155 protein-coding genes, 1 rRNA gene and 1 pseudogene are annotated in these 180,585 nt (G+C 64.9%); 90 read left to right on the top strand and 67 right to left on the bottom strand.

What is annotated here, in order from left to right:
• The first annotated feature begins 189 nt into the window (after positions 1-189).
• Positions 190-306, top strand: a 5S ribosomal RNA gene (gene rrf / locus PUN51_RS15620).
• A 90-nt stretch (positions 307-396) separates the two neighbouring features.
• On the opposite strand, the gene PUN51_RS15615 is transcribed toward rrf, so the two are convergent.
• Entirely contained in the window at positions 397-879 is a 483-nt protein-coding gene (locus tag PUN51_RS15615; RefSeq protein WP_275181639.1) for a class I SAM-dependent methyltransferase, read from the bottom strand.
• Positions 880-928: 49 nt separating this feature from the next.
• Between PUN51_RS15615 and PUN51_RS15610 the strand changes: the two genes are divergently transcribed.
• From PUN51_RS15610 to PUN51_RS15570, 9 genes are all read left to right on the top strand, one after another.
• Entirely contained in the window at positions 929-1,780 is an 852-nt protein-coding gene (locus PUN51_RS15610; protein ID WP_275181638.1) for a phosphotransferase, read from the top strand.
• Between the two features lie 82 nt (positions 1,781-1,862).
• A complete protein-coding gene (locus tag PUN51_RS15605; protein WP_159632750.1) occupies positions 1,863-2,621 on the top strand; it encodes a LamB/YcsF family protein in 759 nt (252 codons plus the stop codon).
• 2 nt (positions 2,622-2,623) lie between these two features.
• On the top strand, positions 2,624-4,300 hold the full coding sequence (locus PUN51_RS15600; protein WP_275181636.1) for a 5-oxoprolinase/urea amidolyase family protein: 1,677 nt from the start codon (positions 2,624-2,626) through the stop codon (positions 4,298-4,300).
• On the top strand, positions 4,293-6,059 hold the full coding sequence (locus PUN51_RS15595) for an acetyl/propionyl/methylcrotonyl-CoA carboxylase subunit alpha (RefSeq protein ID WP_275181634.1): 1,767 nt from the start codon (positions 4,293-4,295) through the stop codon (positions 6,057-6,059). The genes PUN51_RS15600 and PUN51_RS15595 overlap by 8 nt, the downstream gene beginning before the upstream one ends.
• Positions 6,060-6,133: 74 nt before the next feature.
• Complete coding sequence (locus PUN51_RS15590; RefSeq protein ID WP_275181633.1) at positions 6,134-6,811, top strand: GntR family transcriptional regulator; 678 nt, start codon at positions 6,134-6,136, stop codon at positions 6,809-6,811.
• A 209-nt stretch (positions 6,812-7,020) separates the two neighbouring features.
• Positions 7,021-7,734: a DUF969 domain-containing protein gene (locus PUN51_RS15585; RefSeq protein ID WP_159632746.1), complete on the top strand. Its 714-nt coding sequence runs from the start codon at positions 7,021-7,023 to the stop codon at positions 7,732-7,734.
• Positions 7,731-8,702 (top strand): DUF979 domain-containing protein, encoded by a 972-nt coding sequence (locus PUN51_RS15580; protein WP_224025240.1) that lies wholly within the window; start codon positions 7,731-7,733, stop codon positions 8,700-8,702. The genes PUN51_RS15585 and PUN51_RS15580 overlap by 4 nt, the downstream gene beginning before the upstream one ends.
• Before the next feature lie 21 nt (positions 8,703-8,723).
• Positions 8,724-9,821, top strand: coding sequence for a DUF2891 family protein (locus PUN51_RS15575; protein ID WP_275181631.1), 1,098 nt, complete (start codon positions 8,724-8,726; stop codon positions 9,819-9,821).
• 172 nt (positions 9,822-9,993) lie between these two features.
• Positions 9,994-10,257, top strand: a complete 264-nt coding sequence (locus PUN51_RS15570; RefSeq protein ID WP_224025242.1) for a hypothetical protein — start codon at positions 9,994-9,996, stop codon at positions 10,255-10,257.
• Here the strand turns inward: PUN51_RS15570 and PUN51_RS15565 are convergent.
• The 5 genes from PUN51_RS15565 to PUN51_RS15545 form a co-directional block, all read right to left on the bottom strand.
• Positions 10,254-10,400: a hypothetical protein gene (locus PUN51_RS15565; protein ID WP_224025243.1), complete on the bottom strand. Its 147-nt coding sequence runs from the start codon at positions 10,398-10,400 to the stop codon at positions 10,254-10,256. The genes PUN51_RS15570 and PUN51_RS15565 overlap by 4 nt on opposite strands.
• Complete coding sequence (locus PUN51_RS15560) at positions 10,393-10,902, bottom strand: hypothetical protein (protein WP_275181629.1); 510 nt, start codon at positions 10,900-10,902, stop codon at positions 10,393-10,395. Before PUN51_RS15560 ends, PUN51_RS15565 begins: the two co-directional genes overlap by 8 nt.
• A 232-nt stretch (positions 10,903-11,134) precedes the next feature.
• Positions 11,135-13,963 carry an FAD-binding and (Fe-S)-binding domain-containing protein gene (locus PUN51_RS15555; protein ID WP_275181627.1) on the bottom strand — a complete coding sequence of 943 codons (2,829 nt, stop codon included), beginning with the start codon at positions 13,961-13,963 and terminating at the stop codon, positions 11,135-11,137.
• A 16-nt stretch (positions 13,964-13,979) separates the two neighbouring features.
• Positions 13,980-14,726 carry a FadR/GntR family transcriptional regulator gene (locus PUN51_RS15550; RefSeq protein WP_141157912.1) on the bottom strand — a complete coding sequence of 249 codons (747 nt, stop codon included), beginning with the start codon at positions 14,724-14,726 and terminating at the stop codon, positions 13,980-13,982.
• A gap of 69 nt (positions 14,727-14,795) precedes the next feature.
• On the bottom strand, positions 14,796-16,541 hold the full coding sequence (locus PUN51_RS15545) for an L-lactate permease (RefSeq protein WP_275181625.1): 1,746 nt from the start codon (positions 16,539-16,541) through the stop codon (positions 14,796-14,798).
• Between the two features lie 187 nt (positions 16,542-16,728).
• Here PUN51_RS15545 and PUN51_RS15540 point away from each other — a divergent pair, with 187 nt between their 5' ends.
• From PUN51_RS15540 to ppsA, 5 genes are all read left to right on the top strand, one after another.
• Positions 16,729-17,532, top strand: coding sequence for a (Fe-S)-binding protein (locus PUN51_RS15540; RefSeq protein WP_275181624.1), 804 nt, complete (start codon positions 16,729-16,731; stop codon positions 17,530-17,532).
• Positions 17,529-19,079 carry a LutB/LldF family L-lactate oxidation iron-sulfur protein gene (locus PUN51_RS15535; protein ID WP_275181622.1) on the top strand — a complete coding sequence of 517 codons (1,551 nt, stop codon included), beginning with the start codon at positions 17,529-17,531 and terminating at the stop codon, positions 19,077-19,079. Before PUN51_RS15540 ends, PUN51_RS15535 begins: the two co-directional genes overlap by 4 nt.
• A complete protein-coding gene (locus PUN51_RS15530; RefSeq protein ID WP_275181620.1) occupies positions 19,076-19,702 on the top strand; it encodes a LutC/YkgG family protein in 627 nt (208 codons plus the stop codon). Before PUN51_RS15535 ends, PUN51_RS15530 begins: the two co-directional genes overlap by 4 nt.
• Positions 19,703-19,711: 9 nt before the next feature.
• Complete coding sequence (locus tag PUN51_RS15525; protein WP_141157907.1) at positions 19,712-20,530, top strand: pyruvate, water dikinase regulatory protein; 819 nt, start codon at positions 19,712-19,714, stop codon at positions 20,528-20,530.
• Between the two features lie 146 nt (positions 20,531-20,676).
• Positions 20,677-23,088, top strand: a complete 2,412-nt coding sequence (ppsA, locus tag PUN51_RS15520) for a phosphoenolpyruvate synthase (RefSeq protein WP_275181617.1) — start codon at positions 20,677-20,679, stop codon at positions 23,086-23,088.
• Positions 23,089-23,100: 12 nt separating this feature from the next.
• Here ppsA and PUN51_RS15515 read toward each other — a convergent pair whose 3' ends face one another.
• Positions 23,101-23,535 carry a nuclear transport factor 2 family protein gene (locus PUN51_RS15515; RefSeq protein ID WP_224025251.1) on the bottom strand — a complete coding sequence of 145 codons (435 nt, stop codon included), beginning with the start codon at positions 23,533-23,535 and terminating at the stop codon, positions 23,101-23,103.
• A 168-nt stretch (positions 23,536-23,703) separates the two neighbouring features.
• Here PUN51_RS15515 and PUN51_RS15510 point away from each other — a divergent pair, with 168 nt between their 5' ends.
• Positions 23,704-24,753: a helix-turn-helix transcriptional regulator gene (locus tag PUN51_RS15510; protein WP_275181614.1), complete on the top strand. Its 1,050-nt coding sequence runs from the start codon at positions 23,704-23,706 to the stop codon at positions 24,751-24,753.
• A 15-nt stretch (positions 24,754-24,768) separates the two neighbouring features.
• Positions 24,769-25,686, top strand: a complete 918-nt coding sequence (locus PUN51_RS15505; RefSeq protein ID WP_224025253.1) for a CPBP family intramembrane glutamic endopeptidase — start codon at positions 24,769-24,771, stop codon at positions 25,684-25,686.
• Position 25,687: 1 nt separating this feature from the next.
• Here the strand turns inward: PUN51_RS15505 and PUN51_RS15500 are convergent, their stop codons facing one another.
• The 5 genes from PUN51_RS15500 to PUN51_RS15480 all read right to left on the bottom strand — a co-directional run bounded on the left by PUN51_RS15500 (position 25,688) and on the right by PUN51_RS15480 (position 31,749).
• A complete protein-coding gene (locus tag PUN51_RS15500) occupies positions 25,688-26,425 on the bottom strand; it encodes a hypothetical protein (RefSeq protein ID WP_275181613.1) in 738 nt (245 codons plus the stop codon).
• Between the two features lie 120 nt (positions 26,426-26,545).
• The gene (locus PUN51_RS15495) at positions 26,546-27,406 is read right to left on the bottom strand and encodes a carbohydrate ABC transporter permease (RefSeq protein WP_275181611.1); all 861 of its coding nucleotides are present in this window, start codon (positions 27,404-27,406) and stop codon (positions 26,546-26,548) included.
• Between the two features lie 26 nt (positions 27,407-27,432).
• Complete coding sequence (locus PUN51_RS15490; protein ID WP_224025256.1) at positions 27,433-28,392, bottom strand: carbohydrate ABC transporter permease; 960 nt, start codon at positions 28,390-28,392, stop codon at positions 27,433-27,435.
• A 61-nt stretch (positions 28,393-28,453) separates the two neighbouring features.
• Positions 28,454-29,743: an ABC transporter substrate-binding protein gene (locus PUN51_RS15485; RefSeq protein WP_224025257.1), complete on the bottom strand. Its 1,290-nt coding sequence runs from the start codon at positions 29,741-29,743 to the stop codon at positions 28,454-28,456.
• A 38-nt stretch (positions 29,744-29,781) separates the two neighbouring features.
• The gene (locus PUN51_RS15480; RefSeq protein WP_275181609.1) at positions 29,782-31,749 is read right to left on the bottom strand and encodes a glycoside hydrolase family 127 protein; all 1,968 of its coding nucleotides are present in this window, start codon (positions 31,747-31,749) and stop codon (positions 29,782-29,784) included.
• A gap of 205 nt (positions 31,750-31,954) precedes the next feature.
• On the opposite strand from PUN51_RS15480, the gene PUN51_RS15475 reads away from it, so the two are divergent.
• Positions 31,955-32,971, top strand: coding sequence for a LacI family DNA-binding transcriptional regulator (locus PUN51_RS15475; protein ID WP_224025259.1), 1,017 nt, complete (start codon positions 31,955-31,957; stop codon positions 32,969-32,971).
• Between the two features lie 21 nt (positions 32,972-32,992).
• Here PUN51_RS15475 and PUN51_RS15470 read toward each other — a convergent pair whose 3' ends face one another.
• On the bottom strand, positions 32,993-33,883 hold the full coding sequence (locus tag PUN51_RS15470) for a potassium channel family protein (protein ID WP_275181608.1): 891 nt from the start codon (positions 33,881-33,883) through the stop codon (positions 32,993-32,995).
• Positions 33,884-33,933: 50 nt separating this feature from the next.
• Here PUN51_RS15470 and PUN51_RS15465 point away from each other — a divergent pair, with 50 nt between their 5' ends.
• Genes PUN51_RS15465 through PUN51_RS15455 form a run of 3 tightly spaced genes read left to right on the top strand, consistent with a single transcriptional unit; the run spans position 33,934 to position 35,686 of the window.
• Positions 33,934-34,446, top strand: coding sequence for a GNAT family N-acetyltransferase (locus PUN51_RS15465; protein WP_275181607.1), 513 nt, complete (start codon positions 33,934-33,936; stop codon positions 34,444-34,446).
• Positions 34,443-35,117: a DUF1214 domain-containing protein gene (locus tag PUN51_RS15460; protein ID WP_275181606.1), complete on the top strand. Its 675-nt coding sequence runs from the start codon at positions 34,443-34,445 to the stop codon at positions 35,115-35,117. Before PUN51_RS15465 ends, PUN51_RS15460 begins: the two co-directional genes overlap by 4 nt.
• A complete protein-coding gene (locus tag PUN51_RS15455) occupies positions 35,114-35,686 on the top strand; it encodes a DUF1254 domain-containing protein (protein WP_275181604.1) in 573 nt (190 codons plus the stop codon). Before PUN51_RS15460 ends, PUN51_RS15455 begins: the two co-directional genes overlap by 4 nt.
• 101 nt (positions 35,687-35,787) lie before the next feature.
• On the opposite strand, the gene PUN51_RS15450 is transcribed toward PUN51_RS15455, so the two are convergent.
• Positions 35,788-37,464 (bottom strand): FAD-binding dehydrogenase, encoded by a 1,677-nt coding sequence (locus PUN51_RS15450; protein ID WP_275181602.1) that lies wholly within the window; start codon positions 37,462-37,464, stop codon positions 35,788-35,790.
• Positions 37,465-37,625: 161 nt separating this feature from the next.
• Between PUN51_RS15450 and PUN51_RS15445 the strand changes: the two genes are divergently transcribed.
• The 3 genes from PUN51_RS15445 to PUN51_RS15435 all read left to right on the top strand — a co-directional run bounded on the left by PUN51_RS15445 (position 37,626) and on the right by PUN51_RS15435 (position 40,127).
• Entirely contained in the window at positions 37,626-38,432 is an 807-nt protein-coding gene (locus PUN51_RS15445) for an SPFH domain-containing protein (protein ID WP_159632720.1), read from the top strand.
• A gap of 161 nt (positions 38,433-38,593) precedes the next feature.
• On the top strand, positions 38,594-39,979 hold the full coding sequence (locus PUN51_RS15440) for an OFA family MFS transporter (RefSeq protein ID WP_159632719.1): 1,386 nt from the start codon (positions 38,594-38,596) through the stop codon (positions 39,977-39,979).
• 1 nt (position 39,980) lies between these two features.
• Complete coding sequence (locus PUN51_RS15435) at positions 39,981-40,127, top strand: MFS transporter small subunit (RefSeq protein ID WP_201302450.1); 147 nt, start codon at positions 39,981-39,983, stop codon at positions 40,125-40,127.
• A gap of 222 nt (positions 40,128-40,349) precedes the next feature.
• Here PUN51_RS15435 and PUN51_RS15430 read toward each other — a convergent pair whose 3' ends face one another.
• Entirely contained in the window at positions 40,350-40,781 is a 432-nt protein-coding gene (locus tag PUN51_RS15430; RefSeq protein WP_275181598.1) for a DUF2177 family protein, read from the bottom strand.
• 283 nt (positions 40,782-41,064) lie between these two features.
• Here PUN51_RS15430 and PUN51_RS15425 point away from each other — a divergent pair, with 283 nt between their 5' ends.
• Positions 41,065-41,934 carry a DUF1295 domain-containing protein gene (locus PUN51_RS15425; protein ID WP_275181596.1) on the top strand — a complete coding sequence of 290 codons (870 nt, stop codon included), beginning with the start codon at positions 41,065-41,067 and terminating at the stop codon, positions 41,932-41,934.
• A gap of 220 nt (positions 41,935-42,154) precedes the next feature.
• A complete protein-coding gene (locus PUN51_RS15420; protein WP_275181594.1) occupies positions 42,155-43,201 on the top strand; it encodes a TerC family protein in 1,047 nt (348 codons plus the stop codon).
• 131 nt (positions 43,202-43,332) lie between these two features.
• Here the strand turns inward: PUN51_RS15420 and PUN51_RS15415 are convergent, their stop codons facing one another.
• On the bottom strand, positions 43,333-43,452 hold the full coding sequence (locus PUN51_RS15415) for an MBL fold metallo-hydrolase RNA specificity domain-containing protein (protein WP_441296771.1): 120 nt from the start codon (positions 43,450-43,452) through the stop codon (positions 43,333-43,335).
• 935 nt (positions 43,453-44,387) lie between these two features.
• On the opposite strand from PUN51_RS15415, the gene PUN51_RS15410 reads away from it, so the two are divergent.
• From PUN51_RS15410 to PUN51_RS15400, 3 genes are all read left to right on the top strand, one after another.
• Entirely contained in the window at positions 44,388-44,822 is a 435-nt protein-coding gene (locus PUN51_RS15410) for an SRPBCC family protein (protein ID WP_275181592.1), read from the top strand.
• Positions 44,823-44,984: 162 nt separating this feature from the next.
• Positions 44,985-45,482 carry a hypothetical protein gene (locus tag PUN51_RS15405; RefSeq protein ID WP_159632714.1) on the top strand — a complete coding sequence of 166 codons (498 nt, stop codon included), beginning with the start codon at positions 44,985-44,987 and terminating at the stop codon, positions 45,480-45,482.
• A gap of 113 nt (positions 45,483-45,595) precedes the next feature.
• On the top strand, positions 45,596-45,862 hold the full coding sequence (locus tag PUN51_RS15400; RefSeq protein ID WP_224025274.1) for a hypothetical protein: 267 nt from the start codon (positions 45,596-45,598) through the stop codon (positions 45,860-45,862).
• Between the two features lie 24 nt (positions 45,863-45,886).
• On the opposite strand, the gene PUN51_RS15395 is transcribed toward PUN51_RS15400, so the two are convergent.
• The 4 genes from PUN51_RS15395 to PUN51_RS15380 form a co-directional block, all read right to left on the bottom strand.
• Positions 45,887-46,285, bottom strand: coding sequence for a nuclear transport factor 2 family protein (locus PUN51_RS15395; protein WP_275181590.1), 399 nt, complete (start codon positions 46,283-46,285; stop codon positions 45,887-45,889).
• 65 nt (positions 46,286-46,350) lie between these two features.
• Complete coding sequence (locus PUN51_RS15390) at positions 46,351-46,953, bottom strand: TMEM175 family protein (RefSeq protein ID WP_275181588.1); 603 nt, start codon at positions 46,951-46,953, stop codon at positions 46,351-46,353.
• Between the two features lie 38 nt (positions 46,954-46,991).
• The gene (locus tag PUN51_RS15385) at positions 46,992-49,628 is read right to left on the bottom strand and encodes a PEP/pyruvate-binding domain-containing protein (protein ID WP_275181586.1); all 2,637 of its coding nucleotides are present in this window, start codon (positions 49,626-49,628) and stop codon (positions 46,992-46,994) included.
• Positions 49,625-50,311: a DUF998 domain-containing protein gene (locus PUN51_RS15380; protein WP_275181584.1), complete on the bottom strand. Its 687-nt coding sequence runs from the start codon at positions 50,309-50,311 to the stop codon at positions 49,625-49,627. The genes PUN51_RS15385 and PUN51_RS15380 overlap by 4 nt, the downstream gene beginning before the upstream one ends.
• 286 nt (positions 50,312-50,597) lie before the next feature.
• Here PUN51_RS15380 and PUN51_RS15375 point away from each other — a divergent pair, with 286 nt between their 5' ends.
• Positions 50,598-50,918 carry a GYD domain-containing protein gene (locus tag PUN51_RS15375; protein ID WP_275181582.1) on the top strand — a complete coding sequence of 107 codons (321 nt, stop codon included), beginning with the start codon at positions 50,598-50,600 and terminating at the stop codon, positions 50,916-50,918.
• 420 nt (positions 50,919-51,338) lie between these two features.
• Here the strand turns inward: PUN51_RS15375 and PUN51_RS15370 are convergent, their stop codons facing one another.
• Both PUN51_RS15370 and PUN51_RS15365 read right to left on the bottom strand, forming a co-directional pair.
• On the bottom strand, positions 51,339-54,053 hold the full coding sequence (locus tag PUN51_RS15370; protein WP_275181581.1) for a PEP/pyruvate-binding domain-containing protein: 2,715 nt from the start codon (positions 54,051-54,053) through the stop codon (positions 51,339-51,341).
• Between the two features lie 9 nt (positions 54,054-54,062).
• Positions 54,063-54,380: a hypothetical protein gene (locus tag PUN51_RS15365; protein WP_224025281.1), complete on the bottom strand. Its 318-nt coding sequence runs from the start codon at positions 54,378-54,380 to the stop codon at positions 54,063-54,065.
• 497 nt (positions 54,381-54,877) lie between these two features.
• On the opposite strand from PUN51_RS15365, the gene PUN51_RS15360 reads away from it, so the two are divergent.
• Positions 54,878-55,354: a hypothetical protein gene (locus PUN51_RS15360; protein ID WP_275181578.1), complete on the top strand. Its 477-nt coding sequence runs from the start codon at positions 54,878-54,880 to the stop codon at positions 55,352-55,354.
• A gap of 316 nt (positions 55,355-55,670) precedes the next feature.
• Here PUN51_RS15360 and PUN51_RS15355 read toward each other — a convergent pair whose 3' ends face one another.
• The 5 genes from PUN51_RS15355 to pxpA are packed head-to-tail and all read right to left on the bottom strand — an operon-like array spanning position 55,671 to position 59,925.
• Positions 55,671-56,657 carry a biotin-dependent carboxyltransferase family protein gene (locus PUN51_RS15355; RefSeq protein WP_275181576.1) on the bottom strand — a complete coding sequence of 329 codons (987 nt, stop codon included), beginning with the start codon at positions 56,655-56,657 and terminating at the stop codon, positions 55,671-55,673.
• Complete coding sequence (locus tag PUN51_RS15350; protein WP_275181575.1) at positions 56,647-57,552, bottom strand: 5-oxoprolinase subunit B family protein; 906 nt, start codon at positions 57,550-57,552, stop codon at positions 56,647-56,649. The genes PUN51_RS15355 and PUN51_RS15350 overlap by 11 nt, the downstream gene beginning before the upstream one ends.
• Positions 57,549-58,898, bottom strand: a complete 1,350-nt coding sequence (locus PUN51_RS15345) for an acetyl-CoA carboxylase biotin carboxylase subunit (RefSeq protein WP_275181573.1) — start codon at positions 58,896-58,898, stop codon at positions 57,549-57,551. Before PUN51_RS15345 ends, PUN51_RS15350 begins: the two co-directional genes overlap by 4 nt.
• A gap of 9 nt (positions 58,899-58,907) precedes the next feature.
• Positions 58,908-59,147, bottom strand: coding sequence for an acetyl-CoA carboxylase (locus tag PUN51_RS15340; RefSeq protein ID WP_018770516.1), 240 nt, complete (start codon positions 59,145-59,147; stop codon positions 58,908-58,910).
• 13 nt (positions 59,148-59,160) lie between these two features.
• On the bottom strand, positions 59,161-59,925 hold the full coding sequence (gene pxpA, locus PUN51_RS15335; RefSeq protein ID WP_275181568.1) for a 5-oxoprolinase subunit PxpA: 765 nt from the start codon (positions 59,923-59,925) through the stop codon (positions 59,161-59,163).
• Positions 59,926-60,025: 100 nt separating this feature from the next.
• Here pxpA and PUN51_RS15330 point away from each other — a divergent pair, with 100 nt between their 5' ends.
• Entirely contained in the window at positions 60,026-61,474 is a 1,449-nt protein-coding gene (locus PUN51_RS15330) for a PucR family transcriptional regulator (protein ID WP_275181566.1), read from the top strand.
• Here the strand turns inward: PUN51_RS15330 and PUN51_RS15325 are convergent.
• Positions 61,471-62,526, bottom strand: a complete 1,056-nt coding sequence (locus PUN51_RS15325) for a LacI family DNA-binding transcriptional regulator (RefSeq protein ID WP_275181564.1) — start codon at positions 62,524-62,526, stop codon at positions 61,471-61,473. The genes PUN51_RS15330 and PUN51_RS15325 overlap by 4 nt on opposite strands.
• Positions 62,527-62,795: 269 nt before the next feature.
• Between PUN51_RS15325 and PUN51_RS15320 the strand changes: the two genes are divergently transcribed.
• The 7 genes from PUN51_RS15320 to PUN51_RS15290 are packed head-to-tail and all read left to right on the top strand — an operon-like array spanning position 62,796 to position 69,156.
• Entirely contained in the window at positions 62,796-63,815 is a 1,020-nt protein-coding gene (locus tag PUN51_RS15320; protein ID WP_275181562.1) for an asparaginase, read from the top strand.
• A gap of 44 nt (positions 63,816-63,859) precedes the next feature.
• The gene (locus PUN51_RS15315) at positions 63,860-64,750 is read left to right on the top strand and encodes a polysaccharide deacetylase family protein (RefSeq protein WP_224025290.1); all 891 of its coding nucleotides are present in this window, start codon (positions 63,860-63,862) and stop codon (positions 64,748-64,750) included.
• A complete protein-coding gene (locus PUN51_RS15310) occupies positions 64,747-66,138 on the top strand; it encodes an MFS transporter (protein ID WP_275181560.1) in 1,392 nt (463 codons plus the stop codon). The genes PUN51_RS15315 and PUN51_RS15310 overlap by 4 nt, the downstream gene beginning before the upstream one ends.
• On the top strand, positions 66,125-66,892 hold the full coding sequence (locus PUN51_RS15305; protein ID WP_224025292.1) for an SDR family NAD(P)-dependent oxidoreductase: 768 nt from the start codon (positions 66,125-66,127) through the stop codon (positions 66,890-66,892). Before PUN51_RS15310 ends, PUN51_RS15305 begins: the two co-directional genes overlap by 14 nt.
• Positions 66,893-66,930: 38 nt before the next feature.
• Positions 66,931-67,671, top strand: coding sequence for an SDR family NAD(P)-dependent oxidoreductase (locus PUN51_RS15300; protein WP_275181558.1), 741 nt, complete (start codon positions 66,931-66,933; stop codon positions 67,669-67,671).
• 14 nt (positions 67,672-67,685) lie between these two features.
• Entirely contained in the window at positions 67,686-68,063 is a 378-nt protein-coding gene (locus PUN51_RS15295) for a hypothetical protein (protein ID WP_275181556.1), read from the top strand.
• Entirely contained in the window at positions 68,056-69,156 is a 1,101-nt protein-coding gene (locus tag PUN51_RS15290) for an NADH:flavin oxidoreductase (protein WP_275181555.1), read from the top strand. Before PUN51_RS15295 ends, PUN51_RS15290 begins: the two co-directional genes overlap by 8 nt.
• A gap of 130 nt (positions 69,157-69,286) precedes the next feature.
• Here PUN51_RS15290 and PUN51_RS15285 read toward each other — a convergent pair whose 3' ends face one another.
• The 5 genes and pseudogenes from PUN51_RS15285 to PUN51_RS15265 all read right to left on the bottom strand — a co-directional run bounded on the left by PUN51_RS15285 (position 69,287) and on the right by PUN51_RS15265 (position 73,929).
• Complete coding sequence (locus PUN51_RS15285; RefSeq protein ID WP_275181554.1) at positions 69,287-70,831, bottom strand: HD domain-containing phosphohydrolase; 1,545 nt, start codon at positions 70,829-70,831, stop codon at positions 69,287-69,289.
• A gap of 71 nt (positions 70,832-70,902) precedes the next feature.
• A complete protein-coding gene (locus tag PUN51_RS15280) occupies positions 70,903-71,655 on the bottom strand; it encodes a hypothetical protein (RefSeq protein WP_275181553.1) in 753 nt (250 codons plus the stop codon).
• 84 nt (positions 71,656-71,739) lie between these two features.
• Positions 71,740-72,489, bottom strand: coding sequence for an SDR family oxidoreductase (locus PUN51_RS15275; RefSeq protein ID WP_275181552.1), 750 nt, complete (start codon positions 72,487-72,489; stop codon positions 71,740-71,742).
• A 208-nt stretch (positions 72,490-72,697) separates the two neighbouring features.
• Positions 72,698-72,862 (bottom strand): annotated as a pseudogene (locus PUN51_RS20860) (HPr family phosphocarrier protein); the annotation flags it as partial.
• A 494-nt stretch (positions 72,863-73,356) separates the two neighbouring features.
• Positions 73,357-73,929 carry a hypothetical protein gene (locus PUN51_RS15265; protein WP_275181551.1) on the bottom strand — a complete coding sequence of 191 codons (573 nt, stop codon included), beginning with the start codon at positions 73,927-73,929 and terminating at the stop codon, positions 73,357-73,359.
• Positions 73,930-74,095: 166 nt separating this feature from the next.
• Between PUN51_RS15265 and PUN51_RS15260 the strand changes: the two genes are divergently transcribed.
• The gene (locus PUN51_RS15260) at positions 74,096-74,803 is read left to right on the top strand and encodes a hypothetical protein (RefSeq protein ID WP_275181550.1); all 708 of its coding nucleotides are present in this window, start codon (positions 74,096-74,098) and stop codon (positions 74,801-74,803) included.
• A 1,015-nt stretch (positions 74,804-75,818) separates the two neighbouring features.
• On the opposite strand, the gene PUN51_RS15255 is transcribed toward PUN51_RS15260, so the two are convergent.
• On the bottom strand, positions 75,819-76,580 hold the full coding sequence (locus PUN51_RS15255) for a FadR/GntR family transcriptional regulator (protein ID WP_275181549.1): 762 nt from the start codon (positions 76,578-76,580) through the stop codon (positions 75,819-75,821).
• A 97-nt stretch (positions 76,581-76,677) separates the two neighbouring features.
• On the opposite strand from PUN51_RS15255, the gene PUN51_RS15250 reads away from it, so the two are divergent.
• From PUN51_RS15250 to PUN51_RS15205, 10 genes are all read left to right on the top strand, one after another.
• Entirely contained in the window at positions 76,678-77,556 is an 879-nt protein-coding gene (locus tag PUN51_RS15250; protein ID WP_275181548.1) for a carbon-nitrogen hydrolase family protein, read from the top strand.
• Between the two features lie 9 nt (positions 77,557-77,565).
• A complete protein-coding gene (locus PUN51_RS15245) occupies positions 77,566-78,915 on the top strand; it encodes an APC family permease (RefSeq protein WP_275181547.1) in 1,350 nt (449 codons plus the stop codon).
• A 47-nt stretch (positions 78,916-78,962) separates the two neighbouring features.
• Positions 78,963-79,742 carry a carbon-nitrogen hydrolase family protein gene (locus PUN51_RS15240; RefSeq protein WP_275181546.1) on the top strand — a complete coding sequence of 260 codons (780 nt, stop codon included), beginning with the start codon at positions 78,963-78,965 and terminating at the stop codon, positions 79,740-79,742.
• A 200-nt stretch (positions 79,743-79,942) separates the two neighbouring features.
• A complete protein-coding gene (locus tag PUN51_RS15235; protein ID WP_275181545.1) occupies positions 79,943-80,734 on the top strand; it encodes a FadR/GntR family transcriptional regulator in 792 nt (263 codons plus the stop codon).
• Positions 80,731-81,447: a hypothetical protein gene (locus PUN51_RS15230; protein WP_275181544.1), complete on the top strand. Its 717-nt coding sequence runs from the start codon at positions 80,731-80,733 to the stop codon at positions 81,445-81,447. The genes PUN51_RS15235 and PUN51_RS15230 overlap by 4 nt, the downstream gene beginning before the upstream one ends.
• A 295-nt stretch (positions 81,448-81,742) precedes the next feature.
• Positions 81,743-83,245 (top strand): aminobutyraldehyde dehydrogenase, encoded by a 1,503-nt coding sequence (locus tag PUN51_RS15225; protein ID WP_275181543.1) that lies wholly within the window; start codon positions 81,743-81,745, stop codon positions 83,243-83,245.
• Positions 83,246-83,346: 101 nt separating this feature from the next.
• Positions 83,347-84,615, top strand: coding sequence for a D-arabinono-1,4-lactone oxidase (locus tag PUN51_RS15220; RefSeq protein WP_275181542.1), 1,269 nt, complete (start codon positions 83,347-83,349; stop codon positions 84,613-84,615).
• 19 nt (positions 84,616-84,634) lie between these two features.
• On the top strand, positions 84,635-86,236 hold the full coding sequence (locus tag PUN51_RS15215; protein WP_275181541.1) for an APC family permease: 1,602 nt from the start codon (positions 84,635-84,637) through the stop codon (positions 86,234-86,236).
• 227 nt (positions 86,237-86,463) lie between these two features.
• A complete protein-coding gene (locus PUN51_RS15210; protein WP_275181540.1) occupies positions 86,464-87,090 on the top strand; it encodes a cyclodeaminase/cyclohydrolase family protein in 627 nt (208 codons plus the stop codon).
• A 374-nt stretch (positions 87,091-87,464) separates the two neighbouring features.
• Positions 87,465-87,728, top strand: coding sequence for a hypothetical protein (locus tag PUN51_RS15205; RefSeq protein WP_275181539.1), 264 nt, complete (start codon positions 87,465-87,467; stop codon positions 87,726-87,728).
• A gap of 168 nt (positions 87,729-87,896) precedes the next feature.
• On the opposite strand, the gene PUN51_RS15200 is transcribed toward PUN51_RS15205, so the two are convergent.
• Positions 87,897-89,555, bottom strand: coding sequence for a thiamine pyrophosphate-binding protein (locus PUN51_RS15200; protein ID WP_275181538.1), 1,659 nt, complete (start codon positions 89,553-89,555; stop codon positions 87,897-87,899).
• 119 nt (positions 89,556-89,674) lie between these two features.
• Positions 89,675-90,178: an Lrp/AsnC family transcriptional regulator gene (locus PUN51_RS15195; protein WP_275181537.1), complete on the bottom strand. Its 504-nt coding sequence runs from the start codon at positions 90,176-90,178 to the stop codon at positions 89,675-89,677.
• Between the two features lie 93 nt (positions 90,179-90,271).
• On the opposite strand from PUN51_RS15195, the gene hisC reads away from it, so the two are divergent.
• Both hisC and PUN51_RS15185 read left to right on the top strand, forming a co-directional pair.
• Positions 90,272-91,375 (top strand): histidinol-phosphate transaminase, encoded by a 1,104-nt coding sequence (gene hisC, locus PUN51_RS15190; RefSeq protein WP_275181536.1) that lies wholly within the window; start codon positions 90,272-90,274, stop codon positions 91,373-91,375.
• 43 nt (positions 91,376-91,418) lie between these two features.
• A complete protein-coding gene (locus tag PUN51_RS15185) occupies positions 91,419-92,828 on the top strand; it encodes an amino acid permease (RefSeq protein ID WP_275181535.1) in 1,410 nt (469 codons plus the stop codon).
• Between the two features lie 204 nt (positions 92,829-93,032).
• Here the strand turns inward: PUN51_RS15185 and PUN51_RS15180 are convergent, their stop codons facing one another.
• Positions 93,033-94,769 carry a DUF7662 domain-containing protein gene (locus tag PUN51_RS15180; RefSeq protein WP_275181534.1) on the bottom strand — a complete coding sequence of 579 codons (1,737 nt, stop codon included), beginning with the start codon at positions 94,767-94,769 and terminating at the stop codon, positions 93,033-93,035.
• A 1,268-nt stretch (positions 94,770-96,037) separates the two neighbouring features.
• Between PUN51_RS15180 and PUN51_RS15175 the strand changes: the two genes are divergently transcribed.
• Both PUN51_RS15175 and PUN51_RS15170 read left to right on the top strand, forming a co-directional pair.
• Positions 96,038-97,321 carry an NYN domain-containing protein gene (locus PUN51_RS15175; RefSeq protein WP_275181533.1) on the top strand — a complete coding sequence of 428 codons (1,284 nt, stop codon included), beginning with the start codon at positions 96,038-96,040 and terminating at the stop codon, positions 97,319-97,321.
• A gap of 999 nt (positions 97,322-98,320) precedes the next feature.
• Positions 98,321-98,563 (top strand): hypothetical protein, encoded by a 243-nt coding sequence (locus PUN51_RS15170; protein WP_275181532.1) that lies wholly within the window; start codon positions 98,321-98,323, stop codon positions 98,561-98,563.
• A gap of 13 nt (positions 98,564-98,576) precedes the next feature.
• On the opposite strand, the gene PUN51_RS15165 is transcribed toward PUN51_RS15170, so the two are convergent.
• From PUN51_RS15165 to PUN51_RS15115, 11 genes are all read right to left on the bottom strand, one after another.
• The gene (locus tag PUN51_RS15165; RefSeq protein ID WP_275181531.1) at positions 98,577-101,882 is read right to left on the bottom strand and encodes a UvrD-helicase domain-containing protein; all 3,306 of its coding nucleotides are present in this window, start codon (positions 101,880-101,882) and stop codon (positions 98,577-98,579) included.
• The gene (locus tag PUN51_RS15160; RefSeq protein WP_275181530.1) at positions 101,879-104,659 is read right to left on the bottom strand and encodes a PD-(D/E)XK nuclease family protein; all 2,781 of its coding nucleotides are present in this window, start codon (positions 104,657-104,659) and stop codon (positions 101,879-101,881) included. The genes PUN51_RS15165 and PUN51_RS15160 overlap by 4 nt, the downstream gene beginning before the upstream one ends.
• A 50-nt stretch (positions 104,660-104,709) precedes the next feature.
• Positions 104,710-107,226, bottom strand: a complete 2,517-nt coding sequence (locus tag PUN51_RS15155) for a sigma-70 family RNA polymerase sigma factor (RefSeq protein WP_275181529.1) — start codon at positions 107,224-107,226, stop codon at positions 104,710-104,712.
• A 78-nt stretch (positions 107,227-107,304) separates the two neighbouring features.
• Complete coding sequence (locus PUN51_RS20770) at positions 107,305-108,990, bottom strand: nuclease-related domain-containing DEAD/DEAH box helicase (RefSeq protein WP_275181528.1); 1,686 nt, start codon at positions 108,988-108,990, stop codon at positions 107,305-107,307.
• Positions 108,987-109,550, bottom strand: coding sequence for a hypothetical protein (locus PUN51_RS15145; RefSeq protein ID WP_275181527.1), 564 nt, complete (start codon positions 109,548-109,550; stop codon positions 108,987-108,989). Before PUN51_RS15145 ends, PUN51_RS20770 begins: the two co-directional genes overlap by 4 nt.
• Positions 109,551-109,781: 231 nt before the next feature.
• Positions 109,782-110,681 carry a ribonuclease HI gene (locus PUN51_RS15140; protein WP_275181526.1) on the bottom strand — a complete coding sequence of 300 codons (900 nt, stop codon included), beginning with the start codon at positions 110,679-110,681 and terminating at the stop codon, positions 109,782-109,784.
• A gap of 132 nt (positions 110,682-110,813) precedes the next feature.
• Positions 110,814-112,376 (bottom strand): TY-Chap domain-containing protein, encoded by a 1,563-nt coding sequence (locus PUN51_RS15135; RefSeq protein ID WP_275181525.1) that lies wholly within the window; start codon positions 112,374-112,376, stop codon positions 110,814-110,816.
• A gap of 17 nt (positions 112,377-112,393) precedes the next feature.
• The gene (locus tag PUN51_RS15130; protein ID WP_275181524.1) at positions 112,394-113,932 is read right to left on the bottom strand and encodes a TY-Chap domain-containing protein; all 1,539 of its coding nucleotides are present in this window, start codon (positions 113,930-113,932) and stop codon (positions 112,394-112,396) included.
• Between the two features lie 21 nt (positions 113,933-113,953).
• On the bottom strand, positions 113,954-114,955 hold the full coding sequence (locus tag PUN51_RS15125) for a sigma factor-like helix-turn-helix DNA-binding protein (RefSeq protein ID WP_275181523.1): 1,002 nt from the start codon (positions 114,953-114,955) through the stop codon (positions 113,954-113,956).
• A 29-nt stretch (positions 114,956-114,984) separates the two neighbouring features.
• Positions 114,985-116,514: an ADP-ribosylglycohydrolase family protein gene (locus PUN51_RS15120; RefSeq protein ID WP_275181522.1), complete on the bottom strand. Its 1,530-nt coding sequence runs from the start codon at positions 116,512-116,514 to the stop codon at positions 114,985-114,987.
• Positions 116,511-117,473 carry an ARPP-1 family domain-containing protein gene (locus tag PUN51_RS15115; RefSeq protein WP_275181521.1) on the bottom strand — a complete coding sequence of 321 codons (963 nt, stop codon included), beginning with the start codon at positions 117,471-117,473 and terminating at the stop codon, positions 116,511-116,513. The genes PUN51_RS15120 and PUN51_RS15115 overlap by 4 nt, the downstream gene beginning before the upstream one ends.
• Before the next feature lie 105 nt (positions 117,474-117,578).
• Between PUN51_RS15115 and PUN51_RS15110 the strand changes: the two genes are divergently transcribed.
• Complete coding sequence (locus PUN51_RS15110; protein ID WP_275181520.1) at positions 117,579-118,253, top strand: NUDIX hydrolase; 675 nt, start codon at positions 117,579-117,581, stop codon at positions 118,251-118,253.
• 48 nt (positions 118,254-118,301) lie between these two features.
• Here PUN51_RS15110 and PUN51_RS15105 read toward each other — a convergent pair whose 3' ends face one another.
• A complete protein-coding gene (locus tag PUN51_RS15105) occupies positions 118,302-120,506 on the bottom strand; it encodes an SIR2 family protein (RefSeq protein WP_275181519.1) in 2,205 nt (734 codons plus the stop codon).
• A 432-nt stretch (positions 120,507-120,938) separates the two neighbouring features.
• Here PUN51_RS15105 and PUN51_RS15100 point away from each other — a divergent pair, with 432 nt between their 5' ends.
• The 6 genes from PUN51_RS15100 (at position 120,939) to PUN51_RS15075 (ending at position 132,760) form a co-directional block, all read left to right on the top strand.
• The gene (locus PUN51_RS15100; protein ID WP_275181518.1) at positions 120,939-123,416 is read left to right on the top strand and encodes a hypothetical protein; all 2,478 of its coding nucleotides are present in this window, start codon (positions 120,939-120,941) and stop codon (positions 123,414-123,416) included.
• Positions 123,416-124,831: a hypothetical protein gene (locus PUN51_RS15095; protein WP_275181517.1), complete on the top strand. Its 1,416-nt coding sequence runs from the start codon at positions 123,416-123,418 to the stop codon at positions 124,829-124,831. The genes PUN51_RS15100 and PUN51_RS15095 overlap by 1 nt, the downstream gene beginning before the upstream one ends.
• Before the next feature lie 7 nt (positions 124,832-124,838).
• Complete coding sequence (locus PUN51_RS15090; protein ID WP_275181516.1) at positions 124,839-130,418, top strand: ATP-binding protein; 5,580 nt, start codon at positions 124,839-124,841, stop codon at positions 130,416-130,418.
• 61 nt (positions 130,419-130,479) lie between these two features.
• The gene (locus PUN51_RS15085) at positions 130,480-131,895 is read left to right on the top strand and encodes a DNA cytosine methyltransferase (protein ID WP_275181515.1); all 1,416 of its coding nucleotides are present in this window, start codon (positions 130,480-130,482) and stop codon (positions 131,893-131,895) included.
• Positions 131,896-131,975: 80 nt separating this feature from the next.
• On the top strand, positions 131,976-132,383 hold the full coding sequence (locus PUN51_RS15080; protein WP_275181514.1) for a very short patch repair endonuclease: 408 nt from the start codon (positions 131,976-131,978) through the stop codon (positions 132,381-132,383).
• Positions 132,384-132,625: 242 nt separating this feature from the next.
• Positions 132,626-132,760 (top strand): hypothetical protein, encoded by a 135-nt coding sequence (locus PUN51_RS15075; RefSeq protein ID WP_275181513.1) that lies wholly within the window; start codon positions 132,626-132,628, stop codon positions 132,758-132,760.
• Between the two features lie 423 nt (positions 132,761-133,183).
• Here PUN51_RS15075 and PUN51_RS20855 read toward each other — a convergent pair whose 3' ends face one another.
• Positions 133,184-133,825, bottom strand: a complete 642-nt coding sequence (locus tag PUN51_RS20855; RefSeq protein WP_374114958.1) for a DUF6308 family protein — start codon at positions 133,823-133,825, stop codon at positions 133,184-133,186.
• Between the two features lie 722 nt (positions 133,826-134,547).
• Between PUN51_RS20855 and PUN51_RS20850 the strand changes: the two genes are divergently transcribed.
• The 4 genes from PUN51_RS20850 to PUN51_RS15055 all read left to right on the top strand — a co-directional run bounded on the left by PUN51_RS20850 (position 134,548) and on the right by PUN51_RS15055 (position 137,086).
• Positions 134,548-134,898, top strand: coding sequence for a hypothetical protein (locus PUN51_RS20850; protein ID WP_275181512.1), 351 nt, complete (start codon positions 134,548-134,550; stop codon positions 134,896-134,898).
• A gap of 17 nt (positions 134,899-134,915) precedes the next feature.
• Positions 134,916-135,245, top strand: coding sequence for a hypothetical protein (locus tag PUN51_RS15065; protein ID WP_275181511.1), 330 nt, complete (start codon positions 134,916-134,918; stop codon positions 135,243-135,245).
• A 1,283-nt stretch (positions 135,246-136,528) separates the two neighbouring features.
• Positions 136,529-136,651: a hypothetical protein gene (locus PUN51_RS15060; RefSeq protein ID WP_275181510.1), complete on the top strand. Its 123-nt coding sequence runs from the start codon at positions 136,529-136,531 to the stop codon at positions 136,649-136,651.
• Positions 136,652-136,741: 90 nt separating this feature from the next.
• On the top strand, positions 136,742-137,086 hold the full coding sequence (locus PUN51_RS15055; protein WP_275181509.1) for a hypothetical protein: 345 nt from the start codon (positions 136,742-136,744) through the stop codon (positions 137,084-137,086).
• 50 nt (positions 137,087-137,136) lie between these two features.
• Here the strand turns inward: PUN51_RS15055 and PUN51_RS15050 are convergent, their stop codons facing one another.
• The 4 genes from PUN51_RS15050 to PUN51_RS15035 form a co-directional block, all read right to left on the bottom strand.
• Positions 137,137-137,940, bottom strand: coding sequence for an alpha/beta fold hydrolase (locus PUN51_RS15050; RefSeq protein ID WP_275181508.1), 804 nt, complete (start codon positions 137,938-137,940; stop codon positions 137,137-137,139).
• 182 nt (positions 137,941-138,122) lie between these two features.
• Positions 138,123-138,572, bottom strand: coding sequence for a UTRA domain-containing protein (locus PUN51_RS15045; protein ID WP_275181507.1), 450 nt, complete (start codon positions 138,570-138,572; stop codon positions 138,123-138,125).
• Complete coding sequence (locus tag PUN51_RS20760; RefSeq protein ID WP_275181506.1) at positions 138,569-138,910, bottom strand: winged helix-turn-helix domain-containing protein; 342 nt, start codon at positions 138,908-138,910, stop codon at positions 138,569-138,571. Before PUN51_RS20760 ends, PUN51_RS15045 begins: the two co-directional genes overlap by 4 nt.
• Positions 138,911-139,028: 118 nt before the next feature.
• Positions 139,029-140,096 carry a LacI family DNA-binding transcriptional regulator gene (locus PUN51_RS15035; protein WP_275181505.1) on the bottom strand — a complete coding sequence of 356 codons (1,068 nt, stop codon included), beginning with the start codon at positions 140,094-140,096 and terminating at the stop codon, positions 139,029-139,031.
• Between the two features lie 220 nt (positions 140,097-140,316).
• Here PUN51_RS15035 and PUN51_RS15030 point away from each other — a divergent pair, with 220 nt between their 5' ends.
• The 12 genes from PUN51_RS15030 to PUN51_RS14975 all read left to right on the top strand — a co-directional run bounded on the left by PUN51_RS15030 (position 140,317) and on the right by PUN51_RS14975 (position 150,965).
• On the top strand, positions 140,317-140,799 hold the full coding sequence (locus PUN51_RS15030) for a hypothetical protein (protein ID WP_275181504.1): 483 nt from the start codon (positions 140,317-140,319) through the stop codon (positions 140,797-140,799).
• 42 nt (positions 140,800-140,841) lie between these two features.
• Positions 140,842-142,002 (top strand): substrate-binding domain-containing protein, encoded by a 1,161-nt coding sequence (locus PUN51_RS15025; protein WP_275181503.1) that lies wholly within the window; start codon positions 140,842-140,844, stop codon positions 142,000-142,002.
• Positions 142,003-142,055: 53 nt separating this feature from the next.
• A complete protein-coding gene (locus tag PUN51_RS15020; RefSeq protein ID WP_275181502.1) occupies positions 142,056-143,564 on the top strand; it encodes a sugar ABC transporter ATP-binding protein in 1,509 nt (502 codons plus the stop codon).
• Positions 143,565-143,566: 2 nt separating this feature from the next.
• Complete coding sequence (locus tag PUN51_RS15015) at positions 143,567-144,553, top strand: ABC transporter permease (RefSeq protein ID WP_275181501.1); 987 nt, start codon at positions 143,567-143,569, stop codon at positions 144,551-144,553.
• Between the two features lie 5 nt (positions 144,554-144,558).
• Positions 144,559-145,713, top strand: coding sequence for a Gfo/Idh/MocA family protein (locus tag PUN51_RS15010; protein ID WP_275181500.1), 1,155 nt, complete (start codon positions 144,559-144,561; stop codon positions 145,711-145,713).
• The gene (locus PUN51_RS15005; protein WP_275181499.1) at positions 145,710-146,531 is read left to right on the top strand and encodes a sugar phosphate isomerase/epimerase family protein; all 822 of its coding nucleotides are present in this window, start codon (positions 145,710-145,712) and stop codon (positions 146,529-146,531) included. The genes PUN51_RS15010 and PUN51_RS15005 overlap by 4 nt, the downstream gene beginning before the upstream one ends.
• A gap of 64 nt (positions 146,532-146,595) precedes the next feature.
• A complete protein-coding gene (locus PUN51_RS15000) occupies positions 146,596-147,768 on the top strand; it encodes a Gfo/Idh/MocA family protein (protein ID WP_275181498.1) in 1,173 nt (390 codons plus the stop codon).
• A 67-nt stretch (positions 147,769-147,835) separates the two neighbouring features.
• Positions 147,836-148,156, top strand: coding sequence for a putative quinol monooxygenase (locus PUN51_RS14995; protein ID WP_275181497.1), 321 nt, complete (start codon positions 147,836-147,838; stop codon positions 148,154-148,156).
• Positions 148,157-148,250: 94 nt separating this feature from the next.
• Positions 148,251-149,099 carry a class I SAM-dependent methyltransferase gene (locus PUN51_RS14990; RefSeq protein WP_275181496.1) on the top strand — a complete coding sequence of 283 codons (849 nt, stop codon included), beginning with the start codon at positions 148,251-148,253 and terminating at the stop codon, positions 149,097-149,099.
• Positions 149,100-149,261: 162 nt separating this feature from the next.
• Positions 149,262-149,999, top strand: coding sequence for a mycothiol-dependent nitroreductase Rv2466c family protein (locus tag PUN51_RS14985; protein WP_275181495.1), 738 nt, complete (start codon positions 149,262-149,264; stop codon positions 149,997-149,999).
• Between the two features lie 20 nt (positions 150,000-150,019).
• Positions 150,020-150,517: an SRPBCC family protein gene (locus tag PUN51_RS14980; RefSeq protein ID WP_275181494.1), complete on the top strand. Its 498-nt coding sequence runs from the start codon at positions 150,020-150,022 to the stop codon at positions 150,515-150,517.
• A gap of 157 nt (positions 150,518-150,674) precedes the next feature.
• Complete coding sequence (locus tag PUN51_RS14975; protein WP_275181493.1) at positions 150,675-150,965, top strand: hypothetical protein; 291 nt, start codon at positions 150,675-150,677, stop codon at positions 150,963-150,965.
• A gap of 34 nt (positions 150,966-150,999) precedes the next feature.
• On the opposite strand, the gene PUN51_RS14970 is transcribed toward PUN51_RS14975, so the two are convergent.
• The 5 genes from PUN51_RS14970 to PUN51_RS14950 form a co-directional block, all read right to left on the bottom strand.
• On the bottom strand, positions 151,000-151,764 hold the full coding sequence (locus tag PUN51_RS14970; RefSeq protein WP_275181492.1) for an SDR family NAD(P)-dependent oxidoreductase: 765 nt from the start codon (positions 151,762-151,764) through the stop codon (positions 151,000-151,002).
• A complete protein-coding gene (locus PUN51_RS14965; RefSeq protein ID WP_275181491.1) occupies positions 151,761-153,461 on the bottom strand; it encodes an FAD-dependent oxidoreductase in 1,701 nt (566 codons plus the stop codon). Before PUN51_RS14965 ends, PUN51_RS14970 begins: the two co-directional genes overlap by 4 nt.
• Entirely contained in the window at positions 153,458-154,540 is a 1,083-nt protein-coding gene (locus PUN51_RS14960) for an alcohol dehydrogenase catalytic domain-containing protein (protein WP_275181490.1), read from the bottom strand. The genes PUN51_RS14965 and PUN51_RS14960 overlap by 4 nt, the downstream gene beginning before the upstream one ends.
• Before the next feature lie 6 nt (positions 154,541-154,546).
• Positions 154,547-154,837 (bottom strand): YciI family protein, encoded by a 291-nt coding sequence (locus tag PUN51_RS14955; RefSeq protein WP_224025327.1) that lies wholly within the window; start codon positions 154,835-154,837, stop codon positions 154,547-154,549.
• Between the two features lie 177 nt (positions 154,838-155,014).
• Positions 155,015-155,911: a LysR family transcriptional regulator gene (locus PUN51_RS14950; protein WP_275181489.1), complete on the bottom strand. Its 897-nt coding sequence runs from the start codon at positions 155,909-155,911 to the stop codon at positions 155,015-155,017.
• 144 nt (positions 155,912-156,055) lie between these two features.
• On the opposite strand from PUN51_RS14950, the gene PUN51_RS14945 reads away from it, so the two are divergent.
• The 9 genes from PUN51_RS14945 to PUN51_RS14905 all read left to right on the top strand — a co-directional run bounded on the left by PUN51_RS14945 (position 156,056) and on the right by PUN51_RS14905 (position 166,608).
• Positions 156,056-156,958 carry a LysR substrate-binding domain-containing protein gene (locus PUN51_RS14945; protein ID WP_275181488.1) on the top strand — a complete coding sequence of 301 codons (903 nt, stop codon included), beginning with the start codon at positions 156,056-156,058 and terminating at the stop codon, positions 156,956-156,958.
• Positions 156,959-157,116: 158 nt separating this feature from the next.
• The gene (locus PUN51_RS14940; protein WP_275181487.1) at positions 157,117-158,478 is read left to right on the top strand and encodes an MFS transporter; all 1,362 of its coding nucleotides are present in this window, start codon (positions 157,117-157,119) and stop codon (positions 158,476-158,478) included.
• Complete coding sequence (locus PUN51_RS14935) at positions 158,478-159,419, top strand: shikimate dehydrogenase (protein ID WP_275181641.1); 942 nt, start codon at positions 158,478-158,480, stop codon at positions 159,417-159,419. Before PUN51_RS14940 ends, PUN51_RS14935 begins: the two co-directional genes overlap by 1 nt.
• Positions 159,416-160,540 carry a Gfo/Idh/MocA family protein gene (locus PUN51_RS14930; RefSeq protein ID WP_275181486.1) on the top strand — a complete coding sequence of 375 codons (1,125 nt, stop codon included), beginning with the start codon at positions 159,416-159,418 and terminating at the stop codon, positions 160,538-160,540. The genes PUN51_RS14935 and PUN51_RS14930 overlap by 4 nt, the downstream gene beginning before the upstream one ends.
• A 9-nt stretch (positions 160,541-160,549) precedes the next feature.
• Entirely contained in the window at positions 160,550-162,631 is a 2,082-nt protein-coding gene (locus PUN51_RS14925) for an FAD-dependent oxidoreductase (RefSeq protein WP_275181485.1), read from the top strand.
• Positions 162,628-163,497 carry a sugar phosphate isomerase/epimerase family protein gene (locus PUN51_RS14920; protein ID WP_275181484.1) on the top strand — a complete coding sequence of 290 codons (870 nt, stop codon included), beginning with the start codon at positions 162,628-162,630 and terminating at the stop codon, positions 163,495-163,497. Before PUN51_RS14925 ends, PUN51_RS14920 begins: the two co-directional genes overlap by 4 nt.
• Positions 163,494-164,333: an aldo/keto reductase gene (locus PUN51_RS14915; RefSeq protein ID WP_275181483.1), complete on the top strand. Its 840-nt coding sequence runs from the start codon at positions 163,494-163,496 to the stop codon at positions 164,331-164,333. The genes PUN51_RS14920 and PUN51_RS14915 overlap by 4 nt, the downstream gene beginning before the upstream one ends.
• Before the next feature lie 15 nt (positions 164,334-164,348).
• Positions 164,349-166,148: an FAD-dependent oxidoreductase gene (locus tag PUN51_RS14910; RefSeq protein WP_275181482.1), complete on the top strand. Its 1,800-nt coding sequence runs from the start codon at positions 164,349-164,351 to the stop codon at positions 166,146-166,148.
• On the top strand, positions 166,129-166,608 hold the full coding sequence (locus PUN51_RS14905) for a nucleoside deaminase (protein ID WP_275181481.1): 480 nt from the start codon (positions 166,129-166,131) through the stop codon (positions 166,606-166,608). Before PUN51_RS14910 ends, PUN51_RS14905 begins: the two co-directional genes overlap by 20 nt.
• A gap of 25 nt (positions 166,609-166,633) precedes the next feature.
• Here the strand turns inward: PUN51_RS14905 and PUN51_RS14900 are convergent, their stop codons facing one another.
• The 4 genes from PUN51_RS14900 to PUN51_RS14885 all read right to left on the bottom strand — a co-directional run bounded on the left by PUN51_RS14900 (position 166,634) and on the right by PUN51_RS14885 (position 171,159).
• Positions 166,634-166,936, bottom strand: a complete 303-nt coding sequence (locus PUN51_RS14900; RefSeq protein ID WP_224025337.1) for a YciI-like protein — start codon at positions 166,934-166,936, stop codon at positions 166,634-166,636.
• Positions 166,937-167,081: 145 nt separating this feature from the next.
• Positions 167,082-168,359, bottom strand: a complete 1,278-nt coding sequence (locus PUN51_RS14895; protein WP_275181480.1) for an ArgE/DapE family deacylase — start codon at positions 168,357-168,359, stop codon at positions 167,082-167,084.
• A 105-nt stretch (positions 168,360-168,464) separates the two neighbouring features.
• A complete protein-coding gene (locus PUN51_RS14890; protein ID WP_275181479.1) occupies positions 168,465-169,796 on the bottom strand; it encodes an MFS transporter in 1,332 nt (443 codons plus the stop codon).
• A gap of 169 nt (positions 169,797-169,965) precedes the next feature.
• On the bottom strand, positions 169,966-171,159 hold the full coding sequence (locus PUN51_RS14885; protein WP_275181478.1) for a helix-turn-helix domain-containing protein: 1,194 nt from the start codon (positions 171,157-171,159) through the stop codon (positions 169,966-169,968).
• A gap of 158 nt (positions 171,160-171,317) precedes the next feature.
• On the opposite strand from PUN51_RS14885, the gene PUN51_RS14880 reads away from it, so the two are divergent.
• Together PUN51_RS14880 and PUN51_RS14875 are read left to right on the top strand one after the other, a co-directional pair.
• A complete protein-coding gene (locus PUN51_RS14880; protein ID WP_275181477.1) occupies positions 171,318-173,012 on the top strand; it encodes an amidohydrolase in 1,695 nt (564 codons plus the stop codon).
• Positions 173,009-174,262 (top strand): M20 family metallo-hydrolase, encoded by a 1,254-nt coding sequence (locus PUN51_RS14875; protein WP_275181476.1) that lies wholly within the window; start codon positions 173,009-173,011, stop codon positions 174,260-174,262. The genes PUN51_RS14880 and PUN51_RS14875 overlap by 4 nt, the downstream gene beginning before the upstream one ends.
• Positions 174,263-174,269: 7 nt before the next feature.
• On the opposite strand, the gene PUN51_RS14870 is transcribed toward PUN51_RS14875, so the two are convergent.
• The 4 genes from PUN51_RS14870 to PUN51_RS14855 form a co-directional block, all read right to left on the bottom strand.
• Positions 174,270-175,058 (bottom strand): DeoR/GlpR family DNA-binding transcription regulator, encoded by a 789-nt coding sequence (locus PUN51_RS14870; RefSeq protein WP_275181475.1) that lies wholly within the window; start codon positions 175,056-175,058, stop codon positions 174,270-174,272.
• 115 nt (positions 175,059-175,173) lie between these two features.
• Positions 175,174-176,178, bottom strand: coding sequence for a 4-hydroxythreonine-4-phosphate dehydrogenase PdxA (gene pdxA, locus PUN51_RS14865; RefSeq protein ID WP_275181474.1), 1,005 nt, complete (start codon positions 176,176-176,178; stop codon positions 175,174-175,176).
• Complete coding sequence (locus PUN51_RS14860; protein ID WP_275181473.1) at positions 176,178-177,383, bottom strand: four-carbon acid sugar kinase family protein; 1,206 nt, start codon at positions 177,381-177,383, stop codon at positions 176,178-176,180. Before PUN51_RS14860 ends, pdxA begins: the two co-directional genes overlap by 1 nt.
• Positions 177,380-178,369 (bottom strand): 2-keto-3-deoxygluconate permease, encoded by a 990-nt coding sequence (locus tag PUN51_RS14855; protein WP_275181472.1) that lies wholly within the window; start codon positions 178,367-178,369, stop codon positions 177,380-177,382. The genes PUN51_RS14860 and PUN51_RS14855 overlap by 4 nt, the downstream gene beginning before the upstream one ends.
• A 186-nt stretch (positions 178,370-178,555) precedes the next feature.
• On the opposite strand from PUN51_RS14855, the gene PUN51_RS14850 reads away from it, so the two are divergent.
• Both PUN51_RS14850 and PUN51_RS14845 read left to right on the top strand, forming a co-directional pair.
• The gene (locus PUN51_RS14850) at positions 178,556-179,221 is read left to right on the top strand and encodes a DUF3841 domain-containing protein (RefSeq protein WP_275181471.1); all 666 of its coding nucleotides are present in this window, start codon (positions 178,556-178,558) and stop codon (positions 179,219-179,221) included.
• Between the two features lie 351 nt (positions 179,222-179,572).
• Positions 179,573-180,415, top strand: coding sequence for an esterase/lipase family protein (locus PUN51_RS14845; RefSeq protein WP_275181470.1), 843 nt, complete (start codon positions 179,573-179,575; stop codon positions 180,413-180,415).
• Positions 180,416-180,585 lie beyond the last annotated feature (170 nt).

Below are 180,585 nucleotides of genomic sequence, written 5' to 3'. Positions count from 1 at the left end.
ACCGGTACTAATAGGCCAATAACTTACACCACACAGAAAAACATTCTGCTTGCGTCCACTATGTGGTTCCCAACCAACAACCCTGTTGGCGGAACCTAACAATTGAATACAACACCACCCCCTGCCCGCGGGCAGGGATGTTGTAACCACAAGACTTCCCAACCCCCTGCGGGGTTCGGGTACAAGGGTTACGGCGGTCATAGCGTGGGGGAAACGCCCGGTCCCATTCCGAACCCGGAAGCTAAGACCCACAGCGCCGATGGTACTGCACCCGGGAGGGTGTGGGAGAGTAGGTCACCGCCGGAACAACTATTAATGGTCGAGGCCCCAACCACACGGTTGGGGCCTCCCACATTTAACACGAAAAACCGAAGGACCCTTAGAGGGCAGTCGCTGTCATGGCAGCATGGGGCCGCCGCCCACCCTCGTCCCTGCCGGCCCTTCGAAGAAGCCGACAAGAAAGTGCCCGTCCGGTCTTAGAACTCGGCGAAACTCGGCGAGGGCTGCGGGCAGCTCTGTTGGTTGGAGATGGATCAATGAATACCAGGCGAGCACTCCACTGAGGCTTTCGTCCTGCAGAGCAAGCGTGTGGAACGAGGAAGTCCGAAAGGGAACAGCGGGGAAGCGGGAGCGGGCAATCTCGATGAATTCTGGAACGAGATCAATGCCGCAAATATCGACACCGCGCTGAGACAGAAACTCTGTCCAATGCCCCGGACCACATCCTGCGTCGATCACCGGTCCGTCAATCCGCAGAGCCCACCTGCTAATGCAGTCGCGGTCACGCTCATCCATGTCCGCGATATCGCCTAGGAGACGGGTGTACTCGGCAGCACGCCCGGCGTAGGCCCGGCGGACCTGCGCCTCAATATCAGTCACGCAGCCAGTCTAGGGTTGGGCAGCGGCCCGGACCGGATATTCTGCCGGAATGGAATCCTGGCACGGCAACCGGTTGAGCGCCCGGCAGGCGGGGCGCGTGGAAACCTGGCTCCCGGGGGTTCGTCTGGTGAGTGATCTTTCCTGGGACCTCATCGATACCGCGGTTCTCAAGGTGGAAAGCGGGCGCCGGAAATATATCGTCAAGGCCGGCGGTCCTGCGAACCATCACATTGCGCGTGAAATTAGTGCTCACCAATCCTGGGTCCAGGTTTTGTCCTGTCAGAACCGTGCACCAAAGCTCATACACGCGGACCGCTCTGCGAACGTCCTGGTATCGGAGTATTTGGAAGGCTGCCTGGTAGAAGGCACCGAAGCCGAATATGCGGCGGAAACGTACGTGCAAGCCGGTGCCCTCCTGCGCGCTTTTCACCACCAGGCGGTGCGCAGTGACCCGGACTATGAGGCGGCCGCTACTGCCAAGGCCCTCGCGTGGCTCGGAGCACCCCACAGCATCGAGGACTCAGCCGCAGAAGAGGCGCGGGCGATACTCGCCACATATGAGCCGAGGCCAGTTGATGTCGTCCCGTCCCACGGCGACTGGCAGCCCCGCAACTGGCTCATCGACGGGAACGATGTAAGGGTCATCGACTTTGGCAGGTTTGAGTTCAGGCCGGCTGCCAGTGATTTCTGGCGTCTTGCCGTACAGCAATGGCGTACTGCTCCGCAGCTGGAGCCGGCCTTCTTTGCGGGCTACGGCTCAGATCCCAGGGAAAGTGAGCTCTGGAGGGTCATGCAGCTGCGAGAAGCCGTTTCCACGGCCGCTTGGGCATACAAGATTGGCGATCACGAGTTCGAAAGACAAGGCCACCAGATGCTCCACGAAGCTTTGCATAGATTCTGAAGGAGTCGCCTTTCCCGGATTGTTGAACAATCCGGCTTTTTAGGGCATTCTTGAAGGACACCAATCCGAGACGGAGATCACAATGCCCAGCATCGACCTGAACAGCGACGTCGGCGAGTCCTTTGGGAACTGGTCCTTCGGCGATGACGCCGCCATTTTCGAGAGTGTGTCCAGTGCCAACGTAGCCTGCGGCTTCCACGCGGGCGATCCCGTGGGCATCATGGCCACCTGCCAGGCCGCCGTGAAGGCCGGCGTCACCGTCGGCGCACACCCCGGATACCGGGACCTGGCCGGATTCGGCCGCCGCTTCGTGGACATGACCCCGGAAGAGCTGACCGCTGACGTCGTCTACCAGATCGGCGCAGTCCAGGCCGTAGCCCTCGCAGCCGGAACAGCCGTGCGCTACGTCAAGCCCCACGGCGCCCTGTACAACACCATCGTCAACCACCCCCAGCAGGCTGGCGCCGTCGTTGCCGCCATCCTGGCCGTGGACCCCACCCTGCCCCTCATGGTCCTCCCCAACTCCGAGATCCAGCGCCAGGCCGACGCCGCCGGGCTGCGGACCGTAGCCGAAGCCTTCGCCGACCGCGCCTACAACCCCGACGGCACCCTGGTGTCCCGCCGCGAGCCCGGCGCCGTGCTGCACAAGGTGGAGGACGTCGTCGAACATGTCCTGCGCCTGGCCGGGGACGGCGTGGTCCGGGCCATCGACGGCACGCTGGTCCAGGTCAAGGCCGAAAGCATCTGCCTGCACGGTGACACGCCGGGTGCCGTTGCCATGGCCGCCGCCGTCCGCGCCGCGCTGCTGGACGCCGGCATCCAGATCCAAAGTTTCGCCTAGCCATGCCCACCAAACAGCAGCAGGCACAGAAGCCGCCACACGCCGCACTGACCGGTGTCCGGGCCGCCGGAGACTGCGCCATCCTGGTGGAGCTCCCCACCCTGGACTCCGTCCTCAGTCTCCAGGCGCAACTCACCGCACACCCCCAGCCGGGGCAGGTTGACGTCATTGCCGCAGCCCGGACCGTCCTCATCACCACGGACTCGCCCCACGCGGCACGGGACCTGGCCACTCACGTGCGCAGCATCGACCTGGAAGCCCCGGCCGGCACCGAGAGCACGCTGGTCACCATCGACGTGGTGTACGACGGCGAGGACCTGGACGAGGTCGCGAAGCTCACCGGGCTGGACCGCCAGGGAGTCGTTGCCGCCCACACAGGCCAGCTCTGGACCGCCGCCTTTGCCGGCTTCGCCCCCGGCTTCGCCTACCTCACGGGCGAAGATTCCCGCCTGGAAGTGCCGCGGCGCCACTCACCGAGGACGGCTGTGCCCGCCGGTGCCGTGGCACTGGGCGGCGCGTACTCGGCGGTCTACCCCCGGCAGTCGCCCGGCGGCTGGCAGCTGATCGGCCGGACCGAAGCAGCCATGTGGGACCTGGACCGCGAAAACCCGGCCCTGATCCGGCCCGGCGACACGGTCCGCTTCAACGCGGTGCGGGCGCAGGCCACCGTGGCCGACCACGCTGTGACCGAACAGCGCGGGCCGGACGCGGCCAGCACCGCGGCAACAGACCCCGCCACCGCAGGGCTTGCCGTCCGGAAGCCGGGACTCCAGGCCACCATCCAGGACCTGGGCCGCCCGGGCTACGCCTCCCTCGGCGTCAGCAGCGCCGGCGCCATGGACCGGGCGGCCCTCCGCCGCGCCAACCGCCTGGTGGGCAACGCCGAGGACGCGGCCGGCATCGAACTCCTCTTCGGCGGCCTGGAACTCGAGGCCCTCTCGGACCAGGTCCTGGCCGTCACCGGCGCAGAGGTTCCGCTTGGGATCACGCCGCCGGAAGACGCGGCAGCAGGTACGACGGCGGCCCGGCACCCCGGGTGCGGCGCCCCCTTCGCGCTGCTGGCGGGCGAGAGGCTGACGGTGGGAAACCCCACGGCAGGGCTCCACTCCTACCTCGGCGTCCGCGGCGGGATCGGCGGCCCCGACGCGCTGGGGAGCCGGTCCACAGACACCATGTCCGGGATCGGGCCCGAACCGCTCCAGGCTGGAACCATCCTTCCCGTGCTCGCACCGAAGCCGGGCAGCATCGTGGGCCACCCCGAGTCGTCACCCCTTCCGGACCAGTCCGCGCCAACCGTGCTCCGCGTGGTGCCCGGACCCCGGCAGGACTGGTTCAGTGCCCAAACCCTGCAGGACTTCCTGGAACAGGACTGGACCGTCACGCCGCAGTCCAACCGGATCGGACTGCGCCTCAACGGCAACGCCCTCACCCGGAGCCGCGACGGTGAATTGGCCAGCGAAGGAACGGTCCGGGGCGCCATCCAGGTGCCGCCGGAAGGCCAGCCTGTCCTCTTCCTCTCCGACCACCCGGTGACGGGCGGATACCCGGTGATCGCCGTCGTCGTCCACGCGGACCTGGACAAAGCGGCCCAACTTCCCCCGGGCGCCGCCGTGCGGTTCACCGCTGCAGCACCCCCGGCAGAACTGCCCGAAACAGCTAAGGAAAGCCCCCATGCGTAAAGTCCTCATAGCCAACCGCGGCGAGATCGCCGTCCGGATCGCCCATGCCTGCGACGATGCAGGCCTGGAAAGCGTGGCCGTCTACGCCGACCCCGACGCCGACGCACTGCACGTCTCAGCAGCCACTGAGGCATACTCGCTGGCCGGATCCAGGCCCCAGGAAACCTACCTGGACATCGACAAGATCCTGGCCATTGCGGCCAAGAGCGGCGCCGACGCCGTCCACCCCGGCTACGGCTTCCTGTCCGAGAACGCAGGCTTTGCCCAGGCCGTGCTGAACGCCGGCCTGACCTGGATCGGCCCCTCCCCGGACACCATCCGCCTGCTGGGCGACAAGGTCAGCGCCCGCGAGGTGGCCGTCCGGGCCGGCGCCCCGCTGGCACCCGGCAGTGACGGGCCCGTGGACAGCGCCGCCGAGGTCCGTGCCTTCGCCGAGCAGGTGGGCCTCCCCGTGGCCATCAAGGCTGCCTTCGGCGGCGGCGGACGCGGCCTCAAAGTCGTCCGGAACCTGGCCGATATCGAGGAAAGCTTCGACTCGGCGGTCCGCGAGTCCCTTGCAGCCTTTGGCCGCAGCGAGTGCTACGTGGAGAAATTCCTGGACCGCCCCCGCCACGTGGAGGCACAGGTCATCGCGGACACGCACGGCAATGTGGTGGTGGTGGGCACACGCGACTGCTCGCTGCAGCGCCGCCACCAGAAACTCGTGGAGGAAGCCCCCGCGCCATTCCTCACGCCGGACCAGCGGGCCGCCATCCATGCCTCTGCCAAGGCCATCTGCCGGGAGGCCGGATATGTCGGCGCCGGCACCGTGGAGTACCTGCTGGACGGCTCCGGTTTCCTCAGCTTCCTGGAGGTCAACACGCGGCTGCAGGTGGAGCACCCGATCACCGAGGAGACCTCCGGCGTGGACCTGGTGGCTGCCCAGCTGGCCATCGCGGCGGGGGAGCAGCTCCCCATCCTGGAGGACCCGGAGCCGCGCGGCCACGCCTTCGAATTCCGCATCAACGCCGAGGATCCGGGCCGCGGATTCCTGCCCTCGCCCGGGACCGTGGAATCCTTCGAGGTGCCCACCGGGCCCGGGATCCGCCTGGATACGGGCGTCCGTGCCGGCTCTACGGTGCCCGGGCAGTTCGACTCGCTGCTGGCCAAGCTGGTGGTCACCGGCGCAGACCGCCAGCAGGCCCTCCGGCGTGCCCGCCGCGCCCTGCAGGAGTTCCGGATCGGCGGACTGGCCACCGTGCTGCCCTTCCACCGGGCAGTGGTCGGGGCGCCGGACTTCACCCGCGAGGACCGGCTGGACACCTACACCACCTGGATTGAGAACGAATTCGCCACCGCCCTGGACGCGGACCCGGCCTTCAGCCCGGCCGCGCCGGATGAACCCCGCCGGACCATCGGCATCGAGGTGGACGGCAAACGGATGGAGCTGGGGCTGCCCAAGGCGCTGCTGGATTCACTGCTGGACGGCGGCGGCCGACGCGGTGCAGCCAGCCGGGACGGTTCGGACGGCCCGCAGCAGAAGGCGGAGGAAGAGTCGGAGCAGAACGACGGCGACCTGCTGGCCACCATGGCCGGCACGGTGGTCAAGTGGCTGGCCCAGCCCGGAGCCTCGGTCGAGGAAGGGGAAACGGTCCTGGTGCTCGAAGCCATGAAGATGGAGACCGCCGTCGCCGCCCACCGGGCCGGCACGCTGGGTGAGCAGTTCGCAGCGGCAGGGGACCCCGTAGCGCCCGGCCAGGTGCTCACCTGCATCGGGTGATGCCGGCGACTGGATGAGCGGGTCCCGGGTGGAGGCAGGCCTTTGGTGCCGCCGCGGGCCGATATCGTGGTGCCATGACGTTTGACGAGGTGCTGGCCGATCTCCAGGCCCAGGCCAGGACCACAAAGCACTCCGAGACCGGGCTTTGGGTGGCCGCCCAGCTGCGCAGCCGCATCGCGGCCGGCAAGCTCAAGCCCGGTTCCAAGCTCGCGGAGGAAGCCCTCCGCGAGGCCCTTGGCGTGTCACGCAACACCCTGCGGGAGGCGTTCACCGCGCTCCACGCCGAGCACATCGTCACCCGCATCCCCAACCGGGGCGTCTTCGTCGCCCACCCGACGGCGGATGACATCCGCGAGATCTACCGCGTCCGCCGCTTCCTGGAACCTGCGGCGGTGCTGTGGTCCGGAGAAACGTCCATGGAGCCCCTGGCCGCGATCATCAAGGCAGCGAGGGCTGCCGCCGTAGAGGGGGACATTCCCGGCATGGCGGGCGCCAACCAGGACTTCCACCGTGCCCTCGTTGACCGTGCCGGCAGTGAGCGGCTCAACAGCCTCATGGACCAGGTCCTGGCCGAAATGCGCCTGGTGTTCCACTCCATGGCCGCCAACCCCGCATTCCATGAGCCGTACGTGGAGGACAACGCCAGGATCGTGGAGCTCATGGAAGCCGGGGACCGGGCCGCGGCAGCGGACTTCCTGTCCACCTACCTGGACCGAGCCGAAGCGCAGCTGCTCGCCGCCGTCGAACGCTGACCCAGGCCCTTCCCGGGGAGGGGTTGCAGGATTGTTGAACAAAACGGTATGCTGTGGATCACACCGTTGTTCTGCAGCTCACTACATCCTGCAGCTCTGACGTAACCGGGGCTCCCGCCCCTCGGCGCCGCCCAACCAGTCAACCGGGCACGGACGCGCCGGCCCCCACTTTCGCAGACCCGTCACGGGTCCCCTGGGAAGGGATAATCATGCTTGTACTCATCGGGGTGCTGCTGGTGATCGTTGGCTTCGCCATCCGCCTGAACCCCCTGATTGTCGTCACCGTCGCCGGCATCGTCACCGCGCTGCTGGGCGGGATGAACCCCGCACAGATCCTCGACTCGTTCGGCACCGGCTTCGCCAGCAGCCGTTCGGTCACCATCTTCGTGGCGGTGCTGCCGGTGGTGGGCATTATCGAGTACTTCGGCCTGCAGGAGCAGGCCAAGGTCCTCATCGGCCGCCTGGCCAAACTGACGGCAGGCCGCGTCCTGATCGGCTACCTTGCCGTCCGCCAGATCACCGCCGCCGTGGGCCTGAACAGCATCGGCGGCCACGCCCAGACCGTCCGCCCGCTGGTGTTCCCCATGGCCGAAGGTGCCGCGCTGCGCCGCTACGGGCACGTTCCGGAAAAGATCAGCGAGAAGATCAAGGGCCACTCCGCCGGCGCTGACAACGTGGGCGTCTTCTTCGGCGAGGACGTCTTCGTGGCCGTGGGCTCCATCCTGCTGATCACCACGTTCGTGGACACCACGTACCACCTCCACCTGGAACCGCTCCAGCTGGCCCTCTGGGCCATCCCCACCGCCATCGCCGCCTTCCTCATCCACGGCTTTCGACTCCTGCGCCTGGACAAGCAACTGGACAAGGAATACCGCGAATACGAGCTCACCGCCCAGAAGGAAACCGCAGGAGAAGCCAAATGATCAACGTTGAAGCCGTCTACTGGCTGATCGGCATTCTGTTCGTCGCCTGGGCATCGCTGATTGCCGCCGATGCCAACCACCCCCGCCGCTGGGGCAGCTCCGCCTTCTGGGGCCTGCTGGGCCTGTGCTTCTTCTACAGCACCTGGGTCCAGGCCGGCACCGCGCCCGGCTGGATCCTGGGCATCGCGGTCCTGATCCTGGTTGTCCTGGCCTCCACCGGTCTGCTGGGCCACGGCAAGCACCGCACCTCCACCGGCCCGCAGCGCGAGGCCTTCGCGAAGCGCTTCGGCAACAAGCTCTTCATCCCGGCCCTGACGCTGCCCCTGGTCACCGTCATCCTGGTCCTTGCGGCGCCCGTTCTGAACATCGGCGGCACCCCGCTGCTGGACCCCAAGAACACCACGCTGGTAGCCCTGGCCATCGGCGCCGTGGCCGCCGTCGTCGTCGCCCTCCTGATCCTCAAGCCCAAGAACCCGGCCACACCCATTTTCGAAAGCCGCCGCATCCTCGAATCCATCGGCTGGGCCGCGCTGCTGCCGCAGATGCTCACCACGCTGGGCATCCTCTTCACCAAGGCCGGCGTGGGAACCGCCGTGGGCACCCTGGCCTCCGGGCTGCTGCCCAAGGGCTCGCTGATCGCAGGCGTGCTGGTCTACTGCATCGGCATGTTCCTCTTCACCGTGCTCATGGGCAACGGCTTCGCAGCCTTCCCCATCATGACCGCCGCCATCGGCTGGCCCGTGCTGGTGCAGACCTTCCACGGCGACCCCGCCATCATCTTCGCGATCGGCATGCTCGCCGGCTTCTGCGGCACGCTCTGCACCCCCATGGCCGCCAACTTCAACCTGGTGCCGTCCGCACTGCTGGAAATGAAGAACAAGTACGGCGTCATCACGGCGCAGGTGGGCACGGCCATCCCGCTGCTGGCGGTCAACATCGCACTGATGTACTTCCTGGCCTTCCACTAAACCCCTTCGCAAAGGAGCACCATGGACAACGATCTTCGCGCACAGGCGGCACCGGATTACGCGGCCGTGGTGCTGGGCAACCTTTCCGAGCCCTTCCCGCACTCGGCCCACCACACCCAGGTGTCCGCCGACGACCGGCCCACCCCGGAGCAGATCCACCCCGCCTTCTACACCTCCTTCGACTGGCACTCCTGCGTGCACATGCACTGGCTGGGGGCCAGCCTGCTGGGCGGCACCCCCGGGTCACCTTCTGCCGGGGCTGCCCCGGCGGGAGCGTCCGACGGCGGCACGGCGGCCTGGGTGGACAGCTCCACCGAGGCGTCCCTCCGGCAAGCACTGGGCGCCAACCTGACGCCGGCGAAACTGGCCGTGGAACGGGACTACCTGGTGGCCAACTCCTCCTGGGAGCGGCCCTATGGGTGGGCGTGGCTGATGCGGCTGGCCGCCACATGTTCCGCGTCCTCCGATGCGCAGCTCCGGGAATGGGGCACCGCCCTGGAGCCGCTGGTGGACGCCGTGGCGGAGCTCAGCGTGGCGTGGATGGCCAAGGCCCAGTACCCGGTGCGGCACGGGCTGCACACCAACGCCGCGTTCGGTGTCGGCTACATGCTGGATGCCTTCCGGTCGCTGGGCCGGGCTGATGCTGCCGCGGCGTGCGAGGAAGCGGCCCGCACCTGGTTCGGGAACGACCGTGGCTGGCCGGGCGACTGGGAGCTCAGCGGCCAGGACTTCCTCTCCGCCGGGCTGAGCGAGGCGGACCTGATGCGCCGTGTCCTGTCCGCCGACGAGTTCGCCGCTTGGTTCGCGGCGTTCCTCCCCGGCCTTTCCGCAGAGTCGCGGATCCTGCAGCCTGTCAGCGTCACGGACGAAACCGACGGCTACCTGGTGCACCTCCACGGGTTGAACCTGACCCGCGCCGGACAGGTGGCCCGGATCATCGCCACCCTCCGGGAATCCTCCACGTCCGTGGCGTCCGCCGCGGCGGCTGAGCTCAACGAGGCCCTGGACCCGCTGCTGAAGGCCGGCCTCCGCGGGCTGGAGAGTGGCGACTTCATGTCCACGCACTGGCTGGCCAGCTTCGCCTGGGACGCGCTGGGATCCGTGGTGGCGCTGGACTGACTATCCAGCAGGTGACGGGATGAACCAGTCACACTCGGTGTGAAGGGACGCGGCGGTGCCCATATGGGCGCCGCCGCGTTAGTCTTTTCCCACCACGCCCAGTGCGTGACCTGGGAGCAGCGGGCAGGGTCGTAATGAGCTGACCGTCCGCCCGCGAGCCCAGAGGAATTTCATGCGCCAGCACGCCAGCACCTGCACGCCAGACCCTGCAACGGCAGGGCAAACCGCCCTCAAGCCCAGGAGGAAGCGGACCAGGCATCCCCGGATCGCCGTGGGGGACAGGGTCCGCTTCGCCGAGGGAACCGTCTCCGGCACCGGGGTGGTGGATGCCGTGACCTCCGACTACTCCGTTATCTGGGTATGGACGGACGAAGGCCAGGGCCGGCGGATGTTCCTGCAGGGGTACGGAAGCATCGTCACCGCAGTGGAGGCCTAATTCAGCTGTTCGGAGCGCGCGGCGCGCCGCGCGTCCGCTTGGAGGATGCCGTCCCGGACCCCCGCGCGGATCACTCCGTACAGGATGTAGAAGAAGACGGCTCCCACGAGGACAAACAGGACCAGCCCGGTAAAGTCACCCAATGTTTTCCTCCTCCTGCCAGTACGGCTGAACGGAGGCCGCTGCCTGACGCAGGGCCCCGCCGTCGAGCATCAATGACGTTTCCGCCAGGCCGAAGTCGGTCCATTGGCAAACCAGCCGGAGATCCCCGGCTGGGGGCAGCGGCCACAGCCAAAGGGTGCCGCTGCCGGAGAACTCCTCATCGCCCCCGCCGCCACCGCCGCCGTTCAGGGCGAGGACCGGAGGCTCCGGGTTGGTGCCCGGTTCCATCAGCCCGTAGGGAATTTGGCTGCCGGTGCTCGCTTTTGAACCGTCAGGAAATTCGACGCCGAACATCAGCCCGGTCTGCCGCTCGCTGCGCCCGCGAAAGCCCCTGCCGGGCTGGAAGAACAGCGGCTGCAAATCGTCCCAGTCCCTATCGGATTGATCGGTCCGGCGGAAGAGCCAGGACAGACTGAACAGGCACCCGGTAGAGAAGACTTCGGCGCCTTTGACCGCCACCACCATTCCCGGTGTCCGGCTCACGAACCTGCCCAGATGGACAACGGCAGGCAGTTCGTAGGCGGGTGCAGCCACCCAAGGGGGCGGGACTTGCCTGGTTGACCGCGGCCGGGGCGGCAGGGGAGGGACGGGAAAGTCCTGGAAGAAGGTCATGATGGTCCTTGGGTCTGCTGGCGGCGACCGACCAGCGGAACAAGCGGCTGCGCCGCCCTGGATCCCCCAATCCGTCCTTGCCCGGCCAGTCTAGCGGGATGCCTCAGGGCCGGGTGGCCTCCTCGAGGATTTCCAGCAGGTGGCGGTAGGAGTGGCCGGTCGCCTTGGACATCCCCAGCTCGCAGGTGCGGTTGGTGGAGGCATAGGCATCGAACTCCCGCTCGTTGATCTCGCCGGCCTGCCGGTTGGTGGCGGAGTCGGTGAGTTCAGGGTGGAGCAGGCCCCGGTCGCCGGCGAACGCGCAGCACCCCCAGTTGACCGGCACGAACACGTCATCCGTGACGGCCCCGGCGATGTCGAGCAGCGCGGGGTTGGTTCCCAGCTGGGTGGATGAGCACGTGGGGTGCAGGGCCATGGAACTCAGGGGAGCGGTTACCGTGAGCTGGCCCAGGACGTGCTGGTGGACGAACTGCACCGAGTCAACGAAGCGCAGTCCGGCATACCGTTCCCCGTCCGCGCCGGCAAGACGCTTCATGGTCTCCAGGCCTTCCGTGCAGGAAGCGGCATCGCACACCACGGGCAGCCTGCCGCGGCCGCTGGCCTCGTACAGCTGGTCCAGGACCTTGGCGGTCATGGCGTCGTAGCCCTGGGAGAAGCCCTTGGATTTCCACGGGGTGCCGCAGCACAGGCTCTCGATGCCTTCGGGGACGGTTATGCCCACTCCGGCACGTTCGCAGAGGTCCAGGAATGCCTGGGCCGAGCCCTTTCCCTTGCCTTCCGGGCCCTCCGCGGGGCCGAACATGGTGCCGATGCAGGCCGGGAAGAACACCGCCACGCTGCCGGGGTCCCGGCGTTCCCGGCGCCTGGAACCGCCGCCTGGCAGCACGTCGGCGTAGGCGGGCACCGCCTCCGGTCCCAGCAGCGCACGGCCGACGGCGGTGGCGGCCTTTGGCAGCGGCGCCGGCATGGCCTTGGCTACAGTCAGGGCCAGGCCGCCGCCGGCGGTCACGGCGCCCCAGTTTTCGGCGGCCTTGTTCCAGCCTGCCGCGGCGACGGTGTTGGCATTTTCCTTGCGCAGCCGCCGGACCAGGTCCCCGGTGTTGATCAGCACCGGGCAGGCGGTGACGCACATGCCGTCCGCAGCGCAGGTCTGCACGCCGTCGTAGTCATAGTCCTTGCGCAGTCTGGCGGCGAGGGCGTGGTCGCCGCGTTGCTCAGCGGCAGCAATGTCGCGCCGAAGCACGATGCGTTGACGCGGAGTAAGCGTGATGTCCTTGCTGGGGCACACCGGTTCGCAGTACCCGCACTCGACGCACCGGTCCACTTCCTGCTCGACGGTGGGAGCCACCTTGAGGTTTTCGATGTAGGAGAGGGGTTCGTCGGCGAGCAGCACGCCCGGGTTCAGGAGGTTGGCCGGGTCGATCAGCCGCTTGATTTCCTGCATAACCCCATAGAGCTCGTCGCCGTACTGGCGGCGGACGAAAGGCGCCATGATCCGGCCCGTCCCATGCTCGGCCTTGAGTGAACCGCCCGCGCCGAGGACCAGGTCCACCATCTCGTCGGTGAAGGCCTGGTAGCGCAGCAGTTGGTCCGGATCGTCGAAGCGCTCGTTGAGCATGAAGTGGACGTTTCCGTCTTTGGCGTGCCCGAAGATCACCGATTCCTTGTAATGGTGCTCGTGGAAGAGCCGTGTCAGTTCGCCGCAGGTGCCGGCAAGGGCGGGAACCGGGACAACGATGTCCTCCAGCAGTGCGTTGGTTCCGGAGGGGCGGGCGCCTGCCACGGCCGTGTACAGGCCCTTGCGGACGTGCCACAGGGCAGCCCGGTCTTTCGGGTCCGAGGTCAGCGCGAAGGGTGTTGCAAGGTCCAGCGAGTCGAACAGCTGCTGCGAGCCTGCCCGCTTGCCGGACAGTTCGGCGGCGTCCGAGCCCTGGTGTTCCACCAGCAGCGCGGCGTGTCCTTGGACCGGCAGGGTACGGATCGCGGCGGGGGCGTCGGCGGCGGCCTGGGCCACCTTCAACGCTGCCGCGTCCATGAGTTCGATGGTGGCAAGGCCGGTGGACACCAGGTCCGGCAGGGCTCCCATTGCCGCGTCGAGGGTGTTGAAGACCAGCAGCCCGGTGGCGGCGGCGGGTTTGACCTCGACGGTCCGGAAGACAGCCTCCGCCACGAAGCCCAGGGTTCCCTCGCTGCCGATCATCAGGTGCATCAGGATGTCCACGGGGCGTTCGTAATCCAGGAAGGAGTTCACGCCGTAGCCCATGGTGTTCTTCATCGAGAACAGTGAACGGATGATGCGGACGGACTGGTCGTTTCCCACCACCCGCCGGCGCAGCTTCAGGAGCCCCTCGTGGAGTTCCGGTTCCAGCTCGCGCAGCCGCCGGTCTGCGTCGGCGTCGGCGGTGTCGATGACCGTGCCCGAGGGCAGCACCAGCACCATTGATTCCAGCGTCCGGTAGGTGTTGAGCTCAGTGCCGCACGCCATTCCTGAGGAGTTGTTGGCGATGACACCGCCCACGGTGCAGGCGATTTCGCTGGCGGGATCCGGGCCGAGCTTGCGTCCAAAGGGGGCAAGCCTGGCGTTGACGCTGCGCACCGTGGCGCCGGGCTGGACACGGACCCGGGCGCCGCCGTCGAGCACCTCAACACCGCGGAAATGCTGGCGGGTGTTGATCAGCAGGCTGTCACTCAGGGCCTGACCGGACAGGCTCGTGCCACCGGAACGAAAGGTGGCGGGAAGCCCAAGCTCCCGGCTGCGCCGGAGCAGGGCGCCAACGTCGGCGGCATTGCGTGGGGTGGCCACCCCTTGCGGGACCAGGAGGTAGTGCGAGGCGTCATGTGCCATGGCATGGCGGTCCAGGTCCCGCGTGCTGACGGTATCCGGATCCAGCAGGTGGACGGGGGATTCGGCTCCTGCGGCTGTGGTTCTCATGCGTGGCTCCAAGAAATCAGGTAATGGGGTGGGGCGGGGTGGCGTCCCCGGCCCGCTGGTAGAACCATTCGATGTGTTCGCGCAGCAGGCGTGCGGCGAGTTCGCCGTCACGGGACTGGACGGCATCAAAGATTCCGTGGTGTTGGGTGCGCAGGGCTGCCAGGACCGCCGGCCAGTCCTCCATCGCGTCCATGGCTCCCTTGACGTAGCCCACGATCGAACCGCTGAGGGACTCCATGATGGTGGCCATGACTTCGTTGCCTGCAAGCGAACTCAGCGCCACATGGAACCTGGCGTCCAGCTCGTGGAAGGTTGCCCGGTCCAGCTCGGGCTGGTCCATGGCCTCCAGCAGTTGGGCTGCTTGTTTCCGCTCCGCGTCGCCGCCTTCGCGCGCCGCACCGGCGCGGGCAGTCCACGTCTCCAGGAGGATACGGGTTTGGACGATGTCCTGGACCGGCAGCCGGTTGCTGGCTACATGCAGCCGGAGGGCGGAGGAGAGGCCGGCCGACGGATCGGAGACCACAATGGCGCCGGAGGTGGGACCGGAACCCACCGAGCTGCGGACCACGCCCATGGCGTCGAGGATGCGGATGGCCTCGCGGACGGACGCCCTGGATATTCCATAGTTTTCCGCCAGGGTCCGTTCGCCCGGGAGCCGGTCTCCGACCTTGATTGTGCCGGCCCGCAGGTCCGCTTCAATGTCTTTCAGGAGCGCATCGTGGGTTCGACGTCGGGGGGCTGCTCCGGCTGCGGCGGGTGTCACGGGCGATCCTCTGGAGTGGGGGAGTGCGGGCCGGGAGGGCCCGCACCCCGGTTGTGCGCGGGTGGAGGGCTACGGGAGCATCCAGCCCAGGACTGGGGTGGATTGCAGGTAGACGATGGTGCACAGCACCAGAAGCAACCCCACGCTCCATCCGACTACCTTACGCAGTAGGACCGACTCCTGGCCGTCAAGGTTCACGGCGGTGGCGGCAATGGCGAGGTTCTGCGGGCTGATGAGCTTGCCCACCACACCGCCCGCCGTATTGCCGGCCACGAGCAGGTTCGGGTCGATGCCTGCATTCAGGCCGGCGGTCTGCTGCAGCTTGGCAAACAGTGCGTTCGCGGAGGTGTCCGAACCTGTCACGGCCGTGCCCAGCCAGCCGAGCACCGGGGAGAGGAACGCGAAGAAGCTTCCGGTGCCGGCCAGCCAGACGCCGATCGAGACCGTCTGGCCCGAGTTGTTCATGACGTAGGCGAGGGCGAGCACCGTGATGATGGTCAGGCCGGCCCAGCGCATCTTGAAGATGGTCCGTCCGATTTCGGCCACGGCGTTGCCAACTGTCATGTGGAAGCGGCCGCCCTCATCGAAGCGGGCGTAGACGGCCGCGACGATCAACCCCGTGATCAGCAGGAGCGTGCCCGGGCTGGACAGCCACTGGAAGACGTAGACGGTGGAGGACAGCGGCTTGCCGTCGGCGCCCACCAGGGCGTCGTGCAGGATAGGCCATGGAACCTTGACATCGGTGGCGGCGAGGGCGGCCGGAAGGTCGACGCCGAGCTTCCACAGTTTGGCGATGCCGAACACCACAATGACCAGGAAGTAGGGAAAGAGTGCCAGCCACGTGCGTGCCGGGGTGAGGCTTTCGCCGTCGGCCGCCTCTACGGTGGCCACGCTGCCGGACCGTGCGCTTCGCGGACCCTGGCTTGCCGGCGTGGTGCCGGCCGCAGCAGCCTCCGCGGCGACGCCCAGCCGGTCACGCGCTGCTGTGGTGCCCCGGGGCTTCCAGAAGCGGAAGAACAGCACAGCCGCGCCCAGGCCCACCAGCGAAGCCATGATGTCGGTGAGTTCGTAGGAGAAGAAGTTCGAGCAGAGGAACTGCGCTGCGGCGAAGGAGAATCCGATGACCAGCGCGGCAGGCCAGCAGTCCTTCAAACCCTTGCGTCCGTCCAGGATGAAGAGCAGGATCAGCGGGACGAAGGTTGCCAGCAACGGCGCCTGGCGGCCCACCATGGCACCAATGTCCGTGGCGTGCAGGCCCGTGAGTCCCGCAGCGGTGGTGATCGGGATGGCCATGGCACCAAAGGCGACCGGGGCGGTGTTTGCCACCAGCACGGCAGCAGCGGCCCGGAGCGGAGGCAGGCCCAGGGCCAGCAGCATGGTGGCGGTGATGGCCACCGGCGCACCAAAGCCGGCAAGGGCCTCGAGCAGGCCGCCGAAGCAGAAAGCGATCAGGACGCCCTGCAGGCGGACGTCGCCCCCGCCGATGACATCGAACACCCGGCGGAGGTCTTCAAATCGGCCGCTAAGTACCGTGACCTGGTAGAGCCAGACGGCCATGACCACGATCCACAGCACGGGGAAGGCGCCGAAGACCCCGCCCTGGGTGGCGGACAGAAGCGCCAGTCCGGCGGGCATCTTGAACGCCAGGATGCCTACCGCCAGGGCCACCAGCAGGGCGAAGGCCCCGGCCACGTGGGCTTTGGTCCTGACGACGGCGAGAAGGACAAAGAAGGTCAGCAGCGGCAGCAGGCCGACGATGGCCGACCAGGCAACGCTGTTCAGCACCGGGTCTGTGCTGGGGGTGAAGTGGTCCACGAAGTTCCTCCACGATGAGGGCGATGGGGATGGCTTTGGTCAGACCACAATGGTCCGACCACGGAAGTGTAGCCCACTTTCGGCCAAGGTGTGAGCCGGTTCACCCTCCGCCGGCGGGGTTGTCAGTGGCCGCCATCACGTGGTCTACTGTGGTCAGACCATACCCTCACCCTTCCGGAAGGCCGTCATGAGAATTGCCTTGTTCGCCACCTGCATCGTGGACGCGATGTACCCGGCCACGGCGAAGGCCACAGTCAGGATCCTGGAGCGGCTGGGACACGAAGTGGTGTTCCCCTCCGGCCAGGCCTGCTGCGGCCAGATGCACGTCAACAGTGGCTACCTCAAAGAAGCTGTCCCGGTGGTCGCCAACCACGTGGCCGCATTCGATACCTCGGATTACGACGTCGCCGTCGCCCCGTCCGGGTCCTGCGTGGCCTCGGTCAAGCACCAGCACCCCATGGTGGCGCGCGCCTGCGGCGATGCTGCCCTGGAAGCCCGCGCCACCGCCGTCGGCACCAAAACCTACGAGCTGTCCGAACTGCTGGTGGACGTGCTGGGCGTGACCGACGCCGGGGCGCAGCTGGGTTCCTACTTCCCGCACCGCGTGACCTACCATCCCAGCTGCCACGGGATGCGGCTGCTGCGGCTCGGGGACAGGCAGTCCCGCCTGCTGCGGACCGTGCAGGGAATCGACCTTGCCGAGCTGCCCGAACAGGACCAGTGCTGCGGCTTCGGCGGGACGTTTTCCATGAAGAACGCCGATGTTTCGTCGGCCATGCTCCAGGACAAGGCGGCCAACATCGAGTCCACCGGGGCCGAGCTCTGCACCGGCGGGGACGCCTCCTGCCTGATGCACATCGGCGGCGGACTGTCCCGCCAGGGCAGCTCCACCACCACCCTCCACCTGGCCGAAATCCTCGCCAGCACCTTGGAAGAACCGGCGTCCGTCACCGGCGAAGTCCGCGTCTCCACCGGAAAGGCCCTGCGATGACCACCTTCCTGGGAATGCCCGCCCTGCCGGCCTTCGGCTCGGGCAACCTGTTCGCCGGGGAGTCCTTCCCCACGGCGGCGCACCGTGAACTGGGCAACGCTCAGTTGCGCGCCAACCTTGGCCATGCCACCCACACCATCCGCGACAAGCGCCAGGCCGTGGTCTCCGAACTGCCTGACTGGGAACAGCTGCGTGATGCGGGGTCCGCTATCAAGCAGGCGGTGATGGCCAGGCTGCCCGAGCTCCTGGAGGAGTTTGAAAGGAACTTCACCGCACGCGGCGGTGTGATCCACTGGGCCCGCGACGCCGGGGAAGCCAACGAAATCGTGGCCGGACTGGTCCGGGACACCGGCGAAACCGAAGTGGTCAAGATCAAGTCCATGGCCACCCAGGAAATCGGGCTCAACGAGTACCTCGAGGAGCAGGGCATCGGGGCCTTCGAAACCGACCTCGCCGAGCTCATCGTGCAGCTGGACCACGACAAGCCCAGCCACATCCTGGTTCCCGCCATCCACAAGAACCGCACCGAAATCCGGGACATCTTCCTCCGTGAAATGCCCGGTGCCGATCCTGCGCTGACCGACGATCCCTCCGTCCTGGCCATGGCTGCCCGCGAGCACCTGCGCCGGAAGTTCCTCACGGCGAAGGTGGCCGTGTCCGGGGCCAACTTTGCCCTTGCCGATTCCGGCACCCTGGCAGTCGTGGAATCCGAAGGCAACGGCCGCATGTGCCTCACGCTTCCGGAAACGCTGATCACGGTGATGGGCATCGAGAAGCTGCTGCCCACCTGGCAGGACCTGGAAGTGTTCATGCAGCTGCTCCCGCGTTCTTCCACCGGGGAACGGATGAACCCGTACACCTCCCTGTGGACCGGAGTGACGGAGGGCGACGGGCCGCAGAACGTGCACCTGGTGCTCCTGGACAACGGCCGCAGCGCCGCGCTCGCCGACGAAATGGGCCGCTCCGCCCTGCACTGCATCCGCTGCAGCGCCTGCATGAACGTCTGCCCGGTGTACGAGCGCACGGGCGGCCACGCCTACGGCTCCACCTACCCGGGCCCCATCGGCGCGATTCTTTCCCCGCTGCTCACCGGCATCCAAGCGGAGGAAAACAACTCCCTGCCGTACGCCTCCTCCCTGTGCGGTGCCTGCTACGACGCCTGCCCCGTCAAGATCAACATCCCGGACATCCTGGTGCACCTGCGCAGCGTGGATGTGGACAGCAAACGCGGGAAGAAGAAGGTCCCCAGCCAGATGGACGTGGGCATGAAAGCCGCATCCTGGGCTTTGTCCTCCGGCAAACGCCTGGGCCTGGTGGAGAAGGGGCTGCCGCTGGGCCGCCTGGCCGCGGGGCCGGACAGGAAGATCACCAAGCTGCCCGGCATCGCCGCCGGCTGGACCCAAAGCCGCGACATCCCGGCGCCTCCGGCACAGTCATTCCGGGACTGGTGGGCCAAGGAACACCGGAACGCCGGCGACGCTCCCGGCGCACCGGAAGCCGGTCCGTCCCGCACGCCGTCCCCAGACACAAAGGAAACCCCGCAATGACCGCACGCGAAGACATCCTCTCCAGGATCAGGGCCGCATTGCAGGACAGCCCGCAGGCGCCGCAGATTCCGCGGGACTACCGGGCAGCATCGGAACTCGACACGGACGCACTCATCGAGCTCCTGGTGGACCGGCTGGTGGACTACAAGGCGCAGGTGGCGGTGGTTCCGGAAACGGAGGTGCCCGCACGGATTGCCTCGCTCCTTGACGGGGCGAACAGCTTCGTCGTGCCCGAAGGGTTCGACGCCGGGTGGCTGGCAGCGACCGGCAGCGGGTCCGGCCGCCGCGTCGACTCTCCGGCGGCACCGCTCAGCGTCGCCGAGCTCGATGGCATCGACGCCGTGGTGACCGGCAGCGCCGTGGCCGTCGCCGAAACGGGAACCATCATCCTGGACGGCAGCGCCAACCAGGGCCGCCGCGCCATCAGCCTGGTCCCGGACCACCATATCTGCGTGGTGAAGGCCGCCGATATTACCGGGATCCTGCCCGAGGCGCTGGGCCGGATCGACGGGACCCGGCCCATCACGATGATCAGCGGACCGAGTGCCACCAGCGACATCGAGCTTGAACGCGTGGAAGGCGTCCATGGCCCGCGCAGGCTGGACGTCATCATTGCCCGCTAGAGTCATCCCATGACCACTGCTGCTCTACGGCCTGTCTACTTCCTGTCGGACAGCACCGGCATCACCGCGGAAACCCTGGGGAATACGCTGCTGACGCAGTTCCCCGTGGACAACTTCGACCGCGTCACCATCCCCTTCATCACCACGGCTGAACAGGCCCGGTCCGTAGTGCGGACCATTGACGGCCTGGCTGCCACCGGGCCGCAGCCGCTGGTCTTTTCCACCGCCGTCAGCAGCGAGATACGGCAGATCCTGGCCGGCTGCAAGGGCGTCATCGTGGACCTGATCGGTACGCATGTAGGGGTCCTGGAACAGGCGCTGGGGGCACCGGCCAGCGGCGAACCGGGCCGGGCGCACGGGCTGGGGAACGCCGCGCGCTACCAGTCCCGGATGGCGGCGGTGGAGTACGCGATGGAGCACGACGACGGGCAGAGCCTGCGTGCGCTGGAGAAGGCCCAGGTGATCCTGGTGGCCCCGTCCCGGTGCGGCAAGACGCCCACCACCATGTACCTGGCGCTGCAGCACGGGATCTTCGCCGCAAACTTTCCACTGGTGGACGAAGACTTCCAGCACGACGGGCTGCCCAAGCCGTTGCGGCCTTTCGTGTCGAAGTGTTTCGGCCTGTCCTCCAACCCGTTGCGGCTTAGCCAGATCCGGACCGAACGGCGGCCAAGCTCCCCGTATGCGTCGCTGCGGCAGTGCGGTTTTGAGCTGCGCAGCGCCGAGCAGCTGTACGTCTCGCACCGCATTCCATACCTGAATTCGGCCACCGTCTCCGTGGAGGAGATGGCGGCCACCATCCTGCAACGGATGAACCTCAAGCACTAGCCCGGAATTTCACAAACGTGGCGTAGCGCACATCATGTGGAAAGTCCGCTGCAGACCTGAAACTGTTAGCTGGATCTTTCTTCCGGCCGGCACTACCGTGCGCGGCCGGCGATGCCTACGCCACCCTCTGCAAAGGAGCAGTAAATATGACGACTGACGTTCTGTGGTTCTCTGAACTCGGACTCAAGGACCTGGACAAGGTGGGCGGCAAGAACGCCTCCCTGGGCGAGATGGTGCAGAACCTGACCTCTGCCGGCGTCCAGGTTCCGGACGGGTTCGCCACCACGGCCGACGCGTACCGCAGGTTCCTGTCCGATTCCGGCCTGGACCAGAAGATTGCCGACCGGCTGGTGGGTCTGGACACCGATGACGTGACGGCCCTGGCCGCCGCCGGGCAGGAAATCCGCTCCCTGGTCCGCGATACCCCCTTCCTGCCGGACTTCGAGGCGCAGGTCCGCGAGGCGTACCAGCAGCTGGTGGACAAGCACGCCGGCTCCGCCGACCTGTCCTGGGCCGTCCGGTCCAGCGCCACCGCGGAGGACCTCCCCGATGCCTCCTTCGCCGGGCAGCAGGAGACCTTCCTGAACGTCCGTGGGATCGAGAACATCCTGCAGGCCATCAAGGACGTCTTCGCCTCGCTCTACAACGACCGCGCCATCGCCTACCGCGTGCACCACAAGTTCGAGCACGCCGAGGTGGCACTCTCCGCCGGCATCCAGCGCATGGTGCGTTCCGACGTCGGTGCGTCCGGTGTCATGTTCACTATGGACACCGAGTCCGGCTTCCAGGACGCCGTGTTCGTCACCTCCTCCTACGGGCTGGGCGAAGCCGTGGTGCAGGGTGCCGTGAACCCGGACGAGTTCTACGTCTACAAGCCCGCCCTGGAGGCCGGCCGCCCGGCGATCCTCAAGCGCGGCCTCGGCGAGAAGGCCCTGCAGATGACGTACACCAACAGCAGCGAGATCGGCCGCACCATCGATTTCGTCCCCGTCGAGGACTCCCTGCGCGCGCGCTTCAGCCTGACGGACGACGACGTGGAGCAGCTTGCACGGCACGCCGTCGCCATCGAGAAGCACTACGGCCGTCCCATGGACATTGAGTGGGGCAAGGACGGGACCGACGGCGGCCTGTACATCCTGCAGGCACGCCCGGAAACCGTGCAGTCACGCCGTGCCCCCGGCAGCATGAGCCGGTTCCGCCTGAACGACAGCGGGCCCGTGCTGGTGGAGGGCCGCGCCATCGGCCAGCGGATCGGCGCCGGCAAGGTCCGGATCCTCACCTCCATCGACCAGATGGCCTCCTTCCAGACCGGCGACGTCCTGGTGGCTGATATGACGGACCCCGACTGGGAACCCATCATGAAGCGGGCCTCCGCCATCGTCACCAACCGCGGCGGACGTACCTGCCACGCTGCCATCATCGCCCGCGAACTGGGGATTCCCGCCGTCGTCGGCACCGGCAACGCCACTGACTCGCTGTCCGACGGCCAGGAGGTCACTGTCTCCTGCGCCGACGGCGAGACCGGCACCATCTACCAGGGCCTGCTGGACTTCAGTGTTGAGGAAACCGGCATCACCCAGATGCCTGAGGCGCCGGTGAAGGTCATGATGAACGTCGGCACCCCGGAGCAGGCCTTCACCTTCGCCCAGCTGCCCAACCACGGCGTGGGCCTGGCGCGGCTGGAGTTCATCATCAACCGCCAGATCGGCATCCACCCCAAGGCCCTGCTGAACCTGGACAGCCAGCCGGAGGACGTGGCCGCCGAGATCCGTGAGCGGATCAGCGCCTACGACAGCCCCCGCGACTACTACATCAAGCGGCTGGCCGAAGGCGTGGCCACCATCGCCGCGGCATTCGCGCCGGAGCCGGTGATCGTGCGCATGTCCGACTTCAAGTCGAACGAGTACGCCAACCTGATCGGTGGACCGGCCTACGAGCCGCATGAAGAGAACCCGATGATCGGCTTCCGCGGCGCGTCCCGCTACCTGGAGCCGTCCTTCCGGGACTGCTTCGACCTTGAGTGCGAGGCCCTGTCCTTTGTCCGCAACGAGATGGGCCTGACCAACGTCAAGCTGATGATCCCGTTCGTGCGGACCCTGGACGAGGCGCAGGGCGTCATCGAGCTGCTCGCCGAGAACGGCCTGCGCCGCGGCGAAAACGGCCTCGAAGTGATCATGATGTGCGAGCTGCCGTCCAACGCGCTGCTGGCCGATGAGTTCCTGGAGCACTTCGACGGCTTCTCGATTGGCTCCAACGACATGACCCAGCTGACCCTGGGCCTGGACCGCGACTCGGCCATCGTGGCCAACAGCTTCGACGAGCGGGATGCCGCCGTGAAGAAGCTGCTCAGCATGGCCATCAAGGCCTGCCGCGCCCGCGGAAAGTACGTGGGCATCTGCGGCCAGGGCCCCAGCGACCACCCGGACTTCGCCGAGTGGCTGGTGAAGGAAGGCGTCAATTCCGTCTCGCTGAACCCGGACACCGTGGTGGACACCTGGATCCGGCTTGCCGGGGCGTCGGAGGAGACGCCGAATGTCGCCGCCGCTGCCGGCGTATAGCGGGTAGGCCCCTTACCCCTGGGCCGGCTCGGGCAGCAGCCTGAGCTGGCCCAGGAGTTCCATCTGGTCGAAGTAGGCGTGGTGCGAGGTGATCACGCCGTCCTTCACCGTGGCGACGTCGCAGCTCCTGACCCTGAGCTGCCTTCCGGTGGGCGGCAGCGTACCGCCGGTGGGCAGGCTCAGCGGCCCGGTGTTCGTGCCAACGACGAAGCCTTCGACGACGGCCACGTCCCCGGCCTCGTGCGTGGCTGTCCGTTCGTACCTGACGTCCGGCATCGCTTCCCAGAAGTGTGAGTAATAGTCCGCGATGGCTTGTCGGCCGGTGATCGCGTCCTGGTCGGGGGTGCGGACCACGGCGTCCACGGCGTAACAGCCCGCCAGCGTTTCCCTGTCCTTTGCGTCCATGGCCGCCATCAGCCGGTCCATGACGTCGCGTGCCTGTCCCATTACAGCCTCCATTGATGTGCCGGCGCCGGGCCCGGTGCCCGCGTCCATGAAGGAAACGTACGACGGCGGAAGGCACCGTCGCGATCCCCTCGCCGGGGGTTTAGGGTCACGCCGGAAACCCCCAAATCAGGGGATTGCGGCGCTGGCTGCCGCGACGATACTGGAGGTATGTGGGAGGAGCGCGCGGAGCGTGCCCGGCGTGACATCGCCGCCATGGCCGCAGGCGGGATGGACCTGGCCGACCTCTACGCGGCGGCGCTGGCCGTCGTGCAGCGGGAGGTGCCGTTCGAACAGGGCTGCTGGGCCGCCGTGGACCCCGACTCCATGGTGATGACGTCCATCACCAACTGGCAGCCGTGGCCCGTGGCCAGCCATCAGTTCGAGGAATATTTCCTGCGCTTTGCCCAGTCCGAGTACACCGGGCGGGAGCCGAACACGTTCGTGGAACTGCTGCGGCGTGCCCGCCCCATCGCCAGGATCTCGGACGCGCCGCACCGGGAGGTGGTGCGCAGCGTCCGGATCAACGATCTGCTCAAGCCCCTGGGCCTGGAACATGAGCTGCGTGCCGCGTTCCGGGTGGACGAGGCGTGCTGGGGAGTGGGCAGCATATTCCGGGAAGGCGGCCGCGACTTCACCGACCGGGAGGTGGAATTCCTGGGCGCGGTGTCCGCCACCCTGGCTGCGGCGACCAGGGCGGCCGTCCGCGTGGCGCACCCAGCCGGGCCCGCCGCCGTCGGGCCCGTCATTGTCCTGGCCGGGCTGCACGGGGACCTGCGTGCAGCCACGCCCGCGGCTGCGTCCTGGCTGGCCGCGGTGGAGGACGCGGCGCCCGGCCGCTTCAGCCAAACGCTCCTGGGGGTGGTGGCGCAGGCGCACGCCGCAGCATCCGGGACGGCCCGGGCGAGGATGCGCGACGCCGGGAACAGCTGGGTGGTGCTGCAGGCCAGCCGATTGATCACCGGCGATGACCCGGAGCAGATGGTGGTGACCGTGGAACCTGCCACCACCCATGAACTCGCCAGCCTGCTGCTGATGGCGTACGGCGTCACGGCGCGGGAGCGGGACGTCTGCCTGGAGGTGTTGTCGGGCGGTTCCACCGCGGAGATCGCCGGGCACCTGTTCATCTCCCCCCATACCGTGCACGACCACCTGAAATCGGTCTTCGAAAAAGTGGGCGTCGGGAGCCGGGGCGAGCTGGTGGCCCGGCTCGTGGCGTGAGGGAAGGGAGGACGCATGCATGCGCTGGCGGATTCCATGCGCAGGCACCCGTTGCCGTGGTACTCCGCCGTGACCTTCCTCCTGTCCTGGGGAGCCATCGTGGCGGCCGTGTGGATGGTCACCGGCGGCCTGTCGCCCACACCCGAACAGTTCCAGCGCACCCTCCCCGCCACAGTGCCCGCCATGCTGCTGGGGCCAGCGGTGGCAGGCCTGGTCCTGACAGGAATCGTGTCGGGACGGGAAGGGTACCGGGAGCTTTGGGCGCGGCTGCTGATCTGGCGGGTCGAGGTGCGCTGGTATCTTTTCGCCCTGCTGGCCGCTCCGGTGACGCTGGCCGCACCCGTGCTGGTGCTCTGGATATCGTCCCTGGATTATGCGCCGCGGATTGCCACGGAGCCGGACAGGGTTGGAACACTCGTCACGGGGTTGGTCCTGGGGCTGGTGGCCGGGCTCTTCGAGGAGATCGGGTGGACCGGGTTCGCCATTCCCAGGGCCAGGCAGCACTACAGCGTTCTCTGGACGGGGGTCCTGGTGGGGGTGCTGTGGGGCGCCTGGCACTTCTTCGTGAACTACTGGGGTGGTGGCGGGACGAACGGCGGCGTGCCGCTGGCGGTCTTTATGCCGCTGTGGGTTGCCGGTGTCCTGGCCGGCCAGCTGACGGCCTACCGGGTGCTCATGGTCTGGGTCTACGAGCACACGGGGAGCGTGTTCGTGGCGGCGGTGATGCACGCCAGCCTGGCGGCATTCCAGTTCATCCTCAACCCCCTGGCACCGGGAGTTCCCCAGCAGGTCTACCCGTGGGGGCAGGCGGCCACGATGTGGCTGCTGGTAGCCGCCGTGGCACTGACCAGCCGGGGCGAGATGACGGGTCCGCGGCGGTTCCTGCCGATCCACGTCCGGTCCCGGCACCGGCCGCCGCGCCGGCGAAGGTAGCCTACGGGGTCTTGCGGGTGGTGGCGGGAAGATGCTGCGCAGGATCGAACCGGTCGAAGGACGAGGCGCCAATCACGAAGATGCCGCGCTGGGGGATCCAGAAATCACCCAGCCTGGTCTGCACGGTGAGTGGCTGCGGGGTGCCGAGGTCCTCGCCGCCGAGGGTTGCCGTGCTGCGGGAGATGAACCACATGCGCCGGGGTTTGGCCCGGAAGCCCTGTTTGTTGGGAACACTGCCCGTCAGTCCGAGGTGTCCAGCGCTGAGCATGGGGCCTGCGGCGGAACCCATCGACTTCAGGAATGCCTTGTTGGACAAAAGCTTGTTGGGCAGCGCCGTCATCACCGCGCTCATGGCAGCGGTGATGGGCGTCGATCCGAGTTCCACGTCCCAGGTGAGGTCCACTTCCTGGCCGATGGTCACGGTGAAGGATGTGTCGCCGGTCCAGTCGACGCCGACGTCGCACTGGACGGCATCGGTGAGGCCGGCGCTGAAATAGCGGGCGCAGGAGACATCCGGTGCTGCATTCGCATAGATGGTCCAGGAGCCGGAGGGCCTGCGCAGCCAGACCGAGGTGTAGCCCGGGCCCACGCTGGTCACGGGGAAGCGCCGCATGGCCAGGACGTGGCCGGTGCTGAACGTCAGCCCCATCACGCCGTATCCGGAGAACCGTTCGTCGTCGCCGGGAGTGAGCGTGGCCTGGTGTTCCGCTTCGAGGGCCCGCGTCCGGATGGTCTTCATGGCTATTCGCCTCCCCATGGATGGTGGGCTGAGTTTACGCCCGGCCCCGCGCGGCTACAACGGACGTCGAGTCCGGGTGGGTGTTATGGGGCGTAAGCTTCCTTTGCCTGGTCCCAGGGCTTATTTCATGGCGCCCGTGAGCATGCCTCCCACGTAGTACTTCTGGAGCAGGACGTAGATGACGATGCACGGGATGATGGTCACCGCGACGCCGGCCTGCAGCGCTCCCCAGTCCAACGTCCCAAAGGTGCCGCTGGAGAGCACGTTCAAGGCGACGGGAAGCGTGTACTTGGACTGGTCGGTCATCAGGATCAGCGCCGCGAAGAACTCGTTCCACGAGGCGAAGAAGGTGAACAGTGCGGTGCTGATTACCCCCGGAATCGCCACTGGAAGCAGCACCCGGACCATCGCCCGAAGCACGCCGCACCCGTCCACCAAGGCGGCTTCCTCGATGCTCGACGGCAGCGCGGCGAAAGAGTTTCGCATCAGGAAAATGCCGAAGGGCAGGTTGAAGGTGGTGTAGACGAGCATCAGGCCCAGAAGGTTGTTGGTCAGCCCAATCTGGTGCAGCACCAGGTACAGCGGCGTGATGACCGCCTGGAAGGGAATCATGAAGGTGGCCAGCGTGGCGAAGAACAGCAAGTTGCTGCCACGGAACCGCAACCTGGCGAAACCGTAGCCCGCAAGCGTGCTTAGCACGATGGTCAGGAGGGTGGCGCCGATGGAGACCATGACGCTGTTGCCGAGCTGCTGGATGAAGCCCGCGCCCCCGTTCTCGTTGCTGAAGAGCTTGGCGAAGTTGCCCCAGGAGAAAGAACCGGGGAACAGCGTCGGCGGAGCGGCCGCGGCCTCGGCGGGGGACTTGATTGACTGGGAGACCACCACCCAGAACGGGTAGAGGAACAGGGCCGCAAGGCTGACATTGATGATCCACCAGGCTGCGCGCGGCACCGGGCGAAGACTGGACTGCAGTGAAGTCATGAGGGGTCCGTTTCCGAAGTGGTGGACTAGTTGTGGTCCGAGTTGCGGAGAATGAGCATCTGGATGGCGCTGACGATCGCGAGCACGATCATCAGCAGGGCCGAGAGCGCGGCGCCGTAGCCGAGCTGGAAGCCCTGGAAGGAAACCCGGTAGATGTGGTAGACCGCGGTGATGGTCTGGTTGGCCGGACCGCCGCTGGTCATGATGTAGAACTGGTCGAAGGCCAGCAGGGAACCGGCCACCGAAAAGACCAGCACCAGGGCGAGAGTGGGCCGCAGCAGCGGCAGGATGATGTACCGGAACACCTGCGTCCGGCTGGCACCGTCGATCCTGGCCGCTTCCTCGAGCTCAACGGGTATGGACTGCAGCCCGGAGTTCAGCAGCAGCATCTGCATGCCGGCGACCTTCCAGACCACCATTGCGCAAACGATGCCCAATGCGGTGGCGAAGGTGCCGAACCAGTTGTCCGAGTGCGATGCCAACCCGCTGCGGGTGAGTAAGTCCAGCATGGGCCCGATGTTGGGCTGGGCCATGAAGAGCCACAGGTAGCCGGCGGCGGCGAAGCCGACCACCACCGGCAGGAAATAGATGGACTGAAAGACCCTGGATGCTTTTCCAGGGCGCCGGATGAGCAGTGCCAGCGCGATTCCGATGACCAGCAGCAGGGGAGTCATGATCAGCGTGTAAAGCAGGGTAAACCCCGCCGCACGCAGGAAGTCCTGGTCCTGGAATGCGGTTGTGTAATTTCCCAGGCCGATGAAGCTGATCTTTCCCAGCAGCGGCCAGCGGTTCAGGGACATCCACAGCATCAGGACCACGGGCAGGAAGAAGAAGACGGTGAGGAGGATCAGAGCCGGGGTGACCACCGCGGCGCCGAGCCTGCTGCGCGAGGTGGAAAGGGTCCTCCGGCGCCCCCGGGGGCGCGGAGGCACCGACGGGCGTCTGATCTTGCCGGGCCGCGCCGTCACGATGGTGTTGTGTGCCAAGGTAGTTCTCCTTTAGGACAAGACGGGTGCTGCCGCAGTCTGCGGCAGCACCCGTGGAATGTCAGGGTCCGGTCTGGATAATCTGCTGGGCGGCCTGCTGCGCCTTCTGCTGCGCGGCCTGGACGTCGCCGCCGAATACGGCCTCGTTGATCATGGTGGCCCAGGGCCCGTTGTTGTCGTTGAACAACTTGTTTTCCACGACGCTGTATGGTGTCTTTCCGGTTTCGAGCGCCTTGCTGAAAATCTCGTTGCGGGGGTCCGCCGAGGCATAGACGCTCTTCACCAGGTCGGTCCTGACAGGAACGATGGAATTCTTGGCCAGCAGGGTCTGGGCCTCGTCGCCGGTGGCCCACTTCACGAAGTCCCATGCCGCAGGCTTGTTCTTCGATCCCGTGGTGACGGCAATGTTGTCACCACCCGCAAAGGAGGCCGACCCGCCGTTCTCGCCCGGGATCGGGGCGATGCCGTAGTCGATCTTCTTGTCCGTGTTCAAGGTCTGCGTGAAGAAGGCACCGAGCACCACCATGCCCACTTTTCCGGCCTGGAACAGGGCGGGCTGGGCTGTGCCGGAGTCGGTCTTCGCCGCCTCCGGCATCACGCCGGCGTCGTGCATCTGCTTGTAGAACGTCAACGCCTTGGTTACCTCGGGGGAATCCAGCTTGGCGGTCTTGCCATCGGCGGAGAGCACGTCACCACCGCTGGCCCAGACGCTGGGTGTGAACTCGAAGATGTTGCAGCCGCCGCATTGTCCGGCCATGGTGAAGCCGTAGGTGTCCGGTCCCAGTGCACGTATTTTCTTGGCTGCGCTGAGGATTTCCTCGTAGTTGGCCGGCGGCTTGGCGGGATCAAGGCCCGCCTTTTGAAAGAGTTCCTTGTTGTAGAACAGCACGGACGCTTCCGCCGTGAAGGGCAGGGCGTAGGTCTTGTCCTCCCAGGTGGAGAGTCGGGCGTGGGACGGGCTGAGCTTGTCCTTGTACGGCAGTTTGGATGCCTCGTCCGTGATGTCCTGCAAGACGCCGGTGGACGCGAAGTAGGGCAGGTAGACCAGGTCGATCGATGCCACGTCCGGTCCCGACCCGCCGGCGGTGGCGGTGCCGAATTTCTGTACGAAGTTTCCGCTGGGCACGATGGTCACCTGGACCTGGGCCTTGTGCGACTTGTTGTAGGCATCCGCAAGGATGTCCATGAATCCTTTCTGCGAATCGCGTGCCCAAAGCGTGATGGTCCCGCTGGGCTCCCCGCCGGAGGAGGCCTGCAGCGTGTCTGAGCCGGAAGGTCCGCCGCAGCCGGTGGCTGTGAGGGTGAGGGATGCCGCCAGCGCCAGTGCTGCGGCGAGTTTTGTACGTTTCATATGCTGTTCCTCTTCATAGGGATGGTGTGGCGGTGCAGCTAGGCGACGGGGATCCAGACCCGCATGGCGGCCGGACCGCGGTTGGCCCAGCGGAAATACGGAATGGCAGTCAGTGCGACGGGCCGCTGCTCCACGGCATCAGCTCCGTGGGTTCGGTAGAGCGGTTGCTGCCCCGGGGTATGGGCCACTCCTGCGGCCTTGAGTATCGTTCGCACCCCCGGGATGCCGTCCGCGGGGATGATTTCCACTGGAGCGGCCGCGTCGATGGCAAGGTCTTCAAGTACGACGCCGTCTGCCTGGTCGTGTTGCTCCAGGCAATAGACGACAGGTCCACGCGCCAGGGCGACGGTTCCGCGGACGGCGTCAACCCGTGGGTTAGCGCTAACAATACGGGCCGGCATGGGTAGTGTGAGCAGGACTGTGGTCCTGCCTTCCCAGTCGCGGTGCAACCGGATATAGCCCAGTGCGTCCGGCGAGGCCTCCACCGCGGAGCCGTCAATCACAACCTGGGGGTGCTCGCACCAGGAAGGGATGCGCACAGAAAGCGTCCATTCGCCGGCAGGGGCCGTAACCTCGATGCTGGCCGTCTCGTCCCACGGGTAATCCGTTGTGGTGGCAACTGATACTTCACCACCGAAAGGCTCGCCCGAAGCGCGCACCTCGCCGTCATGCAGCAGCTGAAGCTGCAGCCCGGACTCATCCTGCGTGGCCACGTAGTGGTGCAGGGACGCCACCAGTCGTGCCAGGTTCGGCGGGCAGCAGGCGCACGCGTACCAGGACAGGCGTTCCGACGGCGCGTCCTCGGTGGATCCGTCGTGGCCGGTGCGCAGCTGCAGCGGATTCGAGTAGAAGAAGCTGTTGCCCTCCAGGGAGGTCGAGGCGGCGATGCCGTTGTAGAGGGCCCGTTCCATCTCATCGGCATATTTGCCATTGCCTGTGGCGAGCAGCAGGCGCCAGCTGAAGTGCAGGCTCGCTATGGAGGCGCAGGTCTCGGCGTAGGCGCGGTCCGGTGGCAGCTCAAAGGCGTCCCCGAACGCCTCGTCCCGGTGGCGCGATCCCAGGGCGCCGGTCAGATAGGCCTTTTGGGAAAATATGTTCTCCCATAGCGATTCGGCGGCCTCCAGCAGGGACCGATCACCGTTTTCGACGTAGGCATCGGCTACTCCGGTTGAGAGGTAAACCTGCCGCACCGCGTGCCCGGTTGCTTCCTGGGCTGCCTTGCGAATGGGAAGGTGGTCCTGGAAATACTGGCGGCCGAACCTGTCGTCGGGCAGGATGCCGTGGCCGCGCAGGTCCAGTTGCCGGACCGCCGTATCGAGGTAGCGTTTGTCTCCGGTCAGGCGGTAGAGCTCCACCAGTGCCGTTTCTACTTCCGGGTGGCCGTCAATCTTTTCGACGCCGCCCGGGCCGAAGGTTTCCACGACGCAGTCAGCAACACGGCGGGCCACCTCCACGATGGTTCCGTTTCCGGTGGTGCGGGCCGCTGCCACGGCGGCCTGCAGCAGGTGGCCGGCGGTGTACAGTTCATGGCTCCATTGGAGCTTGTCCCAGCGCTGGCCGGGCTCGACGCCTTGCACCCACGTATTCAGGTAGCCGTCGGACTCCTGCACCTTGGCCAGGAGGGTGCCCACGGACTCCAGGTACTCTTCCCAGCGGGGGTCGGCCTGGCGGCCGGCCTCCCATCCCACCGCCTCCAGCGTCTTGTAGAGGTCTGTGTCCTGGAACCAGAAACCCCGGAAGGCCGCATCGCTCTCGCCGGCCAGGCGCCGGAAGTTGTCCAGGGCGCCGCTGGATTCCACATTCTCTATGCAATGGGGGATGGTGGCAGTCCGGTTGAGCTCCTGCCAGCTGCCCAGGTGTCCCTCCGGGCGCAGCCGCGCGGAGTTGAAGGCCAGCGGGCGAAGCGCGTAATGCCCGGACGCCGTCGCCCCGACTGGCCCTGCTGCGGTCCCGTTGCTGGCCCCCTGGCCGCTGGCCGGTGCCGGAATGTCGTGAACAGATGTCATCAATGACCTCTTCCATGGTGTGAATCGAAGGGTGATGCGACAGAATCCGGAAATCCGGAAACGGAAAATTAGGAAATCGTCTTCCGAAGCCCGACTCTAAGTGACCTGCGTCTCATGTGTCAACGGTTTCTGATAGGCTGCACAAGGATTACAGGCAGTTCGTGCAGTCGGGGGAGCTTGTATTCCCGGGTCAGGAGAGGGAGGCATGTCGGAAAATAGTTTCCGTAATTCCGGCATAGCGGCGGTAGCCGCGCTCGCGGGAGTTTCGACCGGAACAGTGTCAAAGGCCTTGAACGGCACGGGCCAGCTGCGGGAGTCGACGCGGCTGCGCGTCCGCGCTGCCGCGGAGGAAGTTGGCTGGCTGCCCAATGGCGCAGCACGAAGCATCCGCGGTGGCAGGACGTACACAGTGGGGGTGATCACCACCGACAGTTACGGACGCTTCAGCATTCCCATTCTGCGCGGGGTCGAGGACGCGCTCGGCCTCGGGGAGATGCTCTGCTTCCTGTGCGACAGCCGGGACGACCCCATCCGGGAGCAGCACTACGTGCGTACGCTCCTGGCACGGCAGGTTGATGGAATCATCGCCGTCGGGCGCAAGGTGGATCCGCGGACGCCGCTGGGGGAGCACCTGCCCGTACCGGTCATCTATGCCTTTGCGCCGTCAACCGATCCGCTGGACTGCTCAGTCACCGCGGACGAGCGCGGCGGCGCCCGCCGTGCCGTTGACCACCTGATCAAGACCGGCAGGCGTCGAATCGCCCACATCACCGGCCTGGAAAACCATGCGTCCGCCGCGCTGCGTGCGGAAGGTTTCCTTGCCGCCATGGCTGATCAGGGCCTGGAGCCAGTGGGGGACATCTGGTATGGAAGCTGGAGTGAGGAATGGGGCCACAACGGGGTCCGTGCGCTGCTGGCCAACCACCCGGACGTGGACGCCATCTTCTGTGGCAGCGACCAGATCGCGCGGGGCGCCGCCTATGAACTTGAACGGCACGGCCGGTCGATCCCCGACGATGTAGCACTGATCGGCGTGGACAACTGGTCCCCGTTCACCGATGGGTACCGGCCGCATCTTTCCAGCGTGGACCTGAACCTTTCCACGATCGGCCGCCGCGCGGGGGAGGCCCTGTTGTCAGCCCTGGACGGGGTCCCGCGTCCAGGGGTTCACATTGTGGACTGCGACCTCATCGTCCGGGAGTCCTCAGGTCCGCCGAGGTGACCTGCGGGACAAACCGCAGCGTCACGCCCGCGGGGCCGGGGGCCGCCGGTGCCGGTGGTGGAGTTCGTAGTGGTCGAACACGTCGGAGGACGTGTCTCCCACATGGCCGAACTTTCCGCGCAGCACTTCTGCCAGGTCATCCAGGGCCGCGTAGAGCATCCGCCCGGCAAACCGCAGTTCAGGGTTGTCGCTGGCCTGGGCTTCCGAGGCCAGCTGATGGGCGTAGGCAAGGGTGGCCGGCAGCGATCCCCGCTGTTCCACCTCGTGGAAGTAGTAGGTCTCGTGGAAGGACAGGAGATCGATGCTCACGGACGCCACGTTTTCGGCCATGCCTTCCAGCAGTCCCGCCGCATGACCGGCTTCCAGCGCCGCGATGCCGGAGGTTCCCGCCGCTTCCCGGAACAGGTTGAGCCGGTGGGCAAGGGCACGCCGCCGGCTCAGCGCCGGGTAGGTCTGCAGGATCCAGGAAACCGTGGCGGTGAGCAGGCCAAAACCTGCCACGGCCTGGAACGCCATCACCAGCCGGAGGACCGGATGGATGGCCACGATCTCACCGAAACCGGCGGTGGACAGGGCCACCAGCGAAATGTAGAGCGCCTCGGCGAAGTCGGCCTGCCGGGGGATGTCGTTCGAATAGGAGAAGCCGGCCGGCAGGTGGGGGAGGTACAGGAGCGCCCAGCCCACGGCAGCCAGGGTGGCCCAGGCAGCGATGACCGCAGCCATGGCCAGCGGTGCGGCGACTGATGAGGCGCCGCCCCTGAGTTTCCTGGACAGCAGCCAGAACCCGCGCATGATGGTCCGTCCCACGGGACCCGAGCCATGCGGGTAGAGCAAGGTGTGGAAGACGTCGGCGATCATCAGCAGAATCAGCGCCGCGCCAACCGCCGTCAAAAGCACGCCCTCGAAGTCCATGCCTCATCTTAAGTGCCGCGGAGTGCCGGTCCGCTGGCTAGGCTGGCGCCATGGACTTTCGACTTCGCCAGGCCACCCCGGAAGACGCCGAAGCCGTGGTGCTCATGCAGACGCTGGCGCACGAGGAGTGCTACCCGCACCTGCTCTCGCCGGCCTTCTTCGAGCGGCGCCGGGCCGGCATCCCGGAACGGGTGGAGCGGCGACGGGCGTTCCTGGACACCCGGGAGCCGCGGATCCTCGCCTTCGACGCCGACAACCAGCTGGTGGGCTACGCGGACGCCGGCCCCGGGCGGGAGAACGACGCTCCTGAAGCGCTGGAGCTTTACTCGATCTACACCCTCAGGCGCACCTATGGGAGCGGCCTGGGGGCAGCACTGGTGCGTGCCGCCGTCGGCTCCGGTCCGACGTACCTGTGGGTGCTGGAAGACAACCCGCGCGCGCTTGCCTTCTACCTGAAACAGGGGTTCCGGCCCGACGGTAAACGCAACACCCTCCCACCCGAATGGGAGGCACTTCCCGAACTCCGGCTGGTCCGGAGGGCCAAGGAGGCAACGGAGCGTTGAGGAGGGCCTATGCCTACTTCGCCGCGCTGGTGGGCATCATCTGCGTGGCGTTCATCCTTGCCATGCTCTTCCTCCCGCTGAACCGGACCGTCCGCAGCGATGTGCTGCAGGGCTTCCTGATCGGCTTTGGCCTGGCTTTCGTCACCGCCCAGGTGTACGCCAGGATCAAAGCCGTCCGGGTGAACGGGTGGATCACCATGCCCGGCCTGGGCGATCCCGGCAACGGCGTGCTGCTGCGCGCTGCCTGCGCCCAGCTGTTCCCGGGCCCGGTGAACACACCGGAAGAAGCGGTCTACTGGTGGGCCAATTCTGACGCCTCGGGCGCCCCGCTGACCGGCCGGCACCAGTACGTCCTCCGGTTCCCGCCCGGCGGACTGCCGCCCACCAACGCCTTTTGGTCACTCACGATGGGCGATGCCCGGAACCGCTTCGTGGCCAACCCCCTCCACAGGTACAGCGTGAGCGACAGGTCCGGCCTGGTCCCCGGCCCGGACGGCTCTGTCGAGGTCTGCATCCAGGCCACCCCTCCGGCAGGCCGCGAACCCAACTGGCTGCCCGCCCCGGACGGAAAGTTCATTCTCTGGCTGCGTGTCTACGAGCCCGGCCCTGCACTCCTGGACGGAAGCTATGTGGTTCCGGCAGAGGCCAGTGCGGGAGGCGGGACGCCTTGAGGCTGGAACACCTGCTCATCTTCTTCACGGTCATGGCGGCCACGTGGTTCGCTGCCACCTATTTTTGGCCCCGCATGCTCCTCTCCGTGTACAAGCGGGCCATCGTGGTCAAGGGCTTCGGCGAAGGTCCCATTCCCGTCAACACCCTGTACACCCAGTCGCAGGCGCTCTTCGCAGACCCGCCCAATATGCCGGCGGGCACGTCCCGAGTGGCATCGGCCGGCGTCAACCGGGACACCCTCTTGACCTTGGGTTGGCTGGACCTCTCGAAAGGTCCGCTGGTGCTCCACGTGCCGGACATGGGAGGGCGCTACTACAGCGTGCAGTTCACCAACCCCTCGAACAACACCAATTTCGCCTACGTCGGCAAGCGCACCACCGGAACTGGACCAGGGGATTTCCTCATCACCGGGCCTGGATGGTCCGGTGATGTCCCGGGCGGGATGGGGCATATCGCATCGCCGCGCCGATCGGTGCTCCTCATCGGCCGCGTGCTGGTCTACGACGACGGCGACCTCCCAGCCGCGTACAGGCTCTCAACGCAGCTGCGACTGGCGCCCCCGCCGTAACTTCGTGAGGGCACAGCGGACGACGGCGGCACAGGACCGGGTGCAACAGCTGACTTTGGTGCGGCCCGGGCCCTGGTGCGCACCGGGCTACAGCGGGGGGCTTAGAGTGCGGCGGCGAGCGTGCGGCCCACGGTGAGGCCGGTGAAGATGCACCCGCCCAGGAAGGTGCCTTCGAGCGCGTTGTACCCGTGGGTGCCGCCGCCGCCGAAGCCGGCCGCTTCCCCGGCAGCATAAAGCCCGGGAATGGGAACGCCGTCCCGTCCCAGTGCCTGGCCTGTGAGGTCCGTCTGGATTCCGCCCAAGGTTTTCCGGGTGACCACGTGCAGCCGCACGGCGATCAGCGGCCCGGCTTTCGGGTCCAGGATCCGGTGCGGCTTCACGGTGCGGAAAAGCCGGTCTCCCAGGTAGCGCCGGCTGTTCCGGATGCCGGCCACCTGGACGTCCTTGGAATAGGGGTTGCGGATCTCGGCGTCGCGCTCCTCGATCTGCCGCCGGAGGTGTCCGTGGTCCAGCAGCGGCTGGTCCGTCAGGGCGTTCATCCCGCGGACCAGGTCCGCCAGGTTGTCCGCCACCACAAAGTCAGCGCCATGCTCCTTGAACGCCTCGATGGGGCCGGACGCGCCCCGGCCCAGCCGGGTCCTCAGCAGGAGCTTGAGGTCCCGGTTGGTGATGTCCGGATTCTGCTCGGAGCCTGAAAGGGCGAACTCCTTTTCGATGATGCGCTGGTTGAGGATGAACCAGGAATGGTCGAACTGCTGGATCCCAGGCGTGGTTCGCAGCAGGCCGAGGGTGCCCAGGGTGTCGTAGCCGGGCAGGCCGGGGGCGGGGAGCCGGCGGCCCAGGGCATCGAACCAGAGCGACGACGGCCCGGGCAGGATTCGGATGGCATGGTCCGGCCAGATGGGGTTCCAGTTCCGGATGCCCTCCGTGTAGTGCCACATCCGGTCGCGGTTCACCAGCCTGACGCCGGACTGGTCGGCGATGTCCAGCATCCGCCCGTCCACATGCTGCGGGACGCCGGTGACCATCTTCCGCGGCGGCGTCCCCAGCCGATCGGGCCACCAGCGGCGCACCTGCCCGTGGTTGCCGCCGATCCCGCCGGACGCGATCACCACAGCCTGCGCCCGCAGCTCGAACTCCCCAACCACGTCCCGGTTGGAGGAGACGCCACGCGGGGAGGCATCCGGTGCCAGCACTGCGCCCCGCACCCCGGTGACCGTGCCGCCGTCGTACGTTAAACCGTCAACCCGGTGCCGGAAGAAAAACCTGACGCCGCCCGCCGCGGCAGCCGCGCGGGCCTTGTCTGCGAAGGGTTCCGACACCCCGGTGCCGGTGCCCCAGGGAACATGGAATCGGGGGACCGAGTTGCCGTGGCCGCCTGCCCTGCCGTCGCCGCGCTCCGCCCAGCCCACCAGCGGGGTGAACCGGATGCCCTGCTGCTGCAGCCAGGCGCGCTTCTCCCCGGCGGCGAACTCCACGTACGCGCGCCCCCACCGGGCCGCCCATTCGTCCTCCGGGTGCGGGCCGGAAAGCCGGTCCCACTGCGCCGAGCCCTGCCAGTCCTGCCATGCCAGCTCAAAGGAATCCTTTACGCCCAGCCGGCGCTGCATCGGGGTGTCCACCAGGAACAGGCCGCCCAGCGACCAGAACGCCTGCCCGCCCAGGTTGGCCGCGTTCTCCTGGTCCACGATGGCCGCCCGCCGTCCGGCGCGGACCAGCTCGTTGGCGGCCACGAGCCCTGCCAGCCCGCCGCCGATGATGATGACGTCCGCGTCCATGCGATCCCCGCCCTGCCTGACGATAAGTGAGAGTCCAGCATCAACCTACAGCAGGTTTGAAGCTCTCCTTCATGGTTGGTGGGAGAATGGAGCCAGGACATCTGTCACGGCGCCGGCCCGGCTCCGGCAGGTCCCACCCAGTACTTCAGGAGGGGATCCTGATGGACCCCACCACCGTCATTGCGGTTGTTGTCGTCATCCTGCTGCTCATCGTGGCGAGGATGTCCATCCGGATTGTGCGCCAATACGAGAAGGGTGTGCTCTTCCGGCTTGGCCGGGTGGTCGGCGTGCGGGAGCCCGGGCTGCGGCTGATCGTCCCGGTCATCGACCGGCTGCCGCTGGTCAGCCTGCGGATCGTCACCATGCCCATCCAGTCCCAGGGCATCATCACCCAGGACAACGTCAGCGTGGATGTTTCAGCGGTGGCCTACTACCGCGTGGTGGACGCCGTGAAGTCCATTGTCGCCATCGAAAACGTTGCCGCGGCCATCGACCAGATCGCCCAGACCACCCTGCGGAAAGTCGTGGGCCAGCACACCCTGGACCAGACCCTGTCCGAGACCGCGCGGATCAACGCTGACATCCGGCAAATCCTCGACGTGCTCAGCGTCGAGTGGGGCGTGGAGGTCACGCTGGTTGAGCTGAAGGATATCCAGCTGCCCGAAAGCATGAAGCGCGCCATGGCCCGCCAGGCTGAAGCTGAACGTGAGAAGAGGGCCAAGATCATCGCCGCCGAAGGCGAGGCCATCGCCGCAACGGCGCTCGGCGACGCGTCGGACACCATGATGGCCCACCCGCTGGCCCTGCAGCTCAGGAACCTGCAGTCCCTGGTGGAAATCGGCGTGGACAAGAACACCACCGTGGTGTTCCCGGCACCGCTCATGAGCACCATCGGCGAACTGTCGGCTTTCCTGGCCCGGGAGGGCCAGGCGGCCTCCGCCGGTAAGCCGCCCATCAAGGCCGCCTGACCGCCGCTCGCCGTAAAATCCCCGCCGTTCGGCGCGCCAACAGTACGTTTGCTGATGATTTGCAAGATGATTGCCCAAGGCAAGGGGCCTGGGCTCGTCAAGGTCTTTCGCCTCTGGATCGATCAGACATCGACGTCTTCGACAAGCAAAGGGAATCAACCATGGGCTTCCTGGACCGTGACCACTCCATCGCCCCGCCGGGCTTCAACCGCTGGCTGGTCCCGCCGGCGGCGCTCGCCGTCCACTTGTGCATCGGTCAGGCCTACGCCACCAGCGTGTACAAGACCGCGCTGGTGAAGCACTTCGGTGCCAGCCTGACCGAGGTGGGCGTGATCTTCTCCATCGCCATCGTCATGCTGGGCCTTTCCGCCGCGGTCATGGGCACCTGGGTGGACACCAACGGCCCGCGCAAGGCGATGTTCACGTCCGCGATGTTCTGGGCGGGCGGCTTCCTCATCGGTTCGGTGGGCATCTTCACCCGGCAGCTCTGGCTGGTCTACCTCGGGTACGGCGTGGTGGGCGGCATCGGACTGGGCATCGGGTACATCTCGCCGGTGTCCACGCTGATCAAGTGGTTCCCGGACCGGCCGGGCCTGGCCACCGGCATGGCGATCATGGGCTTCGGCGGCGGCGCACTGATCGCCAGCCCGGTATCCCAGGCCCTGCTCAAGGCGTACGATCCCAACTCCGGTGCCCAGGGCTGGGTTGCCAGCGGTGATGCCGTGGGCAAGCTCTTCCTGACCCTCGCCGTCGTCTATCTCGCCTACATGCTGTTCGGCGCGTTTACCGTCCGGGTGCCCGCCGACGGGTGGCGCCCCGCCGGGTTCGACCCCTCCAAGGTCAAGGCGGCCAAGCTGGTGACCACCGAGAACGTCTCGGCCAAGAACGCCATCAAGACGCGCCAGTTCTGGCTGGTGTGGGTGGCGCTGTTCTGCAACGTCACGGCCGGCATCGGCATCCTGGAGCAGGCCGCGCCCATGATCCAGGACTTCTTCCGGCAGTCCGACGGCAAGTCCCTGGTGAGCGCCGGCGTGGCCGCAGGTTTCGTGGGGCTGCTGTCCATCGGCAACATGTCCGGCCGGTTCGCCTGGTCCGCCACCTCCGACGTCACGGGCCGCAAGCGGATCTACATGGTGTACCTGGGCGTGGGTGCCGTGCTGTACACGGTGCTGGCGCTGGCCGGGTCCAGTGCCACGGCCCTTTACGTGGTGCTCGCCTTCGTCATCATCTCGTTCTATGGGGGCGGCTTTGCCACCGTTCCGGCCTATCTGCGGGACCTGTTCGGGACGTTCCAGGTGGGCGCCATCCACGGCCGGCTGCTGACCGCGTGGTCCGCCGCCGGTGTGGCCGGGCCACTGATCGTCAACAGCATCCTGGATGCGCAGGGCAAGCCCGGCCAGCTGAATGCGGTGTCCTACCAGCCGGCGCTGCTGACCATGGTGGCGCTGCTGGTGATCGGCTTTGTGGCCAACCTGCTGGTCAAGCCCGTCGACGCACGGTTCCACGAATCCCGCCCCGAGCGGCACGAATCCACCATGGAGGCCTGAAATGAGCAGCACCGCACACACCCACGGCGCACACGAGCCGGTCAAGAAGTCCACCGGCAGGCTGGTCCTGGCCTGGGTCCTGGTGGGGATCCCGCTGGCCTATGGCGTCTTCCAGACGCTGACCCAGGTGGCCGCCCTGTTCGGTTGAGTTCTTGCCCCAGGTGTCACGCTGGCCCGGTTTTGGCGGCCGAACCGCGGTGGTTGCCCGTTGCTTCCCCCGCTCGGCGCCGAAAACCGGGCCAGTCTGTGCGCCCGGGCGTCACGCAGAGCCGGGTTTCGGCGGGAGCGGACGACGGCGGCCCCGGTTTTCCGGGGGTTCGCCGCCGTTCGTGGGCCTAAAGCGTGCCGTCCGTGACGCGGGTGCCGGCGGTCAGGCCGCAGCAGGCTTCATGAGCCGCCGCCGCAGGATGCTGGCCGTCACCCAGGTGACCAGGCTGCAGGCCGCGGCGCCCCAGAGAATGTCCGTCACGGCCACCAGTGCGGTGAAGTCCTTCAGCACGGCGAACCCGGTCAGCGCCCAGGTGGCGTAGGTGAAGAACCCGAACAGCGCAGCGCCGGTGACCCGCTGCCGCAGCGTAGCCCGGGAGTCGTTGGGCCGGATGCCGTAGTGCACCATTCCCGCCACGAAGATGACATAGAACAGCACCGCGCCAGGCAGGTTGGCCGTGGCCCCCAGCAAGTGGCCGATCTGGCTCCGGTAGAGCGGGTTGGCCACCAGCAGGATCCACACCACATCCAGCACGGCGAAAATCAGGGCGCTGACAACGTAGGCGGTCAGCCAGTTCTTGGTGCGGGGGCTCAAGGCGGGCTCCTTGGCTCGGGTGCGGTTCGCGTGCGGGTCGGGTGCGGTTCAGGAGTGGTTCGCAGCCACAGCCGGGTGTGGACTGCCCGGATCCGCATTCTTGCAGGAGTGAAGCCGGCGACCGTGCCGGTTCCACCCCATACAGGATGGCCGCCGCTCCGAACACTTAGTGGACAAGGCCACCAGGGCTGAGTTGTTGTTGGATATAGCGGTGCCCGGAGAGGCGCGGACGGGTACCGGCCGTGCAGCAGCGCGCGGCGGACCAGGGGAAAGGAATCTGTCCGTGAACGAAAAGAGCCGCAAGGCCCTCATCAGCACCATCATCGCCGTGGTGGTGGCGGTGCTCATCGCCCTCGCCGGAAGCCAGGGCGGGTCCAGGATCGGCGGGTTCCCTGTGTTCGCACTGGCGGTCGCCATTGCCTTCGTGATCCAGTGGCTGGTTTTCATCCCGTCCTACAAGGCGCAGACGGAGAAGTTCTACGACCTCACCGGCGCCCTGACCTACATCTCCGTCACGGTGTTCCTGGTGCTGGCGTCCCCCGGCGTGGATGCCCGCGGCATGCTGCTGGCGGCAATGGTGGTGCTCTGGGCTGCGCGGCTGGGAAGCTTCCTGTTCCTGCGGATCAGCAAGCACGGCAAGGACGACCGGTTTGACGAGCTCAAGCCGGATTTCTTCCGCTTCCTGAACACCTGGACCATCCAGGGCCTGTGGGTGGTGCTCACTGCGGCGCTCGCGTGGGTGGCCATCACGTCGGACAAGAAGGTGGGCCTGGACTGGTTCTTCTGGATCGGCCTGCTGGTGTGGCTCGTGGGCATCACCATCGAGACCGCGGCGGACCTCCAGAAAAACCGGTTCAAGGACGATCCCGCCAACAAGGGCCGCTTCATCAGCACCGGCCTGTGGTCCAAGTCCCGCCACCCCAACTACTTCGGGGAGATCACGCTGTGGGTGGGTGTCGCCATCATCGCCCTGCCCGTCCTGCAGGGCTGGCAGTGGGCGGCGCTGGTCTCCCCGGTGTTCGTTGCCCTGCTGCTGATCAAGGGAAGCGGCGTGCCGCCCCTGGAGAAGAAGGCGGACAAAAAGTGGGGCGGCCAGGCCGACTACGAGGAGTACAAGAGGAACACTCCGGTGCTGGTGCCCAAGCTGAAGTAGGGCACTCCCGCAGCATGATCTACGACGGCGGCATCCGGAACCGGGTGCCGCCGTCGCCCGTTGATCAGTTACGATTTAACCCATCAAGGGGAGTACTCCCGTCTGTGCGTGGCCCGTCAATACGGATGCAGCGAAGCATCCCGGGCCACCGGCTCCGGTTCCCACCGGGCGGAGGAGACCTTGGCGTACATGTCAGCGCCTACCCTTTGGAGTACCCGCCATGCAGGTAACACCCCTCATCTGGATCATCACAATCGCCGTGACCATCCTGTTCTTCGTTTACGAGTTCTTCGCCCACGTCCGCAAACCCCACGAACCCTCCATCGGTGAATCCGCCCGCTGGTCGGCGTTCTACATTGGGCTCGGGCTGGTGTTCGGCGCCGGGATTGGAATGGTGTCCGACTGGACGTACGGCGGCGAGTACTTCGCCGGCTACCTCACCGAAAAAGCCCTGTCCGTGGACAACCTGTTCGTCTTCCTCATCGTGATGACAGGCTTCGCCGTTCCCAAGAAGTACCAGCAGAAGGTGCTGATGGTGGGCATCATCATCGCCCTCATCCTCCGCGGCGGGTTCATCGCCATTGGCGCCACCCTGATCGAAAACTTCTCCTGGGTGTTCTACATTTTCGGCGCCCTGCTGCTCTTCCTCGCGTACAAGCAGGCCTTCGGCGGCCACGACGCCAACCCGGCCGACGGCAAATTCATGAAACTGGTCCGCCGTGTCCTGCCGGTCACCCCGGACTACCACCGGGACCGGCTCACCGTGAAGCTGGACGGCAAGCGGTTCGTGACGCCGATGATGCTCACCATCATCGCGATCGGGTTTGTGGACCTGATCTTCGCCGTTGACTCGATTCCCGCGATCTACGGCCTGACCAGCGAGGCGTACATCGTCTTCACGGCCAATGCCTTCGCCCTCATGGGTTTGCGGCAGCTGTTCTTCCTTATCGGCGGCCTGCTGGAACGCCTCGTCTACCTCGCCCAGGGCCTCGCCGTCATCCTCGCGTTCATCGGCGTCAAGCTGGTCTTCCACGCCCTGCACGTCAACGAGCTCTCCTTCATCAACGGCGGCCAGCCGCTCCTCTGGGTGCCCGAGATCCCCATCTGGTTCTCCCTGATGTTCATCGGCGCCACGATCCTGGTGGCCACGGTGGCCAGCCTGGCCAAGACCCGCCGCCGTCCCGGCAGCGGGGGCGGACATGCAGTCACAGGTGACGTTGATGCCCGCGCAGGCGAGGACTCGGATACGCCGGCTGGGGCCCGCTAGGCGCCTGCCGGCTGCCTGCGCAGGACTTACGACGGCGGCACTCCAGGCGGGTGCCTCCGTAGCCCTGATGACATGCGACCGAGCGAGTGGGGGAGGATTCACGTGCCGGAGGGCAGGGGTTTGCAATCCCCTCAACTCGGCTTGTCCAGTGAGATGGTTTCCATGTGCTCCGGGACGCGGACCCTCCATCCGAGCTGGCGTTTGATCCTGGCCCGGAGGGCATCAGAGGCATCCGGCTCTCCGTGGGTGATTCCTGGGAAGGCACTGGCCGGGCCGAGCGGTGGGTTCAGGTGGTGCAGATCGAAACCCAGGAAATTTTCGGCGGAATGGCACTGCCCCCTGTTGGAGGAGCGGGTCCGGTCCTAAACTTAAAGCGCCTGCAGGTAACCATCAGATGACGCCGGGTTGTTCAGGACATGAGAATGTCCGAGCCTTCTCTTAGCGAGATCGCGAAGGTACCTGCAGGTTTTGTGTGTGTGGAGACTGCCGGCCGCTGGGAAGTTTGGCTCTTGCGCCATCGGTAAACCAGGAGCAGCACTGTCAATACGTTCTGTTCGTCATAACGGAATCAAAACAGTCGAAGCCCCTTCAGCATTGCTGGTGGGGCTTCCCCGTTGACTGACATAGTGTGCCGTAATTGGAGGCCCCGGGTCGTGCCCAACCGCAGGGTTGGCGCAGGAGTCGGGAAGGATTGCCCGACTTCCGCCGGAACCGACCAGCTGGGAGGTTCGCCGCCGCTAAGCTCTTGCGTGGCGTCAGCGGTAGTGGGGGGCTGACGCACCAAACTTTTCCTGAACACATCCTCGGGAATCTCCATGTCCGGCCACACGTTCCTGCCTGAAGCGACGCCGGCTTTCGGCACCCGCTGGGCAGCTCCGCTGTATGCCGGCAGCCCGGGGTGCCGCGCAGGGCGAAAGGGTGACGGGGACGGCCTGGCCTGCCCGGTGGAGCTTCCGCTATACCGCGTTTGGCGTTGCCTGGGGAGGGGCGTCCTTGTTCAGCGCCAGACCGGCGATGATCGCGCCGGCCAGCAGGAGTATGAACGGCGTTTGGAGAATAGGGCCCAGGAACGCGAAGCCCGGGGGCGGTTCGGGTCGTTCAGGCCTTCCCCGGACGGGCCGCAGATGGCAGATTGTTCCTTGGCGCCGGGATAGCCGGACACGAAAAGATACGCTTAGGGGGCACCATGGCTCACGCCGAGAACCAGATCACCATCAGCCGTTCGCCCGACGAGGTATATGCGTTCCTGGCCGACGGGCTGAACAACACGGCCTGGCGCGCAGGCGTTCAGTCGATCTCGCTGAAGAGCGGCACTCCCGGAATGCTTGGCGCGGTATACAAGCAGACGCTGAGCGGACCCGGCGGCCGGCCCATCGACGGCGACTACGAGATCACCGCCGCCGAACCCGGCAGGCTCCTCGGCTTCCAGGTGGTGGCCGGTCCTGCCCGCCCGTCCGGCGCTTACCACCTCGGGCCATCCGACGGCGGGACAACGGTCCGCTTCACCCTGGACCTGCACCCCAAGGGACTGATGAAACTCGTCGGGCCGATGGTCCAGCGCACCATGGACCAGGAGGTAGCCCAGCTGGCACAGCTCAAAACAGTCCTCGAGGCGCGGTAGGCGCAGTAGGAGGCCGGCACCCAAGCCAATGCCTTGCGGGACGAGCACGCAGGGGAGGGCTCCCCATCCCGCGCCCTGTCATTTCATCCAATCGGTGTGCTTATATGGCCCTGCGTTGCAGCGCGCCAGCTGCATCGAGCCACCCACCACGTTGGAGAAATCATGAAGGTCCCGCAGGGCAAATTGAAATTCAAAGGCTTATCGGCGCTTGTCGCCGTCGCACTGACCGCCGGGGCATCCCTGGTGGCGGCGGTTCCTGCCGACGCCGCGAACCTGTGCGGCACGGGCTACACCTATATCGGGTCGCACCCCATCACCGTGCCCAGCTACAGCAAGGACTACCGGTACGGAAAGCCGGGTACCAAAACCGGGTCCATTGACGTGTACTGGAACTCCACAGCACGCAAGAACTGCTCAGTGGCCTACGCCTATGGCCCCACCTACGGGGTAAGGATGTACCGCGAGAACATGATCGGCAGGTACCCTTCCTACGGCCCGGACGATGTTTCGCATGACTACTACTCCTACTATGCGGGACCGGTCTACACGGACACCCAACCGGTCGGTGGCCAGTGCATCACACTGGACGCGAGCTTCGGGCCTAACTCGACCGACAAATTCAGCTGGGGAGCAGCGTTCTACAGCCCGGTGCACTGCTGAGCCATTGAATGACGACGGCGGCATCCACGGCTGGGTGCCGCCGCTGCTGTTTGGTGCCCTCGCGTGAGGCAGTCACACTGGAGGCTGCACCTCCCCACCGAAAGCAGGACCCCGTGATCACTCTCCAGCAGGACGCCGACGGCTTCGTCCGCATGAACCGCCACTACCCGGCCAGTGTCCGCATCCGGATTGCCTTCAACGATGGCAGCACCGGCGAGTTTTCCGGCCGGGTCCTCAACAACGCCTACGACGCCGCGCTCGCCGAGTTCCGCGCCCAGAACGGCCTCGACGCGAAGGGCTTCAACCGGACTCCGGCAGGCCGTACCAACTCCGGCAACAAACTGGACTTCGTTCCTGTGCACCCGGGCATGGGGGAGTAGCCGGAGCGACAAGCCTGCGGGTGGTCACACGGCAAGTGCATCGGCATGCCGGTGAGCAACCTTCCACTGCCCGCCCTCGCGCCGGTAGACCTGCGTGGCCCGGAGCGTGAGGCCGGTGGGCTCGCCGTCCCGGCGGAATGAGATGCGTTCGATGCCGGCGGTGTAGGCCATGTCTCCTATGACATCGCATGCCTGCAACTCGAACTCGTACGATGTGCAGTTGGAAAAGCTGTTTTCCAGGAACCTGAAGATTTGCTCTACTTCTGCCAGCCCGTAGGCGTTGCGGAAGGCCCCCAGGAGGCTCACCGGCTGACCTTGCGACCAGATGGCGCGCCGGGGGTCCGCGTCGCCGTTGTGCAGGGCGACTTCCGCGTCGTGCAGGGTCGTTTTGACCCACTGAATGAAGTCTTCGCGGTCACTCATGGCGTCAAGGTACCCGTGCCGTGCGGGCCCGGCAAGGGGGAAAGCACCGGTGCAGTAACCGGCGGTTACGCCTGCCCGGCGCTGTCCTGGTGGGCCGTCACCACAAAGTGTTCCACCCGCCGGTCCGGAACCAGCCAGATCAGCGCGACGATGGTGAAGACCGCGACTCCCAGCAGCGGCTGAACGAAGGTGAGGGCGATGCCGGTGAGGTAGATCAGCGGCGAGGCCTTGCCCTTCCAGTCCTTGCCTACGGCCTGGGCCAGGGCCCCATCCTTGCCCTGCACGGCGATCAGCCGCCGCTCCAGGATGAAGTAGGCGATCGCGGCGCACAAAAGGTTGACGCCGTACAGCAGCACGGGAACCTGCAGGAAACCGGACTCGTCCATCCACCGGGTGGTGAACGGGAACAGGGACAGCCAGAAGAGCAGGTGGAGGTTGGTCCAGAGGATGCCGCCGCTCACCCGGCTGGCGAGGTGGATCATGTGGTGGTGGTTGTTCCAGTAGATCCCCACATACACGAAGCTCAGGAGGTAGGTGAAGATCGTGGGCAGGATGGCGGCGACGCCTGCCCACGTGGGTTCCTCGGGCGTGTGCAGTTCCAGCACCATGATGGTGATGATGATCGCCAGTACGCCGTCGCTGAAAGCCTCAAGCCGGTTTTTATTCACCCGAACATCATGCACGCAAAGTCACGTGGACAGGGGCCTCACACGACGATGGTGACGGTGCCCGCGTCGCCGTCCACGCTCACCTTCTGTCCACCGGCCAGCCGCTGCGTCGCCACCCCCGTGCCCAGGACGGCCGGGATGCCGTACTCGCGGGCCACGATGGAGCTGTGGCTCAGCGGCCCGCCCACATCGGTGACCACAGCAGAGGCCATCGCGAACAACGGCGTCCAGGCCGGAGTGGTCATGCGTGCCACCAGCACTTCGCCGGGCTGCATCAGGCCGAAGTCCTCGGGACCGCGCAGCACGCGGGCAGGCGCAGTCACCCGGCCGGAACTCGCACCCGCGCCCTTGATCACGTCGCCGGACTGGCGCTGCGATCCCGCCGGCATCATCGAGCCGAAGGCCTTCTCCATCCACGCTTTTTGCGGCAGCATCTGCGGGGCTTCGGCCTTCGCCTGGCCGCGCCACAGTATCCTGCGTTCCTCGACGGCGGCGGCCCGGACCGGCCGCGACGCACCGGCCAGGGAAACATTGGCCTCCACGTCCGCCAGCCCAAACTCCACCGCACTCTGAAGTTCCTGGAAGCGCAGCCAGAACACGTCGTCGGGTGCGGCGATGACACCCGACAGCACCAGGCGCCGGCCGAGTTCCCGCAGTATCCGCCGCAGCAGCGGCCAGGCGAGTCCGACGTCGGCCAGGGCATCCTCACGCACCGGCGCTGTCTCCTGCGCCCATTTCAGCACCCGGAGAAAGAGGGCCCGGCGCCGCGGGCCCAGGCGCGACGCCACCTCCCGGGTCAGTGCCTCCCGCCGCTCGGTCTGCAGCCGCTGCCGCTCATGCGGGTCGGTGCCCTGCCCGCGCAGGTAGAACTTCACCGTTTCCAGCTGCGCGGACGGGTTGTCCGCCGGCACGGGGGTGGCGAAGTCCAGGTTGTAGACCGCGTGCCCGTAGAGGTCCAGATGTTCCTGGAAGGTGAACCGCCATTCCTGCCACAACACGTCCTCCACGCCCTCCGGCGTGGAACCTGTCCGCAGGCACTCGGCGAGTTCCGGCGTCGGCCGTTCAAGCAATGCCTTCACCAGGGAAGGATCGCTGCGCGCCCAGCCCGCGAGGTCGTACAGGGACTTTTCCGCCCGGATGGGCTCGCTGTCAAAGCCCAGTAGGAACTCCTGAGCCGCGGGATCGCCTTCGCGCCGGACAGCCTTGTAGCAGGCCCGGAAGGACAGTTCGCTCATGTCGGCCATCGGGATGATGGACTGCACGGCGGTGTAGTACACGGTTCCCGCGTCCAGGAGGGCCCGCACGCCCGCCAGCAGCTCCTCTCCCGAAAGCTCCGTTGGTGGCTTCGCTGACCAGTCCTTGATGATGCGTTCGTAGCGCGGATGCGAGTAGTCGCGCCAGCCCGCGACGCCCATATGCGCCTTGCCGCCGAACAGTGCCCCCATGGCCGGCACCGTCCTGCCCGTCATCCGCAGCATGGGCCAGGTGCGGTAGTAGTAATAGGCGTAGCCGTTGACGGTGGGGAAGCGGACGTCGCCCTCGCGGAGGGAGCCCGGCCCCAGCGCCTGGTTCATCAGGGCGGACAGCGAGCGGGACACCGAGCCGTCGACCAGGTCGGCGAAGAGCGGGGTGAGCGGTTCCGGCATTTGCTCCACGATGCTCGCCCGGAAGTAGAGGCCCTTGGGGTAGGGGACAGGCCATTCCGTGGGGACGTCCGCCGCGGGTTCCGGCAGCGCGGTGATGGGCCGGGACTGGAGCAGGAAGAACGTGCCGTCCGCCCTGGCCCACTCGATGTCCTGCGGGGCCCCGAAGTGGTCGGCGATCCGCTGTCCGTGGGCGGCGAGCTCGGCCGCCGCGGCATCGTCCAGGACCGGCGCACGACGGCGGGCTTCCGCCACCTTTTCCTCAGCCGTCCCGTCCTCCGTCAGGACCGTCATGACCTCCTTGTCGGCTGTCTGCCGCGTGAGGACTGTGCCCGTGTGGGCGTCCACGGTCAGGTCGTCGGTGGTGACCTGACCGCTGACCACGGCCTCGCCCAGGCCCCACGCGGCGCTGATCACCGTCTGGTCGCGGCGGCCGTTCGCGGGGTTGGCCGTGAACATCACCCCGGCTGCCTCGGCCTCCACCATCTGCTGGATCACGACGGCGAGACGCACCTGGCAGGGCAGCACGCCTTCGCGGGCACGGTAGGCCATGGCGCGCGCCGTCCAGAGGGAGGCCCAGCAGTTGATGACGGCCTTGGCCAGGGCGTCCAGGCCGCGGATGTTGAGGTAGCTTTCCTGCTGCCCGGCGAAACTGGCGGAGGCGAGGTCCTCGGCCGTGGCGGAGGAGCGGACCGACACGGCGGTGTCCCCGCCGCCGAGGCGTTCATACGCTGACTCAAGTTCGGCCTGGATGGCGGCAGGCATGGAGCCTTTGCGGAACAGGGTCCGGATCAGCGCCGACGCATGCTCATACTCCTGCGGCGACGCATCAGGTGGCAGAGCGGCCAACTCCTGAATGGCCGCCCCGAGGTTGTTCCCGGCAGTGAAATCAGCGTACGCGGCGGTGGTGAGGACCACCCCCGGCGGGACCGGCAGCCCGGCCCGGATAAGGCCGCCCAGGCCCACGGCTTTGCCACCCGCCCCGGCGATGTCGCTCCGGTCCACGTCGCCCAGGTCCATGACGTAGGTCATGACGATGCCCCCTTACTGTCGGCCGCCGTCGGCCGTTTCCAAAGCACTGCCGCCAGGACCGCAACCCATAGCAGGAACGCCCCGATGCTGATGCGCTCGCCGACGCCCAAGACGAGGTTCGGTCCCGGGGCTGCCATGAACGCGACCATACCCATGAGGGCTGACAGTGCGAGCGAGACGATCGAGTAGGCGCGCATCCGGCCGTGGAATCCTGCCGCGACGAAGCACATTGCTGCGACCATGAGGGCCAGTTGCACGTTGGTGGCCACGATGTGCGCGGGGATGGAGGAGTCGTCGCCCAGGCGCAGCGGGAAGAGTGCGCCGATGATGTTCCAGAGCCCGTAGGCGGTGAGCAGCCCGGCGCCGATGCGCAGGGCCTGGTTCCCGCGGACCGAGTTCCAGGCGCCCACCCCGAACGCGGTGAACAGCACCGTGTAGAGCCACGTGAACGGGACCAGGACCGGGTAGCCGGGGGAGCCCACGGCGAACAGTTCGCTGACCATCTGTTCCGTGCGGCGGTAACCGGCCCATTGGGAGGCCGCGATGCCGTCGGTGAACACCACGTAAAGCAGTGATGACAGCGGTCCGGCGGCAAGGAGGGTGATGCGCAGGGCGTCGCTGCGGTGGCCGTCGAACGGCAGAGCCCGCCCGCGTCCGGGGAGCCGTCCTCCTGCAACTGACATGGTGGGATGTCCTCAGAGCCCGCGCTCCAGCAAGCGGCCCGGCGCAGGGCACGCGGGCGTTGGCCCCGACGCCTACCTGTTCCAGATTGTTCCCGGCCGCCGTGTCCCGCTAGGGCCGAACGGCCTTGGGGCTGCGGTAAGCGCCGGAGCCCTTTCCCCCACTCCTGTTATTGGGTATCCCGGGATATTGACTGCCGCTGTTCCGGGGAATACGTTCCGCCTTATCGGCGCCGGTCCCGGCAAACCACGGAACGAGGCGCCGCGGGACAGGCCAGGAGGAAAGACCATGCCGAAGTATCTGTTTGAAGCCACATACGTGGGCCAGGGCATCAAAGGGCTCATGCAGGAAGGCGGCACCGCGCGGCGTGATGCCCTTGCGGAGGCGCTGAAATCGGTGGGCGGAACGCTGGAAAGCTTCTACTACGCCTTTGGGTACTACGACGTCCTGGGCGTTTTTGAGGCGCCGGACGACGCAAGTGCTGCCGCGCTGTCGCTGCTGATCAATTCGTCGGGGACCGTCAACGTCCGGCTGAAGCCGCTCCTCACCGTGGAGGACATCGACGCGGCCGCCAAGAAGACCCCGTCCTACCGGGCACCGGGACAGTAGGGGAGTGACGCGCCTTGGCCAGCGGGCCGCCGTCGGAATTTACGACGGCGGCCTGCCGCCGCTTGGACGGGTTACTGCGGACAGTGCCTGGCGGCGAGAAGCGCGAGATCGTAGATCAGCTGCTGGACTTCGCGCTCGCGGCCGCTGACCCTGGGGACCGGCGTCTGGGTGGATGCGGGTCCGTTGCGAGGCGGCGCAGGAACGGGCCGGTGGGCTGCGGGCAGACCAGTTGGGCTGGCGGGCTCAACGTTGCCGGCCCTGTCAGCGATATTGCTTGTAGATGCGTCCGTAGTGAGCAAGATTGTTCCCCCTGGTCGAGCTTGTGAACACCTTAGGAAGCAGCAACCGGCATTCGGTAGGGCTTTTGTCCATTGAGGGGATTTATTGTCCCAATCTTGAGCGAAAACCCGTCCTTGGGCCTCACCACGCCACAGTTCCGGCGGCCCCGTCCACGGTGACGCTCTGGCCGTCGCGCAGCCGCTCGGTGGCGTCCGCAACACCCACCACGGCGGGGATGCCATACTCGCGGGCCACCACCGCGCCGTGCGAAATGACCCCGCCCATCTCCATCACCAAGGCACCTGCCGTCATGAACAGCGGGGTCCAGCCGGGATCGGTGGAGGGGGCCACCAGGATTTCGCCCGGCTCAATATGGGCACCCACAGGATCCAGGACCACCCTGACCTTTCCGGTGGCGGTGCCGGCGGACGCCGGCGTTCCCGTGAGACGGTCCGCGGCCGCCGGGCCCGGCTGCGCGGCGGAGGCTGCCATCATGGCAGCCTCGACGTCCGTGCCGTCCGAGAGCAAAAGGCGCGGGACGTGGCGGCGCCGCAGCTCGACGTCGTACATCCGGCGGCGCTCAGCCACCAGCTTCCTGACGTCCGCCCCGCGAAGGGCCACGCGCAGTTCGCCGAAATCGAGGAAGAAGACGTCGCCGGGATGGGCAATGGAGCCGGTCTTCGCCAGTTCGTCGCCGATGGCGTCGAGCTGCCGGTGCATTTCCGCCAACACCAGCACGATGTAGAACTTGGGCAGTTCCCGCAGCCCGGAGAGCTGCCGCACCCGGCGCAGGCACAGCGCAACCAGTCGTCCCCGGAGCCGGCTCCTGGCCGCCGCCCGTCCCACGAGCTCCTGCACGCGGTCATCCGCGTGTTGGGCGGCGCGGGCAAACTGGCGGTCCGGGGCCTGCTCCGGATCCTCCACGCGGAGATAGTTGGAGATGATCCCCAGCAGGTGGTCCGGTTCCTCGGCCCAGCGCGGCATCCCCAGGTCGATTTCCGCCACGGCACGGTGGCCGTACCTGGCCAGGAACCCACGCAGGCTTTCCTGTGCAATCCCCGGCAGGGTGCCTGCCCGGTAGCGCCGGGCAAGCTGGTCCGGCCGCTGCTCCATCAACGCCTTCCGTGCCTCCGGGTCCTTGCCAATGTCCGCCGCCACGCGCCACAGTTCCAGGTCCATCTCGGTGGTCACGTTGTGCGGCAGCCCGCGCAGCACTGCCTCCAGCTCGCGCGGCTTCGCGATCCCGCGCAGAAGCCTGCGGGCGGCGGCCAGCATTACATAGCCCGCGGAGGGGGCCGGCAGGGAGGACTGGATGATCCCGTCAACCGTGCTGCTCAGGACGCCCTCCGCGTGCTGCAGCCGCTGCGCTGCCGTGGCCGGTCCGGGCAGTTGCAGCAGGGTGTCCAACTGGTCCTGGTACCGCCGTGCCCGGCGCAGTTCCGCCTCCGGCCGCAGCACGGCCCGGGCCATGGCCGGGAAAAGGGCCACCACCGTCCACACGCTGCTGATTCCGGCGTTCGCGTTCGCCTTCGCCGCCGATGCCGGGGTCCCGCCGCGGCGGTGTTTCCTGCTCCGTCTGCCGGGCGCGGACCGGACAACGCTGAAGCGCGGGTCATCCAGCAATGCGGGAACGACCGCCGCTGACCTGCCGTCCGCCAAGGGCAGCACCCGCAGCAGCCACCGGCGTCCGTACGCGTTGCGGATCGCGGGCGTCAGGTCCACGTACAGCCGCAGCCCCGGGGACGCGTATTTCCATGGCCCCTTGGTGTTCCTCATGATCCCCAGGACGGACAGGCCCATGGGTGTGATGGGGCGGGTTAGTCCCTGCAGGAGGGTGGCACACAGGTAGGCACGGGCCTGCCCATCAGCGGCGGGGCCGGCCCCGGCTGGTGCTTCCTCGGGCAGCGGATACAGCGTGGTGATGGGCCGCGACTGGGTGAGCCAGGCCGTGCCGCCGGCGTCGATCACCCACTCCACATCCTGGGGCGCACCAAGCAGCCGCTGGGCCGCGTCACCGAGGGAAGCCAGTTCCCGGAGCTCTGCGTCCGTCAAGCCGGACGCACGGACCTGCGGTGCCTGCAGGACCCGGCCCGATGCCGTCTCCACCCTGAAATGGTCCGGATTCACCGCGCCGGACACCACCGGCTGCCCCGGCCCGTGGCCGGCATCGATGACGGTTTCCGTCCGTGTGCCGGTCACCGGGTTGGCGGTAAACAGCACGCCCGCGGCTGCGGCGTCCACCATGCGTTGAACCACGACGGCGAGACCCACCTCCCGCTGGCTGATCCCGTTGGCTGCACGGTAGGCCACCGCCCGGTCGGTCCAGAGCGAGGCCCAGCAGCGACGGACGGCCTGGACGACGGCGTCGGCGCCGGCTACATCCATGAAGGAGTCCTGCTGCCCGGCGAAGCTGGCAAAGGGCAGGTCTTCGGCGGTGGCGGACGAACGCACCGCCACCGGCCCGCCGCCCATCGCGGCGTACGCGTCACGGATGGCGGTCTCGACGCCGGGCGGTACCGGCGCTGCCGCCATGGCTCCGCTTGCCTGGGCCGCGAGCTGGTTCCGGTCTTCGTCCGGAAGGCCGCGCCCGCCGTCGTACCCTGTTTTCGTGTCGGTGCCGGCGGCCCCGTCCAGCCGGGCGGCGATGGCGTCCACGTCCTTGGGGGTGGCCTCCCGGTAGGCTGCGGTGGTCAGGCAAAAGCCCGGCGGAACGGGAAAGCCCGCCGTGGCAAGCCGGCCCAGGTTGATCGCCTTCCCGCCCGCGGTGGCCAGCGACGCTGAGGCCACGTCAGCGAGCTTGATGACCAGTCCCGTGCCGTCGCCGCCCCGGTCCGGACCGGGAGCCAGGGAAGCCATGTCCGGCTGCTAGGCGTTGCCTGCACCTTGCCCGGCGTCCTCCCACAGGACATCCAGGTTGTGGAAGATCACGGGCCCATCGCACAGCGCGGCCATCCGGGCAGCGAACTCGGATGTTTCCGGACGGCCGGAATTTTCCATGGCCGAGTCGAATGAATCGAAGTCCACGATAGTGAAGTAGTGCCCTGGATGGTCCCGGTCAGCGGTGGCAACGATGTGCCGGAAGGTGGGCGGAGTGGTTCCCTCGGTTCGGGAGGGGCGGCCCAGCTCTTCGATCTCCTTGATGCGGGAGGACGTGAATTCGATGATCTGCACAAACCCGGCCATGATGGCTCCTCGACGGCGGTGGACGCTGATGCGGATCACCGTAAACCCGCCGGCGGCTTGCGCACAGGGGGAAAAATACCCTAATTCGCGTGTCTCAGTGCCGCGATCTATTGCCCGCGGTCCATATGATGCCCGCTGCATGCAGCACGAAGCGGAGGAGACCGTTGACTGTTGAGGGAACGTTAGGGGCTACCCTATGTCCTAATAGGGGGACTATTTCTTTATCTCCTGGTTCACAGTCCAGGAACCAGCGGTCTAATATCCGAGCACCTAGTAATACCTGCTACTTGATTCAGCAGCCGAACTTACATCAAGTAAGGAATGATGCGGTAAAAGGCAGACGCTTTGCGTCCCCCACCGCAATCTATCTGCGGACTTACCTTCGTAGGGTCATACCGCCGATACTGGAAATAATCCCCGAGTAATCGCACCCTCCCCCTGAACGTAGCTCAAACGAATTCTGAGCGCGCTCAATTAGATTCTTGAACGGAGTTTCGATGAAGAAACTGTTAACTATGTGCGTCGTGTTCTTTGCCATGATCACAGGCGTTGGCCCCGCAACTGCCGCCTCAGGCGATGTTCTTCTGGATGTGACTTTCAAAGCCAACCAACTATGCAAGTACCCTGTCGAGTTGCTTGTGACCGGCAAGTCAAAGTTTATAGAGCTCCCAGGCGACCAATTCGTGATCGCCTCCCCGGGGCAGAGAGTCACCGTAACCAACCTCAAAACCGGAGAGTCAGTGACCTACTTGATTACCGGCACTACGCACGGCGAATTGCAGGCCGACGGCACAACAGAAGTCACGGTGACGGGACTTAATGTTGTCCTCAACGCACGAGAGGCAAAATCGGAGAAACCTGGCCTTTACCTGTTGGAGGGAAATTTCAACTTTGCCCTCAACGCGGACGGGACTGAAGCGAGAGTCTTCAGTGGTACCGGGGATGTGACGGATATCTGCGCGTTGCTTGCGTAGGGACACCACGCTTATTCTGTGACCACCTGACCGTCAGCTTCAGAAGGAATGGCCTGCTGTGTCTGCAGCCCCCCTAAACTGCTCGCGCCGTAGCGTGGATCAGCATCGGTAAGGAGAAGCATCACAGCGGACCTGACTGGAAGAATTCCACCGATTGTCTGGAAGGCCCCTCCCAGGAGGGGCCTTCCCTCCGGTGTTATCAACACCTACGCGGTCTAAAGTGACTTTGGGCGTAGTACGAACGCAGGCCGTGGGCGCCGGCCTGCGCTCAATGTCGGATCACACCGAGGCTGTGCCCACGGGGCGCCGCTGCCCGTCAGCGGTTGGCGCCCAGTGCCGCCCAGGCCTTGGTCCGGCGTTCGGCAAGGTCCCTGCGGGCCGCCAGGGCATCGGCCAGGCTGACGGCGGCAAAACGGGTCGCCGTTCCCGGCGCAGCCCGGGCCACCAGGTCCATGTCGGCGCTGATCACGGTGCCCACCATCGCGTAGCCGCCGCCGGAGACGGCATCGCGGTGCAGGATGATCGGCTGGGTGCCACCGGGAATCTGGATGGATCCCACGGCATACCCCGCGTCCACGATGTTGGAAGGGTCCGAGCCGGCGCCGAACGGCTGTTCGCGCTCCTTCCATTTCACCCCCGGTCCGGAGTAGCGAAGACCCATCCGGTCAGCCACGGGAGTCACTTTCCACTCCTCGTTGAGGAGATTGCCCAGCCCTTCCTCGGTCAGGCGGTGGTCGTACAACCCCAGCACGATCCGGACTTCCTGCTCCTTGGCGAAAACAGGCCGGAACTCATCCGGGACGCTTTCGGCCTGGGGGAGCCTTCCCCCGTTGAGGGGAGCGCCCACGGGGACAACGTCGCCCGCCTCGAGCTTGCGGCCCTTGAAACCGCCGATAGCACCCAGGCTGTACGTGGACCGGCTGCCCAGCACCTCCGGGACGTCGATGCCGCCCTGGACCGCGATGTAGTAGCGGGTGCCGCCCTGGATGACGCCGAAGGAAAGCTGGTCCCCGGCCTTCAGCAGCAGGCGGCTCCACTGCGGCCGCGGATCCCCGTTGACCTTGACCTCCACAGGGGCGCCGGTGACGGCGATGACGGCGTCGCTGTCCGTGGTCAGGACCGGGCCCAAATAGGTGCACTCAAGGACCGCTTCCCGTGCCGTGTTTCCCACCAGGGCGTTTCCCAGCTCGGCGGAGTACTGGTCCATGGAACCGCTTTGCGGGATGCCCACGTTGTAGTGGCCCGTGCGCCCCTGGTCCTGGACCGTGGTGGCCAGGCCGGGGTTTCCAATTTCAAATGCCATCGAGGGCCTCCATGAGTTCACGGTTGTAGCCTTCCGGGTCGGCCAGCGCCCTGGACAGCTCGAACGTTACCGGCGCTTGCCGGTAGCGGAAGGTGCCGGCGGAGATCTCCGCCTGGATGGCGTTGTATTCCGCTTCCGTGACCGGTTTGAACTTCACGATGTCCCCGGGGCGGAAGAACACCATGAAGTCCTTGAAGTCCGCCAGGGCCTGGTCGGGGTCGAAGATGGGGGCAGCGGCCACGCCGAACATCTGGTACCCGCCGGCACCCCGGACGGAATAGATGCAGCCGAAGCATCCGCCGTGCCCCACGGTCAGCTTGGGGGTGTCGGTCCGCGGGCTCAGGTATTTGGGGACCTCCAGCTGCTTGTCGCGGTCCACCAGCTGGAACAGGAACGGCAGCCCGGCCACGAAGCCCACCATGGACACCAGCCACGGCTGTTCGTGGTGCCGCTGGATGAACTCCGCCGCGTCCTTCAGGTGGTTGACCTTGGCCGCGTAGTCGATGTCGCTGCCTTCGGGCTCCTGGTGGAACCCTTCGCGGAACCGCTGGGCCACTTCCGCGGTGAACGGGTCCTCGTACCAGACCGGGACTTCAACGATCCGGGTCTCCAGTGCCCGTTCCTGGTGGGACGCCAGGTCCCGCTCGATGCCGCGCACAGCTGTTTCCAGTTGTTCCGGAGGCAGGACGTCGGGGTCGAAGCGCACCAGCAGGGATGCGTTGGCCGGGCAGATGTCCACGATTCCCGGAAGCCCGGCGTCGGATAGCCTGCCGGCGATGGACATGACCTTGAAGTTCGCGGGCAGGCTCATCGCTTCGGAGACTTCCACGAACAGGAATTCGTCCCCGCCCCAGGTGTAGCGCGCACCCGGGAGGACGGCGGCTTCGGTGGTCATTTTGCCCCCATGAGGTCGGCTGCGGTTTCAATGAACTTGGAGTGGTGGCTGACCTCGGCGAATTCAGGCCGCGCCAGCAGTGCCAGGTGGACGGGGACGGTGGTCTTGACCCCTTCAATGTGTGTTGCCTCCAGCGCCGCCACGGTTGCGGCAATGGCCGCATCCCGGTCCGGGGCGTGGACGGCCAGCTTGGCCAGGAGGGAGTCGTAGTACGGGCTCACCACCGAACCTGCCTCCACCCCGGTGTCCACCCGGATCCCCTCACCCGATGGCCAGTCCAGCGACCGGATGGTGCCCGGGCTGGGGAAGAAGTGGTGGCTGGGGTCTTCCGCGTTGATGCGGCATTCGATGGCGTGGCCGCTGAAGTGCACATCGTCCTGGGAAATGGACATGGATCCGGTGGAGGCAATCAGCAGCTGCTCGCGGACCAGGTCCACGCCGGTGATCTGCTCGGTGATGGGGTGTTCCACCTGGATGCGGGTGTTCATCTCAATAAACGCGGCCTCGTGGTTGACGGGGTCGTACAGGAACTCCACGGTACCCGCTCCGTGGTAGCCGCACTGGCGGGCAAGGGCCACGGAGGACTCCCTGATGGTGGCACGGACGGCGTCAGGGAGGTTGGGGGCGGGGGCTTCCTCCAGCACCTTCTGGGATCGGCGCTGCATGGAACAGTCGCGGTCGCCGAGGTGGATGAAGTTGGTCCCGTCGCCAAGGACCTGCACCTCAACGTGCCGGGCGTGCTCCACGAACCGTTCCAGGTAGACGGTGGGGTCGCCGAAGACGGATGCGGCCTCGCCCCTGGCCATCTCGATGGTTTCCAGGAGCCCGCTTTCGTCGTGCACGAACCGGATGCCCCTGCCGCCGCCGCCGGCGGAAGCCTTCACCACCAGCGGGTACCCGATGGCACGCGCAATGTCGACGGCGTCGGCCTCCGGATCCAGGGGGCCGTCAGACCCCTTGAGCACCGGGACGCCGGCGTTGGCTGCCGCCTCCCGGGCCAGGGACTTGTTGCCCATCATGGCGATGGTGTCCGCGTTGGGGCCCACCCAGGTGAGGCCGGCGTCCGCCACCTTCCGGGCGAAGCCGGCGTTCTCCGAGAGGAAACCGTAGCCCGGGTGCACGGCGTCGCACCCCTGCTCGAGGGCCGCGGCCACCAGGGCGTCCTGGTTCAGGTAGCTGGCGGTTGCCTGGGCCGGCCCCACCACCACGTAGTGGTCCGCTGTCCTGGCTGCCAGTGATTCCGCGTCGGGCTCGCTGACCCCCAGGACGGTTTCGATGCCCATGTCGCGGGCGGTCCGGGCGATCCGCACGGCGATCTCGCCGCGGTTTGCGATGAACAGTTTCATGGGCTGCCTTTATCCTTCCCGGATGACGACGATGGAGTCGCCCGGGTTGACCATGTCGCCTTCGTTGACTTCAAAGGATTCCAGGGTCCCGGCGACGTCGGACTGGATCTCGGTGAACTGCTTCATGATTTCCACGATGCCGATGGTCTGGCCGACTTCGATGGTGTCGCCTTCGTTGGCGAACGGGGGTTTGCCCGGCCCGGGCTTGCGGTAGAAGACGCCGGGAAGGGGTGAAACGATCGTGGCCATGTGCTGCTCGCTTTCAGGAGTGGGTGGATCGGGATGAGTCGAGTGCCTTGCGCACGGCGGAGGCGACGGCGACGGCGTTGGGTGCATCCGAGTGGACGCAGATGCTCTGGAAGGCGATGTTCAGGGGAGTGCCGTCGACGGCGGGCACGGGCCCGCCTGCCACCGCCCGGCTGACTCTTTCTGCGGCGGCAGCCGGGTCCGTGGGCGCGGGCCGGCGCTGGATGAGGAGCTCCCCGCCGGGGCCGTAGTTGAGGTCCACGTAGAGCTCCGCGACGAAGTCCACGCCCATGGCGCGGCACACGGATTCATGGGCGGTCCCGGCCAGGCCGTAGAACGGAACACCGAACTGCTTGGCTGTTCCGGCCGCCGCCTGCATGAGGTCTTCGTCTCCGGCGAGCATGCCGTAGAGCGCGCCGTGGGGTTTGATGTGGTTGAGGGACAGCCCATTCTTTGCCAGGAAAGCGGTCAGGGCACCGGTCTGGTAAAGGATGATCGACTCAACCTCGTCCGGGCTAAGGACCATGCGGCGGCGGCCGAAACCCATCGGATCGGGGAGCCCGGGGTGGGCTCCGACGGCCACCCCGTGTTCAGCGGCAAGGGCCACCGTCCGGTTCATGACGTCCGGGTCCCCGGCGTGGTAGCCGCAGGCGACGTTGGCGACGTCGATGATCTCCATCAGGGCAACGTCGTTTCCGAACTCGTGCAATCCGAAGCCTTCACCCATGTCTGAATTCAGGAGCACCCGGGAAGGCGTGGTTTCCGTCACGTTTTTATGCATGCAGGCAACGGTACAGAGCCTGCGACCCGGCCGGAATTGGGCGGATCGCCGAATAAGGAGACGCGGATTATGCTTCTTGCACTAACCCTGAGGAGTTGCCATGCGTGTTGCCGATCTACTGGCGGATCCGGCGCTGAACATCCGCCTTGCCGTGCAGGGCAGCCCGGGACGCCTCGCGCGGCCCATCGCCTGGTGCGCGCCCACGGAGCACATGGACCCCACACCCTTCCTCAGCGTCAACGCGCTGCTGCTGACCAACGGCATGGGCCTCAACGTCAAGGACTACCGGATCTGGGATGCCTACGTTGAACGCCTGATGTCCGTGCCCGTGTCCGGTCTCGTTTTCGGCCTGGGCGCCGCGCACCGCGAACTGCCGGCCGGCCTGGTGCAGGCCTGCGAAGCCCATGGCCTTCCGCTGCTTGAGCTGCCTCCGGAAGTGCCGTTCATCCTGGTGATGAGGCACGTGGACCAGCGCATCGCGGCCGAGCGTTATGCGGAGCTTCGCGCCGGGTGGGAGCTGGCGGATGAGTGCACCAGGCTGGCAGCGGGGGGCCATTCCCTGGCGCAGGTACTGGAGCGGGTGGCCACCGCCGTCCGTGCGCGGGTTGCGGTCCTTGACCACAACGGCTTTGAACTCCTGTCCGCCGGAACAGCAGACGGCGGAACGGCCCGCACCACGCTGAGACTGCCCAGCGGCGGAATCCTCCACTTCAAGCTGGCCATCGAGGGCATCACCAGCAGCCTGGTCCTGCAGCCGCTGCTGGGGCCGGTGGCTGCGGTCATTGCCATGCAGCTGAGCTACACCCTTGGTTCGCGGTCGCCCCTGCACTCTCGGGAGGCCGCCCGCTTCATGGAGGCGCTCTACGAGGCCAGGGGAACGCCCGCGACGGCCCTGCGGCGCTACGCCGTGGAGGCTGGATTCGAGCCCGAGGGGCAGTGGGGCGCGGTGCTGATCGGCGCTGCAGGGGAGGTTGCCCCCGCAAAGCTGAGGACCATCGCGTGGAGGGTGCGGGTTGGCCTGCAGGCCGAGTACAGCACCGTGCGGTTCATGGAGGAGGCCGGCCTCACCACCGTGCTGGTGCAGCGCGGGGAAGCCGGGATGGAGCTGATGGACGCCGTCCGGAAGTCTTTCCAGGACGCGCCGGAACTCTCCGCCGTCGTCTCCTGGTGCGGGAACCTGGACGAACTGCCGCTGGTGCTGCAGCTGGCCCGCCGACGGGTAGGCGAGCCGGGGCTTCACCAGGCGCCGATCGCAGACCTTGCCGGCGTGGTGGAGAGCCTGCCCGGGCCGGGACTGGTGGGGATGTCCCGGCGCCTGCTGGCGCCGTTGATGTCCGACGGCGGCACCTCCTTGCGCGAAACGCTCGAGGCGTACCTGCGGTACAGCGGGAATACCCGCGAGACCTGCAGGGAGCTCTTCATCCACCGGAACACGCTGACGTACAGGCTGCGTAAAATCGAGGAGCTTCTGCACGTTGACCTTGAGGACGGCGAAGTGCGCGCCACCTGCCTGCTGGCATTGAAGGTCGTGGGCGCAGCAGCAGCCTAGTTGGCAGCCACTTCCGCCGCCGCCCTGGCGGCGCTGCTTTCCCGGACGCACAGCGTGGGCTTCAGCCGTTCAGGTTCGGGTTTTTCACCCCTGAGCACGGCCTGGATCAACTGCACTGCCGTCCGTCCGATGTCGGCCATCGGGGAATGGACGGAGGTCAGCGGAATGGGAAGTTCGGCCGCCAGGGAGGTGTCGTTGTAGCCCACTACGGCCACGTCCACACCCACGGTGAGGCCGTGGGACCGCAGGGCTCCCATGGCTCCAATGGCGGCGAAGTCGTTGACGGCGAAGATGGCGGTGGGCCGCGGCCTGCGGCTGGCGAGGATCCTTTCCCCGGCCTCCCGGCCCCCGGCCGTATCGAACCTGGACCACACCACGTCATCGTCGGAGATGGTGCCGCCCAGCGACCGCCAGCGGTCCAGGAAGCCGGCGGTGCGGTCGACGGCGGTGCTTGCGTACGGTTCACCGGCGATCACGGCGACCTGCCGGTGGCCCATCTCCCACAGGTGGCTGGCCACGAGCTCGCCGCCGAGGACGTCGTCGCAGGTGGCGGAGGGGTAGCCGGGTACCCGGCGGTTCATCAGGACGAACGGGACCTTCCGGTCGGTCAGTTCCTGCAGGAGGCCGCCGTCAAGATGGGCGTCACCAATGATGAGGCCGTCCACGCGGCGCGCCAGCATAAGGTCGATTTTCCGCCGCTGTTCCTCGGGATCATCGCGGGAGTTCATCACGAACGCGGAGTAGCCCACCTCGGCTGAGGCCTCGTCGATGCCCTCGTACATGATGGCCAGGACCAGGTCCGAAAGCCGGGGGACGATGACGCCGAGCAGCTTGGTCCGGCGGGTGCGAAGGCTGGCGGCCTGCGGGTCGGGGGAGTAGCCGAGCTTGCGGGCCAGTTCACGGACGCGCTCCGCGGTGGCGGCCGAGGCGGCTCCCTTGGCCACGTCGGAGCCGGAATGCAGGACCCTGGAGACGGTGGACGGATGGACGCCCAGTTCCCGGGCCAAATCCTTCAGCGTGACCGTCCGGCCGCCGTCGGCCTTTTCTTTCATGTCCATCTCCTGCCCACCGGGGCCACTGTAGCCCAGGTCCGCCGCCCAGCCCTGCCCAACAGGGCCCCAAGCGACTCTTGACGTGATCCGCTTCACATCCTAAAGTCGTTCATCAGCGCTACCCAAACGTTTGGGTAGACCACCCTAAAACTTCCCCCGGTGCCCCCACCCCCAGGCGCCGCCCCCCGTTTCCCTGCATCTCCTCTTCTTCGTGGAAGGTCACCCAATCGATTGGGTTGCGGACCGCGCAGCAAACCACCGGAGCTGAAATGACTCTTACCGACTCCCACGTCGTGCTGCTGGCTACTGGAGGCACCATCTCGTCGCGTTCTTCCCAGGCCGGCGGCGCCGTCGCCTCCGATACCGGCGAGCAGGTGTTCAAAGCCCTCGGCCCGCGTGTCTCCCACCCCGTCCGGGTGCTGGACGTGTTCCAGAAGGGGTCCTACCTCCTGACGTTCGACGACATGCTGAGGATCTGCGCCACCATCCAGGAGGTCCTCAAGAACCCCAGCGTCCTGGGCGTGGTGGTCACCCACGGCACGGACACCATGGAGGAGACCGCCTACCTCGCGGACCTGACGCACACGGACGATCGGCCGGTGGTGTTCACCGGCTCGCAGCGGGCCGCTGACTCCGACGCTCCCGACGGGCCGGACAACCTGGCCCGGGCCATCGCCGTCGCCGGTTCGAAGGACGGGCGGGGCAAGGGGGTCATGGTCCACTTTGCCGGCACCATCTTCCCGGCCGCCGGCGTCCGGAAAAGCCAAACTCTTCGGCTAGATGCCTTTGCGAACCCCGATTTTGGGGTACTTGGCCAGGTATCAGCCCAGGGAGAAGTCGCCATGGACGGCAGCGGCGGCAGGCTCGAGGCCCTGCCCCTGCCCCAGCCGGGCGGCGGCTCCCCGCGGGTGGACCTGGTTGCCGCCTACCCCGGCGCCGACTCCACCCTGATGCACGCCGCCCTTGAAGCAGGAGCGGAAGGCATCGTCCTGCAAGGAACAGGAAGCGGCAATGCAAACGCCAGCCTTTGCGCAGAGGTGGCCGCCGCCGTCGCGTCCGGCGCCGTGGTGGTCACCAGCACCCGCGTGGACGCGGGACCGGTGGTGCCCATCTACGGGGCCGGCGGCGGTGGCGAGGACCTGCGCGTTGCCGGTGCCATCAGCTCCGGCCACCTCCGGCCGTCACAGTCGCTGATCCTGCTCAGCCTCCTGCTCAGGATCAATCCTGACCGGGACAGGATCACCGAAATTTTTGCCCAACGAGGGAGGCCCCCTGAACCTTCCGCCTGACACCCAGAACACCCCGGTTTTGAACGAATTGAAAGGAAAATCTCATGGCTAAGGACATTCAAGTCGCCTTCGGCGTGGACGTAGACGCAGTGGCAGGCATGCTCGGCTCCTACGGAGGAGAGGACTCCCCGTGCGACATCAGCCGAGGCCTGTTCAGCGGTGAAGTCGGCGGACCCCGGCTGATCCGGTTGTTCCAGAAATACAACCTCCCGGCCACCTGGTTCGTGCCGGGCCACTCCATCGAAACCTTCCCGGAACTGACCCAGATGATCGTGGATGCCGGGCACGAGATCGGGGTGCACGGATATTCCCACGAGAACCCCATCGCCATGACCCGGGAGCAGGAGACCGCCATCCTGGACCGTGCGATCGAACTGATCGAAAAGGTGTCCGGCCGCCGGCCCACCGGCTACGTTGCGCCGTGGTGGGAATTCTCGCCCGTCACCAACGAGATCCTCCTGGAGCGCGGCATCAAGTACGACCACTCCCTGATGCACCGCGACTTCGAGCCGTACTACGTCCGCGTCGGGGACTCCTGGAAGAAGATCGACTACACCAAGGACGCCCAGACCTGGATGGAGCCGTTGAAGCGCGGGCAGGAAACGGACCTGGTGGAAATCCCGGCCAACTGGTACCTCGATGACCTGCCTCCCATGATGTTCATCAAGGCATCCCCGAACTCGCACGGGTTCGTCAACCCGCGCGACATCGAAGAGATGTGGCGGGACCAATTCGACTGGGTCTACCGCGAAATGGACCAGGCCGTCTTCACCATGACCATCCACCCGGACGTCTCCGGCCGCCCGCAGGTGCTCCTCATGCTCGAGCGGCTCATCGAACACATCAACTCCCATGAGGGCGTCACCTGGTGCACCTTCGACCAGATCGCCGATTCCTTCCTCGCACGCAGCCCCCGTAAGGACAACAAGTCATGAGCATCCAAGAACCGGTTGTCGACCTGTCGCAGCCCCGCCCGGACGAGAAGCGCCGCTTCCCGGTCTTTTCCAAGCGCCACACCACCACCGCCACCGTGCTTGCCCTGCTGGCCTGGACCGTGGCCGTCTTCGACTACGGCCTGTTCGGCACCCTGCTGCCGGCCATGCAGCAGGAATTCGGCTGGTCTGCCCCTGAGGCGTACGCCATCAACACCTGGATTGCCGTCGGCACCGCCATCGTCTGCTTCGGCATCGGGCCGGTCATTGACCGCCTGGGCCGCCGCAAAGGCATGATGACCACCATCGGCGGGACCGCCGTCGTCTCCGGCCTCACGGCACTGATCCCCACGGGGATCCCGTTCTTCAGCAACGCCATGCTGGTGGTGGTCCGTTCGTTCGGTGGCCTCGGATTCTCCGAGCAGGCCGTGAACGCCACGTACATGAACGAGGTCTACCAGGTCACCGAAGTCGCGGACAAGCGCAAGCGCCCCGGCTTCCACTACTCCTTCATCCAGGGCGGCTGGCCGCTCGGCTTCCTGCTGGCCAGCGCACTGGCCCTGGCCTTCCTGCCCTCCCTCGGCTGGCGCGCCCTGTACCTGATGGCCACCGTCCCGGCCGCCGTGATCGTCTGGGTCATCGCCCGGAAGCTCAAGGAAACGCCCCAGTTCGAACTGCACCACAAGCTGACCGAGCTCGAGAAGCACGGAAAGACTGAAGACGCGCACTCCCTGGCGCACGCTTACGGCGTCGAGCACTCCTCGGCAGCGCCGCTCAAGCGCATCTGGGAGCCGCACCTGCGCCGGAACACCATCGTGTTCTCCATCGCCTGGATCGTGAACTTCTTCGGCATCACCATCTTCAGCGTCCTGGGCAGCTCCGTGCTCAAGAACGCCAAGGGCGTGGAACTCTCGGACGCGTTCTGGATGCTGATCGTCATCAACCTGCTGGCGTACTTCGGCTACGTCTTCCACGGCTGGCTGGGTGACAAGATCGGCCGCAAGCGGACCATCATCGGCGGCTGGATCCTCTCCGGCATTTCCTTCGCCATCATGCTCAGCCCGCTGGCCAGCGACCCGTTCACCATCATCCTGACCTACGGCGCCGGCCTGTTCTTCCTGGTGGGCCCGTACGCGGCCATCCAGTACTTCATGGCCGAGTGCTACCCGGTCAGCTGCCGGGCTACCGGAACCGCCTTTATCGGTGCCATGAGCCAGCCCGGAACCATCATCGGCGGTGCCATCTTCACCGCCATCGCCGCCGGTGCCGGCACCGGCAGCGCAGCCCTGTGGGTCGGTGCTCTGGGCACCTTGGTCTCCGGGCTCCTGATGATCGCCGCCAAGCCCCCTGCTGAAGCCCTGATGGAGGACCACCCCCATGACGTCGCCTAACAGAGTCGCCATCATCACCGGTGCCGCCAGCGGCATCGGCCGCGCCCTCGCCGTCCACTACGCCCGCCAGGGGGTGGTGTCCGTCATAGGCACCTTCCCGGGCGATCCCCACGATCCGGAGGAAACCCTCCGGCTGGTCAAGGAGGCCAACGGTGAGGCGGTGATCCACGAGGTGGATGTCCGCACCACCGCGTCCGTGGATGCCCTGGCGCAGCGGGCCGTGGACGAGTACGGCCGGCTGGACTACGCGATCGCCAACGCGGGGATCCTCCGCAATTCCCCGCTGGGGGAGATGACGGATGAGCGCTGGCACGACATGCTCAACGTGGACCTCACCGGCGTGCTGCGCACGCTGCGTGCCGGGGCGGAGAGAATGACCGACGGCGGCGCGCTGGTTGCGGTCTCGTCCATCGCCGGCGGGGTGTACGGGTGGGAGGAACACGCCCACTATGCCGCTGCCAAGGCAGGGGTGCTGGGCCTGGTCCGCAGCGTGGCCGTGGAACTCGGTCCGCGGCAGATCCGGGCCAACGCCGTGATCCCCGGCCTTATTGAGACGCCGCAGTCCCTGGACCCGGTGAACTCGCTGGGCCCCGAGGGGCTGCAGCGCGCCGGGAATGACATCCCCTGGGGCCGGGTGGGAAAGCCGGAGGAAGTGGCCAGCGTGATCGGGTTCCTCACCTCCGACGACTCCCGCTACATCACGGGGCAGGCGCTGGTGGTTGATGGCGGCCTCACCGTGAAGATGCGCGCCTGACGGCGCCCTGACAGCCCGCCTCACAACGAAAGGACACTATGAACACATCGACTGCTGACCAAGCGTCCGGAAACGCCCAGGCCGGGAGCGGCCGCGGGGTGGTGGTCACCGGCGGTTCCAGCGGGATCGGCAAAGCCATCGCCGAGGCCTTCCTGGCCAACGGGGACCGGGTGGCGGTGCTGGACCGGGCCGGCGGGGACGGTGCCATCCGCGTGGACGTGGCCGATGAAGCCAGCGTGCGGGCGGCCTTCGCCGAGGCCCGGGAGAGGCTGGGCGGCATCGACGTCCTGGTCAACAGCGCGGGCCTGCTGACGGAGTCGCCGCTGGAGGACATGCCCCTGGCCATGTGGAACGAGACCCTCACGGTGGACCTGACCGGTGTGTTCCTGTGCTGCCGGGAGGTGGTGGGGGAGATGCGGCAGCGCAAGTGGGGCCGCATCATCAACATCGCCTCCCAGTTGGCCATTAAGGGCGGCGTGGGGCTGACGCATTACAGTGCGGCCAAAGCCGGTGTCGTGGGCCTGTCCAAAGCCCTGGCCCTGGAAACCGCGGCGGACAATGTGCTGGTCAACTGCATCGCCCCGGGCCCGATCGAGACGCCGCTGGTGGAGGGCATCTCGGAAAGCTGGAAGGCCGCGAAACGGGCTGAACTTCCGCTCGGCCGTTTCGGGACGCCGGCGGAAGTGGCGCCGGCGGCCGTGCTGCTGGCCAGCGACCCGGGCGGAAACCTGTTTGTGGGACAGACGCTGGGGCCCAACTCCGGCGACGTCATGCCGTAAGGAAAGGGAGCGAGATGTGCGGTGCCTGCGGAAGGACCATCATTGCCGACCCTGTCCTGGGCCCGGTGCGGACCATGCGGCAACACCTGATCGTGGCCGCCACGGTCAACGCCGTCTGTACCGGCCTCCCGGGTGCCCCGAAGGTTACTGCCCTCAAGGACGGGTGGCTGATGACCGGCGCCGCCGGGGCCTCCAGGCAGTGCCAGACGCTGGAAGAACTGTGGTCCGCCGTGCTCGGCTGCTTCACTGACTCAGCGGTTGTGAACCGACTGCGCACACGCCGGCAGGCGTACGCAGCTGATCCGGCCAACGCGGGCCTGCCGGCGCGCGCGGCTGGAATGCATCCGGACCCGGATGCGGCCAATACCCCAAAGGAGATCTTGAATGACTGATTACACCCCGCTCTGGTCACCCATCCGGATCGGTTCCACGGAACTGGAGAACCGGGTTGCGCTGGCTCCCATGACGAGGATCAGCGCAACGGAGGACGGGCACGCCACGGAAAGAATGGCTTCCTACTACCGGACGTTCGCCCGCGGGGGCTTCGGGCTGCTGATCACGGAAGGCATCTATCCGGACACCGCCCACAGCCAGGGCTACCACTACCAGCCCGGGATCGCCACGGAGGAGCAGGCCCGGTCCTGGGCGAACGTGGTGGACGGGGTCCACGCGGAGGGGGCCAAGATCTTCGCCCAGCTGATGCACGCGGGGGCGCAGAGCCAGGGGAACCGGTTTGTGGCCTCCTCGGTGGGACCGTCGGCGGTGGCGCCCAAGGGCGAGCAGCTGGGGTTCTACCGCGGCGAAGGCCCGTATCCCGTTCCTTCCGCGATCACCCTGGTGCAGATGCAAGAGGTGCGGGATGGGTTCGTGTCGGCCGCGCTGCTTGCGCAGCGGGCCGGCTTCGACGGCGTCGAGATCCATGGCGCCAACGGGTACCTGCTGGACCAGTTCCTCACGGACTACCTGAACCAGCGCGACGACCAGTACGGCGGCTCAGCGGAAAACAGGGTGCGGCTCGCCGCTGAAATCTGCCACGACGTCCGCGAGGCTGTTGGCCCGGACATGACGGTGGGGATCCGCATCTCCCAGGCCAAGGTCAGCGACACTGAGCACAAGTGGAGCGGGGGAGTGGAAGAAGCCCAAGTCATTTTCGGCGCCCTGGGCGCGACGGGCATCGATTTTGTCCATACCACCGAGTACCGCGCCGCCGAGCCTGCGTTTGCGGATGCCGGGGCAACCTTGGCTGCGCTGGCGAAGAAGTACTCGGGCGTGCCGGTGATCGCCAACGGCAAGCTGGACGATCCGGACACTGCAGCGTCCATGCTGGCGGAGGGCTCGGCGGACGTCGTTGCGCTCGGCAAGGGAGCCCTCGCCAACCGGAACTGGCCGCACCTTGTCCGCAACAACCTGGAGTTCGAGGAATTGGACCCGTCCATCTTCGCTCCGCTGGCGGATGTGAAGGACTGGGAGCTGGAGGACGGGTAGGCCAGGGCCCGGGGACGTTCCGCAACCCGGTGGCTCGTTAAGGACAGCGAACGGACCTCGGGTTCCATGGCTTCAATGTACGCCGGGGTGGGTGGGAATTCCGATGCTGTCCTGCGACAGTCGCCTCCGCTTAGTCGGCCAGGCCGTTCCTCACTGCGAACAACGTGGCACCCACCCGGTTGGTTGCACCGATCTTGGTGTAGATGTGCTCCACATGGTTCCGGACCGTCTTGCGTGCGAGAAACAGGGCGGCGGCTATCTCGGCCGGGGCCATTCCGCGGCACAGCATGCCGAGGATTTCCACTTCCCTGGGGGTGAGTCCGGCCGGAGCGGCAGGACGGCGGTGCAGCTGCTGGCCCGCCGCCAGCAGGACCGCGTCAGCAGCCTCGCGGCTGATCCGGCCGGCGGAAACCTCCCGCCCCAGCCTGGCAGCTGCATCGGCCGGTGGGAGCGCGGCCCGGTGCGGGCGCGGCTCCAGGGAGGCATGGTACGAGTCCGCGGCCGCCAGGATCCGCTGCTTGATCCCCAGTTCCGCGCCGCCAATTCCTCGGGGGTAGCCTGACCCGTCCAGCCGCTCATGGTGCAGGCCGGTCAAAGCCGCCTCGCCCTTCAAACCGGGAACGCGGCCGAGGATCCGTTCGCCCAGGTAGGGATGCAATTGAATGCGTTCCAGGTCCGCACGGGACAGGGGCTCCTTCTTGTCCCACACCTGGTTGGATACTCCCAGCCGGCCCAGGTCGTGCACCCATCCTGCGCGGCGGAGCTGCGTGACGTCGTCGGCCGGCAGCCCGTGTATCTCGCCCGCGGCGGCCGCGAGGGCAGCCACGGCGCGCGAATGTCCGGCAGTGTACGGAGATTTGAGGTCCGCGAAGTCGCCGACGGCCTGGAGTACCGCGTCCAGCTGCGGGCCGGACAGGGGAGCGTCGCTGGGAGCCAGGTCCAGGGCCGCCTGCCAGCAGTCGACGTCGAGCAGTCCTTCCGTGAGCGCCCCGGCCTGGTCGATGAACAGCCCGGCCAGGGCCGGATCGAACTGGCTGCCGCGCCGCGCCCGCACCATGGCCACCGCCCCGGCCACGCCCTCCTGCCGCAGGAACACCTCCGCCGTATCAGCGAGGTGCATGATCCGCATTTCCAGCGGGATGTCCGGCCCAGCGACGCCCTCCGGCAGGCCCTTGCCGTCCCATCGCTCAAAGGTGTGGGCAAGCAGTCCTGCCACGCCGCCGTCGAGCCCCACATTGCTGGCCAGCACCCCGGCGGAGATGCAGTGCGAGGCAATCATGTTGCGCACCGCGGCGCTGCCCGTCGCCGCGAAACGCGTCCAGTAGGCAAACCGGGCCAGCGGCGGGAGGCCCGCGCCGGCATGGCTGAACATGCCGGCGTACATGGGCAGCCCGTGCTGGTCGCGGTTGTAGTAATCGGCGCGGAAGGCGATGTCGTCCGTGAACAGCGCCGCCAGTTCGAAGGAATCCGCGTGGCAGCCGATCCATGCCACCTGGTTGGCGTAGTAGAGCCTGCCCTGACCGGCGGCGTCAACGCCCGCGGCCTTGGCGATCCGCAACGCCAGCAGGCAGGAGCGCAGCATGTGCTCCATCGGTTGCCCCAGGCCCAGGTCGATGGCGAGCGACAGCGCGGCCAGGACTTCACTGCGTCGGGGTCCAGCCGGTGGCTGCTTCACACGTGCCATTCTAGGGACGCCATCACCTCGGGCAGTAGGGGCATGCGGGCCGGAGGGACCGGCCGCCGCCGTCATGCCGCCTGTTTCCTCCCGGTGCGTTCGCTGGCGGGTTCCGCGCTGGATGGAGCGGTGGACGGGAACCGCACGCCCACCTGCGCTCCGAACAGTCCGCGTTGCGGAAGCCAGAAGTCCGCCAGGTGGTCCTGCACCTCCAGCGGCCCGGGCTGTCCGGCGTCCTCACCCAGGATGGTTGCCTGGGAGCCCGTGACCAGCCACAGCTTGCGCGGCTGGGCCTGGAACGTCTGGCCGTTGGGCACCACGCCGGAGACCTTCATCCTGCCGGCGTTCAGCAGCGGCCCGGCGAATGCTCCCATGGCGCGGAGCACCAGCTCGTTGCGCCATAGCGTCTCGGGCATCCGGACGGCCATGGCAGTCAGCATCGAGGTGGCCGCGGAGGTGCCCAGCTCCAGGCGCCAGTCAATGGCGCCCGGGACCGTGATCCGGGCGGTGAAGGGCCCGCTCCACTGGATGTCGACGTCGGTCTCCACCGTATGGTGCACGGCCGACCCGAAGTATCGTGCGCAGCTGAACTCCGGTGCGGTGTTGGCGTAGATGGTCCACTCGCCGCCGGGCGTGCGGTGCCAGACGGAGCGGTAGCCGGGGCCTACGGAGCTCACCGGAAAATCCCGGAAGGCCAGGTAGTGGCCGCTGGTGAAAGGCAATCCCAGGACGGCGTAGCCGGCGAAGTGCTCCGCTGCGTCGAACGGAAGTTCGGCAAGTGTCGGCGTTGCCCCTGCTGATGACTGCGGCTGATAGGTGGTCATGGCCGCCTCCTTTTCTCTATGCGATGAGATTAGGACCGGGCCGCAGCGGGGGCATGGGGCAACTGCCCCATTTAGGATCGGCTTTTACACGGCGTCGATGGTTTCGAGCCACTCCAGGAACGTCTCGCGTCCGACGGCGGAACCCGGCGCCGGGATCAGCGCGCCGCTGCGCATCGCCTTGCCCATCGGGCCGGGCACCCGGAGCGGGACGATCCGCTTTTTCTGCCCCGTCTTGGCCAGATAGGCCGCGACCAGGCTCTTCAGCTGCTCGGCCCGCGGGCCGCCGAGGTCCGGGAGGCGTCCGTGGGGGCCGGCCTCGGCCGCGTCCACCAGGGCGGCGGCCACCTCCTGTGCCGCCACCGGTTGGGTGAGCATGGTGGGTACGAAGACCAGGGGGCCGACCGAGGCGGCCTTGATGGACATCGGCACGAACTCGTGGAACTGGGTGGACCGGAGGAGGCTCCAGGGAACACCGCCGTGCCTGACTTCGTCCTCCTGCACCAGCTTCCCGGCGTACAGTCCTGAATTGGCGTGATCGATCCCCACGATGGACAGCGCCACATGGTGAGTTACGCCGGCCTTCTTCTCCGCCGCGAGGAGATTCTGGGTGGCGTTGGTGAAGAAGTCCACGGCTTTCTTGGTGGACACGGTTTGGATCCCGGCGGTGTCGATCACTGTTTCGACACCCTGGAGTGCCTGGTCGAGGCCGCGCCCGGTAACCAGGTCCACGCCTTCGACGCGGCTGAGGCTGACCACGTGGTGCCCGCGCTCCCTGGCGATGGCCACCACGTGGCGGCCCACCGCACCTGTTCCCCCTGCAACGGCAATCCTCATGGAAGAAATCCTATGCCGCTGCTACGACAAAAGGCCGTGCTTTGCGGGCCCTGCCGTGTGGCGGCAGCAACCAGCGGGGGGCGTGTGCCTGGCGCCGCCCGTGCCTGCGGGACAGCGGTGTGAATGCCGGACATCGTGTCGGGAAGCGTAGGGAGTGCCATCAGGGGTGACACCCTCGTCCGCGTCACCCCTTGTGGCACAGTCCTGGCTAGTCTTGCACTTCGGCGTCGAGGTCCATCTCCAAGAGCCCAATCAAGTGGTTGAGGGTTTGATCCGATCCGGGCTCGTCAGCGCGAAGTACCACTACATTGCCATAGGAAGCGCCGAGGCTCATCAAGGAGAGGAAGCTGTTCGCATCGAGTGCTTGATCGGAGCTCACCTACGGCGGTGTTGGTGATTTCCAGTCCGACTTAACTGTCGGCATCAGCGAAAACTCATGCGTGTTTCCGCTCGCCTGAGCCGGCAGCAGCGTCATCATCCAGCGAGGACAACAGCCGCGAAGCAGCAGCCTTCACGTCCGCCTGAACAACCACATCCGCCGGTGGATTCGTCGGCCCACCGCGATGTCGATGTGAATAACCGTGGCCCCCGGCGCAGCAGCGCCCGAAGGCATGGTGGGCGGACTCAGGCTCGCCCCGGCCATCAGGACCAGTCGGATTGTCCATGAGGCCTGTTGCTGTGTCGGCGCCAAAGCGCCCGCCCAGTTACCCCTCCCCGTCGAGGAGATTGAGCGCAAGGGCGGTTCCGCGCTCCGCGCACCGAACCGGTCAGCGAGTTCGCGTAGTTCGGTCCCGGCGCCGGAGAGAGGGGCGCCCGGTCGGCGGGATCATAGGCCGCGTAGTCCGCCGAGACGGCAGTCCGATGGAGTTACTGCTGGATTTCCAAGTCGGTGATCTTCCAATCGGTGCCCTGAAACGTCAAGGTAATTTTTCCGATCTTGCCGCTGTCTCCGCCTTGGCCGGATTTTTCGATGCCCTTGATCTTGATATCACTGGCTTTGATCGTCGCTGTATCTCCATTGATGGTAATCCCGGACTCGTTAGCAGTCATTTCAGTATCCGGAGTGAGCATTGCTGCCAGTGCAAAAATGCCGATTAAGGCCGGGCCCTTCTTCTCATCCAAAGCCAGATAAGAGTAGGACTGGGGAAATGCGGCTTTAAGCTTTGCTGCCTTCTCGTCGTCAGTCCCGCTGCCTGCGCCTCCGGTCATTGCCGCCTTCATATAGCCGTCCGATTCGTTGGAAACGGTCAAAAGAAACGAGTCGAGAAACTTCTTAACCTCGGCAGGCGTGTGCTGGACAACCGGCGGCGCAGTCACAGCAGACGTTTCTTGGGGAGCTGAACCTGGTGTGGTTGAAGTGCCGGCACCGCAACCTGCAATGCCCACGAGAAGGCAGAGCGCAGCGATGGAGAGTGCGGTGCGTTGGCTGATTTCATTCATTTTCTTCCCCCAATTTGATCATATGGCGCTGGATCAGCATACGGCTCTGCATCTGACTTGTCGCACAATGACATACTGCCCCTGAAGGGGTTCTATATTGATCCAATGACAGTTGGCGGGCAGAATCCTTTGCCAAAAAATACAAAGAACACAAGGGGGAATAGATATGCGGGCTAGGGTTGTTGCGCTTGGCGTCGTCGCTATTGCGTTACTCGGGACAGGTTGCGCTGGTGAAAAGGATGTTGTCGAGCAGAAGACTGGGAATGCAGCCTCAGGCAGTTCTGCATCCAGTTCGGCAGTTCCGACGAAGGCTTCAGGGTCACTCGTTTCAAGCGGCTTCGGACAAAAGGACGGATACGTATGGGTCACTTCGCTTGTCCATAACGACTCGGACAAAGTCGGGCAGACGGTAACGGTCCAGTTCAACGCCAAGGACGCGACTGGCAAGTTGGTCAAGTCCACCAGCCAGGTTGAAACCTTTACCCGGGGCAACCAAGACATCGCGGTTGGAACCCAGATCGACGTGCAAAAGGACGTCAAGATTGCCACGGTCGAGGCAACACTACTGATCGAGGACCGCGGCGCCTTCTCGAGAGAGCCGTTTCCGGAGATGCCGACGACGCCCGTGACTGTTGTAGCCGACCCGTACGGCGGTTCGACGGCTACCTTCGAACTGACCAATCCCACTGGCCAGCCGGTCAAGAGTCCGCGACTGGGCATCATTTGCTACGACGCGGCAAATACGATTATTGGCGGTGGAGTCGACTTCCCTGAACTCGTACCGCCTTCGGGGAAAGTCGCGGTGGAGGCGCACCTCCTTACGTCCAGCGTGCCGGCCACTTGCAGGGCCTTCGATGGTGGGCCGATGTTCTAAGTTTCTGGAAGCTCCACCTGGGTACGTGGGGAGGAGGAGTCCGGCTACCACTGCGGGTGAAGGATACTCTGCCTCCACCCGCAGTAGTCGGAGATTTGTGCTGCCAAACAGGACTGGGGCGATGCTTAGCGCACCGAAGTTGAAATTGGATCAAAGGGAAGAGTTCTTGAAGTTCTCGCTCAGCACGGCCCCGCTCTTCAGGGCTGGCACTCCCAGACGGCTTTAGCATTGACGGGTATACGGAGATTCGTGGCAGGTTGATTGGCACCGCTAGTCGAAAACGTGGAAGTTACACTCGCCATGCGAAAACTCTTCCGTCGGCGGTCATGTAACGGGCTTCAGTGATGGGTGTGCCCTCCATGATTGGCATGATGATCCATCCTCTGGCACATTCTCCCCAATTTAGGGCACCACCTTCTGGATACATTGGGGTGACTGGGTTACCCGTATATCCGCTCGAACGGTCGTGGATGCCGTTATTCGAGTCGCGAAGACTCCACCTTTGGGATGAGACCGAAGGCTTTGATTTTCCGTCCTTCGGGTCGCTACCGAGACAAACCTCTACCTCGAAGGCTCCGAGGTCCTTGTTGTATTCATCGCGAATCTGCTTGTACTGGAAGAAAGTCGCACTGGCCCCCGTTTCTTTCACTCGGACTGGGGTGCCGGGGGTGGACGGAGCGGCAGGCGGGGACACTGGTGCTGGCGGCGCCGTAACGGTTTGGGTGACCGTAACAGTCGCTGTTGGCGCGGCAGCGGGTGCGTCGGTGGAACAGCCAGTTGCCGGCAGCACTGCAGTAGCGACAGCAAAAAAACCAGCAAAACGGCTAATGCGTCTATTCAATTTCAATCCCCCAAATACTCCAAGATCTCGGACTTCTATACGAGCCCACGCGATCATACATGGCTTCTCTGTAATAGCAGAGTATTTCGCGGCTATTGACCAGTGGATCCCAGAGACCCCATTTGCAAGGTTGGAAGGCGGCAGCCCTGATTGGGCCGACCGGGTGCTTTTCAATTAGATATTGGTTGCGGGATTCTTATCCCGGGCCAGCCCCATAAACATCGTCCGGTGCAGGATGTCCACGTGCTTCCGGGACACCTCCACCGCCTCCTCAACGTTGCCGGCCCGGAGGGCAGCCACCAAAGCTACGTGGTCGAGGTTGGACGTGTGCAGCTTCTCGATGGGGTAGGGGATGAAGTAGTCGTACAGCTCGGCGAGGGTCTCGTGGTAGACCTCGACGGCGCTGGCCAGGCAGGACGCCGTGCCCACCAGTTGGTGGAACTGCTCGTCCATCCGGTGATAGTAGGACCAGTCGCCCGACTCAGCCATCTCTAGAGTCAGCCGTTCCAGTTCGTCCAGCTGCTCCGGCGTGGCATTCACCGCCGCGTAGTGGGTGACCGCGCATTCGAACAGCAGCCGGCGGTCCACCAGCCGGTTCACTGCCTGTGACTCGGCGGGGGAGGCGGACAGCTCCGCCAGAACTTCAGCAGGCGGCGAATCCGCCACGAACGTTCCGCCGGCCCGCCCCCGTCGGCGCACCACCACTCCCTGCTCGGCCAGGCTTGCCAGCGCACGCCGGGCCGTAATCGGGCTGACCGACAAACCGAGCGCCACGTCCTCCTGGTCCGGCAGCCGCTCGCCCGGTTTCAGCAAGCCCAGAGAAATTGCCATGCCGATCCGCATCCGGACCGCGTCCATGGCGCTGCGCCGCTCCATCCCGGGCCTGCCGGCGCCAAGGCGCGGGGGCTCGGCGGTGTCCTCCAGCTGATCGGTCATGACCGCTACTTTACGGCCCACGCCGGCCCCCTTCCCTTTATTAGATCATTCTGATCTAATATAACCCGGATCACACCCCCACAGCGGAGAAAAACCCATGCAACGCATCCTTCCCCTCGTCGCCGCCCAGGCACGGCCCCGGCTCATAGGCGAACCCGTCTCGGCCTTCGCGGACGAGGTCAAAGCAGCCCTCGAAGCCCAGCCGCACAGCAAACTGGTGGTCTTCCCCGAGCTGCACCTCTTCGGCGATGAAAACCCGGACCTGCAGCGTGCCGAGATGCTCCAGGCCAGCGCCGAACCGCTGGACGGGCCTCGGGTCACACAGCTCAAGCAGCTCGCCAGGGACCTCAACATCTGGCTGGTTCCCGGCAGCGTCTGCGAACGCGGCCCGGAAGGCCAGCTGTTCAACACCCAGCTGGTCCTGTCGCCGGACGGGGAGCTCGCCGGGTACTACCGGAAAATCTTCCCCTGGCGCCCGTTCGAGCCCTACGACCCCGGCGACCGGTTCACCACCGTGGACCTGCCCGGCATCGGCAGGGTGGGCCTGAACATCTGCTACGACGCCTGGTACCCGGAGGTGTCCCGCCAGCTCGCCTGGATGGGTGCCGAGGTGATCCTCAACGTCGTCAAAACCACGACGCCAGACCGCAGGCAGGAACTGATCCTCGCCAAGGCCAACGCCATCGTCAACCAGGTGTTCATGGTCAGCGTCAACTGCGCCGGGCCCACCGGCAAGGGCCAAAGCATCATCGTGGACCCGGAGGGCAACACCCTCGCCGAGGCCCCGGACGCTGAACCGGTGCTGCTCACCGCGGAACTGGACCTGGCCGCCGTCGAGCATGTCCGCACGCACGGCACGGAGAACCTCAACCGCCCATGGTCGCAGTTCCGCGAGGGGGAGCCCGCCGTCGAACTTTCCGTCTACCAAGGCCGGATAAATCCGGCCACCTGGACACCGCCGTCCTACAAGCCGTAAGGACACACCGTGACAACAACCCTCACCCGCACGCTGAAGCTGCCTTCGCTGGTCCTGTTCGGGCTGGCGTACCTGACCCCCATCATCGTCCTGGGGATCTTCGGCATCATCGCCGAAACCACCGGCGGCGCCGCGCCCGCCGCGTACCTCGTGGCACTGGTCGCCATGCTGTTCACCGCGCACAGCTACGGCCGGATGGCCATCGCCTACCCCGTGGCCGGCTCCGCCTACACCTACGTCCGCCGCTCCATCGACCCCCGCGTGGGCTTCCTGGTGGGCTGGGCCGTGCTGCTCGACTACCTCTTCCTGCCCATGGTCATCTGGTTGATCGGCGGCTCATACCTGACCGCCCAGTTCCCCGGCATCCCCATCGGCGTCTGGATCGTGGGCTTCATCGTCATCACCACGCTGCTGAACATCCTGGGCATCAAGGTGGCGGACAAGGCCAACTACGTGCTGATGGCATTCCAGCTGCTGGTCATCGTGTTCTTCGTGGCCCTGGCCATCGGCAACGTGGTCTCCGCCAACGGCGCCGAGGGACTGGCCAGCGGGCAGCCGTTCTTCAACGACACCTCCAGCTTCGCCACCATCTCCGCGGGTGCCGCCATCGCCGCCTACTCGTTCCTGGGCTTCGACGCCGTCACCACCCTCACCGAGGAAACCATCGACCCGCGCCGGAACGTGCCGCGCGCCATCATGCTGGTGGCCCTGATCGGCGGCGGCATCTTCGTGGCCGTGTCCTACGTGACCCAGCTGGTGCACCCCGGCGGCGTGTTCGAGGACTCCGCGTCCGCTGCCAGCGCCATCGCCCTGCAGATCGGCGGGGAGCTGTTCGGTGCCGTGTTCCTGGCCGGCCTGGTGGTGGCGCAGTTCGCCTCCGGCCTCGCCGCGCAGGCCAGCGCCTCCCGCCTGATGTACGCCATGGGCCGCGACTCCGTCCTGCCCAAGGCGGTCTTCGGCAAGCTCCACGAGCAGTACCACACCCCCGTGGCCAACCTGGTCATCACCGGCATCATCGGCCTGATCGCGCTGTTCCTGGACGTGGCCACGTCGACGTCGTTCATCAACTTCGGTGCCTTCACCGCCTTCACGCTGGTGAACGCCTCGGTGGTGTTCCACTACGTGCGCCAGCGCCGGGCCGGGCACCAGCTGAACCCCGTGTCCTACGTGGTGGTCCCGGTGATCGGCGCCATCATCTGCGCCTACCTCCTCTCCCAGCTGGACAGCAACGCCATTACGCTGGGATTGTCCTGGCTGGTGCTCGGCATTATCGTCCTGGCCCTGATAACCCGCGGATTCAAGGCCGCACCCCCGGAGATGACGGCCACCGAGAAGGCGACCGTCGAGGCAGCTGCCTGAGCCTGTTCTGTTTGAAGCGTGGCTCTTGGGCCAAGGAAGGAACTCTTGTGAAGATAGCGCTGGGGCAGCTGGAGTCGGGCGCCGACATCCAGGCCAACCTCGCCGCGATCGACCGCTTCGCCGCCGAGGTAGCGCGCGACGGCGCCGCGCTGGTCGCCTTCCCGGAGTACGCCACCTACGAGAAGAAGAAGGTGGACGCCACATTCCCTCAGGTGGCCGAGCCGCTGGACGGTCCCATCTGCCGGGAGCTTGCCGCCATAGCCCGCCGCCACCGCATCGCGCTGGTGGCGGGCGTGGTGGAAACCTCGGAGGAGCCGGATAAGGCGTACAACACGCTGGTGGCGTTCAGGCCCGACGGCGGCCGGCTGGCTTTCTACCGGAAGATCCACCTGTTCGACGCACAGGGGTTCGGGGAATCGGAGTTCATCAAGCCCGGCCCGTCCACGGCGCCCGTGGTGTTCGAGCATGGGGGAGTGCGGTTCGGGCTGATGACCTGCTACGACCTGCGGTTCCCCGAGCTGGCCAGGTCACTGGCCGACGCCGGTGCGCAGGTTTTCCTGGTGTGCTCGTCCTGGGTGCCGGGCGAGCACAAGACGGAGCAGTGGCTGGCGCTGAACGCGGCACGGGCCATAGAGAACAGCGTTTATGTGGCGGGGGTGTGCCAGGCCCCTCCGGTGTCGGTGGGGCGGAGCGTGCTGGTGGACCCAATGGGTGTTGTGGAGGCCGACCTCGGGCTGGAGCCTGCTGTGCGGGCGGTGGAGGTTTCGCTGGAGACTGTGGGCAGGGTGCGGGAGTCGTTCCCGGTGTTCCGGCAGCGGAGGCTGTAGGAGCGGTGGGGCCCGCCACGGCCTCGGAGGCTCTGTGCGAACGGAGCCTTCGCACGACAAAGGCTCCGTTCGAGGAACGGAGCTCGCAACTTCCTCGCTGACTTTGCGGTTGCCCACCGGACCGGCGAGCGTTTACAGGCCGGCCCGCCTGCCCAAAGAAAGTTAAATAAAATCTAATCCTTTTGAGGTAGTGTTCGTATGTGAAGTCAGGACCCGACGAAGACATCACAGTCTCCCCGTCAGCAATTAGGCTGTTGCTGTTGCTGAGAGGCAGTGAGCCCGAAGGTTCCGGCCGCACTGAGCAGGTTACGTACATGCTGGAGACCGCCATTGCGATGGGGATCCTCGGCGAGGGGGAGAGGTTGCCCCGGGAGTCTGCGTTCTCAGCGGAACTAGGCATTTCGTCCATCACTCTTCGACAGGCCTTGAATACCCTGCGCATGAAGGGTGTGATCACCACTACCCGCGGCCGGTCCGGTGGCAGCGTCGTGCAGAAGCCCAAAGAGCCCTCGATCGAGGAGATGCGCCACAAGCTTCGTCAAACCAGCACGGAGGATTTGCGGGACCTGTGGGACCACTGTGCTGCAGTAGCCGCTGCATCGGCAAAACTCGCGGCGCAGCGAGCAGATGAGCAGGACATCGAGTATCTGAGCGGATTGGCCGAGCGCTTCAGTAGCAGTGCCACTGCCCAGGAACGCCGTCGGGCCGACACTCGATTCCATGTCACCCTGGGCGTGGCTGCCCAGTCCAGCCGGCTCACCGCATCCATGCTTCAGATTCAAGCTGAACTATCGGGTTTTCTTTGGTTCGATCCAGAAGATGAATCCTCTATAGCAGAAGCGATCGGTGAACACGCTGACATCCTGCGATGCATCGCCGACCACGACGCAGCCGCCGCTGCCTCAGCGGCGGAGCTTCACAGCAACACTGAAATGGAGCGGGTCATCAAACAGCGTCTTCAGATGCTCATGATGTCCCAGGAGGATGCATGACTACAGACTCACCGGCCAAGATATTGCAACGAACTGCCCATGCGGTTGCGTCCAGTATTGAACGCATCTTCGAGGAACTCCAGGCCGTCGAAGCAGAACTTCTGGCTGCCTCAGCTCACATGCCAACCATCCCGGAAACCACAAACTTCTCCTTTCTGCAGACGCTCTTCGAAGACCTGCTCATCAGGAATAGTCCCCTGATTGAAGGCGGGGGCATCGCTTACCAGCCCGGCGCGCTAAAGGACGCGGACTACTGGCTGGAATGGTGGCGCATGCAGCCGACGGGGCAGCCAAAGTTCATCGGCCATGACCTTAATTCCGGGTCCATCCGCTACTACGACTACGCGACCAGGGACTGGTTCAAGGTGCCGGCTGCCGCTGGCCATGCCGTCGCCGTAGGACCATATATCGACATGGGCGGAATCGACGTCAATACGGTGACCCTTGCCCTGCCGGCCCAGACCAGCCACGGCACCCACGTGCTCGGCTGCGACCTCTCTCTGTCCGCCCTGGAAGGAATCTTCCTGCGGGCGATCCGGACAACGGATCCGTCTATCATCCTTGTCGGCCGGAACGGCCGAATCATCGCCTCAAACTCTTCCCGGCTTGTCATCGGCACGCGAGTCAATGTCGATGCCGCAACGGAAGCTGTGCCGGTAGCACCAGGCAAGTACGACGTACTTCCCTGGAACCTGCTCGTGATGGACCACTAGCAGCTCCCCGCTCACCTTGATTCCGCAGGGGGCGGATCGACCACTCGACGGTGGGCCGGGGACTCCCTGCGAAGCGTCTTGCCGGGCTTCAGTGCCCAGACGGCAGCCGACGTGCCACTCCGCGCTTCCCTCCACCCAGTCCCGCCTCTTCCCGAGCGCTCTCGTGTAACTTTCAAAAAGTTTGAATCCGGGTCTATCAATTTAAGATTTACTTTATTATCTTTTAGGTGTGACGGCAGCCATAGAAGGCCGTGATCCATCCCATCCGCAGTTTCTGCAAACGGAGCTAAACACCATGAACGCTTTGCTTTCTACTGTCGCGGTCCGCCGCGGCAACGAGGCCGAACTCGTCAGGCAGGACGAACTTCCGCCCCTGCAGCATTTCATTGACGGAACCTTTGCCGAAGCGGCAGATGGCGCCCGTACACCAATCGTGAACCCGGCCGATGGCCGCCTGATTTGCGATGTACCTGAAGGAACCCCAGCCGACGTTGACGTGGCAGTGGCGGCAGCGCGGCGGGCGCAAGGGGCGTGGAGTCAAACAACCCCTGCGGAGCGGTCCGCCCTGCTGCTGAGCATTGCGGACAAACTCGAAGAGCATGAGGACGTGCTGGCACGCCTTGAGTCGCTCAACACCGGAAAGCCCCTCTCAACGTCCAACGACGATGTCGCAGGTTCCGTGGACACGTTCCGGTTCATGGCCGGAGCCGGACGGGCCCTGACCTCATTGGCAGCGGGCGACTACGCCGCCGGCCACACCTCGGTAATCCTCCGCGAGCCGGCCGGCGTCGTCGGCGTTATCACCCCTTGGAACTACCCGCTGCTGATGGCCGCCTGGAAGATCGCCCCGATCCTTGCCGCGGGAAACAGCGTGGTGCTGAAGCCCTCCGAGCAGACGCCGCTGACCACACTGAAATTTGCCGAGATCATCGCAGACGTTCTGCCAGCCGGCGTTTTCAACGTCGTGACCGGTCTGGGCCCGTCGGTGGGGGAGCGGTTGGCCACCCACCCGGACATTGATCTGGTTGCCTTGACCGGAAGCGTCAACAGCGGCAAGGCCGTTGCTTCGGCAGCCGGCGACACCGTTAAAAGGGTGCACCTGGAACTCGGCGGCAAGGCCCCTGTGGTGGTCTTTGCTGACGCGGACCTGAGCGCGGTTGCCGAGTCCCTGCGGGCGGCAGCGTTTTACAACTCCGGACAAGAATGTGGCGCGGCCTGCCGGGTCCTGGTCCACGAATCCGTTGCCGAGCAGCTCACCGAACTTCTCGTCGAACAGGTCAGCTCCTTCGTCATAGGCGAGCCCACTGCCGGAGAGGACATCGAAATCGGGCCCCTGGTCTCCGAAGCCCACTTCCGCCGGGTCGCCGGATACCTGGAACGCGCGCAAAAGGAGGGAATCACCGCAGCCATCGGCGGTGCCCCCTTGGACGGCCCCGGCTTCTTCATCGCCCCCACGATATTGACCAACGTTCCCGCCGGGGCCGAGGCCAGCCAGAATGAAATCTTCGGCCCCGTCGTCACCATCGAAACCTTCTCGGACGAGGACGAAGTCGTCAGCCGCTCCAACGAAACCCCATATGGGCTTGCCGCCTCCGTATGGACCAGGGACGCAGCCCGCAGCATCGACGTTCCGCGCAAGCTCGACTTCGGCACAGTGTGGGTCAACTCCCACCTCGTCCTGGCCAACGAAGTGCCCTGGGGCGGATTCAAAGGCTCCGGCTACGGCCGCGACCTCTCCATTTACGCCCTGGAAGATTTCTCCCGTACCAAGCACGTGATGATCAACCACGCCCGCTGAGTTCCACCACCCAACCGCACTCCTGGCCCTCAATCCATTCGTTTCAATCCCCGGGCCGGCAACGCCGCCGCCTCGTCTCAACTAAAAGGAAAGCATCACACATGCCTCAGCAGCTCTACCCCCTTCCGCCCATCGCACACGACACCGAAACCCCCTGGACAAACTGGGGCGGCAACCAGTCCTGCACTCCCGCCTTCACTGTCCGCCCGAAGACGGAACAGGAAGTCCTCGACATCGTCCGCTTCGCGATCAAGGAAGGACTGCCCGTGCGCGCCGTCGGCGCCGGACACTCCTTCACCCCGCTCGTGCAGACCGGCGGCATCCTAATGGACCTCGAAGGCCTCGCCGGCCTGACCGGAACCGACTCGACCAGCAACCGCGTCCGGATGTACGGCGGAACCCGCATCAGCGACGTGGGTGCCCCGCTCTGGGACAAGGGCCTGTCCCTGACCAACCAGGGGGACATCGACAAGCAGGCCATCGCTGGGGCGATCTCCACCGGAACCCACGGCTCCGGCATCGAACTGGGCAGCTTCTCCTCCGCACTGCGCTGGGCCAGGATCGTCAACGGCCACGGCGAAATCATCGAGGTCGGCGAGAACCAGCTGCGTGAACTCAAAGCTGCACAGGTTGCCCTGGGCACCCTGGGCATCATGGTCGAGGTCGAGCTCCAGGCCTCCCCGGCCTACCACATCGTCGAGGAGATCACGTACCCGGAGTGGGACGAAGTCGAGCGCGACTGGGAAGAAAACATCCGCAACAACCGCCACTACTCCTTCATCTGGTGCCAGGAAGACGGTTCCGCCGAACTCTACGAACTCCCCACGCCCGCCGGCGAGTCCATGGTCAACCGCACGTACACCAAGAAGTACCGCGCCGCGAACCTCAACGAACCCACAGACCTGTCAAACGCCGAGGGTGCCCGTAAGGACCGTGCCTACAACATCTACGCCGGCGGCTACATGATTCCGTTCCACGAGCTGGAGTACTACGTTCCGGCCGAGCAGGGACTCGAAGCAGTCAAGGCCGTGCAGAACATGCTGCAGACCACCCATAAGGACCAGAAATACCCGCTCGAGGTCCGCTGGGTGAAGGGCGACGAAGGCTACATATCCCCGTTCTACAAGCGCGACACCACCGTGCTGTCCGTCTCCGGCGCCCCGGGCACGAACTACTGGCCCTACTTGCGTGACCTCGACGCGCTCTTGGAGGACTTCGACGCCCGCCCACACTGGGGAAAGATCCACTTCATGACCCGCGAACGCATGCAGCGGCACTTCCCCGAATACGACACCTTCGTCCAGGTCCGCAAAGAATTCGACCCCAACGGTGTCTTCCTCAACGACCACACCCGCGCCCTCGTCGGCTAACCCGGTCTAAGGAACCCATATGTCAAAGCACCAAGACACGAGCGGACTCGACGAATTCGGGTACACGCAAACGCTCGACCGCAGCATCGGCAAGTTCGCCAGCTTCGCAGCCGGCGTCAGCTACATTTCAATCCTGACCGGTGTCTTCCAACTCTTCTATTTCGGATTCGGCACCGCCGGTCCTGCCTACGCCTGGTCCTGGCCCATGGTCTTCGTCGGTCAGCTGATGATCGCCCTCTGCTTCGCCGAGCTGGCAGGCCGCTACCCGGTCGCCGGATCGGTATATAACTGGGCCAAGCGTCTGTCGTCCGCTACATCCTCCTGGATGGCCGGCTGGCTGCTGCTGATCTCGTCCATTGTGACGGTGGGCGCAGTCGCACTGGCACTGCAGATCACCCTCCCGCAGATCTGGGACAGTTTCCAGATCATCGGCGACGGCACAGGACCATACGACTACGCCGTCAATGGCGTGTTGCTGGCTTCAATACTGATCACCTTCACGACCTTGGTGAACGCCTTCGGCGTCAAGCTCACGGCGCGTATCAACAGTGCGGGCGTCTTCGTGGAGCTCATCGCCGCCGTGCTGCTCGTCGCCGCTCTTGCCTTCCATGTCGTCAACGGGCCTGGAGTCCTGTTTGACGTCAAGGACTACGGCGTCGACCAACCACTTGGCTTCTTTGGCGCATTCCTCATTGCCGCCATGGCCTCGGGCTACGTCATGTACGGGTTCGACACCGCAAGCTCCCTCGGCGAAGAAACCAAGGACCCCAAACGCACCGCGCCCAAAGCCATCATCCGTGCCGTCACCGCGTCGTTCGTCCTCGGAGGTGCGCTGCTCTTCCTGGGAATCCTCGCCGCGCCGGACCTATCGGACCCGAAGCTGGGATCTCCAGAAGGCGGCCTCCAGTACATCATCCTCTCCGTGCTGGGAGGACCCTTCGGTAAAGCTTTCCTGATCTGCATCGTCGTTGCGATCACGGTCTGCACCCTTGCCATCCAGGCAGCCGCGATCCGGATGATGTTCGCCATGGCCCGGGACAACAACCTGCCCTTCAGCCGGCAACTGTCCAAGGTCCACCCGGTCAGGAAGACGCCGACCGCTGCCTCCATAACCATCGGTGTCCTGGCCATAGTCCCGCTGATCGTCAACATATCCCAGCCGGCGATCTTCACCATCCTCTCCAGCATCGGCATAGTGCTCATTTACATGGCATACCTGCTGGTCACCCTCCCCATGCTGCGGAACAGGTTCCTGAAAAAGTGGCCCCTGCCCGATGACGGCACGGACGTCGGATTCAGCCTGGGCAAATGGGGGCTCATCGTCAACCTGATCGCAGTCCTCTGGGGTGCGGCCATGACCCTGAACCTGATCTGGCCGCGGCAGGAAATTTACAACTCCGTACCGCCGTTTGAGTGGTACCTGCAATGGGGTGGGGTGCTCTTTGTCGGGTTCGTCATCGTCGCAGGGCTCCTGCTGTACCGGCTGCGCATTCGTCATCGGACCGGGGTGCTGGCCGAGCACTCGGCAGCCCTCCACGGCTTCGCCAACGCCCAGGACGAGGACCAGGCCGTAAGCGTCAAAGACGAGGATGAGGAGAGAACCGTAAAGTCCGTCTACTAGCTGCAGGACCCAAAGGTGCGGTGCCGGGACAACAACGCGGCACCGCACCTCAACGTCCATGATCCGCCGTAAGAACCCACAACCGGCCGGTCCGGCGGCTTCAGGCCCGCCGCGTCTCGAGGGCGCGGCCACTACAAACGCACGGCCCGGACCCTTCCTCGCAACCCGGGTCCGGGCCGTGGCACTGCATGTTCCCGCTCGGCCCCGCCAATAGCCAAGGAAGAAGAATGATCGGCTCAGAAAAAGTCAGCGACTACTTCGCCAGGCTCGCCTCACGCCAGCCGACTCCTGGCGGCGGTGCGGCAGCTGCCCTGCACGCCGCCCAAGGGGCAGCACTCGTCGCCATGGTCGCTCGCTACACAAGCGGTGCCAAGTACGAAGAGCACGCTGCAGCCGTGGAAAGAATCACCAGGATTGCAGATGAACAAATCGCTGAAGCCCTGCGCCCGGCCGACGCCGATGAGCGAAGCTTCCAAGCCGTCATCGACTCCTATAAGCTCCCGTCCACCACGGAAAGACTCAAAGCTGCCCGCGAAACATCCATCCAAACCGCCCTCACCCAAGCAGCCCAGGTTCCCGCCCAGCTCATCAAAGTCGCCGGCACTGTGGTCGACCTTGCCGATGAACTCTTCGAGATCGCCTACACCAACATCATCAGTGACGTCGCGGCCGCTGCAGACGCCGCCCGCGCAGCCGCCACCACGGCAAGGATCAACATCGATCTCAACGTGATGGCCCTCAAAACCGGAGCGAGCCGCACGCAGCTGGAACAGCAGACCAATGGAATTGAAGAGAAAGTCATCATCAAGGCAGACTCACTGACAGAACGCGTACGCCGAAGGATCCTCGGTTGAACGCCACTGAGCTGTCCGAAAACCAGCGCGGCACTCATCCAGCAGCACGCACTATGGCTACGCGTCATCTCCGATGACGGGGTGGTTGTCCCGGAGCCACTCGGCTATTCGACGGGTTCGGTTCCTGATGTGATCCAGTGTGGCATCAGGCCCGGCTCTGGTCAGCCGCCTGACGTGGACGTGAGCCTTCCCACGTTATTCTGAGTTATTCGTAATAAGCCGGTAAACTGAATTACAGGCCACCGTAGCCCTTGAGTGCCGCACCGGTGAACATACCCGGGCCAGCGGGGCACGCGACACAACGCGCATCCGCCCTCCTGCTTGAGCGGCACAAGAACCTGTACGGCCCCCATCACAAACTCCACGGAGAACCCATGACTCTGCTGACCGAACGTCCATCCACCGCCGAAACCTCCCCTAAGACCGCTCCCACTGTCACCGCGGTGCGCGGCGGCAGCTATGTGACTTTCCCCGGCGGCCGCGTCCCGGCCGGCGCCGAGGGCAGCTATGTCACCGTCGCTGGCGCCGCTAACCTCCCGCCCGTCACCCGTGGCAGCTACGTCACAGTGGACGGCGCTCCTGTTGTTGCCGCCAAGGTCATCGGGGGCAGCTACGTAACGCTTCCCGCGGCGGCCTAAGCTTCCACCCGCTCTGCGGGGATAGCACCACTCCGCGGCATAAAAGGAGGCCGACGGCGACACTCCGTGTCGCCGTCGGCCTCCTTTTGCATGCCATCGGGGAGGCGCCGGCGCGCGGCCTGGCATAGGTCCGGACTGCCGGGCCTCCGGCTGCACTCGCTCGCAGCCCTACCTTGCCACCGCCGCCGTCGCAGCCTGCTTGGCGTTCATCCACTCGCTCATCCACGGGGCCCGGACGCTGGACGTGATCCGGCAGTCGGCCACGAAGGTGCCCTTCGCGCCGGCGTCGATCCAGTCCTGCAGCGCGGAGAGGTCGCCAAGCGAACGGATAACCGCCGACTCAGCTCCCAACGCCCGCGCGACCCCGCTGAAGTCCACCTCGGGAATCAGCATGGGCTTTTCGGTCAGCCCCTGCGAGCCGTACTGGTGGATCTCGGCCCCGTAGGCGGCATCGTTGTAGATCACCACAATCGCGCTCCGGGCGGCGCCGATCAGCGATTCGAGGTCGGCTAGGCCCATCAGGAAGCCGCCGTCGCCCGAGGCCAGCACCAGGGTTCGGCCGTCCTCCACGGCGCGGGCTGCCCCGACGGCACTCGCAAGCCCCAGCCCAATCGACTGGAACGCCGTCCCCACCATCACCAGGTCCTGCGGCCGCGGAATGTTCCAGTACATGGGTGCCCAGCCGATGAAGTGCCCGCCGTCCTGGACCACCGTGCGGTGCTCCGGCAGCACGCTATCCAGCGCGGTGGCGAGGGCGCGCGGGTCCAGCCGGCCGTCGATGGTCTCGTTAGAACCCACGTCATGCCCCGGCCCCGCAGCCAGGCGCATGGAACCTTCCTCGCGCCAGGCAACAGCCGCAGCCTCACCATCCAGCAAAGACAGCAGTCGTGAAGCAGTAGCCTTCGCGTCCGCCTGCACGAACAGGTCCACCCGCGGGTTGGTCGGCTCCACCGTGGTGTCGATCTGGATGACGGTGGCATCGGGGCCAAGCAGGTGCCCGAACCGCATGGTGAACGGGCTCAGGCTCGCCCCGGCCACCAGGACCACGTCGGCCTCGCCCATAAGGCCGGCCGCGGTGTCGGTGCCGAAACCGCCTGCCACGCCCAAATACCCCTCGCCGTTGAGGAGGTTGAGCGCCAGGGCGGTTCCGGCGGTCAGTGCGCCGATCCGGTCGGCAAGTTCGCGGAGTTCCGGGCCGGCGCCAGCGAGGTGTGCACCCCGGCCGGCGAGGATCAGTGGCCGCTTGGCCCCGGCGAGCAGGCGTGCCACCCGCGCAAGGTCCCTGCCGCCGTCGTACGTTGCCTTGGGGGCCGACGGCGCCAGAAGGTCCTGGTCTTCAGCATCGAGTGCCGCGAGGTCGTAGGGGATGGCAATGACAACGGCGGTGCAGCGGGTGAGTGCGTACTCCACCGCCTGCCGGGTGATGGCGCCCGCGGCGTCGCGGGTGACGGTGAAGGTGGCCGCGCCGAGGCCGGCGGCGATGGCGGCCTGGTCAACGTCCCAGGGCCGGGCGCCGCTGGTGGGGGCGTCGCCGGTGACCAGCACCACCGGGATCTGCGCCTGGACCGCCTCGGCCAGGGCTGTCAGCGCGTTGGTGTAGCCGGGGCCGTAGGTGGTGGTGCCCGCGGCGAGCCGTCCCGAGGTCCGGTAGTAGGCGTCGGCGGCGGCAATGGCGCCGCCCTCATGCCGGACGGGGGTGAAGTGCAGGCCCTGCTGCTCCGCGGCGTCGAGGAAGTAGACGTTGCCGTTGCCCATGACGCCGAAGACGTCGCTGACGTAGCTGCTGAGAACCTGTGCCACGCGGCCGGAGACGGTAGGTGAAGTCATGCAGGAATCCTGCGCTCCGGCATACGGATAGGCAACACCTGAATATTCAGATGGGACTTTTGGCAGCAGAAGCAGCAGAAACTGAGAATCTGCCCAGTTGTGGTGTGGATCACCCGGGTTTAGTCGGCGGTGCGGGATTCCTGCTCGGACAGCCGTGCCAGGAGGCCGTCGAAGCGTGGCGGCATGAGTTCAAGGACGGAGATGGCCGTGCTGGTGCGCTGGATGCCGTCGATCTCCAGGATCTGGTTGGTGATGCGGTAGAGGTCGCTGGTGCCGCGGGCCACCACCTTGGCCATGAGGTCCGCGTCGCCGGCAGTGGCGTGCACCTCGATGACCTCCGGGATCGCGGCGAGGCCGTTTTCCACCGAGCCGGCGCGCGTCTGGCTGATGTGCAGGGAGAGGAACGCCGTGAGTTCGTAGCCCAGCGCGGCGGGGTCCAGCCTCCGGCTGAAGGTGCGGAGCGCGCCGCTGCGCTCCAGCCGCGCCAGCCGGGCGTGGACGGTGTTGCGGGCGACGCCGAGTGTCCGGGAGAGTGCCAGCGCGCTGGCTTCGGGGTCCTTGTCGAGGGCAAGGATGATCCTGCCGTCGAGCGAATCGAGGGTACGGGAGGTAGTGATGGTCATATTTTCACCAGAGGTACTAGAAGTTGAGCAGAAGTCCCAAGCACAAAAGGGTATCTTGCATTGTGGTCCGGGTCACTTCCATGATCGGTCCTCATGAGCCCTGAACAACTCCTGGCCCCACCAGCGCTGCCCACCCTGCGCAGCGCGGTGACCGGTCTTCCTGCCTACGTCCCAGGCCGACGCAGCCTCGGCGCGGACATCGCCGCCCTCGCCAGCAACGAAAGCCACTTCGAGCCAGTGCCCGCAGCCATCGCCGCGGTGGCCGAGGCGGCCGGCAGGATAAACCGCTACCCGGACATGGCCGTCGTCGAACTCCGCGAACGGGTCGCCCGGCACCTGCGCGTCACCGCGGAGGAGGTGGCGGTGGGGCCCGGCAGCGTGGGCGTCCTGCAGCAGATCATCACCGGACTGTGCGACGCCGGGGATGAGGTGGTGTTCGCGTGGCGCTCCTTCGAGGCGTACCCCATCCTGGTGGAGCTGGCCGGCGCCCGGCCGGTCCGCGTCCCGCTGGATGATGCCGAGGGCCTCGACCTGGACGCCATGGCCGCCGCCGTCACTGAGCGCACCAGGGTGATCCTGCTCTGCACCCCCAACAACCCCACCGGCGTCCCGATCAGCCATGACCGCCTCGAGGCGTTCCTGCAGTCCGTCCGCTCCGACATCCTGGTGGTGATCGACGAGGCCTACGTGGAGTACGCCGACGCCGGCAGCGGCCCCGATTCCCTGGCGCTCTACCGCAGGTACCCGAACGTCTGCATCCTGCGCACCTTCTCCAAGGCGTACGGGCTCGCCGGCCTCCGCGTGGGATATGCAATTGCGACGCCGGCAATCGCCGAAGGACTGCGCCGCACCGCCCTGCCCTTCGCCGTGAGCGCGCTGGCCCAGAAGGCGGCCATCGCGTCGCTGGACGCGGGGGAGGAGATGGCAGCGCGCGTTTCCTTGGTGCGGCAGGAGCGTGCGCGGATGGCAGCTGCGCTGGAGGCGCAGGGCTGGAAGCTGCAGCCGAGCCAGGGCAACTTCCTGTGGATCCGCGCCGATGACAACCTGCGGGGCCGGCTGGTGGAGGCGTTCGACTCCGCCGGCATCTTGGTCCGTGCCTACCAGGGCGACGGCGTGCGGATCACTGTTGCCGACCCCGCCTCCAACGACCGGGTGCTGAAGCTCCTGGCAGCCCACGCGGCCCTGGCAACTTCCTGACCTTTTTCTCATTCCGTTCCACCAACAAGTAAGAGGAATCCCCATGGAACACCAGACGAAGACGTCTGCCCGCGCCCTCGGCGCGGCCCTCAAACCCCGGCAGCTGACCATGATGGGCCTGGGCAGCGCCATCGGCGCGGGCCTGTTCATCGGCTCCGGCGCCGGCATCCAGGCCGCCGGCCCGGCGGTGCTGATCTCCTACCTCGTGGCGGGCACGCTCATCATCCTGGTGATGTGGGCGCTCGGCGAGATGGCTGCCGCCAACCCGGACAGCGGCGCGTTCTCCGTCTACACCGCCAAGGCGTACGGGCCGGTGGCCGGCGCGACCGTGGGCTGGCTGTGGTGGCTCCAGCTGGTGGTGGTGATCGCGGCCGAGGCGCTCGGTGCGGCGGGCCTGCTGGCCACCATTTTCCCGGCGCTGCCGGTGTGGCTGATGGCCTTCGTGTTCATCGTGGTGCTCACCGCCGTGAACCTGACCAGCGTGAAGAACTTCGGCGAGTTCGAGTTCTGGTTCGCCCTGCTCAAGGTCGCGGCGATTGTCGGGTTCCTGCTGGTGGGCTTCGCGCTGCTCTTCGGCTTGCTGCCGGGCGTGGAGTCCCCGGGCCTGTCCAACTTCACGGGTGCGGGCTTCGCGCCGAGCGGTTTTGCCGGGATTGCGACGGCGCTGTTCGTGGTGGCGTTCGCGTTCGGGGGCACCGAGATCGTCTCCGTGGCGGCCGCCGAGACTGCCGAGCCGGCCCGCAGCGTGAAGAAGGCCGTCCGGACGGTGCTCTGGCGCATCCTGGTGTTCTACATCGGCGCGATCTTCGTTATTGCTGCTGTTGTCCCCGTGGGTTCGGCGGGGCTGAAGAGCCCGTTCGCCGCCGTGTTGGACGCCGCAGGGATGCCCGGCGCGGCTACCGCCATCACGCTGGTGGCGGTTGCGGCACTGCTCTCCGCGCTCAACGCCAACCTCTACGGCGCCTCGCGGATGGGCTTCTCCCTGGCGGAACGTGGTGAAGCGCCGCGCTGGCTCGCTTCGGTTTCGAAGGCCAGGGTTCCTGTTGTTGCGGTGCTGGCGAGCGTTGCCTTCGGTGTGGTCACGGTGGTGCTGGAGCTGGCCTTCCCCGAGAAGGTGCTGCCCGTCCTGCTGAACATCGTGGGTTCGACGTGCCTGCTGGTGTGGACGTCGGCGCTCCTGGCCCAGCTTGCGCTGCGCCTCCGCTCTGACCGTGACGGCACGGCCCTTCCCCTGCGGATGCCCGGCTTCCCCTGGCTCACAGGCCTCGGTCTGTTGATCCTTGCAGCGATCTTCACGGTGGGCTTTATCGGCGAGGATTCCCGCCCGCAGCTGCTGAGCACGTTTGGGCTTGTGGCGGTTCTTGCGGTGGGGTGCTGGATGAACCACCGGTCGGGAAAGATGGCGCCAGTTGAATCGTCGGACGATGTCACGGCTCCCGTGCTCATCGACTAATTAGGGGACCTAAACCTTTGCGGTCACCCACGTGCGAAGGTCGCGCCCGTCTCTCGGCGGGTGCGCCCTTGGCACGTCAGGCTGCCGCTACAGCACTCGAACTTCATTGTTCATAAATACCGAGACATGACGTCGTGGTTGTTGCTCAAATGGTTGCACCGATCGCCCCTACATCTACCTCGCACCCTGTCCTGGCTCGGTCGGTCATGAAAGGACGATAATCTCATCCTCAGGAGGCATCCGCCAGCCGATAGCCTTCTGAATCTCCCGCAGGCCAAGGCTCGTGACAGATTGGTCGGCCGATTCGAAGCCGAGCTGCCAAGAACCGCCCGTCGACTCAATGATCATCCGAGCGGCCTGCAGCGCAGAAGAATTCTCGGTGGTAGCTACACCAACGCTCTCCGCAACACGGCGAAGGAATTGAGCCGGAACGGCATCCTCCGGCTCGATCTCAGGGGGCTCCAGCCCCGCACTCTCGGCAATCTCGTTGAGCAGCAGGGCCCGCAGTCTGAGCGCGGCCCACCGCGGCTGCTTTCGACTGCCCTTGTTGATAGTCCAGCCCTGGCGTCTGGCTCTTGTCAGCAAGTTCGTTAACCACATCGCGTCCACGGGCTCATTCCTACCCTGGCTGAGATGACGTTGGATCTGAAAGCGGTTAGCCTCGCCGACACTGTCGAGGAACCCAATCAGCTTCTGGAGGTCGGGATCGTCAGGGATGTAGGACTGGCGAATGGCGTCGAGCTTTGCGAGAGTCGGTGAGATCGCTTTTCGGAAGCTCTCGAAATCGAATCGAGACGCAAGTTCAGAAATTATCTCGTCATGGTCTTTTCGGCGGTCCTGCTCCGGGGTATGCAGGTCCGGACGGATCTGGACTCTATCGGCACCGGGGAGTCGATACTCCCTCCCCAGAGTTCGCTTCGGGTTGGCAACCCACTCGGCCCGGCCGGGAAGCGCATCGAACTTGATGGAAACGACTTCGTCAGTAGAGGGATCGGTCGATACACGTCCAACGCGGTAGCCAGCTCCCCACCAAGCGCTCACCTGGGGGCGGCCTTCAGTCTTTGCGCCGCTTCCCGCCCACCAGGATCGGCTCTTCCGCGCGCTCTCGGGTAGAGCCAACTCGCCAGCGTCAAGAAGAAGTCGGTCAATTTGGTCCAAGCTGTACTCTGGGCGGCTTCGCTCGTCAGCGGCTAGCGCTTCATAGAGTGACGAGTATCGGGCGCCAGGCTCTGGAGCCCGATAAGAGCAAAGTTCCTGCGATGGTCCAGCAGTGTTGGTGCGCTGCGGAAGCCTCCTCTCCACCGCTATCAGATTGTCGAGTGTGAGGAGGCGCAGGTGGTTGGCAATACTGCTTGCCCGTATGGACATTTCGATACGCCGCCCTAGGAGATGGGGGTCGTTGATGAGCCAATGATCATCAGCGTACTCCAACCGCAGTACCTCGCAGAGTCTGGCGATGACATAGAACGGAAAGGGAGTTCGCCCGTCCAGTAGTTGCTCTAGATCCAAGCGAGATGCTGAAGCCGACCATACAATGTGCGCCTTGACCTCTTCCGCGGAGCAGCCGACTTCACGAGCAACCGACCCAATGATCATTTCGAAGCGCTTCGCGGCAATTTGTCGCCGACTTTCACGCCTCCGGTCGACCATGCCGTTCGCTTGACCGAAACACTTAGTAGCATCGTCTGATTTTTGATTTATGACCCCTGCCGTCCACAGCTTTTGGTCCTTTTGTAGGACGGCTTCAAAGGGATCGGAGTCGGGCCCGTAGTCTTCGACGGGCCAAAGCCAAGCAATGATCCGGCCGCCTATTTTTGACCTTAGCAGTTCGCTATCTGCGCGGGCCTCCTCCTCAGAGGGCCAGGGCCGATCGCCGTAAGCGATCTCATTGCGAAAGCGGAGAAGTAACTCTTCGTTAGCAACTACGTCTTGAGGCGTCATACCCACATTCTATCCTGCACGGCGGTATTGCAGATAAGGAATGGGTGGTACGCTCTTCGTGACGGTTTTTTGCATATGGTGAATGCTAGTAAGGAGGAGGCGAATGGCGGCTACGTTGCGTCAAGGGGATGTGGGCTGCGCCAAGGGACGGTGGCCGAGTGACGATTCGCCACGATCAAAGATTTTGAAGACGTAGGCGATCACGCATAGTCACCGCACTTCACCAGCCCAGATGGAGGTACTCCTGGACACTATCCCCACGCACGTCTCGGAAATGCCCCTCCGGCTGGCTACAGGCATCAACGCACTGCGGCCCTACATGGATCTTCTTAGCCCCCATCGCTGGGGTTTGACGCTGGTCAGGACCGAATCCGATGCTGCCGACCCAGCCCTTTGCAAGGCGGCACGCGACTTCATTCGCCGCAGCGCCACGGACCTCTTTGTAGTAAGCGGTGACCACTCACTTTATTCCGCTGGCTGCACATGCCAATCTCCACGTCATGAGTCGCACCAACCATCTGAGCAGGGCGCGTCGCTTTGCCACGGCGACCGTGACCTACCGCTCCGATCTCTACGCTCAAGTCGTGGCCGCCAGTTAGGCAGGCAAACTAACGGCAACATCAGAATTATGTTCGGCACGTGCCCGACTAACGGGCATCCCAACCACTCTCAAGAAAGGCTTACCATGACTCGCCACTCTACTTTTTGCCCCTTTGTCGACGTTTCCAAACTAATAACTCTCGGAAAGCAGACCATTAACTTTCTGCCGGAAACTGCGGTTCGTGATGCCTGGCGTGAAGCGGCGGGCAGGTGCTCAATTGTTCCCGACTCGGTGGCGGCGACCGTGACTGCGATTGCAGATGCCGTCGAGTCGGTCGCCACGGCCGGTCGCGAGACTATCGAAGCGTGGCAACGGCATGGGCGCGCCCTTGGTTAGCTTGTCTCTGCTCGCGGCGACTGCATGGCGCTGCTTGCGGTCTCGCGTTCTGCCAGGGGTGAAGCTTTGGTCACCTCGAATTCTTCCATCACTCCCGGGCATGATGGACCACCTGCAGCCTGTGAGCAAACACATCACCGCGCGGTGGTGATCATCTCGTCGTCACGGCTCACCTGATCGATTCCTTGCTCCTCTCTCGCATCCAGCGGATACGAGACTTCTCATTGTTTCCATGTGCCTCACAGAGCGAACCCGCAAGCAATGTCTCGGATTCTCATAGGTGGTGGCAGTATGAGGTCACACCGAATTGAAAGGGTCAAAAGTGCCGGGCATGAGAGCAGCGTTATTCCTTGACTTCGACAGCTTTTTTAGCGGTTTGATGTCGGCAGACCCAGCGTCGGCCTTGGCCTTGGTCACGAGCCCCTCGCAGTGGATTCAGAGACTGACGACAAGCTATTCGGACGGAGGTGCCCGCCGTTGGCTGGTGTTGCGGTGTTATATGAATCCAGCAGGCTCACTCCCGGATCCGCACAAACCCGGTGAACGGTTGTACTTTTCCAAGTTTCGTCCCTTCTTCACACAAGCAGGTGTCGAGGTAGTTGATTGTCCGGCTTTGACCAAGGGATCGAAAAATGGTGCTGATATTCGCATCGTGATTGATGTGATGACTGCACTAAGAGCAAACACCAGATACGAGGAGTTCGTTATCGCGTCAGCCGACGCAGACTTCACCCCGCTACTTCAAGTAGTGCGGGCCGATGACCGACGCGTCACAGTTATTGCTACTTCGTCAACGGCGACGGCCTACGAAGCGCTAGCGGACCGATTTCTTGATGAGCAAGATGTCTTCGAGCTGATTGCCAAGGATGCATCAGAGGATGCTGAAACCGAAGACGCGGCATCCACTCTACAGCTCGAGGGGATTCACTCTTCCGTGTTGCTGCTAGACGGGAACCCGAATGTTGATACGAGTTATCAAGCTTTTGCGACGGCTGTACGTAGAACATACTTTGAAGCGACCACCCCGATTAACTTGGCTCGTCTATCGTCTGACGCCAGAACAGCGGCTGGGGTTGGCGTATCAGACGGTACCTGGTTCGGGGCGGGATCTTTCATCAGAGCGGTTCAGCGTTTGGAACTTCCGAACGTGCGATTTTCGCAGCACTACCTTTGGGATGCCACCCGGCATACAGAACCAGCAGCAAAAGCCGTGACAGTGAAGCCGAGCCTGCCGGCCGCGGTCTTGCATTTCGCGGAAACGACGGGAATGCCAACGATAGCGTCGAACGAATGGCCAGCTGTCTATCGGAAGCTCGAAGCTTATGCGGCTATGCACGTTTTCAATTTTACGGAAGCATCTAAATGGGCGCGCGATCAGGCGTCTCAAGAGGGCTTCGATATTCCACGAAGTGCCTTTACGTTCGTCATTCGGGCATGTCAGGACGGGGAGGCAAATCTGAACGCTGATCCTTCCCCCGATGCAGGGACTATCGCACGCTCAACGTTCAACAGTGTCTTACGCAGGGCAGAGCAGGCAGGGCTTGAAATTGGCGAATCGGAGAAGCAAGAGCTTGCCGCTTGGATTCACTACCAAGATTCAGAGCATCAGGGTTGAGTCTCTACCCTGGGTCTTACTCCTACCGGCTAACCCCAGCAAAAGTCTCCAGCTCATGTGATACAGAAAGAAGACATGTACAAGGTTCATCTCGAAAGTAACAGCGGCTACTATCCCTGCGGTGCTACCAACCCACACTTCACCTCCGCCGCCCTAGATGAAGTAACCTGCAGTCTCTGCCGCAAGCGCGCGGAGTGGAAGGCCGACCGCCATATCAGTGTCGAGATACCCCAGGGCCAACAATAAGCGGTGATAGAGTGCGCCGGATTGATAGCTAAGAATGTTACAAGTCAAAGGAGAGATGTGGGTTTTTTCAGTAGCTTGTTCGGGGGGGCCTCCTCTAGCAGCCATAACGGCGGGAATGACGAGGAGAAGATACTCACATGTGACTCCTGTGGGGGCGACGTTGACGAAAGTGATATGCAAAACGGGCAGTGCGAGGAATGCTACGACTCCGATGATTATGGTCCCACTTACTGCTGCGGGGCCATGTATGAGGAGGGGGAGGATACTTGCATGAGCTGCGGTGAACCTCTCTAAAGGGTCATGGTTTGGCTCTGCCCCTTCCTGGACCACAGGACACGAGGAAGCAATAGTGTCTGGCTGTCAGTATTAGACGATGCGACTGAGCTGAATCGGCGGGGTGCTCGACAAGGTCTTCATATTTCAGTAATCGGGACCAACCTACTCTGGGCCGGCTTGGTGATTCCGGCACTTACCTGAGCAACGCTGGTAGGCGGCACGGAGGGCGCGCCAGTTTGCACCAGCTGTCGCTCAAGGGCAGTGCTCAAGCGACTCCAACAAATCTTCTCGATTTTCCAGTTATGCGTACGGGTCGCAGGCGTCGACTCTCGGGCGGAGGAAATTTATCAAGCAACTCGGAACGAATCGGGATTTGTATTGAGTCGTCAACCGCTTCACCCGTCATGCACATCTCTTAGCCGGGTAAGGAACTTTTGTAACTCGAGGAATGTCTGGCTCCGCGGCTAAGTTGCTTCCATGACCGAGAACAAAAAGGTGAAAAGGGTTCTGACGAGGAAATGCCCGGTGTGCGGCCACGAGTCCTGGCGCATTATCTACGGCATGGTTATGCCCGACGTGATCGAGCAATACCCGAAAGCGGAGTTCGCCGGTTGCGTGGTGATGGAGGAACAGCGTCTCTACCCGACGACCGGCCACGTTGAGTGGGGCGCGCCGAAGTGGGCTTGTCAAAGCCCCGGGTGCCGCCACCGTTGGTGGTGACGGCACCCTGAGACTACGCCCTCTGCTCAGCACCCCCATCTCGTGTCTGGCGGCGGATTTCAGCGTTCCCGGCCCTGCAGAAAATCAAGACCAGCTCGCTCACTTTTTGACTGGTGATGTGTTCCACCATGCCCGCATAGGTCGACAATTGGCGCCAGTAAGCCGCCAAGGTCTCCTGCGTGACACTGATGTCAGTCTTGAAGTCGGCGATGACCAGAGTCCCGTCGTCCTCGCGGTACATCAGGTCGATGATGCCCTCGAGAGTCATTCCGTTGTTGGGTGTGACCACGGGAAGCTCAAGCCAGTGCTTCCGGTCAGCCGCACGCAGTACAGGTGTGCTCCGTAGTGCAGAACGGGCACGTTCAGCCAAACCAGCGGGATCCGCCAGTCCGGCGGTGCTGGCGATCCTTTCAGCGAGAACGTCGAGGTTCCCGTTTTCTCTTAGGTCACTCAGCTCTAGCAGCCGGTGCAGGGCCGTACCGAACTCCTTGCCATGTTCCCCGCCTGTCGCTGCCGGAGTCGGCAGCGAGCCATCCTCATCAATGCTCACAAGATGCGGGGTCCCGTCCATCTCAGACGCGGCAAAGCCGTCCGCTCCTTTGGCAGTTGCCGTGACGGAGGTGGACGATACGAGGGCCGAATTCTTCTGCCAGACATCGCGCTGCTGCTGCCACTCTTCAAGCGCTTTGACTGGATGGACTTCGTGGGCCGACCTCGCATGAAGAGGCATATCGTCTGGGACGCTTAGATCTGGCGCGGGAACGGCGTCGGCTGCGTCCTTGAGCAATTGCCCGAGACTGTTCTTGGCATTCACGTAATGGGAAATGACAAGGTGGCTTTCCGCGCGTGTGCAGGCCACATACAGGAGACGGCGTCTCTCAGCGTCGTCGAACTGCTTCTCGATGGCTTCGGCTTCTCCGTATCCCGCGGACCGTATGTCGCCAATGAAGTGCACCTGTACTTGGGAGCGCTGATCCCACAGAGCAGCAGCCTTTTGATTGTTAGGTCCGGATCCCGTGCCAGCGAGAATCACCATGGGGAATTCGAGCCCTTTAGAAGCGTGAATGGTCATGATCCTGACGGCCTGAACGTCCGTTTCCGGCACTACGGCTTCTTTGACTCGTGAATTTTCCTCCTGCTGCACGCCCGCCCACACCAGGTAATCACGCAGGCTGCCGTGAGTGGCCTCCGTCCACGCCCGAGCTTGATCAATCACAAAACGCATCCGGCGCCAGACATCTCGGTAACGCGGCGCATCAACTGCCGCCTCCAGCATGCGGCGGTCGGCAACTAGCCGCTCCATAATTTCGGCCGGCGTCAACACCTCAAGCTCACGGCACAGGGCGGCTAGGTAAGCCAGGGAGTGTGCCACATTGGAGTCTCTGAGTGCGTCGGGTGCGGGGGAGAACAGGTTCCAGTGGCCACTGGCCTGCTTCCACTCGAACAGCTCGTCATCACCACAGCCAAACATCGCCGACCGCAGGCAAAGCACCAGTGCGGCTTCATCCGCTGTATTGGAGATGGCACGCATCGCCAGCAGCAGGTCGGTAACCTCCTGAGTGGAGTAAACCAAAGACGATGCCTCAGCCCGGTACTCAATGCCGGCGTCGTCGAGAGCATCCTCAAGAGCGGCGAGGGACGTCCGGGTTGGGATCAGGACACAAATGTCCTTCAACTCAACCGGCGAACTTGTAAAGCCGTCACCCGATCGCTTGCTCTGCTTCTGCCAAGCTGAAAGACCTGCGGTACCGCTCGCGACTCTGATTGCTGCAGCAACGTCCGCGGCTTCCTGCCGGCGCATCGCATCGGCAGAGACCTTTCCTGCTTCGTCGGGCTGCGCACCGCCGCGCCCAATGATTGAGACGGCCGGGCCATGTTCGTCGCTCCATTCGGGACGCCCGGGATCAGGCACCAAGGCCTGGTATTCCGGCTGAACCGTGCCGTTGGCTGTGATGAGCTCGCCGAACGTGCCGTTGATCCACTCAAGCAGCTTTCCTGTGGAACGGAAGTTCGTCTGGAGGGAAGCGGTCTTGGAATCCGCGTCGTCTGAGAAACGCTGCTGTGCCGCGAGGTAGGTGGCGATGTCGGCCCTGCGGAAGCGGTAGATGGACTGCTTCGGATCCCCGACAGTAAACAGCCGGCCGGGAGGTACGCTCAGATGCTCCCAGCCGTCGGGCCCGCAGACTTCGCTGGCGGCTATCCGCGTGGCCAGTTCAGCCTGAATGGGGTCGGTGTCCTGGAATTCGTCCAGCATGATGCAGCGGTAGCGATCATGCAGGGCAGCGTGGACGCCCTGTTTGTCCTTGCCGATGAGGAGGTCCCGCGCGTGAACGAGAAGGTCGTGATACTCAAGCTCGCCGCTCCGCTGGCGTTCGCGAGCCGCTTGAAGAAGGACCTCGGCCATGGCAGCGGTAACGGTCTCAACGGCGGGCTGTACAAAGCTGTTGCGCAGGGCTATCGCCTGCTGGGCCAGATCTTTACAGGAGCTTCGCACCTCGGCGACGTTGATGGACCAGTTGCCCTTTTGCCCCCCACTAAAGCCGGATTGCGGAACAGCGTGGAGCAGCTCGAGGACGAGGCCCAGTTCGCCGGATTCTGCCTCGGAGAGGCGACCGTGCCAGCTCTTAATGTGTTCGAAGGCGGTCAGCAGCTTGTCTGCAGGGTCAGTGCAATGGTCGGCACGTGCGAGGACGTCTGAAGTTTGGCGGAGAAGCGGACCAAGATCTACGGCCGGGATATGCCGCCTGCGGGGAGGATGACTTTCCAGCCGGTCCCAGTTGGCATCCAGGTCTGCCGCAACGTTTTGCAGGTGGTCAAGCGAAACGCCGACGGCGAGGAGTATACGGAGTGCGTCGTCCAAGGACGCGTCGGCGAACAGTTTCTGGCGCGCATCTTCCCACCGCCGCGTGAACGCAATCTGGGACCGCAATTCATCCACCACGGTGATCAGGGGAGGGACTCCAGCCTCGATCGGATGTTCGCTGATGATGCGCGCCGCGAAAGAGTGGATGGTGCCGATGGGAGCCGTATCCAGCTGGTCGAGCGCCCGCTGGCGCAGGTCTGTGGGGCTGGCGTCCGCCAGACGCCGACGTACCCGTTCCCTCAGCTCACCTGCTGCCTTTTCGGTGAAGGTGATGGCTGCCACGCTCTTGAGTTCGACGCCGGCGTCAACCATCGCGCAGATACGCTCGACGAGTTCATGCGTCTTGCCGCTTCCTGCACCCGCTTCGACAAAGATGTTCGCTTCGAGCTCCTGCTCGATCAGTGTTCGGTCGGTTTGGTCTGTGAGTTCCAGGAGTTCCAGGAGTTCCGGGTTCATTTCTCCGCCTTCAGGAGCTGGGAATAGGGCTGCAGTTCGAGGGCGTTTTGAAGATTCAGCCACCGCTGGCCGAGCTCTTGGGCGCCCATCATGGTGGTGAAGTTGACGTATCGGTCCGACTCAGGCCGGGGCGGGAAGATTCCGTTCCGCAGGGCAGAAATGATCAAGCCAACATCTGTGCGCAGTTGCTCCACGACCTCGTCAGTCACTGTGTAGCCGATTTTGGCGAAGGCACCTGCCTTCGAGATGAACCAATACTCTGCCGCGACGTCGGACGAAGAGTCCGCGAGTGTCCGGGCAAACAGGCCATAGACCGGAAGCTGATAGCGGGTGCCCTCCGCGGTGGGGTGGTCCCGGAGCGGTTTGTACTTGTCGGCCTTGCCTGTCTTGTAGTCGATCACACGGACACTGCCGTTGGACTGTTGGTCAATACGGTCCACCTTTCCCCGGAAGCGAACCGTCGTGCCGTCGTCGAGAGTTAGTTCAACGGGCGGATGGGTGTCCGTGCCCGCGGGCCCGAAGCTCGCCTCTTCGGCGAGATACTTCCAGCCGGCGGCAAACCTGTCCTGGTCGTCCGCCAGCACACGCTTTAGGTCTTGGCGCAGCATGGCCTGGTTGCGTTCCCAAACGTGGCTAAGCCATACCGGATTTGCGACGTCCTCAAAAGCGGCGTCCGCTAATTCCATAAGGCGGTCCAATGAAGGCGGAAGGCCGTCTTTCGTGATGCTGCGAACATAGTCTTCCAGCACTCGGTGAACCAGGATGCCCCGTTGCTGCGGCGAGATCTGCACTTCGAGTGCCACGTCCTCCAAGATGCTGACTTTCAGGACGTGTTTCATGAAGTAGCTGAACGGACTGGTGACCCATTCCTCAAGCCGGGTGGGGGACAGTGGCTTTTCGGGGTCCACAATGATCCCTGCATATGCACCGAGGTTGCCGTTGAACCTCGAGAAGATGCCCTCCCGCCTGTCCCGGGTGGCAGCTAACGCACGCTGCAGCGCCTCGTCCTCTTCCAATACGGAGGTGCCCTCCTCAGCGCTGAGGATACGACGGAGCCGCCATTCCTGAGCTGTTGGGGGCAACGCATCGGAGGCGGGTGCGCCGTTCTCAATGCCGTGGGCGAAGGACCGCAGTTGTTCCTGGGGGTCAGGCTTGCGGTCGATCCAGCGTGACAATTCGTAACTCCCGGAGCCGCGCAGGTCCCCGCGGGGGCTGGTGATGAACCGTTCGGATCCTGTAGCGAGGGCAGCAAAGAACTGCTTCTTGTGGGCCTCGGCACGTTCTTCAACCGTAGGGAGACTCCCGCCCAGCATGGTACGGGCGCTGTCCGGCAGCAGTGGGTTCTCCCTTGTCCGTGCTGGCGCAAGCCCTTCCGCAACCCCCATGAGGAAGACGACATCAAGGTCCCTGGCGACCGCATCAGCAAAACTGCCCACGACGACACCCGTGCCGCTCTTCCCGGTCCAGCGGCCTTTTGAAGCTAGGCCGTCTTTCAGGGCGCTTTGTAGGAGTGCCGGGCGGGGCAAAGGACCGACAAGATCCAGATGCCGGAGATCCGAGGCGGCTTCGATCAGCGCGTTGCGGGCAGCGCTTTTCTCCGGATGTTCGCCGGCGCCTCTGGGGCCCATGAAGTCCTCAAGAAGTGATATCAGCGAGGCGGAGGCGTCACTCCATGTGGCAGCAGCATGGACCTGGCCTAGACGTGCCGCAAGGGCCTCCTTGAAGGACTGGAATATACGGAACTTTTCGAGGTAGTCCGCGTGGGCGGAGGTTTCTGCTCCTGCATAATCCTCTTCGGCGGGTGGATTTGCATAGAACCTTTCACATGCTGCGCTGCTGGGCAGCTTCTGCTCATGCCAGGAGAAGGCACCTTCCGCGTGGATGTTCAGGATGGTGCGTGCGTCGAGATCCTGCGGGTCCAGCTTCAGCAGTTGAAGGAGGCCACGGGCCAGTGGCGAGTCCATGAGCCGGTGGGCTGATGGACCGACGAAAGTAACTCCCGCCTGGCTGAGGCGCTGGGTGAGCAGCGCGGCGTAGGGCTGGGCGGCCGAGTGGAAGATTCCGAGACGGTGGCCCGGGGTTCCTGTTGCAAGCCGCTCGACGACGAGGCGCACCACCGCGCGGGCTTCATCGTCGGCATCGGACGCTGTCAGAAGTCTTACACCATTCTCTGCCGCGCCGGCCGCCGCGAGATGCTGCATTCCGGCCGCTTCGAGGCTCGCTCTAAAGATTGCCTCGGCGGGACGGGTTTCTGTACCGAGCATGAAGCCGATGATGGTGCCGAGCCGCTGCGTCACGGTCTTGGTTGCGAGCTTCTTGGTTGCAAGGGTAAAAGCCTCATGGTCCGTGTACCACTGCCGGCGAAGAGCCTCCTTTGAGGCGCCGTGAAGCCGCAGCACTTCCTGCATCAGCTGAGGGAGCTCCGGATCGGCGGGATCCGGAACCGCGTCGAGGAGCTCCGCTGTCCTGGCGATCGCACGGGCGGTCGAGGGCTGGTCGGCGACATCCTTAAAGAGCCCTGGCTGGTCCAGCAGGACCCGGCTCACGGCTCCAAGCCGGACGACCGGAAGAAGGGGACGGCGCCCGTTCACTGCGTCGGCGTCGGCGATGAGTTCGGTTGCGAGGTCCTTGAGTGTGAACGCCCTGACCCCCACACTCCCAGCGCCCCCGTTGAGAGTCCTGCCCAGGTAACGGGTCACGTCCAGACCAGCGGCATGGGAAGGGACCAGGATGGTGACTGGAGCCAGCGGATCGGCGGCCTGAGCATGGCTGATCATTGTTTTTAGCTCGGCCAAAGCGAGATTGACCGAAGGGAAAATCGTGCAGGTCATGCAACACCACCGTAGTTGTACTCGCATAGGGACTGGGATCGTTCTGGTTCTCTGAGCAGAGCCATGGTCTTCGACTCGATCTGGCGGATTCGCTCTCGCGTGACGCCGTAGGCCTTGCCGATGGCGTCGAGGGTCTTTTCCTCGCCGTCATCGATGCCGAAGCGCATCGCGATGACGCCGGCTTCCCGCTCTGTCAGGGTGTCCAAGACCGCGTGCACTTGGGTCTTGAGCTGTTCCTTGGCGATCTGGTCAAGAACGTCAACGTGCCAAGGATCGAGGAGCTGGTCCGCGAGCGGCTCCAGACCACCCTTACCGTCCGGAATGAGATAGTCCAGTGACAGCACGGGCTTGTCGAGTGACAGAAGACGCTCAACTTTGTCCGCCGACTGGTCCGTGTGCTTGCCGAGCTCGGCAAAGGTGTACTCAATGCCCTTTCGGAACGCTTCGCGTTGCACAGACTTCACCTTAGAGATCTGCTCCACCATATGGACTGGGAGCCGGATGACCCGGGCCTGGTCGGCCAGTGCCCGAGTGACGGCCTGCCGGATCCACCACGTTGCGTACGTGGAGAACTTGTTGCCCAGGGTGTAGTCGAACTTGCAGACTGCCCGGTGGAGGCCGATGTTCCCTTCCTGGATCAGATCAAGCAGGTCCATGCCGTGATACACGTACTTCTTGGCGATGGATATGACCAGACGGAGATTCGCCTCCAGCAGGGCGTCGGAGGCACGCTCACCCAGCAAAGCAATGGCGCGCAGCTCTCGGGATTCCTTGCGGCCCCGGGGAGTGCCATCCGCCAGCCGGTGTGCGGCATAAAGCCCTGCCTCGATGTCCTTGGCGAGCTCCACCTCCTGCTCAGCAGACAGCAGATCAGCCCTACCAGCGCGCTGCAGGTAGTCCGAAACCCCGTCGTCGCTGAAGCCCTCGAGCCCCTGAAGCTCCTCCAGCCAGCCCGAATCCTCAAGGTCAAACGACGTCGGCGCGCTCTCGTCGTCCTCCGCTGGAGGTTGCACCATCACCGGTTCTGGCGTTGCTGGCTTGCCGCTTTCCGGTCCGGCGCCGTTCCCGGGCGGACCCGCTATCGGCTCACCGGGCTCGGGCGCCGGAGCCACATCAGGTTCGGCCTGGCGGAGGAACTCCTGCAACCCGTCCAGGTCCGACTTGATGTCGAAGAATTCAACGTTCCGTGCGAACGGCAGCACCTTGCCGAGAAATTCCTCGCCTTGGACGTCCGGGTCCTCCACAGTGCCCTTGGAGTAGAGAACAACCAGCCGGCCGGGCCGCCCGTCGGCCTTCTTACGGATGACACGGCCGAGCCGCTGCACCATCTGCCGCTGGCTGCGGTTGGCGGCAACGATGATCCCGAGGTCGGCCTCCGGGACGTCAATACCTTCGTCGAGGAGCCGCGGCGCGGTCAGAACCTGCGATGCGCCGGTACGGAAATCCTCCAAGCCCTGCCGGCGGTCGTCTTTGGCCATGCCGCTGAACACCGCAGACGCTGTCGAGCCGAGGGACGTATACAGCTCCTGCGCCCGCCGCGCGGAATCCTGGGTCTGCGTGAAGACCAAGGTCCCGTTGGACCCATCAACCGTTTCCTTCAGTGCTGCCAGCGCCAGGTACTTCGTCTTGGCCTCGGCCAGCAGGTTGAGCCGTGAGGACATTGCCCGCATGTACCGGCGGGCGATTGTTGCTTCCCGGCTGGGCGAGTCCGAAGCGGCCAGCGTGGCCACCGCTGCAATGAACAGCGGGAAGGGCCGGCGGGGAATGCCTGCGTACGTCTCGAGGTTTCGCGCCGCCTCCACCATCACCGCCGAGAACTCGTCATAATCGGTCTGTTCGGCACGGGTCAGGTCAACGCCAACCAGAGCGATGTCGAACGGGGCGATGACTTGGTCCTTCAACGCCCGGTCGTACCAGAGGTTGTAGATGACGCCGCCGAAGTAGGGTGTCAGGAGGTTCTCGTGCTCACCGTCCGCCCTTTCGAACGTGGCAGTCAGCCCAAGCCGCCAGGCGTACCCCTCCTGCAGAGCACCGGTAAACATGGGTGCCGCATAACGGTGGCACTCGTCGGCGATGATCAGTCCCGCCTTGTGGGAACGGAGTGTCTGGCGGTTGGAGGCCGAGTGAACGATGGCCACGAGGATGTCCACGTCGTCGAGGGAATCATTGCGTCCGTCACCGAGGGCACCGCGCCGCGCTGTGGGCAGGTCTCGGCGCAGGGAGACCAGCCACTGGCGCTGAAGTTCGGCCGTTGGCACCAGGATCAGGACTTTGATGCCCTGCCGGACGGCTTCGAAGGCTGCAGCAACGCCCACGCGGGTTTTACCGGAACCCGTAACGGCCTCCACCACGCCACAACGGGCATTGGAGTGCCAGGCCTTTAGGGCTTCCTGCTGCCAGGGATACAGGAAGGCATAGTCATAGGAGGCCGGGACTGCCGCGGTGGCAACCGGAGCTGGCCCCTGCGGAAGCGTCGCACTGGGGTAGGACCCGGCGTCGGCTAGTTCTGGCATTTCATCCCCCATTGGACGGTTCTGATCTGGTGACTGAAGAGTATGGCGAGGCACCGACAAATTAGGTGAGCAGCGTCACTAACCGTCTTCCACCGCCGGCTGCCAGGCCTGGGCGCGTGACAGTGCGAACTTCAGTTCACGCCCGCCGGCCTTCTCAAGCAGCCCGGAGTCGCCCACAACCACAAGCAGGCTACGGGCACGGGACAACCCGACGTAGAGCTGTTCCCGGGCCCTGCTCATGTCCTTGAAGCCGTTGACACAAAGGACAACAACGGACCGTTCTAACCCCTTGAAGCCCAGCACATGGCCGTAGAACTCACCGTCGTTGGCGTGGAAGTCCCGCCAGTATTCCTCCGTGGCACCGCGGTTGAAGTAGTCCAAATGGATGGGGTGGCGGTCCTTGGTGGTGAGGAGCGCGATCTGGTTGTTCGCCCAGCCCTCGTCGATTAGGGCATCCACGCAGTCATCGGCGACCTGGAGTGCCTTCTCGGTGGGGCAATCCACGAACCGCACCGGCAGGCCAGTGCTGCCGCGCGGTGTGAAGTAGTCGCCGGCGAAGGGTTTGAAGGTCTCGGCGATCTTTCGGGTGTTGCGGAGATTGTCGTCGATGTGGATGGGCACCAGCGTGGCCATCGGGCCATGGGTAAGGTCCGCCGTCGCGCCTCCCCATCGCTGGTAGACGTCCTGCCGGTCATCCATAAAGGCATAGACTTCCGCAGCATCGGGGTCGGTGGTGCAGGCAAGCAGCGCGTCCCACCAGAGAGGAGCAAAGTCCTGCGCTTCATCGACGATGACAGCGTCCAGCCGGTCCCGCGGCGCCATTCCGGCTGCCAGCTCCTTCAGCAGGCGGGGCATTTCGATGTCGAAGTAGTCCTGCCCCTGCCCGTCGGGGACGCCCAGCCCTCGCACATATTCGTGGAACTCGCCAGTGAACAGCGGCTTGGCCTGACGCCAGCTTGCGACGCGGTCCTGAAGGTACTGCCCCAAACCTTTGTTGTAGCAGAAGAGGCCCACTCGCTTGCCCTCCTTGCTGAGCATGCGGGCCTTTTCGACGGCGAGCCACGTCTTTCCGCTGCCGGCGCCGCCGGTGAAGCGGATCCGGGGGAGCGAGCGGGTGGCCTGAAGCAGCACGGACTGGCGCTCGGTGAGATGATCCTGTGCTGCCTCGTCCTCCTGGGATGTGGTGGAGGGTACGACGGCGGTGTCCAGGTTTCCGCCAAGCTTGCGGACGATGCGTTCCAGGAAGGCCGGGGCCAGCGGGGAGGCACCGCCGCCTTCGTTTTCAATGGCCTGGCGGACGAGCTCCGCGGGGGACTTGCTGTCATCTTTGTCGAGGATGAGAGACCGAGGGCATCCGGCCATAGTCCAGTTCCGCGGCACGTCGGTATAGGGCAGGCTGACCATGTAGGCAAAGCGGCTGCTGATACGCGAACCTAGCTGGATCTCAAGCCAGTCCTTGAGGGCATGAAGTGAGCTCTGGGACTGAGCCACGGGGCTTTGGATTCTGCGCTTCTGGTTCCGGTCCGACTGGTACCACTGGCCGTTGTCGATAGAAACCTGGCCGCCCTTGACCTCGATCGCAGCTACGCCCACGTTGGGCCAGAGGACCAGCAGGTCAATCTCGTATTCATTGCGGCCGTCGCGGACCTGGACCGAGTGGGCCAGGACGCAGTCATCGGGCAGGCTGTTCCTGAGCGCAGTCCAGACGGCCTTTTCCGCGTGATGTCCTTCGCCGAACTCCGGTTCCTCCGGAATGCACCTCACCGCGCCCTGACCTTGGTGTCCTGGAAGGCGGGCAACCCGATCTGGGCGCGGATATCAGCAAGGTCCTGCGTATTCCGGTCGATCTGCTTCATCTGTTTCTTTTCGATGATCGAGGAAAGAATGCGATTCGCGATCGCAAAGCCCACCAGCGCAAAGGATGCCCAGCCCGCGGCGACGATAAATTCCGGCATGGTGAGGAACGCGTTCTTCAGGGCAATGACATTGTTTAGGTTGCCCGTCAGGCCATCCAGGATGTCATTCAAGGTGTCGGTGACCGGCTGGAAGAAGGGCCCTGCAGACAGTTCAGGGCTCTGAAGCGTTGCATCTCTCCCGACGGACCAGCGCGGATCCATGAGGTGCGCAAGGATATAGAAGACCACCGCGAGGTTGGCGGCGGCAAAGGCGGCCGTACCTGCAGTGGCGGCGGTGACAAGCCTGGCGGCGATTGTCAGGGGAGTGGACACACGGCTTCCGAGTAGAAACAGGAAGCCGACAATCACGGCAGCGGAAAATACGAGATTCCTGAACGTGTCTACGCTGGCTCCGCTGAGCATTTCCATCACGGCGTATCAATCTTTCCACTGCTGCGCATTTGAATGCATACGGTTCTTGAGCTCCGGCCACCGCAGCGTGGCATTGCCGCGCTGAGTTCAGAAGTTGTTCCAGATCATATTTGTATCAGTACAGCCCGACGTTATTCGTTTGCTTGGTTCGCGGCTCCAGAAGTGTCCTGAATTGGGGCTTCCCCGGAAGTCTGCAGCGCCCCGGATTCGCCACACCACGAAGCGTACTTAGGCAGCCAAAGTCATATTTCGCTGTTCGACAACGCCTGCAGCCATTCGCAAGGTCTCGTGTGCCGGAAGCTCGGCTTCCTTGTGCCTTCGAGACATTACCGCCAGCCGGTCAGCGAGAACGTTTAGCTCATGGTCGGCGTGGCCCTTGACCCACTGGAAATGAACGTTGGCAAATGCGGCCAAGGCCCGGATCCGTTGTATCTCCTCGCGACAGGCAACAGTTAGTTGTCCGGGTTGGAAAGTGCTGTCGTTGAGCATCTTCACAGCTGTGACGTTATCGGAGGAAACCGTGACGGCGCAGGGCCCGTCCAGGACCCCAGCGTAGGCGTTCTTGGCGGCACCGAGGGCCAGCCGGATTGCCCGGAGCTCACTTTCCAAGATACTTCCCCCGGCTACGGCCTTCAGCCCGGGACGAAGCGGCAGACTACTTCCGAAATCCAATACCCAGCCGCGCCCTGCCCAAGGCGTGCGGTGTCCGATCGAGGCGTCTGTGGCAATTTCCAACCGGCAAAACAATGCATCAAGGTTTTCGGTGACTGCCTTTTCCGTCGCCACGACGCCCGCAGCTGGCGGGTAGGACAGATCAACAGGAAGCCCAAGCCGCAGTAACCGTTCACCCACAGCATCCGCTACGGAAAAGACGGATTCGTTCCTGCCCGCAGCAAGTTTCGATACGGCGCGGGCAGCCTCTGCAAAGGCTCTACCCCAATGCGTCCCTGCGGCAGCCTCGGTGATCCAGCCCGACCGCACTCCCATAATGGCAGACTCGACCGTTCGTGCCACCGCCCACAGGACGAGGCCCCGTCGGGACACGATGAGCACTGTAATTCCGGAACGCTTTGCGACAGCTTCGGCGGCCGAAAGGACTCGGCGTGACGGGGGACTGGGAAACGGCATGTGGGGCCTCCTTGCAACGAATTTGCGGTTGCTGGGAAGGCTATTGGTGGCCACTGACATTTTGAACGCAGGTGTTCCTCATACTGTCGTGGCTGCATACTGTCGTGGCTGCCAAGCCGAGCGATTCGCTGCTCAGCTGGCGCGCGGCAGTGCTCGGACTGTTCTATCTGGCTCGTAGTCCAGGATGACTCCACCATCGGGTCCAGGACCGCCCGGAAATTCTGCGCTGTGCCAGCGGACCTTCTGCGGATAGGGGCAGTCCCGGCCGTACGCCAGGCCCTCCAGTATCTGGTGCCCGGCTTCAAGGGGCGCGACGCCCTGCTTGTGCCAGTTTGGAATCTCCTCGTTTGGTGCGCACCAGCCGTTCCTGACGAGATAGTCGGCGTTAACTGGCCACTGCTCCGCGGAAAGGAACTCTTCCGATACGATTTCGCACCAGACGCCGTCCGCGCTCGGGTTTGCTTGTGCGTACGGTCGGTTCGGTCCCTCAGTTTCGTCGCCGTAGTCAATGCTCAGAAATGAGTTCCAGGGCATGTTGGCCAGTACTTCGCCGACCAGTTCGCCGGCCCGCGCCCAGCGTTCTTCCACATCATTCTGGCTCCGGCACATCGCAACGAGTCCAGCGAACTCGTCCGCACCGACCTCTGGGGGCATAGCCGCCCCGATCACTGACTCCCAGGCTCCGAAGTATCGACGAATTGCTACAACCGATGGGCGGTCGCGTCCGGCCGCCTTTTCGGCAATAACCCAACTGTCGTAGCTTGCAACGTCTTTCGGCGAGCCGAAATAGTGAAATACCCTCAAAAATTCTTGGACTGCCTCTTCGTAGTCATTGGGGCTAAAGCGCTCCTCCGTTGAAGGCGGTGTGAGACAGGCGGCCATGAGCGTAGTTGACCACGACCCCCGGCCTACCCGATCGCGAATAACAGGAGCCGGAACCAGCCAGCCGCGTCCGCCATGATCTGATTCCTCCGCCAACAGCAGGGCTGTATCCCTGTAGTCCGAATAGGAAATTCCCGCCGTGTTCCCTGTTCTAACTTCTTCGGCTGTTTTCTCAACAGTGGCAATCACTTCGGCTATCTCAGACGCAGGGAGTCGCCCTGTTTGAAGCTCACGGAATTCTGCAATTCCCGGCAGCGGCATCTTCCCGAGCGCAAAACGGTAATCAGGTTCCACGCCCCGATGCCGTCCGATGACGTAGAACAAGCTGAGCATTTCGATTGAGCGCACCACCGGACGATTATTGCCGTCGGCTTGGAACCCCCGTAGGTAGATGTCTTCCAAGATTTCGAGACTCCGGAGCAAGTCGACAGCGATCTCAACATCAAGCGGCACTCCGAAAGCCACGAGGACCTTGGGCACATCGACGGCTTCGATTCCAGCGCTCATAAGCCGCTCGGTTCGTTCCATTTCCCTACCAAGGAGCTCAGCGGTCGCGCCACAACGTTTTCGGAGCGCCTCTGACCGCTGCTTTTCGCCGCTATCCGCTATGCGCGTGCTCACCATGCGCAAGACTTGGTAACTTTGCTCTTGCAGGGCGGCGGCGATGCACCGCAGAGGTTCACCGGCAAGGTATGACGCTACGGCTTGGTCGGTTGGGCTGCGGCGGTCAGAGTTATTTGATCGAGTGGAATCCAGGTCCGTCATCGTGTGCTCCCAATAGTCGTAGTAAAGATCAAGCCCGGCGATGAGCATGCAGAATGTCAGCGGCCTTACCCGGCGTTCCGCAGTGACTGGACATCGCCGGCCAGGGCATCTTCGGTGGTGACACCGTTATAGCGTCCCTGCCCGTTGATGGGTTGTCGGGTGCTCCACCTGAGCAGCCATGGGTCGGGGCATTGCCGGCCGTATCTTAAGCCGTCGAGAATGAGGTGTCCCGCGTCCTCGAAGAGCATCCCTTCCCTGCGCCAGCTTGATGAGGCGTCGTTCGGCGAGGTCCAGCCTTCGCAAGCCAAATGATCCTCGTCGGTATCCGAGAGCTCACCGGACAGGAGTTCATCGGGGAAAATCTCGCACCATACACCGGCTTCGGCACGGCCGGCCCGGGCATATAGCTGGAAAGCGCCGTCGGCAGCTGCAGCGTACTCGATCACAAGAGATCGTCGTCGGGGGATGCGCGCAAGCAGTTCACAGATGTACTCGCCGGCTCGGACCCAGGCTGCTTCATGCGCAGGATCAGGAACCTCGAAGAGCGCCCCGTCGTCGTGAAGGGGCATCGCACTGGCGTGCGCATCTGTCTGGACGTCGCTACGGCTGGCCAAAGCTTTGCGGAGAGCCGCAGCCCAGTCCCCATAGCGGTCCACTAGCTCGAGGGCGGAGGGCCGGTCCCTGCGCACTGCTAGCTCGGCAATGACCCACTGATCATAATTTTCGAGGCTCGGCGCAAGACCGCGACCAGAACGTTCTTCGGTAAAATCATCGACTGTAAGTGGAAAGTCGTCCTCTTGGAACCGGTCCACCGCCCGTCCCATCTCCAGCCTGACCGTCGCCAATGCCTGGTCCCAGAATCCCCCACCCAGTCGGCGGACCAGGTCTGACGCAGGGGTGGGCCATGAGGCGGATTCATCGAAGATGTAGCCTCTGAACAGCCTTGCGATAGATCCGGCCGTTGCGGCGTAGTCCGTCACCGACAAACCTGTAATAACCCGTGCCCGGATGGCCAGCTTGGTGGTCTCTGCAACTGCCAAGATCTCAGCTAGTCGTCTTGGGGGACAGGCAGCTCTGGTCAGCTGCTTGAGTTCGGCGACGTCATCAGGGGCAATTTGACCCAACGCGAGCTGGTAGTCCGGTTTGATGCCGTGATGCTTTCCAAGGACATAAAGCAGGCTGAGTGTGTCACTCCGCCGGAGTGTCTCCGGCGGCGGCATGTCTCTGCAAATGCGGGGGTCCTGAAGTCTTACAAACTGAAGCAATGCAGCCGTGATGGCCGAATCACTCGCGCTCCCTGTGGCGAGCGCCCCAAGCACTGTTGGAATTTCTACCGCGGAAAACCCTGACTCCATCAGACGCCACACGAGTTGAGACTGTTCCTCCAGCACAGACATCGCACCGGCGGCCCTGGAACGGATCGTTTGCATCCGAGCCAGTTCGTCTTCGTCGCAGACCTCCTGAGCCAGCAGCGAGCAAAGGCTTTCAACGGTTGCATCACGTGCGGCGGCAATTACCCAAAGCGGATCGCCTTCGCGATATGCCTTGACCAGCTCCTTAGGTCCCGTCCAATGCTCGGGCGCGGCGACCGGGCGTTCCTTCACAATGTCCCCCAGCTTCGCGAACTACTCTTGCACCGAGCGGAGGGCATCAGCCCAAGTGCCGTAGATGTTCCTAACCGATGCCCCGGAGGGGCGGGAGCGGCCAGCGGCCAGCCCGTCCTTCACCCACTCGTCGTAGGCGGCAAACGTCGCATTCGTTTCGGCCACTTTGGCGTAAGAGCAGAAGTCGCTCACCGCATCGTCGTAGTCTTCGCGGGTGAACTTCACAAGTCCCTTGGGGCGGCCCTTTGAAGCGAGACCGATCCCCATTGCTTGCAAGGCCTCATTCCACCCGCCGAAGCGCTTCATGACGGTTTGCCGGGTGGGTGGCCACGGGAAAGCTCCCTGCTTGGAGACGAGCCCCAGAGCCACCACGAGCTCCTCGCGCAGTTCCTGATAGCGGGCGCCGGTGATGCTTGCGCTCGGATTCTCCACCACGTGCCTCCGGGCAGCGCCGATGACCCCCAAGATGGTGGCCACGTCCTCGGGGGAAACTTCGGCCGATTCCAGAGCTGCACGGACTTCGCTCATGAGGTTGAGGTCCAAGTTCACCGCTGCCCACCCATAGTCCGGCGTAAGGCTCAGATCCGAACCCAGGAGGAACCAGATGCCGGCAGTCACCGCCTCTTTGGAAAAGATGTCATCGGGTTGGGACTTGGAGAAAACAATGTCCGATTCCCTCAGGGCCTCCTCGGCCACATCGACGTCGATCGCCGGGTATAGTGCCTGGAGCTTCAGCACAGTATCGGGCCGGGTAACACCACGTTTGGCCATCTGACGGGCAAGTTCTCCATACTCTGCGAGGAAGGCTTCATGCGCCGCGCGGGTTGCCGCCTCTCGTGCCGCAATCCGCTTCCTGCGGGATTCCTCCGCATTCGTTCCGCCCACTTTGGCGATGATCTGCCGGACCCGCTCGCGGGTGATGCCGAAGCTCTGGCCGATGGCGTCCAGCGTCTCGCCGTCGCCGTAGCGCTCAACCATTGCAGTATCGCGCTGCTCCCGGCTGAGTTCAGGAGTTGTTGTCATGGTCATATTCCTATCAGCAGGCTCGGACATTACTCGGCAGCGGAAGCCGTGGCTTTGGTGGCCGCGGAATGACCGGCAGCCTGCGCATCTTTCAGAAGGCGCAAGAACAGCGGATTTGGCCGTGCGCCAGGCAGGACGCGCTGCAGGTCTGCCAACGCGTCCAAGGCAGAAATGCCAGCAACACGAGCGCCATACAGGGCGGCGACGGTAGGGGTGCGTGACTCCGCCCGGACACAGTGCAGCAGGACGGTTTTGCCCCCCGCCCGGTAGCGTTCGACGGCGGCCGCCGCCTCCTCGAGGACAAAGGCGGCATGTGCGTTGTCGTCTTCAACAGCGGAGTCAACCACCCAGAATGTGGCGTGGTCCTCTGGCGAAACAACCGGGACATCCAGGGTGCCCAGCCGGCAGAGCGACACCACGGCGTCGAAGCCCAACTCAGCCACGTGCTCACGTGAGCGGACCCCGCCCAGCCACACGCCGTCGTCGTGGGGGTGCTGGACCAGGGAGTCCGTGCGGCTCCACATGCTGTAGTCGTGCCGATCCGCCCGCGGCCAGGACAGATGCCAGCGGCCCTCGCCGCGGGCCAGCTCCATGCCCAGGACCATTAGGTCGCGCGCCCGCAGGCCCGGCCACCCGTGAAGCCGCCGGCGCCACCCGAACGGGACTGCGGTGTAGCCGTAAGCCGCTCCCAGCAGGCCGCCAGCGATGGCGGCCACCGTGTCGGTGTCGCGCCCACCGCGCACTGCCTCCTCCAATGCAGCCCGGAGGTGGACGGGACCAGCAGCGGACAGCCCGGCATAGTGGATGGCGCTCCACGCTCCCTGGAATGCCTCAACCACCCAGCCGTTGCGGGTGAAGTCCCGGGGCCTGGACCTCTCTGCCGTCTCGATCCGCTCCAGCCACAAGGAGGCCCTCGCGGCGGGCAGCAGCGGCAGGCCGGCCCGGACATCGAGTACACCGGTGAGGACTGCATGACGGATGGCAACGCACCACAGGCCGCACGCCTCCTGTGCATCAGGATCGGCATGGGTCAGGGCGCTGAGCTCGCGGGCGGCGGCCATCAGTTCGGCCGGCTCCCGGTCCAGGTACGCCAATGCCAAAGGAGCTGTGCGCATCAGCGACCCGTTGCCGGCGCTGCGACCGGTCCGGGCATGAAAGTCAGCGGCAACGGCAGTTAAGTCAGCTGCCCGAACCTCGCGGCCGGAAGCAGCAGCCAGCCGCCGGGCGGCACCGATTACCGAACTTGTTTGCGCCCCCACATCCTTCGCCTCGGCCGCCCAGACAGTCCACGCCCTCACCATGCCGGTGAGGGCCGCGGGGGAGGAGGCCCCGCCGTCGGACGCCTGCTCCAGCAGTGCCTCGGCGATGGGGATTGCCATGGAGGTGTCGTCCGTCCACTCGGCCGGCGCGAACCCGAAGGGGCCGCCGCCTCTCATGGTGACTTCGGTGCCGTCCGGCAGCGGGGCGCTGAACTCGTAGCCGGCGCCGAGGGCGTCGCCGGCAGCCATGGCGACCAGGACGCCGGCGGCACGGTCATTCTGCGGGGGGCTCAGTTTCATGCCATCTCCATCAGGGGGTGTTGGGTGTTCCAGCCGGTGAGGTGCGCCAGTTGCGGGCGGCGCTGGGGGAGCGTGACGGCGATGCCGGCGGCGGTGACGGACCCTGCGCTGCGGGAGACGTTGCGGCCGCGGAGGGAGCCGTGGTTCCGGACCTCCAAAGCTGCCGTGCGGTCATCGAACATTCCGAAATCCATAGCCTGGATGCGGGCGGCAAAGTCGCGGGCCCGCTGGCCGGGCATCGGACCCGACGCCAGCGCCTGGGGTGGCAGGAGCTCAAGGTCCAGCAGCGCAGACTCCACCAGCTGCCGGTAGTGGCGGCGGAACAGCGTGCTGGTGCCGAACACCTCCAGGAGCAGCGGCTGGTGCCCGAGCCCGATCACCACGCCGCGCTGGCCCTCGAGAGGTTGTGGGGCATCCGCGGGGTCGAAGCGGTTCCGGTCCTCCTTGTCGTCCTGGAACCAGTCCAGGTGCTGCAGAAGCGAGCTGGTGGCGGAGGCACCCCGGGCGTTGTCGAAGCGGTTGACACGTTCCCAGATGCGGCCCTGTCGGTTGCTTCCACGCCCGCTGCCGGTGCCGGTCAGCTCGGCTCGGACGTTAAGCGGGGCGCGGCGTGCCCGGCGGCGGTGGCTGCTCTGCCCGTCTTCCCAGCGCCCGGCCTCGACGCAGAACGTGTCTATGTCGCGGGTCTCTCCCGGGCCGAGGACGACGTCGCGGGCACAGGTCCGGTGCTGCTGGCCGCCTTCGAGCAGCTCGCCTTCCAGCAGCAGTGCCGGGCGCGGGCCATTGTTAGTGACGGTGAGGAGGGGCACCTGGGCGCCGCTGGCGAGTTCGGTAACTGCAACGTCGGCGTGGGTGCCGGTGCTGATGCCGAGGCTTCCCGGTGCGGAGGTCCAGACGGGGAAGCTGCTGAGCGGGCCGAGGCTGGTGCCGGCGCCGACGTGGAGCTGGGGAACTTTCATGATTACCTCCCGGTGATTTATCGCATTTCTGCGCTAATTGGCTCCAGTATGCGCCGGTTGCTTCTTTAGCGCAAGACTGCGATAAATGGAGGTGTGAAGGATTCAATGAACGGCTCAAGCACGTCCCTGCTCGACTATCCGCGGCCGTCGGTGGCAGTGGACACAGCGGTGCTGACCGTTTCCGACGGGAGTGTGTGCGTGCTGCTGGTGCGCCGTGCGGAGGATCACCAGCACGGAAAGTGGGCCCTCCCGGGCACGTTCCTGCGGGAGCGCGAGACCCTGTCGGATGCGGTGCTGCGGTGCCTGCGGGAAAAGGCCGGAATCTCCGGGCGGGTGCCGCGTCAGCTGCAGGTGTTTGACGATCCTGGCAGGGATGACCGCGGCTGGGTGTTGTCGGTGGCGCACGTGGACGTGGTGCCGCTCGCTGCTTTGGAGGAGGCGTTGAAGTCCGACGGCGTCTGGCTGGCTTCGGTGACCGGGGAACCGGAGCTGATCGCCGGGCTGCCGTACGGGCACGCGGACATTGTGGGCAAGGCGGTGGAGTGGCTGCGCGCCGCTTACGCCGAGGCGCCGGATCCTGGGGCGCTTCTTGAGGAGCCGTTCACCCTGAAGGACTTGCGGGAGCTCCACGAGGTGGTGGCGGATGCGCCTTTGATGCGGGACACCTTCCGCCGCTTTATGGAGCCGAAGCTTGCCGGGACCGGGCAGATGTCGGACGGGACGCGAGGGAGGCCTTCGCGGTTGTGGGTCAGGGGAGATCAGCAGGGCAATCAAGCCTGAAGGCGCCCGCCGCAGTCACGATATTTGCGCGGAGAAACCCCTGGTCCGTCATCCCCTCGGCCAGTAGGTCAGTGGCGTGACGGCGCCTCGTTTCTTGTCCGGCGTCCGGTAACCGTATTGGCCAATCACCTTGTCGAACACTGGACCTTCAAACACCGGGCTGACCTGGAAGCCGCGTCTGCCAGTAATCGGGTCTTGCTCCCAGGCGTCCGGCCGAATCTTGAACAGGCCCCTGGTTACGCCGCGGTGTACAGCAACAACGTGTTCGATCCCGTCCCTTTCTATACGGGACTTGCTCAACTTCCACCAGCAACGGACGGAGTCGCCGAGCTCGGCAGCAAACTGCGCTCTATCTCTGGCGCTGAGCCACTCGGACTTGAAGCCGTAACCAGCGCGCACAGAGCCACCGGGCGCTACTTCCTCCGAAGCAACCCACGACTTTAAGGTGACCAGCAACAGTGGCGGCGTGTCGACGCCAAGGTTCGGCGCTGCGAACTCTGACACGATGTTCCCCAAGGTCTCGATCCCGTGTCCATGCGACGATTCACGTCGGGCATTCGTGAGCTGATCCAAGTGCGCGAGTGGGTGAAGGGCTTGGCTCGGCGTCACCAGGAAGGAACTGAGCAGATCAATGGCTGCCGCCTCAACCTGGGTGTATTCGGGCCCCATGCCGTGCCGCAGTATCCAGATTTCCGGTTCGAGGCCGTCCTGGCGGATGCCATAGATAGCAGCGATCTTTCGAGAGTGCTCGCCTTGGGGTTCCTCTGCCGGCGCCGTCAGGGCATCGGCCTCCAGACCGTGGTCGAGCACCCGCGTTCTGGTGCCCCTGCCAAGGTAGAACGGAATCCCCGTTCGGGGGTCGATTAGCAGGTACACGTAGTTGCCCAGATACTCGGCAACCTGCTCAAGGACCCTTTTCTCAACCTTCATAGTTTGTCCGTCCATGATGGGAATGGCTGCGGCCCAGTCGCTCGAGTGTCTTGTCCAGCAGTGCCCAGACTTCCTTCGTTTCTGGAGAACGCGGTGCGCAGCCAGTTCCATCAACTGGGCACGTAACCTGGACTCGGCCTCATTCAATCCGGCGTCGTAGGCCGGGGCCAGCAGATATGAGTGGTTGTCGGTTGCGTACGAGGCCAGCATGTCGAGGAATATTTCCAGTTCCCTTCCTGCCGCCGCGAGGGCCGCCTGCACTTCTTCTTTGCCCGCGTTCTCCGCTGGTGCGCCGGACATGGGAAGGATGTCCAGTCTCCCAGACCAGACGAGGTTCTGCAGCGGTTCATGAAAGAGCGAGAGTACGGTCCCCAGCTGATGCTCCTTGGAGCCCGTTGCCGGAAGCGCCCGCCGGACATCGTGGACAATCTCGTGGAAGTGGTCATCGGCGAGCCCGAACCCCACGAACAACAAGTGATGGGTCAGCAGGTGTGCCTTGACTAGAGCGGACAGTGCTTCCCGGTTGCTGTTGTATCCGAGGTAGTCGTCACGGGTCAGCACAATGCTCTCCGGCGCACTGACAGACCCGTGAAGTTTTAGCAGCCAGTCATTGCCAACTGCAGGAATGTTCTCGGGCATGACTGTTCGCGGCCGTTGGGCATCTCCGCAGGCCATTTCGAAAAGCCGGTCATAGTTCAAAGTGATCGCCCCGGAAGAGGGCAGTGCGGCGAGAAGCGCCGGGGCAAGCCCGTATCTCGGCAGGTCGACAGCAGCAGCCACTGCTTCACCAAAGGCTGCCCTTGATCCGTACTGATCGGTATAGAGCTGTTCAAGCACCCCGGCTTGGTCCAAGAGGTCAAGCCTGTCAAAGGCCGCTGCCCCTTCCGTGGCGAGACGGACACCCCTTCGCAGTGTGTCCAGAAGTTGGCCCCAGCTCGGGGCCCCGGCGCTGACGCTGATTCCAGCACCCAGGAACGGGACTAGGTGACCGGCGCGTGCAATCTTGCCAAGCGACTTGGCTTTCTCCTGAAGACTGGCGCCGAGGGAAGGCCACGACGAGCGCTCGCCTTTCTGACGCCTCAGCTTCTGGGCCAGTGAAAACGCTGCTTTGTCCCGCAGTACCAGGACAAGGTCGACGCCGTAGCGAGCCGCCAGTTCGGTGGCGGCGTCGAGGATCGCGCATAGCGCGGCACCCAGGTGGTTTCCGGCGCCGCCCCCGGCGGTTCCAAAAAAGGGCAACGCCAGGAGACGGTAGGGCCGGTCATCTGGATTTGGAATAGTAGACACGGCGCTGCGGACGAACGCTTCAAGGCGTTCGCCCACGACGGCGGGACCCCAGGTGCCGTCGTCAGGGACCGCAGTCATGATTGGCAACGGTGCCGCCGGGTCCCAAGGGTGGACGGCCTCAGCCAGCGCGCTACCGCTACGGAATTCCGACGAAGCCGACGCCGCCGCAGTAGTCCGAAGGTCTGGATGGGCCCGCAGCCAGTGCCGCTCAATCGTGGTCATGGAATCCGTCGGTAGAAGCCACGCGTCACATCGGAGGTTCAAGATGTCGGCCATGACTACAAAGACGTGCGGTTGGGTCATGGAACCTGTCTATCAGAGTAGGAACGCGAACACCGGGAGCAGGGGAGTCGTTGCCTTTGCCCATGTGCCGCTGATAGCCCCCCTCGACGTCCTTGATAAGGTGGGCCTCAGTAGCTATGGGCTCGGCTTTAAACCCGCGACTTAGACGCCAATAAAGATCGAGCCATGTATGTTGTCAACGTGGGGGAAGCGAAACCGTGGAGCGACGACGAGACAAAGGCGCTCGTGGCCGCGTATTTTGAGATGCTCGACAGCGAAACTTCTGGAATGGCCTATTCGAAGATTGCCCTCAACCGGCGGGTGCAGTCGCTTACTGGCCGCAGCAAAGGCTCAATCGAGTTCAAATTCTGCAACATCAGCCACGTGCTTGCAGAGGCCGGCTTACGTTTCGTGGACGGGTACAAGCCACGAAGCCATGTGCAGGAAGCCTTACGCGTGGCCGTCCTTCATGCGGTGACAGCCGAAGACCATCCAACCCCACGAAGAACCGAACCGCCGTCGACTGTGGCCCAGATACCATCAGTGCCCCGCGCCCCACATCTAGCCGCCTTCAACGAAAGAGGCCCGTTGTCTGCTCCAATCGCCCCACGGACGAAAAATGAAAACGTATGGGGAAGCCTCGTCGGGCTGTGGGACCGGTCGACAGGAGGGACCGACGTCGCGGCGCGACCGGACCACCCCGTAGATTCGGCTTGGCCGTCCGCGCTGCGTCCAGCTGGCGTGCAAGAAGCGTGTGAATGGCTGAAACACGGCATTTCTGAGGGTTATCCACCTCGCTTCCTGTTCCTTGTTGGAGGGCCAGGAGCCGGTAAGTCCCACGCGACGGCACAGGTAGTGGCTGGGATGCGCCTCGAGAGTCAACTGCAAGATGGTTTGGCGCATCGGATCTACGACTACCAGGGAACGCTGGCTGATCTCGTCGTCGTCAACGACGCCACCATCAATTTGGAGGCCGCGAATCGGGCGCCGCTTATATCCGACATCGATAGGATCACGTCGCCATACATGGACGACACCGTACCTTCCCGACCACGCCACTTGATGGCATGCGTCAATCGAGGCGTACTGGTTGAAGAAATGTCAGAATCTCGACTCCGCCGATCCGAGGACTGGAACGCTGGAGACGTACTCGTCCGCTGGCTGTACGGGTCGCCGGCAACTGGCCCGAATGAGTCGTCATGGCGACTGTCTGGCTTGACCGGGCAAGACTTTGCCCGAGCCGCCAGGCTGAATTACATGGGCGAGCATGTTGCCAACGTATTGGCTGTGTTCGTTGACGAATGCTCGCTCTTCGAGGAACGCCCCGCCATTACCATCGGGGCCGACTCCAGCGTGTCGGCCCAAGAATATCGAATTGTGCCGCTGGCTCAGCGTCCAGCGATGGAAACAACGCGCGCTCCAGCCGCGGATTTGCTGGTCAATGTCCTGAAGGCTGTCGAAGAATCGCTGGGCGACGCAGTAGAACATGAACCGGGTACCTTTGCCGATCCACTGTTGGCTAACCTGCAGTCCCTTCGCTCACCGTTGGTGCTGTCGGGCCTGCTGACCATTGGACGAAGCGCCGAGCTGGTGTCGGCAACCCGCATGACCTATCGGGAACTTTGGGGGTACCTGACTCGCGCTTTAGTTGGTGATGCGCCGTCACGGATGCCTCGAGAACGCCTAGGAGAGTTCGTCATGTCGAACCAGCCGCTAGGCTTAAGTGCGGAGGATGATTTCGAACGCCTGCGGATCTTGTCGGGCCTCAGATTCAATCAGGGAATCTTTGGTGCTGGTGAGCGTTCGGCAGCACCGGAGGGGGCAAGGCGCGATCCCGTCCTGAAGCTCCTGATCCCAGTTGACCCAGTAAGCGACGCCGTACCAGGTTCGGACCCCGATTCGCCAGACGGAGGGTGGGCAACCCGGATTTCTGACGCCTTTGGCGTGCACGCCTCGGACGGTACACCTCTACGGAGCCTGCTCGATTCAGCAGCGGAAGATGGTCCGTTACACGGCGTGGTGACAGACTTTGATCGGCGCCTCGATGAAGCCTTCTGCCAGCTTCTGGCCTCGCCGCACCTCAAGGACGACAAACGGATGGAAGCCACTGGTTGGTATGGGGCCTACCTGACGCGTCTTTATGCAGTGTCCCACGGGATCTGTGCGTTTAGGCGCGAGGTAGACATGCTCATTAGGACGTGGGTGCAGTCCCCACACCTGCCGGATGACTTGAAGTCCCCGCTGCGCACACTCATCAGACCCAAGCGGAACCCGAGCGAGTCTGCCTCGTCGCTGCTGCCCCTGTTTGACAGCCGAACCGAACCCATTACCGGAAGAGCCGGTGTACCAAAGCTCGCTGTTCGGGTCAAGGAACCGGAACTATCCACCGAGAGGCAAGGACAAGGTGAGCAAGTCCTCCTGCTTATCGGGACAGACGGAACGACCATGAGCAAGGTGTCCTTGGACTTTCCGTTGATCCGGGAGGCCATGGCCTGCGTGGACGACCACATAGGCGTGACTGACCTCATCGATGTGACCGCACCTCGATTGGAACGTGTTCGCGCATCACGGCTTTTGCCGTCCCACCTGCACGGGGCAGAGTTCTGCCTGACCGATGGTGACCGTGAAGTCCAGGTTACCCACCGGTATACGAAGGAGTCATGATGGACAGGGTTGCCAGAGCAGAACATCTTCTCCTCCCATTTAACCGGCCAGAGTACTTTTCCGTGCCCGAGGCACTGCTCTCGGCGCTTGCGTGGGATGCTTATGACATTGCATCAGATGTGCAAGGGCCCAAACCTGTCGGCCTGATGTATAAGGCCGATCCCAAGGAGACACAGTACCTTTCGCTGCGCCCGACGAAGCCAGAGGGGGCCTCTGCCGAAGCGCTTGGCCATAGCCTCAAGAAACTCGCTTTGAATACCGCCGCTTCAGACATTCTTCTGGGCGATGCCGTCGCGTCCAGCGTCATGGGCATTCGAATCGAAAAAACGGGAAACCAGCCTTCGAGCCCCATGACCCCCGCCCTGGCGCTAATGCAGGATCCGCGCGGTGTTCTGGTGAAGAAGGGGCCACCCGACTTCGCCTCTATTATCGAAAGCCTCTTCACCGTTGGACATGGCCGTGGCGGCCCGGCGGCATCAGCGACGCAGCTTTGGCTGCGTGCCGCGGATCAGCGGCTGGACTTGGACCCGCTGCTGAAGATAATTGATACCTCTATGATGTCTACGGTCTTCCAAGATCGATGCATCCGACGCGAATCCTTCCCTGTTTCCGGGGATAGCGTCGACTGGTGTGGTTTTTATCCGGATACTCCTTATGAGTGGTTTGCCAAGTCGTGGGCGGCCCTAACCTCGAAAGAGTGGGTCGAGGCGCTTCCCGCACGGGTATGGGTCGACTGGGCGACCACCGTCCTGCGACTCGCAATGGGGCTCGGGTTCCTGTGGGAATATGCCTGGTATGAGGCCGTGGGGAACGCTATCATTCAGGACTCTGTACCTGATACCTTCGAGGAGTTGCGGACCATGGTCCGCTCGCCCCTACCTTGGCAGTCCAGCCGCTCCTCCATTTCCGTGCGCGATGTTGGATCCACCATCAAATGGCGTATTGCGCGAGGCGAACGTATTAGGAAGAGCCTCAAAGAACGGCTGAACGAACGTGGGGGGCAGCAGGAGGCCATTCAATTCCTTCGCGACGCAGCCGGAAGCGACTTCAGGCGCTCGCTAACAGCCGAAGTTGCCGACAAAAAGGAAGCCGGGAAACTTGTCTGGGAGACTGTCAAGTATGGCCTGCAGGTGCGGGAATCCAGCGGACCTTTCACGGACTACTACGGGATTCTCAAGACTAGGGGGCGCCGGTACCTCATAATTGATCCGGGTACCGAGTGGATCGCCGTGGTCGCCAGCCTCACCTGCGGGACTCCTGGGTCGCAGTGCAACGTGGGAGACGTGTTGCGCGACCTAACGATACTAGGAATGAGGCCGGAGCTCGGCGACCTCGTGTCGCTGCTTGAGCGGGCCGGAATGGCGCGCGGCAGCGCCGATGCTGACCACGCCGTTATTGTCGAGAGCGCTTTCTAGGAGAATCATGGCATCCATTTCGTTGAGTAAAGTTCTCGGACGCGCCCTTGCAACAACGAACGGCCTCGTCCACGTCCACCTACCGGAGGGTATCGGCAGGGACTCCGCCGAAGAAATCGTTCGCTCTGCCAACCTGGCGCGGCCGGCGACACCGCCATTTGCCCTTCTAGTCACGGCAGGGCCTTCGTCTCTGGACGATGCGAGCTGTCCCCGCGTGACTCCCCAGCACACTATTCAATACCGTCAAGGCGACCACTTGGCGGTCGTGTATGGACGCCAACCAGACCTATCATCCTTCGTCCAAGTGTTCCGCGAGGTCTTCGGCCAGAGCTTTCCCGAGCAGGCCGAAGGTCCAGTGGCTCTCACCGAGCTTTCAGACCTAATAGTCGATGAGCTCGTCGGAGAATTCGGCGTTGACGGAGTGAGCGACGTCCAACGGGCACGCTGCTCGCAAGTACTTGCGCCCTGCCTGTCCACACTTTCGACCGTTCATTCACGCTCGGGGGACACTGGACGGAGTTGGAACGCAGCTTGGTTCGCGCATGTCGATCGAGGAATCAGCAACCTCTGGGTAGCGCTCGACCACTTGAGGGTTACTGGCTCCCCTCTAGACCTTCCGGAGGCCTTGGCAAAGTATGTGTACGCCTGTTTTGCCCTGCCCAAGCCCACTTTTGGGGGAGCAAAGTCGTTCCTGACCTCTGCATCCGCAGCTGTGGCGCTCGGGGATTCGCTTGCTGAGAACTGGGGCGACGAGGAAGCGTTTCGGATGAGCGCGGGACAGCTCGCTACGCGCCCGGAAGTGAAGGCAGCCGGGGGCACGCACCCCCTTGAAGACTTCGGTATCGACAATTTGGATGAAACTGTATCCCGCGAGGGCAATGCATGGTTGGGGCTGGCCGAAGTCATTGGAGCTTCGCCAGAAAACATTGAGCGATTCTCGGAATTGACTGAAGGGCAGTTTAGGAGTCCAGCCCGCGAGGACAACGAATCCGCGAGGATTGATATTGCCTTCTCGGGAGGTGGGTCACTCGTGCTCGACCCGGAGCTTCCGGAAAGTCCCTTCCTGATTCCCTTTTCGTCCGATGGATCAGCTGGTGGGCGCCAGCTTCAATCCGAGCTCCTGACGATTCGTATCCCAACTTTGGAGCCGATAGAACCCGACGTTGCCCGCACGTCAGGGCTGACCATACAAATCCTTCCTGCAAACATCGCGCACTGGGTAGGCAGCGTTGACTTGGCAGAAGACGGGGGACTTATTGCCGTTGGCCGATTTGTCAAGCCCCGCGGTAATGGACGGAGTGCCGCGCCATTCCGGCTCGTGTCGCTCAGGGTTTCGCTCTCGACCAACGACCCCGTTGCTCCTTGGGTCCGAAATGACCTAATAACAAAGGCATTTGTCTTTTCTGGCATGCAGACGTTCCTGGCCGTGGCCCCGTTTAAGAAATCGGGTGCACTAGGAAAGGTTACATATCTGGGGCCAATGGATTGGACCCCGTCATCCGACCCCGATGAACACTCGCAGGATTTCGCGGAGGAGCTTCCGGAGGTTGCGGGTGGTTACCAAGCAATGCTGTGGCACCCTGACGCCGAGGATCAACCACTGCTGGACGGGGTTGCAGTCAAGGTGCATCCCGTGCTCAAGGGACTCTTTCCACTACGTTTTGCTCCCACTGGCGACAACGAATTTGTGGCGAATGGCTATACCTTCCGTGTCAGGCCTGTTGCAGCAGGAGGCGGCCACCAATCCGCGCTCCTCGCTGCGGCAGTAAAGCAGCAGGTTGAACCGGACCGGCCCAAACCAGCGACGGAGGGGTCAGTCCGAGGGCAGGCTGAGGCCTTCTATGCCAGCCGGCTAGTCTCAGGGGACGATTCCGTAATCGCGGCCCTTGGTCACATAATGATGCCGAGTAACGAGTCCACGCCGGTCTGGGATGCGCGCCCCCAAGACGCGGGGGCAATTCTCATGCCGGATGCCGCGCGGAAAGCCCTGGACGGTGTTAGCTACTTTGAGTTGGATCAGGACTTTGTACGCGGCGCCGAAGCAGCGAGGTTCCGAGACGCTTTTCGGGCCTTCAAAATGGGCGACCTTCTCCGACGACAGGATGTGCACGGTGAGGGTGTAGATTTCGAATGGCCGTCACGGACGTCTTGGCGGTCGCTTTGGGCTTCCCCAGTATTGAGAGAGTATCTCGAGGCCTACGCGCAACTTGTCGATGCCGCCCGCGCTACAGGGAAGGACGAAAACGTCTTTTGGGCGGCATATCCCATGTCCGTCAGCGTCTGGGACGTCCGCGGCGATGAAGGCTGTCAGGCGGTCCTTCTGAGTCCACTCCATCCCCTTAGGCTCGCGTGGCTAGCGGGAGCGGAACACGTTCTTTTTGAAGCCGTGAATTCAGTCCAGCATGCAGGCTCGATCGAAGGTTGGAACCTCCCGCTCGTAGGTCCTGGCGAGACTAGCTCAGGACGAATGTTGGCGGTTCCTACTGACTCGGGGGAGGATCAGATCTTCCTAGGTTGGTCAATGATGCTTCCCCCAGGGAAATCACGGCCTCGGCGGCTGTCGGCGCCGGATCGTATTGGAAACGCGGTAACGCCAGGGACAGCAGTCAGTGGACTCAACGCTACCGCTGTTGATGCAGCTTTGAGATCCTTCCGCAGGATGCATCCCCACATCACGACGTTGACAGTAGATCTACACGCCCAAGACCGTCAGATTCGTCTTACCGAGATTGACGATTCGGTTCTAGCTGTCGCAGAGGAATGGGGCAAAGACGATACTGGACGACTGATGGGCGGGCTGAGGGTGCTCGACTCCGTTAGACGTGAAGGGCCTGTACCACGAGACGCGGTCACAAAGTTGGTCCGCGAGAATCGCGACATGCTGTTGACCTGGTCCCGATACACACCAGGTCCGGATTCAAAGGCGTGGTGCAACATACGGTTCCTTCAGGACTCAGGCACGACCGTTCGGGTAGGAGAGGGTGGGAATGCACACGGCGTGCTCGGCAGCGTGCCTCTTCGCCGATTTGAAAGCAACCTGAACAAACTGACGGACCGGCGACTCAGCCTAAGCGAGCCTGCCGTTCCAGGTGAGATGGGGTGGGGCCCATTTAGTCGCGCACTCGCAGCGTGTGAATCTGATGATTCTGCCCCTGTCGTCGAAGCAGGGATGATGCGCCGGGACGTGGCAGACGCGACGGCGGACTGGACGGTCATGGGTGAGTCGTTCCTGAGCCCGGCCATCATGGCTGAGCTGATGGATGTGCACGGTGAAGGGGCGCGGATGTTGTGGGAATGGCGTCCACCCGTTTTCGAGCGCTCCGCAGACGTTCCCTTTATGGAACGTCGTCCTTTTGTATCCATCGCCAAAGTTCCAGATAGCTTCGGGCACCAACTTGAAAGTCTCTTGACGAAAGCAACCGGCCGGCAGGACACGGCTGCCCTCAAGGCTTCGGTCATGTCGAGACTTGGTAGTCGTGGAGTGGGCCTATCGTCGCTCCTCTCCATGGGTGGGACGCATGTAGCAGGCGCTCTGGGATTCTTCCTGACGTTTGGGCTTTTCGATAAGGCTCTTTCCAAAAGAACTAACCGTTTTGTTCTACCGATTGATGCTGCCGACTACTTCCTGCGCACGCTTTCGGGGCAGGCCAATCACGGCCAGCACCAGCGCCGTGCGGACTTACTTTTCATAGACATGGATGAAAATCAGATCGTTCTTTCTCCCGTGGAGATCAAATGCTATGGACTCAAGGGTGACTCCACGGGCTCCACGCTGCCCAGCCCGGGGTCGGCCGCGCTAAAAGAACCCCTTTCCCAACTTGAAGCCAGTTATCGATTGTTGGCGGGTATTGAGCTCAAAGCTGCTGAAGTTTCGGGTGCGGACAGGGTCATTTGGATGAATAGCCTGGCCACGTTGGTTGAGACCGCGGCGCGCCTTAACCCCATTCTCGCTGGTTCCCCGGGGGACTTTGCCAAGCGCCTTGCAGCTTTGGTCGATGGCCGATTAAAGGTCCGTGTAGGCAGGCCGCTCCTGACGTACCTGCAACATGGCGCTACAACGTCCACGGGTGATGCCTTCTACGCAGGCGGCGTGGGCACCGAAGAATTCCAAGTCGGCGCGTTGTTGGCAGACACCGGCACTGTCTTTGGAGCGTTGGACTCGGCTGATCCGTGCCCAATTACAGAACGCTGGTGCGAACTGGTCGACTGGTCTGCGGCCGAGCCAGTCGGTGGGGAGCTTCCCGTCCCGGGTGGCTCGGACGAAGACCTGGTCGGCCCGGAACGTGACCTCACGGGATCCGCAGGTCAAAACTTCGCCGGTCAGGAGCCAGAGCACGCCAGAATTGGGGGCGAGGAGGAGCCGCCCAGATCGTTGGCGGTGGGCGCTGAAGCCCAGACCCGGTCGGACGAGGCAGAGTCAGGGCGGCCTTTGGATGTGGAGACAGGCTCGAGGGTTGGCATAGCTGGGGAGGGCGTGCGAATCAACGTGGGCAACATCCTGGGATCGCTGGGAAAATCCGAAGTCGATTTCTGGCCGAGCAATACAAAGTTGAACCAAATGAATGTCGGTATCGTCGGCGACCTTGGAACAGGCAAGACGGAACTGGTAAAGGCCCTCATTTCCCAGATCCGGGAGCAAGCTCGCGAAAAGCAGCCAACGGAGCCGACATCGATGTTGATTTTTGACTATAAGGGCGACTTCCAAAAGGACGAGTTCGTAAGTCGAATCGGAGGCGTTGTCCTCGAACCACACCAGATACCGGTGAACGTCTTCATGCCTGTAACCGGGCAGCATTCGAGGCTGCCATACCAGCAGGCGGCAGCCTTCGTCGATGTCCTCAGGAAGATTTATCGGGGTGTTGGTCCCGTGCAAGCCAGTCTCTTGAACGAGGCCGTTAGGGAGCTTTATGAACAGAATGACAACAGGCCTCCGACGCTTGCTGAGGTGAGGGCCGAGTATCTGGAGAAGTCCGGCAATCCGGATTCCGTGTCATCCATTCTTGACAGCTTCGTACTCAGTGGGATTTTTAGTACCGACAGATCAGTTCTAAAACCCTTTGGCGAGTTGCTCGAGGGCAAAGTGCTCATTGTCGCGCTTGACCGACTAGGTCCGGACCAAAGCGCCAAGAATGCCCTCGTGGCTCTGTTCTTGAACTTGTACTACGACAACATGTTGAGGACTAACAAGCCGCCGTTCCAGGGGACCAACCCGCAACTTCGCTACCTGAAGTCGTTCCTGTTGGTCGACGAAGCAGTCAACATTATGCGGTACGACTTTCAGGTCCTGATGGATTTGATGCTGCAGGGTCGACAGTTTGGCTACGGCGTCATGCTGGCGTCCCAGTATCTTTCGCATTTCAGGGAAGGCCGGGAGAATTACGGCCAGCCACTGCGGACATGGTTCATCCACAAAGTGCCATCAGTGAGCGGGCGCGAGCTCGCTGCCCTGGGTCTGCCGGACCTGTCGCCTGACGTGCCTCGTCGAATCCCAGACTTGCGTCAGCACGAGGTGCTCTACAAATCCCTTGGTTGTGACGAAGGCCGGTTCATTCGCGTGGTGCCATACTACGAGCGGTACGGGCTGTGATGTCTTGGGCAACGCTGCGCGGTGCCCACGGAACGGGGTCTGACTCTGGCACAATGTATCAGTGATAAAGTTCGTTGACCTGTTCTCGGGTTGTGGTGGTCTCTCCTTGGGCATGGAACGGGCGGGGGGCGAACTTGTCGCCGCCGTAGAGAAGTCAGACATGGCCGCTCGAACGTTCTTCCATAACTATGTCGCGGATGCCTCGGATGTGCGCGTGTGGCAGCAATATGTGCAGCGGAGCCTTCGGCGTCAGTTTGAAGGCAAAGTTGTAGTGAGTGAGCTGGCCAACGTGCTCGCCGATGACGGCCTCATGGAGAGATTCAGTGAGCAGGATCTCGACGCCGTGGTGGGGGGTCCTCCGTGCCAAGGGTTCTCTTTGGCTGGCCGTAGGCTCAAGGACGACTTACGGAACCGACTTGCCTGGGAGTATCTCGACTTCGTCGAGCGGACCGAGCCCAAAGCGGTCGTAATTGAAAACGTTGTGGGAATGAGCCAGAGCTTTGTCAAGGGCGAGGAATCCTCCTTTTCCCAGCTGCAGGCCGCCCTCACCAACATCGGCCCTGGATACGTTGTCCAAGCCGTCCGTGTCAACGCGGTGCACTATGGGGCCCCCCAGTTTCGGCCTAGGCTCATGCTGATTGCATTGAGGAGTGATGTCGCTAACAAACTTCGCATACAGGCGACGACTGGCATCTGGAAGTCTAATTTTGCCGATCTTGCCGGCGATATCCCGGCGCTAGCGCCCGTTCCGACCACCCTTTCTGGTCGTGCATTCACTATTCGTGATGCCATCTCCGATTTGGGAGGCTGGGACGCCACGGACTCTGGCAGGAACGGGGAGTACCTGGCCGGACTGAGGAAAGCGGAGGAGGCGGTACGACCTAAACGCCGTGACGATGCAACCGATCCTCCAAACCAAACTCCCAGACGCCACACCGATACAGTTGTCACCCGCTTCTCTTTCTACCGCATGATGCACCGCAATGGCATTGACCAGCGACTGCTGAGCCAGATGAGCTACTTGGATCTCGAAGGCCAGAAGTCGATGGCTAAGCGGGCTTTAGCGAATGTCGAATTTCCTCTGCAACTCCAATGTTCGGCGCGGCCGGCAGCAATAAGGACGATCACTTCGTTGGACGAGCTTGTGGAACTCGGTGTCGAGCTTGTGACGCGGAAACACAGCCAGAAAGTGCTCAGCGCCAGCGAACCGAGCCGGACCGTCGTCACACTGCCCGACGACTATGTGCATCCCATGGAGTCCCGGATTTTTACAGTTCGAGAGCTTGCACGCTTCCAGGGGTTTCCTGATTCGTTCGAGTTTCTCGGCAGGGAAACCACTGGCGCGCATCGGCGGAAGTTGGAGGTCCCCCAGTACACCCAGGTGGGGAACGCGGTGTCACCTTGGCAGTCGCTTGCAGTGGGCAGGCTTCTCTCGGGGCTGCTGGACGAGTACAGGCGGCCAGACGTCAGGCCCTAGTTCCCGCGACTACGCGTTTCGTCCGAAGCACGCAGTTTCGGCGACCATCTGCGCGAGCGAGGTGGAACTAGGATATGAATATGGCGGACTTCATGAGCCCCGAGCGGCGAAGTGCCCACATGGCAAAAATCCGTTCCAAAGATACCAAGCCTGAGATCATGCTGCGGCGCGTGCTGCATCGCGACGGGCTTCGGTATCGCCTCCATGATCGCCAATTGCCAGGGAAGCCGGATCTAGTATTTGCCGGTCGCAGGAAGGTTATATTTGTCAACGGTTGCTTTTGGCATGGACATGACTGTCCGGTCGGGTCACGGCTGCCGAAAAGCAACACTCAGTTCTGGGCAGACAAGCGACTGCGAAATCAGGAGCGGGACGCCCGTCAGCGGATACAACTCCGGGAGCAAGGGTGGAACTACCTAGATGTCTGGGAATGTGAAGTGTTGGCCAACGACGACGTTATCCGCCGCGTCAAGCTGTTTTTGGGATAGCACAGACATTCATTGACGGCCCTCCTCCCGACGCAAGGAGCGGGTCGTGCAGGGTAATTTTCAACAGGACTTGACTACCGGCTGATCCTTATCCGCTTCTTTGATGCTCGGCGTAGCAATGCGTGTAGAGCGCCCGCTGACGTCCTTTCGCCGGGTGGTCACTACGAGTAGGAGCGTTCCGACCGCTGCATTCTGTCTGGTCGAGCACTGCCCGCATTCCAGTCAGTGCGTTCAAGCTGAGCGTGGAGAAGCCTGTCAAGGACAAGTTCCCGTACCTGCCGCCTGATTCCCGGATCATGCTGGACCGGGTGGCGCAGAAGGTGGTATTGGGCATCATCAGACGCAGCTCCGGTTCAACCGGGCGCAGCTGGTCCTGAACATCGTTTCATATTCAGGGGCCAAGCTGGAGGCCTATCTAAAGCGGTCAGGGAACGACCTTGGGGTGATCTACCGCTCCACCGGTGACTCGTGGACGGGCTACCTCCGCCAAGACAGGGCTACGGAGTAGCCTTCACCCCTGGAGATCGTGTTGCGCGGCGAGGAATTGCCGAATGCGGAGGAAAAGAAGCTCTTGGGCCGCATGGCCGCGCTGATTCAGTGGACTATCGGGAACGTGCCGCGGCCTATCCCAGATGATGAAGTTGGGAGTAGCGGCGTCCAAACAGGCAGCCAAGCTCGTTGGCGCACGGCTGCAGCACATCCCGCTCACATGAAAGCCGCACCGGTCAGTGTCGGAGGACGTTTATGCACTGCGGCAGCTGTTGCGCAGTGGACCAGAAATCGGTGGGGGCCAAGTCTGCTCAGTTCCTCCGATTGCCCAATTCCCACCCTATTATGTCCAGAGCCCGCAGAGGTGTAATTTTGGGCCCTGGAGCCAGATCTGCAATTTCTTTCCAGTAGGGGAGCTGGCTCGCGAGGTCTTTTTGAACAGCCTGAAGCCATTTCAGCCGATAATCCGCGCGGCTCCTGCCATCTTCGAAAGGAACGGGAGCGCCTGCGCACTCGCTGTAGCAATAACCGATGTTGTCGTCGAATAGCGGAATTAGGTGAGGACGCTTACGGTGAAGAACTTTGGATAGCGTCGTGAGTCGAACATACTTAGCCGGCATGGCTTCCAGTAACCCGAAAAGGCGCACGATTGCCTCCAAGGTAGTGAAATCGGCGCCGGCCAGTTCGCCAACCATCGCTGGGTCCCGAAGCCTATCGTTGATGGACGGGGTGAGACTTTCCAGTCCATAGTAAACCGGTATGGGGTTATTCGAGACGTTCAGCAAAACGACTGCGAGTAGATCCTGTGCCCCAACCAAATCATCCCCTGACCCAGGGTACCCGTCGTAAGCCGGATATGCAGACGTCCGTGGACGTTCATGCAAGTAAGTCCAAGCCCAGCTCTTTGCCTCGTGAAATTCAACAATCGCCCCGCCAACTCTAAGTGTCGTCATTGAGTCAGCTTATTAGCCCTTGCAAAAATGCCGCGATTGGCAACTCTCACTGTCGGCTCGTGGGTGCGACCGACTAACTAAGTCTTTTCAGCGGTGCATGTCTGACGCCGAAAGGGGAGTGGGTTTTGGCGCTGCAGAGGAAGTGCTTGTAGTTTTACGAGAGATAACTGGGGAGGAAAAGTGGCGAGGGCGGTTAGTTCGAAGGAATCTGGATGGCGATGCCAGACTTGCGGCAAGCCACTCACGGCCAAGCCGGTGTTGGGTAAGGTCATCGCGCATTCGGCCCGCAATGGCGGCTTGTGCCCTGGCTCTGGGAAAGCAGCTTCTAATTCTGTTGTAAAGCGGAAGCGTAAAAAGCCGCAGGCACGTCGTAACGCAGTTGGGGACGAGATTACGGCGTCGAGGTCGGGACACCGATCGCAGGCGCAGAAGTTGGTGGCTGAGAAGCGAGAGCGCCCCGAGGTGCTACGCACCAAAAAAGCAACTCGAGACTTGCCTGCCCCGAATCGCCGCGTGTCGGGCGAACCGCACTGGTCGTTTTTCAGGACAACCCACGACAGGACCTTGAAACCGATGCCGGGTGGCGTCGGGTCAGGTTGGGAACCTCGCAAGGGACAGGGCGACGAAGATGACCCCGGCTCTCTAACTATGGCCGGAGATCAGGGGGCTTCATCTTCCTCCAGCAGCTGGGACGCGGGCTCCGGCGGGCCGAGGGCAAAGCCGTGCTGACGGTCCTGGACTTCATGGGCCAGCAGCGCCGTGAGTTCCGCTTTGACCTGCGCTATCGGGCGCTGACCGGCTACGGCCGGAAGGAGCTGGAGAAGGCTGTCGAGGACGAGTTCCCCTACCTGCCGTCAGGCTCGCAAATAGTGCTGGATCGGGTGGCGCAGAATGTGGTTCTGGACAACATCAAGGCACAGCTGCGGTTCAACCCGGCCCATCTGGTCAGGGACATTGCTGCTTATGCCGAAACCGAGCTGGAGGCCTACCTGGAGCGGTCGGGGAATGAGGTGAAGATGGTCTACGGTCCACCAGGGACTCGTGGACCGGTTACCTCCGGCTCGCAGGACTGATCGAGGGGCTTTCACCCTTGGAGACCGTGTTGCGCGGGAAGCTCGAGCAGCTGTCGGATGCGGAGGAGAAGAAGCTGCTGGGCCGCATGGCCGCGCTGATTCACGTGGACGATCCGGAACGTGCCGCCGCCTATTCCATGCTGGTTGCCGCCGACGCGCCGCGCTACGCGGAGCTCGGCATGCGCGAGCAGGCTTTTGCACGCATGCTGTTCTACACCCTGTGGGATGATGGCGGAGGATTCAGAACGTACGACGGCGGGCTGGGCCATCTGCGCGGCTACCAGTTTGCGTGCCGCGAGATCCGCCAGGTGGTAGGCCGGGGGTGGGGTGGCGAGTCGCAATACTAGGCGTTCTCATTAGCAGGCACACATATTAGCTGTTCCACCACTCCTGTAGACGCTTGAACAGCGGCTCCCGGGGTGCAGTCCGATTCCGTTGAACCACGACGCTCACGACCTCTCCGAGGCCCTCGTCCAGGTAGGACACAGAGCCGTTGTTCACGAACACCAGCTGTCCGACTGGAACGGAGATCTGCCGTGCCGCTATCCACTCCTGCGGGGACGCATTCTGATAAATCGGTTGCAGCCCGAGAACAGTGCAGTCCCCGGAGTGCCTGACGTGGACAACCGTGAAAGCCTTACGTCTTATAGAGTCGGGAACTCGCTCGGTGTGCATTTTCCGCCGACCGACTTCAGCTGGGTAGAGGACGGGTGCGCTACGTCGGCTTGAAGATGGTCCCGATGACGTGTCACGTCTGTAGTTATCAGTGCATGGGTGCTTTGGCCAAGGCGGGCCAACCTCATCGAAGTAGACGCGGCTGCCATGCTCATTGGAGTAGAAATAGACTTGGGCGCCGCAGACGGGGCACACAGCGTTCGGCCGGACCAGGCCGGTGGATCGAGGCATTCGGATCGTCCGAGTGACGGGTTTGCCGTAGCTAGTTGGCGTTTGGTAGCTAGTCGGCGTCTGCGTAGACGCAGTCATCGTATAGCGAGTTGACGAGCGCGGCGAATACGTCTGCCCGCTGGCCCTGGTAACCGTGTGGCTGGAGACCCAAACAAGTTGTCCGTTCTTGCCACGCCGGTAATGCCCCCGCCGGTTATACGTCGTCATTCGGATATCTTGTCATGCGTATCTAAGGCGAAAAGCCTAGATTCAAAAAATGGACGCCATCCAATGCTATCCTGCGTCGATCTTAGGCCGTTCTTCACCAAATCTTGATACTGCTTTCCAGCGTTTTGTCCGTATACGAAGAACGGCAGTACTTCGTATACGGACCAGTTCGCCGGTCGCAATTCCCGTAGTAATCGGATGGTGATTGAAAGCCTGCCTGGCCAGACCGGCATTATGAATGGGTAGCCAAGCACCGGGAGTTCTTGGTCACAGCCTCCTTGGGTGGGCCCATCCAGCAGCCATGTCTCCCATTTACCGGTGATACTGCTGCCCCTGGCCAGCGGCTCTCCACTACGCGTATCGGCTTGAATCCTTGAGGTGAGGCTTTGGCGCTTTAGGGCCGGACGGGCGTCACCGCCTCATTTCCCAGAACCGTAGTCAACATGCTGGTGGTTCCGATCTCACCACACCGTCGTACGAGGGCTATCCGGAAGTGAAGGGCGCGAGGTGCCGCGTGATGCTCTCGCTCGAGGAGGGCTTCGCCCCGCAACTGGTGGACACGCTGCTGGGGCACTTTTCGGTGGTTGAGCCTGTCGAAACCACGACGACGGCACTCGCCGAAGCAGGCTCAGTCGCCTAATCCGGATGGCGGGACCATGGCCTCTACACCCACAGAGCACGCTTCGCGAGACTGGCGGCAGGACCACGGGAAGCAGGGAGGTGGCGGGCCGTGGAGCGCTGGGACTTGGGAATCGCCGGACTGGGACTGCTCGCGGCCATGTCATTGGCCTTCGGCCTGGTGGCTCACTGGATCGTGGGCAGGCGTGTGTCGCGCTGGCTGTGGCTCTATGCGGCGGCCGGGTACTTCTTGGCGGGCATTCTGGTCAGCGAAGTCTGGTTCGGCTGGGCAACGGGGGAGGAGCTCCAGCCGAACATCGACGGCCTGTCCTTCGACGAAGTGCAGCTGGTAACCCTTGCCGGCCTCATCGCAGCCGTAACCGCCAGGATCGTGCTGCGGAAGAGGGTACACACCAAAGACGTGCGGCAGGCCCCACCGCCGGGCACCGCACACTGACCCAGCTGCAGCAAATAAGGAGCTTGCGGCCTTTGCCACGGGCACTGGGCCTAAACGCTCTGGGACCCGGACGCCAGCCGATGCCCTTCGGGCCGTCCCTCGGCGGAGGCCCAGTGCCGGCGCAGCGCCTCCGCCAGCCGCCCGGGCTCCGTCCTGTGCGGCGGGTCGAAGTGGTGGCGCCCGGGGAAGACCTCCAGGTGGAAGTCGGGAAAGAAGACCCGCGCCAGCCTGGCCGCAAGCTCGCCAAAATCATCCGGATGGCTGAGGCCGCCGAGGGCGAAGAACACCGGCTTGCTGAAGGCGGCAAGCCGGAACCTGTCCAGGTGGTAGTCCCTGAAGGTCTGCATGAAGGCCCTGATCCCGGCCGGCCGCTTGGCCATCCACGGCGGTGGGGGAGCCGCCTCGGGCGGCGGCAGGACGACGTCGGGCCTTACCTGCAGCCGCATAAACGCCGGCATGTACTGCTCCGGCGGGAGGGCGTCCAGCTCCCCGAACTTTCTCCAATGCTCCGCGTAGGCGGGGCTCCAATCCCAGTTCCCTGCCCACGCCGGCTCCAGCAGGGCCAGGCTCTGCAGCCGTTCCGGGAGCTGGGCAGCCAACGCCAGGGCCACCGCGCCGCCGCCGGAATAGCCCAGGAGGTGGAAGGTCTCCCAGCCCAGGGCGTCAGCTTCCCTGAGGACTCCATCCACCTCGGTGTCCAGGCTCCACCCCGGTGGCACGTCATCGCCCTTGTACAGCTCCAGCTCCTTGGCAACGGCTTGCACGCCCGGACCCAGCGCCTCAATCAGGCGCTTGTAGGCAAGCTCCGCGGGGAGCACTGAACCAGGAAGCAGGATGACCCGAATCGGTTCCATGCAAGAACCATACGCCGGTGCGGGTGGGGAAGCTGCTGGCCATTTTGAAGGCACGACGGCGGCGCTCGCCTCGGCAGGTTCCGCCGCCTGACGCCGGGCAGCGCCGCATTAATACTGGTCGCGTGGCCGGGTGAACGCGTGCAAGGCAGCGGGGTATGTGGCGCTGTAGGTTCGGGCTGCTTTCAGGACTGGAACTGCTGCATCACCGAAAGATGGCCCGCCTGGGCTGACACCAGGCACTTGGCCAGGTAGAAGGGCCGGTTGCCGTGCCGGACGTACTGCGTCAGCACCAGGACCGGGTCCGACGGGCGGAAGCCCAGCAGCTTCGCGCGGCTGGGACCCACCTGGCTGAGGCTGATTTGGCACTCGCCGGGACCGGCCAACCGGCCCAGCTGGGTGTTGAGCGTGGCAAGCAAGGTGCTGCCGCCGTCGTCCTTGATCTCCAGGGGTGCGGCGGCACCCTTGCCGAAGCTCACCGGCTGGGCAGTGAAGTATTCCTGCAGGTGGGCGATGGCCTCGCCATCCCGAAACAGGACGGATTTCCAGAGCCAGGATTCTGTGCCGGGGTCGACGCCGATGCCGGGGGCGACGAATTCTGACGCGGCCTGGCGGATGGTTTGGGTGCGCTTCACCTCGAGGGTCCGGCCGGGGCCGGCGAGGACCTCCTCGAACGGGCGGATGCGTTCGATGCCGATGCGGGGGAGCGTCTCCGAGACGAAGCGTCCGACGCCGCGCCGCGCCGCGCCCTCACCAGCCCGTCTTCCTCCAGGAGCATGAGGGCTTCGCGGACCACGGTACGGCTGACTTTCATGTCGGCGCCGAGTTCGGTTTCGGTGGGGATCATGGACCCGGGCTTGAGGAGGCCGTTGCGGATGGCCTCGGCGATGTGCGAGTACACGGCAACCCGCAGCGGCGAACCGGGCTGGGCTGCCACCGGCCGGGACAGGAACCGGGCGGCGTCCTGGTGCACCTCTTAGCCGCGCTCTTTGGTGGATTGGTCGGGGGATTCCAGCCTGGAACACGTTGAACCCGTTTGTTGGACAAGCGGCAGCCGGAGGCACTCTTCGCCGTCGCCCTTCCGGCGGTTTCTACTTCGGGGAGGTGGCCTGGCGGGTGCTGTCGCGGACCACAAGGGTGGGTGCGATCGGGGTGCGGTCCACGTCCCGCCCTTCCATGGCACCAAGAAGCACTTCCATGCTCATGAGCGCCAAAGCGGTGAAGTCCTGGCGCACAGTGGTCAGGGGAGGCAGGAAGTAGTCTGAGCCTTCAATGTCGTCGAAACCGACCACGCTCACATCCTCCGGCACCCGGATCCCATGTTCGGCGAAGGCGCGTATCAGGCCTAGAGCGGTGTGGTCGCTGGCGGCGAAGATCGCCTGGGGTACCTTTTTGTCCCTGATGAGCTGGAGTGCAGTCTCGTAAGCCCACCCGGGGCTCCAATCGCCCTCGAGGCAGAGCCCTGGTGTCAGCCCGGCGTCGCGCAGCGCGGCCTCCCACCCGCGTTTGCGCACCCGGCCGTCGAACCACTCCATGGAGCCGGCGAAGTGGGCAATGTCGGTGTGGCCCAGGTCGATCAGGTGCTGGGTGGCCAGCCGCGCGCCCAGTTCCTGGTTCTCCGAATAGGTGAAGACGTTGGGGGTCGATGATGCTCCCGCCGCAATCATCTCCACGGGGATGCGGCATGAAGCGTTCCATACGGCTGCTGCCATGTCCACCACCGGGGCAATGACGATGATTCCGCCAACGCCGTTATCGTCCAGGGTGTCGAGGGCGGTCTGGACCGACTCCTCGTAAGGCCGTTCGACGCTGATGACGGTGGTGGCGTACCCCTTCTTGCGTGCAATGTTTTCGAGTGCCATGAGTGTCCCCACCGGGCCGAACCGCGGGGAGCCGTCGGAAAGTATGCCGATGGAAGTGGACCGGCTGGTGACCAGCGCCGTGGCTGCCCGGTTCCTGCGGTACCCAATGTCCTTGATCACCTGCAGAACCCGCTGCCGCGTTGCCGCGCTCACGTCCGGTGCGTCATTGAGTACCCGCGAAACCGTGCCAAAGGAGACGCCTGCGATGCTGGCCACGTCATTGATGGTGGGCTTCCGGCGCCGTGAGGCACCGGGCAGTTCCTCGGTCGCCTGATGCGGAACAGTTATGCCGGCCACGCTTTCTCCTGTCTTGCACAGCGCAAACGGAACCCCCTTGATCCCGTTTGGTTCCGTGCGCTTTGATCTTACGTCGGTCGGGATTTCCCCGTCCCCAAACCAGCTCTCAATGTGATGCTTGACACGTATCTCCGTAAACGTTTACGATGATGTCCGTAAACGTTTACGGTCACCTCGTAATCGTTTACGGAGAAGATATTTCGATGAAGAAAGGCGCGGGATGACCAGCCGTATAGTGGACGAACTCGCGCTCGAACCGAACTCCGGGCCTCGGGACATCGACCAGAACCAGTGGGCAAATCTCGAAGCGTTCCTGAGGGACACCCCGGCCGGCGACCTGGCACTCGCAGTCCGCACCTTTGTCCCCGCCGGCTCCTCGGCGGCCATCGGAATCTTTGATGAAAACCGTCTCTGGGCAAGCCTGGTGGTCTCCGTCGACAACTCGGGCAAACCCGCATCTGTGTCCACCATCCAACGCCCGGCCGCGGAAGCGGGCGGCGACATGGCGAAGGCGGCCAACGAGGCAGTGAAGTGGGTTCAAGCCCACCACGGTCCGTGTTCCATGGGCTTCTTCGTCGACAAAGTACATGCAGAGGCGCTCCTGAGAGCTTCAGACAAGGCCACTGCCATCCGCACAGCATCGGCCTCCGGCGGCCTCGTCCTGTCCCCGGTTCCGCCGGCCCTGGCCATCGCCCTCGCCTGAATTCCGGGCATCCACACCACCCACCCCAAGCACTGGAGAACAATGATGATCCGCAGGCTTCCCCTTGTGGCCCTTGCCGCAGCCCTGTCCCTTTCCGTCGCTTCCTGCAGCAGCTCCACAACGGGCTCATCGAACGCTCCCGATGCCGGTGTGTCCGTCAAAGCCCAGCAGGCCCTTGACGCCATCAAGGGACAGGTCCTGAGCAAAGGCCCCAATGGCGAGACGCCCTCCCCGGCGTCCACGGCAGACCTGACTCCTGACGAGATTGCCAAGGTCAAGGCGCTCAACGCCAAAGCTGCCATCGTGATGCACTACGGCGGCAACGACTGGGCCACCGCCCAGATCAACGGACTAAAGAGCGAGTTTGAAAAGCTCGGGGTCAAGGTCATTGCCACCACTGACGCGAACTTCAAGCCGGACAAGCAGGTCTCGGACATCGAGACGGTCATGTCGCAGAGCCCGAACATCATGGTCTCCATCCCCACGGATCCCGTGGCTACGGCCTCCGCCTACAAGAAGGTCGCGGATGCCGGAACCAAGCTCGTCTTCATGGACAACATCCCCCAGGGCCTGACGGCCGGCAAGGACTACGTCTCTGTTGTTTCCGCCGACAACTACGGCAACGGCGTGGTCTCGGCCCACCAAATGGCCAAAGCCCTCAGCGGCAAGGGAAAGATCGGCGTCGTCTTCCACCAGGCCGACTTCTTCGTGACCAAGCAGCGCTACCAGGGATTCAAGGAAACGATCACGAAGGAATACCCGGATATCAAGATCGTCGAGGAAAAGGGAATTGCCGGGCCGGACTTCGCCGGTGATGCCCAGGCCGCCGCGAATGCAATGCTCAGCAAGTACGCCGACCTTTCCGGAATCTGGGCGGTCTGGGATGTTCCTGCAGAAGGCGTCATGGCCGCAGCAAGGGCCGCGGGCCGGCCGGACCTGAAGATCGCCACGGAGGACCTCGGCAAGAACGTCGCGATTGCCCTGGCCAAGGACGAACTCGTCGTAGGCCTTGGAGCACAGGTTCCGTTCGACCAGGGTGTCACGGAAGCACGGCTGGCCGCAGGGGCGCTCATCGGCAAGCAGGCGCCCGCCTATGTGGCGCTGAGCGCCCTTCCGGTTGACCACTCCAACGTCCTGGATGCCTGGAAGCAGGTCTACCACGAGGACGCCCCGAAGGACATCCAGGACTCCTACAAGAAGTAGCCAAAACCGGCGGTGCGGGGGTCCCGTCCCCGCACCGCGCCGAAAGGGCAACGATGAATACCGCAGACAATGTCGTCGAGATGCGCTCAATTTCCAAGAGCTTCAACGGCGTTCCCGTATTGAAGGATGTCAGTTTCGACGTCCGCAAGGGTGAAGTCCATGCGCTCGCAGGAGGAAACGGCGCAGGGAAGTCCACACTCATGAAGATCCTCCAGGGCGTCTACCAGGCGGACGCCGGCGAGATCCTCATCGGAGGCAAGCCCACCGCCATCAACACGATCCAGGACGCGAAGGCTGCCGGAATCGGCATGGTCTTCCAGGAGTTCAGCCTGGTACCAAGCCTGACCGTTGCGCAGAACATTTTTCTCGCCGCCGAACCGCGCGGCACTGGCGGGCTCATCGACGACCGTGCCTCGGTGCGCCGGGCCAGGGAAGTGTTCAGTGAGATGGAGGTCGACGTCGACCCACGCGCCGGAGTCGCACGGCTCGGTACCGCTTACTGGCAGCTGACCGAGATCGCCAAGGCACTCGCACAGAATGCCCAGGTGCTCATCATGGATGAGCCCACCGCCAGCCTTGCCCGGCATGAATCCGAAGCACTCTTCGAACTCATTGACCGCCTGAAACAGCGGGGCATCTCCATCATCTACATTTCCCACCGCATGGATGAGGTGTACCGGCTCGCAGACCGGATCACCATCCTCCGCGACGGCCGCCACCTCCTCACCGCGCCACTGACGGATGTCACACCCGAACAGATCGTGGAAGGCATCGTTGGCAAGAAGATCGAGGGCCAGCTCTCCTACCGTGCGCGTGATCATGCGGCCCACGACGGGGCGCCGCTGCTGGAAGTCCGCGGGCTGAATGCGGGGCAACGGGTCCGGGACGTTTCGTTCACACTCCGGCCCGGTGAAATCCTCGGCCTCGCCGGCCTGATGGGCAGCGGGCGGACCGAGCTCGCCCGTGCCCTGTTTGGCATTGACAAGCTGGACAGCGGCGAAATCCTCCTGCGGGGCAAGAAGGTCAACCTCGGCTCGCCCCAGCAGGCCATCAACGCCGGAGTGGCCCTCATCCCGGAGGACCGCAGGGCCCAAGGCCTTGTCCTGGAGCACTCCGTCCAGGACAACCTGCTGCTTCCCCTCCTCGGCCAGATCCAGCGGGGACCCCTCCTGGACGGTGCAAAGGGGAAGGAATTGTCCTCGTCACTGATCAAAAGGTTCGCAGTAAAGGTGGCACATCCCCACCGGCCGGTGCGGCTTCTCTCGGGCGGCAACCAGCAGAAAGTGGTCATCGCCAAGTGGCTGGGCACGGATCCGGACATCCTGATCCTTGACGAGCCAACGGCCGGGGTGGACATCGGCACCAAAAGCGAAATTCTCGACATGATCCGGGAGCTTGCCAGTGCCGGCAAGGGCGTCATCGTCATCTCCTCCGAATACCCGGAACTACTCGCGGTCAGCGACCGCGTCCTCGTCCTCAAGGACGGCTCCATCATCCGCGACATCCCCCGCAGCGAGATCGCTGACGAGGAATATCTCCAACTTGCAGTACAGGGAGTCTGAAAGTGAGCAAAGTAAACACCATGGCGGCCCGGGACACCGCGGCCCCCCGAAATTTCGGCACCATCCTCAAGGACCTCGACTGGCGGCGCTACGTCATCTACATCGGCTTCGTCGTTGTGTTCCTCTTCTTCGCGGTTCTCCTCCGCGACCAGGGCTTCCTGTCGCCGAACAACCTCCTGAACATCTTCCGGCAGACCGCCACGATCACCGTCATCGCCGTCGGCATGACATACGTGATCGCCTGCGCCGAGATCGACCTCAGCGTCGGATCCGTGGCCGGACTCTCCAGCGTGTGCACTGCGATGGCTCTTTCGCAGTGGGGCCTGGTCCCCGGCATCCTCGCCGGCCTCGCCGTCGGGCTCGTCGTCGGATCGATCAACGGTGCCCTGGTCAGCCTCCTGGGCATCCCATCGTTCCTGGTGACACTCGGCATGCTGGGAATCGCCGTCGGCGTCGCCCAGTGGATCACGGCATCGGCGCCCCAGCCCATCCTGAACGACACGTTCAACACGGTGTTTGGTTCCGGCAACTTCGGTCCAGTCCCGGGCCTGGTGGTCTGGAGTGCCATCTTCGTGGCCATCGGCGCCGTCGTGCTGAACCGCACCAGGTTCGGACGCCAAGTTCTGGCCACAGGAGGCAACCGCAACGCCGCAGAGTTCACCGGAATCAATACCAAGCGCATCAAGTTCCAGGTCCTCCTGATCTCGGGCATGGTTGCAAGCGTTGCCGGCATGCTCTATGCCGGCCGGCTCCAGTCCGGACGGTTCCAGTGGGGCGCGGGCGACGAACTCTCCGCCATCGCCGCCGTCATCCTGGGCGGAACCAGCCTCTTCGGCGGGTTCGGTTCCATCATTGGCACGCTCTTCGGCGCCCTGCTGATCGGCCTGATCAACAACGGGCTGATCCTGGCCGGGCTCGACAGCAGCCAGCAGCAGGTGGTCCGCGGCGCGATCATCATCCTGGCCGTCGCCCTCGCCCGAAAGAAGTAGCCGCCGTGACCTTCCAACTTCGCGCAGGAATTATCGGCACAGGATTCATGGGCTCTGTCCACGCCCACGCGGTACGGGCAGCAGGCGGGGTGGTCACCGCAGTCGCCGGGAGCAGCCAGGCGTCAGCCGAAGCAGCAGCCTCCGTGCTCGGCGCCCACACTGCCGCCGAATCCGCTGAAGCGCTGATCTCACGAGCAGACGTGGACGTCATCCACATCTGCACGCCGAACGCGACGCACGCCTACCTGGCACGCAAGGCCATCGCAGCAGGGAAACCGGTGGTCTGCGAGAAACCCCTCGCCACCAGCGTTGAGGACGCCCGCGAACTGACGGAGCTCGCCGAGCGGGCAGGCGTGGTCACCGGCGTACCCTTCGTGTACCGGTTCTATCCGGCCGTCCGCGAAGCCCGCGACCGTATCCTCCGCGGAGACGCCGGCCTCCTCTGGATGCTGCACGGTTCTTACCTGCAGGATTGGCTGGTTGGCGCGGAAGCCACGAACTGGCGGGTGGATTCAAAGCTCGGGGGAGCCTCCAGGGCGTTCGGTGACATCGGCGTGCACTGGTGCGACCTGATGGAGTTCACCACCGGACACAGAATCACCAGGCTTGTGGCGAAGACCAGCAGGGCCTACGACGAACGGGAAAGCGGCGGCCAGCTGTCCTCCGTGGCTACCGAGGACGGCGCCACGCTCCTGTTCGAGACGGACAAGGGCGCCACCGGATCCCTGGTGGTCAGCCAAGTCAGTCCCGGCAGGAAAAACCGCCTCTGGTTCTCCTTTGACGGAACCGAAGCGTCATTCAGCTTCAACCAGGAGCGACCGGACACCCTGCACGTGGGCAGCACCGAGTCCAGCTCCGAAATCGCCGTCGGCCCCCAAACACTGACAACTCCGGGCGGCCGGAGGTACAGCAAACTCCCACCGGGCCATCCCCAGGGGTATCAGGACAGCTTCAACTCCTTCGTCGCCGACGTATACGCAGCTGTTCAGGGGCAAACACCAGAAGGCCTGCCCACCTTCCGGGACGGCCTGCGTGCAGCCCTCATTACTGATGCGGTCGTCACCTCCGCTGCACAACAGTCATGGGTTGATGTTCCCGGCCCCGACGCCCCATTCGAATTACTCCAGTCTTCCTCAGCACTTGAAAGGCAGAAGCAATGAAACTTGGTTACTGTTCCATAACCTGGGGTGGCGTCGTTGGCCACGCGCAGGGCGTGACAAGCGTGAAGGACCTCTTCTATATGACCCACGGGTCCATGCGGGAAGCAGTCCAGGACATCGCATCCGTCGGCTACCAGGGTGTTGAAATGTTTGACGGCAACCTCGCGGAATATGCGGAGAAGCCCGAAGAACTTAAGGAAATCCTGGCCACTGCCGGCGTGGAACTGACAAGCGTTTACACCGGCGCGAACTTCATTTACGCCGACATACTCCCGGACGAAATGCACCGTATCCACCGCGCCGCCGAGTTGGCGGCGAGCTTCGGCGCGGAACGGCTCGTGGTGGGTGGCGGAGCACGCCGCGCCGCCGGCACCACCGACGCGGACTACCTCCGGCTCGGAGAAGCTCTGGACAAGGTAACGGACATCGCGGAAGGCTTCGGGTTGTCCGCAAGCTACCACCCGCACCTGAGCACCATCGTGGAAAGCCCGGAGGAACTGGACAGGCTCATGCCGCTCACCCGAATCGGCTTTTGCCCGGACACCGCCCACCTTGCGGCCGGCGGAGCAGACCCGGCCGCAGTCATCCGGAAATACGCCGACAGGATCCAGCACGTCCACCTGAAGGACTTCCAGCAGGACCCCTTCAATTTCCTCCCTCTGGGGCAGGGCGAGCTCGACTTCCCGGACATCATCGCCGCCATCCGGGAAAGCGGATACGACAGCTGGCTCATGGTCGAACTCGACAACTACGACGGTGACCCACGGGAAGCCGCAGCCCTCAGCAAGAAGTACCTGGAAAACCTCCTCTCCCACTAATCAGTCAACCGCAGGGACTGCCACCGACGGCAACCCCCTGCCTTCCGGAAGGAACAAGATCCACATGCAAAACCTCAACGTCGGCCTCATCGGAGGCGGCTTCATGGGCAAGGCCCACTCGTTGGCTTACGCCGCCATGCCCATGTTCTTCTGGCCCGCACCGGCACTCCCGGTCCGCAAAGTCATCGCTGAAGCCAACCCGGACCTCGCCGCCGAAGCGGCCCGCCGCTTCGGGTTCGAGAAATCCACCGCGGACTGGCGCAGCATCATTGACGATCCGGACATCCACGTCGTCGACATCGCCACCCCCAACCACCTTCACGCCGAAATTGCCATCGCCGCCGCCGAAGCAGGCAAGCACATCATCTGCGAAAAGCCCCTGGCGCGTACGGGTGAAGAATCAAAAGCCATGTACGACGCTGTCAAAGACAAGAACATCGTCCACATGGTCGCCTTCAACTACAGGCGCACCCCCGCAGTTGCCCTGGCAAAGAAATACATCGAGGAAGGGGCAATCGGACAAATTCTCAACTTCCGTGGCACCTACCTGCAGGACTGGAGCGCCGACCCTAACTCCCCGCTGTCCTGGCGCTTCCAGAAATCCATTGCAGGTTCCGGCGCCCTCGGGGACATCGCAACGCACGTCATCGACATGGCAAGGTACCTGGTCGGCGAATTCAGCGCCGTCAACGCCCTCATGTCCACCTGGATCCCCGAGCGGCCGCTGCAAACCGGTGGCGCCGACGCGCTCGGCACGGTACGGGGCGGAGAAGGCCCCCGTGGGCAGGTCGACGTGGACGACGAAGTCATGACCATGATCCGCTTTGCCAACGGTGCCGTGGGTTCCGTGGAAGCAACACGCAACGCCCACGGAAGGAACAACTTCATCACCTTCGAAATCCACGGAACCGAAGGAAGCATCGTATTCAACTACGAGCGGCGCGATGAACTGCAGGTTTGCTTCGCTTCCGATCCCGGTGACCGCAGGGGATTCCGCACCGTTTACACCGGGCCCACGCACCCCTACGGAGAAGCACTCTGGCCCATCCCTGCCCTCGGCATCGGGTACGGCGAAACAAAGATCATCGAGGCCTATGACTTCTTCAAGGCCATCGCAGAAGGCGGCAGCGTAAGCCCTAACTTCGCAGACGGCTACCAGGTGGCCCTCATCGACGACGCCATCGTCGAGTCCGCTGCAAAAGAAGCCTGGGTCGAGGTCCCGCAAATCGACGCCTGACCCAACGGGAGGGGCGGTGTTCCTGCCGCCTCTCTCGCAGGGGCAGGAACATCCTGAGGAGGTTAGAGTGCCGCACAATGCTGTCAGCCACGAAGAAGCGCAGGTCTGGCTTATGCCAGTGTTCACCGCACGGGCGGGCTCCGAAGCTGCGCTCCACGACGCACTCGTGGGGTTACAGTCTGCGAGTCGAAAAGACGCCGGATGCCTGGAATACACCGTCTTCTCCGACGGCCAAAGGCCAGATACGTTCATCCTCTTTGAGGGATGGGCCAGCCACGAGGACCTGCAGGCCCACAACGACGAAGACCACGTGAAGGTATTCGTGGAAGGGGTGCAGTCCCTGCTGGTTGAACCGTTCTCCGTAACTCCCATCACGCCTCTGGCCTGATAGACGGGCAAAGGGATGGACGACGGCGGAACCCGCGGGTTCCGCCGTCGTCCGTCCCTTCCTTCCTGCCGGAGCGCCGTTATAGTGTCATGGCGTGATCGAGCCCAGTACTCACCAGGACGCCGTGGCGGTGGCGGAGCACTACGACGACCTCGATCCGATTTATCGGCGGGTCTGGGGCGACCATGTCCACCACGGCCTCTGGGCCACGGGCCGCGAGACACCCGGTGAAGCCGTCGAGGCGCTGGTCGATGCCGTCGGAGACCGGCTGAACCTCATGCCCGGCCAGCTGTGCGTGGACATCGGCTGCGGCTACGGCTCCGCCGCGAGGCGGCTCGCGGCGACACGAGGGGTCCGCGTCGTGGGCCTCACCCTGTCTGCCGAGCAGGCCCGCTACGCCGCCGTGCATCCTGTTCCGGACGTGGACATCCAGATCGGCGACTGGCTCACCAACGGGCTGCCGGGCGCCTCGGCCGACGCCGCGTGGGCGATCGAGTCGAGCGAGCACATGGTGGACAAGTCCAGGTTCTTCGACGAGGCGCACCGGGTCCTGGTGCCGGGCGGCCGCTTCGTCATCTGCGCATGGCTCGCCGGGACCGACGCCGGCCTGTGGAAGGTCCGCCACTTGCTCCAGCCGATCTGCCGCGAAGGGCGCCTGCCTTCGATGGGCACGCGCGAGGACTATGAGGCGATGGCAAACGCGGCGGGCTTCACGGTGGCCGGCTACGAGGACGTCAGCCGACGCGTGGCCCGGACATGGATGATCTGCGCTGGCCGCCTCGTGAAGGCCATGCTCCTCGATTCCGAGACACGCCGCCTTGCGGTTGGTGCACGCCATCGTGGCGCCATCCTCAGCATTCCCCGTCTGATCCTGGCCTACCGCACCGGTGCGATGCGCTACGGAATTTTCACGCTGACGAAGGCTGTAGAGACCGCCACTTAGGGGAGCGGCTGACGTTCGCCGACACTGATGGAGGGCGACGACGGCAGGTCGTGACGCCGTCGTCATTCCACCGGGCGCTGCTCCTTCGCGGGGATGCTGGCGCCACTTGGCGCCGGGCTTGTCGAATAGACGTACGTCACTATCAGGTGCAAGGGTGGTCGGATGGATGCCGACATCAACTTCTACTTTGACCCCACGTGCCCCTTCGCCTGGATGACCAGCAAATGGGTGCGGCAGGTGCAGGCGCAGCGCGACTACACGGTTGACTGGCGGTTCATCTCATTGCGGCTGATCAACTCCAACGTGGACTACGACGCTCACTTTCCGCCGGAGTACGAGGCAGGCCACACCGCCGGGCTCCGGCTGCTGCGGATGGCGGCCCGGGCGCGCGCCGAGCATGGCCGCGAGTCAATAGCCAAGCTCTATGAGGCCTTCGGCAAACACATCTTCGACACCGCACCGGATCCGGCCGAACAGCGCACCGAGGGCGAAATCCGTGAGCGGCGCGGGACACGTGAGTTCGTGGAGCCTATCCTCGCCGACGCGGGCTTGCCCCTGGCACTGGCGGACGCTATCGACGACGAGTCCTGGGACGGCGAGATCCGCCAGGAGACGGATGAGGCGCTGGCGCTGACGGGCAAGGATGTGGGCACGCCCATCATCCACTTTGAGCCTCCGGCCGGGGTGGCCTTCTTCGGCCCTGTGATCAGCCGGCTGCCGGACGACGATTCGGCTGCCGAGCTGTGGGACCACGTGGTGGGGCTGGCGCGGTTCGCCGGTTTTGCCGAACTCAAGCGGAGCCTGCGTGAGCAGCCCCAGCTTGCTGCCTTCGGTGTCGATGCCGATACCGTCGGCCAGCAGGAGGACTGGCACGGCGGCAGCCGGCGGCAGAAGAAATGACGTCAGTAGAGGATGGATCGATGAAGACAAGCACGCGCCAACACCAGGAATCCGTCACGGTCCAGGCCTCAGCCGAGACGCTCTATGACCTGGTCTCCGACGTCACCCGCACCGGCGAGTGGAGCCCGGTCTGTACGTCGTGCTGGTGGGACGACGAGGCCAGCGCGGGCCAGGCCGGCGCCTGGTTCACCGGCCGCAACGAGATCCCGGGGCGGACCTGGGAGACCCGGTCGCAGGTGGTGGCTGCCGAGCGTGCCCGCGAGTTCGTATGGGTGGTGGGTGGCCGCTTTGTCCGCTGGGGCTTCACAATGACCCCGGCAGATAACGGGACGACGCTGACCGAGTCGTGGGAATTCCTGCCCGAGGGGATCGCAATGTTCAGGGAGAAATACGGCGACGATGCCGACGCCCAAATCACCGAGCGCACCCAACAGGCCCTCGACGGCATCCCGAAAACGCTCGCCGCGATCAAACGGATCGCTGAATCCGTACCCGCCGACGGGGACGTGCGCGCCTAGGCGAGTCCCGCCGTCGTCCGCCCCGGTGATTGGACGCGCCGTTCGGCGGCCCCGAAGCAGGCCTGACTTTTGGCCCTTGTCTGTGCCCCGGCGAAGGTTCATTACTGATGGAGGAGTGGAACCCGCCGCCCCATTGACGCCCTGAGGGAGAAAGACCATGTTCGCCAGAATCAGCACCTACAAGACCGGCCCCGATACCCGCACGGATAACCCCACCGACGTCGTGGTCAACAGCGTTCTCGAGCTTCCGGGATGCAAGGGCGTCTACTACCTGAACGGGACGGAGACGGACAACGCCATCTCCATCACGCTCTGGGATACCGAGGACGCGATGCTGGCAAGCCGGCAGGCGGCCACCAGGATCCGGGAGGAGAGCAGCCAGGCGGACGGGACCCAGATCGTCTCGGTGGAGGAGTTCGAAGTGATGGCCAGCAGCCTTAAGGATTAAGCCGCCGTCGTTCGCCTTTGTTCCCCTCTGACCGCTACGCCGTGTTCCGCCCGCCGCTGAGGTCCAGCACCTGCCCGGTGGTGTAGCTCGCCTCCGGGGACAGCAGCCAGGCGGCAAGCGACGCGAACTCCGCCGGTTCGCCCACCCTGCCCATCGGCACCCTGGCGAGTAGCTCGGCGTTGCGCTCCGGCGAAAGGTCCTCCAGGAGGCGTGTCCGGAACATCGACGGCGCTACCGAATTCACCGTGACTCCGTCCGGCGCGGCTTCCTTGGCGGCCGTCTTCACCAGCGCCACCACGGCCGCCTTGGACGCCGAATACGCAGCCATGTTGGCGTTGCCCTCACGCGCGGCGATGGAAGCCAGCACGGCGATGCGGCCGTAGCCGGCGCCCCGCATGACGGGAAGGAGCGCGGCAAGGCCGTGGAAGCACCCGTCCAGGTTGATGGCGAACGTCCGCGACCAACCCGCAAACGGCATGTCCTGCACCGCGGTTTCAGGGCCCTGCACCCCATGGGCGAAGAGCGCCCCGTCGATGCGGCCGTGCTGCTTCAGCACCCCGGCCAGCACCGCATCCCACTCCTGGCGTTGCGTGACATCCAGGCGCAGGGACGTTCCGGGCGCTTCTCCGTTGCCCGTGCCGAGTGCGTCGGTGTTGACCACCGTTGCCCCCTCGGCCCGGAGGCGGTCGCTTGCGGCGGACCCCAGGCCTCCGGCCGCCCCGGTCACCAGGACCACCTGGCCCTGGAAGCGGCAGGGCCAAACCGGCGTGGGCTGGGCCGTTTCGCTAGCGCGGGTCATCGGAGCTCCTGCGTCATGGCGGGACTGGACGCGGCAGCCGCCGTGAGCGGTGCAAGGGTTTGCGCCAGGTGCTCGCCGACGGCGAAAGCCCGGGTGATCGCCGAGCCGAGGGTGGCCCCGCCGCCGGGGTAGTTGTTGCGGAAGACGCTGGCGGAGACGTTGCCGGCGGCGTAGAGCCGGGGGATCGGCTGGCAGTGGCGGTCCAGGACCCTTCCATTGAGGTCGGTGTCCAGGCCGCCGGAGGTGCCCAGGGTCCCGGCCGACACCGGCACCGCAAAGAACGGTCCCGCAGTGAGCGGCGCCAGGCAGGGGTTGGGGGTCACTCCGGCGTCGCCCAGGAAGCGGTCCTGCGGGGTGGAGCCGCGGTGGAACTCGGTGTCGACGCCGGCGGCTGCGTCGGTGTTGAACCTGGCCACAGTCTGTTCCAGCCCCGCCGGATCGATGCCGGTCTTTCCGGCCAGTTCCCGGAGCGTGTCCGCCTGCACCATCCAGTCCGCGGGCTTCCCGGGCGTGGAGCCGGCCACCGGGTACTTCTCCATGTAGGTGGAGTCGAAGACGAGCCAGGCCGGGTTGTTCTGCTGGCCCAGGGAGTGCGGGTCGATGGACGCGAACAACCGGGAGGCGTCATGGTAGTTCAGGGCCTCGTTGACGAAGCGCTTCCCTGCGGCGTTGACCGTGATGGACCCGGGCAGCGTCATTTCCACGTTGCCCATCCGTCCGGACTGGATACCGTCGTACCGGTGCGCCGGGGTGCTGATGACCGGCACGCCCCAGACCGCGGTCATGTCCGCCACGGCGGCGCCGGCCTTGAGGCCCAGTTCCAGCCCGTCGCCCTCGTTGGAGGGCGCGCTGATGGGGGTGATGGGGAAAGGCAGGAATGCCTTCCGCAGGCGCGGGTTCCATTCGAATCCGCCGGAGGCAAGCACGACGGCGGCCGCTTCCATCGTCCTGCTGCCTCCGCCCGCGCCGATGGTCACCTTCCAGCCGTTGCCGGGGCCGCCGTCGGGCCCGTTGCGCAGCGGGAGCAGGTCCTGGAGCGGCGCCGACGCGGCGATGTGCACGCCGCGGTCCAGTGCGCTCGCGAGAAGCCTGCCCACCAACGCCCCGCCCATGGTCCGCACACCGGCGGCGGCCCGGCGCGCCAGGAGCGCGGGGTCGGCCGCCCGGCCGTTCAGTTCATCCCGTTCAGCCATGGTCAGCAGCGGAAAGTACGAGGACGGGCGGACCAGCTCCGCCAGGCCGGGATAGCCCGCGGGGTCGAACGAATCATTGTCCAGGCCCCTGCCACCATCAGTGGCCCCGGCCCACTCCATGTGGTAATCCGGCCGGGCGATCGGCGTCATGGACACCCTGGTGTTGTTGACCAGATATTCGACGGCGCGCGGGGCCGTGCTGACGTACCATTCAATGTCCTGATCCGTCAGCACGCCCCGGCCCGCCTCGGTGAGGTAGGCGACGGCGCCGGCATGGCTGTCAGCGAACCCCGCCTTCCGGGCCAGATGGTTGTTCGGTGCCCACATCACGCCGCCGCCGGCTGCCGTGGTGCCGCCCAGTTGCGGGGCCTTTTCGACCACCAGGACGCTGAAGCCGGCGTCGGCGGCGCGTACCGCTGCCACCAGCCCCGCGGCACCGCTGCCCGCCACCACTACGTCGTAGGAGCCGGCCAGATTCTCCACGGGAGTGGTCACGGAGTTCATGCCGTGACTGCTTCCCGGGCATTGGCGGCCGCTCCGGCAGCCTGCGCAGCGGGCATGTCGATGACGATTTTGCCCACTTTTTCGGTCCGGTTGCCCATCAGCGCGTAGGCCTTCGGCAGCTCCCTGAAGCCAAAGCGGTGCGTCATGAGCGCCCGCGCCTGGCCGGGGTGCCGGGCCAGCAGTGCCAACCCGTCGGGAATCAGGTTCAGGCTGTTGCGGCTGCCCAGAATGTCGAGCTCTTTGAAGGGGATGTCTTTCATGGAAAGCGTGACAGCGCGCGGCGAGATGCCCACCTGGACAATGCGGCCGGCGCTGGCCACGAGCCGGATGGCGTTTTGGAGCGAGGACGGAACGCCTGTGGCCTCGATGACCAGGATGGGGCCGTTGCCTTCCGTCAGGGCATCCAGCCGCGCGCTTTGCCCGGCGTCGGGAAAGGGTCCCGAGGGATCCACCAGGAGGGTGTCGGCGGCACCGAAGGCAGTGGCGAGCTCCAAACGGTCCGGTTCCGTGTCGGCGGCAATGACCTGCACTCCCAGGTCGGTCAGGTACAAGGTGGCAAGCAGTCCGATGGGTCCGCAGCCCAGCACCAGCGCAGTTTCCCCGGCCGTTGCCCGGCCGCGGTTCACGGCCTGCATGGCGATCGACGCCGGTTCCCCCATCGCGGCGATCTCCAGCGGCAGCCCGTCGGGCACAGGGCACAGCTTTTCCACGGGGACGCTGAGCAGTTCCACCAGGGCGCCGTCCGAGTAGCAGCCGATGCAGCCGATGCTGCGGCAGACGTTGGGCCGGCCCAGCTTGCACGGCTGGCATTGCCCGCAGGACGTCACGGGGCTGACGGCCACCGGGTCGCCGACGCTGATGTTGGCGCTGTTGTCCCCGATGACCTCCACGACGCCGGAGAATTCGTGGCCCTGCACGATGGGCAGCTCGGTGGGGTAGTCGTCCTCCCAGATGTGCAGGTCCGTCCCGCAGAGGGCGACATGGTGGACTCGGACCAAGGCATGGCCTGCTTCCAGGGAGGGCTCGGCCACTTCCTCGTAGCGGATGGTTTCCTTGGCGATGGTGCGTGCGGTCAGCATCTGTCCCTACTTCCCGTCCGCGCCGAAAAAGATGTTCCACTGCCGGATGCTGCGTTCTTCGACCAGGTTGTTCCGGAAGAAGGGGTCCTGGTCCATCAGGGCCTCAACATCGGCCTTGGACTCACCTTCAATGACCAACAGCGCGCCAGGTGCCTCCTCCGGGCCGAACGGGCCGCTCTTGAGGAGCCGGCCACCGTCGAACTGCGACTGGAGGAACTCCACGTGGCTGGGACGGTGCGTGTCGCGGGCAGCGGCAGTCCCGTTCGCGTAGGAGTAGGTGACGGCAAAAGTGGCCATGGAAAGTTCCTCTTCATTGAGTCGGGAGGTGTGCCGGCTTGTCGGGCCGGTCCGGGTGATTCCATGGTGCTGACCCGATTGAGACAAGTCCAATACTTATTCAGTCAATGACTATGTGCAGGAACTGCATAGTCGGGGGCCCTGTGCGAGAAGAGTTCCTGGGCCCCGGGCCGGGCTTTAGGCTGAGGGCGTGGGGAGGACTTCCTCCGCCACCTGCAGCGCCAGCTTAAGGGCAGGGGAGACGAGGACTGGATTCCAGGCAATGCCGGATTCCAGCCGCGGCGCATTGCCCGAGAGCGGAATGAACACCGTGCCGCCGGGCATGATCGCGGCGACCGACCGGGGCATGAGGCTTACCCCCACGCCGCCGGCCACCAGGGACAATGCGGTGTAGGGATCCGACACTTCCTGCGCCACGCGCGTGCGGAAGCCTGCAGCGGTGCACGCGGAAAAGATGGCCTCCCGGAGGGTGGACCCTTGGGCCTCGGGCATGGTGACGAAGCCGTCCGCGGCCAGTTCGTGCAACGCGATGGTGGACCGCCCGGCCAGCGGGTGGTCCACCGGGACAGTGGCTCCCAGCGGTTCCACCGCGATGCGCCGGGTGGCAAGGGACGGCGCGTCCACCGGCAGGCCGATGAAGGCCAGGTCCATCGAGCCGTTGTGCAGGTGGCCGAGGGCGTCCTGCGTCAGCAGTCCACCGCTGAGGGTGAGGTCCAGTCCGGGGTAGCGCTGGCGCAGGGCGCGGGTCAGCGGCGGCAACGTGGTGTGGTTGAGCGCGCCTGAGAACCCGATGGCCAGGCGGCCGTAAACCGTCCCCGTGTCAGCGGTTGCGGCCCGCCGGGCGAGGTCCAGCTCCTCGAGGATCTTCCGGGCGTGGGGCAGGAAGGACAGTCCTGCCGTGGTCAGCGAAACGGCCCGGGTGTTGCGCTCGAACAGCTCCGCACCCAGGCTCTTTTCCAGCTTCTTGATGGTCTGGCTCAGCGGTGACTGTGCCATGCGCAGGCGGCTGGCCGCCCGGCCGAAGTGAAGCTCTTCGGCGACCGCCAGGAATGCCTCAATCTGCCGCAGTTCCATGTGCCTCCCGGTGGGCCGAGCTCCTGGCCCGATTGAGCGCTGATTCAACCTAGTTGCCCCGTTACTATAATCCCAGTGCACTTGATGCACTCCCATGGATCCGGGTTGCCAGCCACAGGCAGGCTGCCAGCAAGGGGCGCGTAGATGACCGAAATCCGGTGGCTTGAAGCCTTCGTCGCGGTAGCCGAGGAACTCCACTTCGGCCGCGCGGCACTCCGCCTCCATACCTCACAGTCCCCGCTGAGCCAGACAATCCGGAAGCTCGAGAACGACCTGGGCACCCGCCTATTCGAGCGGAACACCAGGAGCGTCGCGCTCACACCGGCCGGCCACGCCCTCCTTCCGCGGGCCTACCGCGTGCTCCAGGACATGCGCCTGGCGCGCGAGGCCGCCCTGGCTGAAGTGGAGGGTGTCCGCGGAAAGATCCTGATCGGATTCTCCGGGGCCGTGAACCATTTGACCCTGCCGCCGCTCACGCGCGCAGTGCGGCGGCGCCACCCCGACATTGAACTGGACCTCACCAGCAGGGTGCGCACCAGGGACGGCCTGGCAAGCGTTGCCAACGGAACCCTTGACCTGGCCTTCGTCGGCGTTGCCGAATCCCCGGATCCGTCAGTAGTGGCCCGGCTTGTTGCACGGGAAGAAATCGGGGCAGTGCTTCCGCTGGACCATCCCTTGGCCCGGGAGAAGTCGATACAGTTGCAGAGCCTGTCGGGCGACGACTTCATTTCGCCGCCCACGGACGGCTCGTCCTCCATGACGGAAGTGCTGCTGGCGTCCTGCATGGCGGCGGGGTTCCGGCCGCGCATCGTCCAGGAGTTGTCGGACCCGTACATGGTGCTGACGTTCGTGGCGGCTGGGGTCGGAGTCACCTTGATGAGCAGCGGAATCTCGAGCATCATTCCTTCCGGCGCAACCTACGTGCCGCTGGACGCTCCGCACCACTACATGAACCACGCCATTGCCTGGTCCGCCGACAATGACTCGGCCGTGCTGAAAGCCGTGCTCGACGTCGTCGAGGAGGTCTTTCCGCCCGTCACAGCCTGACCGAATATAGATCGATCACAGCATAGTGCTAGATCAATTTAGTCGTGGACTAACTAAGTGACGGCACCCACACTGGATGGAGAAGCCGCCCCATGCGGCCACCCGGTTGCAGCGCACGCACAGCCTGCACAACCGTTCCAGTCCATGAAGGGAAGACCATGTCAGTGTCGACATCGGTGCCAGCACACCCAAAGAACAATGCCAAGATCGCAGCCGTCTCCGGATTCGTCGGCAGCGCGCTCGAATACTACGATTTCTTCATTTTCGGCTCGGCCGCAGCCCTGATCTTCGGGAAGCTCTTCTTCGCACCCGGCCCGTCCGCCATGCTGCTGTCCTTCGCCACGGTCGGTGTGGCGTACGTCGCCCGCCCGCTGGGCGCCGTCATCTGCGGACACCTGGGCGACAAGTTCGGCCGCAAGAAGGTCCTCCTGCTCACGCTCCTGCTGATGGGAACCTCCACCTTCCTGATCGGCTGCCTGCCCACGTTCAACCAGATCGGCATGACGGCGCCAGTCCTCATCGTGGCGCTGCGGCTCCTCCAGGGGCTGTCCGCCGGCGGCGAATCGCCGGGCTCGAGCTCCCTGACCCTCGAGCACGCCCCCGACGGGAAACGGGCCTTCTACACCAGCTGGACCATGAGCGGGATCATGTTCGGCATCGTGCTCTCCACCCTTGTCTTCATTCCCGTGGCCTCCATGCCGGAGGAGCAGCTCCTGGCCTGGGGCTGGCGGATCCCGTTCCTGGCCAGCGCCGTGGTCACCGTCATCGCGTTCGTGCTCCGCAGGCTCCTCGAGGAGCCCGAGGTATTCAAGGAAGTCAAGGCCCACGATGAAGTGGTCAAGGTACCGCTGGTTACGCTCTTTCGGCACCACTGGGTAACCGTCCTCCGCGTCACCGCAATGTCGCTGTTCACCATCATCAACACCATCATCAACGTCTTCGCCCTCAGCTACGCCACCTCCGTCGTCGGGGTGGAAAAGGGCCTGATGCTGACCGTGATCGCCGTGGCCAACCTCGCCGCCGTGGGCATGGGCCCGCTGGCAGGCATCCTCTCCGACCGCATCGGCCGCAAGCCCGTCTTCCTGTCCGGACTGGTGCTGCAGATGGCCATGATCTTCGTGTTCTTCGCGGCGCTGACGGCCGCGAACGTACCCCTGATCTTCCTCACCGGCATCGCCCTGATCGGCCTTGCCTACACCGCAACCAACGCCATCTACCCCGCCTACTTCCCGGAGCAGTTCCCGGTGAAGGTCCGCTACTCCGGGATGGCCGTGAGCCTGATGTTCGGCCTCCTCCTGGCGGGCTTCGCCCCGGTGATTTCCGAGCTGCTGATCGGCGGCGACAAGGCCAACTGGGTTCCGGTCGCCATCTTCGCCGCAGCAGCCTGCGCCGTCTCCGCCATCGCGGCGCTCACCGCACCCGAGACGGCCAGGACTCCCACGCCGTTGCTGGGACTGAAAGCGGCCGGCTCCCGGCACCACGCGCCGTCGGCCTTGGCAGCAGACAAGGTGCAGGCGTGATGCTGCAAACCCTGACGGGTCCGCAGCCGCTCCAGCCGCGTAAACCCGATGTCCACCACCGGTTCGTCGTGGGGCTGCTCGGCGCCGGCATCGTCGGCTCACTCACCCCCGGCCTGCATGAAGCGGAAGCGGACAGGCTGGGCCTGGCCTACACCTACCGCATCATCGACCTGGACGCCCTGGGCGGGCAGCCCGGAAGGTCCGCGGAGCTGGTCAGGAGCGCAGCGGAGCTCGGATACGACGGGCTCAACGTCACCCACCCGAGCAAGCAGCTGGTGCAGGACGGCCTGGACGAGCTCTCGCCCGATGCCCGCATCCTCGGCGCCGTGAACACCATCACCTTTCACGGCAGCAGGGCAGTGGGCCACAACACCGACCACACCGGCTTCATCGGCGGCTTTCGTGCCGGGCTCCCCTCGGCGCCCATCAACTCCGTCGTGCAGGTCGGCGCCGGGGGTGCCGGGGCGGCCGTGGCCTACGCCCTCCTCAACGCCGGTGCAGGCCACTTGGTGATCGCGGACATCGAAGCTGACCGGGCCGAACGCCTCGCCGCCCGGCTGGCCCCTCACTTTCCCAACAGCGACGTGGCGGCGGCCCGCACCGATGCCATCGCCGGAACCATCCGCACCGCGGACGGCCTGGTCAACACCACGCCCATCGGCATGACCGGCCATCCCGGGATCCCGGTGGATCCCCACCTGCTTCACGCGGGGCTGTGGGTGGCGGACGTCATCTACCGTCCGCTCGAGACCGCGCTGGTCACGGCCGCCCGGGAGAAGGGCTGCGCGGTCCTGGACGGCGGACGGATGGTGGTGGGGCAGGCCGCCGCGGCATTCGAACTCTTTACCGGCATCCCCGCGGACCCGGGCCACATGCTGGCCACCTTCCACCAGGCAGCATCCGCCTCCCACTCCGACCAGAAAGATGGCATTCGTCGATGACCACCCCCTCACCCGCCACCTCCCGCCCGCTGCGCGTTGGAATCGCCGGATGCGGAGCGATCTCCCACAACCACCTGACCGCATTCCGTTCCCTCGACGGCGTGGAGATCGTTGGCGTCTGCGACATCGACCCCCACCGTGCAGAGGCAACGGCACGGGAGTGGGGGATTCCCCACGCCGCGGGCACCGTGGATGCGCTGCTGGCACTGGATCTGGATATCGCCTCCGTCTGCACGCCGCACCCCACCCATGAAGAGGTGGTGCTGCAGGCGGCCGCAGCGGGAGTGCACGTGCTCTGCGAGAAGCCGATCGCCGTCGAGCTGGCATCCGCGGAGCGCATGGTGCAGGCCTGCGACGAAGCGGGAGTGAAGCTGGGCGTCCTCTTCCAGCGGCGGTTCTGGCCGGCAGCCCAGCGCATCCGCGCCGCAATCGACGACGGGACCCTGGGCCGGCCCATCCTGGGCCAGTGCTCGGTGATGCTGCACCGCGACCCGGAGTACTACTCCCGGGACGCCTGGCGCGGGACCTGGGCGAACGACGGCGGCGGGGTCCTGATGACCCAGGCCATCCACTACATCGACCTGCTGCAGTGGTTCATGGGCGATGTTGCCGAGGTGTACGGCAAGATCAACACCTACAAACACGGCGGGCACATCGAGGTGGAGGACTCGGCGACAGCAGTCATCACCTTCACCTCCGGCGCCATGGCCACGCTGGAAGCGTCGACGGCGGTGTCCCCGAGTTTGGGCGTCCAGATCCGAATCACGGGGGAGACAGGTGCCTCCGCCTCGCTGAGCGAATTCCCGGAAGGCAGCGACGGCCGCGTGGACTTGTGGGCAGTCGGCGGCACCGTCAGCACGGAGCCCGCCCACCCGGAAGGAATGGAGCCAAACGTCCCCCTGGCCACCATCAACGGCCAGCTCATTCCGCACCACACCACCCAGGTCCGGGACTTTGTACGGGCCCTGCGTGAAGGCGGCGAACCGGCCATCACCGGCCGCGATGCCACCCAGGCGCTGCGGATCCTGCTGGCGGTCTACGAATCATCCCGGACAGGCAGCGCGGTCCGCTTCACCCCGCTGCCCGAAAGCGCACAATCCCCCGCACAGGTTGGGGGCTAAGGAAGAACAATGGAACAGAACACGCGCTACGCCGCCCGCCCCCTGACACTGGGGCGCAACGGCCGCACCCCCAAGACCCTCCGCAACCGGCTTGCCTCCGCTCCGATGGAACGCAACTACGGCACCACCGACGGGCGCATCACCGAGCAGTACAACGACTACCTCGTGACCCGGGCCAAAGCCGGGCTGGGCATGGTCACCACGGAAGCCACCTACGTCCGTGCCGACGGGAAGGGCCGCACCCACCAGCTGGGCCTGCACACTGACGCCATGATCCCGGGCCTGCGGAAACTCACGGACGCGCTGCACCGGGAAGGCGCGCTGGCCGCCGTCGAACTCAACCATGGCGGCCGCACCGCGCAGGCCGCCCTGTCCGGGTTCAAGAACGTGGCGCCGTCACCCGTACCGTGCGAGGTGGCAGGCGGCGAAATCCCGCGCGAGCTCACCAGCGACGAATGCGAAGGGCTCGTCGACGCCTACGCCCAGGCTGCCCGGCGCGCGGTACAGGCCGGCTTCGACGTCATCAACCTCCACGGCGCCCACGGCTACCTGATCCACCAGTTCATGTCACCCATCTCCAACCACCGCACGGACCTGTTCGGCGCTCCCGAGTACTTCATGAACAGGGTCATCGACGCGGTCCGGGCCGCAGTCCCGGACACCATCGTGGGCATGCGGGTCTCCGTACTGGAGGGCCCCGCCAACGGTATTTCCGCCGAAGGGCAGGTGGCCATCACCGCCAAGGCCCACCTGGACAAGCTGGACTTCCTGGACATCTCGGCCGGCAGCTACGAAGCGGGTGAGTGGATCGTCCAATCGGGGGAGTGGAAGCCCGGCATCCTCGCCGGCTACGCCCGGGCCTACCGCCAGTTCGGCATCCCCCTGGGGATGGCCGGCCGGCTCAACTCGCCGGGCATCATCGAAGAAGTCCTCGCCGCGGGGACCTGCGATTTCGTCAGCCTCGCCCGTGCCATCCACGCCGACCCGGCCTTTGTGGGCGGTGTCCTCCGCGGCGACCGCTACCGCCCCTGCATCGCCTGCAACGTCTGCATCGACAACCTGGGAATCGGCCAGGTGACCTGCACCGTCAACCCCGCGGTGGGCCGCTCCCGCGTCCCGGTCCCGACGCCGGCCGTCCGCGAGGGCGCCCGCGTGACGGTTGTGGGCGCCGGCCCCGCCGGCCTCACCGCCGCCCGGGAACTCGCCGAAGCAGGGGCGAAAGTGACAGTGTTCGACGACGGCGGGCGGCCGGGCGGCCAGTTCGCCTTCGCGGAGCGGATGAAGTCCACGCCCGACTTCCACCGCTTCACCGAATGGTCGGCCGCAGAAAACGCCCGGCTGGGCATCGACCTCAAGCTGGGATCGCACGTGGATACCACCCGCCTGGACGCCCTGGTCCGCGGGACTGCGGCAGACGCCGTCGTGCTTGCCACCGGTGGTCTCCGGCCCGGCGCCGGCTTCCCGGGCGCAGGCTCTGGGGACGTCCTGGATATCCGGGACTGGCTCGCTGCGCACCCGGATGTCCTGGCGGGGGCCCCGGACGCTGCCGTGCCTGACGCCGTCACCATCTGGGGAGCGGACTCAGTCGCCATGAGCGTCGCCGACACGCTCGCGGACCGGGGGACCGCTGTCCTGCTGGTGGGCCCGCAGGACGCGATCGCCCCGGAATCCGGCCGCAGGGCCAAGATCCTGGCCGTTCCCCGGCTCCAGGCGAACTCCCGGGTCCGGATCCGGCTGGACACCGTCATCGAGGAATACGACGGAACCCGGGTCCGGGTGTCCGGACCGGGTTGCCCGCCCGAGGGGGAATGGCTGGACGCGCCGGGACCGCTGCTGGTCTCGCGCTCCGTGGTTCCGCTTGACGGCTCTGTCGCTGCCGAGGCCCGCGATGCGGAACTGAGCCTTATGGCCGGAGTGCCCGTGACCCTGGCCGGAACAGTGGTGGACCAGACGCCGGCCATCGCCTCCAACGCGGTCAAGAGCGGCTACGACGCGGCGCAAAGGATCGCCGCCCGCCTGGCCCCCGGCTCATTGGACGGCACGGACTCGATGGACAGCACGGACTACAGCTTGAACGGAGCACCCCGATGACGCACACCCCGCCCCGGCCCGTCGGGCTGGCCCAACTTTCCCTGCTCAACACCGCCCCGCCGGACCTCGTTGGCATTGCCGCCCAGGCGGGATTCGACTTCATTGGCGTGCGGGTCCGTCCGGTAACGCCCACGGAACGGCCCTATGACCTGCAGCCGGGCTCGCCGATGCTGAGGGAGGCCCTGGCGCGCATGCAGGACACCGGCGTCACCGTACGGGACATCGAATTCCTGCTGCTGGACGGCAGCGACCAGCGCGACGCCTGGCTGCGGATGATGGAAGCCGGCCAGGCACTGGGCGCCAGCTCCATCACTGTTGCAGGAGGGGATCCCGACGCCGGGAGGCTGCTCACCACGTTGTCGTCCATGACCGAGGACGGCCGCGATTTTGGCATCACCCCCACCCTGGAGGCCATCTCGTACCAGCCGGTTGCATCCATTGCCCAGGCAGCCGATCTCGCCCGCCGCGCCGGCTGCAACATCGTGGTGGACACGCTGCACTTCAACCGCTTGGTGGGTGCAGGCGCCGCCGGCCAGTGGGATGCGCTGCGCGCCCACGCAGCCCTTGTGCCGTTGCTTCAACTGTGTGACGGCCCGGCGGAACGGCCAGCCAGCCGGGACGCGCTCATCACCGAATCCCGGTCGGAACGGGAGGTTCCCGGCGAGGGGGCATTCGGGCTGGCGGAGGTGGTGGCGGCACTTCCGGACGGCCTTCCGGTCAGTGCGGAGGCGCCGTCGGACCGGCGCGCCGCTGACCTGGGTGAGCTCGGGTGGGCGCGGCGGCTCAGGGCCGGCGTGGACGCGGTGCTGGCGAAGGCCGACGCGCTGCGCGAATCAGGGACGCCCACGAAGGCGGGTGTGCGATGAGCACCGCCACCGCAGGCGGAACCACCACCGGTCTGGTGCCGGGCGTGCAGATCCCGCTCATCGGCCTGGGGACCTGGCCGCTGATGGGTGAGGATGCGTCCGCCGCCGTTTCGCAGGCCATCGGCAGCGGCTACCGGCACATCGACACCGCCGAGAACTACGGCAACGAGGAAGCCGTGGGTGAAGGAATCCGCCGCAGCGGAATTGACCGGAGCCAGCTCTTCCTCACCACAAAGTTCAACACCCGGTGGCACAGCCGGACCGGCGTCCGGGAAGCCTTCGCGGAAGCAACCCGGCGGCTGGGCACGGACTACCTCGACCTGTTCCTGGTCCACTGGCCCAACCCCGCCCAGGGACGGTTCGTGGAAGCCTGCGAGGGACTCCAGCAGCTGATGGATGATGGGTGCGTCCGCGCATGGGGTGTCTCCAACTTCAAGCCGGCCCACCTGCAGCGTGTGCAGGCCGCGGGCCTGCGGGTACCCCTGAACCAGGTACAGGTGGACCCCGAACACGGCCAACCGGCACAGCTTGGCTGGCACGCCGGGCACGGGATCCTGACCGCTGCCTACAGCCCCCTGGGCCGCAACGGCAGCTTCCTCAGCCACCATGCCATCAGATGCCCGGCCAGGGAGCTTGGGAAAACACCGGCCCAGATCGTCCTGCGGTGGCATGTCCAGCACGGCCGGATCGCCATCCCCAAGTCGGCACACCGGGAACGCCAGCGCGAAAACCTGGACGTCTTCAATTTCACCCTGACGCCACCGCAGCTCGCCGCCATTGACGCCCTCGAAACCGGTGCGCCGCCGCGCCTCGACTCCGACACGTACTTCCACTAAGAAAGCTTTGGCATCATGTCCCCTTCACAAACCCCTTCCCGGCTCCCGGACCTGGACTGCGACGTCCTGGTGATTGGTTCCGGCGCGGGCGGCCTGTCCGCCGCCGTGACCGCCGCCTACCACGGACTGAAAGTCGTCGTCGTCGAGAAAGCCGCCGTCTGCGGCGGTGCCACCTCCTGGTCCGGCGGCTGGGCCTGGACGCCAGGAAACCCGCTGGCCAAAGCCGCCGGCGTCAACGAAGACCGTGAACTTTTCCGGACCTATCTCCGCCACCGCCTCGGCCGGCACTACGACGAAAACCGGGTTGACGCGTTCCTTGAAGCCGTTCCCCACATGGTGGGTTTCTTCCACGACAAGACCAGCCTGCAGTTCGTGCCCGGAGCCAAGATCAAGGACATTTACGGGGACACCCCGGGCGCCGGAACCGGGCACCGCTCCGTGGGTCCAAAACCGATCAATGCACGCCGGATCAAGCCCGCGCTCCGGGCCAGGATGCGCCACCAGCTCTACGAAACCTCATTCCTGGGCATGGGCATCATGGCGGGACCGGACCTGTCCAAGTTCCTGTCCGCCTCGCAGGGGGACTTCCGGGGGATCTTCCACGCCGGCTGGCGGGTGGGATTCCACCTCCTGGATCTCCTTGCCTACCGGCGCAACATGCAGCTGGTCAACGGCACCGCGCTCACCGGCCGGCTGCTCAAATCGGCGGACGACCTGGGCGTGGACATCCGCGTCTCCACCCCGGCCCGGCACCTGCTCACCGATGAGTCCGGGAAGGTGACGGGCGCCGTCGTAAGCTCCCCGCACGGCGAACTCCGGATCAATGCCTCCCGCGGCGTCGTCCTGGCCGCCGGGGGCTTTCCCAACGACGTCGCCCGCCGCCAAGCCCTTTTCCCCAAAACACCGACCGGCCGGGAGCACTGGACCCTGGCGCCGAAGGAAACCACGGGGGACGGCATCACCATGGCCCAGGAGGTGGGTGCCCGCTTCGAGACCGGGGTGGCGTCCCCGGCCGCGTGGTGCCCGGTGTCGCTGGTCCCGTACCGGAACGGACGCACCGGCACCTTCCCGCACATCATGGACCGGGCCAAGCCGGGCAGCATCGGGGTGCGGCGGGACGGCAAGCGGTTCGTCAACGAGGCCAACGGCTACTACGACTATGTGGAAGGCCTGCTGGCTGCCACCCCCGAGGGCGAACCCGCAGAAGCATGGCAGATCGCCGACGCCGCATTCGTGCGCAAGTACCCGCTGGGCATGGCCAAACCGCTGCCGGTGCCGCTCTTCCCGTATCTCCGCAGCGGATACCTGAAAAGGGGCAAGACCATCGAGGAACTTGCCGTGGCCTGTGGCATCGACCCGCAGGCCCTGGCCAGGACCGTTGCGGACTTCAACGACAACGCACGCAGGGGGGTCGACCCCGACTTCAACCGCGGCGCCACCGAGTTCAACAAGTACGGCGGTGACCCCGGGAACACTCCCAACCCCTCGCTGCGTCCGCTGGAGAAGGGGCCGTTCTACGCGGTGAAGATCGTGCCGGGATCCTTCGGAACCTTTGCGGGGCTGGCGGCCGACGCCCGGGCGCGCGTCCTGGATACCGACGGGCACCCCATCGAGGGCCTCTATGTCGCCGGCAACGACCAGGCCTCGGTCATGGGCGGGCACTACCCGGCCGGCGGGATCAACCTTGGCCCTGCCCTGACGTTTGGTTACATCGCCGGCCGCGACCTTGCCCGCGCCACCCACTATGAGGACGACGGCGCCCCCGCGCAGAATCAGCCCGTGCAACAACGACGCCATGACTCACGAGCAGCCTAGATTCTTTGCGCCGGAACTGGACGGCGCCGACCTCTCCGCCTTCGAAGCCGCCTATCAGGCCGCCCAAAAGAGTCTGGCCGAAGGTGGCATCCCCATCGGGGCTTCGATCGCGCGGGGCGGCGTGGTGTTCGCGAGCGGGCATAACGAACGGGTCCAGAACGCGGATCCGATCGCGCACGGGGAAATGTCCGCACTGCGCAGCGCCGGACGGCAGAGGAGCTACCGGGACACCACGCTGTACACCACCCTGGCCCCGTGTGCCATGTGCGCCGGAACCATCATCCAGTTCAAGATTCCCCGCGTGGTGGTGGGGGAGGCCAGGACGTTCGACGGCGAACTGGAGCTTTTGCGGTCACGCGGGGTCGAGGTGGTGGTCCTGGATGATCAGCGTTGCGTGGACATGATGGCTGCGTTCCAGGCCGACAAGCCGGAGCTGTGGGCGGAGGACATCGCCGAGTAGCGCCGGTCCCGCGCTGGTGTGACGCTTAGGGGTGAACCGGTGTGGCGGCCTCGTTGCCCAGCACCGTGGTCCACGGGCTGGCACTCCAGGACGTCACGACGCCGTTGATGACGTAGGGGTCTGCGGCTGCGAAGGCTTTTGCGGCCTCGAGCGGGTTCTCGCCGGTGAAGATCAGCAGCCCTTTGAAGGGTCCTTCGCCGATTGCACCGCCGAGCAGGAGCTCGCCGCGTTCCACCGCCTCCCACCCCGCCCTGAGGTGGTCTGAGCGGTACTGCCCGCGGCTTTCGAGGTAGTCGTCCGCGTAGGTGTATTCAAGTACGGCGTGCATGGGCGTCTCCGTTTCGGTTAGGGTTTCGTTCGCTGTAAAAGCAGCGTACCCACTGTGTGATGGCCGGAAACCGTGGCATCTTGGCCAAGAGGGCGGAGCTTGTGGAGGCGGATGCTGTCGCCGTCGTGGTTCAAGGCTCCCGAGGCTAGCCCGGCTGCTCGTCAATGCCGCACCAGCCGGCAATGAAGAGGGCGATGCTCTTGGTAATCCGGCGGATGGATTCGACCGAGACCCGCTCGTCGAACCCGTGGATTGCCTCAGAAACCGGGCCGTACACCAGCGCCGGCGTATCGGCATAGAGGGCGAAGACCCTGCCATCGAGGTATCCCGGTGTGGTGAAGCTTTCCAGTTCCCGGCCGAAGACCTGCGAATGGGTGCGCTCGAGCATGGCCTCCGCCTCGCTCCCGGGCTCCAGCACATAGCCCTCCGAGAAGAAGCCTGTCTTCACGCCTACCGCATTAATCGGCGACGGACCGCGGCCCAAGGAGGTCAGGCACTCCTGGAGTTCGGACCAGGCCTGCTCCGCGCTGATGCCGGGGTAGATCGCCGCCCGCACATCGAACTCACACCAGGCCGGGACGCTGGAAGGCCAGTCGCCGCCCGCGATTCCACCGAAGTTGAAGTTGATGGGGTGGTCCAGGCCTTCGAAGTAGCGGTGCTGTCCGCGGTCCGCGTTCCACTTTTCCTCGACCTCGCGCAGCGCCGAGATCGCCGTGTACGCCGCATCGATGGCGTTGAAGCCGGTGCCCATCTCGCGCGGATGAGTCGGGTTGCCGGTCACCCTGACTTTGAACCAGAGCACGCCCACATTGGCGCGCACCAGCATGTCCTCCTCGGGCTCGGGGATGATGACGGCGTCGGCCCGGTAGCCGCGCAGATGGGCGGACAACGAGCCGTTGCCTGTGCATTCCTCCTCGATGACGGACTGGAAGTGGATGCGGCCAGCGGGCTCAAACCCTGCGGCACGGACGGCGTCAAAGGCGAAGAGGTTGGCAGCCAGGCCTGCCTTCATGTCGCCGGCGCCGCGGCCGTGCATCCATCCGTCGATGATCGGGGCATCCCAGGGGTAGCGGGACCAGGCCTCGGAGGGGCCTTCGGGGACCACATCGATGTGTCCGTTGAGGATGAGGGACCGGCCGCGCTCGGTGGCCGGGCGGTATGTGCCCACCACGTTTGTCATCCCTTCATAGGACACCGTCACAGGCCCGAAGCCCTCATGGGCAGACAGTTCCTCGGCATCCAGCTCCCACCGGTCCATTTCCAGGCCACGGCCGGCCATGGCCGCGAACATCAGGTCCTGGGCGCTCCCCTCCCGGGTGCGCAGCGACGGGTGTTTGACCAGGTCCTGGGTGAAGGACAGCTGCGCATCAAAGGCGGCGTCTACGGCGTCCAGGATCCGAAGGGTCTGGTCGTCACTAAGCATGTTCTTCTCCTAACAAACGGGGAGCCGTCCGCCGGACGGCTCCCCGAAGTGGTGGTGAGTTTCGATAGAGGGTGTAACGCGGTCTCCTGGCGGCGGCCGCGGTGCCTAGCTTTCGGCGACGAGCTTCTTGTCCTGGACGCGCAGGCGCTCACCCAGGAACCCACCAACTGCCGTGAGCAGGGAGATGATCGCCAGGATCAGGGCCGCGCCCCAGGACTGGTTGCCGGAGACACCCAGCATGGCGGTGGCCAGCAGCGGCATGAACCCACTGGTGGCACCGGCGATGTTGTAGCCCAGAGCCACACCGGAGTAGCGCAGCTTGGCCGGGAACAGTTCGGTCAGCAGGCCGCCGTTGACGGCGTAGGCCACCGCAATGAGCATGATACCGACGGTGATGGCCAGCGTGATCATCAGCGGGGATTTGGTGTCGATCATCGCGAAGAGGGGGAACGCGGCGACGGCGCTGACGATGCCGCCCCACATGGTGACCTTGCCAGGCCCGATCTTCTCGGCCAGCCGGCCCATGAGGAAAGTAACGCCGATTTGGGCCACTGCGGCAACCAGAGTCGCGTTGACCATGACGTTCCGGTCCACCTTGAGTGTGTTCGAACCGTAGCTGACGGCGAAGGTGGTGATCATGTAGAAACCGCCGACGCCGAGCAGCGCGGCGAGAACTGCCACGACCAGGCGGCCGCCGGCGTGGCGGAACACCTCGAAGGCCGGGACCTTGGCCGTTTCGCCCTGGGCAAGCAGGTCCTTGAAGATGGGGGATTCCTCCACCTTGAGCCGGATCCACAGCGCTATGCCCAGCATGGGGAAGGCAATCAGGAATGGAATGCGCCAGCCCCAGGCGTCAAAGGCCTCGGACGGGAACAGCAGGACCAGCGAGAACGCTCCGGAGGCCAGCAGCGTCGCCACCGGAGAGCCGACCTGTACCAGCGCGGCGTACCGGCCGCGCTTCTCGACGGGGGCGTGCTCGACCGCCATGGTCACGGCGCCGCCCCATTCGCCGCCGACAGCCAGGCCCTGCACCAGGCGCAATACCGCCAGCATGATTGGTGCAGCCAGGCCGATGCTGCCGAAGTCCGGCAACAGGCCGATGAACGCCGTCGCCGCGCCGATCATGACGATGGTCGTGAGCAGTGCAGGCCGGCGTCCATAACGGTCACCGATATAGCCGAAGATCATGGCGCCGATCGGGCGGGCGGCGAAGCCGACGCCGAACGTCGCAAATGATGCCAGCAGAGCCGCGGTGGGGTCCATGTTGGTGAAGAAGAGCCGGTTGAAAACCAGGGCTGCGGCCGTGCCGAAGAGGTAGTAGTCGTACCATTCCAGCGCGGTCCCGACGAAGGCGGCACGGGCAATCTTTCCTGCGTCTTTGCCTGAGATTACCGGAGGAGCACCTACGGTGGAGGGGAGTGAATTTGAGGTGGTCACTGCGTGGGCCCTTTCGAGCGGGTTGAGTTTTGCGTCCCGGGTCCCGCGGCGGGCGAAAGGCGATTGCCTGCACTGCTGCGGTGATTATTCGAGATTAGGTCAGTGATAAAGCCCTAAACAATGACAATATCCACCCACTTCTCCTCCGACTGTTGGGCATCTTCACAAATCAGCCGGTGAACTCCTTATAGCGGCTGAGGGCCACGAGGGCCCGCGCGGCCTCTGCCGGCACGGTGAGGTCAAGGCCTATGACCTCATGCAGGCTATGCAGGCGGTTGACCACGGTGTTGCGGTGGCAGAACAACTCCTCCGACGTCTCCTTGATGGACCCCGTCCGCCCGTAGCTGCGCGCCACCTCCAGCAGGCGCTGACGTTCAAGAGGCGTGCATTTATCCAGTGCTTGCTTAATGGGTGAGGAAAAGCCCGGGAACTTCTGCTCCAGGAGGCCGCTCGCGATCCCCATCCATGCGTCCTCGAGTGTCGCCAGTCCTGTGCCCCGGCGCTTTTGCTGCGCCAGCACGAGGGCCGATGCTGCGGCGGACGGGACAGCATCCAGCCCCTCGACATCGGGTACGTATCCGGCAGGAAAGCCGGGCCCTTCCTCTTGCCAGGTTCGCCCCTTGCGCTGCTGCCTGAAGAGATAAAGGACTCCAGTGTTCTCGTACACATAAGTGCGGTGGTCCGACTCGAACTGCTGCTGGGCCTGGGCCACGGCGTCCAACGTAACCGCCAGCACTTCGAAGGTTCCTGTGGCCTGCACCCCGAGGGCCGCCGCAAGGTCCTGCACTTCGCGGGGGCCGCCCAGTTCAGCGTTGAACAGCCGGGAAAGCAAGCGCTGGCGGTAAAGCTGCTTGTTCCGTGTCAGCCGGGCCTCTTCCTCGGCATACGCCTGCTGGATGCTGCTGACATAGCCTTCGACGGCGTCCAGGACCCGGTCCATGTTGGCCACCAGGACGCCGATCCCTTTGTCCCGGGCAACACGTTCCAACCCCTTCCACAGAACGCGGAAGTCGTTGCGGATGGCTTCAAGGAATGCGTCCAGAGGGACGCCTTGGCGGGCCCGGCGGGCTGCCACTTCTCGGGGGAGGGCCTGCAGGTCCGGTGGGAGCTCCAATCCGGCCATTTGGTAGAGGAACATGTCCATGGTGTCCGCGGCGGTGCGGTAGACGTCCTCATCGGGAACCAGGGCCTCACCATAGGAAATGGCGGAGAAGCGCTCGAGGAAGTCGTCCACCAGCAGGGACCGTTCCTTCCACAGACTCTCCAGCAGCTCTGTCCATTCCGGCTCTGTGGGCCGGCCCGGACGGAACTCCCGAAAAGCTGAGGCGGAGAAGCGCGGGGTGCCATGGTCATGTGCTGTCATGGATCAATTTTATGCAAAAGCCTAAGCCTTCGATTAAAAGCGGCGTTGGATGTCCATTGAAGGCAGCATTATTACAGCGTTGAATAGAGCGTAGTCCAGCTCCCAGGCCCTGGTCCCAACCCCTCCGCCACTTCCGGGGACCCTATCAAAGAGGATTTATGCCCGTCGATCTCCTGATTCGAAACGCACGCATCCTGACCCAGGATGCTTCCTGCCCCGCCGCGACAAGCCTGCTCATCCACGACGGCAAAATCCTCGAGGTGGATCCCGGCGCCGACCTGGCGGCCCTGGCTGTCCGGACCATCGATGCCGCCGGGACCACGATTGTCCCCGGGTTCAACGACGTGCATGCACACAGCGTGTGGTTCGGCCTCGGCCTGATGGAGGCCAACGCGGGAGCAGCGGCAAGCTTGGACGAGGTCTACCGGATCATCGCCGACGCCGCCGCGGGGATGGCCCCCGGAGAATGGGTGGTGGCATCCGGCTACAGCCCGCTGCTTCTCGGCGGGCAACAACCGGACCGCGACCGGCTGGATGAGGCGGCCGGGGGGCGTCCGGTGTGGATCAAGCACTCCTCGGGCCACGCCTGCACACTCAACGGCGTGGCGCTGGAGCTCGTATCAGCCCGGGCTGATCTCTCCGCCCCGATCGACGGCGGGGCCGTCGTGGTGGGCGACGACGGCCGCCCGACCGGGCTGCTTGAGGAAAATGCCATGCGGCTGGTGCAGGACATCCTCCTGCCGTATCCGCTGGAGACCATAGAGCACGCGCTGGATCTTGCGACGTCGCACTACCTCGCCGAAGGTATTACGAGCGTTACGGATGCGGGTATCGCCGGCGGCTGGATTGGCTATTCGCCCCGCGAGTTCGCGGCCTACCAGAACGCCCGTGACAAGGGTCTGCTCAGCGTCAGGATGCAGCCGATGCTGGTCATGGATGCCCTCCACAACGTGGCGGGCCACGCCAACGATCCAGCCTCCAGGAGCCTGGACGCCGGAATCCGCACAGGATTGGGCGACGACTGGCTGCGGCTGGGACCGGTGAAGATCTTCAGCGACGGTTCGCTCCTGGGCAGCACGGCCTACATGACCGAGGACTACGTCGGCTGCACCCACAACCACGGCTACCTGCAAATGGACGCGGACCAGCTGCGGGAATCAGCGCTCGAGGCGTACCGGGCGGGCTGGGCAATTGCGATGCATGCCATCGGCGACCACGCCATCGACCATGCGATTGACATCATCACGGAGGCGCAGGAGACCTTCGGGATTAATTTACAGCCCAACCGGATTGAGCACGGCGGGGTGGTCCGCCCCGATCAGCTCGACCGGATTGCCGCAGCCGGCATTGTGTTGGTGCCGCAGCCGCACTTCATCACCGAGTTCGGCGACGGCATGGCCCAACTGCTGGGCCCCAAGCGCACCAATTGGTCCTACCCCGCCAAGAGCCTGCTGGAACGCGGTGTCACGCTGCCGGGAAGCTCGGACCGTCCCGTCTCCAACGGCAGGCCCCTGGACGTCATGCAGTCCTTCGTGGAGCGGCTGACCCCGTCAGGACAGGTCTACGGCCCGGACGAAAGGATCACCGCGGCTGAGGCCCTGGCCGCCTACACCACGGGATCGGCAGCCGCCACGGGCACCGGCCACATCAAGGGGCGCCTGGCCCCGGGTTACCTGGCCGACTTGGTGTTCCTGGACCAGGACCCCACGGCAGTGGCCTCCTCGGACATCGCCGCCACGCGGGTACTGGCCACCATGGTGGGTGGTCAAATCCGCTTCGGCGAGGAAAACCTACCGGCGCCGGTCCGCACCGCAGACCTTGAGGCAGCCCTGACAGGGAAGGAAACCCCATGAGCACTACCGACGACCAATTCCTCGCCGATTTCGCCACGATGTCCGGCTTTGGCGCGACGCCCGGCGGAGGCGTGGACAGGCAGGCCGGCACGGCGGCTGACCATGCCACCCGGGCCTGGTTCAGCCAATGGCTGGCCCGGCACGGCTACACCGAATCAGTTGACGAGGCAGGCAACCAGTTCGGCACCATGGAGTTGGTCCCCGGTGCCCCGTACGTGCTCGCGGGATCCCACCTGGATTCCCAGCCGCTGGCCGGACGGTACGACGGAGCCTACGGAGTGCTCGCAGCGGCGCATGCCGGCGCCCGCGTAGCTGCGGAAGCCCGGGACGGAAAGCTTGAGCCCACCTGCAACCTGGCCGTTGTGAACTGGTTCAACGAGGAAGGCAGCCGCTTCGCGCCCAGCATGATGGGAAGCGCGGTCTTCACCGGGAAACTTCCGCTGGGTGACGCGCTGGCTACTGCCGATTCGGCCGGCACCACCGTGGCTCAGGCGCTGGCCGCAGGGCACGGCGCCCAGGACGGGAACGCTCCGGTCCTCGCACAAGTCGCCCGCTACGCCGAGATCCACATCGAGCAGGGCAAGGAGCTGGAGGAGAGCGGTACCCAGGTGGGCATCGTGGACCGGACCTGGGCCGCCAGCAAGTACCGTGTCACGGTGGATGGAGCGCAGTCGCACACGGGCGCCACCCGCATGGAAGACCGCCGCGACGCCCTCTTCGGGGCCGCGCTGGTGATCGCCGCCGCGCGTGAACTGGCCGCGGAGTTCGAGCCAGGGCTGCTGCACACGTCCGTCTCCGAGCTGCATGTCCTGCCGAACTCGCCGGTCACCATAGCCCGGCAGGTGGTAATGAACCTGGACCTGCGCTCCCCGGACGAATCCGTGCTGGGCCTCGCCATGGAACGCCTGGGCAAGAGGATCATCGACGCCGAGGCAGACTCACGCACGGAAATCCGCCTGGACCTCACCCACAACTGGGGAGTGGTGTCCTACCAGCCCAAGGGAGTGGCGCTGGGCCGGGCAAGCGCAGAGAGCCTGGACTACAGCTACAGGAACGTGATGACTGTCGCCGGGCACGATTCGACCAACATGAAGGACGTGGTCCCCACCGTCATGCTCTTCGTTCCCAGCGTCGAAGGCATCTCGCACAACGAGGCCGAGTACACGCTCGACGACGATGCCCTGCGCGGCGTCGAACTGCTCACCGACGTCCTGCGGCGCCTCGTCCGGGGCGAACTGGAAGAGAACTAGCAGCGCGTCAGCCCGCGCTTGCCGCGGGCGTCACCGCCGCCACCTCAACCTGAACCCCGGCCTCCCGGAACTTCTGCACCTGGGCGGGGTCGGCGCCGTCGTCCGTTACCAAAGTCCACGGCAAAGCCAAACGCGCCCACGCGTGGAACGGCCGCAGGCCCAACTTTGACGAGTCCGCCAGGACATAGACGGCACGGCCGCGCCGGGCCATGAGCTCCTTGAGCCGGGTCTGGGCGTGGTCGGCTTCGCAGATGCCGTCCTCCGCGGTGACGGCGTCGGCGCCCAGGAAAACCCGGTCAAAGCTCATCCGCTCCAGCGCCGCCTCGGCCAGCGGCCCCACGAAACTCTGGGAGACGCCACGGAGCCGGCCGCCCAGGCAGTCCACCTCGATGCCCTCCGAATCGGCCAGCTCCTGCAGTGTGTTGATGCCCGGCGTCGTCACGGACAACGGGCCGAACCCGCGCAGCTCGTGCGCCAGGGCACCCGCGGTGGAACCGGCGTCGAGCAGGATGTTCTCCCCGGGCTGGATCACCGACGCCGCCCAGCGGGCGATCGCGTGCTTCTGCTCGAACGCCTCGCCCGTGCGCTGCCGCAGCGACGCCTCCGGGTGCGCACCCAGCGCCATCGCCCCGCCATAGGTGCGGGCCAGCCGGCCCTGCGAGTTCAGCAGCGCCAGGTCCCGCCGAATGGTAGAGGCCGTCACCTCGAACTTGGCCGAGAGTTCCTCCACGGAGGCCAGGCCGGTGGTCACGGCAAGATGGTAGATCTCCTCGCGCCGCGCGTTTGCGCTGAGCATTCCCGGTCTCCTTCCCGTGGGCATGGCGATGGCAGTGCTACCCATGCTAGTGCTCCCCAAAGACGGAGACGGCCGGCCAGCTTTGCTGACCGGCCGCGCCAAGAGATGGCTTCAGTTACGCAGCTTCGTCCCGTGCCGGTGCCAGGTCAACAGCTTGCCGCAGGGCCTCGAGCAGCGACTCGTGGTCCGCAATGTTCTTGCCGGCGATGTCAAAGGCCGTGCCGTGGTCAACGGACGTCCGCACCACGGGGAGCCCCACGGTGATGTTGACGCCGTTCTCCAGGCCAAGGACCTTCACGGGGCCGTGGCCCTGGTCGTGGTACTGGGCCACCACCAGGTCGAAGTCGCCGCGGCCGGCCAGGAAGAACAGGGTGTCCGCCGGGAGGGGACCGAAGGCGTTAATCCCGTCCGCCTGCGCTTTCTCGATGCCCGGCTGGATCTTCTCCGCCTCCTCGCCGTAGCCGAACAGCCCGTTCTCACCGGCATGCGGGTTGATGGCGCACACAGCGATCCGCGGGTTCTCGATGCCGGAGGTGCGCAGCAGTTCATACCCGCGCTTGATGGTCCGGTAGACCAGGTCCCCGTTGATCTTGGCGATGGCATCGATGAGCCCGATGTGAGTGGTCACGTGGATGACGCGCATCTTCGGCGCCGTTAGCATCATGGACACTTCCTCGGTGCCGGTCAGTTCGGCGAGGAGCTCGGTGTGGCCGGGGAACTTGTGCCCGGCTGCGTGCAGGGCCGCCTTGTTAAGGGGGCCTGTGCAGATGGCGTCAACCTTACGGTCCATCGCCAGCTGCACGGCCTTCTCGATGAACAGGTACGAGCCATGTCCCGCGGCGGCGGACAGCTCGCCCCAGGCGAGGTCCTCCGGAATGCAGTCGATGTCCAGGACGTCGATGGTGCCTTCCTGGAACAGCGCCTCCGACGGCTCGGCCACCTTCCGCAGGGCCAGCGGGCTGGCGACGATGTCCGCGGCGAGCTGCAGCCGGCGAAGATCGCCGATGACCAGCATCCGCGCCTTGGACCGGAGTTCGCTGTCCGCCAGGGCCTTGACGATGATTTCCGGGCCAATGCCGGCGGCGTCCCCCATGGTGATGGCTACGATCGGGCGTCCCATTACTTGGTACTCATTTCAGTCGTTGTGCTAGAGAAAAACTGTGTGGTCCTGGTCAGCGTGCCGGCATCGCCGAAGGCGCCGGCCTTGGTGACCAAGAGGGGGAGGGGCGCGGGCAGCAGGCTCATCACGACGCCGGGCTCAACCTCGCCCAGGACGGTAAAGCTGCCGACGCCGAGCGCCTTGAGGACCGCCGTCGCAGTCTCCCCGCCCGTCAGGATCAGGGCTTCGCAGTTCCCGATGCCGCCGGCAGTGGCCCTCGCCAGCGCTTCGGCCACGACCAAGGCCTGCGATTTGTCCACGGCACCCATCGGATTTGGCGTCAGCACGACGTCGGTCCGCAGCATCGCGGCCGCTACGTTCCGGGCAACCGTCGGGTCCTCCAGCGCCTGGTGGTCCAGCGTGATGTGCTCGGCACCTGCGGCGACAAGGGCCTCGGTCTGCTGCCGGGCGAGGCCGGAATAGCTGCCGATCACGGTCAGCGTCCGCTGTACGTGCTGTGCGTGGTCACGAAGGACATCGCGTCCTTCCTCGCGTGCGGCAACGTGGCCGGCCAGCCCGCCGGAACCCACCAGGAGGGCAGGAAAGTCCAGCAGGGCTGCCGCGGCGGCGATCTGCTGAAGGTCATCGTCAGAGACCGCGTCAAGTACGACGGCGTCAGTCCCGCGGTCCCGAAGGTCCTGCAGGTGCGCCGCCAGGTCCTCCGGGGTGCGTGCCGTTTCCCGGCCCACCAGTTCAGCGGAAAGACCTCCGGCGGCAACTGCTGCCGCCACGTCGCCGTCGAACCGTCCCTGCGCGTTCTGCGCACCGTTGACATGGACCATGCCGCGCAGGGTGGTCCTTCCCGTGGCCGGAAAGGCAGGGGCCACCAGGGCCAGGCCCCTGCCGCGGCCGTTACTGACGCTGGCCAGCGCTGCGGCAATCTCGGGGCCGAGGTTGCCGCGGAGCAGCGAGTCGATCTTCTTGAAGACCTGCCGGTCCTGCCCAAGGGCCTGTGCCACCGCGGCAGCCACGGCGGAGGCAGCCTCCTCCGCCGCAAGGTAGCGGCTCTCGGTGTTGACCGACAGGATGTCCGCCTCCGGCCACGTGGAGGCCAGGTCAAGGATTACGCAACTGCTGTGGGTGGGTCCGTAGGCTGCGGCGGCATCTGCCGCTCCCGTCAGGTCGTCGGCGATGATTGCCCAGCGCTTGGCTGCGGTGGCGTTCATACTGCTGGGGACACCTCGCGGGTTTCCACGGTCTGCTTGGCCTTCAGGCGCTTAGCGTACCAAGCGACCATGAGGGGGCAGCCGATGGCGGTGACCACCACGGAGGCTGCCACCAGCACGGTGGCGGGGCCGGCTGCGGCAGAGTAGGCCGGGTTGGCGGCGGCCACCAGCATGGGAACGGTGGCGGCGTTGCCGGCAGTGGTTGCTGCCGCGAGGCCGGCGATGCCCGAGCCGCCGGTCAGCTTGTCAGCGAAGAAGAGCACGGCGCCGCCGGCGATGAGCACGAACAGGCCCAGGCCGAGGCCCAGCAGTCCGGCGTTGAGCACCTGGCCCAGGTTCAGGCCGAAGCCGAGGGCCAGGGCGAAGAACGGAATCAGCACCGGTGCCGCGGAGGAGAGGAACTTGCGCATGGCCGGGTCCAGGGCGCCCAGGATCGCACCGAGGAGCAGGGGGATGATGGCGCCCACCAGGGCCTGCCATGGGAAGGCTGACAGACCTGCGACGCCGAGGGTCACCATGGTCAGGAAGGGGCCGGATTCCAGCGTCATCACTGAGTACGCCGCAACGTCCTTGGGCTTGCCGTACTGGCCCATGAGTGCCATGTACATGCCGCCGTTGGTGTCGTTGAGGGCGGCCAGGATGGCCAGGACCGAGAGGCCCGAGAGCAGTCCGCCGTCGATGGGAAGTTCACCCATGAACCTGCCGGCGATGACGCCGATGATGATGGCGAACAGGACCTTGCTGCCGAACAGCACGCCGCCCTTTTTCAGGATGTACGGGGTGGCTTTGATATCGATGCTCGCGCCCATGCAGACATAGAAGACCGCAAGGATGGTGGTGCCGCCGGTGAAGAGCGCGCCCGTGAAGGAGCCGAGGAACTTGGCGGAATCCGGGGCGAAGGTGCCGAGGACGGCGCCGATGAGCAGGGGGATCAGCATCATGCCGCCAGGAACCTTTTCCATAGTGGCCTTGATTGGGACAGACATAAAGCAACCTCATTGTTGTTTGGGGAGGGGGAGGTCGGGCGGGCCGCCCAAAAGCATGATGTAGATCATAGGCACTACTGCGTGATTAGCGCAAGGCTACTTGCGCGAAACGCGCAATCCGGATGATTGGCGCACAATCTGGCCTCGCGCCGTCGCAATGTCAGGGGCAGCTTTTACGCTCTGCCTGTGCCGAAATTTCCTGTTGCCCGTTCCCGCGCTGACCGTGCAGTGCCGGCCGGCCGGGTGGGCTATGACCTGACCGCCAGCCGTCTCCTGCTCCACACCTTCCAGACCGAGGGTGCTTTCGAGGAGCTCCTTTCGACCGGGCAGCTCCTTCCGGACCCAGATCTGGCGGAGCCGCTGTTCGCCGACGCCTATGCCTGGATGTTCCGGGAGATGGACCGCCGCCTTCCCACCAGCGGCGACGGCGCCCTTTGGTTCTGGGCGCGTACTACCCGTGAATACCTGGTCGACAGCTGCAGGCGCAACCGGGGAGACGTCCTGCTCACGTGCCGGATTCCGCGGGAACGGGTGCTGCTCTCGCACCACTGGGACTGGCATTGCGCCCTCAGCGGCATTCCGCACGTGCTGGAACTGCCCGGTGAAAGCGACGAGGACTATGACGCGCGGCGGGACCGGATCTGGGATGAACTGGACGACCGCAAGCGGGAGGCGGGCGTGCTTGGAAAGGGATTCCGGGACTGGCCCGAGGATGTGCGCAGGGATCTCGAACGGAGCTGGGAGCAGTTCCTCGACCCGTCAACCTACGGCAGGTGGGACACCGTGCAGGCAACGGCGCATGCTCTGTGCGCCGAGGACGTCGTCAGCGCTGTGCGGCTGGACCCGCGGTAGGAGCCCCTCGGGTGTGGGAGTTCCCAAGGCGCGCCTGAGCGCCGGCCGCGGGAAACCGGCGTCGTCGGCGTCACTGGGCGAAACTGCACGTTCGTGCAAACGCCTGTGGTCGCTTGGCCCGCCGCTGGCAGGCGCCCATTTAGCTACTCACCAGTAACAACACGTGTGCTCGGGTCACAGTTGCCGCGGAGGCGGGTGCTGGTAAGCCCGGATTTTGGCCGCACGTTCGTGCACTTCCGCTGCGCAGGAGCAGCACCACTGCCAGCATGGAAAACCTCGGCCGGACCTGATGGACACCCCCAAGACCATCAGCCCGGCTTTCCCCATAGACAGACGAACAAAGAGGTTTCCATGTCATTGCTTAGCCGGGCCCTGTCCGTTGCCGCCGCTGCGGTCCTTGCCTCCTCATTGATGGCCGCTCCCGCCCAGGCCGTCGACATCTCCCCGCCCGGGGCCAACGACTGGTCCTGCAAACCTTCAGCCGAGCACCCTTACCCGGTGGTGTTGGTTCCCGGAACGTTCGAGAGCATGGAGAAGAACTGGTCCACGCTCTCGCCGGTCCTCAAGAGCCAGGGCTACTGCGTCTTCGCCCTCAACTACGGTGCCACCAACGGCGTTTACGCCACGGCACCGGTCAAGGATTCGGCGAATGAACTTGCCCCGTTCGTGGACGCGGTCCGCTCCGCCACCGGCGCCAAGCAGGTGGACCTGGTGGGCCACAGCCAGGGCGGCATGATGCCCCGCTATTACATGGGCTTCCTGGGTGGCGCCAAGTACGTCCACCAGCTTGTCGGCATCGCACCGTCCAACCACGGCACCGAAGGCGTGATCCTTCCGCCGCCGGATCTGGTGCCCACGCCCGACTACACCGCCGCCGGATGCGCCGCGTGCGCAGACCAGCAGGCCGGTTCGCCCTTCATGAAGGAGCTGAACGCGATCGGCGATACCGTCGCCGGCCCCGCCTACACGGTCATTTCCACCACCCATGATGAAGTGGTCATCCCGTACAACAGCCAGTTCCTGAGCGGCAGCGCCCGGCAGGTCACCAACATCACCATCCAGGACAAGTGCCCGGCCGACGTTATCGAACACGACCAGACGCCCAACGATCCAGTGGTGCACCAGCTGGTGGCCAACGCCCTGGCCCAGGCCTCGGGTCCGGCAGATCCCGCCTACCAGCCCGCCTGCATCTAGGCGTAAAGAAGTACGACGGCGGCAGGCCCCCCCTGAAAACCGGCCCCCCCCCGCCGCGGGGGGTAAAGACCCCCGCCGCGTTTGCTTACCCGGCGCGCTCCGGCCCCGGGGTCCCCGCCGGAAAGAACTGCGGCACCCTCACCGGCGCGCCGACGGCCCGGGGGCCGGCG

Origin of the sequence: Arthrobacter sp. NQ4 (genome assembly GCF_029077345.1) — a bacterium.
GTDB lineage: Bacteria > Actinomycetota > Actinomycetes > Actinomycetales > Micrococcaceae > Arthrobacter.
This window is presented reverse-complemented; position numbering and strand designations above follow the sequence as displayed.

Excerpts from the sequence above, each read along its gene's own strand:
- PUN51_RS15610 (WP_275181638.1), top strand. The coding sequence starts at position 929 with ATGGAATCCTGGCACGGCAACCGGTTGAGCGCCCGGCAGGCGGGGCGC.
- PUN51_RS15605 (WP_159632750.1), top strand. The coding sequence starts at position 1,863 with ATGCCCAGCATCGACCTGAACAGCGACGTCGGCGAGTCCTTTGGGAAC.
- PUN51_RS15600 (WP_275181636.1), top strand. The coding sequence starts at position 2,624 with ATGCCCACCAAACAGCAGCAGGCACAGAAGCCGCCACACGCCGCACTG.
- PUN51_RS15595 (WP_275181634.1), top strand. The coding sequence starts at position 4,293 with ATGCGTAAAGTCCTCATAGCCAACCGCGGCGAGATCGCCGTCCGGATC.
- PUN51_RS15590 (WP_275181633.1), top strand. The coding sequence starts at position 6,134 with ATGACGTTTGACGAGGTGCTGGCCGATCTCCAGGCCCAGGCCAGGACC.
- PUN51_RS15585 (WP_159632746.1), top strand. The coding sequence starts at position 7,021 with ATGCTTGTACTCATCGGGGTGCTGCTGGTGATCGTTGGCTTCGCCATC.
- PUN51_RS15580 (WP_224025240.1), top strand. The coding sequence starts at position 7,731 with ATGATCAACGTTGAAGCCGTCTACTGGCTGATCGGCATTCTGTTCGTC.
- PUN51_RS15575 (WP_275181631.1), top strand. The coding sequence starts at position 8,724 with ATGGACAACGATCTTCGCGCACAGGCGGCACCGGATTACGCGGCCGTG.
- PUN51_RS15570 (WP_224025242.1), top strand. The coding sequence starts at position 9,994 with ATGCGCCAGCACGCCAGCACCTGCACGCCAGACCCTGCAACGGCAGGG.
- PUN51_RS15555 (WP_275181627.1), bottom strand. The coding sequence starts at position 13,963 with ATGAGAACCACAGCCGCAGGAGCCGAATCCCCCGTCCACCTGCTGGAT.
- PUN51_RS15540 (WP_275181624.1), top strand. The coding sequence starts at position 16,729 with ATGAGAATTGCCTTGTTCGCCACCTGCATCGTGGACGCGATGTACCCG.
- PUN51_RS15535 (WP_275181622.1), top strand. The coding sequence starts at position 17,529 with ATGACCACCTTCCTGGGAATGCCCGCCCTGCCGGCCTTCGGCTCGGGC.
- PUN51_RS15530 (WP_275181620.1), top strand. The coding sequence starts at position 19,076 with ATGACCGCACGCGAAGACATCCTCTCCAGGATCAGGGCCGCATTGCAG.
- PUN51_RS15525 (WP_141157907.1), top strand. The coding sequence starts at position 19,712 with ATGACCACTGCTGCTCTACGGCCTGTCTACTTCCTGTCGGACAGCACC.
- ppsA (WP_275181617.1), top strand. The coding sequence starts at position 20,677 with ATGACGACTGACGTTCTGTGGTTCTCTGAACTCGGACTCAAGGACCTG.
- PUN51_RS15515 (WP_224025251.1), bottom strand. The coding sequence starts at position 23,535 with ATGGGACAGGCACGCGACGTCATGGACCGGCTGATGGCGGCCATGGAC.
- PUN51_RS15510 (WP_275181614.1), top strand. The coding sequence starts at position 23,704 with ATGTGGGAGGAGCGCGCGGAGCGTGCCCGGCGTGACATCGCCGCCATG.
- PUN51_RS15505 (WP_224025253.1), top strand. The coding sequence starts at position 24,769 with ATGCATGCGCTGGCGGATTCCATGCGCAGGCACCCGTTGCCGTGGTAC.
- PUN51_RS15500 (WP_275181613.1), bottom strand. The coding sequence starts at position 26,425 with ATGAAGACCATCCGGACGCGGGCCCTCGAAGCGGAACACCAGGCCACG.
- PUN51_RS15495 (WP_275181611.1), bottom strand. The coding sequence starts at position 27,406 with ATGACTTCACTGCAGTCCAGTCTTCGCCCGGTGCCGCGCGCAGCCTGG.
- PUN51_RS15485 (WP_224025257.1), bottom strand. The coding sequence starts at position 29,743 with ATGAAACGTACAAAACTCGCCGCAGCACTGGCGCTGGCGGCATCCCTC.
- PUN51_RS15480 (WP_275181609.1), bottom strand. The coding sequence starts at position 31,749 with ATGACATCTGTTCACGACATTCCGGCACCGGCCAGCGGCCAGGGGGCC.
- PUN51_RS15475 (WP_224025259.1), top strand. The coding sequence starts at position 31,955 with ATGTCGGAAAATAGTTTCCGTAATTCCGGCATAGCGGCGGTAGCCGCG.
- PUN51_RS15470 (WP_275181608.1), bottom strand. The coding sequence starts at position 33,883 with ATGGACTTCGAGGGCGTGCTTTTGACGGCGGTTGGCGCGGCGCTGATT.
- PUN51_RS15465 (WP_275181607.1), top strand. The coding sequence starts at position 33,934 with ATGGACTTTCGACTTCGCCAGGCCACCCCGGAAGACGCCGAAGCCGTG.
- PUN51_RS15450 (WP_275181602.1), bottom strand. The coding sequence starts at position 37,464 with ATGGACGCGGACGTCATCATCATCGGCGGCGGGCTGGCAGGGCTCGTG.
- PUN51_RS15445 (WP_159632720.1), top strand. The coding sequence starts at position 37,626 with ATGGACCCCACCACCGTCATTGCGGTTGTTGTCGTCATCCTGCTGCTC.
- PUN51_RS15440 (WP_159632719.1), top strand. The coding sequence starts at position 38,594 with ATGGGCTTCCTGGACCGTGACCACTCCATCGCCCCGCCGGGCTTCAAC.
- PUN51_RS15435 (WP_201302450.1), top strand. The coding sequence starts at position 39,981 with ATGAGCAGCACCGCACACACCCACGGCGCACACGAGCCGGTCAAGAAG.
- PUN51_RS15420 (WP_275181594.1), top strand. The coding sequence starts at position 42,155 with ATGCAGGTAACACCCCTCATCTGGATCATCACAATCGCCGTGACCATC.
- PUN51_RS15410 (WP_275181592.1), top strand. The coding sequence starts at position 44,388 with ATGGCTCACGCCGAGAACCAGATCACCATCAGCCGTTCGCCCGACGAG.
- PUN51_RS15405 (WP_159632714.1), top strand. The coding sequence starts at position 44,985 with ATGAAGGTCCCGCAGGGCAAATTGAAATTCAAAGGCTTATCGGCGCTT.
- PUN51_RS15395 (WP_275181590.1), bottom strand. The coding sequence starts at position 46,285 with ATGAGTGACCGCGAAGACTTCATTCAGTGGGTCAAAACGACCCTGCAC.
- PUN51_RS15385 (WP_275181586.1), bottom strand. The coding sequence starts at position 49,628 with ATGACCTACGTCATGGACCTGGGCGACGTGGACCGGAGCGACATCGCC.
- PUN51_RS15380 (WP_275181584.1), bottom strand. The coding sequence starts at position 50,311 with ATGTCAGTTGCAGGAGGACGGCTCCCCGGACGCGGGCGGGCTCTGCCG.
- PUN51_RS15375 (WP_275181582.1), top strand. The coding sequence starts at position 50,598 with ATGCCGAAGTATCTGTTTGAAGCCACATACGTGGGCCAGGGCATCAAA.
- PUN51_RS15370 (WP_275181581.1), bottom strand. The coding sequence starts at position 54,053 with ATGGCTTCCCTGGCTCCCGGTCCGGACCGGGGCGGCGACGGCACGGGA.
- PUN51_RS15365 (WP_224025281.1), bottom strand. The coding sequence starts at position 54,380 with ATGGCCGGGTTTGTGCAGATCATCGAATTCACGTCCTCCCGCATCAAG.
- PUN51_RS15360 (WP_275181578.1), top strand. The coding sequence starts at position 54,878 with ATGAAGAAACTGTTAACTATGTGCGTCGTGTTCTTTGCCATGATCACA.
- PUN51_RS15355 (WP_275181576.1), bottom strand. The coding sequence starts at position 56,657 with ATGGCATTTGAAATTGGAAACCCCGGCCTGGCCACCACGGTCCAGGAC.
- PUN51_RS15350 (WP_275181575.1), bottom strand. The coding sequence starts at position 57,552 with ATGACCACCGAAGCCGCCGTCCTCCCGGGTGCGCGCTACACCTGGGGC.
- PUN51_RS15345 (WP_275181573.1), bottom strand. The coding sequence starts at position 58,898 with ATGAAACTGTTCATCGCAAACCGCGGCGAGATCGCCGTGCGGATCGCC.
- PUN51_RS15340 (WP_018770516.1), bottom strand. The coding sequence starts at position 59,147 with ATGGCCACGATCGTTTCACCCCTTCCCGGCGTCTTCTACCGCAAGCCC.
- pxpA (WP_275181568.1), bottom strand. The coding sequence starts at position 59,925 with ATGCATAAAAACGTGACGGAAACCACGCCTTCCCGGGTGCTCCTGAAT.
- PUN51_RS15330 (WP_275181566.1), top strand. The coding sequence starts at position 60,026 with ATGCGTGTTGCCGATCTACTGGCGGATCCGGCGCTGAACATCCGCCTT.
- PUN51_RS15325 (WP_275181564.1), bottom strand. The coding sequence starts at position 62,526 with ATGAAAGAAAAGGCCGACGGCGGCCGGACGGTCACGCTGAAGGATTTG.
- PUN51_RS15320 (WP_275181562.1), top strand. The coding sequence starts at position 62,796 with ATGACTCTTACCGACTCCCACGTCGTGCTGCTGGCTACTGGAGGCACC.
- PUN51_RS15315 (WP_224025290.1), top strand. The coding sequence starts at position 63,860 with ATGGCTAAGGACATTCAAGTCGCCTTCGGCGTGGACGTAGACGCAGTG.
- PUN51_RS15310 (WP_275181560.1), top strand. The coding sequence starts at position 64,747 with ATGAGCATCCAAGAACCGGTTGTCGACCTGTCGCAGCCCCGCCCGGAC.
- PUN51_RS15305 (WP_224025292.1), top strand. The coding sequence starts at position 66,125 with ATGACGTCGCCTAACAGAGTCGCCATCATCACCGGTGCCGCCAGCGGC.
- PUN51_RS15300 (WP_275181558.1), top strand. The coding sequence starts at position 66,931 with ATGAACACATCGACTGCTGACCAAGCGTCCGGAAACGCCCAGGCCGGG.
- PUN51_RS15295 (WP_275181556.1), top strand. The coding sequence starts at position 67,686 with ATGTGCGGTGCCTGCGGAAGGACCATCATTGCCGACCCTGTCCTGGGC.
- PUN51_RS15290 (WP_275181555.1), top strand. The coding sequence starts at position 68,056 with ATGACTGATTACACCCCGCTCTGGTCACCCATCCGGATCGGTTCCACG.
- PUN51_RS15280 (WP_275181553.1), bottom strand. The coding sequence starts at position 71,655 with ATGACCACCTATCAGCCGCAGTCATCAGCAGGGGCAACGCCGACACTT.
- PUN51_RS15275 (WP_275181552.1), bottom strand. The coding sequence starts at position 72,489 with ATGAGGATTGCCGTTGCAGGGGGAACAGGTGCGGTGGGCCGCCACGTG.
- PUN51_RS15265 (WP_275181551.1), bottom strand. The coding sequence starts at position 73,929 with ATGAATGAAATCAGCCAACGCACCGCACTCTCCATCGCTGCGCTCTGC.
- PUN51_RS15260 (WP_275181550.1), top strand. The coding sequence starts at position 74,096 with ATGCGGGCTAGGGTTGTTGCGCTTGGCGTCGTCGCTATTGCGTTACTC.
- PUN51_RS15255 (WP_275181549.1), bottom strand. The coding sequence starts at position 76,580 with ATGACCGATCAGCTGGAGGACACCGCCGAGCCCCCGCGCCTTGGCGCC.
- PUN51_RS15250 (WP_275181548.1), top strand. The coding sequence starts at position 76,678 with ATGCAACGCATCCTTCCCCTCGTCGCCGCCCAGGCACGGCCCCGGCTC.
- PUN51_RS15230 (WP_275181544.1), top strand. The coding sequence starts at position 80,731 with ATGACTACAGACTCACCGGCCAAGATATTGCAACGAACTGCCCATGCG.
- PUN51_RS15225 (WP_275181543.1), top strand. The coding sequence starts at position 81,743 with ATGAACGCTTTGCTTTCTACTGTCGCGGTCCGCCGCGGCAACGAGGCC.
- PUN51_RS15220 (WP_275181542.1), top strand. The coding sequence starts at position 83,347 with ATGCCTCAGCAGCTCTACCCCCTTCCGCCCATCGCACACGACACCGAA.
- PUN51_RS15215 (WP_275181541.1), top strand. The coding sequence starts at position 84,635 with ATGTCAAAGCACCAAGACACGAGCGGACTCGACGAATTCGGGTACACG.
- PUN51_RS15210 (WP_275181540.1), top strand. The coding sequence starts at position 86,464 with ATGATCGGCTCAGAAAAAGTCAGCGACTACTTCGCCAGGCTCGCCTCA.
- PUN51_RS15205 (WP_275181539.1), top strand. The coding sequence starts at position 87,465 with ATGACTCTGCTGACCGAACGTCCATCCACCGCCGAAACCTCCCCTAAG.
- PUN51_RS15200 (WP_275181538.1), bottom strand. The coding sequence starts at position 89,555 with ATGACTTCACCTACCGTCTCCGGCCGCGTGGCACAGGTTCTCAGCAGC.
- PUN51_RS15195 (WP_275181537.1), bottom strand. The coding sequence starts at position 90,178 with ATGACCATCACTACCTCCCGTACCCTCGATTCGCTCGACGGCAGGATC.
- hisC (WP_275181536.1), top strand. The coding sequence starts at position 90,272 with ATGAGCCCTGAACAACTCCTGGCCCCACCAGCGCTGCCCACCCTGCGC.
- PUN51_RS15185 (WP_275181535.1), top strand. The coding sequence starts at position 91,419 with ATGGAACACCAGACGAAGACGTCTGCCCGCGCCCTCGGCGCGGCCCTC.
- PUN51_RS15180 (WP_275181534.1), bottom strand. The coding sequence starts at position 94,769 with ATGACGCCTCAAGACGTAGTTGCTAACGAAGAGTTACTTCTCCGCTTT.
- PUN51_RS15175 (WP_275181533.1), top strand. The coding sequence starts at position 96,038 with ATGAGAGCAGCGTTATTCCTTGACTTCGACAGCTTTTTTAGCGGTTTG.
- PUN51_RS15170 (WP_275181532.1), top strand. The coding sequence starts at position 98,321 with ATGACCGAGAACAAAAAGGTGAAAAGGGTTCTGACGAGGAAATGCCCG.
- PUN51_RS15165 (WP_275181531.1), bottom strand. The coding sequence starts at position 101,882 with ATGAACCCGGAACTCCTGGAACTCCTGGAACTCACAGACCAAACCGAC.
- PUN51_RS15160 (WP_275181530.1), bottom strand. The coding sequence starts at position 104,659 with ATGATCAGCCATGCTCAGGCCGCCGATCCGCTGGCTCCAGTCACCATC.
- PUN51_RS15155 (WP_275181529.1), bottom strand. The coding sequence starts at position 107,226 with ATGCCAGAACTAGCCGACGCCGGGTCCTACCCCAGTGCGACGCTTCCG.
- PUN51_RS15145 (WP_275181527.1), bottom strand. The coding sequence starts at position 109,550 with ATGGAAATGCTCAGCGGAGCCAGCGTAGACACGTTCAGGAATCTCGTA.
- PUN51_RS15140 (WP_275181526.1), bottom strand. The coding sequence starts at position 110,681 with ATGCCGTTTCCCAGTCCCCCGTCACGCCGAGTCCTTTCGGCCGCCGAA.
- PUN51_RS15135 (WP_275181525.1), bottom strand. The coding sequence starts at position 112,376 with ATGCTCATCGCCGGGCTTGATCTTTACTACGACTATTGGGAGCACACG.
- PUN51_RS15125 (WP_275181523.1), bottom strand. The coding sequence starts at position 114,955 with ATGACAACAACTCCTGAACTCAGCCGGGAGCAGCGCGATACTGCAATG.
- PUN51_RS15120 (WP_275181522.1), bottom strand. The coding sequence starts at position 116,514 with ATGAAACTGAGCCCCCCGCAGAATGACCGTGCCGCCGGCGTCCTGGTC.
- PUN51_RS15115 (WP_275181521.1), bottom strand. The coding sequence starts at position 117,473 with ATGAAAGTTCCCCAGCTCCACGTCGGCGCCGGCACCAGCCTCGGCCCG.
- PUN51_RS15110 (WP_275181520.1), top strand. The coding sequence starts at position 117,579 with ATGAACGGCTCAAGCACGTCCCTGCTCGACTATCCGCGGCCGTCGGTG.
- PUN51_RS15100 (WP_275181518.1), top strand. The coding sequence starts at position 120,939 with ATGTATGTTGTCAACGTGGGGGAAGCGAAACCGTGGAGCGACGACGAG.
- PUN51_RS15095 (WP_275181517.1), top strand. The coding sequence starts at position 123,416 with ATGGACAGGGTTGCCAGAGCAGAACATCTTCTCCTCCCATTTAACCGG.
- PUN51_RS15090 (WP_275181516.1), top strand. The coding sequence starts at position 124,839 with ATGGCATCCATTTCGTTGAGTAAAGTTCTCGGACGCGCCCTTGCAACA.
- PUN51_RS15080 (WP_275181514.1), top strand. The coding sequence starts at position 131,976 with ATGGCGGACTTCATGAGCCCCGAGCGGCGAAGTGCCCACATGGCAAAA.
- PUN51_RS20855 (WP_374114958.1), bottom strand. The coding sequence starts at position 133,825 with ATGACGACACTTAGAGTTGGCGGGGCGATTGTTGAATTTCACGAGGCA.
- PUN51_RS15060 (WP_275181510.1), top strand. The coding sequence starts at position 136,529 with ATGCTCTCGCTCGAGGAGGGCTTCGCCCCGCAACTGGTGGACACGCTG.
- PUN51_RS15050 (WP_275181508.1), bottom strand. The coding sequence starts at position 137,940 with ATGGAACCGATTCGGGTCATCCTGCTTCCTGGTTCAGTGCTCCCCGCG.
- PUN51_RS15030 (WP_275181504.1), top strand. The coding sequence starts at position 140,317 with ATGACCAGCCGTATAGTGGACGAACTCGCGCTCGAACCGAACTCCGGG.
- PUN51_RS15025 (WP_275181503.1), top strand. The coding sequence starts at position 140,842 with ATGATGATCCGCAGGCTTCCCCTTGTGGCCCTTGCCGCAGCCCTGTCC.
- PUN51_RS15020 (WP_275181502.1), top strand. The coding sequence starts at position 142,056 with ATGAATACCGCAGACAATGTCGTCGAGATGCGCTCAATTTCCAAGAGC.
- PUN51_RS15005 (WP_275181499.1), top strand. The coding sequence starts at position 145,710 with ATGAAACTTGGTTACTGTTCCATAACCTGGGGTGGCGTCGTTGGCCAC.
- PUN51_RS15000 (WP_275181498.1), top strand. The coding sequence starts at position 146,596 with ATGCAAAACCTCAACGTCGGCCTCATCGGAGGCGGCTTCATGGGCAAG.
- PUN51_RS14985 (WP_275181495.1), top strand. The coding sequence starts at position 149,262 with ATGGATGCCGACATCAACTTCTACTTTGACCCCACGTGCCCCTTCGCC.
- PUN51_RS14980 (WP_275181494.1), top strand. The coding sequence starts at position 150,020 with ATGAAGACAAGCACGCGCCAACACCAGGAATCCGTCACGGTCCAGGCC.
- PUN51_RS14975 (WP_275181493.1), top strand. The coding sequence starts at position 150,675 with ATGTTCGCCAGAATCAGCACCTACAAGACCGGCCCCGATACCCGCACG.
- PUN51_RS14970 (WP_275181492.1), bottom strand. The coding sequence starts at position 151,764 with ATGACCCGCGCTAGCGAAACGGCCCAGCCCACGCCGGTTTGGCCCTGC.
- PUN51_RS14965 (WP_275181491.1), bottom strand. The coding sequence starts at position 153,461 with ATGAACTCCGTGACCACTCCCGTGGAGAATCTGGCCGGCTCCTACGAC.
- PUN51_RS14960 (WP_275181490.1), bottom strand. The coding sequence starts at position 154,540 with ATGCTGACCGCACGCACCATCGCCAAGGAAACCATCCGCTACGAGGAA.
- PUN51_RS14955 (WP_224025327.1), bottom strand. The coding sequence starts at position 154,837 with ATGGCCACTTTTGCCGTCACCTACTCCTACGCGAACGGGACTGCCGCT.
- PUN51_RS14950 (WP_275181489.1), bottom strand. The coding sequence starts at position 155,911 with ATGGAACTGCGGCAGATTGAGGCATTCCTGGCGGTCGCCGAAGAGCTT.
- PUN51_RS14945 (WP_275181488.1), top strand. The coding sequence starts at position 156,056 with ATGACCGAAATCCGGTGGCTTGAAGCCTTCGTCGCGGTAGCCGAGGAA.
- PUN51_RS14940 (WP_275181487.1), top strand. The coding sequence starts at position 157,117 with ATGTCAGTGTCGACATCGGTGCCAGCACACCCAAAGAACAATGCCAAG.
- PUN51_RS14935 (WP_275181641.1), top strand. The coding sequence starts at position 158,478 with ATGCTGCAAACCCTGACGGGTCCGCAGCCGCTCCAGCCGCGTAAACCC.
- PUN51_RS14930 (WP_275181486.1), top strand. The coding sequence starts at position 159,416 with ATGACCACCCCCTCACCCGCCACCTCCCGCCCGCTGCGCGTTGGAATC.
- PUN51_RS14925 (WP_275181485.1), top strand. The coding sequence starts at position 160,550 with ATGGAACAGAACACGCGCTACGCCGCCCGCCCCCTGACACTGGGGCGC.
- PUN51_RS14920 (WP_275181484.1), top strand. The coding sequence starts at position 162,628 with ATGACGCACACCCCGCCCCGGCCCGTCGGGCTGGCCCAACTTTCCCTG.
- PUN51_RS14915 (WP_275181483.1), top strand. The coding sequence starts at position 163,494 with ATGAGCACCGCCACCGCAGGCGGAACCACCACCGGTCTGGTGCCGGGC.
- PUN51_RS14910 (WP_275181482.1), top strand. The coding sequence starts at position 164,349 with ATGTCCCCTTCACAAACCCCTTCCCGGCTCCCGGACCTGGACTGCGAC.
- PUN51_RS14905 (WP_275181481.1), top strand. The coding sequence starts at position 166,129 with ATGACTCACGAGCAGCCTAGATTCTTTGCGCCGGAACTGGACGGCGCC.
- PUN51_RS14900 (WP_224025337.1), bottom strand. The coding sequence starts at position 166,936 with ATGCACGCCGTACTTGAATACACCTACGCGGACGACTACCTCGAAAGC.
- PUN51_RS14895 (WP_275181480.1), bottom strand. The coding sequence starts at position 168,359 with ATGCTTAGTGACGACCAGACCCTTCGGATCCTGGACGCCGTAGACGCC.
- PUN51_RS14885 (WP_275181478.1), bottom strand. The coding sequence starts at position 171,159 with ATGACAGCACATGACCATGGCACCCCGCGCTTCTCCGCCTCAGCTTTT.
- PUN51_RS14880 (WP_275181477.1), top strand. The coding sequence starts at position 171,318 with ATGCCCGTCGATCTCCTGATTCGAAACGCACGCATCCTGACCCAGGAT.
- PUN51_RS14875 (WP_275181476.1), top strand. The coding sequence starts at position 173,009 with ATGAGCACTACCGACGACCAATTCCTCGCCGATTTCGCCACGATGTCC.
- PUN51_RS14870 (WP_275181475.1), bottom strand. The coding sequence starts at position 175,058 with ATGCTCAGCGCAAACGCGCGGCGCGAGGAGATCTACCATCTTGCCGTG.
- pdxA (WP_275181474.1), bottom strand. The coding sequence starts at position 176,178 with ATGGGACGCCCGATCGTAGCCATCACCATGGGGGACGCCGCCGGCATT.
- PUN51_RS14860 (WP_275181473.1), bottom strand. The coding sequence starts at position 177,383 with ATGAACGCCACCGCAGCCAAGCGCTGGGCAATCATCGCCGACGACCTG.
- PUN51_RS14855 (WP_275181472.1), bottom strand. The coding sequence starts at position 178,369 with ATGTCTGTCCCAATCAAGGCCACTATGGAAAAGGTTCCTGGCGGCATG.
- PUN51_RS14845 (WP_275181470.1), top strand. The coding sequence starts at position 179,573 with ATGTCATTGCTTAGCCGGGCCCTGTCCGTTGCCGCCGCTGCGGTCCTT.